Source organism: Bradyrhizobium sp. SZCCHNR1017 (assembly GCF_032381375.1).
In the GTDB taxonomy this organism is placed as follows: domain Bacteria; phylum Pseudomonadota; class Alphaproteobacteria; order Rhizobiales; family Xanthobacteraceae; genus Bradyrhizobium.
Genome location: NZ_JAUHIR010000003.1, coordinates 226,439 through 451,020, shown reverse-complemented (window position 1 = coordinate 451,020; position 224,582 = coordinate 226,439). Strand labels below are relative to the sequence as shown.

At 66.1% G+C, this 224,582-nt stretch carries 212 protein-coding genes, 4 tRNA genes, 3 pseudogenes and 1 riboswitch (2 of these 220 running past the window's edge); of the genes and pseudogenes, 122 read left to right on the top strand and 97 right to left on the bottom strand.

The window, feature by feature from the left end; translation table 11 throughout:
* On the top strand, nt 1-974 hold the 3' portion of the coding sequence (locus QW863_RS11045) for a sorbosone dehydrogenase family protein (protein WP_315767709.1). It extends 331 nt beyond the left edge of the window; the window shows 974 of its 1,305 coding nt (coding positions 332-1,305); the start codon falls outside the window, past its left edge; its stop codon occupies nt 972-974.
* A gap of 61 nt (nt 975-1,035) precedes the next feature.
* On the opposite strand, the gene QW863_RS11040 is transcribed toward QW863_RS11045, so the two are convergent.
* Complete coding sequence (locus tag QW863_RS11040; protein ID WP_315715976.1) at nt 1,036-1,284, bottom strand: hypothetical protein; 249 nt, start codon at nt 1,282-1,284, stop codon at nt 1,036-1,038.
* Nucleotides 1,285-1,470: 186 nt separating this feature from the next.
* Here QW863_RS11040 and QW863_RS11035 point away from each other — a divergent pair, with 186 nt between their 5' ends.
* A complete protein-coding gene (locus QW863_RS11035) occupies nt 1,471-1,644 on the top strand; it encodes a hypothetical protein (protein ID WP_315715975.1) in 174 nt (57 codons plus the stop codon).
* Between the two features lie 130 nt (nt 1,645-1,774).
* On the opposite strand, the gene QW863_RS11030 is transcribed toward QW863_RS11035, so the two are convergent.
* Nucleotides 1,775-2,653: an NAD-dependent protein deacetylase gene (locus tag QW863_RS11030; protein ID WP_315767707.1), complete on the bottom strand. Its 879-nt coding sequence runs from the start codon at nt 2,651-2,653 to the stop codon at nt 1,775-1,777.
* 38 nt (nt 2,654-2,691) lie between these two features.
* Here QW863_RS11030 and QW863_RS11025 point away from each other — a divergent pair, with 38 nt between their 5' ends.
* Entirely contained in the window at nt 2,692-2,862 is a 171-nt protein-coding gene (locus tag QW863_RS11025; RefSeq protein ID WP_315767705.1) for a hypothetical protein, read from the top strand.
* A 6-nt stretch (nt 2,863-2,868) separates the two neighbouring features.
* On the opposite strand, the gene QW863_RS11020 is transcribed toward QW863_RS11025, so the two are convergent.
* Genes QW863_RS11020 through QW863_RS11000 form a run of 5 tightly spaced genes read right to left on the bottom strand, consistent with a single transcriptional unit; the run spans nt 2,869 to nt 7,546 of the window.
* A complete protein-coding gene (locus QW863_RS11020) occupies nt 2,869-3,774 on the bottom strand; it encodes a polysaccharide deacetylase family protein (protein WP_315767704.1) in 906 nt (301 codons plus the stop codon).
* 4 nt (nt 3,775-3,778) lie between these two features.
* Complete coding sequence (locus QW863_RS11015) at nt 3,779-4,576, bottom strand: ABC transporter permease (RefSeq protein WP_315767702.1); 798 nt, start codon at nt 4,574-4,576, stop codon at nt 3,779-3,781.
* The gene (locus tag QW863_RS11010; RefSeq protein ID WP_315767700.1) at nt 4,576-5,442 is read right to left on the bottom strand and encodes an ABC transporter permease; all 867 of its coding nucleotides are present in this window, start codon (nt 5,440-5,442) and stop codon (nt 4,576-4,578) included. Before QW863_RS11010 ends, QW863_RS11015 begins: the two co-directional genes overlap by 1 nt.
* 2 nt (nt 5,443-5,444) lie before the next feature.
* On the bottom strand, nt 5,445-6,515 hold the full coding sequence (locus QW863_RS11005; protein WP_315767698.1) for an ABC transporter ATP-binding protein: 1,071 nt from the start codon (nt 6,513-6,515) through the stop codon (nt 5,445-5,447).
* Entirely contained in the window at nt 6,512-7,546 is a 1,035-nt protein-coding gene (locus tag QW863_RS11000) for an extracellular solute-binding protein (protein ID WP_315767696.1), read from the bottom strand. The genes QW863_RS11005 and QW863_RS11000 overlap by 4 nt, the downstream gene beginning before the upstream one ends.
* A gap of 194 nt (nt 7,547-7,740) precedes the next feature.
* Here QW863_RS11000 and QW863_RS10995 point away from each other — a divergent pair, with 194 nt between their 5' ends.
* Entirely contained in the window at nt 7,741-8,478 is a 738-nt protein-coding gene (locus tag QW863_RS10995) for a GntR family transcriptional regulator (RefSeq protein WP_315767694.1), read from the top strand.
* A 14-nt stretch (nt 8,479-8,492) separates the two neighbouring features.
* On the opposite strand, the gene QW863_RS10990 is transcribed toward QW863_RS10995, so the two are convergent.
* Nucleotides 8,493-10,589, bottom strand: coding sequence for an adenylate/guanylate cyclase domain-containing protein (locus QW863_RS10990; RefSeq protein WP_315715967.1), 2,097 nt, complete (start codon nt 10,587-10,589; stop codon nt 8,493-8,495).
* Between the two features lie 288 nt (nt 10,590-10,877).
* Between QW863_RS10990 and QW863_RS10985 the strand changes: the two genes are divergently transcribed.
* The 4 genes from QW863_RS10985 to QW863_RS10970 are packed head-to-tail and all read left to right on the top strand — an operon-like array spanning nt 10,878 to nt 13,442.
* Nucleotides 10,878-11,183 (top strand): DUF2282 domain-containing protein, encoded by a 306-nt coding sequence (locus QW863_RS10985; RefSeq protein ID WP_315715966.1) that lies wholly within the window; start codon nt 10,878-10,880, stop codon nt 11,181-11,183.
* Nucleotides 11,184-11,222: 39 nt separating this feature from the next.
* Complete coding sequence (locus tag QW863_RS10980) at nt 11,223-12,143, top strand: DUF692 domain-containing protein (protein ID WP_315715965.1); 921 nt, start codon at nt 11,223-11,225, stop codon at nt 12,141-12,143.
* Nucleotides 12,130-12,912 carry a DNA-binding domain-containing protein gene (locus QW863_RS10975; RefSeq protein ID WP_315715964.1) on the top strand — a complete coding sequence of 261 codons (783 nt, stop codon included), beginning with the start codon at nt 12,130-12,132 and terminating at the stop codon, nt 12,910-12,912. Before QW863_RS10980 ends, QW863_RS10975 begins: the two co-directional genes overlap by 14 nt.
* Nucleotides 12,912-13,442: a DoxX family protein gene (locus QW863_RS10970; RefSeq protein WP_409977912.1), complete on the top strand. Its 531-nt coding sequence runs from the start codon at nt 12,912-12,914 to the stop codon at nt 13,440-13,442. The genes QW863_RS10975 and QW863_RS10970 overlap by 1 nt, the downstream gene beginning before the upstream one ends.
* Here the strand turns inward: QW863_RS10970 and QW863_RS10965 are convergent.
* The 3 genes from QW863_RS10965 to QW863_RS10955 all read right to left on the bottom strand — a co-directional run bounded on the left by QW863_RS10965 (nt 13,382) and on the right by QW863_RS10955 (nt 17,777).
* Entirely contained in the window at nt 13,382-15,001 is a 1,620-nt protein-coding gene (locus QW863_RS10965) for a hypothetical protein (protein ID WP_315715962.1), read from the bottom strand. The two genes, QW863_RS10970 and QW863_RS10965, sit on opposite strands and share 61 nt — an antisense overlap.
* A 150-nt stretch (nt 15,002-15,151) precedes the next feature.
* Nucleotides 15,152-16,660 carry a bifunctional class I SAM-dependent methyltransferase/glycosyltransferase family 2 protein gene (locus tag QW863_RS10960; protein WP_315715961.1) on the bottom strand — a complete coding sequence of 503 codons (1,509 nt, stop codon included), beginning with the start codon at nt 16,658-16,660 and terminating at the stop codon, nt 15,152-15,154.
* A 619-nt stretch (nt 16,661-17,279) separates the two neighbouring features.
* Complete coding sequence (locus tag QW863_RS10955; protein WP_315715960.1) at nt 17,280-17,777, bottom strand: YchJ family protein; 498 nt, start codon at nt 17,775-17,777, stop codon at nt 17,280-17,282.
* A 132-nt stretch (nt 17,778-17,909) separates the two neighbouring features.
* Between QW863_RS10955 and QW863_RS10950 the strand changes: the two genes are divergently transcribed.
* Together QW863_RS10950 and QW863_RS10945 are read left to right on the top strand one after the other, a co-directional pair.
* Complete coding sequence (locus QW863_RS10950; protein ID WP_315715959.1) at nt 17,910-19,148, top strand: hypothetical protein; 1,239 nt, start codon at nt 17,910-17,912, stop codon at nt 19,146-19,148.
* A gap of 533 nt (nt 19,149-19,681) precedes the next feature.
* Nucleotides 19,682-20,716: a hypothetical protein gene (locus QW863_RS10945; protein ID WP_315715958.1), complete on the top strand. Its 1,035-nt coding sequence runs from the start codon at nt 19,682-19,684 to the stop codon at nt 20,714-20,716.
* Between the two features lie 41 nt (nt 20,717-20,757).
* Here QW863_RS10945 and QW863_RS10940 read toward each other — a convergent pair whose 3' ends face one another.
* Nucleotides 20,758-21,093, bottom strand: coding sequence for an MmcQ/YjbR family DNA-binding protein (locus QW863_RS10940; RefSeq protein ID WP_315715957.1), 336 nt, complete (start codon nt 21,091-21,093; stop codon nt 20,758-20,760).
* A 190-nt stretch (nt 21,094-21,283) separates the two neighbouring features.
* Here QW863_RS10940 and QW863_RS10935 point away from each other — a divergent pair, with 190 nt between their 5' ends.
* Complete coding sequence (locus QW863_RS10935) at nt 21,284-21,892, top strand: hypothetical protein (RefSeq protein ID WP_315716186.1); 609 nt, start codon at nt 21,284-21,286, stop codon at nt 21,890-21,892.
* Between the two features lie 182 nt (nt 21,893-22,074).
* On the opposite strand, the pseudogene QW863_RS10930 reads toward QW863_RS10935, so the two are convergent.
* From QW863_RS10930 to QW863_RS10910, 5 genes and pseudogenes are all read right to left on the bottom strand, one after another.
* Nucleotides 22,075-22,176, bottom strand: a pseudogene (locus QW863_RS10930) (restriction endonuclease); the annotation flags it as partial.
* A 166-nt stretch (nt 22,177-22,342) separates the two neighbouring features.
* Nucleotides 22,343-23,101, bottom strand: a complete 759-nt coding sequence (locus tag QW863_RS10925; protein ID WP_315715956.1) for a DUF2786 domain-containing protein — start codon at nt 23,099-23,101, stop codon at nt 22,343-22,345.
* Nucleotides 23,102-23,150: 49 nt separating this feature from the next.
* Nucleotides 23,151-23,240, bottom strand: a tRNA-Ser gene (locus QW863_RS10920).
* A gap of 232 nt (nt 23,241-23,472) precedes the next feature.
* Nucleotides 23,473-24,132, bottom strand: a complete 660-nt coding sequence (locus QW863_RS10915; RefSeq protein ID WP_315715955.1) for an outer membrane protein — start codon at nt 24,130-24,132, stop codon at nt 23,473-23,475.
* A 471-nt stretch (nt 24,133-24,603) separates the two neighbouring features.
* Entirely contained in the window at nt 24,604-25,743 is a 1,140-nt protein-coding gene (locus tag QW863_RS10910; protein WP_315715954.1) for an ROK family protein, read from the bottom strand.
* 358 nt (nt 25,744-26,101) lie between these two features.
* On the opposite strand from QW863_RS10910, the gene rplU reads away from it, so the two are divergent.
* The 3 genes from rplU (at nt 26,102) to QW863_RS10895 (ending at nt 27,623) form a co-directional block, all read left to right on the top strand.
* A complete protein-coding gene (gene rplU / locus QW863_RS10905) occupies nt 26,102-26,485 on the top strand; it encodes a 50S ribosomal protein L21 (protein WP_315715953.1) in 384 nt (127 codons plus the stop codon).
* A gap of 139 nt (nt 26,486-26,624) precedes the next feature.
* Entirely contained in the window at nt 26,625-26,894 is a 270-nt protein-coding gene (gene rpmA, locus QW863_RS10900; RefSeq protein WP_315715952.1) for a 50S ribosomal protein L27, read from the top strand.
* A 138-nt stretch (nt 26,895-27,032) separates the two neighbouring features.
* Nucleotides 27,033-27,623: a GNAT family N-acetyltransferase gene (locus QW863_RS10895; protein WP_315767688.1), complete on the top strand. Its 591-nt coding sequence runs from the start codon at nt 27,033-27,035 to the stop codon at nt 27,621-27,623.
* Nucleotides 27,624-27,701: 78 nt separating this feature from the next.
* Here the strand turns inward: QW863_RS10895 and QW863_RS10890 are convergent, their stop codons facing one another.
* Nucleotides 27,702-28,619: a DMT family transporter gene (locus QW863_RS10890; protein WP_315715950.1), complete on the bottom strand. Its 918-nt coding sequence runs from the start codon at nt 28,617-28,619 to the stop codon at nt 27,702-27,704.
* A gap of 201 nt (nt 28,620-28,820) precedes the next feature.
* Between QW863_RS10890 and obgE the strand changes: the two genes are divergently transcribed.
* From obgE to QW863_RS10835, 11 genes are all read left to right on the top strand, one after another.
* Nucleotides 28,821-29,891, top strand: a complete 1,071-nt coding sequence (gene obgE, locus QW863_RS10885; protein ID WP_315715949.1) for a GTPase ObgE — start codon at nt 28,821-28,823, stop codon at nt 29,889-29,891.
* Between the two features lie 144 nt (nt 29,892-30,035).
* Entirely contained in the window at nt 30,036-31,172 is a 1,137-nt protein-coding gene (proB, locus tag QW863_RS10880; RefSeq protein ID WP_315715948.1) for a glutamate 5-kinase, read from the top strand.
* A gap of 74 nt (nt 31,173-31,246) precedes the next feature.
* Nucleotides 31,247-32,536 (top strand): glutamate-5-semialdehyde dehydrogenase, encoded by a 1,290-nt coding sequence (locus QW863_RS10875; protein ID WP_315715947.1) that lies wholly within the window; start codon nt 31,247-31,249, stop codon nt 32,534-32,536.
* 66 nt (nt 32,537-32,602) lie between these two features.
* Nucleotides 32,603-33,226: a nicotinate-nucleotide adenylyltransferase gene (locus QW863_RS10870; RefSeq protein WP_315716185.1), complete on the top strand. Its 624-nt coding sequence runs from the start codon at nt 32,603-32,605 to the stop codon at nt 33,224-33,226.
* Between the two features lie 311 nt (nt 33,227-33,537).
* A complete protein-coding gene (rsfS, locus tag QW863_RS10865; protein ID WP_315715946.1) occupies nt 33,538-33,894 on the top strand; it encodes a ribosome silencing factor in 357 nt (118 codons plus the stop codon).
* A gap of 57 nt (nt 33,895-33,951) precedes the next feature.
* Nucleotides 33,952-34,434 (top strand): 23S rRNA (pseudouridine(1915)-N(3))-methyltransferase RlmH, encoded by a 483-nt coding sequence (gene rlmH / locus QW863_RS10860; RefSeq protein WP_315715945.1) that lies wholly within the window; start codon nt 33,952-33,954, stop codon nt 34,432-34,434.
* A gap of 33 nt (nt 34,435-34,467) precedes the next feature.
* A complete protein-coding gene (locus QW863_RS10855) occupies nt 34,468-35,838 on the top strand; it encodes a murein hydrolase activator EnvC family protein (protein WP_315715944.1) in 1,371 nt (456 codons plus the stop codon).
* Nucleotides 35,835-37,187 (top strand): S41 family peptidase, encoded by a 1,353-nt coding sequence (locus QW863_RS10850; RefSeq protein ID WP_315715943.1) that lies wholly within the window; start codon nt 35,835-35,837, stop codon nt 37,185-37,187. The genes QW863_RS10855 and QW863_RS10850 overlap by 4 nt, the downstream gene beginning before the upstream one ends.
* Nucleotides 37,188-37,369: 182 nt before the next feature.
* Nucleotides 37,370-38,587 (top strand): divergent polysaccharide deacetylase family protein, encoded by a 1,218-nt coding sequence (locus QW863_RS10845; protein WP_315715942.1) that lies wholly within the window; start codon nt 37,370-37,372, stop codon nt 38,585-38,587.
* 89 nt (nt 38,588-38,676) lie between these two features.
* Complete coding sequence (locus QW863_RS10840) at nt 38,677-39,183, top strand: RNA pyrophosphohydrolase (RefSeq protein ID WP_315715941.1); 507 nt, start codon at nt 38,677-38,679, stop codon at nt 39,181-39,183.
* A 141-nt stretch (nt 39,184-39,324) separates the two neighbouring features.
* A complete protein-coding gene (locus tag QW863_RS10835; protein ID WP_315715940.1) occupies nt 39,325-39,831 on the top strand; it encodes an RNA pyrophosphohydrolase in 507 nt (168 codons plus the stop codon).
* 86 nt (nt 39,832-39,917) lie between these two features.
* On the opposite strand, the gene QW863_RS10830 is transcribed toward QW863_RS10835, so the two are convergent.
* The 6 genes from QW863_RS10830 to QW863_RS10805 form a co-directional block, all read right to left on the bottom strand.
* A complete protein-coding gene (locus QW863_RS10830) occupies nt 39,918-41,606 on the bottom strand; it encodes an adenylate/guanylate cyclase domain-containing protein (RefSeq protein WP_315715939.1) in 1,689 nt (562 codons plus the stop codon).
* 166 nt (nt 41,607-41,772) lie between these two features.
* Nucleotides 41,773-42,180, bottom strand: coding sequence for a F0F1 ATP synthase subunit epsilon (locus tag QW863_RS10825; RefSeq protein WP_315715938.1), 408 nt, complete (start codon nt 42,178-42,180; stop codon nt 41,773-41,775).
* A gap of 97 nt (nt 42,181-42,277) precedes the next feature.
* The gene (gene atpD, locus QW863_RS10820; RefSeq protein WP_315715937.1) at nt 42,278-43,720 is read right to left on the bottom strand and encodes a F0F1 ATP synthase subunit beta; all 1,443 of its coding nucleotides are present in this window, start codon (nt 43,718-43,720) and stop codon (nt 42,278-42,280) included.
* Nucleotides 43,721-43,815: 95 nt separating this feature from the next.
* The gene (locus QW863_RS10815; protein WP_315715936.1) at nt 43,816-44,694 is read right to left on the bottom strand and encodes a F0F1 ATP synthase subunit gamma; all 879 of its coding nucleotides are present in this window, start codon (nt 44,692-44,694) and stop codon (nt 43,816-43,818) included.
* A gap of 155 nt (nt 44,695-44,849) precedes the next feature.
* Entirely contained in the window at nt 44,850-46,382 is a 1,533-nt protein-coding gene (gene atpA / locus QW863_RS10810; RefSeq protein WP_315715935.1) for a F0F1 ATP synthase subunit alpha, read from the bottom strand.
* A complete protein-coding gene (locus tag QW863_RS10805) occupies nt 46,382-46,942 on the bottom strand; it encodes a F0F1 ATP synthase subunit delta (protein ID WP_315715934.1) in 561 nt (186 codons plus the stop codon). Before QW863_RS10805 ends, atpA begins: the two co-directional genes overlap by 1 nt.
* Before the next feature lie 649 nt (nt 46,943-47,591).
* Here QW863_RS10805 and QW863_RS10800 point away from each other — a divergent pair.
* Nucleotides 47,592-48,140 (top strand): septal ring lytic transglycosylase RlpA family protein, encoded by a 549-nt coding sequence (locus QW863_RS10800; protein WP_315715933.1) that lies wholly within the window; start codon nt 47,592-47,594, stop codon nt 48,138-48,140.
* 112 nt (nt 48,141-48,252) lie between these two features.
* Here the strand turns inward: QW863_RS10800 and QW863_RS10795 are convergent, their stop codons facing one another.
* Nucleotides 48,253-50,463 (bottom strand): primosomal protein N', encoded by a 2,211-nt coding sequence (locus QW863_RS10795; RefSeq protein WP_315715932.1) that lies wholly within the window; start codon nt 50,461-50,463, stop codon nt 48,253-48,255.
* A 316-nt stretch (nt 50,464-50,779) separates the two neighbouring features.
* On the opposite strand from QW863_RS10795, the gene QW863_RS10790 reads away from it, so the two are divergent.
* A complete protein-coding gene (locus QW863_RS10790) occupies nt 50,780-51,682 on the top strand; it encodes a tyrosine recombinase XerC (protein WP_315716184.1) in 903 nt (300 codons plus the stop codon).
* Between the two features lie 82 nt (nt 51,683-51,764).
* Nucleotides 51,765-52,355, top strand: a complete 591-nt coding sequence (locus QW863_RS10785) for a DUF4337 domain-containing protein (RefSeq protein ID WP_315715931.1) — start codon at nt 51,765-51,767, stop codon at nt 52,353-52,355.
* Nucleotides 52,356-52,395: 40 nt separating this feature from the next.
* On the opposite strand, the gene QW863_RS10780 is transcribed toward QW863_RS10785, so the two are convergent.
* The 11 genes from QW863_RS10780 to QW863_RS10730 form a co-directional block, all read right to left on the bottom strand.
* A complete protein-coding gene (locus tag QW863_RS10780; RefSeq protein ID WP_315715930.1) occupies nt 52,396-52,926 on the bottom strand; it encodes a hypothetical protein in 531 nt (176 codons plus the stop codon).
* A 129-nt stretch (nt 52,927-53,055) separates the two neighbouring features.
* On the bottom strand, nt 53,056-54,459 hold the full coding sequence (gene lpdA / locus QW863_RS10775) for a dihydrolipoyl dehydrogenase (RefSeq protein WP_315715929.1): 1,404 nt from the start codon (nt 54,457-54,459) through the stop codon (nt 53,056-53,058).
* A 45-nt stretch (nt 54,460-54,504) separates the two neighbouring features.
* Nucleotides 54,505-55,251: an SDR family oxidoreductase gene (locus tag QW863_RS10770; RefSeq protein WP_315715928.1), complete on the bottom strand. Its 747-nt coding sequence runs from the start codon at nt 55,249-55,251 to the stop codon at nt 54,505-54,507.
* 68 nt (nt 55,252-55,319) lie between these two features.
* The gene (gene odhB / locus QW863_RS10765; protein ID WP_315715927.1) at nt 55,320-56,558 is read right to left on the bottom strand and encodes a 2-oxoglutarate dehydrogenase complex dihydrolipoyllysine-residue succinyltransferase; all 1,239 of its coding nucleotides are present in this window, start codon (nt 56,556-56,558) and stop codon (nt 55,320-55,322) included.
* A 137-nt stretch (nt 56,559-56,695) separates the two neighbouring features.
* The gene (locus tag QW863_RS10760; protein WP_315715926.1) at nt 56,696-59,653 is read right to left on the bottom strand and encodes a 2-oxoglutarate dehydrogenase E1 component; all 2,958 of its coding nucleotides are present in this window, start codon (nt 59,651-59,653) and stop codon (nt 56,696-56,698) included.
* Nucleotides 59,654-59,792: 139 nt separating this feature from the next.
* Nucleotides 59,793-60,677, bottom strand: a complete 885-nt coding sequence (gene sucD, locus QW863_RS10755; RefSeq protein WP_172184319.1) for a succinate--CoA ligase subunit alpha — start codon at nt 60,675-60,677, stop codon at nt 59,793-59,795.
* A 55-nt stretch (nt 60,678-60,732) separates the two neighbouring features.
* Complete coding sequence (gene sucC / locus QW863_RS10750) at nt 60,733-61,929, bottom strand: ADP-forming succinate--CoA ligase subunit beta (RefSeq protein WP_315715925.1); 1,197 nt, start codon at nt 61,927-61,929, stop codon at nt 60,733-60,735.
* A 127-nt stretch (nt 61,930-62,056) separates the two neighbouring features.
* A complete protein-coding gene (mdh, locus tag QW863_RS10745) occupies nt 62,057-63,025 on the bottom strand; it encodes a malate dehydrogenase (RefSeq protein ID WP_009031546.1) in 969 nt (322 codons plus the stop codon).
* Nucleotides 63,026-63,251: 226 nt separating this feature from the next.
* A complete protein-coding gene (gene zapE, locus QW863_RS10740; RefSeq protein WP_315715924.1) occupies nt 63,252-64,433 on the bottom strand; it encodes a cell division protein ZapE in 1,182 nt (393 codons plus the stop codon).
* A gap of 153 nt (nt 64,434-64,586) precedes the next feature.
* Nucleotides 64,587-65,165 carry an RNA 2',3'-cyclic phosphodiesterase gene (gene thpR, locus QW863_RS10735; RefSeq protein WP_315715923.1) on the bottom strand — a complete coding sequence of 193 codons (579 nt, stop codon included), beginning with the start codon at nt 65,163-65,165 and terminating at the stop codon, nt 64,587-64,589.
* Nucleotides 65,166-65,370: 205 nt separating this feature from the next.
* Nucleotides 65,371-66,003, bottom strand: a complete 633-nt coding sequence (locus tag QW863_RS10730; protein WP_315715922.1) for an arylesterase — start codon at nt 66,001-66,003, stop codon at nt 65,371-65,373.
* Between the two features lie 55 nt (nt 66,004-66,058).
* Between QW863_RS10730 and QW863_RS10725 the strand changes: the two genes are divergently transcribed.
* The 4 genes from QW863_RS10725 to QW863_RS10710 all read left to right on the top strand — a co-directional run bounded on the left by QW863_RS10725 (nt 66,059) and on the right by QW863_RS10710 (nt 71,103).
* A complete protein-coding gene (locus QW863_RS10725; RefSeq protein WP_315715921.1) occupies nt 66,059-66,796 on the top strand; it encodes an ABC transporter ATP-binding protein in 738 nt (245 codons plus the stop codon).
* Nucleotides 66,793-69,363, top strand: coding sequence for an ABC transporter permease (locus tag QW863_RS10720; RefSeq protein ID WP_315715920.1), 2,571 nt, complete (start codon nt 66,793-66,795; stop codon nt 69,361-69,363). Before QW863_RS10725 ends, QW863_RS10720 begins: the two co-directional genes overlap by 4 nt.
* Before the next feature lie 264 nt (nt 69,364-69,627).
* On the top strand, nt 69,628-70,419 hold the full coding sequence (locus QW863_RS10715; RefSeq protein ID WP_250172563.1) for a Bax inhibitor-1/YccA family protein: 792 nt from the start codon (nt 69,628-69,630) through the stop codon (nt 70,417-70,419).
* 156 nt (nt 70,420-70,575) lie between these two features.
* Nucleotides 70,576-71,103, top strand: a complete 528-nt coding sequence (locus tag QW863_RS10710) for a GNAT family N-acetyltransferase (RefSeq protein ID WP_315716183.1) — start codon at nt 70,576-70,578, stop codon at nt 71,101-71,103.
* 45 nt (nt 71,104-71,148) lie between these two features.
* Here QW863_RS10710 and QW863_RS10705 read toward each other — a convergent pair whose 3' ends face one another.
* The 3 genes from QW863_RS10705 to acnA all read right to left on the bottom strand — a co-directional run bounded on the left by QW863_RS10705 (nt 71,149) and on the right by acnA (nt 75,623).
* Nucleotides 71,149-71,514 carry a DUF2794 domain-containing protein gene (locus QW863_RS10705; RefSeq protein WP_315715918.1) on the bottom strand — a complete coding sequence of 122 codons (366 nt, stop codon included), beginning with the start codon at nt 71,512-71,514 and terminating at the stop codon, nt 71,149-71,151.
* A gap of 420 nt (nt 71,515-71,934) precedes the next feature.
* The gene (locus QW863_RS10700; RefSeq protein ID WP_315716182.1) at nt 71,935-72,717 is read right to left on the bottom strand and encodes a DUF1223 domain-containing protein; all 783 of its coding nucleotides are present in this window, start codon (nt 72,715-72,717) and stop codon (nt 71,935-71,937) included.
* Between the two features lie 188 nt (nt 72,718-72,905).
* Nucleotides 72,906-75,623, bottom strand: a complete 2,718-nt coding sequence (acnA, locus tag QW863_RS10695; protein ID WP_315715917.1) for an aconitate hydratase AcnA — start codon at nt 75,621-75,623, stop codon at nt 72,906-72,908.
* A gap of 223 nt (nt 75,624-75,846) precedes the next feature.
* Between acnA and ccmA the strand changes: the two genes are divergently transcribed.
* The 5 genes from ccmA (at nt 75,847) to QW863_RS10670 (ending at nt 79,105) form a co-directional block, all read left to right on the top strand.
* Nucleotides 75,847-76,476, top strand: coding sequence for a heme ABC exporter ATP-binding protein CcmA (ccmA, locus tag QW863_RS10690; protein WP_315715916.1), 630 nt, complete (start codon nt 75,847-75,849; stop codon nt 76,474-76,476).
* Between the two features lie 316 nt (nt 76,477-76,792).
* Entirely contained in the window at nt 76,793-77,461 is a 669-nt protein-coding gene (ccmB, locus tag QW863_RS10685; protein ID WP_315715915.1) for a heme exporter protein CcmB, read from the top strand.
* A 93-nt stretch (nt 77,462-77,554) separates the two neighbouring features.
* Entirely contained in the window at nt 77,555-78,331 is a 777-nt protein-coding gene (locus QW863_RS10680) for a heme ABC transporter permease (protein WP_315715914.1), read from the top strand.
* Nucleotide 78,332: 1 nt separating this feature from the next.
* Nucleotides 78,333-78,512: a heme exporter protein CcmD gene (ccmD, locus tag QW863_RS10675; protein ID WP_315715913.1), complete on the top strand. Its 180-nt coding sequence runs from the start codon at nt 78,333-78,335 to the stop codon at nt 78,510-78,512.
* Nucleotides 78,509-79,105, top strand: a complete 597-nt coding sequence (locus tag QW863_RS10670) for a DsbE family thiol:disulfide interchange protein (protein WP_315715912.1) — start codon at nt 78,509-78,511, stop codon at nt 79,103-79,105. The genes ccmD and QW863_RS10670 overlap by 4 nt, the downstream gene beginning before the upstream one ends.
* 302 nt (nt 79,106-79,407) lie before the next feature.
* On the opposite strand, the gene QW863_RS10665 is transcribed toward QW863_RS10670, so the two are convergent.
* On the bottom strand, nt 79,408-80,010 hold the full coding sequence (locus QW863_RS10665) for a septation protein A (protein ID WP_315715911.1): 603 nt from the start codon (nt 80,008-80,010) through the stop codon (nt 79,408-79,410).
* A gap of 85 nt (nt 80,011-80,095) precedes the next feature.
* On the bottom strand, nt 80,096-81,043 hold the full coding sequence (ftsY, locus tag QW863_RS10660; RefSeq protein WP_315715910.1) for a signal recognition particle-docking protein FtsY: 948 nt from the start codon (nt 81,041-81,043) through the stop codon (nt 80,096-80,098).
* Between the two features lie 59 nt (nt 81,044-81,102).
* On the opposite strand from ftsY, the gene QW863_RS10655 reads away from it, so the two are divergent.
* Entirely contained in the window at nt 81,103-82,002 is a 900-nt protein-coding gene (locus QW863_RS10655) for an RNA pseudouridine synthase (protein ID WP_315715909.1), read from the top strand.
* Nucleotides 82,003-82,055: 53 nt separating this feature from the next.
* On the opposite strand, the gene mtaB is transcribed toward QW863_RS10655, so the two are convergent.
* Both mtaB and dapF read right to left on the bottom strand, forming a co-directional pair.
* Complete coding sequence (gene mtaB / locus QW863_RS10650; RefSeq protein ID WP_315715908.1) at nt 82,056-83,378, bottom strand: tRNA (N(6)-L-threonylcarbamoyladenosine(37)-C(2))-methylthiotransferase MtaB; 1,323 nt, start codon at nt 83,376-83,378, stop codon at nt 82,056-82,058.
* Nucleotides 83,375-84,241 (bottom strand): diaminopimelate epimerase, encoded by an 867-nt coding sequence (dapF, locus tag QW863_RS10645; protein WP_315715907.1) that lies wholly within the window; start codon nt 84,239-84,241, stop codon nt 83,375-83,377. Before dapF ends, mtaB begins: the two co-directional genes overlap by 4 nt.
* Nucleotides 84,242-84,411: 170 nt before the next feature.
* Between dapF and QW863_RS10640 the strand changes: the two genes are divergently transcribed.
* Nucleotides 84,412-85,185, top strand: coding sequence for a GyrI-like domain-containing protein (locus tag QW863_RS10640; protein ID WP_315715906.1), 774 nt, complete (start codon nt 84,412-84,414; stop codon nt 85,183-85,185).
* A gap of 5 nt (nt 85,186-85,190) precedes the next feature.
* On the top strand, nt 85,191-85,901 hold the full coding sequence (locus QW863_RS10635; protein WP_315715905.1) for an SIMPL domain-containing protein: 711 nt from the start codon (nt 85,191-85,193) through the stop codon (nt 85,899-85,901).
* Between the two features lie 212 nt (nt 85,902-86,113).
* Here QW863_RS10635 and QW863_RS10630 read toward each other — a convergent pair whose 3' ends face one another.
* Complete coding sequence (locus QW863_RS10630; protein WP_315715904.1) at nt 86,114-87,106, bottom strand: MBL fold metallo-hydrolase; 993 nt, start codon at nt 87,104-87,106, stop codon at nt 86,114-86,116.
* Nucleotides 87,107-87,442: 336 nt separating this feature from the next.
* Between QW863_RS10630 and ffh the strand changes: the two genes are divergently transcribed.
* From ffh to QW863_RS10595, 7 genes are all read left to right on the top strand, one after another.
* Entirely contained in the window at nt 87,443-88,990 is a 1,548-nt protein-coding gene (gene ffh, locus QW863_RS10625; RefSeq protein ID WP_315715903.1) for a signal recognition particle protein, read from the top strand.
* A gap of 169 nt (nt 88,991-89,159) precedes the next feature.
* Nucleotides 89,160-89,492: a 30S ribosomal protein S16 gene (gene rpsP / locus QW863_RS10620; RefSeq protein WP_008964221.1), complete on the top strand. Its 333-nt coding sequence runs from the start codon at nt 89,160-89,162 to the stop codon at nt 89,490-89,492.
* 127 nt (nt 89,493-89,619) lie between these two features.
* The gene (gene rimM / locus QW863_RS10615) at nt 89,620-90,213 is read left to right on the top strand and encodes a ribosome maturation factor RimM (RefSeq protein WP_315715902.1); all 594 of its coding nucleotides are present in this window, start codon (nt 89,620-89,622) and stop codon (nt 90,211-90,213) included.
* 197 nt (nt 90,214-90,410) lie between these two features.
* Nucleotides 90,411-91,187: a tRNA (guanosine(37)-N1)-methyltransferase TrmD gene (gene trmD, locus QW863_RS10610; RefSeq protein ID WP_315715901.1), complete on the top strand. Its 777-nt coding sequence runs from the start codon at nt 90,411-90,413 to the stop codon at nt 91,185-91,187.
* Nucleotides 91,188-91,296: 109 nt separating this feature from the next.
* Nucleotides 91,297-91,680 (top strand): 50S ribosomal protein L19, encoded by a 384-nt coding sequence (gene rplS, locus QW863_RS10605; protein WP_015663536.1) that lies wholly within the window; start codon nt 91,297-91,299, stop codon nt 91,678-91,680.
* Nucleotides 91,681-92,086: 406 nt separating this feature from the next.
* Nucleotides 92,087-93,493, top strand: coding sequence for a 3-isopropylmalate dehydratase large subunit (gene leuC / locus QW863_RS10600; RefSeq protein ID WP_315715898.1), 1,407 nt, complete (start codon nt 92,087-92,089; stop codon nt 93,491-93,493).
* 191 nt (nt 93,494-93,684) lie between these two features.
* On the top strand, nt 93,685-93,900 hold the full coding sequence (locus QW863_RS10595) for a hypothetical protein (protein ID WP_315715897.1): 216 nt from the start codon (nt 93,685-93,687) through the stop codon (nt 93,898-93,900).
* Nucleotides 93,901-93,983: 83 nt separating this feature from the next.
* On the opposite strand, the gene QW863_RS10590 is transcribed toward QW863_RS10595, so the two are convergent.
* The 4 genes from QW863_RS10590 to QW863_RS10575 form a co-directional block, all read right to left on the bottom strand.
* Complete coding sequence (locus tag QW863_RS10590; protein WP_315715896.1) at nt 93,984-94,646, bottom strand: hypothetical protein; 663 nt, start codon at nt 94,644-94,646, stop codon at nt 93,984-93,986.
* 316 nt (nt 94,647-94,962) lie between these two features.
* Nucleotides 94,963-95,238: a hypothetical protein gene (locus QW863_RS10585; protein WP_315715895.1), complete on the bottom strand. Its 276-nt coding sequence runs from the start codon at nt 95,236-95,238 to the stop codon at nt 94,963-94,965.
* Between the two features lie 94 nt (nt 95,239-95,332).
* Nucleotides 95,333-95,602 (bottom strand): hypothetical protein, encoded by a 270-nt coding sequence (locus QW863_RS10580; protein ID WP_315715894.1) that lies wholly within the window; start codon nt 95,600-95,602, stop codon nt 95,333-95,335.
* Nucleotides 95,603-95,888: 286 nt separating this feature from the next.
* Nucleotides 95,889-96,197 (bottom strand): hypothetical protein, encoded by a 309-nt coding sequence (locus QW863_RS10575; protein WP_315716181.1) that lies wholly within the window; start codon nt 96,195-96,197, stop codon nt 95,889-95,891.
* Nucleotides 96,198-96,338: 141 nt separating this feature from the next.
* On the opposite strand from QW863_RS10575, the gene QW863_RS10570 reads away from it, so the two are divergent.
* The 5 genes from QW863_RS10570 to QW863_RS10550 all read left to right on the top strand — a co-directional run bounded on the left by QW863_RS10570 (nt 96,339) and on the right by QW863_RS10550 (nt 99,247).
* Nucleotides 96,339-96,737 (top strand): metallopeptidase family protein, encoded by a 399-nt coding sequence (locus QW863_RS10570; protein WP_315715893.1) that lies wholly within the window; start codon nt 96,339-96,341, stop codon nt 96,735-96,737.
* Nucleotides 96,738-96,828: 91 nt separating this feature from the next.
* Nucleotides 96,829-97,431: a 3-isopropylmalate dehydratase small subunit gene (gene leuD / locus QW863_RS10565; RefSeq protein ID WP_315715892.1), complete on the top strand. Its 603-nt coding sequence runs from the start codon at nt 96,829-96,831 to the stop codon at nt 97,429-97,431.
* Nucleotides 97,432-97,512: 81 nt separating this feature from the next.
* Nucleotides 97,513-98,313, top strand: a complete 801-nt coding sequence (locus QW863_RS10560; protein WP_315715891.1) for a hypothetical protein — start codon at nt 97,513-97,515, stop codon at nt 98,311-98,313.
* A 111-nt stretch (nt 98,314-98,424) separates the two neighbouring features.
* Complete coding sequence (locus QW863_RS10555) at nt 98,425-98,841, top strand: DUF6455 family protein (protein ID WP_315715890.1); 417 nt, start codon at nt 98,425-98,427, stop codon at nt 98,839-98,841.
* 34 nt (nt 98,842-98,875) lie between these two features.
* The gene (locus tag QW863_RS10550) at nt 98,876-99,247 is read left to right on the top strand and encodes a cytochrome c (protein WP_315715889.1); all 372 of its coding nucleotides are present in this window, start codon (nt 98,876-98,878) and stop codon (nt 99,245-99,247) included.
* Nucleotides 99,248-99,251: 4 nt separating this feature from the next.
* On the opposite strand, the gene QW863_RS10545 is transcribed toward QW863_RS10550, so the two are convergent.
* Entirely contained in the window at nt 99,252-100,130 is an 879-nt protein-coding gene (locus QW863_RS10545; RefSeq protein ID WP_315715888.1) for a CoA ester lyase, read from the bottom strand.
* A gap of 101 nt (nt 100,131-100,231) precedes the next feature.
* On the opposite strand from QW863_RS10545, the gene QW863_RS10540 reads away from it, so the two are divergent.
* Nucleotides 100,232-100,876, top strand: a complete 645-nt coding sequence (locus QW863_RS10540; RefSeq protein WP_315715887.1) for a carbonic anhydrase — start codon at nt 100,232-100,234, stop codon at nt 100,874-100,876.
* A 66-nt stretch (nt 100,877-100,942) separates the two neighbouring features.
* Here QW863_RS10540 and QW863_RS10535 read toward each other — a convergent pair whose 3' ends face one another.
* Both QW863_RS10535 and QW863_RS10530 read right to left on the bottom strand, forming a co-directional pair.
* On the bottom strand, nt 100,943-101,485 hold the full coding sequence (locus tag QW863_RS10535) for a TIGR00645 family protein (RefSeq protein WP_315715886.1): 543 nt from the start codon (nt 101,483-101,485) through the stop codon (nt 100,943-100,945).
* A 34-nt stretch (nt 101,486-101,519) separates the two neighbouring features.
* Nucleotides 101,520-102,554: an aspartate-semialdehyde dehydrogenase gene (locus QW863_RS10530; protein WP_315715885.1), complete on the bottom strand. Its 1,035-nt coding sequence runs from the start codon at nt 102,552-102,554 to the stop codon at nt 101,520-101,522.
* Nucleotides 102,555-102,668: 114 nt separating this feature from the next.
* Between QW863_RS10530 and QW863_RS10525 the strand changes: the two genes are divergently transcribed.
* Together QW863_RS10525 and QW863_RS10520 are read left to right on the top strand one after the other, a co-directional pair.
* Entirely contained in the window at nt 102,669-103,469 is an 801-nt protein-coding gene (locus QW863_RS10525) for a hypothetical protein (protein ID WP_315715884.1), read from the top strand.
* A 228-nt stretch (nt 103,470-103,697) separates the two neighbouring features.
* Nucleotides 103,698-104,081 carry a hypothetical protein gene (locus tag QW863_RS10520; protein WP_315715883.1) on the top strand — a complete coding sequence of 128 codons (384 nt, stop codon included), beginning with the start codon at nt 103,698-103,700 and terminating at the stop codon, nt 104,079-104,081.
* A 1,136-nt stretch (nt 104,082-105,217) separates the two neighbouring features.
* Here the strand turns inward: QW863_RS10520 and QW863_RS10515 are convergent.
* From QW863_RS10515 to leuB, 4 genes are all read right to left on the bottom strand, one after another.
* A complete protein-coding gene (locus QW863_RS10515) occupies nt 105,218-106,159 on the bottom strand; it encodes an ABC transporter substrate-binding protein (protein ID WP_315767675.1) in 942 nt (313 codons plus the stop codon).
* 135 nt (nt 106,160-106,294) lie between these two features.
* Complete coding sequence (locus QW863_RS10510) at nt 106,295-107,335, bottom strand: ABC transporter permease (RefSeq protein WP_315715881.1); 1,041 nt, start codon at nt 107,333-107,335, stop codon at nt 106,295-106,297.
* A 4-nt stretch (nt 107,336-107,339) separates the two neighbouring features.
* Entirely contained in the window at nt 107,340-108,851 is a 1,512-nt protein-coding gene (locus QW863_RS10505; RefSeq protein WP_315715880.1) for a sugar ABC transporter ATP-binding protein, read from the bottom strand.
* Nucleotides 108,852-109,259: 408 nt separating this feature from the next.
* Complete coding sequence (gene leuB / locus QW863_RS10500; protein WP_315715879.1) at nt 109,260-110,372, bottom strand: 3-isopropylmalate dehydrogenase; 1,113 nt, start codon at nt 110,370-110,372, stop codon at nt 109,260-109,262.
* A 275-nt stretch (nt 110,373-110,647) separates the two neighbouring features.
* On the opposite strand from leuB, the gene QW863_RS10495 reads away from it, so the two are divergent.
* Nucleotides 110,648-111,844: a YbfB/YjiJ family MFS transporter gene (locus tag QW863_RS10495; RefSeq protein WP_315715878.1), complete on the top strand. Its 1,197-nt coding sequence runs from the start codon at nt 110,648-110,650 to the stop codon at nt 111,842-111,844.
* A gap of 164 nt (nt 111,845-112,008) precedes the next feature.
* Here the strand turns inward: QW863_RS10495 and QW863_RS10490 are convergent, their stop codons facing one another.
* The 3 genes from QW863_RS10490 to QW863_RS10480 all read right to left on the bottom strand — a co-directional run bounded on the left by QW863_RS10490 (nt 112,009) and on the right by QW863_RS10480 (nt 114,215).
* On the bottom strand, nt 112,009-112,791 hold the full coding sequence (locus QW863_RS10490) for a molybdopterin-dependent oxidoreductase (RefSeq protein WP_315715877.1): 783 nt from the start codon (nt 112,789-112,791) through the stop codon (nt 112,009-112,011).
* 14 nt (nt 112,792-112,805) lie between these two features.
* Nucleotides 112,806-113,459, bottom strand: coding sequence for a cytochrome b/b6 domain-containing protein (locus QW863_RS10485; RefSeq protein WP_315715876.1), 654 nt, complete (start codon nt 113,457-113,459; stop codon nt 112,806-112,808).
* A gap of 201 nt (nt 113,460-113,660) precedes the next feature.
* Nucleotides 113,661-114,215 carry a fasciclin domain-containing protein gene (locus QW863_RS10480; RefSeq protein WP_315715875.1) on the bottom strand — a complete coding sequence of 185 codons (555 nt, stop codon included), beginning with the start codon at nt 114,213-114,215 and terminating at the stop codon, nt 113,661-113,663.
* A 482-nt stretch (nt 114,216-114,697) separates the two neighbouring features.
* Between QW863_RS10480 and QW863_RS10475 the strand changes: the two genes are divergently transcribed.
* Nucleotides 114,698-115,066 (top strand): hypothetical protein, encoded by a 369-nt coding sequence (locus QW863_RS10475; RefSeq protein WP_315715874.1) that lies wholly within the window; start codon nt 114,698-114,700, stop codon nt 115,064-115,066.
* A gap of 12 nt (nt 115,067-115,078) precedes the next feature.
* On the opposite strand, the gene QW863_RS10470 is transcribed toward QW863_RS10475, so the two are convergent.
* Nucleotides 115,079-116,266, bottom strand: coding sequence for a DNA topoisomerase IB (locus QW863_RS10470; protein ID WP_315715873.1), 1,188 nt, complete (start codon nt 116,264-116,266; stop codon nt 115,079-115,081).
* Between the two features lie 378 nt (nt 116,267-116,644).
* On the opposite strand from QW863_RS10470, the gene acs reads away from it, so the two are divergent.
* Both acs and QW863_RS10460 read left to right on the top strand, forming a co-directional pair.
* The gene (acs, locus tag QW863_RS10465) at nt 116,645-118,597 is read left to right on the top strand and encodes an acetate--CoA ligase (RefSeq protein WP_315715872.1); all 1,953 of its coding nucleotides are present in this window, start codon (nt 116,645-116,647) and stop codon (nt 118,595-118,597) included.
* 227 nt (nt 118,598-118,824) lie between these two features.
* On the top strand, nt 118,825-119,319 hold the full coding sequence (locus QW863_RS10460; RefSeq protein ID WP_409977911.1) for a L,D-transpeptidase: 495 nt from the start codon (nt 118,825-118,827) through the stop codon (nt 119,317-119,319).
* An 84-nt stretch (nt 119,320-119,403) separates the two neighbouring features.
* On the opposite strand, the gene QW863_RS10455 is transcribed toward QW863_RS10460, so the two are convergent.
* On the bottom strand, nt 119,404-119,658 hold the full coding sequence (locus tag QW863_RS10455) for a DUF1674 domain-containing protein (RefSeq protein ID WP_409977908.1): 255 nt from the start codon (nt 119,656-119,658) through the stop codon (nt 119,404-119,406).
* Between the two features lie 195 nt (nt 119,659-119,853).
* On the opposite strand from QW863_RS10455, the gene QW863_RS10450 reads away from it, so the two are divergent.
* The 3 genes from QW863_RS10450 to purH all read left to right on the top strand — a co-directional run bounded on the left by QW863_RS10450 (nt 119,854) and on the right by purH (nt 125,034).
* A complete protein-coding gene (locus QW863_RS10450; RefSeq protein WP_315715871.1) occupies nt 119,854-121,206 on the top strand; it encodes an RsmB/NOP family class I SAM-dependent RNA methyltransferase in 1,353 nt (450 codons plus the stop codon).
* 242 nt (nt 121,207-121,448) lie between these two features.
* Nucleotides 121,449-123,164, top strand: a complete 1,716-nt coding sequence (locus QW863_RS10445; RefSeq protein WP_315715870.1) for a heparinase II/III family protein — start codon at nt 121,449-121,451, stop codon at nt 123,162-123,164.
* Between the two features lie 173 nt (nt 123,165-123,337).
* A riboswitch (ZMP/ZTP riboswitch) is annotated at nt 123,338-123,418 on the top strand.
* 23 nt (nt 123,419-123,441) lie between these two features.
* Nucleotides 123,442-125,034 carry a bifunctional phosphoribosylaminoimidazolecarboxamide formyltransferase/IMP cyclohydrolase gene (gene purH, locus QW863_RS10440; protein WP_315715869.1) on the top strand — a complete coding sequence of 531 codons (1,593 nt, stop codon included), beginning with the start codon at nt 123,442-123,444 and terminating at the stop codon, nt 125,032-125,034.
* A 130-nt stretch (nt 125,035-125,164) separates the two neighbouring features.
* Here purH and QW863_RS10435 read toward each other — a convergent pair whose 3' ends face one another.
* Complete coding sequence (locus QW863_RS10435) at nt 125,165-126,574, bottom strand: MFS transporter (RefSeq protein ID WP_315715868.1); 1,410 nt, start codon at nt 126,572-126,574, stop codon at nt 125,165-125,167.
* A 124-nt stretch (nt 126,575-126,698) separates the two neighbouring features.
* Between QW863_RS10435 and ggt the strand changes: the two genes are divergently transcribed.
* Nucleotides 126,699-128,450, top strand: a complete 1,752-nt coding sequence (ggt, locus tag QW863_RS10430) for a gamma-glutamyltransferase (RefSeq protein WP_409977907.1) — start codon at nt 126,699-126,701, stop codon at nt 128,448-128,450.
* 167 nt (nt 128,451-128,617) lie between these two features.
* Nucleotides 128,618-130,024, top strand: coding sequence for a serine hydrolase (locus QW863_RS10425; protein ID WP_315715867.1), 1,407 nt, complete (start codon nt 128,618-128,620; stop codon nt 130,022-130,024).
* Between the two features lie 3 nt (nt 130,025-130,027).
* Here the strand turns inward: QW863_RS10425 and QW863_RS10420 are convergent, their stop codons facing one another.
* Entirely contained in the window at nt 130,028-130,693 is a 666-nt protein-coding gene (locus tag QW863_RS10420; protein WP_315715866.1) for a glutathione S-transferase, read from the bottom strand.
* 162 nt (nt 130,694-130,855) lie between these two features.
* On the opposite strand from QW863_RS10420, the gene QW863_RS10415 reads away from it, so the two are divergent.
* The 5 genes from QW863_RS10415 to panE all read left to right on the top strand — a co-directional run bounded on the left by QW863_RS10415 (nt 130,856) and on the right by panE (nt 135,476).
* Nucleotides 130,856-131,428 (top strand): DUF2239 family protein, encoded by a 573-nt coding sequence (locus tag QW863_RS10415; protein WP_315715865.1) that lies wholly within the window; start codon nt 130,856-130,858, stop codon nt 131,426-131,428.
* 151 nt (nt 131,429-131,579) lie between these two features.
* Nucleotides 131,580-132,893 carry an MATE family efflux transporter gene (locus QW863_RS10410; RefSeq protein ID WP_315716177.1) on the top strand — a complete coding sequence of 438 codons (1,314 nt, stop codon included), beginning with the start codon at nt 131,580-131,582 and terminating at the stop codon, nt 132,891-132,893.
* Nucleotides 132,894-132,997: 104 nt separating this feature from the next.
* Nucleotides 132,998-133,606, top strand: coding sequence for a 2-hydroxychromene-2-carboxylate isomerase (locus QW863_RS10405; protein WP_315715864.1), 609 nt, complete (start codon nt 132,998-133,000; stop codon nt 133,604-133,606).
* A gap of 103 nt (nt 133,607-133,709) precedes the next feature.
* Nucleotides 133,710-134,447, top strand: coding sequence for an SDR family NAD(P)-dependent oxidoreductase (locus QW863_RS10400; protein WP_315715863.1), 738 nt, complete (start codon nt 133,710-133,712; stop codon nt 134,445-134,447).
* Between the two features lie 105 nt (nt 134,448-134,552).
* Nucleotides 134,553-135,476 carry a 2-dehydropantoate 2-reductase gene (gene panE, locus QW863_RS10395; protein ID WP_315715862.1) on the top strand — a complete coding sequence of 308 codons (924 nt, stop codon included), beginning with the start codon at nt 134,553-134,555 and terminating at the stop codon, nt 135,474-135,476.
* A 206-nt stretch (nt 135,477-135,682) separates the two neighbouring features.
* Here the strand turns inward: panE and QW863_RS10390 are convergent, their stop codons facing one another.
* Nucleotides 135,683-136,264, bottom strand: coding sequence for a c-type cytochrome (locus QW863_RS10390; protein ID WP_315715861.1), 582 nt, complete (start codon nt 136,262-136,264; stop codon nt 135,683-135,685).
* A 172-nt stretch (nt 136,265-136,436) separates the two neighbouring features.
* The gene (locus tag QW863_RS10385; protein WP_315715860.1) at nt 136,437-137,714 is read right to left on the bottom strand and encodes a PQQ-dependent sugar dehydrogenase; all 1,278 of its coding nucleotides are present in this window, start codon (nt 137,712-137,714) and stop codon (nt 136,437-136,439) included.
* A 384-nt stretch (nt 137,715-138,098) separates the two neighbouring features.
* On the opposite strand from QW863_RS10385, the gene QW863_RS10380 reads away from it, so the two are divergent.
* The 3 genes from QW863_RS10380 (at nt 138,099) to QW863_RS10370 (ending at nt 142,393) form a co-directional block, all read left to right on the top strand.
* Nucleotides 138,099-139,442, top strand: coding sequence for an amidase (locus QW863_RS10380; RefSeq protein WP_315715859.1), 1,344 nt, complete (start codon nt 138,099-138,101; stop codon nt 139,440-139,442).
* A gap of 99 nt (nt 139,443-139,541) precedes the next feature.
* Nucleotides 139,542-140,846, top strand: coding sequence for a nicotinate phosphoribosyltransferase (pncB, locus tag QW863_RS10375; RefSeq protein WP_315715858.1), 1,305 nt, complete (start codon nt 139,542-139,544; stop codon nt 140,844-140,846).
* A gap of 113 nt (nt 140,847-140,959) precedes the next feature.
* Nucleotides 140,960-142,393: a caspase domain-containing protein gene (locus tag QW863_RS10370; protein WP_315715857.1), complete on the top strand. Its 1,434-nt coding sequence runs from the start codon at nt 140,960-140,962 to the stop codon at nt 142,391-142,393.
* Between the two features lie 37 nt (nt 142,394-142,430).
* On the opposite strand, the gene QW863_RS10365 is transcribed toward QW863_RS10370, so the two are convergent.
* Nucleotides 142,431-142,505, bottom strand: a tRNA-Gly gene (locus QW863_RS10365).
* 288 nt (nt 142,506-142,793) lie between these two features.
* Here QW863_RS10365 and trxA point away from each other — a divergent pair.
* Together trxA and QW863_RS10355 are read left to right on the top strand one after the other, a co-directional pair.
* The gene (trxA, locus tag QW863_RS10360) at nt 142,794-143,714 is read left to right on the top strand and encodes a thioredoxin (RefSeq protein WP_315715856.1); all 921 of its coding nucleotides are present in this window, start codon (nt 142,794-142,796) and stop codon (nt 143,712-143,714) included.
* 48 nt (nt 143,715-143,762) lie between these two features.
* Entirely contained in the window at nt 143,763-144,437 is a 675-nt protein-coding gene (locus QW863_RS10355) for an LON peptidase substrate-binding domain-containing protein (RefSeq protein WP_315715855.1), read from the top strand.
* Here QW863_RS10355 and QW863_RS10350 read toward each other — a convergent pair whose 3' ends face one another.
* From QW863_RS10350 to QW863_RS10340, 3 genes are all read right to left on the bottom strand, one after another.
* Nucleotides 144,438-145,268, bottom strand: coding sequence for an FTR1 family protein (locus QW863_RS10350; RefSeq protein WP_315715854.1), 831 nt, complete (start codon nt 145,266-145,268; stop codon nt 144,438-144,440).
* Between the two features lie 11 nt (nt 145,269-145,279).
* Nucleotides 145,280-145,576, bottom strand: a complete 297-nt coding sequence (locus QW863_RS10345) for a cupredoxin domain-containing protein (protein ID WP_315715853.1) — start codon at nt 145,574-145,576, stop codon at nt 145,280-145,282.
* Nucleotides 145,577-145,924: 348 nt separating this feature from the next.
* Entirely contained in the window at nt 145,925-146,275 is a 351-nt protein-coding gene (locus tag QW863_RS10340) for a hypothetical protein (protein ID WP_315715852.1), read from the bottom strand.
* A gap of 89 nt (nt 146,276-146,364) precedes the next feature.
* Between QW863_RS10340 and QW863_RS10335 the strand changes: the two genes are divergently transcribed.
* Genes QW863_RS10335 through QW863_RS10325 form a run of 3 tightly spaced genes read left to right on the top strand, consistent with a single transcriptional unit; the run spans nt 146,365 to nt 148,094 of the window.
* Nucleotides 146,365-146,907: a TetR/AcrR family transcriptional regulator gene (locus QW863_RS10335; protein ID WP_315715851.1), complete on the top strand. Its 543-nt coding sequence runs from the start codon at nt 146,365-146,367 to the stop codon at nt 146,905-146,907.
* Nucleotides 146,908-146,963: 56 nt separating this feature from the next.
* The gene (locus tag QW863_RS10330) at nt 146,964-147,161 is read left to right on the top strand and encodes a Trm112 family protein (protein WP_006613415.1); all 198 of its coding nucleotides are present in this window, start codon (nt 146,964-146,966) and stop codon (nt 147,159-147,161) included.
* Between the two features lie 3 nt (nt 147,162-147,164).
* Nucleotides 147,165-148,094, top strand: coding sequence for an alpha/beta hydrolase (locus QW863_RS10325; RefSeq protein ID WP_315715850.1), 930 nt, complete (start codon nt 147,165-147,167; stop codon nt 148,092-148,094).
* Nucleotides 148,095-148,152: 58 nt separating this feature from the next.
* On the opposite strand, the gene QW863_RS10320 is transcribed toward QW863_RS10325, so the two are convergent.
* Nucleotides 148,153-149,373, bottom strand: coding sequence for a ubiquinone biosynthesis hydroxylase (locus QW863_RS10320; RefSeq protein ID WP_315715849.1), 1,221 nt, complete (start codon nt 149,371-149,373; stop codon nt 148,153-148,155).
* Nucleotides 149,374-149,528: 155 nt separating this feature from the next.
* Between QW863_RS10320 and tesB the strand changes: the two genes are divergently transcribed.
* The gene (gene tesB, locus QW863_RS10315; protein WP_315715848.1) at nt 149,529-150,404 is read left to right on the top strand and encodes an acyl-CoA thioesterase II; all 876 of its coding nucleotides are present in this window, start codon (nt 149,529-149,531) and stop codon (nt 150,402-150,404) included.
* A 5-nt stretch (nt 150,405-150,409) separates the two neighbouring features.
* On the opposite strand, the gene QW863_RS10310 is transcribed toward tesB, so the two are convergent.
* The gene (locus QW863_RS10310) at nt 150,410-151,285 is read right to left on the bottom strand and encodes a DUF4339 domain-containing protein (RefSeq protein WP_315715847.1); all 876 of its coding nucleotides are present in this window, start codon (nt 151,283-151,285) and stop codon (nt 150,410-150,412) included.
* Nucleotides 151,286-151,493: 208 nt separating this feature from the next.
* Here QW863_RS10310 and QW863_RS10305 point away from each other — a divergent pair, with 208 nt between their 5' ends.
* From QW863_RS10305 to QW863_RS10285, 5 genes are all read left to right on the top strand, one after another.
* Entirely contained in the window at nt 151,494-151,832 is a 339-nt protein-coding gene (locus QW863_RS10305) for a P-II family nitrogen regulator (protein WP_172112996.1), read from the top strand.
* Nucleotides 151,833-151,922: 90 nt separating this feature from the next.
* Nucleotides 151,923-153,233 carry an ammonium transporter gene (locus QW863_RS10300; protein ID WP_315715846.1) on the top strand — a complete coding sequence of 437 codons (1,311 nt, stop codon included), beginning with the start codon at nt 151,923-151,925 and terminating at the stop codon, nt 153,231-153,233.
* A 332-nt stretch (nt 153,234-153,565) separates the two neighbouring features.
* Nucleotides 153,566-153,904, top strand: coding sequence for a P-II family nitrogen regulator (locus tag QW863_RS10295; RefSeq protein WP_006611147.1), 339 nt, complete (start codon nt 153,566-153,568; stop codon nt 153,902-153,904).
* 39 nt (nt 153,905-153,943) lie between these two features.
* Complete coding sequence (locus tag QW863_RS10290; protein ID WP_315715845.1) at nt 153,944-155,446, top strand: ammonium transporter; 1,503 nt, start codon at nt 153,944-153,946, stop codon at nt 155,444-155,446.
* 1,125 nt (nt 155,447-156,571) lie between these two features.
* Complete coding sequence (locus tag QW863_RS10285) at nt 156,572-156,976, top strand: DUF2059 domain-containing protein (protein ID WP_315715844.1); 405 nt, start codon at nt 156,572-156,574, stop codon at nt 156,974-156,976.
* Between the two features lie 227 nt (nt 156,977-157,203).
* On the opposite strand, the gene QW863_RS10280 is transcribed toward QW863_RS10285, so the two are convergent.
* From QW863_RS10280 to tsaD, 4 genes are all read right to left on the bottom strand, one after another.
* Nucleotides 157,204-157,419, bottom strand: a complete 216-nt coding sequence (locus QW863_RS10280) for a dodecin family protein (RefSeq protein ID WP_042340486.1) — start codon at nt 157,417-157,419, stop codon at nt 157,204-157,206.
* A gap of 168 nt (nt 157,420-157,587) precedes the next feature.
* Nucleotides 157,588-158,001, bottom strand: a complete 414-nt coding sequence (locus QW863_RS10275) for an EVE domain-containing protein (RefSeq protein WP_315716176.1) — start codon at nt 157,999-158,001, stop codon at nt 157,588-157,590.
* A 175-nt stretch (nt 158,002-158,176) separates the two neighbouring features.
* On the bottom strand, nt 158,177-159,157 hold the full coding sequence (locus tag QW863_RS10270) for an NAD(P)H-dependent glycerol-3-phosphate dehydrogenase (RefSeq protein ID WP_315715843.1): 981 nt from the start codon (nt 159,155-159,157) through the stop codon (nt 158,177-158,179).
* Between the two features lie 214 nt (nt 159,158-159,371).
* A complete protein-coding gene (gene tsaD, locus QW863_RS10265; RefSeq protein ID WP_315715842.1) occupies nt 159,372-160,439 on the bottom strand; it encodes a tRNA (adenosine(37)-N6)-threonylcarbamoyltransferase complex transferase subunit TsaD in 1,068 nt (355 codons plus the stop codon).
* Between the two features lie 140 nt (nt 160,440-160,579).
* Here tsaD and QW863_RS10260 point away from each other — a divergent pair, with 140 nt between their 5' ends.
* The 5 genes from QW863_RS10260 (at nt 160,580) to QW863_RS10240 (ending at nt 166,216) form a co-directional block, all read left to right on the top strand.
* Nucleotides 160,580-161,308 carry a uroporphyrinogen-III synthase gene (locus QW863_RS10260; RefSeq protein ID WP_315715841.1) on the top strand — a complete coding sequence of 243 codons (729 nt, stop codon included), beginning with the start codon at nt 160,580-160,582 and terminating at the stop codon, nt 161,306-161,308.
* A 50-nt stretch (nt 161,309-161,358) separates the two neighbouring features.
* Nucleotides 161,359-162,672: a hypothetical protein gene (locus QW863_RS10255; RefSeq protein WP_315715840.1), complete on the top strand. Its 1,314-nt coding sequence runs from the start codon at nt 161,359-161,361 to the stop codon at nt 162,670-162,672.
* 7 nt (nt 162,673-162,679) lie between these two features.
* Nucleotides 162,680-164,557: a heme biosynthesis protein HemY gene (locus tag QW863_RS10250; protein WP_315715839.1), complete on the top strand. Its 1,878-nt coding sequence runs from the start codon at nt 162,680-162,682 to the stop codon at nt 164,555-164,557.
* Between the two features lie 150 nt (nt 164,558-164,707).
* Nucleotides 164,708-164,783: transfer RNA gene (locus tag QW863_RS10245), tRNA-Thr, on the top strand.
* 185 nt (nt 164,784-164,968) lie between these two features.
* Nucleotides 164,969-166,216, top strand: coding sequence for a tyrosine-type recombinase/integrase (locus QW863_RS10240; protein ID WP_315715838.1), 1,248 nt, complete (start codon nt 164,969-164,971; stop codon nt 166,214-166,216).
* 382 nt (nt 166,217-166,598) lie between these two features.
* On the opposite strand, the gene QW863_RS10235 is transcribed toward QW863_RS10240, so the two are convergent.
* A complete protein-coding gene (locus tag QW863_RS10235; RefSeq protein ID WP_315715837.1) occupies nt 166,599-166,814 on the bottom strand; it encodes an AlpA family transcriptional regulator in 216 nt (71 codons plus the stop codon).
* Between the two features lie 128 nt (nt 166,815-166,942).
* A complete protein-coding gene (gene traA / locus QW863_RS10230) occupies nt 166,943-169,954 on the bottom strand; it encodes a Ti-type conjugative transfer relaxase TraA (RefSeq protein WP_315715836.1) in 3,012 nt (1,003 codons plus the stop codon).
* A gap of 169 nt (nt 169,955-170,123) precedes the next feature.
* Here traA and QW863_RS10225 point away from each other — a divergent pair.
* Nucleotides 170,124-170,450, top strand: a pseudogene (locus QW863_RS10225) (conjugal transfer protein TraD).
* Between the two features lies 1 nt (nt 170,451).
* Entirely contained in the window at nt 170,452-170,727 is a 276-nt protein-coding gene (locus tag QW863_RS10220; RefSeq protein ID WP_315715835.1) for a conjugal transfer protein TraD, read from the top strand.
* A 68-nt stretch (nt 170,728-170,795) separates the two neighbouring features.
* On the opposite strand, the gene QW863_RS10215 is transcribed toward QW863_RS10220, so the two are convergent.
* Nucleotides 170,796-172,202, bottom strand: a complete 1,407-nt coding sequence (locus QW863_RS10215) for an MFS transporter (RefSeq protein WP_315715834.1) — start codon at nt 172,200-172,202, stop codon at nt 170,796-170,798.
* A 100-nt stretch (nt 172,203-172,302) separates the two neighbouring features.
* On the opposite strand from QW863_RS10215, the gene QW863_RS10210 reads away from it, so the two are divergent.
* Nucleotides 172,303-173,226, top strand: a complete 924-nt coding sequence (locus tag QW863_RS10210) for a LysR substrate-binding domain-containing protein (RefSeq protein ID WP_315715833.1) — start codon at nt 172,303-172,305, stop codon at nt 173,224-173,226.
* A gap of 287 nt (nt 173,227-173,513) precedes the next feature.
* On the opposite strand, the gene QW863_RS10205 is transcribed toward QW863_RS10210, so the two are convergent.
* The 4 genes from QW863_RS10205 to QW863_RS10190 form a co-directional block, all read right to left on the bottom strand.
* Entirely contained in the window at nt 173,514-173,996 is a 483-nt protein-coding gene (locus tag QW863_RS10205) for a hypothetical protein (RefSeq protein ID WP_315715832.1), read from the bottom strand.
* Between the two features lie 257 nt (nt 173,997-174,253).
* Complete coding sequence (locus QW863_RS10200) at nt 174,254-175,033, bottom strand: class I SAM-dependent methyltransferase (RefSeq protein WP_315715831.1); 780 nt, start codon at nt 175,031-175,033, stop codon at nt 174,254-174,256.
* A 215-nt stretch (nt 175,034-175,248) separates the two neighbouring features.
* Nucleotides 175,249-175,695 carry a hypothetical protein gene (locus tag QW863_RS10195; protein ID WP_315715830.1) on the bottom strand — a complete coding sequence of 149 codons (447 nt, stop codon included), beginning with the start codon at nt 175,693-175,695 and terminating at the stop codon, nt 175,249-175,251.
* 367 nt (nt 175,696-176,062) lie between these two features.
* A complete protein-coding gene (locus tag QW863_RS10190) occupies nt 176,063-176,497 on the bottom strand; it encodes a hypothetical protein (protein WP_315715829.1) in 435 nt (144 codons plus the stop codon).
* A gap of 279 nt (nt 176,498-176,776) precedes the next feature.
* Here QW863_RS10190 and QW863_RS10185 point away from each other — a divergent pair, with 279 nt between their 5' ends.
* Together QW863_RS10185 and QW863_RS10180 are read left to right on the top strand one after the other, a co-directional pair.
* Complete coding sequence (locus QW863_RS10185) at nt 176,777-177,253, top strand: hypothetical protein (RefSeq protein WP_315723447.1); 477 nt, start codon at nt 176,777-176,779, stop codon at nt 177,251-177,253.
* Between the two features lie 120 nt (nt 177,254-177,373).
* Entirely contained in the window at nt 177,374-178,726 is a 1,353-nt protein-coding gene (locus QW863_RS10180; protein WP_315729403.1) for an IS1182 family transposase, read from the top strand.
* A 204-nt stretch (nt 178,727-178,930) separates the two neighbouring features.
* Here the strand turns inward: QW863_RS10180 and QW863_RS10175 are convergent, their stop codons facing one another.
* Nucleotides 178,931-179,458, bottom strand: coding sequence for a bifunctional transcriptional activator/DNA repair enzyme AdaA (locus tag QW863_RS10175; protein WP_409977906.1), 528 nt, complete (start codon nt 179,456-179,458; stop codon nt 178,931-178,933).
* A 136-nt stretch (nt 179,459-179,594) separates the two neighbouring features.
* Between QW863_RS10175 and QW863_RS10170 the strand changes: the two genes are divergently transcribed.
* The 3 genes and pseudogenes from QW863_RS10170 (at nt 179,595) to QW863_RS10160 (ending at nt 183,571) form a co-directional block, all read left to right on the top strand.
* Nucleotides 179,595-180,824 carry an MFS transporter gene (locus tag QW863_RS10170; protein ID WP_315718668.1) on the top strand — a complete coding sequence of 410 codons (1,230 nt, stop codon included), beginning with the start codon at nt 179,595-179,597 and terminating at the stop codon, nt 180,822-180,824.
* A gap of 190 nt (nt 180,825-181,014) precedes the next feature.
* A pseudogene (locus QW863_RS10165) lies at nt 181,015-181,299 on the top strand (IS110 family transposase); the annotation flags it as partial.
* A gap of 868 nt (nt 181,300-182,167) precedes the next feature.
* Nucleotides 182,168-183,571, top strand: coding sequence for a GSCFA domain-containing protein (locus QW863_RS10160; RefSeq protein WP_315716721.1), 1,404 nt, complete (start codon nt 182,168-182,170; stop codon nt 183,569-183,571).
* A gap of 17 nt (nt 183,572-183,588) precedes the next feature.
* Here the strand turns inward: QW863_RS10160 and QW863_RS10155 are convergent, their stop codons facing one another.
* Entirely contained in the window at nt 183,589-184,167 is a 579-nt protein-coding gene (locus QW863_RS10155) for a hypothetical protein (protein ID WP_315716722.1), read from the bottom strand.
* Between the two features lie 425 nt (nt 184,168-184,592).
* Here QW863_RS10155 and QW863_RS10150 point away from each other — a divergent pair, with 425 nt between their 5' ends.
* Nucleotides 184,593-184,994 carry a hypothetical protein gene (locus tag QW863_RS10150; RefSeq protein WP_315716723.1) on the top strand — a complete coding sequence of 134 codons (402 nt, stop codon included), beginning with the start codon at nt 184,593-184,595 and terminating at the stop codon, nt 184,992-184,994.
* 79 nt (nt 184,995-185,073) lie between these two features.
* Here the strand turns inward: QW863_RS10150 and QW863_RS10145 are convergent, their stop codons facing one another.
* Complete coding sequence (locus QW863_RS10145; protein WP_315716724.1) at nt 185,074-186,117, bottom strand: polysaccharide deacetylase family protein; 1,044 nt, start codon at nt 186,115-186,117, stop codon at nt 185,074-185,076.
* A gap of 329 nt (nt 186,118-186,446) precedes the next feature.
* Here QW863_RS10145 and QW863_RS10140 point away from each other — a divergent pair, with 329 nt between their 5' ends.
* Together QW863_RS10140 and QW863_RS10135 are read left to right on the top strand one after the other, a co-directional pair.
* A complete protein-coding gene (locus QW863_RS10140; protein ID WP_315716725.1) occupies nt 186,447-186,734 on the top strand; it encodes a hypothetical protein in 288 nt (95 codons plus the stop codon).
* 113 nt (nt 186,735-186,847) lie between these two features.
* Nucleotides 186,848-187,063, top strand: a complete 216-nt coding sequence (locus tag QW863_RS10135; protein WP_315716726.1) for a hypothetical protein — start codon at nt 186,848-186,850, stop codon at nt 187,061-187,063.
* A 28-nt stretch (nt 187,064-187,091) separates the two neighbouring features.
* On the opposite strand, the gene QW863_RS10130 is transcribed toward QW863_RS10135, so the two are convergent.
* Nucleotides 187,092-188,774, bottom strand: a complete 1,683-nt coding sequence (locus QW863_RS10130) for an MFS transporter (protein WP_315716727.1) — start codon at nt 188,772-188,774, stop codon at nt 187,092-187,094.
* 177 nt (nt 188,775-188,951) lie between these two features.
* Here QW863_RS10130 and QW863_RS10125 point away from each other — a divergent pair, with 177 nt between their 5' ends.
* From QW863_RS10125 to QW863_RS10100, 6 genes are all read left to right on the top strand, one after another.
* Entirely contained in the window at nt 188,952-190,322 is a 1,371-nt protein-coding gene (locus QW863_RS10125; protein WP_315716728.1) for a hydrolase, read from the top strand.
* A gap of 202 nt (nt 190,323-190,524) precedes the next feature.
* Nucleotides 190,525-191,916 (top strand): cytochrome P450, encoded by a 1,392-nt coding sequence (locus QW863_RS10120; RefSeq protein ID WP_315716729.1) that lies wholly within the window; start codon nt 190,525-190,527, stop codon nt 191,914-191,916.
* 69 nt (nt 191,917-191,985) lie between these two features.
* A complete protein-coding gene (locus tag QW863_RS10115; RefSeq protein WP_315716730.1) occupies nt 191,986-193,395 on the top strand; it encodes an adenylate/guanylate cyclase domain-containing protein in 1,410 nt (469 codons plus the stop codon).
* Between the two features lie 126 nt (nt 193,396-193,521).
* Nucleotides 193,522-193,989, top strand: a complete 468-nt coding sequence (locus QW863_RS10110; protein WP_315716731.1) for a TerB family tellurite resistance protein — start codon at nt 193,522-193,524, stop codon at nt 193,987-193,989.
* Nucleotides 193,990-194,206: 217 nt separating this feature from the next.
* On the top strand, nt 194,207-194,986 hold the full coding sequence (locus QW863_RS10105) for an SDR family oxidoreductase (RefSeq protein ID WP_315716732.1): 780 nt from the start codon (nt 194,207-194,209) through the stop codon (nt 194,984-194,986).
* Between the two features lie 80 nt (nt 194,987-195,066).
* On the top strand, nt 195,067-195,873 hold the full coding sequence (locus QW863_RS10100) for a glutamine amidotransferase (protein ID WP_315716733.1): 807 nt from the start codon (nt 195,067-195,069) through the stop codon (nt 195,871-195,873).
* Between the two features lie 149 nt (nt 195,874-196,022).
* Here QW863_RS10100 and QW863_RS10095 read toward each other — a convergent pair.
* Nucleotides 196,023-196,098: transfer RNA gene (locus tag QW863_RS10095), tRNA-Ala, on the bottom strand.
* Between the two features lie 199 nt (nt 196,099-196,297).
* Between QW863_RS10095 and QW863_RS10090 the strand changes: the two genes are divergently transcribed.
* The 3 genes from QW863_RS10090 (at nt 196,298) to folD (ending at nt 198,093) form a co-directional block, all read left to right on the top strand.
* Nucleotides 196,298-196,588: a YggT family protein gene (locus QW863_RS10090; protein ID WP_315716734.1), complete on the top strand. Its 291-nt coding sequence runs from the start codon at nt 196,298-196,300 to the stop codon at nt 196,586-196,588.
* Nucleotides 196,589-196,605: 17 nt separating this feature from the next.
* Entirely contained in the window at nt 196,606-196,944 is a 339-nt protein-coding gene (locus tag QW863_RS10085) for a DUF167 domain-containing protein (protein WP_315716735.1), read from the top strand.
* 264 nt (nt 196,945-197,208) lie between these two features.
* Nucleotides 197,209-198,093, top strand: a complete 885-nt coding sequence (gene folD / locus QW863_RS10080; protein WP_315716736.1) for a bifunctional methylenetetrahydrofolate dehydrogenase/methenyltetrahydrofolate cyclohydrolase FolD — start codon at nt 197,209-197,211, stop codon at nt 198,091-198,093.
* Here folD and QW863_RS10075 read toward each other — a convergent pair.
* The 3 genes from QW863_RS10075 to QW863_RS10065 form a co-directional block, all read right to left on the bottom strand.
* The gene (locus QW863_RS10075; RefSeq protein ID WP_315716737.1) at nt 198,090-199,577 is read right to left on the bottom strand and encodes a M20 family peptidase; all 1,488 of its coding nucleotides are present in this window, start codon (nt 199,575-199,577) and stop codon (nt 198,090-198,092) included. The two genes, folD and QW863_RS10075, sit on opposite strands and share 4 nt — an antisense overlap.
* A gap of 126 nt (nt 199,578-199,703) precedes the next feature.
* Nucleotides 199,704-200,240, bottom strand: coding sequence for an inorganic diphosphatase (ppa, locus tag QW863_RS10070; protein WP_315716738.1), 537 nt, complete (start codon nt 200,238-200,240; stop codon nt 199,704-199,706).
* A gap of 198 nt (nt 200,241-200,438) precedes the next feature.
* A complete protein-coding gene (locus QW863_RS10065) occupies nt 200,439-200,948 on the bottom strand; it encodes a GNAT family N-acetyltransferase (protein ID WP_006611902.1) in 510 nt (169 codons plus the stop codon).
* Nucleotides 200,949-201,188: 240 nt separating this feature from the next.
* Between QW863_RS10065 and QW863_RS10060 the strand changes: the two genes are divergently transcribed.
* From QW863_RS10060 to QW863_RS10035, 6 genes are all read left to right on the top strand, one after another.
* A complete protein-coding gene (locus QW863_RS10060; RefSeq protein ID WP_315716739.1) occupies nt 201,189-202,088 on the top strand; it encodes an alpha/beta hydrolase family protein in 900 nt (299 codons plus the stop codon).
* A gap of 9 nt (nt 202,089-202,097) precedes the next feature.
* Nucleotides 202,098-202,565, top strand: a complete 468-nt coding sequence (locus QW863_RS10055; protein WP_315716740.1) for a DUF2269 domain-containing protein — start codon at nt 202,098-202,100, stop codon at nt 202,563-202,565.
* A 10-nt stretch (nt 202,566-202,575) separates the two neighbouring features.
* Nucleotides 202,576-203,901, top strand: coding sequence for an SDR family oxidoreductase (locus QW863_RS10050; protein WP_315716741.1), 1,326 nt, complete (start codon nt 202,576-202,578; stop codon nt 203,899-203,901).
* Complete coding sequence (locus tag QW863_RS10045; RefSeq protein ID WP_315767659.1) at nt 203,901-204,311, top strand: thiol-disulfide oxidoreductase DCC family protein; 411 nt, start codon at nt 203,901-203,903, stop codon at nt 204,309-204,311. Before QW863_RS10050 ends, QW863_RS10045 begins: the two co-directional genes overlap by 1 nt.
* A gap of 135 nt (nt 204,312-204,446) precedes the next feature.
* Nucleotides 204,447-205,517, top strand: coding sequence for a YeiH family protein (locus tag QW863_RS10040; protein ID WP_409977905.1), 1,071 nt, complete (start codon nt 204,447-204,449; stop codon nt 205,515-205,517).
* A 7-nt stretch (nt 205,518-205,524) separates the two neighbouring features.
* Complete coding sequence (locus QW863_RS10035; RefSeq protein WP_315716743.1) at nt 205,525-206,409, top strand: LysR family transcriptional regulator; 885 nt, start codon at nt 205,525-205,527, stop codon at nt 206,407-206,409.
* A gap of 99 nt (nt 206,410-206,508) precedes the next feature.
* Here QW863_RS10035 and QW863_RS10030 read toward each other — a convergent pair whose 3' ends face one another.
* The 3 genes from QW863_RS10030 to QW863_RS10020 all read right to left on the bottom strand — a co-directional run bounded on the left by QW863_RS10030 (nt 206,509) and on the right by QW863_RS10020 (nt 210,871).
* Complete coding sequence (locus tag QW863_RS10030) at nt 206,509-207,753, bottom strand: NAD(P)/FAD-dependent oxidoreductase (protein ID WP_315716744.1); 1,245 nt, start codon at nt 207,751-207,753, stop codon at nt 206,509-206,511.
* 126 nt (nt 207,754-207,879) lie between these two features.
* Entirely contained in the window at nt 207,880-209,706 is a 1,827-nt protein-coding gene (typA, locus tag QW863_RS10025; protein WP_315716745.1) for a translational GTPase TypA, read from the bottom strand.
* A 403-nt stretch (nt 209,707-210,109) separates the two neighbouring features.
* A complete protein-coding gene (locus tag QW863_RS10020; RefSeq protein ID WP_315716746.1) occupies nt 210,110-210,871 on the bottom strand; it encodes a Crp/Fnr family transcriptional regulator in 762 nt (253 codons plus the stop codon).
* 167 nt (nt 210,872-211,038) lie between these two features.
* Here QW863_RS10020 and QW863_RS10015 point away from each other — a divergent pair, with 167 nt between their 5' ends.
* On the top strand, nt 211,039-211,413 hold the full coding sequence (locus QW863_RS10015; RefSeq protein ID WP_315716747.1) for a response regulator: 375 nt from the start codon (nt 211,039-211,041) through the stop codon (nt 211,411-211,413).
* Nucleotides 211,414-211,449: 36 nt separating this feature from the next.
* Here the strand turns inward: QW863_RS10015 and QW863_RS10010 are convergent, their stop codons facing one another.
* Nucleotides 211,450-213,021, bottom strand: coding sequence for an alkaline phosphatase D family protein (locus QW863_RS10010; RefSeq protein WP_315716748.1), 1,572 nt, complete (start codon nt 213,019-213,021; stop codon nt 211,450-211,452).
* A 139-nt stretch (nt 213,022-213,160) separates the two neighbouring features.
* The gene (locus QW863_RS10005; protein ID WP_315716750.1) at nt 213,161-214,504 is read right to left on the bottom strand and encodes a TAXI family TRAP transporter solute-binding subunit; all 1,344 of its coding nucleotides are present in this window, start codon (nt 214,502-214,504) and stop codon (nt 213,161-213,163) included.
* A 374-nt stretch (nt 214,505-214,878) separates the two neighbouring features.
* On the opposite strand from QW863_RS10005, the gene QW863_RS10000 reads away from it, so the two are divergent.
* Nucleotides 214,879-215,181, top strand: coding sequence for a 4a-hydroxytetrahydrobiopterin dehydratase (locus tag QW863_RS10000; RefSeq protein ID WP_315716751.1), 303 nt, complete (start codon nt 214,879-214,881; stop codon nt 215,179-215,181).
* 105 nt (nt 215,182-215,286) lie between these two features.
* Nucleotides 215,287-215,688: a YkvA family protein gene (locus QW863_RS09995; RefSeq protein ID WP_315716752.1), complete on the top strand. Its 402-nt coding sequence runs from the start codon at nt 215,287-215,289 to the stop codon at nt 215,686-215,688.
* 119 nt (nt 215,689-215,807) lie between these two features.
* Here QW863_RS09995 and QW863_RS09990 read toward each other — a convergent pair whose 3' ends face one another.
* From QW863_RS09990 to QW863_RS09980, 3 genes are all read right to left on the bottom strand, one after another.
* Nucleotides 215,808-216,983, bottom strand: coding sequence for a TAXI family TRAP transporter solute-binding subunit (locus tag QW863_RS09990; RefSeq protein ID WP_315716753.1), 1,176 nt, complete (start codon nt 216,981-216,983; stop codon nt 215,808-215,810).
* 149 nt (nt 216,984-217,132) lie between these two features.
* A complete protein-coding gene (locus QW863_RS09985) occupies nt 217,133-218,143 on the bottom strand; it encodes a hypothetical protein (RefSeq protein ID WP_315716754.1) in 1,011 nt (336 codons plus the stop codon).
* Between the two features lie 518 nt (nt 218,144-218,661).
* Entirely contained in the window at nt 218,662-219,636 is a 975-nt protein-coding gene (locus QW863_RS09980) for an NADPH:quinone oxidoreductase family protein (protein WP_315716755.1), read from the bottom strand.
* 262 nt (nt 219,637-219,898) lie between these two features.
* Between QW863_RS09980 and QW863_RS09975 the strand changes: the two genes are divergently transcribed.
* The 5 genes from QW863_RS09975 to argG all read left to right on the top strand — a co-directional run.
* Complete coding sequence (locus tag QW863_RS09975) at nt 219,899-220,510, top strand: invasion associated locus B family protein (RefSeq protein WP_315716756.1); 612 nt, start codon at nt 219,899-219,901, stop codon at nt 220,508-220,510.
* 115 nt (nt 220,511-220,625) lie between these two features.
* Nucleotides 220,626-221,837, top strand: a complete 1,212-nt coding sequence (gene rlmN, locus QW863_RS09970; protein WP_315716757.1) for a 23S rRNA (adenine(2503)-C(2))-methyltransferase RlmN — start codon at nt 220,626-220,628, stop codon at nt 221,835-221,837.
* 156 nt (nt 221,838-221,993) lie between these two features.
* A complete protein-coding gene (locus QW863_RS09965; RefSeq protein ID WP_315716758.1) occupies nt 221,994-222,479 on the top strand; it encodes a hypothetical protein in 486 nt (161 codons plus the stop codon).
* 46 nt (nt 222,480-222,525) lie between these two features.
* Nucleotides 222,526-223,305, top strand: a complete 780-nt coding sequence (locus QW863_RS09960; protein ID WP_315716759.1) for a phosphatase PAP2 family protein — start codon at nt 222,526-222,528, stop codon at nt 223,303-223,305.
* A 112-nt stretch (nt 223,306-223,417) separates the two neighbouring features.
* Nucleotides 223,418-224,582: the 5' portion of an argininosuccinate synthase gene (gene argG / locus QW863_RS09955; RefSeq protein WP_315716760.1), read on the top strand. The gene runs 173 nt beyond the window's last position; the window shows 1,165 of its 1,338 coding nt (coding positions 1-1,165); its start codon is at nt 223,418-223,420; the stop codon falls past the right edge of the window.

Genomic DNA, 224,582 nt, shown 5'->3' with positions numbered 1-224,582 from the left:
TCGGCTATGCGATGCAGGCGACGATGCGCCGCGCCGCAGCCCTCGGCGTCAGCGCCAACCGCATCACGCGGCTGGTCGATGCCGACGGCGACGGCACCGCCGAACGCCGCAATGCCTTCATGGAGAATCTCAGCCAGCCGTTCGGCATGGCGCTGGTCGGCGACACCTTCTATGTCGGCAACACCGACGGCATCGTCGCCTTCCCCTATGCAGCCGGCGCCGATCGGATCAATGCACAGGGCAAGCGTCTCACCACGTTCAAGCCGGGCGGGCACTGGACGCGCAGCCTGCTGGTCAGCCCCGACGGCAGCAAGCTCTATGCCGGCGTCGGCTCGCTGACCAACATCGCCGAGCTGGGCTTCGAGGTCGAGGAGGGCCGCGCCTGCATCTATGAGCTGGACATCGCGAGCGGCGCGAGCCGCATCTTCGCATCAGGCCTGCGCAATGCGGTGGGCTTGGCGTTCGAGCCGTCGACAAAGGTGCTGTGGACCGTCGTCAACGAGCGCGACGGGCTCGGCGACGAGACGCCGCCGGATTACCTGACCTCGGTGCGCGAGGGCGGCTTCTACGGCTGGCCCTATTGCTACTGGGGCAGGACGGTCGACGACCGCGTGCCGCAGGATCCGGCCCTGGTCGCGACCGCGCTGACGCCGGACTACGCGCTCGGTGGCCACACCGCCTCGCTCGGCCTGTGCTGGCTGCCCGCGGGCGCCCTGCCCGGCTTCCCCCAGGGCATGGTGATCGGCCAGCACGGCTCGTGGAACCGCAGCAAGCTGTCCGGCTACAAGGTCGTGTTCATTCCGTTCGAGAACGGCAGGCCGTCGGGCCCGGCGCGCGACATCCTCTCGGGCTTCCTGGCGCCGGACGAGAGCTTCTCCTATGGCCGCCCGGTCGGCGTGACGCTCGGCCCGGACGGCTCGCTGCTGGTGGCCGACGACGTCGGCAACTGCATCTGGCGCGTGACGGGCGCGTGAGCCTCGCAGGCGAAAGGCCGAGGCCGCGTTCGACCCCGGCCTTGCGCATGTGCCGCCATGCTCAGTCGTGGCCGTAGAACTGGCGATTGCAGTAGCGGCGGCCCTGCTCGTGGCGCGCGGCGCGCTCGGCCGGCGATGCATTCGCCGGCATCAGGAAGTTGCCGGTGTAGAACAGCTGCAGGCAGTTGATGTAGTTCTTGTTGCCCAGCCATTCCCAGCCGGCAGACGCCGGCGATGTCGATGCGGATGCGAGCAGGCCCGCGCCCGCGACGATGGCGGCGGCGGCGAAAAGACGAATGCTGGAAGTCATGACCTTGTCCCTCGTTGCTTGCGGCTGCCCCTGCAGCCCATGCGAGGATCATGACGGTCAGGGCGCGCTGCTTCCGTGATGGTCCGCACAGAGAGGGGTGATGCCGCATGAACGGCGCCGCGGCGCTCGGCCGCGGAACAAGCATCACGCCCGCGACGTTGTCCGGCACAGCGACAGGAGAGTTTCATGGCCGACAACGTCAATCCCGAGCAGAAGCAGCCGGGCGAGCATCACGAAGGCAAGTTCCACTACAATCCAGGCAACCAGGCCGGCAAGACGGTCGAGGTCGGCAAGCCGGAGAACGAGCAGGTCAACAACAAGGACCGCATCGAGAACCGCGAGAAACCGCAGTCGCGGTGAGGCGGACACCATTTTAGTTTTTCGTCATGCCCGGGCTTGACCCGGCCATCCATCTTCTGAAGCACCGAGGAGATGGATGGCCGGGTCAAGCCCGGCCATGACGGCGGAGAGAGGGCGGACCGCCCTACTCCTACAGCAGAAACGCCAGCGCCTCGTCGCACGGCGCTTCCACCTTCAGCGACAAGAGGTCATCCGCGCGGGTGCGGCCGAGATTGACGGCGGCGATGGGGATGTTGCGGTCCGCGGCGGCGCGGACGAAGCGGAAGCCGGAATAGACCATCAGCGAGGTGCCGACGACGAGCATGGCGTCGGCCTGCTCGACATGCTCGCGCGCGGTGGCGACGACCTCGCGCGGGACGGTTTCGCCGAAGAACACGACGTCGGGCTTGAGGATGCCGCCGCAGGCGCGACAGGCCGGCACATTGAAGTCCGCGAAATCGACGCCGTCGAGATCTGCATCGCCATCGGGCGCGGCGGCCGCATCATGCGCCAGCCAGCGCGGATTGGCGCCGGCCAGTTCGTCCTGAAAGTCGGCCCGCGACAGCACGGCGCCGCATCCCAGGCAGCGGACGCGATCGAGCCGGCCGTGCAGATCGATGACGTTGTTGGTCCCGGCGGCCTGGTGCAGCCGGTCGACATTCTGCGTCACCAGCAGCGAGCTCTTGCCCTGCGCCTCCAGCCGCGCCAGCGCATGATGCGCGCCGTTCGGCTGGGCGCGGCCGAACCGCCGCCAGCCGACCATGCTGCGCGCCCAATAGCGGCGGCGCGTATCGTCGCTGCCGACGAAGGCCTGATAGGTCACCGGCGGCGTGCGCTTCCACTGCCCGTCGGTGTCGCGATAGTCGGGAATGCCGGAGTTGGTGCTGCAGCCGGCGCCGGTGAGCACGACGATGCGGTGGTGATTATCGAGAAAGGATTTCAGCGCGGTGGGATCGGCCATGGCCCAGATGTAGTCGCCGGAACCGGCCTGCGCCAGTCCGCCACACCCCGGCCGGATCGCATGAACCATTGCGCGCGCCCGGTCTTATCCCGGCGGGAGGACCTGCCATGATACCACGCAACGGGCATGATCGCCGATTGTGGCCGCTCGACGCGGACGAACGGGATGGCGCGCCGATCGACGACGAGCGCGACCTCGCGACCGGCGAGGGCGGCACCATCGAGGTGCCGCTGACCGACGAGGACATCGCCGACGAGGACATCGCCAACGACGATTGACCGCGCTCAGGATTCCGGCGGCACCGTCGCCAGCCAGTGCCGGGCGATGTCGGCGCGCGGCGCGATCCACGCCGCACCGTTGCCTGTGATGTGATTGAGGATGCGGTCGAGCGCGCCGATCCGGCCGGGGCGGCCGATCATGCGCAGATGCAGCCCGATCGACAGCATCTTCGGCGCCGTCGCGCCCTCGCGGGCCAGCCAGTCGAAGGCGTCGATGACGTAGTCGGCGAAGTCCGCGCCGCGGAAGCGCGAGCCGTTGAAGAACTGCATGTCGTTGCTGTCGAAGGCGTAAGGCAGCACCAGATGCGGGCGGCCGGCGACGGCGACATAATACGGCAGGTCGTCATTGTAGGCGTCGCTGTCGTAGAGGAAGCCGCCCTGCTCGACCAGCAGCCGCCGCGTGTTGGGCGAGCTCGCCGATCGCGTGTGCCATCCCAGCGGCGGCCTGCCGGTGACGCGCTGGATCGTCTCCACCGTCCGCGCGATCACGCGGCGCTCCTCGGTCTCGCCCATACCGGCGTGGCTCTGCCAGCGCCAGCCATGCGCAGAGACCTCATGGTCGCGCGCCACGGCATTGCGGGCGAGCTCCGGCGAGCGCTCCACCGCGCGGCCGCAGGCGCTGACGGTGACCTTGACGTTGTGGGCGTCGAACAGGTCCATGATGCGCCACCACGCCGCCCGCGTGCCGTATTCGAAATGGCTGTCGATGCAGGGGTCGGGGCCGTCGAGCCGGTGCACGACCTCGTAGATCGCCTCGTTGCTCGTATCGCCGTCGCACATCGAGAATTCAGAGCCCTCCTCGAAATTCACCACCAGCGACACCGCGACGCGTGCGTCGTGGGGCCAACGCGGATGCGGCGGCCTGCCGGCATAGCCCGTGAGATCGCGGCGGAAGGCAGGCTGTGAGGTCATCGTGTCAATCCGCGGTTCCGGCCATGCGGTGCAGGCCGACCAGGCGATCGCTGATCAGCAGCAGCACCAGGGTGCCGGCAAGAATGAGGGTGGAGAGCGCAGCGAGCGTCGGATCGGGCGCCTCCTCGATATATTGCAGCATGCGGATCGGCAGCGTCTTGGAACGCACATCCGTCAGGAAGATCGAGACCGGATAGTTGTCGAACGAGGCCAGCAGGCTGAACAGCCCTGCGATCAGGAACGACGGCGCCAAAGCCGGCACCATCACCCTGAGCACGCTGCCGGCATAGGTGCAGCCGAGCGTGCGCGCCGCCTCGATCAAGGTGAAGTCGAAGCGGGAGAGCCCGGCGATCATGGTGCGCGCGACGTAAGGAAGCGTCACCACGAGATGCGCCACCAGCAGCGCGCTCCAGGTCGCGGTGAAGCCGACCATGCGGAAATATTGCAGCAGCGCGATGCCGAGCACGAGGCCCGGCATCATCAAGGGCGAGACCAGCAGCGTGCCCAGCGCGGGGGCGCCGGGCAGCCTGCCGCGCGCGATGGCGATCGCGGCGAGCGTGCCGGCGACCAGCGACAGCCCGGTCGACAGCACGGCGATCTGCAGCGACAGCGACAGCGACGGCCAGAAACCGTCGAGCCGGCCGATGCGGCCATACCAGCGCAGCGATGCGCCCGACAGCGGCAGGTCGAACACCGGCGTCGGCGAGAAGCTGGCCGCGGCGATCACGACCAGCGGCAGCAGCAGGAACAATGCGAGCCCGATCGCGAGCGCCCAGCAGATGATGATGGCAAGGCGCGACATCATTTCGGCTCCCGCGACAGCATCGCGCTGAGCGCGACGACGATGACGGCGATCGCCAGCAGCACCACGCCGGCGGCGGCGCCGAAGCCGGGCTGGCGCGCCAGGAGATAGGCCTTGGCGATGGTGGTGGCGAGCGTCGGATATTTCTCGCCGATCAGCAGGGTCGGCACCACATAGGCCGACACCGACAGCGAGAACACCAGCGCCACGCCGGCGATGATGCCCGGCAGGGTCAGCGGCAGGATGACGCGGAAGAACACGACCAGCGGCGAGGCGCCGAGCGTCGCCGCGGCTTCCGCATAGCGGCCGTCGAGCTGTGCCACGACCGCGTAGATCGGCAGCACCATGAACGGCAGGAAGATGTTCACGGCGCCGACGATCAGCGCGGTCTGGGTGAAGATCATGCGAATCGGATCCTCGATGATCCCCAGCGCGATCAGCACCGTGTTGATGAGGCCGTCGCTGCGCAGCAGGATGGTCCAGGCGAAGGCCTTGACGATGACGGAGGCGGCGAGCGGCAGGAACAAGGTCGCCAGCAGGATCGAGCGCAGCGGCCCGCGCGCGCGCGCCAGCGCGAACGCCGCGGGATAGGAGACGAGGAAGGCGATCAGGGTCGTCAGCAGGCCGAGCCGCAGCGAGTTCCAGATCACGCCGAGGTAATAGGGCGTGCCGAGCAGCCGGACGTAATGCGCCGAGGTGACGCCGCCCTTGGCATCGAGCACGCTGACGCCGAGCAGCAGCGCCAGCGGCAGCACGAACACCAGCGCGATGATCAGCAGCGATGGCGCGACGAAGCCGAACGCCGCGAGCCGCTCGCGATCCGGCGCGGGCTTGACGATCGGCGCTGATAGCACGGCGTCGGTCATGGTCAGGCCTCGGCGGCGAAGGCGAAGGTCTCGGCGACGGGCCAGGCGAAGCGGACCTCGTCATGCACGCGCGGCAGCTCGGCCTCGCGGCCCGAGAGCTCGGCGAGCAGGCTCGCGCCAGCGCCGGCATCGACGTCCACCAGGGTCCGCGAGCCCTGGAACACGACCGACCGAACTCGGCCGGCCGCGGAGTTGGCACCGTCACCAGCGCCCAGCCGCAACTGCTCCGGCCGCGTCGCCACGATCACCGAGGCGCCCGGCTGGAACGCGCCGCGCGCCGACAGGCGGCCGACCGGCGTCACCACCTCCACAGTGCCGTCCTGCGCGCCGACCACCTGGCCGGCGATGCGCGTCGACAGCCCGACGAAGTTGAGCGCGAACAGGCTGGCCGGCCGGGCATACAGCTCGCGCGGCTCGGCGAGCTGCTCGATGCGGCCCTTGTTCATGACCGCAACCCGGTCCGACATCGTCAGCGCCTCGTCCTGGTCATGAGTGACGAAGATCGCGGTCGCCTTGACCTCCTGCAGCAGGCGGCGCAGCTCGACCTGCATCTCCTCGCGCAGCTTGCGATCGAGCGCCGACAGCGCCTCGTCGAACAGCAGCACGTCCGGCTCGACCGCGATCGCCCGCGCCAGCGCGACGCGCTGCTGCTGGCCGCCCGACAGCGCCGAGATGCGGCGGCCGCCGAGATGGCTGAGCTTGACCAGCGCGAGCGCGCGCTCGACCGCGCGGTCGGTCTCGGCCTTGGGCGTGCCGCGCACCTTCAGTCCGAAGGCGACGTTGCCGGCGACGGTGAGATGCGGAAACAGCGCATAGCTCTGGAACACGACGCCGACATTGCGCCGGTGCGGCGGCACATGGGTGACGTCGCGCCCGGCGAGCGCGATCGTCCCGGTGTCGGGCGGCGCGAGGCCGGCGATCGCACGCAGCAAGGTGGTCTTGCCGCAGCCGGATGGGCCGAGCAGGGTCACCAGCTCGCCGCGGCGGATCGTGAGATCGACGCGATCGAGCACGGTCGCCGCGCCAAACCGCTTCGAGACCCCGCTGATGACGAGATGCGGAGCGGCGCTCATGTCATCTCCTTGCTCCAGCGATCGACCCAGCCGGCGCGGTTCTTCGCGATGAAGGCCCAGTCGGGCGCGAACAATGTCGCGGGATCGGGATAACCGGCCGGCAGCGGCGTGGCCTGATTGGTCGGCGCGATGAACGCCGTCTTGGCGAGGATGCTCTGCGCCTCCGGGCTGAGATAGAAGTCGATCGCGGCGTCGGCGAGGTCGCCGGCCGGCGCGCCGCTCACCTTGGCGATGCCCGACGGCATCGAGAAGCCGCCATCCCTCGGGATTGCGAGATCGACCGGCGAGCCGTCCGCTTTCCGGATCAGCGTGTAGGCCGAGAACTGGCCGCCGATCATCCAGGCCTCGCCCTGCTCCAGCAGATTGATGGCCTGCGGTGCGTTGGTATAGACGTTCAGCAGATTGGCCTTCAGGCTCTTGATCTTCTTGAAGCCGGCGTCGATTTCGTACTGCGCCTCCTTGTAGGGCTTGCCGGTCTCGAGATGCGCGGCGGCGAGCAGCGTCCAGAACCCTTCGGTGTTGGACAGCGACGGCACGACGATCTTGGAGTCGTATTTCGCGTCCCACAGCTCGGCCCAACTGACGGGCGGCGTCTTCATGCGCCTGGTGGAATAGGCGATGCCCACCCACGGCTTCTGGTAATTGGCCCACATGCCGTCCTGGTGCACGGCGTCGTCGACCAGCTTGCCGAGATTGGGAATCGCCGACGCCGACATCTTGGTGATCAGCCCTTCGGCCGCGGCCGGCAGCATCACCGGGTCGTCCATGATCACCACCGAGATCTTCGGGCTCGCCTTGTCGGCCTGCATCTTCTGCAGATTGGTCAGCGAGTTGGTGCCCTCATAGAGCACCTTGCAGTCGAGCTTCTTCTCCAGCACCGGAAACAGGTCGGAGTTGAAATATTTGGCGGCGCCGGCCGGGCCGCCGATCACGATCTCTTTCGGGGCGGCGCGCACCAGGGCTGGCGCGGCGAGCGTGGCGGCGAAGGCCGCACTGGTCTTCAGAAGGCTGCGGCGGGAGAGGGCATGCATGTGAGGGTCCCGTGTGAGCTGCCGGAATGGCGGGATCAACTCAGCAAGCGCCGTGCCAAATGTGCACATTTTTACATTTCTGCGTCCAGTCAGAACGTTAGCGCAAAGCGCGCGCCAGCGCCGATCCGCTTACGGGCAGAATGTGCACATTTTTTGGAGGTGACCTGCCGCGGCTTTGGGCCTAGCTACGGAGCATGGCGATGCGAGCGCAGCGAATCGGGAAGGCCAATCCCGCCGAGGACGAGGCGGTGTATCGGGCCATCCTGCGCGCGCTGCTGGAGGGCAAGCTCAAGGCCGGCACCAAGCTCGCCGAGACGCCGCTCGCCGCGCTCTTCGGTGTCTCGCGCGAGCGCATCCGAAAAGTTCTTCACCGGCTCGGCGCCGAGCGGCGGCTGGAGATGATCCCGAACCGTGGCGCGCGGGTGCCGCGGCCGACGCTCGATGATATCAGACGGGTTTATGAGGCACATCGCGTACTCGAGGCCGGCGTGCTCAGCCAGCTGGTGCTGCGGGTCGATGATCTCCTGCTCGCACGGCTCGATGCGCATCTGGCCGAGGAGCGCGCCGCCGCGCAGCGCGGCGATCGCGCGACGTCGGTGCGGCTGTCTGGCGCCTTCCACGTCCATCTCGTCGACTCCATCGGCAATCCCGAGCTGTCGCGCATGCTCGCCGATCTGCTCAGCCGCTCCTCGGTGATGGTGTCGGTATACGAGCCGGCGGCGCAGTCGATCTGCGCGGTCGACGAGCACGGCGCGATCGTCGACGCGCTGCGCGACCGCGACCTGCTGCGCGCGATCGCGGTGTCGCGAGAGCACTTCCTGCATGTCGAGGGCCGGCTGCGGCTCGACGACGATGCGGCGACGCCGTCTCAGGATCTCGCCGCCGTGTTCGCCGGACGGCGGCCGCTGCGCGGCAAGCTGCGGTCGGCTTAGTCGGACCGGCCACGTTACTTCGTCGTCAGCGCCGTCACCGGATGCCAATGATGATCCGCCCGCGTGCCTGCCAGGGGCCTGCAGCGCGTGATCATGACCTCGGCGGCGCGATCGCCGGGCTTGAGCGCGAGGACTGCTTCAAACGCCGCGATGGCTGCCTCGAAGTGCTGCGCGCGATAGTCCTGAAGTCCGCACGCGTAGTGTGCGATCCAGCGCACGTCCTGCGCGGCGACATTCTCCGCAAGCCCGACCAGCTCGTGGACGCGCAGGCCCTCTTCGCGGCCATAGACGGCGATGCGGTCGATCTCGCGGGTGAGAAACGCATCGCCCGCCAGCCGCGCGGTGCCCTCGCCGATCAGGATATCGGTGCCGTAGCTCTTGTTGGCGCCCTCCAGCCGGCTCGCGACGTTCACGGCATCGCCGATCACCGTATAGTTGAGACGCAGCTCGGAGCCGATGTTGCCGACCAGCATGGGGCCGGAGTTGATGCCGATGCGGATGGCGAGCGGCCGGCCGTCATCGTCGCACAGGCCGCTGGCCTCCACCGCGTCTCGGCACGCCAGCGCGGCGCGGCAGCACAGAACCGCATGATCCGGCTGCGCGGCCGGCGCGCCCCAGAACGCCATCACCGCATCGCCGATGAACTTGTCGATGGTGCCGCCGTGGTCGACGATGACGGTCGAGATCAGGTCGAGATAGCGCGACAGCAGCGGCACGACACGGTCGCCCATGCGCTCCGACAACCCGGTGAAGCCGGCGATGTCGATGAACATCACGCTGAGCTCCTGGACATGGCCGCCCGGCCTGGCATCGACGCCCTGCCGCAGCAATTGGCGGACGAGATCGGCGGGAATGAATTTTCCGAATGACGACAGGCCGCCGGCCATCTCGGCGATGGCGCCGGACAGGCTCGCGATCTCGCGCAGCCGCGAGGGATGACGTCGCACCTGCTCGAGCGCGAAGGCCTCGACGTGACGCAGTTCGGCCACCACACGCCCGAGCGGGGCTGCGATGACGGCACGCGCCAGCGCGGCGGAGACCAGCGCCGCGAGCACGGCGCCGATGCCGAGACCGATGATCACGCGCCGCAGCGCCGCGTCGACCGGACCGAGAAACTCCGCTTCCGGAATCACCGTGACCAGCGACCAGCCGGGAAACGGCAGCGCCGTGCGCGCGACCTCGAAGGCGCCGTCGCCCGATAGCACGCGCCCGCGCCAGGCCTCGTCGCCTTCGCGCGAGGACCGCATCGCCTGCTGCGCGATCGGCAGCAGCGGCTGGCGGCCCTGCCCGGCATTGACCTCGTCGGCGGTCTCGTCGGGCGCCGCGACCACGCCGCCATCAAGCGCCAGGATGAAGGCGCTGCCGGTGCGGCCGACCTGAAGCTGGGCGAGAAAGCGCGAGATGCGCGCGTGCTCGATGATGATGGCGAGCACGCCCTGCCGCTCCTGATAGACATCGATCGGGCCCGCCAGCGCGATCGCCGGGCGGTCTCCGCTCGGATGATGATCGACGCTGAACCAGCGCGGTTCGTCCGCAGCGAGGCTCTCCTTGAACCAGGGCTGGTCGGCGACCTTGAAACGGGTCGGCTCGAAGCGGCGTGTCGCGAACTCGATGTCGCCGGGCACGACGTCGTATTCATCGACGCGGCGCTGGCCGGGATGATCGGTCAGCGAGATCTCCATCATCTCCAGGCGCCGGTCGCCGAGCTTGTGGGCGGCGAAGAACGAGCCGTCCGGCCAGCCGAACGCCGCCGATGAGATCGTCGCCTGCGACTGCAGCTGCGACAGGAACACGAATTCGCGCTTGTCCGCCTCGCGGGTGTCGAGCACGTTCTGCAGGAACAGCGTGCGGATGGCGGTGTGCGCGGCGCGCGCCTCGCTGACGATCGCGCTCACCTCCTTGCGCACGGCGCCCGCGATCTGCGCGTTGATGGTGCTCGCGAGCTGACGGCTGATCGCCTCCGAGGTGCGCCACCACAACAGACTCGAGGCAAGGGCCGTCAGCAGGATCGCGGTCAGCACCAGGGCCGACACGGCGAAGCGGATGCTGACGGTCAGCCGCTCGTCGGCGGCGCCTCGGCGCGGCACTCGGCTCTTTGCGCTCGCCATCATCGCAGGTGGATCTCCGATCGGACCGATCGGCGCGCGGGGCGGCACGCGAGCGGGAGCCGCCAGACTGCGCTCCGATGGCGTGAACCGCCAATGCCGGCCGGCTAAGTCGATGATGCCTGCAAAGCATTGGCACTTCGAGTCGGCTTGCGCTCGACTAGGGCAGCTCCCAAGCACGCAATACCGCTCACAGGGTCGTGAGCGGAGTCGCCACGTAACATTGTCGTGGCTGCGGGCGAAGGAGAGATGCGCGTCGCCAAGCGAGCGACGCAGAACACGAGAGGAATTGTCATGTCCGCCAAGAGAACCGTCACCACGCTGGCGCTCGCCGGCGCCGTCAGCACCGCGCTCGCAAGCCTCGCAATGGCCGGGCCACTGACCAAGGCCGAAGCGGAAGCCGCAATGGCCGCCAAGAAGGAGAAATGCTTCGGCGTTGCCCTGAAGGGCCAGAACGATTGCGCCGCCGGTCCCGGCACGACCTGCCAGGGCACCTCCACGATCGACTTCCAGGGCAACGCGTGGAAATTCGTCCAGGGCGGCACCTGCACCAGCATCGACGTCCCCGGCGGCCGCAAGGGCTCGCTCAAGCCGATCTGATCGCTCTCGTTCACCCCAAGCGGAAAGCGGAGACGCAGCATGCGCACCGATGCCCCCCCTGCACCGGGCCCCACCATGCCGCTTCGCTTTCCGCCACCTCTCGGCGGCGTGGCCGGGACCAGCTTCAAGCCGTCGCACCTGGCCGCCATCCTGGCGGAAGCGCCGCAGTGCGGTTTCTTCGAGGTGCACGCCGAGAACTACATGGGCGCCGGCGGGCCGCCGCATCATCAGCTCGAGGCGATCCGCAGGGATCATCCGCTGTCGATCCACGGCGTCTGCATGTCGATCGGCGGCCCGCAGCCGCTCGATCGCGACCACCTCGCGCGCTTCCGCAAGCTCGTCGCCCGCTATCAGCCAAGCCTCGTCTCCGAGCATCTGGCATGGTCGACGCACGATGCGACGTTCTTCAACGACCTGCTGCCGTTGCCCTACACGACGGCCACGCTGGCACGGGTCTGCGACCATATCGATGAGGTGCAGAGCGCGATCCGCCGGCCGATCCTGCTGGAAAATCCGTCGACCTACGTCGCCTTTCACGACTCGACGATGAGCGAGACCGACTTCATCCGCGCCATCGTCCGCCGCACCGGCTGCGGGCTCCTGCTCGACCTCAACAACGTGTTCGTCTCCGCGATCAATCATGGCTTCTCGCCACAGGACTATCTGGCCGACGTTCCGCTCGCCGCTGTCGGCGAGATCCATCTCGCCGGTCACGCCGTGCAGGCCGACGATGAAGGCGAGCCGCTGCTGATCGACAGCCATGACGGCCCCGTCGCCTATGATGTGTGGGCCCTGTTCGCCAGCGTGGTCGCGCGCAACGGTCCGATGCCGACGCTGATCGAATGGGACAGCAACATTCCGGATTGGCCGGTGCTGAAGGCAGAGGCCGCGGCCGCGCAGGCGATTCTCGATGACCACGCACCCGACTGCTCGCAAGAGGTGCGCGATGCCGCAGCCTGAGCATATGTCCGACTATGCCGCTCAGTTCGCCGCGGCGCTGCTGACGCCGGATCGCGCGACGCCTGTCGCCGTCAGGGGTCCGCTGGCCAAGGCGGCCGGGCGCCGGTTCAACGTCTACCGCAACAACGTCACGGTCAGCCTGATCGAGTCGCTCGTCGCGATCTATCCGGCGGTGCAGCGCATCACCGGGCCCGACTTCTTCCGCGCGATGGCGCGGGCGCATGTACGCGAAACGCCGCCGACGTCGCCGCTGCTCGTCGACTATGGACGCGACTTCCCCGCTTTCATCGCAGCTTACGAGCACGCTCGGACGATGCCGTTCCTGACGGACGTCGCACAGATCGAGCGGGCCTGGCTCGACGCCTATCACGCGGCAGACGCCGCCCCGCTCGACGGTGCCACGCTGGCGACGGTGCCGCCCGAGCGGCTGCCCGAGCTGCGCTTCGCCGCTCATCCCGCCACCCGCATCGTGCGCTCGGATTTCGCGGCGGTGACGATCTTCTCGGCCAATCGCGGCGATGCCCCGGTGCCGCGCATCGACGGCTCGGTCCCGGAGGACGCGCTGATCACGCGGCCCGCGTTCGACGTCGCCGTGCGCCACCTGCCGCGGGGCGGCGCGATCTTCGCGAGCCTGCTGATCACGCGGCAGCCGCTCGGCGTGGCCGCGGAAGCCGCGTTCGAGGCAGCGCCGGAGTTCAATCTCGCCACCAACATTGCCGGCCTGATCGAGGCCGGCGCCTTCACGGACATCGGTTTCGAGGACGCATGATGACGACGGACCACTCCATGGCGCCGACCGCGACACTGTCGCTGCCTTCCCTCGTCGGCCAGACCGTGCGGCTGCTGCAGAGCGCGACCCCGCTCACCCTAGTCCAGCTCGTCACTCGCATTGCGCTGGCGGTGCCGTTCTGGCGCTCGGGCATTCTCAAATGGGACGGCTTTCTCAGGCTGAGCGACACCGCCGTGACGCTGTTCAGCGACGAGTTCATGCTGCATCTGCCTGGCGGGCCATACCACTTTCCCATGCCGACGGTGATGGCGTTCCTGTCGGGCTGCGGCGAGGTCACCTTCCCCGTCCTGCTCATTCTCGGCCTCGGTACCCGCTTCGCGGCACTCGGCCTGCTGTTCATGACATGCATCGTCGAGCTCACGGTGCCCGACGGCTGGCCGATCCATCTGACCTGGGCCGCGATGGCGCTGGGCCTCATTGCCCATGGCGGTGGAAAGATCTCGCTCGATCACATCCTCGGCGGGCTGTTCGGCGGCGCGCACCAGGGCAGCACGAGCCGTGGCATGTAGTAGCCGCGCCACTCGCAGACCTCCTCGGGCCCCTTGCGCTTGAGCGCCATCTTGACCGGCTCGGCCTGGCTGATGCCGACATGGAGCGCGAGCAGCGCCGCGCCGATCGGATAGGCGAAGCGGGAAAAGCGCAGGTCCGACAGACGATCGAGCAGGACCATGCCGGCGATGATGATCAGGGGATCGGTGAAGACGAAGTACTCGACCTTCAGCCCGCGGCGGACGCCGAGCGTGTCGATGCCGATGGCCGCCAGCATCAGGAGGACGGCTTGGATGGCCGCCTGCCGCTCACCGCGGCGCCAGGCCATGACAATGCCGGGGATGATCAGCCAGGTCAGGAACACGGCGGGGCGGGCCGACGATTGCAGCACGAAGGTGTAGCGCCGGATGACCCCGAGGACGCCGGACAGCAACAGGCCGATCGCACCGCCCAGGCTGCCGGCGGCCTCGGGCGCGTCGACATAGGTGATCATCTTCTCGAGCGGATTGAGCACGACCACGACATCGTTGATGTCGTAGCTCAGCTTCAGTGCCAGCAGGCCGAGGCTTGCGCCGGCCACCGCCGCCAGCAGCGCCGCGACGGTCTCGGCCGCGCTCACGCGCCACAACCACGCGAAGGCGGCCATGCAGACCGCGACCACGCCGAGCAGCGCGAACTGATAGAGGCCGAAGCGGCCGAGCAGCATCGGCTTGAGGCCGGCAGCCGTCGCATTGACGGGGTCGAATCCGGCGGCGACCAGCGGCCAGGCGGCGATCGCGGCGACGATCGCCGCCACGGCTGCGACCATGACGGCCGCCCACGCGCGCGAGCTTTGCCAGAACGCCACGCTTGCGCTCGTCGCCGTCCCGAACGGCAACAGCAGCACGGGAATGGCGGCGATCAGCAGGATCGCATGCACCTTGTTCTCCAGGCCGAGCATGCAGAGCAGCGCGGCGAGTCCGACGGCGAGCGGCCGCGTCAGGCTGGCGCGGCGCGCGACCGCGATCAGGATCATCAGCGCGAGGATGCAGAACGACGCCGCGATCATCTCGCTGCGCAGGATGCGAAGATGCATCTGCACGCCGCCGGAGAAGGCGAAGGCGGTGACGGCGAGCATGGCGATGCGCCAATCCGACACCAGCCGGCGCGCGGCCCAAGCAAAGGCGAGGATGATGCCGGCGGCCGTCAGCAGCGCGGCGACGCGTCCGGCATGGACGGCGCCGGTCATCGCGACATCGAAGGCGGCGCGATCGGCCGGGATCGCCGACAATGTCCAGGCCTCGAGCAGGCCGAGCCGATGCAGCAACGCGAACCAGGTCTTGACCGAGAGGATGGTGAGATAGGCCGGGTGATCGAAAAAGGCCTGTGCGCCGCCATCGTTGATGGCGAGCGCATTGTAGATCACCATGAAGTCCATGTCGGCATTGCGCCAATAGACGGTGAAATAGCCGGCGGTCAGGAACGACACGAGCGACAGCAGCAGCGCGACCGCGACCCCGCCGCGCCAGCCGAAGCGCGTCAGGCGGTCGAGGGCGTCGGGAAAGGGAGCCGATGCTTTCGGTACCGCTTTCTCCGTCATGCGCGGGCTTGTCCCACGCATCCACGTCTGCCCTCATCGACGAAAGAAGACGTCGATGGCCGGGTCAAGCCCGGCCATGACGATGTGGGAAGATGGGCAACCGATCCACGCACCGCTTGGTCAGGCTCGACGGCGTAGACAGCGGCCATCTCAGATCGCCTTGATCTTGAAGAACGCGAACACGACCATCTTCAGCAGCATCCAGCCGTGGCGGAAGCGGGAGATCTGGGTTTCGCCATAGCTGCGCGCGGCGTAGCGGATCGGCAGGTCGATCGATTTCAGGTTCAGCTTGGAGGCGCCGAAGATCAGGTCGAAATCGCCGAACGGATCGAAATCGCCGAAATAGGCCTTGCCGGCCTTGAGCCTGACATAGTCGCTGCGGCGGAGCACCTTAGTGCCGCAGAGCGTATCGGTGTAGCGCTGGTTCAGGAGCCACGAGAACAGATAGGAGAAGGTCTTGTTGGCGATGAGGTTGAGGAACCGCATCGCGCCCTCGTCCATCGGATAGACCAGGCGCGAGCCGTTGATGAACTCGCCCTTGCCGGAACGCAGCGCCTCGAAGAATTTCGGCAGTTGCTCCGGCGGCATGGTGAGGTCGGCATCGAGGATCATCAGCACGTCGCCGCGCGCGGCGTCGAACGCGGTGAACACCGCGTCGGCCTTGCCCTTGCCGGGCTGGCGCATCAGCTTGATGTCGTGATCGGGGAATGCCGCGCGCACCCGCTCCATCTCCTCATAGGTACCGTCCTGGCTGTGGCCCTCGACGAAGATGATCTCGACATCGTTGCAGAACGCCGCGATGCGCCGGACCGCCGGCTCGATGTTGCCGCGCTCGTTGCGCGCGGGGATGACGACGGTGGCCGAGCGGACGTCGTCGCTCACGCAGCGCAGCGAACGCGACACCAGATAGTGCCGCAGCGCCAGCGCGCGCAGGCCCGGCAGCACGCTGAGGAAGCGGTTGGCGAAACGGCCGAAGCCGTAGAGCCGCAGCGGCGAGAGCACGCGCTGCTCTGACTTGACGGGATCGAAATCGGCCAGGTGCGCCAGGCTGCGCAGGTCGGCTGGCGACAGCACGTTCTGCTCCGGCTGCGGCATCCGCAGGCCCAGTGCTTCCGCAGCCTTCAGCAGCGGATACCAGAGGTGCGAGAAGTAGCCGATGACGAGTCGCGTCTCGCGCGTGCACAGCGGATGCAGCTGTTCGATGAACTGCTGGCAGTCGTCGAGCGAGCCGATGGTGTCGAGCACCAGGATGACGTCGAACGGGCCTGACACGGCGGCGAGTGTTGCCGGGTCCTCGGCATCGCCGACGACGAAGGTCAGGTGCGGATGCCGGGTGCGGGCGATCGCGATCTGCGCGTCGCTGAAGTCGATGCCGACGCCGTAGGACGGCTCGAGCGCGGCCAGGGTGTCGCCGAGGCCGCAGCCGATCTCCAGCACCCGGCTGCCCGGCGGAATCAGGAAACGCAGATAGCACGCGTCCTCGCCATGGAAGAACGATGCCTTGTCGCGCCAGCCCGCGCGTTCGGCAGCAAAGCGATTGGCGTGCGCGAGGATGGCCGCCTTGCGCAGCGACAGCGGTCCGGGCGCAGGCGCCTCGCTTGCCGCGGCCGGTGGCCGCTCATGCTCGTCCTGCAGGACCTGACCATCCAACTCCGCCACTTGATACCATCCTCGTTTGGGGTTGCATCCTTCTAGGCCAGCCCGGTTGGGCGGAGTCAAGGCAAGTGACGAGGCGCTCGGCTCGCCACATTCGTCGCGGTGCTCACCCAGCAACCGGGCGCAGCGAAGCAGCCGACATCGTTCACGCGGCGCGTTCGCGCCCGAGTTTTGCGAGTCGTTCGCGCCCTCAAAATGCGAGGGCGCAGGGAAGGCCGGACCTCGACTGAGGCCCGTGGCCCGCCTGCGGAAAAAAATGCAGGCGGCAGGTACCACAGGTCCAGCCGGACAGATCCGGCCCTCCCTGCGCGATGGGTTGAACGTCTGCTCCGAGCTCTCCCCGGGGACCGGCTTGTTTGCCCCCGTCGCCTGCGCGACACGTCATGCCACACCGACTTAGCGCCAGCATCGGGGCGCCAGGACCACACGGCTTGAACGTCCGCGAGCTGTCCATCGTCCAGCGCATCAGCACCCGACAGACCCGCGGCCACCGCTCCCCGCCTCTACGTATCGTGACGACGCGTACGCCCCTCTGCATGAGGACGGGATGCGCGGATCAAACCATGATTTCTGAAAAATAGCAACAGAAATTTCGTTCATTCCGAATAATGGCCCACACAGCTCACCGCCCGCAGCAGAACTTGGATTTCTTGCCGCTGCCGCAGGGGCAGGGATCGTTGCGGCCGACCTTGGCCGCGCCGGCCGTCCGCTTCTGCTCTGTGACCACGGCCCGCGTGTCGCCCGAGACGAACCGCCAGGCGCCGTCGTCGTCGCGGCGGAACTGCGAGACCTCGTGGTGCTCGATGGTCCTGCCGCCCTCGCGATAGGTGGCGACGAAGCTGACCACGCCGTCAGCGTCGTCAGCCCCGCCGCGCGTCGTCGAGACGATGCGCAGGGAAAGCCAGGTCGCGCGCGTCGCCCAGTTATTTGCCGCGACGGCATCGAACGCGCGACGCTGGCCGGCCGCGAGCGTCGCTGCGATGTAGCCGATGTCGCCGCGCGTATAGGCTGTGTAGCGCGAGCGCATCAAAGCCTCGGCGGTCGGCGGCATCGCATCGCCACTGAGATAGGGACCGCAGCAGCGGTCGAAGGGAAGGCCTGAGCCGCAGGGACATGGCATGAAATTACGCTAGCACCGTTTCGGGGTTGATGAAATCTGACGGCGACGGCTGGCCTGCGGCCTTGGCCAGGAATAACGGTGGTTGTAACGAAACGAAGCCCATTCAGCTTGGAGGCTCGGAGCGTGAGGATAATGGTCGTGCGGCTCGTCTCGATCGTTGTCGCGCTGGTCGCCATGAACGCCGGTTACGGCGTCGCCGTCGAGCAGCCGGGACCCGATCGGATTTCGTCCATTCAGCGCGCCGTGTTTGCGGAGGGGCGGCTCTGGCTGCTCGATACCGGCGGCCGGCTGTCGAGCATGGCGGAGGGCGGTGAACGAAGCGACGTTGCTACGCCGGAGCCGGTGATCGAGTTATTCGTCCAGGATGGACGAGTGGCAATCGTGACTTGCCCGCAGGAGTTCTGCGTGCCGTGGACCTCCGTCGAGCGATGGACTGTGCGCCGACGGGATGGCGACGGTTGGGGAACGGTGGCCAATATCGCAACGAAGGGCGAGAAGTTCGTGGCCGCGACGTCCACCCTCTTGCTGACGGACAGCAGGATGATCGACCTGACCGGCGGTGAATTAGCGGAGACGGCACTTACATCGTCGTCCACGTCGTCGCGCGCCGCCCCAAGGCCGCTGAACGAGGGCAAGGATTTCAGGTTCGGCGGAGCCATCATGCTGCTGGAAGACGGCAGGACCATTGATCTCACCGAAGGCATGCCATGGGAGGCGGCTCCCCTCATGCCTTCCTCCAACCAAACGCTGGCACGCAAAAAGCCGTTGCGGAGATCGCCGGCCGCCAGCGTCCTCCTCACGGCGAAGCATGTCTTCGTCGGCTACAACGCCGGAGAATGGGGCGGCGGGCTGCAGCGGATCGATCGGATCACCGGGATCGTCTCCGATATCGACGATGTCGAGGGCGACCTGTGCGGCGGCAAGCTGAACCCCGAGTGCGATCCGGTCAACGGCATCGCAATCATTCCGTGGAAGCCGCATTGCATCGCCGTCGCGGTCGGGCTGATCCATATGGCCGCGCATGGGCGCATCGTGGAAGTGTGCGACGCCTCGATGCGGCAGCTCTATCAGCATGTCATCCAGGCACCGACGGATCAGACACCTGACGGGCGGACGCGGATCTCTTGGTTCGCCCAGACGACCGCATTCTTCGGGCTGCAGCGCCAGGGCGAGGATCTGCTCGCAATGGGACATGACGGCCTGTACCGGATCGGCCAGGGCGATGTGGTGCGACAGATTCCATTCCCAAACTTCAAGCCAATTGATGGCGTCGCGGTGAGTTTCGACATTCCTGGACTTGTGTTGCTGCTGACCACCGCCAACCGGCGCTTCTCGGTGAGCGGCAGCACGCCCATGCTGGTGCCGCGCTGAGTGTCACTCGCTCCGGCGAGGGATGACGCGCTCATGTTGAGGCTGGCCGCATAGACCATGTTCGACTATCGCACATCATCCGAACGGCTTGCGCGCCGGCCCACGCGTCGCGCCTCCGCTCACGCGCGAGTTGTGACTCCAAAGCCGCAGCTCGCGACTCTTCAGCTCGCACCGTCCCGCTACACGCGCCGCGCGGTTTCGAAACCGGCGAATCCGTGTTAACCATTGGTTAAGAACAAGGGTGTTGGGCAGATTGCTGACCGGCCCGGCCCCGCGCGGACCAGAACCTTCCGGGCGCCGCCTCATTACGCGGCGTCCGTGACCGCAGCCCACCGCATCATCGGCGGTTCAGGGCGCGTGAGATGCGAACGATTTCTTCGCGCGACGCCAGCCAGGCCGCAAGACACCTCAAGCCCGCCCTCGATGCGGGCCGCTGCTCACCTCCCGATCAGACGTGCACCCCGATGCCGGCGCGATCGGCGCTGCGTGCAAACGCAGCGTCGCGCCCATCACCACCGATTGGAGCAGCCCCGATGGCTGATGAGTCCGTAGTCGCATCCATCATTCCCTGGCAGCAGCCGAAGACGGCCAAGCCGCGTCCGAAGCGGGCCAAGGTCGTCAAGCCACGCCCGCGGCCCCGAGCCGACAAGGCCGAGAAGGCCAAGATGGCGGCGCTCGACGACGAGATGCTCGCGTCCGAGACGCTGATCATGCCGGATTTCCTGGAGCTCGTGAACGAGCCGGCGAAAGCTCCGGCCGTTGCCGAGGCGTCCCGCACGGGGGCGGCTGCCAGCGCGGCGGCCGCGGCGATCCCGGCCGCAGCGCCGCCGGCCACGATACCGCCGCGCGAAGCGTCGGCCGCGACCGAAGGCGAGGTCGTGCCGGCCGCCGCGCCGATCACGCCGGCAAAGCCCGCGCGCGCTGGCATCACCGCCTCGTCGGTCCTGCTGCAGCTGGCCGCACTGGCGCTGGCCGCGGTCGGCATGGCCATGAACGGCTGGTTCGCACACTCGCTCGGCTCGAACAGCACCGCGGGCTACATGTTTCTGGCGGTCGGCGTCACCGCCGACCTCGTCGCGCTGGTGATGCCGACCTGCGCCGCACGGCTGTGGCAGGCGCGCCACCGCGCCTCGGCACTGACCGGCTGGACGGTGTGGCTGATGACCTTCGTGTTCGCGGTCACCGCCGGCATCGGCTTCGCCTCCACCAACATCAGCGACGTCACCTTGGCGCGCGCCTCGCGCGTGACGCCCGCGGTGCAGGCCGCGCAGACGGCGCTCGCGGATGCAATGACCGCGCGCGACCGCGAGTGCAAGGGCGGCGTCGGCAAGTTCTGTCGGGAGCGCGAGGCTGCGGTCGCCGAGCGTCGCCTGGCGCTGGACGCGGCGATGTCCACGGTCAGCCAGACCGCCGATCCGCAGACCGAGGCCGCGATCAAGCTGGTGGCGTGGGTGTCGCGCGGCGTGGTGAAGCCCTCCGCCGACGACTTCGTCATGCTCCGCCTGATCCTGCTGGCGCTCCTGCCGCAGATCGGCGGCGTTCTGCTGATGGTCGGGCGGAGGGTATGAGAGTTCTTGTCGCCGCCGGCGATTGTTTCGCCGGGGTCGGCTCAGCGCCTGCTGCGGCCGCGTGAACGCTGCGGACGATGCGCGGCGCGCCACGCGCTCTCGAGCACGCCGCGCAGGCGAGCGGCGTCGACATCGGCGAGCGACACGGTGGTCCAGCCCTGATCACCCCATTTGTTCGGGACCCGGCGAAACACGCCGGGCTGCAGGCCGGCATGGTGCTCCTGCTCGTCGGGCGTGAGCAGGACGTTGGCGGATGCGCCATCGGCGGCGAGGGTCGCGAAGGTCCGGTGCAGCTTGAACGCGGTGCGATCGAAGTGAGGCGCCGCGGTCGTTCCGGCGAACGACAGGGCGAGAGCACGAAATTCGTCACCGGTCATCTCGACGCGCCTCGTGTGATCGTATTCGAACGATAGGACTAGCACCGGCCATGGCGGTCCGCCATACGGCGGACGTCGCGCCCTGCACGCAAACGTGAAGCCCCGGCATCCCGGGGCCTTGATGCAGGTCAAAACTATACGACCTCGTTTCTATATGGCTTGTCGCAGGATGGATCAGAGGAGAGCAGCCATGCCGGCACAGAGCACGATGCAGGTCTACCTGAACTGGGCCAGGGAGCGCCTCCACGAGATGGATGCCGCGCTGGAGTCGCTGGGGGTCAAGGCAGCCGAGGTCGAAGCAGCATCCAAGGTGAAGACCGAGGAGATCATGGCGGACTTGAAGAAGCGCCGCAGCGACCTCGAAGCCCTGCTCAAGACGCAGGCAGCGGCCGGCGAAGCCGCGATGGCCAGCGCGAAGACCGAGCTGGACGCGCACTGGGCTGGATTCGAGGCGCAGATGAAGGCCTATTTCGACGCCGCCGGCAAGCAGGCCGCCCAGCAGCAGGCGACCTTCAAGGACATCGCCGCCGCGCAGGCGACGGCATGGCGGGAGTCGGCTGACAGGTTTCGCGAGGCGGCGACCAAGGTGACGACGGTCGGCACCACCGATCTGGACGCCGTGCTGAAGCAGCTCAAATCCGACGCGGCAGAGGCCGGCGCCCATCTCGAGAAACTGAAACAGACAGGCAGCGAATCCTGGTCGGTGCTCAGCGCCGCCCTGAGCGAATCCCGCAAGGCGTTCGATCAGGCCAATCAGGCAGCTTGGAATGCGTTGAAGGGGCCGGGCGGGAAGAGCTGAGGGCGGTACGGCCAGAACGCCGCGATCCATCATGGGGCGGCGTCGCGAAACGCGACGCGCCCCGCAGTCAACGGATGGACGAAATGTGACGGGGTCGAGGGAAGCCGCAGCGCCGCCCCCAGGGCAAGCCTACCAGCGCGAGCGGACAGCGCCGCTCGGACTCACTCCCTGATCGAGTCACTGCCCTGCGCGCGGCCGAGATATTGTTTGGGAAATTGGTACTGCGCCGCCGGACTATCGTCGTAGATCGAATCAGTCCGATGCATGAAGACGCAGTAGCTCATGCAGGCAGCTTAACTGAGCGACTCGGATGGAAGCAAATGTCGCAGCCAGCCGAGATCGCCGTGTCGCTGTACTTAGGAGTACGACGCTGGACGTCGATGCACGGCGCCTGCAACCGGCTTGGGCCGTGCTTGAAGGGCCCATAGCCGACGTCGAACCAGGCGTCCGTCAGCCTCGCTTCGAACTACCTGGCGGTGGCGCGCCGCTCACGCCCGGACTGATCGCGAGCGTGGTGCCGGCGGCACCTCCCGCTTCATAGGCCGCCGTCGACACCATCCGGCTCGTGCTGCGCGCCGACCGCAGCTTCAGATCGAGCTTGTCGAACTCGGCATCGACCACCGAGGTCTTGAGCACGACCAGGCCGCGGCCGCTGCTCTGGTTGACCTGATCCCGGGCTGCCTTCATCGCCACCAGGCGGTCGGCGATCGACACCACCATGCCGAGGGCGAAGGAGGCATTGGCGAGATGCCGGTCCTGGTGCCGGAACCGGCGGTACTCGGCCGAGGTCTTGTAGCGGCCGAGTTCGGCGCGCACGGCGTTGTCGATCAGTTCCGCCAGGTAGTGCGCAACCTCGACATCCGCGGGGAGACCGAAGAACACATAGCTCGCTTCGCCGGCCGGATTCTTCTCGCGCCAGACCCGGCAATCGCAGAAATGCGCGATCGCGCCGATGCAGTCATCGAGCGGAATGCGCTTCTTGCGATGGGTCTCATAGACCTTGCGCTCGCACGCCGACGCGCGCAGCTCGAGGTCGGACAGCGACAGGTCGTGGCGATCGAGCAGTTCGGCGACCTTGGCGGCCGCGGACAGCGCCTCGTCCTCGGTGCAGCCATTGGCGATGGTCTTGGCGCGCAGCGCCTGAATGCGGGATTTCAGCTTGTCGAGCGCAACAGGATCAGAAGCGGCAGGATCGAACGTCTGGCTCACCGCTCAAGGCCCATGACAAGCCCCGCCGGGAGGTGGCCGAGGGAGGAACTGGCGGAGAGGGAGGGATTCGAACCCCCGATAGGCTTGCACCTATGCCGCATTTCGAGTGCGGTGCATTCAACCACTCTGCCACCTCTCCAGGCGCAAATCAGGGGCGAGCCCCCGGGTCGGGCGTCGTTCTAGGGCACGACGCGGGGGGTGACAAGGCAGCCGGTCGAAATTTTCCCGGGGCTCGCGCATGCGCGCGCCATTGCGGTCCGCTCGGGGAAGCGGATCGCACGCGGCGGCTGAACGGCTACACCGCTCGGCCCCGCGCTCCGAAGGCCCAGACTGACGCGGGCCTTCGAACCCGTTGGTCTGCGCCGCGCTCGTCAGCGGAACAGGTCGAAATGGTAGTTCAAGCCGACCCGCACGGAGTGAATCTTGGCCGCTCGCCAGTCCGGCAGGTCGTCGTGCTTGAGGTCGGTGTAGAGGTATTCGAGCTTGGCCGACCATTTCGGCAGGAACGCCCATTCGGCGCCGCCGCCCGCGGTCCAGCCCATCTTCATCTTGTGGGTCGGCCCGTCCTTCAACTCGCCCGCCGCAAGACCCGCCGTACCATACAGCCACAGGCGCTGGTCGAGCACCGCGACGCCGGCGCGCGCGCGGCCGGAGGTGAGCCAGGGCATGCTGACGGCCGGATTGACGAGGTCGGCCTTGCGCGAGAGGCCGGTGAATTCGAGATCGTTCTCGATGCCGACCACGAACATGGGCGAGATCTGGTAGTTGTAGCCGGCCTGCAGGCCGCCGATCACGCCGGACAGCTTACCGCCATTGGCGCCGGCGGCGTTCTTGAAGGAGTCGTTTCCGGTGAAGGCGCCGCCGACATTGGCGCCGGCATAGAAGCCGGTCCAGGAAAACGGTGCCGGTGCGGCGGCAAAGGCCGGCGCCTTGTAGGTGGTCGCCGCCAGGTCGGCTCCCTCTGCCCCGCCGAGGCCCAGCGCCGCCACCGCCACCGCAGCCATCCAGCCTCTCGCCCGTCTGATCATCATGTCCTCACACTCCATCCGGCGCGAGATTGCGCCGTCAAATCCCACCCCATTTGGGATGTCCATTTATAAACCGACTAGACGGTTTGTAAATGGACCTGATTGATACCGACGACGATTTCTCCTGTCGTTGCGGACGCGGCGGCTGGCGACGGAGGCCAGGAGACAAAGGTGGGACCGCCGTACGCTGACACATACCGGCGGTCCCGTGTCGCTACATCTTGGGGAAACCGACGGAAGAGACGGGGGTCAATCCGGCCGGCCTGAGCGACGCCGGCGACCCTGGGCCATCTGCGCGTGCATCGCAATGCGAACCGTTCCTTAACCTAACCAGTCAAGGTTACCGGGTTCCAGGCCATCCGACTGGTTGTACGGCGGTTTTCCGCACGTCTGGGAGCGCGGAGGCGTCCTGTTGCAGTGCGGCATGTCCTCCCCTCCGGACCACCGAGAGACATGGCGCGGCCGCGCCAATGCTCAATCCTTCTTCTTCTTGGCCGCCTTCTTGTCGTCGGCCTTGTCCTCCTTGGCCTTGTCGTCCTTGTCCCTGCGGCCGTTCTCCTTGCGGCGGTTGGTAAAGCGGGCATTGCCCAGGCCGGTGCCGATGGTCAGCACGCCCCAGCGCTCGAACTCCTGCATGAACGGCACCTCGGAGAGGCCTTGCACGACGCCGTCATTGTGCATCAGCACCGCGGTGTCGTGATCGCCGATCATCGGGATCGCCTCGACCAGGCTGGCCGGCAGGTTGAACTTGCTGCTCTCCCAATTGCCCGGCAGGTTCTGCGCGCCCTTCTCGATCGAGCCGTCCTCGTTGATGACGCCGGGACAGGCGATGCCGATGAAGGGCGCCAGCCGCAGGTCCTCGGCGTTCGCCTCCTCGATCAGCTCCTTCAGCATCTTGGCGAGCCGCTTGACCGCACCTTCCCGCGTGGGTTCGTCATCGGCATGACGCCAGAGATCGGACTTCCACACCGACGCTTTCGACAGGTCCGGGGCCTTCTTGCGCGCGGTCTCGACCACGCCGCAGCGGATGTTGGTGCCGCCGATATCGACCGCCAGGATGCTGTCATGGGCCTCGAAGATCCAGGACGGCGCCAGATGCAGCGCGCCGATCAGGCCGGCATCGTCGGGATGATAGCGGATCGGCTCCAGCTCGACGCCAAAACCCTCGTCCTTGAGGATGATCTCGGTGCGCGCGATCGCGAGCTCGCCGAGGCGAGAGTCACGAAGACCGCCGCCGACCACGATGCATTCGGTCTTGGCCCAGGCCTTGGTGCGCAGGAAGCGCCGGGTGACATGGGCGAGCTCCTGGGCGAATTCCTCGATCGCGGAGTGCACCACGGCCGAGGCCTCGGTGTCGTCGCCGACCAGGATCTCATCCAGCGCCTTCTTGCTGATGGTCTCGCTGTCCTCGTCGCCGAACGGATCCTTGCCGGATTTGCGCAACGGCTTGCGCCAGCGCTCCAGGATCTTGCGAAAGGCGCCCTTGGAGGCGCGGTCGCCGAGGAAGCCGTCCTCGTCCTTGAGCTCGATGTTGAAGCTGTCGATCTCGACCGTCGGCAGCCGCGCGGCGCCGTGGCGGGCGATGCCCGTGGTGGTCATGACGTCGTCGGCCATGCGATCCTGCCCTGTTGTGCGTTGGGCTCGGACAACGGCGGAGGGAACAGTTGGTTGCGGGTCCGGTGCGCCGGGTCGAGCGAATGGCGGCAGGGATCGGCGGGATCCGGGCATCCCGTCCGACCGGCAACCGGCCATTCACCTTGACTCGCCGGCTCACCCCGCTATAAGCGCCCGATCGACCGGCGCGGGCGTTCCTGCGCCGTTTGTCGTTGCGCCCTTTCTCGAGGCCTCAAAGCCTCGGGCGCGACTTCCGGCTCCAATCGGGCCGGACCACATGAACCATAACGACTGAACAAGAAGCCGACCCGGGGCCATCGCGCTCTGAGGCCGGGATCGAACACGAAGGATGAGAACGATGTTCGCAGTCATCAAGACCGGCGGCAAGCAATACCGCGTCGCCCCGGATGATGTGCTCGAGATTGGCAAGATCGACGGTGAGCCCGGAACGATCGTGCAGCTGAACGAGGTGCTGGTGGTCGGCGGTGATACGCCGGTGCTGGGCATCCCCGCGGTGGCCGGCGCGTCCGTGGCCGTCGAGGTGCTGGACCACAAGCGCGGCCCCAAGGTGATCGCGTTCAAGAAGCGCCGCCGCAAGAATTCGCGCCGCAAGCGCGGCTACCGGGACGAGCTGACCTTGATCCGCGTCTCGGAGATCCTGACCGACAACGCCAAGCCGACCAAGGGCCCGCGCCCGAAGAAGGTCAAGGCGGAAGCCCCGGCGGCCGACGCCGCCGAGTAAGCGTGCCGGCGCGCGTCTCGCGCGCCGCACCGGCTTGAACCTCATCGCGCGTGGATTTTTCGTCCGCGCAGGTTGCAAATGTGAATGATCCCTTAGCGGAATCGCGCTAAAGGTGATCGCAAGAGATCGGAGACGAGCGATGGCTCATAAAAAGGCAGGCGGTTCATCCCGCAACGGACGCGACTCCAAGGGCAAGCGCCTCGGCATCAAGGCGTTCGGCGGCGAGCGCGTGATTCCCGGCAACATCATTGCGCGTCAGCGCGGCACCACCTGGCATCCCGGCCTCAACGTCGGCATGGGCACGGATCACACGATCTTCGCGAAAATCGACGGCGTCGTCGAATTCCACGCCCGCGCCAACCGCACGTTCATTTCGGTGCGTCCGGTAGCCGCCGAGGCTGCTGAATAACGGTGGAACACATAGCGTCCGCCGGGTCCTGATGAACCGGCGGAGCGCCAGATGGCTCCAGGGGAGGCGGGACAACCGGCCTCCCCTTTTCATTTTCGCTGATCCGAAGCTGATCCCGAAGCGTCGATGGAGCCCGACATGCTGCAGGACATCACCACTCCCACCTTGCGCGAGGCGAGACCTTGCGCCCTCGAAACCTCCCGGCTGACGCTGCGTGCGCCGGTGCTCGCGGACGTGACAGCCATCGCCCGGCTCGCCGACGACCGTGTTATCGCCGAGAATACCCGCCGCCTGCCGCATCCCTATTCGGAGGTCGATGCCGCTCGCTTCGTTCGCGCGCTGGAACAGACGGGTGAGACCGCCTTCCTGATCGAGCATCTGGACACGCCGATCGGCATGGTCGGGATCAATCGAGCAGCAACGGGCCGTGCCGAGCTCGGCTACTGGCTGGGCGTTGCGCATTGGGGCCGCGGCTTCGGCACCGAAGCCGCGCGCGCCGCGATCGACCATTTCTTCGAGACGAGCGAGGACAATTTGCTGATCGGGCACGCCCGCGTCAGCAACCCAGCCTCGCGCAACATCCTGGAAAAGTGCGGCTTCCAATGGACCGGCGTCGAGCTGCACCGCTTCGAGGTGATCGGCTCGTCCGCCCCGGTCGACGCCTTCCGCCTGACCCGCGGCGTCTGGTCCTCGCTGAAGGCCTGGGCCAATGCGGGGCGGCGGAGTTAGGCCGGGCCACCCACCCCGCCTCACGTGTCGCTTCGCTCCGCGTGAGGCGACCCTCCCCCTCCAGGGGAGGGTCGCATCTCAGGCCGGCGGATTCACCGCACCCTGGCCCTGCCCCAGGCTGCGCTCGCGCAGATAGATGTACAGCCCAGCGCCGATGATGATGGTGGCGCCGATGATGGTGGCGGGATGCGGCACGTCGCCGAACACGACGAAGCCGAACAGCACGGCCCAGACGATCATCGTGTACTGATAGGGCACGACCACCGAGGCCGGCGCCAGCTTGAGCGAGCGGTTGACGCAGAACAGCGCGGTCACCGAGATGAGGCCGGCGGCGGCGAACAGCACCAGGCTGCCGGACGTCGGCGTCACCCAGCCGAACGAGGACATCGCGGCGCCGAGCAGGAAGGTCCCGACGAACTGCGACGACGCCATCACGATGTCGGGCGTCGCGCGCAGGCTGCGCGTGATCAGCATCAGCACCGCGAACGACAGACTGCCGCCGAGTGCGATCAAGGCCGGCAGGCTGAAGGTCTGCGCCGAGGGCCGCAGCGCGATCAGCACGCCGCAGAAGCCGATCATGATCGCGGTCCAGCGCCGCCAGCCGACATGCTCGCGCAGCACCAGCGCCGACAGCGCGGTGACGAAGATGGGCCCGGCGAGATAGTAGGTGATGACGTCGGCGAGCGGCAGATAGACGGTGGCGAGGAAGAACGCCGCGACCTCCAGCGTCGACAGGATCACGCGCACCAGCTGCAGCCAGGGGCGCTCGAGCTGCAGGAACGCGGCGCGGTTGCGCCAGATGAACGGTGCGAGCAAGAGCAGCGCCGCACAGGCGCGCAGCCACAGGAGTTGGCCGACGGCATAGGTCGACACCAGGAACTTGCCGAGGGCGTCGCCGAACGAGAACATCGCAATCGACAGCAGCATCAGGCCGATGCCGGCCAGCCGCGCCGAGCGCTCATCGTTGGCGGTGGAGATTCGGGACAGCACGCTCATGATGGGGCTGCCTTATCAGGCACGCCGCCGCGGCTCCAGCCCTTCCGCATGGCGCGTCATGCAGCCCTGCTGCAACCCCTGCGCACGCCTTGTCCACGTGCTGCGCAGCGCGGCTTTACCGCTCGAAATTAAGGCTTCGGGCCGAATTAAACCCATTCCGCGGTTGCCGTGGGGACCCGCCTCGCCTACGTAGGACGCATCATGAAATTCCTCGATGAAGCCAAGGTCTATGTGCGCTCCGGCGACGGCGGCAACGGTTGCGTTGCGTTCCGGCGCGAGAAGTTCATCGAGTTCGGTGGGCCGAACGGCGGCAATGGCGGCCGTGGCGGCGACGTCATCATCGAGGCCGTCGACGGCCTCAACACCCTGATCGACTACCGCTACCAGCAGCATTTCAAGGCCCAGAAGGGCGAGAACGGCATGGGCAAGGACCGCCATGGCGCCGGCGGCAAGTCCGTGGTGCTGAAGGTTCCCGTCGGCACCCAGATCTTCGACGAGGATCGCGAGACGCTGATCCACGACTTTACCGCGGTGGGCGAGCGCTTCGTGCTGGCCGAGGGCGGCAATGGCGGCTTCGGCAACGCCCATTTCAAGTCGCCGACCAACCGGGCGCCGCGCAACGCCAATCCCGGCCAGCCCGGCGAGGAGCGCTGGATCTGGCTGCGCATGAAGCTGATCGCCGATGCCGGCCTGGTCGGCCTGCCCAATGCCGGCAAGTCGACCTTCCTGTCCAAGGTCTCCGCCGCCAAGCCGAAGATCGCCGACTATCCGTTCACCACGCTGCATCCGCAGCTCGGCGTCGTGAACGCCGACGGCCGCGAGTTCGTGCTGGCGGACATTCCCGGCCTGATCGAGGGCGCGCATGAGGGCGCCGGCCTCGGCGACCGTTTCCTCGGCCATGTCGAGCGCTGCCGTGTGCTGCTGCACCTGGTCGATGCCACCTGCGAGCACGCCGGCAAGGCCTACAAGACCGTGCGGCACGAGCTCGAAGCCTATGGCGGCGAGCTGACCGACAAGGTCGAGATCGTCGCGCTGAACAAGATCGACGCGGTCGATCCGGACGAGCTCAAGAAGCAGAGGGACCGGCTGAAGCGCGCCGCCAAGAAGACGCCGCTGCTGATTTCCGGCGCGACGGGCGAAGGCGTCAAGGAAGCTTTGCGCAAGCTCGCCGACGTGGTCGGCGAACAGCCTGTGTCCCTCAAGGCCAAGAGCACGACCGAGAGCGCCGCGACCGAGGAGCCGTGGGCGGCCCCAACGTCACCGCAGGGCTGAACTGAAGCCAACCTTGCCTCGCAGGCCCTCGCTTGCGACACTCGCCGCCATCCATCAACACTTGAGCCCCGTCCCGTGCGGACCGCGTGTCAGCCACGCACCTCTCATCACGATGCGAGGGCTCGAACCGACCCCGTTCACGCCATGGCACCCCGTCTCGAAAATTTTCGCCGCATCGTCGTCAAGGTCGGCTCGTCGCTGCTGGTCGATTCCGAGGCCGGCGAGGTCCGCGCCTCCTGGCTCGCCGCGCTGGCGGCCGACATCGCCCGACTCCACAGCCGCGGCTGTGAGCTGCTGGTCGTATCCTCGGGCTCGATCGCGCTCGGCCGGAGCCGATTGAAGCTGCCGCGCGGAGCGCTGAAGCTGGAGGAGAGCCAGGCGGCCGCCGCGGTCGGCCAGATCGCGCTGGCGCGGACCTGGTCGGAGGTGCTCGGCGCTCATGGCGTCAGTGCCGGCCAGATCCTGGTGACGCTGCAGGACACCGAGGAGCGCCGGCGCTATCTCAACGCCCGTTCGACCATCGCCAAGCTCCTGGAATGGGGCGCGGTGCCGGTCATCAACGAGAACGACACGGTCGCGACCGCCGAGATCCGCTATGGCGACAATGATCGCCTCGCCGCCCGTGTCGCGACCATGGCGAGCGCCGATCTGCTGGTACTGCTGTCCGATATCGACGGCCTCTACACCGCGCCGCCCGCGCAGGATCCGAATGCGCGGCTGATCCCCGTGGTCGAGAGCGTCACCGCCGACATCGAGGCCATGGCCGGCAGCGCGGCTTCCGAGTTTTCGCGCGGCGGCATGCGCACGAAGATCGAAGCCGCCAAGATCGCCACCACTGGCGGCACCCACATGCTGATCGCCTCCGGCAAGATCGAGCACCCGCTAGCCGCGATCGCCAATGGCGGCCGTTGCACCTGGTTCCTGACGCCGGCAAACCCCGTCACCGCGCGCAAACGCTGGATCGCGGGTTCACTGGAGCCGAAGGGCACGCTGACGATCGACGCCGGCGCCGTGACCGCGCTGCGGGCGGGCAAAAGCCTCTTGCCGGCCGGCGTCATCCGTGTCGATGGCCAGTTCGCCCGCGGCGATGCCGTGGTGGTGCGCGGCCCCGACACCCATGAGATCGGCCGCGGCCTCGTTGCCTATGACGCCGACGATGCCGAGCGGATCAAGGGCCGTTCGTCGCCGGACGTGGCCGTCATCCTCGGCATCTCCGGCCGCGCCGAGATGATCCATCGCGACGATCTGGTGATCGGCCCGGCAGGTGCCGGTCAGGTCTGAGACCGCGGCACCAGCGTTCGCAAACGGCCGAATTCCGTGCTACTGGAGAGCCTTAATTCAAGGTTGAAACGCCCATGACCGCGCCTTTGAAAGCCATCGACGGCAGCGCCGATCTGCCTGCGCTGATGAACGACCTCGCCAAGCAGGCGCGCGCCGCCGCGCGCGTGCTGTCGCTGGCGCCGGCCGCGCAGAAGAACCGGGCGCTGGAGGCGATGGAGCGGCTGATCCGGGCCCGCGCGGACACGATCATCGCCGCCAATGCCGAGGACGTGGTCGAGGCCAAGGCCGCCGGCATCACTTCCTCCTTCCTCGATCGCCTGACCTTGACCCCGGCCCGCGTCGCCGCGATGGCCGACGGCATCGCCGCTGTGCGCGAGGTCGCCGATCCCATCGGCATCGTCACCGAGAGCTGGCAGCGGCCGAACGGCATGACCATCGAGCGCGTGCGGGTGCCGCTCGGCGTGATCGGCGTGATCTTCGAGAGCCGCCCCAACGTGGCGGCCGATGCCGGCGTGCTGTGCCTGAAGTCCGGCAATGCCGTGATCCTGCGCGGCGGCTCGGACTCGTTCCGCTCCTGCCGCGCCATCCACGAATGCCTCGTCGAAGGCCTGCGCGAGGCGGGCCTGCCGGAGGCTGCGATCACGCTGGTGCCGACGCGCGATCGCGCCGCCGTCGGCCTGCTGCTGTCCGGCCTGAACGGCGGCGTCGACGTCATCGTGCCGCGCGGCGGCAAGAGCCTCGTCGCCCGCGTCGAGGCCGAGGCACGTGTGCCGGTGTTCGCGCATCTCGAAGGCGTCAACCACGTCTATGTCGACGGCGCCGCCGACCTGGAGATGGCCAAGTCGATCGTGCTGAACGCCAAGATGCGCCGCACCGGCGTCTGCGGCGCGGCAGAGACGCTGCTGGTCGATCGCGCGGCCGCCGACAAGATCGAGCCGCTGGTCGACATGCTAATTGGCGCCGGCTGCGAGGTGCGGGGCGATGAGGTCGTGTGCGCGGCCGATGCGCGGGTGAAGCCGGCCAGCAACGAGGACTGGGACACCGAATATCTCGACGCGATCATCGCCGCGAAGGTCGTCGACGGCGTGGAGGGCGCGATCGCCCACATCCACGCGCACGGCTCACACCATACCGACGCGATCGTCACCGATGACAATGCGGCCGCCGACAAGTTCCTCAACGAGGTCGACTCGGCGATCGTGCTGCACAACGCCTCGACCCAGTTCGCCGACGGCGGCGAGTTCGGTTTCGGCGCCGAGATCGGCATCGCCACGGGCAAGTTCCATGCGCGCGGCCCCGTCGGCGTCGAGCAGCTCACCAGCTTCAAATATCGCATCCACGGCACCGGGCAGACGCGGCCATGACGGCCGCATCCTGTGGTTGAGTTGCACGAGCAGCAGGCGGGGGCAGCCGTGACCGACGCCACAGCCATGCGCCTTGCGATCCGCCAGGCGCTGCCGCCCCACAGTGATGGCATGCGCATCGGCCTGCTCGGCGGCTCGTTCAATCCGCCGCACCAGGCGCACCGCGCGATCAGCCTGTTCGCGCTGAAGCGGCTGCAGCTGGACCGTGTCTGGTGGCTGGTGACACCGGGCAATCCGCTCAAGAACAATGGCGGGCTGCATGCGCTGGCCGAACGCGCCGAGGCGGCGCGCAAGGTGGCCGCCGATCCGCGCATCGAGATCAGCTGTCTCGAATCCGTCATCGGCACCCGCTACACTGCCGACACGATCGATTATCTGCGCCGGCGTGCATCGCGCTTGCGCTTCGTGTGGATCATGGGCGCTGACAATCTCGCGCAGTTCCATCGCTGGCAGAAGTGGCGGCACATCGCGGCCCAGGTTCCGATGGCCGTGGTCGATCGTCCGCCCCGCAGCTTCCGCGCCCTGAACGCGCCCGCCGCACGCGCCCTGGCGCGGTATCGCATTCCCGAAGCGCAAGCCAGCCGTCTGGCCGACCGCGCCGCTCCAGCCTGGGTCTACCTCACCGGCCTCAAGCTCAGCCTGTCCTCGACGGGCCTGAGGAACCCGGACGGCAGTTGGAAGTCGTTCTGAAAGGCCGCGCGTTCGCCATCGCGCGCGGCATCGGATATGCATGGAACTTGCCGTCTCTGCTACGGTCCGAAGCGGGGACGGCCTGGACGCTGTCGGGCCGGACGACCGGGGTACTGGATTGTTGAAACCCTTAACCCCACATGCCTAATATGGTCAGCAGGCCGGGTTGGATTCGGCCTGCGATACAGTGAAAGGAATGGTCCCTGACCACATCTGTATTGTCCCAGTCGGCCTTACCGAAGACGAAGGCAACGACTACCAAGTCGGCGACGGCCAAGTCAGCGCGTAAGACGTCGACCCAAGATGCGGCCTTGCAGGCGCAACCCGACGCCGACAAGACCCTGCGCACGATCCTCTCCCGCCTCGAAGACATGAAGGCGGAGGAGACGGTCACGATCGATCTTCACGGCAAATCGGCGTATTCCGACTACATGGTCATTACTACGGGCCGCTCGAACCGGCACGTCGGATCGATCGCGGAAAACGTCGCCAAGGGCCTGAAGGAAGCCGGCACCAAGAAACTCCACATCGAGGGCCTGCCCAATTGCGATTGGGTGCTGATCGATTCCGGCGACGTGATCGTGCACGTGTTTCGACCCGAGGTTCGCGAGTTCTACAATCTCGAGCGATTGTGGACTCAAGGGCCGAACCCGGCCAAGGCGGTCTAGGCGGTCCCACGCCGCGGCGGGTGCGAATCGTGCGGCGCACGTGCTAGTCGGGTGCGCATGCGCCTGATCGTGGTCGCCATCGGCCGGTTGAAGCAGGGTCCCGAGCGGGAGCTCGCGGAGCGCTACCGCGAGCGTTTCGACGACATCGGCCGCAAGCTCGGCTTTCGCGGCCTCGACATCCATGAAATCCCGGAAAGCCGCGCGCGCGATGCGGCGACGCGCATGACCGAGGAGGCCTCCGCGATATCGGCGGCGATCCCCGACAAGTCCGTGCTCGTCTGTCTCGACGAGCGTGGCCGGAACGTCGACAGTACAACTTTTGCGGGTTATCTTGGGCGCTGGCGGGACGAAGGCATTCCGGCTGCCGTCTTCGCAATCGGCGGCGCCGACGGACTTTCGCCCGATTTGCGGCGCAGAGCCAAGCTCGGGGTTGCGTTTGGCGCCGCCACCTGGCCGCACCAGATCGTCCGCGTCCTGCTGCTCGAGCAGATTTACCGTACTGCTACGATCCTTGCCGGTCACCCCTATCACCGCGCTTGAACAAGGGACGATGGGAGCACAATAAGGACCTCGATGTTCGCTGCGCGGCCCCTCTCCTGCTTCCCAAGACCTGTCCGCAGCGGCCGGTCCTGCCGCGCGTCGCTCATCGCGCTCGTGGTGGTCTTTTCCGGATGTCCGGCGCTGGCGCAGAGCGGACTCCGGCCATCCATCCCCGGCACCGCGTCACCGACGCCAGCCACCCCGGAGCAGTTGAAGCAGCGCGAACAGGAGCTCGAGGCCGCCCGCGCGGCCCAGAAGGCCGCCGCCGAGGCCCAGGAGCGGCTGAAGGCCGACATCGCCGCGCTCGGCGAGGATCGCGGCAAGCTCAATCAGCAGCTGATCGACGTGGCGGCGCAGGTGCGCAGCGTCGAAGTGCGGGTTGGCGAGGCCGAAACGCGGCTGCGTGGGCTCGACGGCCGCGAGCAGGATCTGCGGACGTCGCTGGAAGCGCGGCGCTCGGAGATCATCGAGGTTCTGGCCGCACTGCAGCGTGCCGGACGCCGCACCCCGCCGGCCCTGCTGGTCCGTCCCGAGGACGCGCTGCAATCCCTGCGCACGGCGATGCTGCTGGGTTCGGTGATCCCCGAGATGCGCAGCCGAGCGGAGAAGCTCTCGACCGATCTCGGCGAGCTCGTCGCCATCCGCAAGACGATCGCCAGCGAACGCGACAAGCTCGCCGGCGACCGCGACAGGCTGCGCACCGATCAAACCCGTCTCGCCGCCTTGGTGGAGGAACGCCAGCGCAAGCAGAGCTCGGCCGAGAAGGACATGGAAGCCGAAAGCGCGCGCGCCGCCGTGCTGGCGCAGCAGATCGACTCGCTGCAGGGACTGATCACGACGATGGAGCTGGACCTCAAGAGCGCGGCCAAGGCTGCCTCGACGGCGAGCCTGCAGGGGGTGCCGGTCAACAGCAAGCCGGACGCGAATGCGCTGCGCAACCCGGGCCGCAAGGCGCCCGCGATCGCGTTCGCCTCGACCAAGGGCATGCTGACGTTTCCTGTCAACGGCACCAAGATCCGCGAATTTGGCGCATCGGACGGTGCGGGCGGCTCGGATAAAGGCATTTCTTTGGCAACCCGGCCAGGGGCTCAGGTCACAACCCCGTGTGATGGCTGGGTTGTGTATGCGGGTCCCTTCCGTAGCTACGGACAACTCTTGATCCTCAACGCCGGTGGCGGGTATCATGTCCTGATCGCCGGGATGGAGCGCATTTCCGTCAACATCGGGCAGTTTGTTCAGACGGGAGAGCCGGTCGCGATCATGGGTAACAGCTCCCAGGTTGCCTCCATTCTCGCTACCAACGCGAGTCAACCAGTGCTCTATGTCGAGTTCCGTAAGGACGGCACTCCAATCGATCCAGGCCCATGGTGGGCCGCAAATGAAGGCGAAAAGGTACGCGGATGATGCGTAAGACTTCGGTAATTCTCCTGAGCGCGGCCACCGGTGCGGCATTGACCCTGTTCGTCTCGCAACCGCGCGCGGTGTTGATGGGATCGACGGCGCGCGCCGCGACCGCCGATACCTATCGCCAGCTCAACCTGTTCGGCGACGTGTTCGAGCGGGTGCGCAGCGATTATGTCGAGAAGCCCGACGATTCGAAGCTGGTCGAGTCCGCGATCAGCGGCATGCTCTCGGGCCTCGATCCGCATTCGAGCTACATGGATGCGAAGAGCTTCCGCGACATGCAGGTGCAGACCCGCGGCGAGTTCGGCGGCCTCGGCATCGAGGTGACGATGGAAGACGGCCTGATCAAGGTGGTGTCGCCGATCGACGATACGCCGGCCTCGAAGGCGGGCATCCAGGCTAACGACATCATCACCAATCTCGACGACGAAGCCGTGCAGGGCCTGACCCTCAACCAGGCGGTCGAGAAGATGCGCGGCCCGGTCGGCACCAAGATCAAGCTGAAGGTCGTGCGCAAGGGCGCCGACAATCCGCTCGACGTGACATTGACCCGCGACAACATCCGCGTCCGCTCGGTGCGCTCGCGCACCGAGAGCGACGACATCGCCTATATCCGCATCACCACCTTCAACGAGCAGACCACCGAGGGCCTGAAGAAGAGCATCGCCGACCTGCAGAACCAGATCGGTGACAAGCTGAAGGGCTACATCATCGACCTGCGCAACAACCCGGGCGGCCTGCTCGAGGAGGCGGTCACCGTCTCCGACGCGTTCCTGGAGCGCGGCGAGATCGTCTCGACCCGCGGCCGCAATGCCGAGGAGACGCAGCGCCGCGCGGCACATGCGGGCGACCTCACCAAGGGCAAGCCGGTCATCGTGCTGATCAATGGCGGCTCGGCGTCGGCGTCGGAGATCGTGGCTGGCGCGCTGCAGGACCACAAGCGCGCGACGCTGGTCGGCACCCGCTCGTTCGGCAAGGGCTCGGTGCAGACCATCATCCCGCTCGGCGCCGGCAACGGCGCGCTGCGACTGACCACCGCGCGCTACTACACGCCGTCGGGCAAGTCGATCCAGGCCAAGGGCATCGTGCCCGACATCGAGGTGCTGCAGGACGTGCCGGATGAGCTGAAGTCGCGCACCGACACCAAGGGCGAGGCGTCGCTGCGCGGCCATCTGAAGAACGACGGCGACGAGAAGACCGGCTCGCAGTCCTACGTGCCGCCGGACACCAAGGACGACAAGGCGCTCAAAATGGCCGCCGACCTGCTCCACGGCATCAAGAACAGCGCCAACACCCCGGCGCCGACCGAGAAGGCCGCGGCCGACAAGCCGGCCAAGGCGGCAAACTGAGGTCGCCAACTGAGCGGCAGCCGACCGACGCGAATCAGGTTTGAAGGGCGGCCTCCGGGCCGCCCTTCTTTTTTGGACGGCTTCTTGGTTTGCCGCTCCGCCGATCTACGGGCTTGCGGACACCGGCCCTGCGTCCGAATCCCCGCCGTGGTATCGTCGACCCGATTGATTCGGGAATTTCGATGACAGAGACGGCCGACGAGCTGAGCGCCCCGCTCGGGCAGACGGAAAAGCGTCGCAGGCGCCGCATTCGGCTTCCCTTCACGGCCCTGCAGGCCCTCGCGATGCTGCTGGCGCTGTTCCTGGTCGTGTTTGCCGGCTTTGCGATGTTCAACGACAATCCACTCGGTGGCGAGCCGGTCGCCCGCGTCGCGATCAACGAGGGCGCAAAACCCACCGACGACAAGCCCGCCGCCAAGCCGGATGGCAAGCCAGACGCAAAGGCCGACCACGGCGCGGCCCCCGCGGCCAAGCAGGAGGGCGGCGAGCGCAAGACGGTCACCATCATCGACGGCTCCAGCGGCGCCCGCCAGGAGGTCGCGATCGGTGCCGGTGGCGAGACGGCAGAGCCTGGATCGGCCGCGCCCGCGAGCCAGATGCCCGGCGTGGACCCGCGGCTGCTGGAGAAGTCGCGCTACGGCATGATCCCGGTGATGGCCGACGGGCTGAAGCCATTCACTGCCTATGCGGCCGAGGCCGACCGCGCCAAGGCGGCGCGCATGCCGGCCGTCGCGATCGTGATCGGCGGTCTCGGCGTCGGCGCCGCCAAGACGGCGGACGCGATCATGAAGCTGCCGCCGGCGGTCACCCTGGCCTTCACGCCCTATGGCTCCGATCCGACCAAGCTCGCCGAGCGCGCCCGGGCGCAGCGCCACGAGATCCTGCTGCAGGTCCCGATGGAGCCCTACGACTATCCCGACAACGATCCGGGTCCGCAGACGCTGCTCGCAACACTCGGACCGGACCAGAACATCGACCGGCTGTTCTGGCACATGAGCCGGCTGCAGGGTTACGTCGGCATCGGCAACTTCATGGGTGCGCGCTTCGTCGCAACGGAAGCGGCGATGCAGCCGATCGTGAACGAGGCCGCCAAGCGCGGTCTGGCCCTGTTCGACGATGGCGCAGCCCCGCGCAGCGTGGCAGCCTCGCTGGCCACGGGGCTCGCGATGCCGTTCGCGAAGGGCGACGTCGCCATCGACGCGGTGCCGACCCCGGTCGAGATCGACAATGCGCTCGCCAAGCTCGAAAGCCTGGCCAAGGAACGTGGCGTCGCCGTCGGGACCGCCTCGGCGCTGCCGGCCTCGATCGACCGCATCGGCACCTGGATCAAGGGGCTCGACCGCAAGGGCATTCTGCTGGTGCCATTGACAACCGCGATGCTGAAATCAAAATCGAACTGAACGAACGTGCGCCGGCCCGACTGGCGACGTGACAGCGGGAGGCCTGCGCAGCGAGGCGCAGGGGTCCCCGCAGGAAGGCCGAGACCGGAATGACGCGCTACGAGGACCTGCCTTACCGCACCTGCGTCGGCATCATGCTGATCAATTCGGAGGGGCTGGTTTTCATCGGTCGCCGCGCCGGCGGAATCGAGCATGTCGACGACACCCATGTCTGGCAGATGCCGCAGGGCGGCGTCGATCCCGGCGAGGATGCCTGGGAGGCGGCCAAGCGCGAGCTGTATGAAGAGACCAGCGTGCGCTCCGTCGAGAAGCTGGCCGAGGTCGGCGACTGGCTGACCTACGATATTCCGCGCACGGTCGCAGGCCGTGCCTGGAAGGGGCGCTATCGCGGCCAGCGCCAGAAATGGTTCGCGCTGCGCTTCACCGGGGCCGATGCCGAGATCGATGTCGAGCGCCCCGGCGGCGGCCACCACAAGGCGGAATTCGTCAGCTGGCGCTGGGAGCCGATGAAGAACCTGCCGGGGCTGATCGTGCCGTTCAAGCGGCCGGTCTATGAGCGCGTGGTCAAGGAATTCGCTCCGCTCGCAGGCGATTGAATCGCGATCCCCGCCCTCGACGCGGTACCCGACATCCGCTAGTCCGCTTCTGCGCAGGAGCTGCAGGGAATCTCTGCAGATGCGTCGCGACGATGCCGTCATGATGCACTGCCATGCGAACGACAGCTCATGGATTCGAGGATGACCGAGACCAGACCCTATCGTCCGAATGTCGGCATCGCGCTGCTCAACGCCGAAGGGCTCGTCTTCCTTGGACGCCGCTTTCGCGACGACGGGCCGGAGATCGTGCTGCCCGGGCTCGAATGGCAGATGCCGCAGGGCGGCGTCGACCCCGGCGAGGATCTTCAGGCGGCAGCGCGGCGCGAGCTGTGGGAGGAGACCGGCATTCGCGACGCCGACATCCTCGGCGAGACCGACTGGCTGACTTACGAATTTCCGCCATTCGAGGATCCGAACCACCGGCTCGCGCGCTTTCGCGGCCAGCGTCAGAAATGGTTCGCGATGCGCTTCACCGGGCGCGACGCCGACATCGATCCGGTGACGCCGCGCAACGGCCAGCCGGCCGAGTTCGACGCCTGGCGCTGGGACCGCCTGGCGCGCGTCCCGGAGCTGGTGGTGCCGTTTCGCCGCGAGGTCTATCGCGCGGTGGCGCAGGCTTTTGCGCATCTCGCCAACGTTGGCGACTGATCTACGTCGAAGCGCGGGGCTCTTCGTCATTCAAGGGCCGACGCTCCGCGCGCCTCGGAAAGGCGATGTCGCGAGAGTTCGCCGGCCTAATTGTCCTCGACCGTGAACGGCCCGATCGCAATCACCCGGCAGTCGTTGTCGCGTGTGGCGCAGTCGGCCAGCGCGCCGCCGATCGCCGTCTCCTCACGGTCGCCATTGAGGCCGAAGCCGGGGTGGCCGGCCGTTCCGACCGCGACTGCATTCCAGCCCGACGTCGCGGCCTCGAGACGTCGCGCCACCTCCTCGCGCGCCTCCGGGGCGATCGCCTGATGGATGGCCGCGCGGAAGAAGCCGGTGGCTTTCATCACCGTCGGTATCGGCACCACGAAGGCATCGTCGAGCGCAACGATGATGCAGGCGGTGCCCGCCTGGGCACCGCAGGCTTCCAGATTGCGGCGAACCACATCGTCGACGAGGTCGCCGCCGACGCTGTAGAAGAACTGCCCGCCGGGCCCGAGCGCGATGGCCTTGGTCCGACGCGCCGTGCCGTAGTTCGCTTCGAGCCGGGCCCGGCCTGTATCGCGCACCAGCGGCATCTCTGCCGCGCTGAAGGCGCGCTCGGTCATCGGGTCGTGGCGCACCCAGGGCTGCGGCGGCAACGGCGGTTTGCTGTGCACGTAAACGACATTGTCGCCGACGGCATAGAGTTCGCATTTGCGCGGGCCGTTCGCGCTCTCCGCGCGTTGCTGACATTGCTCCAGCGCGGCCGATTTCGCCGCCTCATCGCTCGCCTGTCCGGTGACATAGGCGCTGACGCCGTTGATCGTGGTCGCGAACGCCTTGTGATCCGGTGCCGGCACGTAGTCGCGCGCCAGCGCAATGCGGGTCCGCTCGCTCACGAACGGCACGGCTTCAGGTGCAAACTTCTCGGCGGCGACAGAGGATGAAGGCGAGGGCGACTGTTGCGGCTGCGGCGAGTCGGCCGTCTGCCTGGCGACGGATGACTGCGTCGGCGCGGGGGATGGGGATGCAGACGGGACCGAGGACGGCGAAGCCGGCGTGGCCGACAGCCGGGCCAGCGCTTCCGCGGCCGCCTTGGCGGCATCGCGCTGCGCGGGGTGCGGATCGCGATAATCCAGATAGAGCTCGGTCCCGACCCCGACGGCTCCGAGCGCAACCACGGCGGCCACAATTCGCCAGATCAGGCGGAGCCCGCCGCCGCGGGCGACTTTCTTTTCTTCCGGCGGCGCGTAGGTGCCGTCCTCGCGGCGCATCGCCACGCGATAGGCGTGAACCGGGGTCGGGATGTTCTTGACCTCCCGCGCGCCCATGTCGGCGAACTGCACCGACAGCTTGTTGGCGACCTGCTCATGAACGGCGCGCGAGATGCAGATGCCGCCGACGTCGGCGAGGCCCTCGAGGCGTGCTGCGATGTTGACGCCGTCGCCGAGCAGATCGCCGTCGCGCTCGACGACGTCGCCGATGGTGATGCCGATGCGGTAGCTCATCTGCCGGCTCGGCGGATAGGCCATGTTGCGCGTGCGCAGGCTCTCCTGGATGTCGATCGCGCAACGCACCGCTTCGACCGCGCTGGGAAATTCCGCGAGCACCGCATCGCCAGCGGTGTTGAAGATGCGGCCGCCGGCTCGCGCGATGAAGTCGTCAACGACCTCGCGATAGGCCGCCAGTCGCCGTAGCGTCTCTTCTTCATCCTCCGCGACGAGGCGCGAATAGCCGGCGATATCGGCGGCGAAAATCGCCGCGATCTTGCGTTTCAAGACGATCTGTCCTGCCATGTCACCGCGCCCGCTGGATTGGCCGGGAGCATGCCGTCAGATCGGTGAGCATGCAACCGGCCTCCCTTGAAGTAGTCATCGACCGGCGCACGACGTTCGAGCCCCAAACGAAAATGGCCGGGCAGAGCCCGGCCATGAACGTTCATTCATACGTCGTGCGGTGGGATCAATGCAGCGCAGTCGTATTGAGCTGCTGCTGGATCGTCTTGAAGTGATCGAGCCGCTCGATCGCGCGATCGAGCTCGTTGCCTTGCTTCTCGTTCAGCTTGGATTCCATGCCGGCGATCTCGGCCGCGAAAGCTGTCTGGTCGAGCTCCTTCAGCGACGTGGCGACGTCGGCGAGAACCGTCAGACCCTTGTCCGAGATCTCGGCAAGGCCGCCGAGCACGATGATCTTCTGCTGCGATCCGCCTGATGTCACCGTCAGGATACCCGGCCGCAGCGTCGCCACGAACGGCGCATGCCCGGCGAGCACGCCGAAATCACCCTCCTGGCCGGGAACGTCGACCTGGTCGACCTCGCCCGAGAAGGCGATCTTTTCCGGCGAGACGAGATCGAAATGGAAAGTAGCCATTGGGAAACCTGCGAATAGCGAATAGCGAATGGCGAGTAGTGAAGGAGGAAGCAGCGAACAGCTCGTCTATTCGCTACTCCTTATCCGCTAATCGCCCTTAGGCCGCCTCGGCGGCCAGCTTCTTGCCCTTCTCGACCGCCTCGTCGATGTTGCCGACCATGTAGAAGGCGGCCTCCGGCAGGTGGTCGTACTTGCCTTCACACAGGCCCTTGAAGCCCTTGATGGTGTCGGCGAGGTCGACGAACTTGCCCGGCGATCCCGTGAAGATTTCGGCGACGTGGAACGGCTGCGACAGGAAGCGCTCGATCTTGCGGGCGCGGGCCACGGTCAGCTTGTCCTCTTCCGACAGCTCGTCCATGCCCAGGATGGCGATGATATCCTGCAGCGACTTGTAGCGCTGCAGAATCTGCTGGACCTGACGCGCGGTCTGATAGTGCTCCTCGCCGACGACCAGCGGGGAGAGCATGCGCGAGGTCGAGTCGAGCGGGTCCACCGCCGGGTAGATGCCCTTTTCCGAGATCGCGCGGTTGAGCACGGTGGTGGCGTCCAAATGCGCGAACGAGGTCGCCGGCGCCGGGTCGGTCAAGTCGTCGGCCGGCACGTAGATGGCCTGCACCGAGGTGATCGAGCCCTTGTTGGTGGTGGTGATGCGCTCCTGCAGCGCGCCCATGTCGGTGGCGAGCGTCGGCTGATAACCCACCGCCGAGGGGATGCGGCCGAGCAGCGCCGACACTTCCGAGCCGGCCTGGGTGAACCGGAAGATGTTGTCGACGAAGAACAGCACGTCCTGGCCCTGGTCGCGGAAGTGCTCGGCGACGGTGAGGCCGGTCAGGCCGACGCGGGCGCGGGCGCCGGGCGGCTCGTTCATCTGGCCGAACACCAGCGCGCACTTCGACTTGACGCTCGGATCGGGATTGTGCGGATCGGCGTTGACCTTGGATTCGATGAACTCGTGATAGAGGTCGTTGCCTTCACGGGTACGCTCGCCGACGCCGGCGAACACCGAATAACCACCGTGCGCCTTGGCGACGTTGTTGATGAGCTCCTGGATCAGCACGGTCTTGCCGACGCCGGCGCCGCCGAACAGACCGATCTTGCCGCCCTTGGCGTAGGGAGCCAAGAGGTCGACGACCTTGATGCCGGTGACGAGAATCTCGGCTTCGGTCGACTGGTCGGTGTAGCTCGGCGCGTCCGCGTGGATCGGACGCAGGCCCTCGGCCTCGACCGGACCGGCCTCGTCGATCGGCTCGCCGATCACGTTCATGATGCGGCCGAGCGTGCCGACGCCCACCGGCACCTGGATCGGCGAACCGGTGTCGGTCACCTCCTGGCCGCGGACCAGACCTTCGGTGGTGTCCATCGCGATGGTGCGCACGGTGGATTCGCCGAGATGCTGGGCCACTTCGAGCACCAGGCGGTTGCCGGCGTTCTTGGTTTCGAGCGAATTGAGAATGGCCGGCAGGTGACCTTCGAACTGCACGTCGACGACGGCGCCGATGACCTGGGTGATGCGACCGATCTGGTTGGCTGCGGTAGCCATTGAGTGTCTCTCCTTACGATCCGTATACGAAACCACGGTCGGCTCGACCGGGATATGTTCCTGGGTTGCGCTTCAACGGGCGCTGCGCGATCCGGCTAGACCGCCTCGGCGCCCGAAATGATTTCGATCAGTTCCTTGGTGATCATCGCCTGACGCGTGCGGTTGTAGATCAGCGTCTGCTTGCGGATCATCTCGCCGGCGTTGCGCGTGGCGTTGTCCATGGCCGACATCTGCGCACCGTAGAACGAGGCGTTGTTTTCGAGCAGTGCGCGGAAGATCTGCACCGCGAGATTGCGCGGCAGCAATCCAGCCAGGATCTCGTCCTCTTCCGGCTCGTATTCGTAAGGCGCCAGCGGCGCCGCATTGGCCGGGCGCGCTTCGACCACCAGCGGAATGATCTGCTGAGCGGTCGGGATCTGCGCGATCACCGAGCGGAAGCGCGAGTAGAACAGGGTGCAGACGTCGAATTCGCCGGCCTCGAAGCGGGCAATCACCTTCTTGGCGATCTCGTCGGCATTGGCGAAGCCGATCTGGCGCACGGAGCGCAGGTCCATGTGCTCGACGATCTGCTTGTCGAACTGGCGGCGAAGCTGCTCATAACCCTTGCGGCCAACGCAGAAGAACTTCACCTCCTTGCCCTGGTTCATCAGGGCGAGCGCACGCTCGCGCGCCAGGCGGACGATCGAGGAGTTGAACGCGCCAGACAGGCCGCGCTCGCCGGTGCAGACCAGCAGCAGGTGCACCTGATCGCGACCGGTGCCCGCCAACAGCTTCGGGCCGCCGGCGGAGGCGATGGTGGCGCTCGCGATGTTGGAGATCACGGCGTCCATCTTCTCGGCATAGGGACGCGCCGCTTCGGCCGCCTGCTGCGCGCGGCGCAGCTTGGAGGCGGCGACCATCTGCATGGCCTTGGTGATCTTCTGCGTCGCCTTGGTCGAGGCGATGCGGACCCGCATGTCTTTCAGTGACGCCATTGTTCGTCTAGCTCACCCCGGCGGCCGATCCGTTGAAGACCCGACCGCTCAACCCTGAGATTGGTCATGCCCGGCCTGGCGCCGGGCATGAGATGTCACGTTGTCCCACCCCGAAGGGCGTGGATCGCCGGCCGGAGCCGGCCACGACCTCGCGATCAGGCGAAGGTCTTGGCGAAGCCCTCGACAACCGCCTTCAGCTTGGCGGCGCTGTCGTCGGACAGATCCTTGCTGTCGCGGATCGCGTTGAGCAGGTCGGCATTCTTGCCGCGCAGCAGCGACAGCAGGCCGTCCTCGAAGGCGCGCACCTTGTTGAGCGGCAGCGGATCGAGATAGCCGTTGGTGCCGGCCCAGATCACGCAGACCTGCTCTTCCATCTTCAGCGGCGAGAACTGCGGCTGCTTCAGGAGCTCGGTCAGGCGCGCGCCGCGATTGAGCAGGCGCTGGGTCGAGGCGTCCAAGTCGGAGCCGAACTGCGCGAAGGCCGCCATCTCGCGGTACTGCGCCAGCTCGCCCTTGATCTTGCCGGCGACCTTCTTCATCGCCTTGGTCTGGGCCGAGGAGCCGACGCGCGACACCGACAGACCGACGTTCACGGCGGGACGGATGCCCTGGAAGAACAGATCGGTCTCCAGGAAGATCTGGCCGTCGGTGATCGAAATGACGTTGGTCGGAATGTAGGCCGACACGTCGTTGGCCTGGGTCTCGATGACGGGCAACGCGGTCAGCGACCCCAGACCATGGTCCTTGCTGAGCTTGGCGGCGCGCTCGAGCAGGCGGGAGTGCAGATAGAACACGTCGCCCGGATAGGCCTCGCGGCCCGGCGGACGGCGCAGCAGCAGCGACATCTGGCGATAGGCGACGGCCTGCTTCGACAGATCGTCATAGATGATGACGGCGTGCATGCCGTTGTCGCGGAAGTACTCGCCCATGGTGCAGCCGGTGAACGGGGCCAGATATTGCATCGGGGCCGGATCGGACGCGGTGGCGGCGATGACGATCGAATACTCCAGCGCGCCCTGCTCTTCGAGCACCTTCACGAACTGAGCGACGGTGGAGCGCTTCTGGCCGATCGCGACATAGACGCAGTACAGCTTCTGGCTCTCGGGAGCGCCAGCGACGTTCAGCGGCTTCTGGTTCAAGATGGTGTCGAGCGCGATCGCGGTCTTGCCGGTCTGACGGTCACCGATGATCAGCTCGCGCTGACCACGGCCGACCGGGATCAGGGCGTCGATCGCCTTGAGGCCGGTCGACATCGGCTCGTTCACCGACTTGCGCGGAATGATGCCGGGGGCCTTGACGTCGACGCGCTTGCGCTCGGTGGCCTGGATCGGGCCCTTGCCGTCGATCGGATTGCCGAGCGCGTCAACGACGCGGCCGAGCAGACCCTTGCCGACCGGAGCGTCGACGATGGCGCGGGTGCGCTTGACGGTCTGGCCTTCCTTGATCTCGCGGTCGGCGCCGAAGATGACGACGCCGACATTGTCGGTCTCGAGGTTCAGCGCCATGCCGCGGGTGCCGTTCTCGAACTCGACCATCTCGCCGGCCTGGACGTTGTCGAGACCGTAGACGCGGGCGATACCGTCACCGACGGACAGCACCTGTCCGACTTCGGTGACTTCGGCTTCCTGCCCGAAATTCTTGATCTGGTCCTTGAGGATCGCGGAAATTTCCGCGGCGCGGATGTCCATCAGCCTGCCTCTTTCATCGCGTGCTTGATCGAGTTGAGTTTGGTGCGAAGCGAACTATCGATCATGCGGCTGCCGAGCTTGACGACGAGCCCGCCGATAATCGCTGGATCGACTTTCACGTTGAGCGCGACGTCCTTGCCGGTCACCGTCTTCAGTGAGGCCTTCAAGGCGTCGAGATTCTTGTCGGAGAGCGGCTCGGCGACGACGACGTCGGCCGTGGCCTCTCCCTTGTATTTGGCGACCAGCGCGTTGAAGGCGCGGATCACGTCGGTCACCGCGAACAGGCGGCGGTTGGCGGTCAGCACGCGCAGCACGTTGGCGGCGACACCGGCGATGCCGGCCTTGTCCAGCACGGCATTCAGCGCCTTGAGCTGCACGTCCGCACCGAACACCGGACTGCGGACGAGGCGCTTGAGATCGGCGCTCTCATCGAGGAGGGCATTGAACCTGTCGAGATCGGCCTTGACCGCATCGACGGACTTTTCGTCACGGGCCAGTTCAAACAGGGCCGTCGCGTAACGACCGGACACACCGGATACGGAGGGATCTTCAGCAGCCACAGACGTGCTCTTTTTATATGCGCCCAACCCACAAGAGGGACACCGGCGCGCCGCTGCGGCGCAAACCAGCTAAGCCCTTGGAATTCAAGCAGGACTTTGATTTTCGATCGCCGCGAGAGCAGCTTGATCACGAAAAGCGGCGCTTTGCTAACATAGCGTACGCGCAGCCGCAACAAGCGGCGGCCCGCTATTCGGCACCTTGTTGCCGCGCCGCGGTCGGAGCCTACGCGCGGTCCAACGGACTCGCTTGATGGCCGCCCGCGCGCGCCCGCCCCCGATACCAGTCACTCAGCGCAAGGTTCCAGCTGTTGCTGCATGGCCGCCATGCTGGTTTGGCCTTGACTCCCGTCGGCGGTGCCCGGCGGCCGCCGACCAGCCCGCACCGACATTACTTGCTGACATCTTGGCATCCTAAGTGAGAACTTAACTCAACAGTATTTTGAAGTATTTGATCGTTAATAAACCGTTAACGCGGTGGATTACGGAATTTTCCGTGATGAGTAGACCGCGATGCAAGATGTTTCGATCAGAGCGGAACAATTTCTACTGCCCCATTCACGCCTCATTGCCCCACCAAACGGCGCGCGCCTCAACACCTGACGGGGGTCCACTGGCCGCAGAACGCGGCAATACTGTTCGAGGGACATAGATGCTGAAACTGAAGAACCTCTCGGCTGGCAAGATCGCCGGCTCGCGCACCGCGCTCGCCGTTGCCGTGACGCTGATCGTCGGCGGCAGCGCCACCGAAGCCTCGGCCCGGTCCAGGCACCACCATCACCACGCTCGCCACCACCATCATCACATGGCGCGCCATGCTGCTCAGCCCGCGGCCGACTCGTTTTCGAACGGATGGTCGTCCAACGGCTCCTCGTGGATGAACTCCAACGCAGCGGTCACGCCGTCGTCCGGCACCGGCCGCACTTTCTCCGGCATGGCGTCGTACTACGGCAACGAGTCCGGCAGCCGCACCGCCTCCGGCCAGCGCATGAACGCCAACGCGATGACCTGCGCTCACCGCTCGCTGCCGTTCGGCACCAAGCTGCGCGTAACCCATGGCGGCAACAGCGTCATCGTCACCGTCAACGACCGCGGCCCGTTCATCCGCGGCCGGGTGCTCGACCTGTCGACCGGCGCAGCCCGCGCCATCGGCCTGACCCGCGCCGGCGTCGGCCGCGTCACCGCCGAAGTCGTGTCGTAAGATACCCGATCTTTCCGCGCGTCATTGCGAGGAGCGAAGCGACGAAGCAATCCAGAGTCCCAACCCGGCCCTGGATTGCTTCGCTGCGCTCGCAATGACGGTGGAGAGAGCGCTACAAGAAGCTCTGCGGGTCGACGTCGACCTCGAGCTTGAGATTGCCCTTGGGCTTCTCGGCATGCGCCAGCCAGTGGCGCAGATAATCCGACAGGTCGAAATTGCGCGCCGACTTGAGCAGCAGCCGGAAGCGGTAGCGGCCCTTGATCACCGCGAGCGGCGCCTCAGCCGGGCCGAGCAGCAGCACGCCCTCCTCACGCGGCGCTGACGCGACCAGCCGGCGGGCGAAGCCTTCGGCAGTAGGCCGATCCCCCGCCGAGATGATCAGGCTCGCCAGCCTGCCGAACGGCGGATAGCCGGTGCGCTCGCGCGCGTCGATCTCGCTGGTGTAGAACGCCTCGCGGTCGCAGGCGACCAGCGCCTTCATGACGGGGTGCTCGGGCTGGTGGGTCTGCAGATAGCCGCGACCCCGCCCCTGCTCGCGGCCGGCGCGGCCGATCACCTGGTTCAAGAGCTGCCAGGTGCGCTCGGCGGCGCGCGGATCGCCATTGCCGAGGCCGAGATCGGCATCGACCACCCCGACCAGATTGAGCCGCGGAAAGTTGTGGCCCTTGGCGACGAGCTGGGTGCCGATGATGAGGTCGACGCGGCCTTCGGCGATCTCGGTCAGCTCGGCGCGCATGGTTTCGATCGAGGTGATCAGGTCGCTCGACAGCACCATGCTGCGCGCCTCAGGAAACAGCGCCGCCGCCTCCTCCTGCAGCCGCTCCACGCCGGGCCCCACCGCGACCAGCGATTCCTCGGCCGCGCAATGCGGGCAGGTCGGCGGCCGCGGCATCGAGAACCCGCAATGGTGACAGACCAGCCGCTGACGGAAACGATGATCGACCAGCCACGCGTCGCAGATGGTGCAGGCGAAGCGATGGCCGCAGGCGCGGCACAGGGTCAGCGGCGCATAGCCGCGGCGGTTCAGGAACAGCAGCGCCTGCTCGCCGCGCTCGATCGCGGTGCGGATCTCACCCGCCAGCCGCGGCGAGATGTAGCGGCCGCGCGGCGGCGGCTCGCGCCGGAGATCAATGGCCTCGATATGCGGCATGTGCTGGCCGCCGAACCGCGACGGCAGCGCGACGCGCTGATAGCGGCCCTTGCGAGCATTGACCTCGGTCTCGACCGAGGGGGTGGCCGAGGCCAGCACCACCGGAAATTTGGCGATGTGGCCGCGCACCACCGCCATGTCGCGGGCGTGGTAATGCGCGCCCTCGTCCTGCTTGTAGGCCTGATCGTGCTCCTCATCGACGACGATCAGGCCGAGATCGGCATAGGGCAGGAACAACGCCGAGCGGGCGCCGACCACGACCGGCGCCTCGCCGGCGGCGATCGCCGCCCAGTTGCGCTGGCGCGTGCGCGGGGTCAGCTCGGAATGCCATTCCAGCGGCCGCACGCCGAAGCGGCGCGAGAAGCGGTCGAGGAACTGGCCGGTGAGCGAAATCTCAGGCATCAGGATCAGCGACTGCCGGCCGCGGCGGACGGTCTCGGCGACCGCCTCGAAATAGACTTCGGTCTTGCCGGAGCCGGTGACGCCGTCGAGCAGCGCGACCTGGAAGCCGCCATCGGCGGCCAGCGCCCGCATCGCCGCGACGCCGGCCAGCTGCGCGTCGAAGAACTCGGGCTGCGCGAACGACGGATCGGGCGCCGGCGGCGGCAGCGCACGCGGCATCGCCTCGACCGTGAGGGTCCTCTCGTCGACCAGGCCGTCGATCACGCTGCTGGAGACGCCGATCTCGCGGACGAGGTCGGACTTTCCATGCAGCAGACCGTCTGACACCGCCTCGATGACCCGCCGCCGCGCCGGCGTCAGCCGCTTGGGCGGCTCGCCGACCAGGCGGACGCCGAGCCGGACACGCTCCGGGCCAAGATGCTCGCCCATGCGCAGGCACATCCGCAGCACCATGCCACGCGGCGACAGCGTGTAATTCGCGACCCAGTCGACCAGCGAGCGCAGCTCCGGCTTGAGGGGCGGCACCTCGAGCTTCTCGCTGACGTCCTTGAGCCGGTTGTGCAGCCGCGGATCCGGATTGGCATTCTCCGCCCACACCACCGCCAGTACCTCGCGCGGCCCGAGCGGCACGCCGACGATATCGCCCGGCTTCAGATCCATGCCGCGCGGCACGCGGTAGGAATAGGTGTGGTCGAGCGCGACCGGAACCAGCACGTCGACCACGCCGGTCGTGCTGGCTGCACCTGGAAAGAGGTCGGTCGCGCGGTCCATGAGGGCGGAGATAGCCTTGCTCTGGCTGAAGCGAAAGCCGTCCGGCAAAGTTAGCGAACGGTAAAGGACGACAGTGCGATATACATGACTCGACGAGATGAGATCGAGCTGTTCCCGCGAGCGCCATTGCACTCCCTCTTCCCGATCTTGCGGGGAGAGGCGCAAACCGAGTTCGCGGCGATCGACAACGCTTCACAGCGACCCATCCGTGGGCACGGACGCCATGACAAAGCAAACAGAGCCGACTCACGCGGACACGGACGAAGAGTCTGAGGCCACCGCCCTCCTCGGCGCCGACGAGGGCGTCGTCCAGGCCATGATGCAGTGGCTGGCGCATCTGCGTAGCGAGCGCCGGCTATCTCCGAAGACCGTGGAGGCTTATGCCCGCGACCTCCGGCAGTGCCTGCAATTCCTCTGCATCCATTGGGGCGAGCCGGTGACGCTGGTGCGCTTCGCGGGGCTGGAGGCCGCCGACATCCGCGCTTTCATGGCGATGCGCCGCGCCGACGACATCGCCGGACGTTCCCTGATGCGATCCTTGGCGGGCCTGCGCTCGTTCGGGCGCTTTCTGGAGCGCGAGGGCAAGGGCAAGGTCGGCGCCCTCTCAGGAATCCGCGCGCCAAAGATCGCCAAGAGCCTGCCGAAGCCGCTGCCGATGGACGCCGCCAAGCGCCTCGCCGATGCCGACGAGCGCGCCGGCGAGACCCGCGAGACCTGGGTGCTGGCACGCGACGCCGCGGTGATGGCGCTGCTGTATGGCTCCGGCCTGCGCATCTCCGAGGCGCTCGGGCTGAAACGCCGCGAAGTGCCGCGCCCCGGCGAAGGCGACGTGCTGGTGGTGACCGGCAAGGGCAACAAGACCCGGATGGTGCCGGTGCTGCAGAACGTGCTGCAGCTGATCGACGAGTATGCCAGGCTTTGCCCGTACCCGCTGCCTGCGGAGGGGCCGATGTTTCTCGGCGCCAAGGGCGGTCCGTTGAGCCCGCGCATCATCCAGCTCGCGATGGAGCGGCTGCGCGGCGCGCTGGGCCTGCCGGACAGCGCCACGCCGCACGCGCTGCGCCATTCCTTCGCGACGCACCTGTTGTCGCGCGGCGGCGATCTGCGCGCGATCCAGGAGCTGCTCGGCCACGCCTCGCTGTCGACGACGCAGATCTATACCGGCATCGATTCGGAGCGCCTGCTGCAGGTCTACGCGTCAGCGCATCCGCGACGGTGACATTTTTCGTTCATATCGTTTCGCTTGCGCTGTCCCCCCGGTTCCGGCAATCGTCTTGGCAGCTTGATCCGGAGGGGAACAGATGAGCGCACATGAGAGCATGGAGCATGCGGAGCATGCCGAGCATGCGTCCGGCGAAAACAAGAAGATCGCGCTGCTGATCGCCGTCATCGCCCTGTTCCTGGCCCTGTCCGAAACGCTCGGCAAGGGCGCGCAGACCGAATCGATCAGCAAGAACGTCGAGGCCTCGAATCTCTGGGCCTTCTTCCAGGCCAAGACCGTTCGCCGCACCGTGGTGCAGACCGCCGCCGAGCAGGGCAAACTGAGCTTGCCGGCGCTGCCTGACGAGGCGGCCAAGGCGGCGTTGCAGAAGCAGATCGACGATTGGCAGAAGAATGCCGCGCGCTATCGCTCCGAGCCCGAGACCGGCGAAGGCAGCGAGCAGTTGGCGGAGCGCGCCAAGCATGCCGAGCATGAGCGCGACGAGGCGACGGCGAAGTACCACCACTATGAGCTGGCGTCGGCTGCCTTCCAGATCGGCATCGTGCTGGCGTCGGCGACGATCATCACGGGAATGATCGTTCTGGCCTGGGCCTCCGGAGGGCTCGCGCTGATCGGTATTGCCATGACGCTGCTCGGCCTGTTCCAGCCGCATCTCTTGCATCTGCACTGAGGTCAGCGACAGCAACTGGCTTGCGACGTCGCGACCACCACTACCGCGCCTGCTGCACGCTCCTGCGGAAGCGCATGATCACGCGCAGCACGCGCGATGACCAGCCATCGGCATTGCCGTGGATGATCTCGCGGATGCGCTGCTTGATAGGATCGACCAGCGCCGCGGCTTTCCTGCGCAGCGCGAGCACGGCCTCGTAGAGCCACGCGAACCAGGACATCTGCAGCAGCTTGCTGCGCGTCACATCGAAGATGAAGGCGGTGACGCCGACACCGACGATCTTGCCGAACACGATCGTGGCCAGCGCAAACTTCCACTGCTGGTGCATCAAAAGCCACATGCCGATCAGCTTGAGCGGAAACAGCAGCACGACCGGCACGACGAAGACGATCAGGGTCAGCGCCGGCGACAGGGTCTCGATGCGCGCGGCCAGCCAGTGCTTGAAGCTACGCAGCGGTATCGCGGCGACGATGCGCGCCACGATCGGCTCGAGATGGTCCCACAGCCAGGCTTCGATCAGGAAGATGATCGCAAGCAGAACCCAGAACGGCTGAAGCAGGCGGCGCAGCATCGGACTCCATCTCCGCCAGGCCTCGCGGGTTGAGGCCGCTATGACGATACGACCTCGCGCCTTGCCGTTCGGTTCAGCGTCAAAAGCGGGCGTTTTGTCGCACCCACCGAAGGCGCCTCCGGGCGTCCATCACATATGGATGGCCCGCTTACCCACCGCAAGCGCGGCTTCCTTCACGGCCTCCGACCGTGTCGGATGCGCGTGGCAGGTGCGCGCGAGATCCTCGGCAGAGCCACCGAACTCCATCAATACGGCGGCCTCGTGAATGATTTCCCCGGCCTCGCGGCCGATGATATGGGCGCCGAGCACGCGATCCGTCTTCGCATCGGCTAGGATCTTCACGAAACCGTCAGTGGTCTGGTTGACCTTGGAACGGCCATTCGCGGTAAACGGAAACTTCCCGACGGTATAGGCGACGCCGGCCTGCTTCAGCTCGTCCTCGGTCTTGCCGACGGAGGCCACTTCGGGCGTCGTGTAGACCACGCCTGGAATGACGTCGTAGTTCACGTGCCCGGCCTGGCCCGCGAGGATCTCGGCCACCGCGACGCCCTCGTCCTCCGCCTTGTGCGCGAGCATCGGCCCTGCAACGACGTCGCCGATGGCGTAGACACCGGGCACGCTGGTCGCGAAATGATGGTCGATCTGGACGCGGCCGCGGTTGTCGAGCGCGACGCCCGCTTCCTGCAGCCCGAGTCCCTCGGTGTAGGGCACGCGGCCGATCGCCACGAGCACCACGTCGGCTTCGATCTTCTCGGCCGCGCCGCCGGCCGCCGGCTCGATCATGGCCGAGAGCGTCGTGCCAGAGGTGTCGACACCGGTCACCTTGGCGCCGAGCTTGAACGCAAAACCCTGCTTCTCGAGGATGCGCTGAAACTGTTTTGCGATCTCGCCATCCATGCCGGGCAGGATGCGGTCGAGGAATTCGACCACGGTGACCTTGGCGCCGAGGCGGCGCCACACCGAGCCGAGTTCGAGCCCGATCACGCCGGCGCCGACCACCAAGAGCGTCGAAGGCACCTTGTCCAGCGACAGAGCTCCGGTCGAGGACACGATGCGCTTCTCATCGATCTCGATGCCCTTGAGCCGCGCGATGTCCGAGCCCGTCGCGATCACGATGTTCTTGGTCTCGACGGTCTGCACGGCGCCGTCATTGCCGGTGACCTGCAGTTTGCCGGTGCCGAGGATCTTGCCCTTGCCCACGAGCACGTCGATCTTGTTCTTCTTCATCAGGAACTCGACGCCCTTGACGTTGCCGTCGATGCCCTGCTGCTTGAAGTTCATCATCGCCGGCAGATCGATCTCGGGCTGGGGCACCTTGATGCCCATCTTGGCGAAGGAGTGCCCGGCTTCCTCGAACAGCTCCGAGGCGTGCAGCAGCGCCTTCGACGGCATGCAGCCGACATTGAGACAGGTGCCGCCGAGGGTGGCGTTCTTCTCGACCACGGCCACCTTCATGCCGAGCTGTGCTGCGCGGATGGCGCAGACATAACCACCGGGTCCGGTGCCGATGACGACGAGATCGTAGGATGCCATGATCGAATGTTCCGTAAGCTTGCAAGTCAGAGATAGCGACGGTCGTCAGCGTCCGCCCGACACGTCGAGAATGGCCGAAGTGACATAGGAAGCCTCGTCCGACAGCAGCCAGACGATGGCATTGGCGATTTCCTCCGCGGTGCCGACGCGCTTCATCGGCACCAGCGGGGCGAGACGATGGGCGCGATCGGGCTCGCCGCCGGAGGCGTGGATATCGGTGTCGATCAGCCCTGGGCGAATGGCGGCGACGCGGATGCCTTCATTGGCGACCTCATGACCGAGGCCGACGGTGAAGGAATCGATCGCGCCCTTCGACGCCGCATAATCGACGTAGGTATTCGGCGAGCCGAGCTTGGCGGCGACCGAGGACAGGTTGATGATCACGCCGCCCTGTCCGCCATGCCGCGTCGACATGCGCTTCACCGCCTCACGTGCGCACAGGATGCTGCCGGTGACGTTGACCGCCATCAAACGCTCGATGCGCTCCGCGCTCATCTCGTCGACGCGCGTGGTCGGACCGACGATGCCGGCATTGTTGATGAGCGCGCCGAGCGTGCCGAACTTGTCCGCCGCCTTGAACAGAGCGAGGATGTCGTGCTCGCGGCCGACGTCGCATTTGACTGCGATGGCCTTGCCGTTCTTGGCCTCGATCGCGGCCACCGTGCTCTGTGCCGCGGCCTCGTTGGAGGCGTAGCCGACCACGATCTTGAAGCCGCGCGATGCGGCGGCGATGGCGGTGGCGCGGCCGATGCCGCGGCTGCCGCCGGTGATCACTGCAACCCTGTCGGTCATGATGGCCCCCGTTAGGTCTGAGGCGCGCTCATGAAGCGCGCCTCATGTCTTCAAGTCGTCGCGTGCCCTCAGAGATCCAGCACGAGCCGTGCTGGATCCTCCAGGCTTTCCTTGACGCGCACCAGGAACGTCACGGCTTCCTTGCCGTCGATGACGCGGTGATCGTAGGACAGCGCCAGATACATCATCGGGCGGACTTCGATCTTGCCGCCGACCACCACCGGGCGCTCCTGGATCTTGTGCATGCCGAGGATGCCGGACTGCGGCGCGTTCAGGATCGGGGTCGACATCAGGGAGCCGTAGATGCCGCCATTGGTGATGGTGAAGGTGCCGCCCTGCATCTCGTCGATCTTGAGCTGGCCGTCACGGGCGCGGCGGCCGAAATCGGCGATGCCCTTCTCGATGTCGGCGATCGACTTGTGGTCGCAGTCGCGCACGACGGGCACGACCAGGCCCTTGTCGGTGCCGACGGCGACGCCGATGTGATAGTAGTTCTTGTAGATCAGGTCGGTGCCGTCGATCTCGGCGTTGACCGCCGGGATGTCCTTGAGCGCCTGCACCACGGCCTTGGTGAAGAAGCCCATGAAGCCGAGCTTGGAGCCGTGCTTCTTCTCGAACACGTCCTTGTACTGGCTGCGCAGCGCCATGACGTTGGTCATGTCGACCTCGTTGAAGGTCGTCAGCATCGCCGCGGTGTTCTGCACGTCCTTGAGGCGGCGCGCGATGGTCTGGCGCAGCCGCGTCATCTTCACGCGCTCCTCGCGCGCGGCGTCGTCGGCCGGCGACGGCGCACGCACCTGGACCGAGGCGGCGGGCTGATTGACCGGGGTCGGCGCGGACGCTGCGCGCTCGATGGCGGCCAGCATGTCGCCCTTGGTGACGCGGCCGTCCTTGCCGGAGCCCGGCACGGTGGTCGCATCGACGCCGCTCTCGGCCGAGAGCTTGCGAACCGACGGCGCCTGCGGGGTATCGGCGGGCAGCGCCTTGGCAGGGGCGGGAGCCGCAGCCGGCGGCGCAGCGGCAGCCGGCTTCGCCGGAGCCGGAGCAGCAGCGGCGGGCTTGGCAGCCACGGCGCCATCCGTGATCTGGCCGAGCAGCGCGCCGACGGCGACCGTCTCGCCATCCTTGGCGATGATCTCGCCCAAGGTGCCGGCCGAAGGCGCGGGCACCTCGATCGTGACCTTGTCGGTCTCGAGCTCGACGAGGGGCTCGTCGACCGCCACGGCGTCGCCTGCCTTCTTGAACCAGCGGCCGATGGTGGCTTCGGTGACGGATTCACCCAGCGTCGGAACGCGAATTTCAGTCATGGTCTTTATCCTCAATAACCCGTGCGGTCATAAAGCCGGTCCGCCATCGCCTTGCGGCGAGCAAGCGATGCGGGACGGACGATCAACGCGATGTACTTGCGCCCCGCAGATTGCGGGGCGCGTCAAAAAAGGCAGGTTCAGTTCAGGGCTTCGTCGAGCAGCGCCTTCAACTGGGCGAGATGCTTGGACATCAGGCCCGTGGCGGTCGCGGCCGACGCAGCACGGCCGGCATAGCGCGGACGCTTGCTCTTGCCGCCGGTCTGGTTCAGCACCCACTCGAGATACGGCTCGATGAAGTGCCACGCGCCCATGTTGCGCGGCTCTTCCTGACACCACACGACTTCTGCGTTCTTGAAGCGGCCGAGCTCGGCGACCAGCGCCTTGAGTGGCACCGGATAGAGCTGCTCGACGCGCATCAGGTAGACGTCGTTGAGCCCGCGCTTCTCGCGCTCGTCGTAGAGATCGTAATACACCTTGCCCGAGCACAGCACGATGCGGCGGATCTGGTCGTCCGGCACCAGCTTGGTCTTGTCGTCCGCCTGCATCTGGGCGTCATCGTACAGGATGCGGTGGAACGTGGTGCCCTTGGCGAGCTCCTCGAGCCGCGACACCGCGCGCTTGTGGCGCAGCAGCGATTTCGGCGTCATCACGATCAGCGGCTTGCGGATCTCGCGATGCAGCTGCCGGCGCAGCACGTGGAAGTAGTTTGCCGGCGTGGTCGGATAGACCACCTGCATGTTGTCCTCGGCGCACATCTGCAGATAGCGCTCGAGGCGTGCCGAGGAATGCTCGGGGCCCTGGCCCTCATAGCCGTGCGGCAGCAGGCAGACCAGGCCGGACATGCGCAACCATTTGCGCTCGCCCGACGAGATGAACTGGTCGAACAACACCTGAGCGCCGTTGGCGAAGTCGCCGAACTGCGCCTCCCACAGGGTCAGCGCGGTCGGCTCTGCGAGCGAATAGCCGTATTCGAAGCCGAGCACGGCTTCTTCGGACAGCAGCGAGTTGATGACCTCGAAGTGGCCCTGCTCCGGAGCCAGATGGTTGAACGGCGTGTAGCGGCTCTCGTCCTCCTGATCGATCAGCACCGAATGGCGCTGCGAGAAGGTGCCGCGCTCGCTGTCCTGGCCGGAGAGGCGAACCTTGTGGCCTTCGAGCAGCAGCGAGCAGTACGCCAGCGCCTCGCCGGTCGCCCAGTCGAGCCCGATGCCGCTCTCGATCGCCTTGGCGCGGTTCTCGAGGAAACGCTGGATCGTCCGATGCAGGCGGAAGCCGTCCGGCACCTTGGTGATCTTGCGGCCGATCTCCTTGAGGCGGTCGATCTCGACGCCGGTGACGCCGCGGCGCGCCTCCTCCTCCTGGTCGGCGGACTTGAAACCCGCCCACTTGCCGTCGAGCCAGTCGGCCTTGTTCGGACGATAGCTCGTGCCGGCCTCGAACTCGGCGTCGAGACGGGCGCGCCAGTCGGCCTTGGCCTTGTCGACCTCGCCCTCGGTCATCACGCCTTCGGCGACCAGCCGCTTGGAGTAGATCTCCAAGGTCGACGGATGGCCGGCGATCTTCTTGTACATCACCGGCTGGGTGAAAGCCGGCTCGTCACCTTCGTTGTGGCCATGCCTGCGGTAGCAGAACATGTCGATGACGACCGGCTTGTGGAACTTCTGCCGGAACTCGGTCGCGACCTTGGCCGCGAACACGACGGCTTCCGGATCGTCACCGTTCACGTGGAAGATCGGCGCGTCGATCATCTTGGCGACATCGGACGGGTAGGGCGACGAGCGCGAATAGCGCGGATAGGTCGTGAAGCCGATCTGGTTGTTGACGATGAAATGAATCGAGCCACCGGTCCGGTAGCCTTTCAGATCCGATAGCGCGAAGCACTCCGCCACCACGCCCTGGCCGGCGAACGCCGCGTCGCCATGCATCAAGAGCGGCAGCACCGAGATGCGCATGTCGGGCGGATCGCCGTGCTGGTCCTGCTTGGCGCGGACCTTGCCGAGCACCACGGGGTCGACGATCTCGAGATGCGAGGGGTTGGCGGTCAGCGACAGATGGATGCGATTGCCGTCGAACTCGCGGTCCGAGGAGGCGCCGAGGTGGTACTTGACGTCGCCGGAGCCTTCGACCGCGTCGGGATTGGCCGAGCCGCCCTTGAACTCGTGGAACAGCGCGCGATGCGGCTTGCCCATGACCTGGGTCAGCACGTTGAGGCGGCCGCGATGCGGCATGCCGAGCACGATCTCCTTCACACCGAGATTGCCGCCACGCTTGATGATCTGCTCTAGCGCCGGGATCAGCGACTCGCCGCCGTCGAGACCGAAGCGCTTGGTGCCGGTGAACTTGACGTCGCAGAACTTCTCGAAGCCCTCGGCCTCGATCAGCTTGGTCAGGATGGCGCGACGACCCTCGCGGGTGAACGAGATCTCCTTGTCCGGCCCCTCGATGCGCTCCTGGATCCAGGCCTTCTGCGCCGCGTTCGTGATGTGCATGAACTCGACGCCAAGCGTCTGGCAATAGGTGCGCTCGCAGATCGCGACGATCTCGCGCAAGCTGCCATATTCGAGGCCGAGCACGTGATCGAGGAAGATCTTGCGGTCGTAGTCGGCCTCGGTGAAACCGTAGGAGCGCGGGTCCAGCTCCTCGCGGTTGCGCGGCGCCTCGATGCCGAGCGGATCGAGCTTGGCGTGGAAGTGGCCGCGCATGCGGTAGGCGCGGATCAGCATCAACGCCCGGACGGAGTCGCGGGTGGCCTGGTTGACGTCGGCCGCCGACAATTCGACGCCCTTGGCCTGAGCCTTCTGCGCAATCTTCTCGCCGACCTTCTTCTCGACGACGGCCCAATTGCCGTCCAGCGCCGAGGTCAATTCGTCCCGGGGGGAGACCGGCCAGTTGCTGCGCGCCCAGGAGGGGCCCGACGCATTCTTCTGCACGTCGGCCGGCGCATCCTTCAGGCTCTTGAAGAACTCCTGCCATTCCGGGTCGACCGAAGCGGGATCCTTCTCGTAGCGGGCGTAGATCTCATCGATGTAGGTGGCATTGGTGCCCTGCAGAAAAGACGACAGGGCGAAGGCGGCGTTCGCATCTTGGCGAGACATGGTGGCGTCCTGGTAATTTCGATGCGCCCAATCAAAACGGCGCAATGCCTGACCCGCGGGGGACGCGGATCAGGCTCGGGTTAGGACCGTTTACCTTATTTATTGTAAATATTCGCGCCGAAAAGCACTAAGTCCTGAATCAGGATTTCAACTTTTCGACAAGCGTCTTTCCGAGCCGCGCAGGCGACGGCGACACGGTAATACCAGCCGCTTCCATCGCGGCCGTCTTCGAGCCGGCATCGCCCTTGCCGCCGGAGATGATCGCGCCGGCATGACCCATGCGACGGCCGGGAGGCGCGGTGACGCCAGCGATGAATCCCACCATCGGTTTCTTGCGACCGCGCTTGGCTTCGTCCTTGATGAACTGCGCCGCGTCCTCCTCGGCCGAGCCACCGATCTCACCGATCATGATGATCGAGGTGGTCTTGGGGTCAGCCAGGAACATCTCGAGCATGTCGATGAACTCGGTGCCCTTGACCGGATCACCGCCGATGCCGACCGCCGTTGTCTGGCCGAGACCTTCCGAGGTGGTCTGGAACACCGCCTCGTAGGTCAGCGTGCCGGAGCGCGACACGATGCCGACCGAACCGGGCTTGAAGATGTTGGCCGGCATGATGCCGATCTTGCACTCGCCGGCGGTCATGACGCCCGGGCAGTTCGGCCCGATCAGGCGCGACTTGGAGCCCTGCAGCGAGCGCTTGACGCGGACCATGTCCAGCACCGGGATGCCCTCGGTGATGCAGACGATCAGCGGGACCTCGGCGTCGATCGCCTCGCAGATCGCGTCGGCGGCGCCCGGCGGCGGGACGTAGATCACCGAGGCGTCGGCCCCGGTGGCCTCGCGGGCCTCCTTGACGGTGTCGAACACGGGCAGGCCGAGGTGGGTCGAGCCGCCTTTGCCCGGCGACGTGCCGCCGACCATCTTGGTGCCATAGGCGATCGCCGCCTCGGAGTGGAAGGTGCCGTTCTTGCCAGTGAAGCCCTGGCAGATGACCTTGGTGTTCTTGTCGATGAGGATGGACATCGTGCTTTCTCTAAAAGCGTTGCGGTGAGGACTGAGCGAGCGCCTGGACCGGCGCTCAGCCTCCCTTGACGGCCTTGACGATCTTCTGCGCGGCGTCGTCGAGATTGTCGGCGGGCAGCACGTTCAGACCGGACTCGCTGATGATCTTCTTGCCGAGATCGACATTGGTGCCTTCGAGGCGCACCACGAGCGGCACCTTCAGGCCGACTTCCTTGACCGCGGCGACGACGCCCTCGGCGATGACATCGCACTTCATGATGCCGCCGAAGATGTTGACCAGGATGCCCTTCACGTTCGGGTCGGCGGTGATGATCTTGAACGCCGCCGCGACCTTCTCCTTGCTGGCGCCGCCGCCGACGTCGAGGAAGTTGGCGGGCTCCATGCCGTAGAGCTTGATGATGTCCATCGTCGCCATGGCGAGGCCGGCGCCGTTGACCATGCAGCCGATGGTGCCGTCGAGCGCGACGTAGTTGAGGTCGTATTTGGAGGCCTCGATCTCCTTGGCGTCTTCCTCGGTCTCGTCACGCAGCGCGACGACTTCCGGGTGCTTGAACAGCGCGTTGGAGTCGAACGACACCTTGGCGTCGAGCACGCGCAGCTGGCCCTGCTTGGTGACGACCAGCGGATTGATCTCGAGCATCGCCATGTCCTTGGCGACGAACGCATTGTAGAGTTGGGTGGTGAGCTTCTCGGCCTGCTTGGCGAGGTCGCCGGAGAGCTTCAGCGCCTTGGCGACGGCGCGGCCGTGATGGCCCATGACGCCGGTGGCTGGGTCGACCGAGAAGGTCACGATCTTCTCGGGGGTCTCGTGGGCGACGTCCTCGATGTTGACGCCGCCTTCGGTCGACACCACGAAGGCGACCCTCGAGGTCTCGCGGTCGACCAGCAGCGACAGATAGAACTCCTTGTCGATATCCGAGCCGTCCTCGATGTAGAGGCGGTTGACCTGCTTGCCGTCGGGGCCGGTCTGCACGGTCACCAGCGTCGCGCCCAGCATCTGCTTGGCGAAAGTGTTGACCTCGTCGATCGACTTGGCGAGGCGGACGCCACCCTTGTCGCCGGCCGAGGCCTCCTTGAACTTGCCCTTGCCACGGCCACCGGCGTGGATCTGGCTCTTCACGACCCAGACCGGGCCACCGAGCGTCTTCGCCGCCGCATCCGCGTCCTCCGGACGGAGAACCGGCACGCCCTTGGAAATCGGCACGCCGAACTCGTGCAGCAGTGCCTTGGCCTGATATTCGTGAATGTTCATAAGCGCTTGCTCCCCGAACCCGCGATGGGGTGACGACCAGAATTGTTGTTAGGATGTCTGGTATACCATATACCAAACATCCTGCAACTCGATGTGGGCGAGATTACGCCCCGTGAATGACCCCTGATCAGCGGCCGAGCAGGTCGGGCGCGATCTTCTTGCAGGCGTCGACCAGGCCCTGCACGGCGGCGACCGACTTGTCGAACGCCTCGCGGTCCTTGCCGGCGAGCTCGATCTCGACGATGCGCTCGACACCCTTGGAGCCGATCACGACGGGCACGCCGACATACATGTCCTTGACGCCGAACTCGCCGTTGAGATGCGCCGCGCAGGGCAGCACGCGCTTCTTGTCGCGCAGATAGCTCTCGGCCATTGCGATCGCCGACGCCGCCGGAGCGTAGTAGGCGGAGCCGGTCTTCAGCAGGTTGACGATCTCGGCGCCGCCGTTGCGGGTGCGGTCGACGATCTCGTCGATGCGGGCCTGCGACGTCCAGCCCATCTTGACGAGGTCGGGCAGCGGAATGCCGGCAACGGTCGAGTACTTGGTCAGCGGCACCATGGTGTCGCCATGACCGCCGAGCACGAAGGCGGTGACGTCCTCGACCGAGACGTTGAACTCATCAGCCAGGAAGTAGCGGAAACGCGCCGAGTCGAGCACGCCGGCCATGCCGACGACCTTCTTGGCCGGAAGCCCCGAGGCCTTCTGCAGCGCCCAGACCATCGCGTCGAGCGGGTTGGTGATGCAGATGACGAAGGCGTCGGGCGCGTACTTCTTGATGCCGGCGCCGACCTGCTCCATCACCTTGAGGTTGATCGACAAGAGGTCGTCGCGGCTCATGCCCGGCTTGCGCGGCACGCCGGCCGTGACGATGCACACCTTGGCGTTGTCGAGCGCCTCATAGGAGTTGGCGCCGGTGTAGTGCGCGTCGAAGCCGTCGACCGGCGATGACTGGGCGATGTCGAGCGCCTTGCCCTGCGGAACGCCTTCGGCAATGTCGAACATCACGACGTCGCCGAGCTCCTTGAGGCCGACGAGGTGAGCCAGCGTTCCGCCGATCTGACCGGAGCCAATCAAAGCAATCTTGTCGCGCGCCATGGCAAATTTTCCTTTGAACCCGAAGGAGTGAGGGAGGTTGAAAAGTCGACTGGTGGTTATCCCTTTCGCCCCGGCCGTTCAAGTCAAGCTATGGCCAATTGACGGGCCTGCCTTGATTTCGATCAGGACCGGGCGACGGCTGCTGATGATCCTTTCAGCATGATTGGCGTGGCCTTTTCGCGGCTGTGTGCCCGGCGGCTGGCGTTCGCCAAAACTCCAGTATTTGTCAGGTTTCGACCAACCCCGTGGAAGTCCCAGATGCCGCCGAGTCCTTCCGCCCGTGCGGCAGGGCCAGATAGGAGTCCGAACCCATCTCGATCAGGCGCGAGGTGGTCCGCTTGAACTCCATGGCCTCGATGCCCTCGGTCGCGACGTAGAGCGAAATCGGGTCGGCTTCGGCGGAGGCGATCAGCTTCACGGCGTTGTCGTAGAGCGTATCGATCAGGGTGATGAACCGCTTGGCGGCATTGCGCTCGGCCAGATCCATGACCGGAACGTGATCGATCAGGATCGTATGATAGTCGTGCGCGAGCCGCAGATAGTCCGAGGCCGCCAGCGGCTTCTCGCAGAGATCGGCAAAATCGAAGCGGGCGACGCCGTTGGCGGAGCACGGGACGTGCAGGATGCGCCCCTTGATCGTCATGTCGCGCGGCTTGCACTTGGCATGGCCCGTGAGCCGCGCCCAGGCCTTGTCGAGCGCCGCTCGCGCGTCGACATCGGCCGGCACCAGCCACATCTTCACGCCGGCCAGCTTCTCCAGCCGGAAATCGGTGCGCGCGTCCAGCCGCATCACGTCCATGTGGTCGGCAATCTGCTTGATGAAGGGCAGGAACAGCGCGCGGTTGAGGCCGCCTTTGTAGAGGTCTTCAGGCGCGACGTTGGAGGTCGCCACCACCACCGTGCCGAGCTCGAACAGCCTGGCGAACAGACGTCCCAGGATCATCGCGTCGGCGATGTCGGTGACATGGAATTCGTCGAAACAGAGCAGCCAGGCCTGATCGAAGATCGCCTGCGCCGTGAGACCGATCACATCGGCATCGGCGAGCTCGCCGCGCGCGATGTTCTGGCGGTAGCCGTAGATGCGCTCATGCACCTCGGCCATGAATTCGTGAAAATGCGCGCGGCGCTTGTGCTCGACGGGACAGTTCTGGAAGAACAGGTCCATCAGCATGGTCTTGCCGCGCCCGACCTCGCCGTGGACATAGAGGCCGTTCGGCGGCTCGCTCTTGTCGGCAAAAAGGCGGCCCAACAAGCCTTGCTTGCGCGTGGGCTTGTAGGTGGAAAGCCGGCGCTCCAGCGCCGCCAGGGCGTCGGCGACCTCGGCCTGGGCGAGGTCGGCCTCGATCGCACCGGTATCGACCAAAGACTGATATTGCGCGCGGAACGCGTCTGACGGAGTGGACAGCATGAGCCCACTCTAGGTCATGAGACTTACGCAAAATGCAATCCGCAAATGGTGGAAGCCGCCATGCGTCGGAGCCGTGTGGTCGTGGTATATGGCACGCAAACGCCGCCGTGATCGTTAGTCCGGGGCTAACGACGTTCGTCTTCGCTCCCGGCCTCAGCGAACGGCTGGCTTGAACGACCCCGCTGCAGACCTCACCCCCGGCGAGAGGTCGTAGGCGTCCTCGACCACATAGGGCCCGCCGCCGGTCGAGGCACGCGACGAAAACAGCACGAAGCGCTCGGCCATGAACACGCGGCTCGGGAAATAGCCGCGGACGGAGAGATAGTCGGCGACGTCCTGGCTCGACGCATCGTGCAGCCGCGCCAGCGTGACGTGGGGCACGAATTTGCGGCCCTCCGGATCGAGCCCGATCCGCTGCATGAGCCGCTCGAGCTCGGCCTGCAGCTCGATCAGGGGGCGGCTCGGCGCGACGTTGGCAACGACGGCGCGCGGCTTGCGGCCGCCGAAGCTGGAAAGACCCTGCACCGTCACTTCGAACGGCTTGCGGTTCACCCGCCACAGCATCGAGGCGATCTCGTTGGCGGAGGCGCCGTCAATGTCACCGATGAAACGCAACGTCACATGGTAATTTTCGGGATCGATCCAGCGGGCGCCGGGGAGGCCACCCCGCAAACCGGAAAGCGTGTGGCCAACCTCGGCCGGGATTTCCAGTCCAGTAAACAAACGCGGCATCGTTTCAGGACTCCCGATGCTGGAGGCTGATCTCGAAAATTGACGAGATCATGCCTTCAAGAAATGATCGACGACGAATCGCCAATGCATCATTCCTACCGAACTTATATGACTCCGCGACGGAAGGCGGGTTAACGCCGGTAAAAGCTGCGGAAAACCCGGTCCTTAAGGTTATCGCAAATGACCGACGCGGCGCTTCGTTCCGTCATTGCCCACGAAGCGGACGCAGGAATGCTTCCACCGTAGGCAACAGCCTGGACACGATGATATCGACGCCCGCCGCAGTGGGGTGGATGCCGTCGGCCTGGTTCAGCTTGGCGTCGGCGGCGACGCCATCGAGGAAGAATGGATACAGCGGCACGTCGAACTGCTTGGCGAGATCGGGGTAGATCGCGTTGAATTTCGCGGCGTAGTCGCTGCCGAAATTCGGCGGCGCCAGCATGCCGCACAGCATCACGGCGATGCCCCTGGCCTTCAGCCGGGTCACGATCTCGCTCAAAGCCTTGCGCGCCACGGCGGGATCGATGCCGCGCAGCGCGTCATTGGCGCCGAGCTCGACGATGACCGCTTCGGTCCCCTCCGGCACCGACCAGTCGAGCCGGTCGCGGCCGCCGGACGAGGTGTCCCCGGACACGCCGGCGTTGGTGAGGTCGATCGGCAGCCCCTTGGCCTGCAACGCCTTCTGCAGCTTGGCTGGAAACGCATCCGAGGCGGACAGGCCGAGTCCCGCGCTCAAGGAATCGCCGAGAACGACGAGCTTGATCGGCTTGACGGCCTCGGCACCCGCGAACGCGGGCCCGACTGTCATCAAGGCGAGCATCAACACGAGTATGTGCACGAAGATATGTCCGCGCCTCTCGACCCGGCTTGCGGAGTTGCCATATGACCGAGCCATGGACAGTCTCATCGAAACCTCGCCTTTGGCCGGCCTTGCGCCGGACACCATTACCATCTCGAACGTCAACCTCTCGCTCGGCACCGGCGCGGCGCGGGTCCATATCCTCAAGGACATCAGCCTGCGGGTGGGACAGGGTGAGACGATCGGTCTGATCGGACCGTCGGGCTCTGGCAAGTCCACATTGCTGATGGTGATGGCGGGGCTGGAACGTCCTGATAGGGGTGAGGTGGTGGTCAACGGGACCGCTTTCAATGCCCTGGACGAGGACGCCCTGGCGCGGTTCCGCGGCCGCCAGGTCGGCATCGTCTTCCAGTCCTTCCATCTGATCCCGACCATGACGGCGCTGGAGAATGTCGCGGTGCCGCTGGAGCTGGCGGGCCATTCCGGCGCCGCCGAGCGCGCCGCCCGCGAGCTGGATTCGGTCGGACTCGGACACCGGCTGCACCACTATCCGACCCAGCTCTCGGGCGGCGAGCAGCAGCGCGTGGCGCTGGCGCGGGCACTTGCGCCGGACCCGGCCATTCTGGTGGCCGACGAGCCGACCGGCAATCTCGACGAGACCACCGGACGGCAGATCGTGGACCTGCTGTTCACCAAGCATGCCGAGCGCGGCATGACGCTGGTGCTGGTGACCCATGACAGCGGGCTTGCGCATCGTTGCGACCGCGTGGTCCGGCTGCGCTCGGGGCGGATCGAAGCCGACGGCGGCGCGCACGAGCCGGCCCTCGCATGACCACCGTCGCTGAACCGATCGCCGGCGGCCGCATGGCCGCGCTGCCCGTGCGCTACGCGCTGCGCGAGCTGCGGGGAGGCCTGCGCGGCTTCTACGTCTTCATCGCCTGCATCGCGCTCGGCGTGCTCGCCATTGCCGGTGTCGGCTCGGTGGCGGCGAGCCTCAACGACGGCCTGGTTCGCGAAGGACGTACGCTGCTCGGCGGCGACGTCGCCTTTTCACTGTTTCAGCGCGAGGCCAAGCCGGAGGAGATCGACTTCCTGCGCTCGCGTGGAAAGCTGTCGCTGGCTGCGACCCTGCGCGCCATGGTGCGCTCGGGCGACGCCAAGCTGGCGCTGGTCGAGCTGAAGGCGGTCGACAACGCCTATCCGCTGCTCGGCAAGGCCGAGCTCCAGCCAGATCTGCCGATGGCCGACATCCTGGCCGAGCGCGACGGCGTCTACGGAGCTGCGGCGGATCCGGCGCTGCTGGCTCGGCTCGATCTGAGGATCGGCGACACCGTCACCATCGACACGGTCCGCTTCCAGATTCGCAGCGCGCTGCAGGCCGAGCCCGACAAATTGTCCGGCGGCATCGGCCTCGGGCCACGCTTCCTGATCAGCGAGGCGGGCCTGCGGGCCACACCGCTGCTGCAGCCGGGCAGCCTGGTGCGCTGGACCTACCGGGTCCGGCTGCCCGACAATGCCAAGGACGATCACGCCGCAGCGTCCTTCATCGCCGATACCCGCCTGACGCTGCCCTCAGCCGGATGGGAGATCCGCAGCCGCAGCAACGCCTCGCCGCAACTGGAGCGGACGATCGGCCGCTTCACCCAGTTCCTCACCCTGGTCGGTCTCGCCGCCTTGCTGGTCGGCGGCGTCGGCGTCGCCAATGCGGTCAAGAGCCATGTCGACCGCCGGACCGAGGTGATCGCGGCCTTCAAGGCCCTCGGCGCCACCAGCCGCGACGTGTTCGGCATCTACCTCGTGCAGGTGATGGTGCTCGCCACGATCGGTTCGATCATCGGCCTCTGCGCCGGGGCGGCCCTGCCGTTTGCCATCGTCGGGCTGTTCGGCAACATCCTGCCGCTGCCCGTGATCCCGGCTATTCATTCGGATGAGCTGGCGCTGTCCTTCGTCTATGGTCTGCTCACCGCACTGGCGTTCGGTCTGTGGCCGCTCGGGCGCGTACGCGACGTGCCGGTGGCGGCGTTGTTCCGCGAGGCGGTTATCGCCGAATGGCACCGTCCGCGCTGGAGCTATCTGGTGCTGATCGCGGGCACCGTCGCGCTGCTGATCGCGGTCGTGATCGGCCTGTCCTACGACAAGCGCATCGCAGCCGTGTTCGTCGTCGCCGCCGCGCTGGTGTTCGTGCTGTTGCGCGGCATTGCCGCCGCGGTGATGGCGATTGCGCGCGCCCTGCCGCGCAGCCGCTTCCCGATGCTGCGGCTGGCGGTCAGCAATATCTATCGCCCGGGCGCGCTGACACCGTCCGTGGTGCTCTCGCTCGGGCTGGGACTCGCCGTGCTGGTCACGATTACCCAGATCGACGGCAATCTGCGACGCCAGTTCCTGGCTCAACTGCCGGAACAGGCGCCGTCGTTTTTCTTCATCGACGTCCCTTCCGGCGAGGCCGACCGCTTCCGCGACTTCCTCAAGGACCTCGCCCCTCAATCCACTGTCGAAGACGTGCCGATGCTGCGCGGGCGCATCGTCTCCGCCCGCGGCGTGCGCGCCGAGGACCTCAAGGCGACGACGGACACCGAATGGGTGCTGCAGAGCGACCGGGGCCTGACCTATACCGCCGAGATTCCCAAAGGATCCAAGGTCGTCGAGGGCGAGTGGTGGGGCGAGACCTACAGCGGCCCGCCGCTGGTTTCGATCGAGAAGCGGATCGCCGACGGTCTCGGCCTCAAGCTCGGTGACGACATCGTGGTCAACGTGCTCGGACGCGACATCACGGCGCGGATCGGCAACATGCGCACCATCGACTGGCAGGGGCTCGGCATCAATTTCGTGCTGGTGTTCTCCCCGAATGCCTTCAAGGGAGCGCCGCACACCCATGTCGCCACCCTCACCGAGTCGCGCTCCGATACCGCCGAGGATGCCCGTGTCATCCGCAAGGTGGCCGACGCCTTCCCGATGGTGACCAGCGTGCGGGTCCGCGAGGTGATGGAGACGGTGGGCTCGGTGGTCTCCAACCTCGCGCTCGCCATCCGCGGCGCCAGTGCGGTGACGCTGATCTCGGCCATCCTGGTGCTGGGTGGCGCGCTGGCGGCCGGCCACCGCCACCGGGTCTATGATGCCGTCATCCTGAAGACCCTGGGCGCGACGAGGCTGCGGCTGCTCGGCGCCTACGCGCTGGAATATCTGATGATCGGGTTTGCCACCGCCGCGTTCGGCGTCATCGCCGGCTCGGTGTCCGCCTGGCTGATCGTGACCCGGCTGATGACGTTGAGCTTCGCCTGGCAGGCCGGCAGCGCCGCGCTGGTCGTCGTGGCCGCGCTGATCGTGACGGTCGGCCTCGGTCTGGCCGGCACTCTGCTGGCGCTCAACCAGAAACCGGCGACGGTTCTTCGGAATCTGTAGCGGCTTGCGCGCTCATGCCGCACGGTTAACGCGATTTCTGCGGCTGGGACGCGCGCGGAGCGACATTCAGCCGCGCGTGGAAGCTTGCGGCGGATATGCTAGTTTCCCATCTAGGGAATGGGCTCAGAGACCTGCCAAAAGATGGCGAATTTGCCGATGACGCAAATTTAATATCTGCAGCAGCGGGTATGAGATAGGGTTTTTCGAGAACCGGCCGAAGGTCCTGTCAGGACCGGGCTGCCGGGCAACCAACGGGAATCGACCATGTCGGACCTAGACCGCAACTATGCTTCACCCTTTGGCCGGGTGGCCGGGCGCGCCGATGCCGCGACCGTCGACGCCGGTCTGCGCGCCTACATGCTGCGCATCTACAATTACATGAGCATCGGCCTGGCCATCACCGGCCTTGCGGCACTGGGCGTCTACATGGCGTCGGTGACCGGCGATCCGGCGGCCGGCGTGTTCAAGTTCGGCAACGCCTATCTGACGCAGTTCGGCTACGCGATGTTCGTGAGCCCGCTGAAGTGGCTGTTCATCCTGGCCCCCCTGGTCATGGTGTTCGCGATCTCGGCCGGCATCAACCGCTTGGCGCCGTCGACCGCGCAGATCCTGTTCTGGGTGTTCTCGGCCTTGATGGGCATCTCGCTGTCGTCGATCTTCCTGGTGTACACCCACACCTCGATCGTGCGGGTGTTCTTCATCACCGCGGCGACGTTCGGCGCGCTGAGCCTCTACGGCTACACGACCAAGCGTGACATGACGGGCATGGGCTCGTTCCTGTTCATGGGCCTGATCGGCATCGTGCTGGCGAGCCTCGTGAACCTTTTCCTGGCGAGCTCGATGCTGCAGTTCATCGTCTCGGTGATCGGCGTGTTCGTGTTCGCCGGCCTGACCGCCTGGGACACGCAGCGTCTGAAGAACGAGTACATCTACGGCTACGCTTCCGCGGGCGGCGACATCGCGGAGCGCGCGGCAATCACCGGCGCCCTGTCGCTGTACTTGAACTTCATCAACCTGTTCACGCTGCTGCTGCAGTTGCTCGGACAGCGCGACTGATCCAACCGCTCGAACGAGCGACCTTCGAAGCCCCGGCCTCACCGCCGGGGCTTTTCGTTTGCACAAACCCCGATTGCGACCGACGCAAAACCGCAGCGGCAGCCATGCCGCGAGGCCGGATTGATCGCCGCGTCCGCCTGGGTATGCTTCCACCCCATGTCCGACATTGAAATCCGGCCCACCCAGGAGGCCGACCTTCCCGCCATCACCGCTATCTACGGCCAAGCCGTCCGCGAGGGCACGGCCACCTTTGAGCTCGACCCTCCGGATCTGGCGGAGATGACGCGCCGCTTCCGGGCGCTCCGCGACGGCGGCTTCCCCTATTTCGCTGCCCTGCTGGACGGAGAGGTGGTGGGCTATGCCTATGCCGGGCCCTACCGGCCCCGCCCTGCCTATCGCTTCACGGTGGAGAACTCGGTCTATCTCGCTCCCGCCAGCCAGCGTCGCGGCATCGGGATGCGCCTGATGCGGCGGCTGATCGACGCCTGTGAGGAGGGAGGCTTTCGCCAGATGATCGCCGTCATCGGCGACTCCGCCAATTCCGGCTCGGTCGGGCTGCATACCGCCTGCGGCTTCCAGATGATCGGCACCCACCCGAGCGTCGGCCTGAAATTCGGCCGCTGGCTCGATACTGTGATGATGCAGCGCCCGCTCGGGGCCGGGAGCAGCGACGTCCCGGCGTAAGGCAGCGCCAGTCGGAAGGTCATGATCAACCCGGTGCGCGTGGGATCAGACCAGGGCTGGTTTGGGCGCGATCACCAGCAGCACGCGCTCGAGCTCGTGGCCGCGGCGCAGGATCAGCCCGGTGGCCGAGATCACGCTGTACATGCCCTGCTTGCGTGCGAGACGCGGATCCTTCTCGATGCGGTAGATCGGCACCTCGGACGCCCGGCGAAACACGGAGAAGACGGCCCGGTCACGCAGGAAGTCGATTGAATAGTCGCGCCACTCACCGTCGGCGACCATGCGGCCGTAGAGGTTCAGGATGCGGTTCAGCTCCAGGCGGTCGAACGTCACCCGGTTCGGCGCTGCGGCCGCACTGCGCGCCGCCGCGCGGTTCTCGCTGGGGTCGGCGTCCTCCGGCGTGAGGTTCATTGGCGTCCTCCTGTCATCGGTGCGACATGATCGCGCCATCCGGCAGAAGCCGCAAGGGGCCGTTTTCGTTGTCGAAGTTCGACCGAGCCTGCGAGGTCATCGGTTCCGCGAACACGCAAGCGTCACGGGATCGTTAGCAGAATCATAATCGCGCCGTCTTTCCGCCCACCGACCGCCCCCGACCTTCGGCATAAGATTCGTGTGCGTTGGCCCGGTCCTTTCGGTTCCGGATTCCTCAGCCCCCAGCCCCCCGGGGTCGTCAGGATCGGGTCTATTCACAAGTAAGGCAAAGGGCCAACGCAAGTTGGTCCTTTTGCTTTTCTGGCGTGAGCTGCACGTACGATTGTCGGGACGCGCCGTCGCACGGACGTGACGCGCCCAACGCAGGTCAGCGAAAACGAAGATCAGGACGACGGAAGATCAGCGCTCGGGACCGCGCGCCGTTGCTGAAGCCCGTCCGCCCAACGGCAACTCGGAAAAGGCGGCCCCGAGCATCGGCCCAGGGCGGTCGCGACTGCCGTCCTGCACATAGACGACGGTGCCATCGACGCCCTCGCGGGCGATCTTCTCCAGCGGCACGCTCCATCTGACCGGCGACCCATTCCAGTCACCCAGCTTCTGAAGCCCGCGAACGACGTTGTAATAGGTCAGATCACGGCCGCTGTTCTCGCCGCGGCCGACCGAGATCGGGACCACCCGCGAGATCGAGCAGACCCAGACCTCGCCGTGCTTGCGCGGCATCTGGTCGTTGGCCGCGGCCACGGAGACAGTAAGGTCCTGGCCGTCGACCGACAGCCTCACCGGCACCGACATCACGCTGCCACCCTGGACGGTCTCCTCGATGGCGCCCTCGATCGCCTCGCGGTCGCTGCCGATCACATGCACGGAGCCGTTGACCACCGCCTGCGGCGTATAGACCTCGCGGTCGCCGCGCGCACGAGAATAGGCCCGCTGCCGGGCCGTGAAGCGGGAGTCGGCCAGCGTGTCCTTCCAGCCGAGATAGTCCCAGTAGTCTATCGGCAGGGACAGCGCGATGACCGAAGGATCTCTGGCGAGCTCGCCGAGGATCTTGTCAGCCGGCGGGCAGGACGAACAGCCTTGCGAGGTGAAGAGTTCGATCACCGCACGGGGATCGGACGCAGCGGGCCGGACGAAAGCGATGACCGCACAGACACTCAGCGCTGCGCGCGACCACCACGACATCTGTCCACTCATCGCCACTGTCCCGTCTGGACCACCGTCCGCTGCGCCCTGTGCATCACTGCATCCGCGATGCCGTCCTCGTAGTTAACAAAACGAAAATGCAAAAGAGGCGGCCTTTGTCATAGGCCGCCTCCTTCATCACCCGCTACTCACTTCAGAGTGAGCCAAACTGTCGCATCGCGCCTTGGTTAAGCGGCGAGCTTGCGCAACACGTAGTGCAGGATGCCGCCGTTGCGGTAGTAGTCGAGCTCGTCGAGCGTATCGATCCGGCAGAGCAGCGGCACCTGCTGCGCCGCACCGTCGGCCGAGACGATCTGGGCGGTCAGGGTTTGGCGCGGCTTCAGGTCGCCTTGCAGGCCCTTGATGGTAACCTTCTCGTCGCCCTTGAGGCCGAGCGAGGACCAGGACGTGCCTTCCTGGAAGGTGAGCGGCAGCACGCCCATACCCACCAGATTGGAGCGATGGATGCGCTCGAAGCTCTGGCAGATCACGGCACGGACGCCCAGCAGCCGGGTACCTTTGGCGGCCCAGTCGCGCGACGAACCGTTGCCGTATTCGGCGCCGGCGAACACCACCAGCGGCACGCCCTCTTCCTGATACTTCATCGCGGCGTCATAGATCGACATCTGCTCGCCGTCGGGCCAGTGCTTGGTCAGGCCGCCCTCGGGAATGTTGCCGTCGGCACCTTTGAGCATGAAGTTCTTGATGCGGATGTTGGCGAAGGTACCGCGCATCATGATCTCGTGATTGCCGCGGCGCGTGCCATACTGGTTGAAGTCAGCCGGGCGGACCTGGTGCTCGCTGAGGAACTTGCCGGCGGGCGAGGTCAGCTTGATCGAACCGGCCGGCGAGATGTGGTCGGTCGTGATCTTGTCGCCGAACAGCGCCAGCACGCGAGCCTCGACGATGTCCTTGATCGGCTCGGGCTCCTTCTTCATGCCCTCGAAATACGGCGGGTTCTGCACGTAGGTCGACGACATGTTCCAGCGATAGGTCTCGCTCTCGACCGTCTTGATCTTGCGCCAGTTGGTGTCGCCCTTGAACACGTCGGCGTAGCGCTTCTTGAAGATCGACGCCTTGACGAACTTCTTGACGAAGTCGTTGACCTCCTTGGTCGTCGGCCAGATGTCCTTCAGGTAGACCGGCTTCTTGTCCTTGCCGATGCCGATCGGCTCGACCGAAAGATCCTTGGTCACGGTGCCGGCCAGCGCATAGGCCACGACCAGCGGCGGCGAGGCCAGATAGTTGGCCTGCACGTCCGGCGAGACGCGGCCTTCGAAGTTGCGGTTACCCGACAGCACGGCCGCCGCGACCACGCCGTTGTCGTTGATCGACTTCGAGATCTCCTCCGGCAGCGGGCCGGAATTGCCGATGCAGGTGGTGCAGCCGAATCCGACGAGGTTGAAGCCGACCTTGTCGAGGTCCTTCTGCAGGCCCGAATTGGCAAGGTATTCGGCGACCACCTGACTGCCGGGAGCGAGGGAGGTCTTCACCCACGGCTTGGCCTTGAGGCCCTTGGCGGCGGCGTTGCGGGCCAAGAGGCCGGCGCCGATCAGCACGCTCGGATTCGAGGTGTTGGTGCAGGAGGTGATGGCGGCGATGACGACGTCGCCATGGCCGATGTCGAAGTCCTTGCCCTCGACCGGGAAGCGCTGCGCAGCGTCGCTCTTCTTGTACTCCCCAGCCAGCGCGGTCGCGAAACCCTCGGCCACCGCCGGCAGCGCGATGCGGCCTTCGGGGCGCTTCGGACCAGCCATCGACGGCACGACGTCGGCGAGATCGAGCGTCAGCGTCTGCGTGAACACCGGGTCCGGCGACTTGGCAGTGCGGAACAGACCCTGCGCCTTGGCATAGGCCTCGACCAGCGCGACGCGCGGCGCCTTGCGACCCGAGGTCTTCAGATAGTCGATGGTGGCGGCGTCAACCGGGAAGAAGCCGCAGGTCGCGCCGTATTCAGGAGCCATGTTGGCAATGGTCGACTTGTCGGCGACCGAGAGATGGTCGAGGCCGGGGCCGAAGAACTCGACGAACTTGCCGACCACGCCGAGCTTGCGCAGCATCTGGGTGACGGTCAGCACCAGGTCGGTCGCGGTGACGCCTTCCTTCAGCGCGCCGGTCAGCTTGAAGCCGACGACGTCGGGCAGCAGCATCGACAGCGGCTGGCCGAGCATGCAGGCCTCGGCCTCGATGCCGCCAACGCCCCAGCCGAGCACGGCGAGACCATTGACCATGGTGGTGTGGGAGTCAGTGCCGACCAGCGAATCCGGATAGGCGACCTCGAAGGTGCCCTTGGTGCGGCCGACCGTCATCTTCTCCTTCTTGGTCCAGACCGTCTGCGCCAGGTATTCGAGGTTGACCTGGTGGCAGATGCCGGTGCCGGGCGGCACGACGGAGAAGTTCGAGAACGCCTTCTGGCCCCACTTCAGGAATTCGTAACGCTCCTGGTTCTGCTTGTACTCCTCGGCGACGTTCTTGCCGAACGCCTTGTTGTCACCGAAGTAGTTCACGATCACCGAGTGGTCGATGACGAGATCGACCGGCACCAGCGGGTTGATCTTCTCGGCATCGCCGCCGAGCTTCTGCATTGCGTTGCGCATCGCCGCGAGGTCGACCACCGCCGGCACGCCGGTGAAATCCTGCATCAGCACGCGCGCCGGGCGGAAGGCGATCTCATGTTCCAGCGACTTCTTGCGCAGCCATTTGGACACTGCGACGATGTCGTCCTTGGTGACGGTGCGGCCGTCCTCGTTGCGCAGCAGGTTCTCGAGCAGCACCTTCATCGAATACGGCAGCTTGGAGATGTCCTTGAGACCGTTCTTCTCGGCTGTGGGCAAGCTGTAATAGATGTAGCTCTTCGTTCCGACCTTGAGGGTCTTGCGACACTTGAAGCTGTCGAGCGAGGTCATGCGTGGAAATCCCAATTGATCTGTATACCCGGAGGGGGTATTTAAGAACCGTCAGCGCGAGGCGCCGAATGGCTTGCAGCGGGCGATTGTGTGCTGCATCAAGGTCGGGCTTATAGAAGCTTTCTAACTGCGCCGCCACAGAGACAAGCAAGTCCCGACGTGGCATCACCCACAAATTCTCACGCGCTAGCCATCAATTCCCTAGGGGCTGTCACGACGGGCCATGCAGGCGACTTCAACATTGTCTCCGAAGCTGTTCGGCCGCGACGTCAGGTGCGTGCGCGGCGGTCGCGAGGTGTTCGCAGGACTAGCCTTCGAAGCAGTCGCGGGCGAGGCGCTGGCGGTGACCGGACACAATGGTGCGGGCAAGACATCACTGCTGCGGTTGATTGCCGGTCTGCTGCTGCCGGCGGGCGGCTCCATCGCCATCGAGGGCGGTGAGAGCGAGCTCACGGTGCCCGAGCAGGCGCATTATCTCGGCCACCGCGACGCGCTGAAGCCGGCGCTCAGCGTGCGCGAAAACCTGACCTTCTGGGCCGAATTCCTCGGCGGCGGCATCACGCGGCCGATCCCCGACTGCCTCGCGGCCGTCGGCATCGCCCACGCCATCGACCTGCCCGCCGCCTATCTGTCCGCCGGCCAGCGCCGCCGGCTGTCGCTGGCCCGCCTGCTCGCGGTGCCGCGCCTGCTCTGGCTGCTCGATGAACCGACCGCGGCGCTCGACGTCGCGGGGCAGGCGATGTTCGCGGGGCTGATGCGGGAGCATCTCGCCGGGGGTGGGCTGATTGTCGCGGCGACGCACGGCCCGCTCGGCATCGACACACGCGAGCTGCGGATCGGGGAGGCTCGATGATTCCCTCTCTCCTCTTCGCAGTCCCACCCACCGCTCTCTCCGTTCCCGCCCCCCTTGTGGGGGAAGGTCAGGGACGGGGGTGCCCCACGACGCGCTCTAACTTGTTTGACGAGATTCGGTCGCACCAACCAACGTCCCATCGGCGCGCCGCCTCCTCCCCCTTGCGGGGAGGGGGCGGCGGTCCACAACGGCAGCGTCACCTGGAGCCACCCCCCTCCCCAGCCCTCCCCCACAAGGGGGGAGGGAGCGCAGTTTGCGGGTCGAGGGAGCGCGGCTCACCATCTGCCATCAAGCAATCAGCCGAGGCCCTATCCGCATGACCGCCCTCGGTGCCCTCATCCGCCGCGACATCAAGATCGCGCTGCGCATCGGCGGCGGCGCGTTGATCGGCGTGCTGTTCTTTCTTACCGTCGTGGTGCTGATGCCATTCGCGGTCGGGCCGGATCTGGCGCTGCTGACCCGGCTCGGCCCCGCCATCCTCTGGCTCGGTGCCCTGCTCTCCAGCCTGCTCACCCTGGACCGGCTGTTCACCGCCGACCACGAGGACGGCTCGCTCGACCTGGTCGTGATGAGCCGGACACCGCTGGAGCTGGCCTGCGCCGCCAAGGCGCTGGCGCATTGGCTCGCCGCCGGCCTGCCGCTGGTGATCGCGACGCCCGTGCTCGGCCTGCTGCTCAACCTCGACGCCACAGCGACCGGCGCCGTCGCGCTGACGTTATTGGCGGGCACGCCTGCCCTGACCTTCATCGGCATGATCGGTGCAGCACTGGCTGTGACGATGCACCGCGGCGGGCTGCTGCTGGCGGTCTTGGTGCTGCCACTTTCGATCCCAGTGCTGATCTTCGGCGTCGCGGCGTCGCAGGCGGCCATCGTCGGCCCGCTGCCGTTCGGGGCGCCGTTCTCGATCCTGTGCGCATTGTCGCTGGTGAGTTTCGTGATCGGCCCGTTCGCCGCTGCGACAAGCTTGCGGAACGGGCTGGATTGACCCGCCGCCCGCCGGGGTTTGACCATGATCAACTCTTATCTAGCGGCGCCGTGCTGATTGCCTGCAACCGCTTCCGCCTTTAACAAGGGTCTCATGTCGCTGATCGACCTCGCCAATCCCACCCGGTTCCTTGCGCTGGCGGCGCGGCTGCTGCCGTGGCTGGCGCTGGTCACGGCCGCGCTGCTGGCTATCGGCCTGTACCTCTCCGCGCTGGCGCCCGACGACTATCAGCAGGGCGCGACCGTCAAGATCATGTTCATCCACGTGCCCAATGCCTGGCTGTCGATGTTCGTCTGGAGCATCATGAGCATCGCCTCGCTCGGCACCTTGGTGTGGCGGCATCCGCTCGCCGACGTCGCTGCCAAGGCCGCCGCCCCGATCGGCGCAAGCTTCACGTTCCTCGCTCTCCTCACCGGCTCGCTGTGGGGCCGGCCGATGTGGGGCACCTATTGGGAGTGGGATGCGCGGCTGACCTCGGTGCTGATCCTGTTCCTGATGTATCTCGGCCTGATGGCGCTGTGGCGCGCGGTCGAGGATCCGACCCGCGCCGCCCGCGCTGCCGCCGTGCTGACGCTGGTTGGCGCGATCAACCTGCCGATCATCAAGTTCTCCGTCGACTGGTGGAACACGCTGCATCAACCGGCGTCGGTGATGCGGATGGGCGGTCCGGCGCTCGACAAATCATTCCTGATCCCGCTGCTGGTGATGGCAGTCGGGTTCTCGTTCCTGTTCATTACCCTGCATGTCGCGGCGATGCGCAACGAGATCCTGCGCCGGCGCGTCCGCAGCCTGCAGATGATGCAGGCCCGCGCCTACACCACGGCCGCACCAGCCGACGATGCGGCAGGCCAGATCGCGGGAGCGGCTTGACATGGACCTTGGCCCCTATACCTCCTTCATCGCGACCTCCTATCTTGCAGCGGCGCTGGTCGTGATGCTGCTGATCGGCTGGATCGCCATCGACTACCGCACCCAGAAGGCGCGCTTGCGCGCGCTCGAGGACAGCGGCATCAGCCGCCGTTCCGGCCGCGCCGCGACGGATATCCAATGATCGAACAGGCTGCGACGGAGCCGGCGCCGCGGCGCCGCTCATTCCTCATGCTGCTGCCGCTCGTGGTGTTCCTCGGGCTGGCGGCGCTGTTCTGGTCGCGCCTCGGCAACGGCGATCCGTCGCGGATTCCCTCCGCGCTGATCGGCCGCCCCGCGCCGGCCACGCCGCTGCCGGCGCTGCCGGAACTGGCGAGGGACGGCACGCCGGTGCCCGGCCTCGACCCGGCTGCGCTCAAGGGCAAGGTCAGCATCATCAACGTCTGGGCATCGTGGTGCGTGCCCTGTCACGACGAGGCGCCGCTGCTGGTCGAGCTCGGCCGCGACAAGCGCTTCCAGATCATCGGCATCAACTACAAGGACGGCGCCGACAACGCCCGCCGCTTCCTCGGCCGCTACGGCAACCCCTATGACGTCGTCGGCGTCGACGGCAACGGCCGCGCGGGCATCGAATGGGGCGTCTACGGCGTGCCCGAGACCTTCGTCGTCGGCCGCGAGGGCACCATCGTCTACAAGCTGGTCGGCCCGATCACGGCGCAGAACATCGATGCGGTGTTGAAGCCGGAAATCGAGAAGGCGCTGAAGGTGGGTTCGTAAGCCTCGCGCAGCCATCGGAGCTTCAGCGGCAAACACGCTCCTCTCTCTGCGTCGTCATTCCGGGGCGGCGCGAAGCGACGAGCCCGGAATCCATACTCACGAGCGGTCGTTTGGCGAAGACGGGCGCCACAGCCATCTCGCGTCACACGCCTTGTCGTGGTTATGGATTCCGGGCTCACGCCGCTGCGCGGCGCGCTCCGGAATGACGGCGCGGAGAACCTCGAAGCGAAGCGATCCGGAGCATCTACGGGCCTTGGATTGCTTCGTCGCTACGCTCCTCGCGATGACCGCGTTCGGGGCAGCTACCCCTTGCTCACATCCCCTTCCGCCGCATCGCTGGCTTCGAGCGACGCCGGGTCCTGGTGGTAGCGCTTGATCAGCGGCATCTGGGCGATGGCGAAGATCATGGTCAGCGGCACGACGCCGAACGCCTTGAAGCCGACCCAGAAATCGGTGCTCTGCGTGCGCCAGATGATCTCGTTCAGCACCGCCATCGCGGCAAAGAACAACGCCCAGCGGAAGGTGAGGATGCGCCAGCCTGCGGCCGTCAGGTTGAACATCTGATCGAACATGATCGCGATGAAGGAGCGGTTGAACAGCAGCCCGCCGCCGAGCACGGCCGCGAACAGGCCGTAGATGATGGTCGGCTTGACCTTGATGAAGGTCTCGTCGTGCAGCACCAGGGTCAGCGTGCCGAACACGATGACGACGACGGCGGTCACCAGCGCCATCAGCGGGACGTGCCGCGTCACGACATAGGACGCGATCAGCGCCGCGATGATCGCAACCATGAACGCGCCGGTCGCAGCGAACAGATTGAACTTGGCGTTGACCACGAAGAAGATGATCAGCGGGCCAAGTTCGGTCGCGAGCTTGAACAGCGGGTGCGGCTGGGTCTTGTCCATTCCATGTCCTGTTGGCTGCAGCCACGGCAGCGGTTGATCCGGTCGTCTCGATCTGGCGGTGGGCCGGAGCCCGAGCGTGCCGACGTCAATCCTCGATGCCGGCGATCGCCCGCGCAAAATCTTTCGCGGCGAACGGTGAGAGATCATCGACCCCCTCGCCGACGCCGATGAAGTGCACCGGCAGCTTGAACTTCTCCGACAGCGCCACGAGGATGCCGCCGCGCGCCGTACCGTCGAGCTTGGTCATCACGAGGCCGGTGACGCCTGCCGTACGATGAAACGCCTCGACCTGCGACAGCGCATTTTGTCCCACCGTCGCGTCGAGCACGAGCAGCACCGCATGCGGTGCCGACGCGTCGACCTTGCGAATGACACGCACCACCTTTTCGAGCTCGTTCATCAGCTCGGCCTTGTTCTGCAAACGGCCGGCAGTATCGATCAGCAGGATGTCGCGGCCCTGCTCCTTGGCCGCGGTGATGGCGGTGAACGCAAGGCTGGCGGAGTCCGAGCCCTGCGCGCCGGCGATCACCGGCGCCTTGGTGCGCTCGCCCCAGACCTTGAGCTGCTCGATCGCGGCGGCACGGAACGTGTCGCCCGCGGCCAGCATCACCTGCCTGCCTTCGGAAGCGAATTTCTGCGCCAGCTTGCCGATCGTGGTCGTCTTGCCGGAGCCGTTGACGCCGACGACGAGAATGACGAACGGCTTGTGGCCCGGCGCGATCTCGAGCGGCTTCGCCACCGGCGACAGCACCTTCTCGACCTCGGTCGCGACGACCGCCTTGACCTCGTCGGCGCTGATCGCCTTGTCGTAGCGGCCGGTCCCGACGGCGTCGGCGATTCGCGCGGCGACCTGGGTGCCGAGATCGGCGCGCAGCAGCACGTCCTCGATGTCGTCGAGCATCGCGCGGTCGAGCTTGCGCTTGGTGACGAGATCGGCGACGGCCGTGCCGAGCGCGCCGGACGTGCGCTTCAGGCCCGCCGACAGCCGCCGCCACCACGACAGCTTGGGTGTTTCCGAGGTGGTATCGTTCATGGCGTGGTGTTAGCCCTTTCCATTCGCAAACGAAAGCTCACACCCGCGTTACGGTTTCCATGGACATTAACCAACCCACCGACGAGGAAATGCTTGCCCGCGTGCTCCACCGCGACGGGCTGATGCTGGTGATCGACAAGCCGGCCGGCATTCCCGTGCACAAGGGACCGAAGGGCGGACCGAACCTCGAAGCCTCGTTCGACGCGCTGCGCTTCGGCCTGCCGCGCCCGCCGGTGCTGGCGCATCGGCTGGACAAGGAAACCTCGGGCTGTCTGGTGCTCGGCCGTCATCGCAAGGCAACGGCGTCGCTCGGGCTTTTGTTCAAGCATGGCAAGATTTCGAAGACCTATTGGGCTGTCGTCGAAGGCGGACCTGACGCTGACGAGGGCGTGATCGAGCTCCCGCTCGGCAAGCTGAACGCCGAGCGCGGCTGGTGGCAGAAGCCGGATCCGAACGGGCAGCCAGCGGTGACGAAATGGCGGGTGCTGGGGAGGTCGTACTCTCTTGCCAGTCTATCCCTGAACTCCCCTCCCACTCGTGGCAACGACTCCCCTCCCCCTCGCGGGGAGGGGTCGGGGGTGGGGGTCCCCACGGGCAGTGTCGCTTGGAGCCACCCCCCTCCCCAACCCTCCCCCACAAGCGGGGAGGGAGCGCAGCTGCCAACCGGAGAGGGAGAGTCGGTGCACTCCAATCGCAGTCCGCGACTCACTTGGCTGGCGATGGAACCGGTCACCGGCCGCACGCATCAACTGCGCGTGCATTCGGCAGCGTCGGGATGGCCGATCGTCGGTGACAACATCTATGGCAACGGCCCGCGCTTCGGCGAGCCGCGGCTGCATCTGCACGCACGCGAGATTTCGATTCCGCTGTCGAAAAACAAGCCACCGGTACACGTGGTGGCGCCGGCGCCGATGCACATGCATGAGCGGCTGAGGATGTGCGGGTGGAACGGGGCGTGAGCCCATCTCTTTCCGCACCGTCATGGCCGGGCGAAGTCCCGGCCATCCACGTCTTAGTTCTTGGGGACAGCGTGGATGCCCGGGTCAAGCCCGGGCATGACGGAATTCTGGACTAACAGCCGAGCCCCATGATGCCCCGTGATCGTGAGCCGCTGCACGGTGCCTGGCAACGCAGTGGTCGTGGCGACCGGCAGGTAATGCTCCGTCCGTCCCTGGGTCTCACTCTCGATCAGCACCTCACGCTGACAGCCGATCTCCTGCTCCAACCGCAGGCGTAACGCCGCCTCGCCCACCGCCCGCAATCGCCGCGCGCGATCGCGGATGATGGCGCCATCCACCTGCGGCATGCGCGCCGCCGGCGTGCCCGGCCGCGGCGAATAGGGAAACACGTGCAGGAAGGTCAGCCCGCATTCCTCGACCAGGTCGATCGAGCGCGAGAACATCTCCTCAGTCTCGGTCGGAAATCCCGCGATCAGATCGGCGCCAAGCGCGATGTCCGGCCGCAGCCGGCGCACCTGAGCACAGAATGCGATGGCATCGGCGCGCGAATGCCGCCGCTTCATGCGCTTCAGGATCAGATCGTCACCCGCCTGCAGCGACAGATGCAGGTGCGGCATCAGCCTGGCATCATCCGCGAGGGCATCGAGCAGGTCGGCATCGGCCTCGATCGAATCGATCGAGGAGATGCGCAGGCGTCTCAACTCCGGCACGTGGCGCAGTATCTGCTTCACAAGCCGGCCGAGCTTCGGCGTGCCGGGCAGGCCGGCGCCATAGCTCGTCAGGTCGACGCCGGTCAGCACGATCTCGGCATGGCCGCGCTCGGCCAGCGCGCGCACCTGCTCGACGACCGCGCCCATCGGCACCGAGCGCGAATTGCCGCGACCGAACGGGATGATGCAGAAGGTGCAGCGATGATCGCAGCCGTTCTGCACCTGCACGAACACCCGCGGCAGGCCGCGCTGGAAGCCGTCGACCAGATGCGGAGCCATCTCCATCACCGCCATGATGTCGGAGACGGCCACCTTCTCGGACGCATCGATGCCGAACCGTGGCACCGCCAACGCCCGTGTGGTCGCACGCCACGCATCGGGCCGCAGCTTGTCGTCATTGCCGATGACGCGGTCGACCTCGGGCATGGCGGCGAACATGCCGGCCTGCGTCTGCGCGGCGCAGCCGGTCACGACGATGCGCGCCGCGGGGCGCTCGCGCTTCAATTTGCGGATCGACTGCCGGGCCTGCGCCACCGCCTCGTTGGTGACGGCACAGCTGTTGATGACGATGGTGTCGTCGGCACCGGCCGCCTCGGCATGTTTCGCGATCAGCTCGGATTCGAACGCGTTGAGGCGGCAGCCGAAGGTAACGACGTCGACGCTCATGCGACGCTGGCGAACATCGACGGCTCGAACCGTCCCTCGAACTCGAACGTCGCGGTGCCCGTCATCAGCACGTGATCGTCACGCTCGCGCCACTCGATCGTGAGCTCGCCGCCGGGCAGCCTCATCTGCACGATCCGGTTGGCACGCTTCAGCCTGACGGCCGCGACCGCTGTCGCACAGGCCGCCGAACCGCAGGCCTTGGTCAGCCCCGCGCCGCGCTCCCAGGTGCGCATCGTGATGTGGTCGCGATCGACGATGTGGGCGAGCGTGATGTTCGCACGCTCCGGGAAAATCGGATGGTTCTCCAGCAGCGGCCCGAAGCGCTCCAGATCGTAGGCGTTGACGTCCTCGACCCAGAACACCGCGTGCGGATTGCCCATGTTGACGACCGAGGGCGAATGCAGGATCGGCGCGTCGATCGGTCCGATCTGCAGCTCGATGTAGCGGGTGTCGCGGAACTCCTCGGCGAGAGGAATGTCCTGCCAGCCGAACTTCGGCGCGCCCATGTCGACGGTGTAGAGGTCGGGCGCCGGCCCCTGCCAGCAGTTCAACAACCCGGCGCGGGTCTCGAACGTCGCGCTGGTCTGGCCCGTCTTGCCGAACACCTGGCGCACCACGCAGCGCATGCCGTTGCCGCAGGCGCCGGACTCCGATCCATCATTGTTGTAGATGCGGATGAACGCTTCGGTGCCGTCGAGCCGCGGCGGCTGCAGCACCATCAGCTGATCGTAGGGCACCCGGGATGCCACCGCCCGCGCCTCGTCCGGCGTGACGACATGCTTCACGTCGCGCAGATCGACCACGACGATCTCGTTGCCGATCCCGTTCATCTTGACGAAGCTGTGGTTGGCCAGCGCGCTCATGAAAATATCCAAATTGTGTCCGCCTTATATGGCGAATGGCGCGGCATTGACCAGCCTGCAGAGCGACATGACGCATCTGTCATGGGACGCCGCGCCGCCGAGCATGTTAGGACCGGTTCATTCGCCGGCACGAACCGGGCAAAGCAGCACGGCCACTGGAGAATAGTCGAATGAATCTCAGCACTTTCCGCCTCGTTCTGGCCGTGAGCTCGGTCGCGCTCCTGCTCGGCGGCACGTTCGCCCGGGCCCAGGCGCCGTCGGCCTCGCCGGCTCCGGCGGCCTCAGCCACGCCCGCACCGGCCCCGAGCGCGCTACCGGCGCCGGTGGCGCCGGCCTCTCCTGCGCCTGCCGCGTCGGCCAGTCCGGCGCCCGCGACCAGCCCGACGCCGGCCGCCAGCGCGAGCCCCTCGCCGTCGTCATCTCCGACCGCGGCCCAGTCCCCGGCCACGACGCCGCCGCAGGCCGCGGCGCCGGCCCAGGCGGCCGACGCCTTCGGCGACGAGATCAAGCTCGAGGCGAAGAAGGTCGTCCTCGTCAAGGGCACCGCGAATTGGGACAATGCGTTCGACACGCTGATCGACTCCTTCAAATCGCTGTCGGCCACGCTGGACAAGCAGGGCATCAAGCCCGCCGGCAACGGCATGATCGTCTACACCTCGACCGACGACACCGGCTTCACCTTCCTGGCCGAGATGCCGGTCGAGCAGGAGCCGAAGACGCTCGGCAAGGGGATGAGCATCGGCCAGTCGCCCGAGGGCAAGGCGCTGAAGTTCGTCCATCGCGGCTCCTACGACAACATGGACAACACCTACGAGGCGATCACCAACCACCTCGACGAGCGCCGGCTGGAGGCCAAGGACACCTTCATCGAGGAGTACCTGACCGACCCCTTGAAGACGGCCGAGGACAAGCTCGTCATCAACGTCTACGTGCCGCTGAAGTGAGCACCATGATCATCAGACCCATCCTCGCGGTCGCGCTCGCGACCAGCTTCGCAATGCCCGCCCTCGCGGATGACATCGCCCGGCAGGACACGCCGGCGATCACCGTCAGCGGCGAAGCCAGCGTGTCGGCGCCGCCGGATCTGGCGCAGATCGACGCCGGCGTGGCATCCGACGCCAAGACCGCGCGCGAGGCCGCCGAGGCCAACAACGCCGCCATGGCCAAGGTGCTGCAGGCGCTGAAGGCGGCCGGGATCGCCGACAAGGACTATCAGACCTCGCGGCTGTCGCTGCAGCCGCAATATGCGCAGAACCGGCCGGCCCAGCCGGCGGTGACCGGCTATCGCGCCAGCAATCGCGTCACCATCAAGCTGCGCGACGTCGCCAAGGTCGCCAGCGTGATCGATACGCTGGTCGCGGCCGGCGCCAACGATGTCGGCAACATCTATTTCAGCGTCGCCGAGCCATCCAAGCTGCTCGACCAGGCGCGCGAGAAGGCCGTCGCAGACGCCCGCCGCAAGGCCGAGATCTATGCCAAGGCCGCCGGCGTGACGCTGGGTCAGCCGCTCAGCATCTCCGAGGATGGCGCGCCCGCCCCGGTGTTCCGCGCCAAGACCTTTGCCGCACCGATGGCCGCGACGCCGACACCGGTGGCGCAGGGCGAGGAGACGCTGTCGATCACGGTCAACGTGACCTGGGCGATCAAGCCGGGGCAGTAAGGCGGCCTCACGCCCGCGCGGCGCATTGTGCGTCGTGGCAGCCGACAACGTAGCTACAAACTCGGTGTCGTCCCGGCCTTGAGCCGGGACCCATACTCCGGGGCGGTAATTGTCGCGCGAGAGGGAGCTGCCAGCCTTCACAACATTGAATTCGGTGTTTATGGGTCCCGGCTCAAGGCCGGGACGACATCTGTTTTGTGGCGGCGGCCTGCTTAGATCTCCACCACCTGCCCCGGCTTCAACACGCCGAACCGCTCGCGCGGGATACCGGCCTGGTCGAGCGCGGCGTGCAGGGCGTGCACCGGCGCGTCGATCGCCTCGTCCGTCAGTTGGAACGTGCCGTGGTGATGCGCCAGCGCGGCCTCCGCGCCGCAATCCTGCAGCGCCTGCACGGCATCCTCCGGGTTCATGTGCTGGTCGCGCATGAACCAGCGCGGCTCGTAGGCGCCGATCGGCAGGATCGCGAGCCTGATCGGCGCGTGCTGCTTCGCAACGCGGCGGAAATGCTTGCCCGTGCCGTAACCGGAATCGCAGACGATGTAGACCCTGCCGCGCGGCGTCTCCAGCACGAAGCTCGCCCACAGCGCCTTGTTGCGGTCGAACAGGCCGCGCGCCGTCCAGTGCCGCGTCGGCACCAGGGTCACGGCGACCTCCTCGTTCAGCGTCACGCGATCGTGCCAGTCATAGGCCTCGGCGCGGATCTTGGAGTCAGCGTCGATCATCGTAAGGTCGTTGCCCAGCGGCGTGACGACCCGCGGCGAAAATCGCGCGGTCAGCTTCGACAACGTCCGGATGTCGAGATGATCGTAATGCCCATGCGACACCAGCACGACGTCGATATGCGGCAGCCCCTCAAAGGCGATGCCGGGATCATTGTGCCGCCGGGGACCGGCGAACGCGAATGGCGACACCCGCTCCGACCAGACAGGATCGACCAGGATGTTGAGCCCGCCGGTCTGGATCAGCCAGCTGGCGTGGCCGATGAAGGACAGCCGCACTGTCTCGCCGTCGATCCGGTGCGGCGGCGTGTCGGCGTGCGGGCTCGCCGCCCAGGACGGCCAGCGGGAACGCTTGCGGTTGCGGCCGAACTGCCAGCGCAGCACCTGGGACAGGGATTTGGGCGGAACGCCGTCGGGATCGTAGAAGCGCTTGCCGTCGAAATGGTCGGTGACGGGGCCGGAATAAGTCCTGGAACGGCGCAGCAAGGTCGTCCTCGCAAGGGAAAGCTGAACTCGCGCAAGAGGTAAGCGCCCCCACAGGGTCCGGCAACGGGACGGCGAGAAGCAAGTTTCCTTGACTTTTGCGGCTGCTGAGGGTTTAACCCGGCCGAATTTCGGAAAGTTTCGTCTTTTCGAGCCACCGCCCGGCCCTGGAGGCCGGAGGTCACCGCCCGACAGCGCTGTGCGCCCTCGGGCGCAAACGTGTTTGGACTGACGGTTTCGGCCGACGGGCCGAGGTCTATATGGTCGTCATGGGCCGCAGCAAGCGGCGACGACGGGCGGCAATGAAGCGAGCGCCCGCAAGGGCAAAGGATAACGGCATTGTTCGACAATCTGTCGGAAAGGCTTGGCGGCATTCTCGATCGGCTGACGGGGCGTGGTTCGCTCTCGGAAGCCGATGTCGACGCCGCGATGCGCGAAGTCCGCCGGGCGCTGCTCGAGGCCGACGTCGCGCTGGAGGTTGTCCGCAGCTTCACCGAGCGCGTGCGCGAGCAGGCGATCGGCGCCACCGTCGTCAAGTCGGTCACCCCCGGCCAGATGGTCGTCAAGATCGTCCATGACGAGCTGGTCAAGACGCTCGGCGACGACGGCCAGACCATCGACCTCAACGCCGTGCCGCCGGTGCCGATCATGATGGTCGGCCTGCAGGGCTCCGGCAAGACGACCACCACCGCCAAGCTCGCGCGCCGCATGGTCCAGCGCGACAAGCGCAAGGTGCTGATGGCCTCGCTCGACGTCTACCGTCCGGCCGCCATGGAGCAGCTCGCGGTGCTCGGCCGCGACCTGGACATCCCGACGCTGCCGATCGTGGCCGGCCAGATGCCGCCGCAGATCGCACGCCGCGCCATCGAGGCCGCCAAGCTCGGCGGCTACGACGTGGTGCTGCTCGACACCGCCGGCCGCACCACGCTGGACGAGGACATGATGAAGGAGGCCGCCGAGATCAAGGCGGTCGCCAACCCGCACGAGGTGCTGCTGGTCGCGGATTCGCTGACCGGCCAGGACGCCGTCAATCTCGCCCGCGCCTTCGACCAGCGCGTCGGCCTCACCGGCATCGCGCTGACCCGTATCGACGGCGACGGACGCGGCGGTGCGGCGCTGTCGATGCGCGCGGTCACCGGCAAGCCGATCAAGCTGCTCGGCACCGGCGAAAAGACCGACGCGCTGGAAGACTTCTATCCCTCGCGCATTGCCGGCCGCATCCTCGGCATGGGCGACATCGTCTCGCTGGTCGAGAAGGCCGCGGCGAACATCGACGCCGAGAAGGCCGCGCGCGCCGCCGAGCGGATGCGCAAGGGCCAGTTCGACCTCAACGACATGCGCGAGCAGCTGCAGCAGATGGCGCAGATGGGCGGCATCGGCGGGCTGATGGGCATGATGCCCGGCATCTCGAAGATGAAGAACCAGATCGCGGCCGCCGGCATCGACGACAAGATCCTCAAGCGCCAGGTCGCGATCATCGATTCGATGACGCGCGAGGAGCGCAAGCATCCCGACCTGCTCAAGGCCAGCCGCAAGAAGCGCATCGCGGCCGGCTCCGGCCAGAGCGTCGAGCACGTCAACAAGCTGCTCAAGATGCACCGGAACATGGCCGACGTGATGAAGGCCATGGGCTCAGGCAAGCGCGGCCCGCTGGCCGGCATCGCCCAGGCGATGGGTTTTGGCGGCGGTGGCGGCATGCCCTCGCCGGATCAGCTCAAGGCGCTTGCGGAAAAGATGCCGGGTGGCATGCCCGGCGGACTGCCGAATTTGCCGAAGGATCTGCCCGCCGGCCTGCGCGGCGGCCTACCGAACCTCCCCGGCCTCACCGGTCTCAGCGGCAAGCCGACTCTGCCGGGCCTCGGCCTTCCTCCGGGGAAGAAGAAATAATGAGGATCATCCGCTCCTCTTTCCATTCGTCATTCCGGGCGCGCGCAGCGCGAGCCCGGAATCCATACGCACGATCGTGGTTATGGATTCCGGGCTCACCGCTTCGCGGTGCCCCGGAATGACGGCTTAGCTGACATCAACTCATCAGAAGACACTCAGGAGAACCTACATGTCCGTCGTCATCCGTCTCGCCCGTGCCGGCACCAAGAAGCGCCCGGTCTATCACGTCGTCGTCGCCGACTCGCGCTTCCCGCGTGACGGCCGCTTCATCGAACGTCTCGGCTACTTCAATCCGCTGATGCCGAAGGACAACGAGGCACGCCTCAAGCTGGACATGGAGAAGGTGAAGGGCTGGCTCGCCAAGGGCGCGCAGCCGTCCGACCGCGTCGCCCGCTTCCTCGACGCCGCCGGCGTCAAGAAGCGCGAAGCCCGCCAGAACCCGATCAAGGCCGTGCCGCGCAAGGAGCGCAAGGCGCAGGCCGAAGCCGCCGCCAAGGGCTAAGGTCGTTGACGAGCGCGGCCTCATGCTTCGAGATGCACGGCTTGCGCCGTGCTCCCTTGCATGAGGAACTGGCTCCTCCTCCTGAGGAGCGCGCGTTCGAGCGCGTCTCGAAGGACGAGGCACGCTGATGTCCAAGCTCATCTGTGTCGCCAGAATCGGCGCCGCGCATGGCGTGCGCGGCGAGGTTCGCTTATGGACCTTCACTGAGGATCCGCTGGCCGTGCTGCATTACGGCCCGCTCACGACCAAGGACGGCAGCCGTTCGTTCGAGGTCGCGAAGGCGCGCGAGGCCAAGGACCATCTGGTCGCAGCCATCAAGGGCGTCACCGACCGCAATGCGGCCGAACGCCTCAACGGGCTCGAGCTCTACGTGCCCAGAGACCGCCTGCCCGAGACGGCTGACGACGAATACTACCACGCCGACCTGATCGGCCTCGCCGCGGAGACCGCTGACGGCGCGCAGCTCGGCCGCGTGCTCGCGATCCATAATTTCGGCGCCGGCGACATCATCGAGATCGCCCCGCCCTCGGGCAGCACGTTGCTGCTGCCGTTCACCAATGCCGTGGTGCCGACGGTCGATCTTGCCGGCGGCCGCGTGATCATCGAGCTGCCGGCGGAGATCGAGGGCGAGGATGAAGCCGCGGATGAACCGGCTTCCGCTGAAGATGACGCTGCCGCCGCACCCTCCGCTCGTCGTCCCCGCGAAAGCGGGGACCCATAGCCACCGCAGCTGATTGGCTTGCGCGGGACTGGCCGCATGCCTCGTTTCGACATCACGCGGTATGGGTCCCGAATCGGCGCCGCGACGCGCTGACGCGCGTCACGCTTGTCCGGGACGACACCGGTGTCGAGGTCGCAAGAGCCGGCAATGCATCCAGGGCTCGATCTCGCAACCTGGGTACCTTAACACAGAGCATCATGACGACTTCGCCCCCATCCCCAGTCGCACCTTGGCGCGCCACCGTGCTGACGCTGTTCCCGGAGATGTTTCCCGGGCCGCTCGGCGTCAGCCTGGCCGGCCGCGCGCTGGCCTCCGGCATCTGGTCGTTGGAGGCGCGCGACATCAGGGCCTCCGCCACCGACAAGCACCGTAGCGTCGATGACACGCCGGCCGGCGGTGGCCCCGGCATGGTGCTGCGCGCGGACGTGCTGGCAGCCGCGATCGACGCGGCGGCGATCGATCCGGAGCGGCCGAAGCTGCTGATGAGCCCGCGTGGCCGGCCGTTGACCCAGGCCTTCGTCCGCGAGCTCGCGGCCGGTCCGGGCCCGCTGATCGTCTGCGGTCGCTTCGAAGGCGTCGACCAGCGCGTCATCGATGCGCGCTCGCTGACCGAGGTCTCGATCGGCGACTACGTGCTGTCGGGCGGCGAGATCGCCGCCCTGGTGCTGATCGACGCCTGCGTCCGGCTGCTTCCGGGCGTGATGGGCAAGCTCGAATCGGGCACCGACGAGAGTTTTTCCGATGGCCTACTTGAATACCCGCAATACACCCGGCCCCAACTATTCGAAGGCCGGACCATTCCGGATGTGCTCACCTCGGGTGACCACGCCAAGGTCGCCGCTTGGCGCCGCGCCCAGGCCGAGGCGCTGACTGAAGCGCGAAGGCCGGATTTGTGGGCCGAATGGCAGGCGCGCGACGGCCGAGAACAAAGAGGGACCGGCCAAAAAGAGCCAAAAAGCACGACAGACGGGTGACAAGCCTCGCGCTTTGGCTTATAGGAGCGCCCAATTCCGCAAGTGACGGCAGGAACAAGCGCAGCCCCCGCGTGACCCGGCTGGGCGCGCCGCCGATGGAGATTTACCCGTGAACCTGATTCAGCAGCTCGAAAAAGAGCAGTTCGACAAGCTGTCCGCCAACAAGACCATTCCGGAGTTCGGCCCGGGCGACACCGTGATCGTCAACGTGAAGGTGGTCGAAGGCGAGCGCACGCGCGTGCAGGCCTATGAGGGCGTTTGCATCGGCCGGTCCGGCGGCGGCATCAACGAGAGCTTCACCGTGCGCAAGATCTCCTATGGCGAGGGCGTGGAGCGCGTGTTCCCGATCCTCTCCCCGATGATCGATTCGATCAAGGTCGTGCGCCGCGGCAAGGTGCGTCGCGCCAAGCTGTATTACCTGCGCCAGCTGCGCGGCAAGTCGGCCCGCATCGTCGAGAAGCAGGACCGGCAGCAGACCGCCGTCAACGAGTAGTCGTTGCTTTCATTGGATTGACGAAGAGCGCGGGCTGGCCCCGCGCTTTTCTGTTTTTGCGCTGCCGTCATTGCGAGCGAAGCGAAGCAATCCAGAGTCCTTGCCCCGGCCCCTGGATTGCTTCGCTTCGCTCGCAATGACGGCGGGCGCAAACGCATCTCGCACTCCACGGCACGCGTGCTATATATCCCCCTGAAATGGTTCTAGATCGCACCAGCATGGCCTGTCGCCGCGTCGTCATCGACGATCGCCGCCGGCTGCCCGGGCGGTTCTTCGGACGCTTCGCCACCTCGGCGACATCTGAGCTTAGGCGCGCGCTGTAAGCCGCAGCGCCTCATTCCTGATTGTTCGCGCGTGCCCGTCACGCGCTCCGTTTCAAACCTTAAATTCCCGGGAGCATTCGCTCATGTCGAAGCCGACCACCCTGTACGACAAGATCTGGAACGACCATCTGGTCCACGAAGCCGAGGACGGCACCTGCCTGCTCTACATCGACCGCCATCTGGTCCATGAGGTGACCTCGCCGCAGGCGTTCGAAGGCCTGCGCATGACCGGCCGCAAAGTGCACGCGCCGGAAAAGACGCTGGCCGTGGTCGATCACAACGTGCCGACCACAGACCGCTCCAAGCCGAACCCGGATCCGGAGAGCATCGAGCAGATCAAGACGCTGGCCGAGAACGCCAAGGAATTCGGCATCGAATATTACAACGAGTTCGATCGCCGCCAGGGGATCGTCCACGTCATCGGCCCCGAGCAGGGTTTTACGCTGCCCGGCACCACAATCGTCTGCGGTGACAGCCACACCTCGACGCATGGCGCGTTCGGCGCGCTGGCGCACGGCATCGGCACCTCCGAGGTCGAGCACGTGCTGGCGACACAGACGCTGATCCAGAAGAAAGCGAAGAACATGCGCGTCACGGTCGACGGCGTGCTGCCGGACGGCGTGACGGGGAAGGACATCATTCTCGCCATCATCGGCGAGATCGGCACCGCCGGCGGCACCGGCTACGTGCTGGAATATGCCGGCGAGGCGATCCGCGCGCTGTCGATGGAAGGCCGCATGACCGTGTGCAACATGTCAATCGAGGGCGGCGCCCGTGCTGGCCTTGTGGCGCCCGACCAGAAGGCGTTCGACTTCCTGCGCGGCCGTCCCAAGGCGCCGAAGGGCGCCGCCTGGGATGCGGCGATGCGCTACTGGGACACGCTGCGCTCCGACGAGGGCGCGCATTTCGACCACGAGCTCCGGCTCGACGCCGCCAAGCTGCCGCCGATCGTGACCTGGGGCACCTCGCCCGAGGACGTGATCTCGGTGACCGGCGTGGTGCCCGATCCGGACCAGATCGCAGACGAGGCCAAGCGCATCTCCAAGCATCGCGCGTTGAAGTACATGGGCCTGACCGCGGGCACGAAGATCACCGACATCAAGCTCGACCGCGTCTTCATCGGCTCGTGCACCAACGGTCGCATCGAGGATCTGCGCGCCGCAGCCAAGATCGCCGAAGGCAAGACCGTCAGCGGCCACGTCAACGCGATGGTCGTTCCGGGCTCGGGCATCGTCAAGGAGCAGGCGGAAGCCGAGGGCCTCGACAAGATCTTCATCAAGGCCGGCTTCGAATGGCGCGAGCCAGGCTGCTCGATGTGCCTCGCCATGAACCCGGACAAGCTGGCGCCAGAAGAGCGCTGCGCCTCGACCTCGAACCGCAACTTCGAGGGACGCCAGGGCTTCAAGGGCCGCACCCACCTGGTGTCGCCAGCGATGGCCGCGGCGGCCGCAATCGCAGGACACTTCGTCGACGTACGCGACTGGCGCTGACGTCATCTCGCTGCTTCAGATCCGGCACGGCGGCAGGTCTACAAACGAACGCGATGGCTTCACCAAGCCATCGCGTTTTTCATTTCACCTCAACATCGACACAGTTCGGCAAGGGCTTCTTAAGTCTCGTCGCGCACAATCCTACCGCCGGACGCGCTGCGTCTGCAGAGGAACGTGCCGAGGAGCCTGACATGGCCGACAAGCCGGAATACGTCGACCTCATCCGTGATGCGACGCGCCAACGCCGCAAGACACCGCCCGCCAAGATCATTGCCCAGCCCGAGGCTCCGAAGGAGGAGCGGCGGTTGTCGAACTGGCCGCCCGGCCGCTTTGCCAAATGGCGCCTGGAGACGCTGGTGCCTTGGAAGCTGAGTGTGAGGAATTGGCAGTTCAAGGATTGGCTCTGACCGCCGCGCCCCACTCCATCCCCTTGAAATGAGAGAAGGACGCCGTTGGGCGCCCTTCCTGCTTTGTCGAACTTCAGGTCCCGTCAGTAGTAGCGCCAATGGTGGCGGTGGCGATGATGCCACCGGTGATAATGGCGCCAGTGATGACCCCGCCAATGCCGATAGTGGCAGATGCGGCGCGGCCCGTAATGGGTCCAGACGACGCGGCAGCGGCGATAGGGATAGTAGTAGCCCGAGGTATAGACCGGCGCGTAATAACTGCGATAGCCGTAGAAGTGCCGGCGGTGATGGTGGAAGTACGGCCGGTAGGCGTAGTATGGACGATGATGATAGCCGCCGCCATGGAACACCGGCCGCGGGCCGAATCCGCCATGGAATGCGGGGCCGCCACCGTGGAAGACAGGACGCGGGCCACCGCCGAAGGCATGTCCTCCCCCATGAAATGCGGGGCTGCCGCCGCCCCTGAACATGGCGCCGCCGCCGCCATGGAACGCCGGGCCACCGCCTCCGCCGTGGAATCCACCACCGCCGGGATGCCCGCCACCACCGCCGCCATGGCCGCCGGGGCCTCGGACCTGAACGGTCAATACGTCCGAAGGCGTCTGCGTGGCGGAGCCGGCACCGGGACTCACCGGCGACATCGCAAGCGCAGGCCGTCCGGACGCGCCCGCCAAGACAAACAGTGTGGCCGCCGCAAGACTGAGGCGACGAGCAAGACCAGCGCGCTGGTCCTTCATCCTCATCATGGTCCCTTCTCCCTGAATGCTGTGCAACGATGGACCCATGCAGCGCCGATGCTGGTCGTCCGATCGGTGGATTGGCGCACCCCCAACATGAACGTAGAGATAGCGACGTGAATGCGGCATGAATGATGCACGTCAGTGATGCACGGTGCACGCGCATCTGCGGCGTGGCGTCGCGGCAGAGGAGATGCACGTGAGCCTCTACGTCGTCCTGCAACTCAGGATCACGGATGCCGACGCAGCGGCTCACGTGCTGCTCGGGCGGGGACTTCGCAACTAACGACACGCAGGAAACGCAGCGCGCCTCGCCGACATGGCCTCAATGGTAGAACGGCGTGAACAGAACCAAGGGCCCCGGCGGATAGGCCGGCGTGTAATCCGTGGGACGGTCGAGATAGTGCGGCACCTCTGCCGTCGACACCACGAGCTTCGATCGGCGGCCCTGCCGGCGCGGGCCAGCATCCGTTACGGTCTGACGCGCCTGCGTTACGGCTGGAGCTGCGGCGACAGGAGCGGTGGCGGCGGAACTTGCGAGCAGCATCGCCACCGTGACAACGCTGATCCCGAGCCAGGTTCTGTTGACTGATGGTTTCATGGCGAACCTCGTTGCCAGCCCCCATCAACGTACAGGCCCGCAAAGCGGGCCTGTTTGATTTCGGTCATTGTCTCGGTCGGCTCGAAAGCGCGGCTTACCAGCGGCCGTGATGGCGATATCCGTAGTGATGCGGCCGCCAGTGATGACGCGGATGGTAGTAATGCCGAGGATAGTAGTGGCGCCGGGGATGCCAATGGCGGCGGCCGTGCCAATGCGCCTGCGTGGTCTCCTGCGCCGTGCCCTGCTGCACCGCGGTCGCAGCGCCCGGATTGATCAGCGACAGCGCCTGCGCGCGTTCGGCGGGGGCAGCCATCGCGAGAACGGCGCCAACCGCCGCGATGCCCAACAGCTTCATCACAGTCATGAACTTCTCCCTCGATCGCCTGACATCACGTCCGGCACCGTAACTTCCGCCTTGTCAGTTGCCTGAAGGGCGGCCGCAGCAGCGCGACGCAGACCAGTCTCGAACGAGCGACGCGAATGGGACATGAAGACCTGCGCAGGAGCAGAATGCCGATATGTCGCGCATAGTTCCGCCGCAGTGCGCGACATATCGGCACTGTGTCCGGGCGGTAACATCAGGCAACGTCGCGATCGCGACCGGATCGCGTGCGCGCTTGCCGAGCCGATCAGTGCGCGGGACCCAGGAGTCAGCCGCGTCGCCAGACGCAACTCATATGCGGGACGATCACGGTGCCGCTCGGCCGATGCTCCGGAACATAGGTGGCGTCGCATACACGAACTGCGTTCGGACCTGGGTTGAAGCGCGGCACCACGTCGGGCTGCCAATGACCCTCGTAGCGCGGATAGATCTGGATTCGTCGTTGCCGGCGCTGTGCGGAGAGATCCGTGCTCACCTCACTCTGCACGGCGCCGCGCGCGCCGGCGGGTTGCTCCGCTTGCGCTGTTGCCGAGATTGAGACCACGACCGCCGCAGCCAGCGCCGCTCCGGCCAGCACCATCGACATCTGCCTCATCTGTCCCCCAACCCCCAGTTCGCGCGTCACGGTCGCCGGTTTCATCCCCTGCGTCAACCAGCTCCGCCACACATGTCATAGAACCAAGATGCAAGATGATCAAAGCCGGGCTAGAAGGCGGCAATGTGGACAGATCTGAAAGCCCCCTCGCTCGCCGACATGGAAGTCATGGCGCACGAGATGTTCGAGCGTCTGCCCGAGCATTTTCGCAGGATGTGCGAGGGCGTCATCATCCGGGTCGACGACTTTCCGACCGAGGAGGTGCTCGACGAGATGCAGTGCGAAAGCGAGTTCGACCTGCTCGGCCTGTTCCAGGGCACGGGACTGCCGTTTCGCAGCAACGACGACCTGCCGCGCCTGCCCAACATGATCTGGCTTTATCGCCGACCGATCCTCGACTACTGGGCCGAGCACGACGAGAGCCTCGGCCACATCGTCCGCCATGTCCTGATCCACGAGATCGGCCATCATTTCGGAATGTCCGACGACGACATGGAGGCAATCGAGGCGTCCGTCGGCTGACGAGCCGGCCGATAGCACCGGGATTTTGACTTTATCCGCCCTGCCGTTCGGGCTAAACAGCGGCCTGCCCGTATTCTCGAAGGTGCCCCCGATGGACAAGTTCACCACGCTGGAAGGCGTCGCCGCGCCGCTGAAGATCATCAATGTCGACACCGACATGATCATCCCCAAGCAGTACCTGAAGACCATCAAGCGCACCGGCCTCGGCAAGGGCCTGTTCTCGGAGCAGCGCTACAAGGACGACGGCAGCGAGAACCCGGATTTCGTGCTCAACCAGCCGGCCTATCGCAACGCCAAGATCCTGGTCGCCGGCGACAATTTCGGCTGCGGCTCAAGCCGCGAGCACGCCCCCTGGGCGCTGCTCGATTTCGGCATCCGCTGCGTGATCTCGACCTCGTTCGGCGACATCTTCTACAACAACTGCTTCAAGAACGGCATTCTGCCGATCCGCGTGTCGCAGGCCGATCTCGACAAGCTGTTCGACGACGCCGAGCGCGGCGCCAACGCGACCTTGACGGTCGATCTCGCCAACCAGGAGATCCGCGGCCCCGACGGCGGCACCGTCAAGTTCGACATCGACCCGTTCCGCAAGCATTGCCTGCTCAACGGGCTCGACGACATCGGGCTGACGCTGGAGAAGAAGGCGTCGATCGACAGCTACGAGGCCAAGCTGGCCGAGCGCGCCTGGGCCTGAGGCCCGCCGAAGGATGGTGAGTTCGCGGGCCCCGGACCTCGTCCGGGGCCCTGTTTCGAGAGCAGCCCAGCAGGTCCGCCGTTGACGCGCGTATTGCCCGAGGTCGTCACCTTCTGGCGGGGGCCGCTCGACCGCCTGCGCCAGACCTGCCTGCGCTCGCAGCTCGCCGCCGGCCACAAGGTGACGGTCTACAGCTTCGATCCGCTGCCCGGCCTGCCCGACGGCGTCGGCAATGCCGAGGCCGAGGCGGTCCTGCCTTACGCGTTCTCCGAGCGTCTCAGGCCGCCGCAGCCGGACGGCGGCTGGCGCGATTGGACCACCTTGCAGTTCAGCGACTTCTTCCGGATGCGGCTGATGGCACAGCGCGCCGGCCTCTGGCTCGATGCCGACGTGCTGCTGCTCAGGCCGGTCGAGATCGACCCCGCCGTGCCCTATTTCGCCTGGGAGCGGCCGCGGCAGCTCGGCAACTCCGTGCTCTACCTGCCGCCGGAGGATCCGATCGTCGCCGAGTTCGCCGCGCTGATGGCGCAGGACGCGCTGACGCCGAACTGGCTTTCGCTGCGTCACCGCCTCACCTTTGCGCTGCGCCGCCTGCGCGGCGGCTCCGACCGCCTCTCGGACATCCGCGTCGCCATCTTCGGCCCTGCCGCGCTGACGGCGCTGGCCCGCCGCCATGGCTCGCTGCACCATGCGCTGCCGAAGCGCAGCTTCTACGCGGTGCATGCCGAGCCGAAGGCGTTCTTCGACCCTTCCGACTTCTCCGGCCTGATCGGCGATCCGGGTGTCATCGGCCTGCACATCTCGCCGAAGGGCCGCGGCGGCGAAGCGCCGATCCCGGGCAGCCTCTATGCCTGGGCGGCCGCACGATTTGCCCCGCGCTGACCTTCGCCGCGCAGCTTTGCGACCGGCGCAGGGCCGATTTGCTGCTTGATCTACCGCAACGTCCGCGCGGCCACCCGGTGATTGATTGCGGGCCATCATCGGAGACGTGTCATGACCGTAGACGCCAAGCCTTATCCGCGGGTTCAGTTCCTGATCGATACGTTCGCGCAATGGCTCCGGCACCGGCGTGAGCTGAGCGAGATCCGGCAGCTGGACCGTGACGATTTCGAGCGTATCGCGATGGACCTGCAGGTCACACCGGCGGATCTCGACGAGCTGGTCCGTCACGGCGAGCACGCCGCCGACGAGCTGCCGCAGATGCTGAAGGCGCTCGGCATCGACGAAGCCGCGCTGGGGCGCGCCGAGCCGCTGGTGCTGCGCGACATGGAGCGCGTCTGCGCCATGTGCAAGGACAAGCCGCGCTGCCATCGCGATCTTGCCGCCGGGACGAGTGCCGAGCACTACGAGGAATACTGCCTCAACGCCCCGACCATCGACCGCCTGGGCAGCGCCGCGGTCAAGCACTGATCGCCGCCTCCCTCCCACCCAGCGGAGCAATGCGATGAGCCTGCCGAATCTGCACCGCAACACCTGGCTCCATGTCGGCGCCGCGATCCTGCTCGCGCTCGGCGCGATGCTGCTGATCCGGCTGCACAATGCCGGCGGCGTGACGCCGGCCGCCGACAGCGTGCAGGCGGGACGCAAACTGGCGGAGGCCTGGTGCAGCACCTGCCACGCCATCGACACCAGCGGGGCGCGAGCCCAAACCACGACCGCCCCCGATTTCGTCGCGGTCGCCAACATGCCGTCGACGACCGAGCTATCGCTCAAGGTGTTCCTGCAGAGCAGCCACCCGACGATGCCGAACGTCATCCTGACCGCCGAGCAGCGCGGCGACCTCGTCAACTACATCCTCAGTCTCCGCCGCATCTGACGCCTCACTTCGCCACCGCCGCGATCGCATCGGCGATCGCGATCGTGCGTCGCGCCATCTCGGCATGCAGCCGCTCGACCATGCGGCCGTCGATCTGGATCGCGCCGCGCGAGGCATTCTCCGGCAGCTCGAACGCGGCGATGATCTTGCGTGCCGCAGCGACCTCGTCGGCGGGCGGTGTGAAGATCGCGTTGCAGGCGTCGATCTGGCCGGGATGGATCAGCGTCTTGCCATCGAAGCCGAGATCGCGGGCCTGGATGCATTCCTGCGCGAATCCGTCGGTGTTGGCGAAATCGCTGTAAGGCCCGTCCAGAATCTCCAGCCCATGGGCGCGCGTCGCCAGGATGCAGTGGCTGATCATCGGCAGCATCGTGGAGCGGCCCGGCAGCATCCGGATGCGAGTCTCGCGCGAGATGTCGTTGGGTCCGAACACGAAGCCGGCGAGCCGCGAGCCTTCCTCGTGCACGGTGGCCGCGAGCAGATCGGCATCGAGCACCGCACGCGCCGTCTCGATCATCGCCCATACCTTCAGCGCGGGATCGGCGCCGACCTCGGCCAAGCGATCCGTGACCAGGCGAAGGTCCTCGACGGTCGACACCTTGGGAACGAGGATGCCGTCGGTCGCCGCCTGTCCGGCCATGGCGACGTCGTCGCGCCACCACGTCGTATCCAGGCTGTTGATCCGGATCAGCAGTTCCCGCTTGCCGTAGCCGTCGGCCGCCACCGCCTTGGCGATCTGGTCGCGGGCGGCGGCCTTGGCGTCCGGCGCCACCGAATCCTCGAGATCGAGGATCAGCCCGTCGGCCGGCAGGTTCCGCCCCTTCTCCAGCGCGCGCGCATTGGAGCCGGGCATGAACAGGAGACTGCGGCGCGGGCGGATCATTTCGGCGTTTCCCTTGGTTTATCGACGCGGCCCGCGATACCATTTCGGGGGCCGGCCCGAAAGGCTTGTTCCCGGAAGCCGCATGTGTTTAGGCAAGGCCCATGATCTCGTTTCCGCAACGCCTGCTCGAAGGCTATCGCGCCTTCGCCACCCAACGCCTGCCGACCGAACAGAGCCGTTACCTCGAGCTCTCGGAGCGCGGCCAGTCGCCCGAAGTGATGGTGATCGGCTGCTGCGACTCGCGCGTCTCGCCCGAGGTGATCTTCGACGTCGGCCCCGGCGAATTGTTCGTGCTGCGCAACATCGCCAACCTGGTGCCGATCTATCAGCCGGACGCCAACGCGCACGGCGTGTCGGCGGCGCTGGAATATGCCGTCACCGTGCTGAAGGTGAAGCACATCGTCATCCTGGGCCACGCCCAGTGCGGCGGCATCCGCGCCTTCGTCGACAAGGCGGCGCCGCTGTCCCCGGGCGACTTCATCGGCCGCTGGATGTCGATGTTCATCAAGCCCGGCGAGGTCGTCGAACAGCGCACGCATGAGAGTTTCCAGGACTTCGTCACCCGGATCGAGAAGGCCGCGGTGTTCCGCAGCCTCGAGAACTTGATGACCTTCCCATTCGTGCGCAGCCGCGTCGAGGCCGGTGATCTGCAGCTCCACGGCGCCTATTTCGGCGTCTCCGAGGGCTCGCTGTTCGTGCTCGACAAGGCCAGCAAGGAATTCAAGAGCGCGCGCGCTGGCGAATAGCGAATGGGGAGTAGCGAGTAGTTCACCTGCCCTATTCGCCATTCGCGCCTCGCTATTCGCCACCCATCAATGGTCACCCGACCAGCGGTCCGACAGCGCCAACATCAGGGTCGACACCACGAAGGTCATGTGCACGCCGACCAGCCAGGCGAGCTTGGTCGAGTCGTAGCCGGCGTCGAGATTCATGAACGCCTTCAAGAGCTGGATCGCCGAGATCGCGACGATCGAGGCGAGCAGCTTCTGCTTCAGTCCGGCGAAATCGACCTTGGTCATCCATTCCGGCCAGTCGGGATGGCCGCCGGGATCGATGCGCGAGACGAAGTTCTCATAGCCGGAGAACACCACGATCAGCACCAGATTGCCGGTCAGGCAGACGTCGATCAGGCTGAGCACGCCGAGGATGATGTCGCTCTCCTTGGCGGTCGGCAGGTGGACGATGTTCTCCCACAGCAGCAGCACGAACTTGAACAGCAGGACGACGAGGCTGACGACGAGGCCGACATAGAACGGCGCCATCAGCCAGCGGCTCTTGAACAGGAAGCCTTCGAGCCCGCGCTCGAGCGGACCCGGCGCGTGCCTGGCGGCGTCCGGCGTCGTCTTCTCGCTCATTGCGTTCCACGCCTCACCCTGACGACGTCTCCGCTCAGGCCGCCTTCTTCTTGGCCGTGATCAGCTTGCGGTTGATCAGGACCTCCGCGATCTGGATCGCGTTCAGCGCCGCGCCCTTGCGCAGATTGTCGGACACGCACCAGAAGGCGAGGCCGTTCTCGACCGTGCCATCCTCGCGGATGCGGCTGATATAGGTCGCGTCCTCACCGGCCGCCTCGTAGGGCGTCACGTAGCCGCCCGGCTCGTGCTTGTCGATGACGAGGCAGCCCGGCGCATTGCGCAGGATGTTGCGGGCCTCGTCCGCCGTGATCGGATTCTCGAACTCGACATTGACGGCTTCGGAGTGACCGACGAACACCGGCACGCGCACGCAGGTCGCGGTCAGCTTGATCTTCGGATCCAAGATCTTCTTGGTCTCCATCATCATCTTCCACTCTTCCTTGGTGAAGCCGTCTTCCATGAAGACGTCGATCTGCGGAATGACGTTGAAGGCGATGCGCTTGGGAAACTTCTTATTGACCAGCTCGTCGTTGGTGTAGACGGCCTTGGTCTGCGAGAACAATTCGTCCATCGCATCCTTGCCGGCGCCGGACACCGACTGATAGGTCGACACCACGACGCGCTTGATCTTGGCCTTGTCGTGCAGCGGCTTCAGCGCGACGACGAGCTGGGCGGTCGAGCAGTTCGGGTTGGCGATGATGTTCTTCTTGTTGAAGCCGGCGGCTGCGTCGGCATTCACCTCCGGCACGATCAGCGGCACGTCGGGATCCATGCGCCAAGCCGACGAGTTGTCGATCACGACAGCGCCGGCGGCGCCGATCTTGGGCGACCACTCCTTCGACACCGAACCGCCGGCCGACATCAGGCAGATGTCGACATCGGCAAAATCGTAGTGCTCGAGCGCTTTGACCTTCAGCGTGCGGTCGCCATAGGACACCTCGACGCCGACGCTGCGGCGTGAGGCCAGCGCCACGACCTCGTCCGCCGGGAATTGCCGCTCGTCGAGAATATTGAGCATTTCCCGCCCGACATTGCCGGTCGCGCCGACCACTGCGACTTTGTAACCCATCGTTCACTCTCCGAAGAAATATGGCCGGCCGCGCGTGTCAGCGGAAACCGAAGCGGCAGCGCTTCTATGCGAGAAACGTCCCTGACACAACGTTACCACGACGTCTCGCATTCGATGCAGTCCAATTCGGCCAGAACAGCCGCAGCGCCCCGATCCGGGTCCGTCCTGCAAGGGCTCAAGAGCTTCGCGGACGAGGTCTGCGGCACCTTTGCGCGCCTGTTCGCCTATGTGGGGGCTCTGGCGCTGATCGCCATGCTCGGGGTCGCCGGCTGGAATCATCTCGACGACGGCGACGCTTTGCCCGGCCGCGCCGGCTGGACCTTGGCCGACGCCGCAGTGCCGGCGTTCTCGCTTCGTCTCACCGACCAGCCCGACAGGACCGCCACCTACACCGTGCTCATCCACCCGGAAGGAGGCCGCAAGGACGTGTTGCGCTGGGGCGAACCCGCCGATCGCCCCGCTGCCGAGCTCGAGGTCTACCGGTTCGGATCGGAGCGCGATGCAAGGCATGATCCCCGGGCCGATCTCGCGGTCCGGATGGGGCGCAACTCCGCCTCCGAGCTCGAGACCGCCGGCGTGATCGACAGCCGGTTCGGCCCCGTCAGTCTGGTTCGCCGGGCCGGGGCTCCCGAGGGCGCCGGAGCCTGCCTCGGCTTTCTCAAGACCATCGCCGAGCCGAGCTTGCGGATCTCCGGCTGGTCGTGCCAGGGCGTGACGATGCCGATGCGCCGCGCCATGGTCGGGTGCATGCTCAACCGGCTGACCCTGCTGGCGCCCGACCAGCACCGGGCCCTGAGCCAGCTGTTCATGGGGTCCGATCAGCGGCGCGGCGGCTGCGACGAACCCGCCATCGCCAGCGGCAGCGCCGATTGGGTGACGTCGACCGCCAATCCGAGGCTGCGCGGCGCCTTGTGAATGTCTGCCTGCGTCCGGATGTTGCTGGGCGTGACCGCGCCCAATTCGGGCGTCCACATCGGCAGCCAAGTGACGGATTTTGATGCAACTTTCCCGCCACAGCGGGAATTTATCTTCGGTGCGGCCGCGGGAATGACCTTGTGATGCCACAGCCGACCCAGATATTGTGCGGGCCAAATCATGCGCATGGCGAGCGCCCGCCCCTTTTGGCGCGAGGAAGAGGACGTGATGATCGAATTTCCTGCTGCGACCCGGGTCATGGCCTTGGCGGTGATCGCCGCGACGGGCCTTGCCGTCACGTCTCTTGCCGCCACCTCGGCGGATGCCGCCACCACCAAGCGCCGCGTGACGACCACCTATAGCAGCGGCAATCCGAACTATTCCTACCAGTCCGGCCCGCGCACCCGCATCTACATCACCCGCCGCTCGTTCCTCGACGGCGGCACCGAGGTGCTGCCGGGCGACCGCAAGTTCTCGGATTACGCGTTCCCGCCGGCCGTCGGCTATCCGTCGTTCGCCCGCGAGAACCTGAACCGCCCGATCGACCGTCAGCCGCTGATGGCGCCGTCCGATCTCGGTGGCTATCCGACCCGGATTCCGATCCCCTACTGAGGGCGGCTGCATCGTCAGATCATCAAGGCCGGGCCCCGCCCGGCTTTTTGTTGTTTTGCCGCGCTGACATTCCATCGCGTCGTCATCGATCATGAGCTGGTCACTGCTCGATTTCGAACGTGTGAGACGACCGTTCGGAGACATGGCTGACACATCGCTACACGCCGATGGAGGCCAGCCTGCTCCACCCCTCAGTGTCATCCCGGCGAACGCCGGATCCATAACCACCGGCCGGCATGACCCCCCGGTCTCATCGCTCCAGCGTGCCTCACACCCCTGTCGGGGAGTCTGGGTCCCAGCGTTCGCCGGGACGACACCGGAATTTTCGGCACGACTGGTCATCCTCGCACCCGCTTTCGCGTCCGAGTCTTTGCTCGTCTGATCGCCCTCTCCTTGCAGAGGGCGCAGGGAAGGCCGGGCCTCGGCTGAGGCCCGTGGCCCCCGTGCGGAAAAAATGCACGGGGCAGGAACCACAGGTACAGCCGAATCGACCCGGCCTTCCCTGCGCGATGGTTTTCACGCTTACTCTACGCTCTCCCCGGTGTCCGGCCTGTTAGCCACCGTCGTCGTCGGGATCATCGCCCTTCCGACTTGGCGCCAGCATCGGGGCGCCAGGACCACGCAGCTTCACGTCCGCAAGAGTCTCGTTCGTCCGCATGCCCCTAGGACATGCTGCGAGCCCTCGCGGCCACCGCATTCCCGCCTCACGCCTCCTGACGATCGCGAAACGTCCCTCGCAAGCGAAGCGGGATGGAGGGAGAAGACCATGGATTCTGGAAAAACGAAAGTGGAATTTTTGGCGGAGGCCGACTGATCAAGCGGAGGAGATTGAAATCGCGGGCGAAATAAGTTCTTCGCCGCGAAGGGAATAGAGCCACGGGACGAGCGGCAACCTCCGTCAATCGCCATCGATCGCACCCGAGAGCTGATCTGATTTGCCCGACGAGCAGTCGCGACAAGCAAGCGTGCGAGTTGGCTACTCCGTCATGCCCGGGCTTGTCCCAGGCATCCACGTCCTTCCCAGGATGCCTCGCGATGTGGATGGCCGGGACGAGCCCGGCCATGACGACGCGGAGATGGACCGCCGCAAACTCAGATCATCATATGCGATCGCCCGGCCCGACCTCGCACCGGTCTCAATCGTACAGCACAGCCGCGATCTTCGCGTCGGTGATGTTGGACTTGTCGTACCAATAGAAGCCGGTGTCGGTGACCTTCGGCAGCTTCTCGCCCTTCAACGCCTTGACCGCTGACTCCACGGTGCAACTGCCGATGCCGATCGGGTTCTGGGTGATGGCGCCGGCCATCTCGCCCGACATGATCGCGGCCTTCTGCTGCTTGCCGGAATCGTAGCCGATCACGACGATCTTCTTCTTCATCTCCTTGACGCCGTTGAGCACGCCGATCGCCGAGCCCTCATTGGCGCCGAAGATGCCCTTGAGATTCGGATTGGCCTGCAGGATCGACTTGGTGATCTCGGTCGATTTGAGCTGATCGCCGCCGCCATACTGCACGCTGACGATCTTGATGTTCGGATGCTTGTCCTTGATGCGCTTGAGGAAGCCGTCGCGACGGTCGATGCCGGTGCGGCTGGTCTGGTCGTGCACGACCACGGCGACGTCGCCGGCATCGCCGATCATGTCGGCCATCTTGTCAGCGGCGAGGCCCGCCGCGGCGAGGTTGTCGGTGGTGCAGGTGGTCAGCGGAATGTCGCTGTCGACGCCGGAGTCGAAGGCGATCGCCGGGATCTTGGCGGCTTGCGCCTTCTTCAGGAGCGGAATGGCAGCCTTGGAATCGAGCGCGGCGAAGCCGATCGCCTGCGGCTTCTTGGCGAGCGCCGCGGAGAGCATGTCGATCTGCTTGTCGACCATGGCCTCGGTTTCCGGCCCTTCGAAGGTGATCTTGACGTTGGCGGCCTTCGCGGCCTGCTCGGCGCCGAGCTTCACCGCCTGCCAGAACTGGTGCTGGAAGCCCTTGGAGACGAGGGGGATGTAGACATCATCGGCACGCGCGCTCGCGGACACTCCCGCGACCATGAGGGCGCCGAGCGCGACGCCGAGGAGATGCTTGCTCAACATTGGTGTTTCCTCTGCTCTCTTCAGTGACCTTGTCGTTACAGTGATGATCGTGGTCGTCGCCGCTCGCTGTCGGCGGGCAGCGCAGTCTTCAGCGCGACGTCGGAGCGGTGCTGGTCGCTGGTCCTCCTTGAAGGGTCAGGCGCGGTTTCGACGGAGCATGTCGGCGTAAACAGCGAGAATGATGATGACCCCGGTGACGACGAATTGCCATTCCTGGGCCACCGAGAGGATGCGCAAGCCGTTGGTCAGAACGCTCATGATGAAGGCCCCGATGATGGTGCCGAGAATGGTGCCGGTGCCGCCGCTCAGCGACGTGCCGCCGATCACGACGGCAGCGATCGCATCGAGCTCATAGCCCTGGCCGAGCGCCGGCTGGGCGGAGTTGATGCGCGACGCGATCAGCAGTCCCGCGACTCCGCAGATGGCGCCGCCGAGGCCGTAGATGATGATCTTCCAGCGGTCGACATTGACGCCGGAGAGCCGCACCGCCTCCTCGTTGCTGCCGATCGCGAAGGTGTAGCGGCCGAGCGCGGTGCGGTTGAGAACGACGGAGGCCAGCACCGCCATCACGAACAGGATCAGGGCTGCATTGGGAATCGGCAGCGCCGGCACGAGCGTGCCGAGCAGCGAGTCCTGCGAGATCATCGAGAAGTTCTCGGTGTTGGTGAAATAGATCGGCTTGCTGCCGGAGACGACCAGGGCCAGCCCCTTCAGCACCAGCATCATGCCGAGCGTCGCGATGAACGGCGGCACCTTCATCTTGGTGATGACCGTGCCCGACAGCGCGCCGCTGAGCGCGCCGGTCACGATCGCCGCGACGATGCCGGTCCACATCGGCAGCTCCCAATAGGTGAGGAACACGCCGGCCATCACCGCGCAGAAGGTCATCAGCGTGCCGACCGACAGATCGATGCCGGCGGTGATGATCACGAAGGTCGAGGCGATCGCCAGCACACCGTTGACCGCGGTCGCCTGCAGGATGTTGATCATGTTGTCGGTCTGCATGAACGCCGGCGACGCGAAGCTGAAATAGACCAGCAGTAGCACGAGGCTCGCGAACGCCAGCAGCTTCTGCAGCGCTGCGGGCCCGAGCAGACGGCGCCGCAGCGCCGCCATCGCGCCGCTCGGCGCGAGGCCATCCTTGACCTGATCCTTGACCAATGCGGGGTCGCTCATGCCGTCAGCCTGCCTTCATGGTTTCGCGCTGGGTGGCCAGATGCATGATCCGCTCCTGCGTGGCCTCCTCCGGCGACAATTCGCCGGTGATGCGGCCCTCGCACATCACGACGATGCGATCGCTCATCCTGATCACCTCGGGAAGCTCCGAGGAGATCATGACGATCGCCTTGCCCTGGTCGGCCAGCGCGCGCAGCAGGCGGTAGATCTCGTTCTTGGCGCCGATGTCGATGCCGCGCGTCGGCTCGTCGAAGAACAGGATGTCGCAATCGCGATCGAGCCATTTGGCGATCACGATCTTCTGCTGGTTGCCGCCGGATAGCAGGCGAACCTGCTGCGACGCCGAAGGCGTGCGGATGTTCAGCATCCGGATGAAGCGGCCGGCGGTGTCGCGGATCGCGCGCTTCCTGAGCATGAACTTCATTGCAAGGTAGTTCGCGAGGTTCGACATCACGACGTTGGACTCGACGTCCATGCCGGTGGCGAGGCCGAAGCGCTTGCGGTCCTCGGAGAGATAACCGATGCCGTGGGCGACCGCATGCGCCGGCGAGCGGATCGTCACCTTGCGATTGTCGACGAGAATATCCCCGGACGGAACGGCGTCGGCGCCGAAGATCGCGCGCGCGACCTCGGTGCGGCCGGCCCCCATCAGGCCGGCAAAGCCGAGGATCTCGCCCTTGCGCAGGGTGAAGCTGACGTCGCGGACCAGCGGCCCGCAGTTGAGCCCGCGCACCTCCAGCGCGATCGCGCCGACGGGCTGCGTGCCCGCGACGCGCGCGTCGCCCAAGGTGCGGCCCACCATCATGCCGATGATGGTCTCGATCGTGGTGGTCTCGGCCGGCACCGTCGCAACATACTCGCCGTCGCGCAGCACGGTGACGCGATCGGCGATCTGCTTCAGCTCGTCCATCTTGTGGGAGATGTAGACGATGCCGACGCCGCGTGCCTTCAAGGCGCGGATCATCTTGAACAGCTCGGCGATCTCGCGATCGTTCAGCGCGGCGGTCGGCTCGTCCATGATCAGAACGCGCGAGTTGAAGGACAGCGCCTTGGCGATCTCCACCATCTGCTGCCTGGCCACCGTCAGCCCGCCGACTGTCGTGCGCGGGTCGATCGACAGATTGAGCTGGGCAAGCAGCTCGGCCGCCTGCCGGTTGAGCCTGTCCTCGTCCAGCAGCAGCCCGAACGCCTTCATCGGCTCGCGCCCGATGAAGATGTTCTGCGCCACCGTGAGATGATTCATCAGCTGCAGCTCCTGATGAATGATCCCGATGCCGGCGGCCTGCGCCTCGCGCGGGCTCGGAAAATCGACGCTGGCGCCGTCGTAGATGATCTCGCCGGAGTCCTTGCGGTAGACGCCGGCGAGGATCTTCATCAGGGTCGACTTGCCGGCGCCGTTCTCGCCCATCACGGCATGGACCTCGCCGGCGCGCAGCTCGAACCTGACATTGTGCAGCGCCCGGACGCCGGGAAAGCTCTTGCACAGGCCGTGAACGGAGATGAGCGGCGCAGTCATGCGTCAGCGTTTGTGGTGAGGGAGGTTGCGTACAATCGCCACGGGCGGTGGTCGCGACATTGGCGACGACACCATGCACGGCGAGCGACATATCGCATCGCAAGCGCGATCACATTCATCCTCCCCGGCCCTCGCACGCATCATGTCGAACGCGTGCGAGCCCGCGTCCATTCAATGGCGCGGCGTTGGGGTCAGGCTATTCATCCGGGGATGAAAGTCTATAGGTAAAATCGACAGGCCTTGCGATGCGCCTGCAGGACGCGACCGCGGAATAGCGACGACGCGCCCGGTGGCGCGATCGAACACGTCGTGCGTTGAATTTGCGCTATCTCGACAACGACGGTGAGCCCCCCCTCCCCCTTGCGGGGAGGGGAGTGCACCTTCGGCGCGGCGGAACCTCGGCTCCGACTACGCCGTGAGCTTCTCCAGCTCCTTGATGATCGCCTCGCCCATCTGCGCGGTCGAGGCCGGGGTCGAGCCTTCGGCCTTGATGTCGGCGGTGCGCAGGCCCGAGGCGAGCACGGCGGCGATGGCGGCGTCGAGCTTGTCGGCGAGCGCGCCCATGTCGAAGGAGTAGCGCAGCGCCATGCCGAACGACGTCAGCATCGCGATCGGGTTGGCGAGACCCTTGCCGGCAATGTCCGGCGCCGAGCCGTGCACCGGCTCGTACAGCGCGCGGCGCTTGTGGGTCTTGGCGTCGACCTCGCCGAGCGAAGCCGACGGCAGCATGCCGAGCGATCCCGTCAGCATCGCCGCGATATCCGAGAGCATGTCGCCGAACAGATTGTCGGTGACGATGACGTCGAACATCTTCGGATACTTGACCAGATTCATGCCGCCGGAATCGGCGAGCTGGTGCTCGAGCGTGACGTCCTTGTATTCGCGATTGTGAACCGCGGTGACGACCTCGTTCCAGAGCACGCCCGACTTCATGACGTTGCGCTTCTCCATCGACGTCACCTTGTTGCGGCGCTTGCGCGCGAGGTCGAAGGCGACGCGGGCGATGCGCTCGATCTCATAGGTGTCGTAGACCTGGGTATCGACGGCCCGCTTCTGGCCGTTGCCGAGATCGGTGATGGTCTTGGGCTCGCCGAAATACACGCCGCCGGTGAGCTCGCGCACGATCATGATGTCGAGGCCCTCGACGATCTCGCGCTTGAGGCTGGAGGCATCGGCGAGCGCCGGATAGCACACGGCCGGACGCAGGTTGGCGAACAGGCCGAGATCCTTGCGCAGGCGCAGCAGGCCCGCCTCGGGGCGGACCTCATAGGGAACGCCGTCCCATTTCGGACCGCCGACGGCGCCGAAGATGATCGCATCCGCAGCCTTGGCCTTGTCCATGTCGGCTTCCGAGATCGAGACGCCATGGGCGTCATAGGCGGCGCCGCCGACCAGACCCTCCTCGGTCTCGAACGAGGCCAGCCCCTTGGCGTTGAGCCAGCCGATCAGCCGCTTCACCTCGGCCATCACTTCGGGGCCGATGCCGTCGCCGGGCAGCAAAAGGAGCTTCTGGGTCGCCATGGTCGTTGTCCTCACGGGGCTTGTCATGCCGGGGCCTGAGCCCGGACATCCGTCATCTTTTGGTTGGATTGCCGGCTCGCCCCGATGGGTCGGGGACAGCAGCCCGGCAATGACGAGAGTTGCAAAATCGGCGGAGTGCTAAAGCGCTCCTGCGCGGTTGGCAAGCCACCATTGCCGCCGCCCGCCTTCTGTCGCGCCGGGCAAGGCTGTACTGTGCTCGAAACTGGCGGCCGAGCAGCATGATTTGCCGGATATGCGCCACGCCGGAGCATGTCTTGCCGATCTCCCGTTCCGATCCGCCGCCGGCCCACCCGGCGCTGACCAACCTCACGCTGTCGCTCGGTCCCATCATCGGTCTCGGCATCGGCCGCTTCGCCTATGCGCTGGTGCTGCCGGACATGCGCGACACGCTGCACTGGTCGTATTCGGCGGCCGGCTTCATGAACACGGTCAATGCCGCCGGCTATCTGATCGGGGCGTTGATCGCCGCGCAGACGGCCCGGCGGTTCGGCGGGCTGACCGCGGTGCGCGGCGGCACGCTGGCGGCTTTGGTCTCTCTCGTCGTCTGCGCCATGACGGGCGATTTCATTGCGCTCAGCCTGGCGCGGCTCGTGACCGGCATCGGCGCCGGCGTGGCGCTGGTGGCCGGCGGCGCGGTGGCGGCGCGGGTCGCCTTGGCGCGGCCGGCGCAGGCGAGCTTCGTGCTGAGCCTGTTCTATGCCGGGCCGCCGCTCGGCATCGTCATCTCAGGCCTGATCGCGCCGTTCGTGCTGCAGGCGTTCGGGCCCGGCTCATGGTGGATCGTGTGGGCGGTGCTCGCAGGCGCCGGCGCAATGCTGATCGTGCCGCTGCTGCTGATGCGGCTTCCAGCGAACGCCGCCATGCCGGAGACGCGCGCGGACCGCGTCTCGCTGCGGCCGATGGCGATCTATCTGTTCGGCTACTTCCTCTATGGCGCGGGCTACATCGCCTATCTTACCTTCATGATTGCCTATGTCCGCGACCTCGGCGGCGGCGCCGCGGCGCAATCCGGCTTCTGGTGCCTCATTGGCCTCGCCGGCTTCACCACGCCCTGGGTGTGGCGGCGCGTGCTGGCGCTCGATCGCGGCGGCTGGCCCACCGCCCTCATCCTCACCATCAACGCGATCGGCGCCGCCCTGCCCTCGCTCAGCCATTCGCCCGTCATGCTGACCTTGTCGGCCGCAGTGTTCGGCATCGCGTTCTCGACGGTGACGACCGCGACGACGGCCTTCGTGCGCTTCAACCTGCCGCAAGCCGCTTGGCCGCGCGCGATCGCGGCGCTGACCATCTCGTTCGGCGTCGGCCAGACGTTGGGTCCGTTCGCGGTCGGCGCGATCACCGATGCGATGGGGAGCCTGACCTATGCGTTGAACGTGTCAGCGGCGCTGTTGCTGCTGGGCGCCGTGATGGCGGCGATGCAGGGGAAGTTGAAAGCAGCCGATCGAGCCTGATCGACAATGTCGTCCCTGCGAACGCAGGGACCCATACCGCGGACACTATCGAGGGATCTGGCTGGTAATTTCCTGCCTCTTCACGACCGGTGGTTATGTGTCCCTGCGTTCGCAGGGACGACAGCGGAGATTGCGGCCGCCATCCGGGCTCGATTGGCGGGAGATCAACTCCCGCTGAACGAATTGTACCCCTGGTCTTCCCAGTAGCCGCCCTTGTAGTCGTTGGTGACTTCCATCGCTACGACGTATTTCGGGTTCTTGAAGCCGAGCTTGGTGGGCACCCGGATCTTCATCGGATAGCCGTAGGCGCGCGGCAGGATCTGGTCGGCGAACTTGAAGGTCATCTGGGTCTGCGGATGCAGCGCGGTGCGCATGTCCAGAGGCGAATTGTAGCCGTCCTTGTCGGCGCAGTTGAACCAGACGTACTTGGCGCGCGTATCGGCGCCGATCAGCTTGAGGAAGTCGCGCAGCGGCGTGCCGGTCCAGGAGCCGATCGCGCTCCAGCCCTCGACGCAGATGTGACGCGTGATCTGCGTCACCTGGGGCAGCGCGTGCAGCTCGGGAAGCGTCCACGACTTCTTGTTGTCGACGAGCCCGCGCACCTCGAGCTTCCAGTCGGCCGCATCGATCTCCGGCGCCTCGTCGAGCGTGTAGTAGGCGTTGAACGGGAACGGTTTCGTGATCGCGCTCTCCGGGAAGGTCGGCGCCAGCGCGTCCGGATTGAACATCCAGGCCTGCACCGCGTCGTTGAACTTCGAGACCTTCTTGAGCAGCTCCTCGGCGGTGTCGCCGTCGACGACGTCGCAGCCGGCGAGCAGGGTCAGCGCGCCCAGGCTGGCGCCGCCGGTGAGGAAGCGGCGCCGGGTGAGATCGGGCATCACCTTCAGCGAGTCCTTGATCAGGAGCCGCTTGTCGACGCCGGGAATGAGGAACGGACGTTTCGCCATGGCTGTCTCTCCTCTCAGCGGCCGATGATCATCGCGCGCAGGCTCTTCGGCACCAGCAGCGCGAGCAGGATGTGGATCACCAGGAAGGCGCAGATCAGCGCCATGCAGACGAAATGGACGTAGCGCGCCGCCGGATAGTCGCCGAACAGGCTCACCAGCCAGTGCAGCTGCACCGGCTTCCACATCGACAGGCCCGTGAGCACGACGACGATGCCGACGCAGATGATGCCGAGATAGAGCAGCTTCTGCACCGCGTTGTAGACGGTGAGGTCGTCATGGGCGAGCTTGAAGGTCAGCGCGGCCTTGAGGTCGGCGACGACGGACGCCGGCGAGATCGGCAGCAGCTTGCGGCGGAACCGGCCGGTGGCGAGACCGGTGACGAGATAGGCAAGGCCGTTCAGCATCAGCAGCCACATCGCCGCGAAATGCCACAGCAGCGCGCCGCCGAGCCAGCCGCCGAGCGTGAAGCTGCGGTCGAAGCGGAAGTCGAACAGCGGCGAGGCGTTGTAGATCTGCCAGCCCGACATGATCATCATGATCATTGCGACGGCGTTGATCCAATGCATGACGCGCACCCAGGCCGGCTGAATGACCTTGGTCGCGACTCCGGTTACAGCTCCCCCGGTGGCCGCGAGGGTCGAGGGGGCGCTGGTGGTGGCGCTCGTCATGGCGGTCGGCTCCGTCGCTTGCATTCGTCACGCCAATTATACGCCGGCTCGGCGGGCTCCGTTACACCGCGGCGCCGATCAAAACGATACGCAGAAACTATCGCGTTCACAAAAAAGCGAGCCGGGGGGTGGCCCGGCTCGCTCCTGGTCACATCCGCGAGGAGGAGGAAGAAACGGATGTGTCCGGTGTCGCGCCGGGCCTCAGGACGCCGGCATCAGCACGGTGTCGACCACGTGGATGACGCCGTTCGACTGGTTGACGTTCGGGATCGTCACCATCGAGGTGCCGCCCTTGGCGTCAACGATCATGACGTTCTTGCCCTCGCGCTTGACGGTGAGCTGCTCGCCCTCGACCGTCTTCAGCATCTGGCCGTCCTTCAGGTCGGACGCCTCGAGCTTGCCGGGCACGACGTGATAGGTGAGGATCTTGGTCAGCGTCGCCTTGTTCTCCGGCTTGACGAGGCTGTCGACGGTGCCGGCCGGCAGCTTGCCGAACGCGGTATTGGTCGGCGCGAACACCGTGAACGGACCCTTGCCTTCCAGCGTCGGCACGAGGCCGGCGGCCTTCACCGCGGCGACCAGCGTCGTATGATCCTTCGAGTTGACCGCGTTCTGCACGATGTTCTTGGACGGATACATCGCCGCGCCTCCGACCATCACGGTCTTCTCCTCGGCGCTGGCGGGCGCGACAAAGGTCGAGGTCAGCGACAGCGCGCTGAAGGCGGCGGCAGCGAGAAAGGCAATGCGCTTGGACATGGGTAGCTCCCTATGAAAGGCGGCGGCAGAGCCGCGTGATGAGTTCGACTGCGACACCGATGCTGATCTTGAGCGGATGCGCTCTTGCATCGTGTCAGGCCGAGCTACGCCGCGTTCGGAAGCGAGTTTCGGCGCATAATTTAACGTGATCCGTGAAACCTGCGGCGATCGAGATCGTCTCGCCGACTCATTGAACGAGATCCGCGCCGCAATGTCGCAGCCTGCTGCGAACTGATCAGCTCTCTGTCGGTCATTGGCCGACGCCGATGACCGATCATCGTCGCCATTAACTACAATGCGAGCCGAGCTCGGCCGAACCTGCCGAAAACATTGCGAGTAAGACTTTCTTAAGGTTGATTGGTCGGCACGGCGCCGGCTGCGGGAAGGGGATGTCCTGCACTGTCCGGCGCGATCGGCGGGGGTTTCCTACAGTGAACAGAACGATCTGGATTGCGGGGTTCTGCCTCGTGATAATCTGCTGCTTGCTTGCAACGAAGATGGTGCTTGCCGCGGTATCGCCCGGCGACATCGCGGGCGAAGCGACGTCGTCGCTGATCCGCGAGCCCATTCCCGGCGTTGATACGTTGAACGAGTCCGATCGCAGTTTCGAAACACCGCCGCTCGATCTCAACGAAGGCGCGCGCCTGCCGCTGCTATCGAGGGCCGTGCGCGCGGACGGACGTGGTGCGTCGGCTGCCCGCCGCGCCAAGCCGGCCAGCAAGTCGACCGTGCTGCGGCCGGCCAGGCGCGAGGCCGCGCCGGTGAAGAGCGCGGCGGCGCCGTGCCGGCAGCTCGATCCGATCGCCCGCTTCCTTGCGTCGGCCAAGATCGGGCCGCGCTGCCAGGCTTGATGAATTGCGGCGTCAGGCCGAGACCGCCGTCACCACCTGCGCCAGCAATTGCTCGCGCCGCGTCTGCGAGCGCTGGCCCTTCATGGTGGCGGCGAAGCGTTCGAGGATGCCGTCCTCGAACGCCGTGACGATGGTGTCGTGCACGTAGCTCTTGCGGCAGATCGCCGGCGTGTTGGTGAGCTCGTCGGCGGCGGCGCGGATCGCTTCCAGGATCTGCTTCTTGCGGCCGCGCGCGCTCGCCGCCGGCGTGATCCGCGACAAGGTCTCCAGCGCCACGGCGGAGGCCATCAGCGTGCGGAAATCCTTCAGCGAGATCTTGATGCCGGCGATCTCGCGCAGGAAGGCGTTGACCTGTGTGGTCGAGACCGCGCGCACCACGCCCTGGGCGTCGCGGTATTGGAACATGCGGCGGCCGGGCACGCCGCGCAAAATGCCGACGGCCCGCACCAGCTTGGCGGCGTCGCATTCCTTGCGCACGGCCTTGCCGCCCTTGGCCTTGAAGGTCAGCACCAGGGAGTCATCCTCGAGCGTGACGTTCGACTTCAACAGTGTGGTGGCGCCGCGCGTGCCGTTCAGCCGGGCATAGGACTCATTGCCGGGGCGAATGGCCGTGCGCGCGATCAGCTCGATGACTGCAGCGAGCGCGAACTCGCGCGTCGGCTGGTCGCCGGCGAGATGTTTCGACACCGCGCGACGGATGCGCGGCAGCGCGCCGACCAGCTTGGCGAGGCGATGCGCCTTGCGATGCTCGCGCACCTTCTCCCAGTCGGCGTGATAGCGGTATTGCAGCCGGCCGGCGGCATCGACGCCAACCGCCTGCAGATGCAGGTTCGGATCGGGGGCGTAGCGCACCTCGCGATAGGCCGGCGGCACCGCCATCGCATGCAGGCGGCGGATGGTACCGGCGTGGCGGATCGGGGTGCCGTTGGCGCGGATGAAGGTATAGCTCTTGCCCCGCCTGACGCGGCGGATGGTCAGCGCGGTCTGGTCGCCGAGCTTCAGCCCGATGCGCTTGGCGAGTTCCTCGACCGAGGTCTTGGCATTGCCTTGCGCGTCGGCGGTCTTGGCGTGGGCCAGATCCTTCAAGCTCAGCTTGCGGCGCGGCGGCTTGGGCGGCCACTGGCCCAGCGCTTTCGCGAGCGCGACCTCGGGATCGGCCGGGCCGACCCGTGGGCTCTCGAAATTCTGCTGGTCCATCATTGCTTTAGACGCCCTGCCGTCGTTTTCATCCGCTCAATGCCCCGGAGTCCGGTTTGGTTCCGGCCGGGTTATCCACAGCTTCAAGGCGATTTAGGGCGTGACGGGCCGGATAGCGAGTCCCTAATTTTGGGCAAAGCGGTTTCAAAATACCGGTACGCGCCCCGATTCCGGGTAACCTTGATGCTGCAGACTGTAGCGATCTCCGAGGCGCGGCCGGCGCACGCAACCTCCGCGCACAATTCTTTGATCCTGCGCAGACCGCCTCCCCGCCGAAGGTCCTACTTGTCTTGCCTTGTCGCCGCCGGTTACGCGGACGCATAGTGGGAACAACGATGGCCTGCGCGGAATCGACGGCAGGCCGCATGTGGAGGGTGTGAAATGTCCGAGAAGATCTACGACGTTCCGGCCGAGTGGGCGAAACGCGCCTTTGTCGACGACGCGAAGTACCAGGAGATGTACGCGCGCTCGATCAAGGACCCCAACGGCTTCTGGGCCGAGCAGGCCAGGCGCGTCGATTGGGTCAAGGCGCCGACGAGAATCGAAAACGTCTCCTACGCACCCGGCAACATCTCGATCAAATGGTTCGAGGACGGCGTCCTCAACGCCGCCTATAACTGCATCGACCGCCATCTCGCCACCCGCGGCGACCAGACCGCGATCATCTGGGAAGGCGACGACCCCTCGCAGTCGAAGCACATCACCTATCGCGAGTTGCACGACGAGGTGTGCAGGATGGCCAACATCCTGCGCAACCGCAACGTCAAGAAGGGCGACCGCGTCACCATCTATCTGCCGATGATCCCGGAGGCCGCCTATGCGATGCTGGCCTGCGCCCGCATCGGCGCCATCCACTCGGTGGTGTTCGCCGGCTTCTCGCCGGACTCGCTCGCCCAGCGCATCAAGGACTGCGATTCCAAGATCATCATCACCGCCGACGAGGGCCTGCGCGGCGGCCGCAAGGTGCCGCTCAAGGCCAATGTCGACGCAGCGCTGAACAAGGTCGACAATGTCGACTGGGTCGTCGTGGTCAAGCGCACCGGCGGCAAGATCGAGATGAATCCGAGCCGCGACCTCTGGTACCACGAGGCCGCCGAGATGGTGACCACCGAATGCCCGTGCGAGCCGATGAATGCGGAGGATCCGCTGTTCATCCTCTACACGTCGGGCTCGACCGGCCAGCCCAAGGGCGTGCTGCACACCACCGGCGGCTATCTCGTCTACGCCGCGATGACGCATCAATACGTGTTCGACTATCACGAGGGCGACGTCTACTGGTGCACCGCCGACGTCGGCTGGGTCACCGGTCACAGCTACATCCTCTATGGGCCGCTGGCCAATGGCGCCGTCACGCTGATGTTCGAAGGCGTGCCGAACTATCCGGACAATTCGCGGTTCTGGAACGTCATCGACAAGCACAAGGTCAACATCTTCTACACCGCGCCGACCGCGATCCGCGCGCTGATGCAGGGCGGCGACGCGCCGGTGAAGAAGACCTCGCGCGCGTCTCTGCGCCTGCTCGGCTCGGTCGGCGAGCCGATCAATCCGGAAGCCTGGGAGTGGTATCACCGCGTCGTCGGCGACGACCGCTGCCCGATCGTCGACACCTGGTGGCAGACCGAGACCGGCGGCATCCTGATCACGCCGCTGCCGGGCGCGACCCGGCTGAAGCCGGGCTCGGCGACGCGGCCGTTCTTCGGCGTCGTGCCCGAGATCGTCGATGCCGACGGCAAGACGCTGGAGGGCGCGACCGAGGGCAATCTCTGCCTCACCCGCTCCTGGCCGGGCCAGATGCGCACGGTGTATGGCGACCATGCCCGGTTCGAGATGACCTACTTCTCGACCTACAAGGGCAAGTACTTCACCGGCGACGGCTGTCGCCGCGACGCCGACGGCTATTACTGGATCACCGGCCGCGTCGACGACGTCATCAACGTCTCCGGCCACCGCATGGGAACGGCCGAGGTGGAAAGCGCGCTGGTTGCCCATCCCAAGGTGTCGGAAGCCGCCGTGGTCGGCTATCCCCACGACATCAAGGGCCAAGGCATCTACGCCTATGTCACCCTGATGGCCGGCGAGCAGCCGACCGAGGAGCTGCGCAAGGAGCTCGTCGCCTGGGTGCGCAAGGAGATCGGCCCGATCGCCTCGCCCGACCAGATCCAGTTCGCCCCCGGCCTGCCCAAGACCCGCTCCGGCAAGATCATGCGCCGCATCCTGCGCAAGATCGCCGAGGACGAGCCGGGCGCGCTGGGCGACACCTCGACCCTTGCCGATCCCGGCGTGGTCGATGATCTCGTCCAGCACCGGCAGAACCGCAAGGAGAAGCAGGCGTAAGCACGCCGTGCCCCGCGGGCGCCAAGCGCGTTCGCCGCAATCGTCAAGTCTCATCGCACTCCCGCGGCTGATTCCGCGGGAGTGTTGTTTTCAGGTCATTTACTCGCAGACGGAGTTTTCCTTTCCTCATGCGATCTGCGTGCTCCCGGCCGGGAGCAGGCGCCGCGGAACCGGCTGAGGGGATGACCATGCGGACTGGGGCGGTCAGGCTGACAATGAAGGCGGCGATGCTGGCCGCGTCGGTGATCGGAACCATGGTCACGACGGCCGGCTCTGCGTCGGCCCGTCCCGAGTTGGTCGCCGTCGGCGGCGACTTTTCGCCGGGCACCATCGTCGTGAGGACCGGCGAGCGGAAACTCTATCTCGTGCTCGATGGCAGCCACGCCTTGCGCTACACGGTCGGCGTCGGCAAGGCCGGCCGGCAATGGGCCGGCACCACCAAGATCGACGGCAAGTACAAGAATCCGGCCTGGGCTCCGCCCGCCGACGTCAAGCGCGACAAGCCGGAGCTGCCGGACGTCATTCCCGGCGGCTCGCCGCGCAATCCGATGGGCGTTGCCGCCTTGACGCTCGCCGGCGGCGAATATGCGATCCACGGCACCAACGTGCCGAATTCGGTGGGCGGCTATGTCTCGTATGGCTGCATCCGCATGCTCAACCCGGATATCACCGACCTCTACGAGCGCGTGTCGATCGGCACGACGGTGGTGGTCACGCGCTGAGTCACCGTTGCGATACGGGAGTGCGGCGAACGCGGGACCGGCAAGCCCGGCGCCGAACAACGCAAGCCGCGCGCCGAGATCCCGTCAGAAGTCCGAGATGATTCCCTTTTTCTCCCAGTCGCCGTAACGGGTCGGCTCCGGCCCTTTCGGCCCCTGCAACTCCGTCGGCATCGGCTTCGTCTGTTGTGCTGCCAGTCGGCGGCGTTCCTCAGCCTCGGCCAGCGCGCGCTGCGCGGCCGGCGTCAGCGGCTTGCGCGGCGCCTCATTGCTGGCGACCACGGCCAAAGCGGCCTTGCCCTTCGGCTCACTCCTGGGCTCATTCTCGGGCTCGTTGCTCATCGTACCATTCCACCATTGAACCGGTTCGTTCCCGACCTCATCAGATCGTGTGCCCACCCATGAAAAAACAGGGCTAATAAAAGCAGAGCCGATTCTTACATTTGGCATATTCCGGTGACAGAGGACCCGCAAGCTGATGGCATGCACCCGATGGTCGCGGAACTGCCTTTCTTCTTTCGCGAGTAATTCCCAGGCATGCCTCCGCCGCGTTTTGCGACCCCTTCCGAAGTCCCAGGCCTGGCGGCACGGCGCATCGCCGCCGACGTGGTCGACGGCGTGCTGCACAAGCATCGCACCCTCGACGATCAGCTCGACGGGACCGGCGCACATCCCGGACTGAAGCATCTGGCCGACCGCGACCGCGCGCTGATGCGGCGGCTGGTCGCCACCACCTTGCGGCGGCTTGGAACGCTCGGTCACGTGCTGTCGCGGCTGCTGGATCGCGGCGTGCCGACCGACGCGCCGCGGGCGCAGAGCGCGCTGCTGATCGGCGCCGCCCAGATCCTCTGGATGGACGTTCCTGACCACGCCGCCGTCGACCTCTCCGTCCGCCTGGTGCAGGCCGACCGCCGCGCAGCGAAATATGCCGGGCTCGTCAACGCGGTGCTGCGGCGCTGCGCGCGCGAGGGCGCAACCCTGCTCGACGATGCCACCGGTCAGCCGCTCGACATCGCGCCCTGGCTGCTCAAGCGCTGGATCGATCATTATGGCGAAGCGACCGCCAGGGACATCGCCGCGGCGCTCGGCCAGGAGCCGTCGCTCGACCTCACGGTGAAGTCGGACCCGGCGCAATGGGCGTCGCGGCTGCATGGTGAGGTGCTGTCGACCGGCACCGTGCGCACCGTGCTGCATGGTTCGGTGACGGTGCTGCCGGGCTTCGCCGAGGGACAATGGTGGGTGCAGGACGCCGCCGCCGCCTTGCCTGCGCGCCTGCTCGGCGACATCAGCGGCAAGGCCGTCGCCGACCTCTGCGCGGCGCCAGGCGGCAAGACGGCTCAGCTCGCCCATGCCGGCGCCCGCGTCACCGCGGTCGACCGGTCGCCGGCCCGGATGAACCGGCTGAAGGACAACATGACCCGGCTGCAGCTGACCGCCGAGACGGTCGTGGCCGACGCCGCCGAATGGCAGCCCGCCGACAGCGGCGGCTTCGACGGCCTGCTGCTCGATGCGCCCTGCACCTCGACCGGCACGATTCGGCGTCATCCCGACGTCGGCTGGTTGCGCAGCGAGGCCGACATCGCCGCGTTGTCGGGCTTGCAGGCGCGGCTGTTGACCAGGGCGGGCAGCCTGATCAAGCCGGGCGGAACCCTGGTCTACTGCACCTGTTCGCTGGAGCCCGAGGAGGGCGAGCAGGTGGTCGAGCGCGTGCTGGCCGAAACCACCGAGCTGCGCCGCGTCCCCGTCAACGCCGGCGAGGTGGCAGGACTGGCCGAGCTGGTCACCCCGGCCGGCGACCTGCGCACGCTGCCCTGCCATTTGCCGCACCAGGACCCCCGGCTTGGCGGTCTCGATGGTTTTTATGCGGCGAGACTGGAGCGGCGGCCGTGAGCGTGTCATCGTGCGCCGTGCGCCGGCCCTGCGTCGGTCGGGCTTTAAGGGCGTCGGCGTTGCGTTAGTCCGTTAAATCCTGATTTTGCACCAGATTCTGGTCCCGCGATGGTGCTGCACCGGGGCCAAAAATGGTGTATCGGCGGCAGTTGCGATCTATGAAGGATGCGCAACCGAATCCCCCTCTGAATCCAAGGCTTGGCGTGTCCGCCGCTCAACGCAGACGCATATCGACGCTGGTGATGGGCCGCTTTGCGCGCAGCCTGATGTCCAACGTCAGCGGTGTATCGGTATCCGTGTCCGGGTTGTGGCCCGGTCGCGCCGACCGACTCATCATTGCGCCGCATGACCTGCGCACGTCGGACGCGACGCGGGCGGCCGAGATCTACGCCGGCCGCTTCGTCTTCGCCGGCAAGATCGTGACCTGCCATGGCCGCTCGATCTTCGACCTGGAGCCGCCGTCCGAGGACTGGGAGGTGGCCCTGCTCGGCTTCGGCTGGCTGCGACATCTGCGCGCAGCCGACACCGCGCTGACCCGCGCCAATGCCCGTGCTCTGGTCGACGACTGGATCACCAACCAGATCGGCCGCCATCCGCTGAGCCGGCGCGCCGACGTGCTGGCGCGGCGGGTGATCTCGCTGCTGTCGCAGGCGCCGCTGGTGCTGGCCGATTCCGACGGCAAGTTCTACCGCCGCTATCTGCGCGGGCTGACCCGCGAGATCCGCTATCTGCGCTATTCGACGATCGACATCCCGGATGGCGCGCCGCGGCTGCAGGTGCTGATCGCACTGTGTTACGCCTCGCTGTGCCTCGCCAACCAGGCCAAGCACATCCGCAGCGCGACCCGGAAACTCTCCGACGAATTGCAGCGGCAGATCCTGCCCGATGGCGGCCACGTCTCGCGCAATCCGGGCGCGCTGATCGAATTGCTGATCGACCTGCTGCCGCTGCGGCAGACGTTTGCGGCCCGCAACATCGCCCCGCCGCCGGCGCTGCTCAACGCCATCGACCGCATGATGCCGATGCTGCGCTTCTTCCGCCACGGCGACGGCAACATGGCGCTGTTCAATGGCATGGGCGGCACCCCTTCCGACCTGCTGGCGACCCTGCTCGCCTACGACGACACCCACGGCACGCCGATGGCGAGCATGCCGCATTCCGGTTTCCAGCGGCTCGATGCCGGACCGATGACGGTGATCGTCGATACCGGTCCGCCGCCGCCACCGCATCTGAGCCATGAGGCCCATGCCGGCTGCCTCGCCTTCGAGATGTCCTCCGGACCGTGCCGCATCGTGATCAATTGCGGCATGCCGTCGACCGGCCGCGATAATTGGCGCGCCTTCGCGCGCAGCACGGTGGCGCATTCGACGCTGACCTACCACAACACCTCGTCCTGCACCTTCGTCGAGATGTCGGCGATGAAGCGCCTGCTGCACGGCGCGCCGATCGTATCGGGTCCGACGCGGGTCGAGAATTTCCGCGAGATCGTGCCCGACGGCACCGTGCTGTCGACCTCGCACAACGGCTACGCGGCGAAATTCGGCCTGATCCATCGTCGCGTGCTGGTGGCGGCGGAGGACGGCTCGCGGCTCGACGGCGAGGACACCGTGACGCCGGCGCAGGGCGCGCGGCTCCGCGGCGGCGGATCGGACTACGCGCTGCGCTTCCACCTGCACCCGGCCGTCAAGGCCAGCCGGCTCAGCGACGGCCGCGGCGCCATGCTGGTGCTGCCCAATCGCGAGGTCTGGACGTTCGAGACGTTCGACGATCGCGTCGACCTCGAGGACAGCGTGTTTCTCGCCGGCAATGACGGTCCGCGCCGCACCACGCAACTGGTGATCCGGCAGGACGCGCAGCAGGCCCCGTCGATCCGCTGGAGCTTCGTCCGCTCGTCGACGTCCCCGACCGAGACCAACGGGCGCCGCAACGGGCGGAGAGAGCCTGAGCTGCCGCTGTAACACCCTGGCTCTCGCTTCTCAGATCATCTCACATCACCGTCCGTCGAGACGTCCGCCTTCGGCGGGCCCTCGGAACGCGGCCGACGTTCGGGCGGCTCATCGTGAGACGTGCGGCCAAGATGATCGTTCGATCGGCCACCCGTTGTCGCGGGCGGCAAAAGCTGATATGAGGCCCGCTCTCGCGCGACTGGCGACTTTGGATGGAGCACCATCGGGGAGCGCGGGATTTGACGCCGTGCGCCTGGGCATTTTGAACTCCTGCACAAGGACTCTGCCCATGACCAATCAGCTTCGTCGCGTTCACCGTGCCCTGCTTTCCGTATCCGACAAGACCGGCCTGGTCGACTTCGCCCGCTCGCTCGCCGCGCGCGGCATCGAGCTGATCTCGACCGGCGGCACCGCCAAGGCGATTGCCGATGCCGGCCTCAAGGTGAAGGACGTCTCCGACCTCACCGGCTTTCCCGAGATGATGGACGGCCGCGTCAAGACGCTGCATCCGAAGGTGCATGGCGGACTGCTCGCGATCCGCGGCAATGATGAGCATGCCGAGGCGATGAAGACCCACGGCATCGCGCCGATCGATCTGCTCGTCGTCAATCTCTACCCGTTCGAGGCCACGGTCGAACGCGGCGCCCCGTTCAACGACTGCATCGAGAACATCGACATCGGCGGCCCGGCGATGATCCGCGCGGCGTCGAAGAACCACGAGGACGTCGCCGTCGTCGTCGACGTCAACGACTATCACGCCGTGCTGGACGACCTGGCGCGGCATGAGGGTTCGACCACGCTGCTGCTGCGCCGCCGGCTTGCCGCCAAGGCCTATGCGCGCACCGCCGCCTATGATGCCGCGATCTCCAACTGGTTCGCCGCCACCATCCAGAACGACGCGCCCGATTACCGCGCCTTCGGTGGCAAGCTGATCCAGTCGCTGCGCTATGGCGAGAACCCGCACCAGCACGCAGCGTTCTACGCGCTGCCCGGCCGCCGTCCCGGCGTCGCCACCGCTCGCCAGCTGCAAGGCAAGGAGCTGTCCTACAACAACATCAACGACACCGACGCGGCCTATGAGTGCATCGCCGAGTTCGACCCGGCGCGCACCGCCGCCTGTGTCATCGTCAAGCACGCCAATCCCTGCGGTGTCGCCGAAGGGCCCGATCTCGTCACCGCCTACCAGAAGGCGCTGGCCTGTGACTCGACCTCGGCGTTCGGCGGGATCATCGCGATGAACCGCAAGCTCGATGCCGCCACGGCGCACGCGATCACCGGCATCTTCACCGAGGTGATCATCGCGCCCGACGCGACCGAGGAGGCGATCGCGGTGATCGCAGCGCGCAAGAACCTGCGGCTGCTGCTCGCCGGCGCCCTGCCCGATCCGCGCGAAGCCGGCCTCACCGCCAAGACCGTGGCCGGCGGCCTGCTGGTGCAGAGCCGCGACAATGCTGTCGTCGATGACATGGAGCTGAAGGTGGTGACCAAGCGCGCCCCCACCGAAGCCGAGCTGCGCGACCTGCGCTTCGCCTTCCGCGTCGCCAAGCATGTCAAGTCGAACACCATCGTCTACGCCAAGGAGTCGGCGACAGTCGGCATCGGCGCGGGACAGATGAGCCGGGTCGATTCGGCGCGCATCGCCGCGCGCAAGGCGCTGGATGCAGCCAGCGCGCTCAAGCTCGCCGAGCCGCTGACCAAGGGATCGGTGGTCGCCTCCGACGCGTTCTTTCCGTTCGCCGACGGCATGCTCGCCTGCATCGAGGCCGGCGCCACCGCCGTGATCCAGCCGGGCGGATCGGTGCGCGACGACGAGGTCATCAAGGCCGCCGACGAGCACGGCATCGCCATGGTGCTGACCGGCGTCCGGCACTTCCGGCACTGATTGCGCCCACAATCTCCGCCGTCATTCCGGGATGCGCCGCAAGGCGCAGGCCCGGAATCCATAACCACGATCGTGAGTATGGATTCCGGGCTCGCCCTGCGGGCGCCCCGGAATGACGGCGGAGCAAGTTTCAGGCGCCCTGCCCCGCACGACCACCTGAATTCACCCGCGCCAGCAACAGCAATCCCGCCGCAAAGAACGGCACCAGCACGGCCATGCCCGCCTTCTGGCTCGCGGTGGCCGCGGTGATGATGCCGATCAGCAGCGGGCCGATGAACGACGTCACCTTGCCGGTGAGCGCGAACAGGCCGAAATACTGCGCGACGCGCTCCTTGGGCACCATGCGGATCAGCAGCGAGCGCGAGGCCGCCTGCAGCGGCGCGCCGCAGGCGCCGATGACGCAGCCGAGCAAGAGATAGGCGCGCTCCGGCAGCGAAGCGAACAGCGGGCCGCCCGGCACGGCCGGCGTAACCGAAATGAACAGAACCGAATCACGGCTCACCATGAGAATCGCGATGATCGCGAGCAGCAGCAGCGTCATGCTGCCGGCGATCACGCGCTTCGGCCCGAGAAAGTCATCCAGCTTGCCGCCGAGCCAGCCGCCGAACGTGCCGGCGGCGGCGAGGATGATGCCGAAGGTGCCGATCTGGATCGTGTTCCAGCCGAACGTGCCGGCGGCATAGATGCCGCCGAAAGCAAACAGCGACACCAGCCCATCGGTGTAGATCATGTTGGCGAGGAGAAACAGCGCAACGTCGCGCTGCTGCGGCAGGCTGCGCAGCGTCTGCTTCAGTTGACCAAGCCCCTCGCCCACGGCCGCGCCCAGCCGGTGCCGCGCCGGAAAGTCCGGTGTGAACAGGAACATCGGCAATACGAACGCGATGAACCAGAGCCCGGTGAGCGGACCGGAGATGCGGTCGCCTTCATGGCTCACGGGATCGAGCCCGAACAGCGGCTTGAATCCAAACAGCGTGCGGCCGCTGTCGGGATTGGCGGCGAGAAAGCCGAGCACGATGACGAGCGAGAGGATGCCGCCGACATAGCCGGTGGCCCATCCGGTGCCGGACAGCCGGCCGATGCGTTCCGGCGGCACCAGGGTCGGCATCATCGCGTTGTTGAACACGGTGGCGAACTCGACCCCGATGGTGGCGATCACATAGGCCGCGAGCAGCGGCGGGATCAGCTCGGGCGCGCCGGGACGCCCGATCCACATCAGCGAGGCGCCGATCACCAGCATCGCGCCGAACGCCGCGATCCACGGCTTGCGGCGCCCGGTGGCATCGGCGATGGCGCCGAACACCGGTGACAGCAGCGCGATGACGATGCCGGCCGCGGCGGTCGCAAAGCCCCACAGCGCCTGGCCGCTCGCCGCGTCCGGCGCGACATGCGCAGCGAAATAGGGCGCGAAGACGAAGGTCGTGATCAGCGTGAAATAGGGCTGCGCCGCCCAATCGAAGAAGATCCAGCTGACGACGGCCGCGCGCCCGGGATAGATTCGGCCGTCGGCAGGGCCAGAGGTCTCGATCGTGATGACGGCCATTCGAAAATCCTCTGCAATCACGGCGTCGCATCTCGCGACGATCACGGCGTTGCGTTTTACGCCGGCGACGCGGCCCTATAACATCTGACGATCCCAGGCGGATGTCAGCAACGGCAGAATTGCGATGACCACGTTCACGATTGATCGACGACGGCTCCTTGCGGGTTTCATGCTGTTGCTGGCCGGCTGCCTGCCCGCGCGGGCGCTGGATTCGCAAACCTTCGATATCCCGCAGCCCCCCGGTATCACCGCGCCGGCGCAGTCGCCCGCACATGGCATGGTGGTGGCGCAGGAGCGGATCGCGGCCGAAGTCGGCCAGCGCATCCTTGCGCTGGGCGGCAACGCGGTCGATGCCGCCGTTGCCACCGGCTTTGCGATGGCCGTCACCTATCCCGTTGCCGGCAACATCGGCGGCGGCGGCTTCATGGTCATCCACATCGCCAGGACCAACGAGGACGTGGCGATCGACTATCGCGAGACCGGTCCCGCCGCGATCACGCGCGACATCTTCCTCGGCGCCGATGGCAAGCCCGACAACGTCAAGTCGCGCGATTCGGCGCTGTCGATCGGCGTCCCCGGATCGGTGGCAGGTCTCGCGCTGGCGCTGGAGAAATACGGCTCGGGCAAGTTCACGCTGGCGCAGGTGCTGCATCCGGCGATCGTGCTGGCGCGCGACGGCATCCCCGTCGCCGACGACGTTGCCGTCACCCTGCCGATGATGGCGCCGCGGCTGGCAAAATGGAAATCGACGGCCGCGATCTTCATCCGTCCCGATGGCACGGTGCTGAGGGAAGGAGACCGGCTGATCCAGCGCGATCTGGCGGCGACGCTCACCGCCATTGCCGAGCAGGGCCCGCGCGGATTTTATGAAGGGCCGGTCGCCGACCAGCTCGCCAAGGCGATCCAGGATGCCGGCGGCGTCATGACAGCGGACGATCTCAAGGCCTACCGGCCGGTGCTGCGCACGCCGGTGCGCGGCACCTATCGCGGCTATGACATCGTGTCGATGCCGCTGCCGTCCTCGGGCGGCACCGTGCTGATCGAGATGCTGAACATCCTCGAGGGCTTTCCGCTCGCTGAGCTGAAGCAGGGCTCGCCCGCCTCGCTGCATCTGCTGATCGAGGCGATGAAGCGCGCCTATGCCGACCGCGCGCGCTATCTCGGCGACCCCGCCTTCGTCGACGCGCCGGTGCGCGCGATGCTGTCGAAGGACTATGCCGCGCGCCAGCGCGCCGGGATCGATCCCGCCCACGCCACCAGCGCCGGCGACGTGCTCAACACCACGCCGCTGCGGGAGGGCAGCAACACCACGCATTTTTCGGTCGTCGACAATGACGGAAATGCCGTCAGCAACACCTACACGCTGAACTTCCCCTATGGCGTCGGCCTCGTCGCCGAGGGCACCGGCGTGCTGCTCAACAACGAGCTCGACGATTTCACCGCCGCGCCCGGTGCCTCGAATGCCTTCGGCCTGGTCGGCTTCGAGGCCAATCTGCCAGGCCCCGGCAAGCGGCCGCTGTCGTCGATGTCGCCGACCATCGTGCTGAAGGACGGCAAGCCCGTGCTCGTCACCGGCTCGCCGGGCGGCAGCCGCATCATCTCGACCGTGCTGCTGGTGATCGTCAACGTGCTCGACTATCGGATGGACGTCCGCCAGGCCGTCACCGCGCCTCGCCTGCATCACCAATGGATGCCCGACGAGGTCCGAATCGAGAAGGGTTTTGCCGAGGACGTGCTCGCCGGTCTGCGCGCCCGAGGTCACAAGCTCGAGGAGCCGATGGGACGGACCTCGGCCAACTCCATCCTGGTGACGTCGGATGGATTCGTCGGCGCGCCGGATCCGCGCAGCAAGGGCGCCACCGCAGCCGGGCGCTGAGGCGCCGGTTCCCAGGCGATGCCGGACATCGCGGCCCCGGATGACGATTTGCCGCCGCCCGGCGGGGCCCTGCACCCGCTTCCCTCCGTTGGCGTGGTGACCGAGGCGCGTTAGAAGCATACCAGGGCGCAGCGAGGCTCGCCCGCGAGACGGTGTCGGACGTTCTGGTGCATTTGCGAAGATTCGTGGTCGGTCTGCTGGTGTTCGCGGCCCTGCTGGTGGCGGGGTGGCTCACCTATCGGCCTGACCGGGCGCTGCGCGTCGCGACCAGCGCGGTCGCCGAGATGATCTGCGCCAAGACCTACGTCTCCGGCTTCGATCCGCAAACGGTGTTTGCGGAGACCATGGAACGGCCCGGTCTGCGCCGGCTGCGGGCGGTGATGCGCTACCGGGTGGAGCCCGACATGCGCATGGCGGAGGCGTCGCTGCTCGGCCTGCACGCCACCCGGGCCACGTATCATGACGGTCTCGGTTGCGTGACGCTCCAGGGCCAGAAGCCGCCTTACGTGCCTCACACCGACGTCGCTGCGCTGCGTGCCGCGGCGCCCGCTCCCGCGTTGCCCGACTTGGCGGACAACACGGCGGTGGAGCCCAGCGATCCCGCGCTGAAGGCAGCGCTCGATCACGCCTTCGAGGAGCCGGCCAACCCGCCGTTCCGCCGCACCAAGGCGGTCGTCGTCGTCAAGGACGGTCGCCTGATCGCGGAGCGCTATGCGCCGAACATCGGCGTCGATACGCCGCTCCTGGGCTTCTCGATGACCAAGACGGTCACCAATGCGCTGCTGGGCATCCTCACCCGGCAGGGCAGACTGAGCCCGTCGGTCCCGGCGCCGGTCGCGGAATGGCGAGAAGCCGGAGATCCGCGCCACGACATCACCATCGAGCAGTTGATGCGCATGACATCAGGCCTGGCGCTGGACGAGACCAATTCCGGCTTCGACCCGTCGAGCCAGATGGACATCCACCGCGACATGGCGGCGTTCGCGGTGCATGCGCCGCTGATCGCGCCGCCCGGCCAGCGCTGGGCCTATTCGAGCGCGAGCACCCAGATCCTGGCACGCATCATCCGCGATGCCGCCGGCGGTCCCGAGCAGGCGATCGAACTCGCGTGGCGCGAGCTGTTCCATCCGCTCGGCATGCGCAGCGCGACGCTGCAGTTCGACGGCACCGGCACGCTGCAAGGTTACGGCAACATGCTGGCGAGCGCGCGCGACTGGGCGAAGCTGGGGCTGCTCTATCTCGGTGACGGCGTCGCCGGGGACAAGCGCATCCTGCCCGAGGGCTGGGTGGCGATGTCGGCGACCGCGACGCTGGACACCGACTATGGCGCGGGACTGTGGACGAACCGCAGCCAGCATTTTCACGCGCTGGGACGGGCGCGCGCCGGCATCCCGGCCGACGCGTTCTTCGCCTTCGGCCTGCTCGGCCAGCGGCTCGTGATCATGCCGAGCCAGCGCATGGTGGTGCTCCGGCTTGGCGATTCCGTGGATCCGGACGGGGACATCAAAGGCGTCGCCCGGCTGGTGCGCGAGGTGATTGCGGCGACCGCGGCGCCGGCGACGGCCGCCAAATAGCGGTCAGCGGCCGACCTCGTAGGGCCCGCCCTTCTCCAGCGCGATCTTGTAGGCCGGCCGTGCCTCGATGCGGGCGAGGAAATCCATCGCCCGCGGATGGCCCTGCTCCAGGCCGCCGCGCGATGCCGCCGCCTGCAGCGGGAAGCTCATCTGGATGTCGGCCGCGGTGAACGAATCGCCCGCAAACCACTCGCTCTTCTGCAGCTCGCTTTCCCAGAACGCCATGTGCTGCTTCAATTGCGGATTGACCAGCGTGCTCAAGGCCTGGTTCGACACCTTGCGCACGATCGGACGGAGCAACGCCGGCGCGCGCTTCGGCATGATGTTGAACAGCAGCTTCAGCAGCAGCAGCGGCATCGCCGAGCCCTCGGCGTAGTGCAGCCAATACGAATAGCGCAGCCGCTCCGGCGTCTTCGGCGGCGGGATCAGCCGTCCCTCGCCATAGGTCTCGATCAGATATTCGACGATCGCGCCGGACTCCGCGACCGTGTTGCCGTCGTCGGTGATCACGGGCGACTTGCCGAGCGGATGGATGGCGCGCAGCTCCTTGGGCGCGCGCATGTCCGGCTGGCGCTCGTAGCGAATGATCTCGTAGGGCACGCCGAGCTCCTCGAGCAGCCAGAGCACGCGTTGCGAGCGGGAATTGTTGAGGTGGTGAACGGTCAGCATGGGGTTCCCAGGGACGGATCGGGTGGCGGGCGCCGTTCCGTAGCAGGACAGGACGGGTTCGGCGAGGCGTCCTCGGCACTGGAGGCGGCCACAATAATTATCCGGGTAATATTGACTTTAATTTCACCCGGGTCTTATTAGGCGCATCACGGGGACCAAGCCATGGACACTTTCACCGCGTTTGCCGGCCAGACCCGGGTTGCTGCCGGGCCGCTGCCCAAGGTGGCGCTGGTGCTGAAACACGCCGCGCCGAACACCGAGCCGATCGTGATCTTCAACGACCGCACCGGGCAGCCGATCGACATCGATCTGCGCGGCAGCGACCGGGAGATCCTGGCGCGCCTGCCGGTCGACGCCGGCGCGGTCGCAGACCAGCCGCCGAGCGGGCCGCGCGGCCGCGGCCGGCCGAAGCTCGGGGTCGTGGCCCGCGAGGTCACCTTGCTGCCGCAGCACTGGGACTGGCTGAACGCGCAGCCGGGCGGCGCCTCGGTGGCACTGCGCAAGCTGGTCCACGACGCCCGCCGCGCCAGCGGCGACACCGATCGCGCCCGCGAGGCGCGTGACGCGGCCTATCACTTCATGTCGGGGATCGGCAGCAACCTGCCGCAATTCGAGGAGGCCTCCCGAGCGCTGTTCGCCGGCGATCTCGGCCGCTTCGCCGCGCTGATCGCGGACTGGCCGGCCGACATCCGCGACCATGCGGTGGCGCTCGCAAATCGCCACAGGGCCGATTGAGATCGGCTGATTTCAACAGCCAGCGAGAGCGGCCGTTCGCGGCCGCTCTCATTCCAATTCCTCGCAACGCGACCGTGCTCCGAATGAAGAGCGGTCGACGGAGAACCATGCCGTGTCGCCGCCAACCGCCTCGCTGCGCAAGCCGTTCCTGATGTTCGTCGTTCCGATGATGCTGAGCAACACGCTGCAATCCCTGTTCGGCACCATCAACAATGTCTATCTCGGCCAGATGATCGGCGTCGATGCGCTCGCCGCGGTCTCGGTGTTCTTCCCGGCGATGTTCTTCTTCGTCTCCTTCGTCATGGGCCTCGGCTCGGGCGCCGGCGTTCTGATCGGACAGGCCTGGGGCGCCGGCGAGCCCGCCAAGGTGAAGCAGGTCGCCGGCACGACGCTGACCATTGCGCTGCTGCTCGGCGGCCTGATCGCGGTGCTCGGCGGCCTGTTCAGCCGCGAATTGCTGACCGCGCTCGCCACGCCCGCCAACATCCTCGATGCCGCCGCGGGCTATGCCCGCATCATGATGATCACGATGCCGCTGACCTTCGCCTACATCCTGCTGTCGTCGCAGATGCGCGGCGTCGGCGACACCGTGACGCCGCTGGCCTCGCTCGCCGCATCGACGACGCTCGGACTGGTGCTCACCCCGGTCTTCATCCGCGGCTGGCTCGGCGCGCCCGTCCTCGGCGTCGCCAGCGCCGCCTGGGCGTCGGCGATCTCGACCCTGACCACGCTGGCCTGGCTCCACGTTCATCTGCGCCGGCGCAAGCATCCGCTGGCGATCGATGCGGCCTTCCTGCAGGGCATGCTGCCTGATCCGAAGCTGCTGCGGGCGGTGCTGCGGCTCGGCATCCCCGCCGCGATCGGCATGATCGTGATGTCCTTGGCCGAGATGGTGCTGATCGGCCTCGTCAACGGCTTCGGCTCGGACGCGACGGCGGCCTATGGCGCGGTCAACCAGGTGCTGGGCTATGTGCAGTTTCCGGCGCTGTCGATCGCGATCTCGGTCTCGATCTTCGGCGCCCAGGCGATCGGCCGCGGGCAGGCCGAGCAGATCGGCGACATCGTGCGGACGGGCATCGAGATGAACGTGGTGCTGACCGGCGGCCTGGTCGCGATCGGCTATCTGTTCTCACGGGTGCTGATGGGTTTCTTCATCACCGACCCTGCCGTCATCGAGGTGGCGCAGCATTCGCTGCATATCGTGCTGTGGAGCTCCGTGCTGTTCGGCATGTCCATCACGTTCTCGTCGGCGATGCGCGCCTCCGGGACGGTGTGGATGCCGCTGGCGATCTCGGCGTTTGCGATCGCCGCGATCGAGGTGCCCGCCGCCACCTGGCTCAGCCGCAGCATCGGGCTCGACGGCGTCTGGCTCGCCTATCCCATCACGTTCGCCGCGATGATGCTGCTGCAGATGAGCTATTATCTCCTGGTATGGCGCAAGCGGACGGTGCGCCGGATGATCTGACGCACCACCGGCGTCTTCCGGCCGCTGGAATATGATGACCGTCATAAAACCCTGGACGGGGCTGCTGCGCTGGACCACAATGCGAAAAACCGAGGAGACCGCCCATGAGCCGTCCAGCGCCAGAATTCATGTTCGACTTCGGCAGTCCCAACGCCTATCTGAGCCACGAGGCGATCCCGGCGATCGTGAAGCGGATCGGCGTCCAGTTCTACTATGTCCCGGTGCTGCTCGGCGGCATCTTCAAGGCGACCAACAACAAGTCGCCCGCCGAGTCGCTCGCCGGCATCAAGAACAAGCGTGAGTTCCACGAGGTCGAGACGCAGCGCTTCCTCAAGCGCTACCACGTGCAGCCCTGGGTCTGGAATCCGTACTTCCCGGTGAATACGCTGAACTTGATGCGCGCGGCCATCGCCGCCCAGCTCGAGGGCGTGTTCGAGGCCTATGTCGACGCGGCGTTCCACCACATGTGGCGCGAGCCGAAGAAGATGGACGATCCCGAGATCGCGATCGCCGCGATCACATCGTCCGGGCTCGACGGGGCCAGGCTGTTCGCCCGCGCCCAGGAGCCCGAGGTCAAGGCGAAGCTCGTGGAGAACACCCAGCGCGCCGTCGAGCGCGGCGCATTCGGTTCGCCGACCTTTTTCGTCGGCAACGAGATGTTCTTCGGCAAGGAACAGCTGCGCGACGTCGAGGACTACATCCTAGGCAGGTAATCGCCGTCATCGCGAGCGAAGCGATCCAGAGCCACGACGAAGGACTGGATGGCTTCGTCGCTTCGCTCCTCGCAATGACGCCTCGGGAGAACGGAGACCAAGCATGCAGCAGCGCAACGCCACCGTCGCGGTCGTCGGGGCCGGCGACTACATCGGCGCCGAGATCGTCAAGAAGTTCGCGTCCGAAGGCTTCACGGTGTTCGCCGGCCGCCGCAATGGCGACAAGCTCGCGCCGCTGGTCGCGGAGGTCGAGAGCGCCGGCGGGCGGATCGTGGCGCGCGCGCTCGATGCCCGCAAGGAGGACGAGACCACCGCCTTCCTCAACGACGCCGACAAGCATGCGCCGCTGGAGGTCGTGATCTTCAATGTCGGCGCCAACGTCAATTTCCCGATCCTGGAGACCACCGACCGCGTGTTCCGCAAGGTCTGGGAGATGGCGTGCTGGGCCGGCTTCGTCACCGGCCGCGAGGCCGCCCGGCTGATGCTGCCGCGCGGCGGCGGCAAGATCTTCTTCACCGGCGCGACCGCGTCGCTGCGCGGCGGCGCCGGCTTCGCGGCCTTCGCCTCCGCCAAGTTCGGCCTGCGCGCGGTGGCGCAGGCGATGGCGCGCGAACTGATGCCGCAGAACATCCATGTCGCTCATCTGATCATCGATTCCGGCGTCGACACCGCCTGGGTGCGCGAGCGCCGCGCCCAGCTCTGGGGCGAGGAGGCGCTGGACAATCCGGACCTGCTGATGCCGCCGTCCTCGGTTGCCGGCGCCTATTGGCAGCTCTACCAGCAGCCGAAGAGCGCCTGGACCTTCGAAATGGAGATCCGGCCGTTTGGCGAGAAGTGGTAGGGGCGATAGGGAGTGGCGAGTAGCGAATGGTGGCCATCCCTATTCGCCACTCGTCATTCGCCACGCGCTTCGTCATGATGCAGCCTTGCTAACGGAGAGACCCCCATGCGTATCCTCGTCGTCGGCGCCGGCGCCATCGGCGGCTATTTCGGCGGCCGGCTGCTGCAGTCCGGAGCCGATGTCACGTTCCTGGTCCGCCCGCGGCGCGCGGCTGAACTCGCCAGCGCCGGCCTCGTGATCCGCAGTCCGACCGGTGACGTCACGTTGCCCAATCCGCGGACGGTGCAGGCGGATGGTTTGAAGCAGCACTTCGACGTCGTCCTGCTGAGCTGCAAGGCCTTCGATCTCGACGACGCGATCGGCTCGTTTGCACCGGCGGTGGGACCTGACACCGCGATCATTCCGATGCTCAACGGCATGAAGCACCTCGACGTGCTCGACGCCAGGTTCGGGCGCGCGCGCGTGCTCGGCGGGCTCTGCGCCATCGCCGCGACATTGAACGAGCAGCGCGAGGTGGTGCAGCTGCAGCCGATGCAGTCGCTGAGCTTCGGCGAGCGCGACGGCGGATCGTCGGAGCGCGTCCGCGCGATCTTCGAGATCTTCCAGCGCGGCAATTTCAATGCGTCGGCCAGCGAGAACATCATGCAGGACATGTGGGAGAAGTGGGTGTTCCTGTCCTCGCTCGCCGCGTCGACCACCTTGATGCGCGGGCCGGTCGGCGTGATCCTGACCGCGCCGGGCGGCAAGGATTTCCTGCTCGGCATGCTCGACGAATGCAGCGCCACCGCTGCGGCCGCCGGCTACCCTCCGGCTGGCGCCTTCTTCCAGCGTGTCTCCGGCATGCTCACGGCGGAGGGATCACCGATGACCGCCTCGATGTTCCGCGATCTCCGCGCCGGCCTGCCGGTCGAGGCCGATCACGTCATCGGCGATCTCGTCGCCCGCGCCGATGCCGCCAAGGTCCCGGTGCCACGGCTGCGCATCGCCTATACCCAGCTCAAGGTCTATGAGGCACAGCGGGACAAGTAGCTCTTGGTGTCGCCTCGGTGTTCGCCGAACCGTTGGTCAGGCACGATGGCGCCACAGACTCCGATGTCGTCCCGGCCTCGCGCCGGGACCCATAGCCACCGTCCGTAGTGAAGCAGGCCAGTCTCACCGACGTCCCTCGATAGCTTCCGCGGTATGGGTCCCGGCACGAGGCCGGGACGACAATTGTGATCTGGGCGACGTCCCAGCTACAGATGCGCCAGATAATGCGCGAGCGCGGTGATCTCCTCGTCGCTCAGCGGATAGGCAACATCCGTCATCGCCGCCTGGCTGCCGCCGACGCGCTGGCCGCTCTTGTAGTCGTGCAGCGCCTTGACGAGATATTCCTCGCGCTGGCCGGCGAGCCGCGCCACGCCCTTGGTGCCGGCATAGCTGTCGAGATGGCACGAGGCGCAGCGGCGGCCGGCGGCGGCTTGCGCGCCTTTGGCCGACAGATCCGGATCATTGTCGGGCGGCGCCTTGGCCGGCTGCAGCGAGGCGAAATAGGCGCCGAGATTACGGATATCCTCGTTGGTGAGCTGATCGACGATCGGCTTCATCGCCTCGTTCTTGCGTGTGCCGGCGCGGAAGAACACGAGCTGCCACTGGATGAACTGATCCTGCTGGCCGGCGAGCGAAGGAATGTTCTCGGTCTGCGAGATGCCGTTCTCGCCGTGACAGCCGGCGCAGAGCTCGGCCTTGGCCTTGCCCGCCTCGAGATCGGCCGCGGAGGCCGGACGCGCCGCAAGCACGAGCAAGAGCGTCAGCGCGGCCGCTGCTGCCTGGCACATTCTGGAGGTCCCTGGAGTCATCGCGGGGGTTCTCGCTCCCATCATTGCTATGGCGCGCGGACCGGCCTTCGGTCGATGAGCGGTACCTCGCCCCCGGTCAACGCGCGACTATCAAAATAGCTGGGGCTGCGGCCGCCGTAAGGCAGCGCGCAGCCCCGCTTTCACGACGAGCTCATTTCTTCTCGTAGCTGATGCGATAGATCGCGCCGGCCCAGTCGTCCGCCACCAGGATCGAGCCATCCTTGGCGAGGATGATGTCGTCGGGGCGGCCGAGATAGCCCTGGTCGCCTTCGAGCCAGCCGGAGGCGAACACCTCCTGCTTGGCGTCCTTGCCGTCGGGACCGACGATGACGCGCATGATCCGCGCACCCTGGTACTTGTGCCGGTTCCAGGAGCCGTGCTCGGCGATCAGGATGTTGTTCTTGTACTCCGCCGGGAACTGGTCACCGGTGTAGAACTTCATGCCGAGCGGCGCCACGTGCGCACCGAGGTTCAGCACCGGCGGCGTGAACTCCGAGCACTTGTGACCCATCGCGAATTTCGGATCCGGCATGTCACCCTGATGGCAATAGGGATAGCCGAAATGCTCGCCGATCTTCGAGATCATGTTGAGCTTGTCGCTCGGCAGTTCATCGCTGACCCAGTCGCGCGCGTTCTCGGTGAACCAGTAGCGGCCGGTGCGCGGATCGACGTCGCCGCCGACGCTGTTGCGGACGCCGAGCGCCCAGATCTCGGCATTGCCGGTGCGTGGATCGACGCGGCGGATCTGCGACACCGATGTCGGCGGAATGCCGATGTTGAAGGGCGGGCCGAAGGGAATATAGAACCAGCCCTCCTTGTCGACCGCGATGTATTTCCAGCCATGCGCCGCATAGGACGGCATGTCGTCATAGACGACCTTGCCCTGGCCGAGATTGTCGAGATTGGCCTCGGCATTCTCGTATTTGATCAGCTTGTCGACGGCGATGACGTAGAGATTGCCGTCCTGGAAGGCAAGGCCGGTCGGCATGTTCAAGCCCTTGAGGACCGTCTTGACCTCGCGCTTGCCGCCCTTGTCGCTGATCGCATAGACGTTGCCGAGTCCGAACGAGCCGACGAACAGCGTGCCCTTGTCGCCCCACGCCATCTGCCGCGCGGCGAGCACGCCCGACGCCCAGACTTCCATCTTGAAGCCGTCGGGCAGCTTCACTTGCTTGACGATCTTCGCAAGCTCGGCATCGGAGGCGCCGGTCGGCGGGCCCGATGGCGGCGCCAGCCCCTTCTGCGCCTCGGTCTCGTCACCGAGGAACCAGTCGTCCGGCGGATGCGTCCAGAACTCCTTGGTGCCTGATTCGTATTTCTTCAGGCCCTTGCCCTGATCGGATTGCTGCTGCGCGCCGGCGATGCTGGTGCCGGCGAGAAGACTGATTGTTGCAAGCGCAAGAATGCTTCGGTGAAAAGCCGATGTCATCGCTTCACTCCCATGAGGCAGCTCATGTGGCTGCGTCTACTATTCGGAACGTATCTGAAGACGTCCTTTGGCCGACCACACCAGTGGTCCTGCGCGAAAATGGTAGCACATCCTGAGCGGGTGAGAAGCGGATTGCTGCCAGGTTCGCGCGAGGCTCAAGAGATGCCGTTCCACTCATCTCATACTGGATGCGCATGCCCATGCTCACGCCTGCGCCGCATCGGCGATTGTCCGCCACGCGGCACGGGCCTGCCGCCATGCGCTGTATTCATATGCTCCGATCGGCCCGACGATTGGCGCGCGCTTGAACACCCGATAGGATCGGAACAACCGGCTGCGACCGTTCACCGCGCGGCAATGAGATCAAGTCGACAGGATCGATGAATGTCCGAGCGTTTCCCTGTGTCCACGCCGAAGGCCGGTGCCGGCGTTCTCGAGCTGCTGCGACGGTTTGCAGCCGATCCGACAGCGGCCACCGCCTATGGCGAAGATTGCCTGAAGAAGACGCAGGCAATCGAACCGCGGCTGAAAGCATTCGAATATCTGCCGCGGGATGTCGCTCCAAAGACCGGCCCGCTCGGTGGAATTCCCGTCGCCATCAAGGATATCATCGCCACCTCGGACATGCCGACCACCAACGGCTCGCAGATCTACCGCGATCACGTGCCGGATGCGGACGCCTGGGTGGTCGAGCGACTGCGCAATCTCGGCGCAACCATCTTCGGCAAGACGGTCTCCACCGAATTCGCCTGGCGTCATCCAGGTCCGACCGTCAATCCATGGAACCCCGAGCACACGCCGGGCGGCTCATCGTCCGGATCGGCCGCGGCCGTTGCGGCCGGCCTGGTCCCGCTGGCGCTGGGCACGCAGACACTCGGCTCGGTGATCCGACCGGCGGCCTTCAACGGCGTCGTCGGCTTCAAGCCGAGCTTCGGCGCGATTCCACGCGTCGGCGTGCATCCCCTCAGCCCGTCGCTCGACCATGTCGGCTTCTTCGCCCGCCGCGTCGACGACGTGGCCTTGGCCCTCTCTCTGCTGGCCGGCACCAGCGCCGATGATCGCCACGGCCGGCCGCTGCCGGGCTTCACCGTCGACATCGACCACGGCCCCACGACGCTCCGCACGCCACGGCTTGCGGTGGTGCGCTTCGCCAAATGGGAGCGCGCCGAGGCCGAGCAGAAGGCGGTGTTCGAATCGGTCGTCGACAAGCTGCGCAGCGCCGGCGCGACGATCGACGAGATCGAACTGAGAGAGCTCGACGCGGTGAACTGGGATGCGATCACCACGATCATGCTCAGCGAGGCGACCACGATCTTCTCCGATCTGATCGCGCGCTATCCCGACCGGGTCAGCGAGGTCATGAAGGGCCACGTCGAGAGCGGGCGAAGCAAGACGGCCATGGAATATCTCGCCGCGAAGGCGGCCCAAGCCCTCAGGCAGAAGGCGCTCGCCGCTGAGCTCGACGGCTTCGACGCAGTGCTCACCTTGCCAGCCTTCGGCGAAGCGCCGCGCGGCCTGGATTGGACCGGGGACGCCGAATATTGCGCCCCTTGGACCTTCGTCGGAGCGCCGGCCATCTCCTTGCCGGCCGGGTTCGGCAACAACGGCCTGCCACTGGGCGTGCAGATCGCCGGCCCCTATCGCAACGACCTCCACGTGCTCCGCGTCGCGAAATGGGCCGAAGCGGTGCTGGCGTTCGATCCCGGCGTGCCGCTCCTGGCGCGCTAATCGCCGCCACGACCCCCGAGCAAGGATGCCGCCGCGCCACGAGGGCCTCCTCCGACAAGCCCAGTGGCGGGTTTGCGGCCAGCGCTGTAAAACGGTCACATGACAATCACAGACATCGCGAGCAGAACCTATAATCACGGTTGGCGCCTCGACCCGATCGTGCGCAGCCTGCTCGACACCGACTTTTACAAGTTGTTGATGCTGCAGATGATTCGGGAGTTCTACCCGAGTCAGCAGGTGACCTTCTCGGTCATCAACCGGACCCGGCGGGTGCGGCTCGGCGACGTCATCGACGAGGGCGAATTGCGCGCCCAGCTCGACCACGCCCGCACCATCCGCTTCGCCAAGAAGGAGCTGATCTGGCTGGCCGGCAACACCTTCTACGGCAAGACCCACATGTTCTCGCCGGAGTTCATCGCCTGGCTCGCCAATTTCCGCCTGCCCGAATACGAGCTGCGCAAGTCCGACGGCCAGTACGAGCTGCATTTCCACGGGCCCTGGACCCACACCACGATGTGGGAGATCCCGGCGCTCGCGATCGTCAACGAGCTGCGCTCGCGCCAGGCCATGAAGGGCCAGGGCCGGTTCGCGCTCGACGTGCTGTTCGCCCGCGCCAAGGCCAAGCTGTGGGCCAAGGTGGAGCGGCTGCGCAAGCTCGAGGGGCTGCGGCTGTCGGATTTCGGCACCCGCCGCCGCCACGGCTTCCTGTGGCAGCGCTGGTGCGTCGAGGCCGTCAAGGAAGGTCTCGGCCCGTCGTTCACCGGCACCTCCAACGTGCTGCTGGCGATGGACAACGACCTCGAGGCTATCGGCACCAACGCCCACGAGCTGCCGATGGTGGCAGCGGCGCTCGCCAAGGACGATGACGAGCTGCGCTTCGCGCCCTATCGCATTCTCGACCAGTGGCGGCAGACCTACGCAGGCAACCTGCTGATCGCGCTGCCCGACGCATTCGGCACCAAGGCCTTCCTGCGCGACGCACCCGACTGGGTCGCCGACTGGACCGGCTTCCGTCCCGACAGCGCGCCACCGATCCAGGCCGGCGAGGAGATCATCGCCTGGTGGAAATCGAAGGGGCGCGATCCCAAGCAGAAGCTGCTCGTGTTCTCCGACGCGATGGACGTCGAATCGATCGAGCAGATCCATCATCGGTTCTCCGACCAGGTGCGGCTGTCGTTCGGCTGGGGCACCAACCTGACCAACGATTTCGTCGGCTGCTCGCCGGACGGCTCGGTCGACCTCGATCCGATCTCGCTGGTCTGCAAGGTGACGTCGGCAGACGGGCACCCCGCCGTGAAGCTGTCCGACAACCCGGAGAAGGCGACCGGCGATCCCGCCGAGATCGCCCGTTATCTCCGCGTGTTCGGCGATGCCGGCCGGGTGCGCACGCCGGTGGTCGTCTAGGCCGCCGACAGCCCACGGCAATTTCTCTTTCCTGCCACGATTCTTGTTCCCGCTTTGTTCGAAACGCGGTAAAATCGTCGCACGAGCAGATCGGGTGACAGGAGATCGTTGGCATGCGTCGGGTGATCGGCCGAGTTGGACAGCTGCTGTCTGCAACCATCCTTGTCGTCGGCGCGATCCTGATCTCGACCGGGCCCGCTGCCGCCGACAAGCGGGTGGCGCTGGTGATCGGCAACGCCATCCACGAGCACGCACCGCTGCTGGACGAGCCGGCGGCGGATGCCCGGCTGATCGCCGACAGCCTGTCGCGACTCGGCTTCACCCTGAGCGGCGGTGCCGCGCAGATCGACCTCGACAGGCGAAGTTTCGATCGCGCGCTTGCCGAGTTCAAGGGCCGGATCGCCGACGCCGACGTCGCGCTCATCTATTATGCCGGCTATGGGCTCAACCTGGGCGGCGCCGATTATCTCGTCCCGGTCGACGCGGCGCCGGCGACAGCTGCGGATCTCAAGACCGAGCTGCGCGACCTGACTGCGATTTTGCGCGAGCTGGGCGGATCGAGCCCCCGGCAGAACGTGATCATTCTCGACGCCTTCCGCTCCAATCCGTTCGCCGGGCGCGGCATCGCCGGTCTTGCCGCCGGCCTCGTCCCGGTCGACGTTTCCGCACGGACCGTGATCTCCTTTGCCGCACAGGCCGGGACGGCGGGACAGCGCGGCCCGGACGGTCACGGCGTGTTCGCCGCCGCCCTTGCAGAGGCGCTGCAGCAGCCAGGCCAACGCCTGATCGAGACCTTCAACCAGACCAATGCGGCGGTGGAGCGTGCCACGGGCGGAGCGCAGCAGCCGCTCGTGATGTTCACGTCGATCGACGGCGGCGCTCAACTGAGCGCCGCTGCGGCGAAGCCAGCGCAGCCCGCTGGCCCCGCCGCCGCCCGGAGCAGCGCTCCCGTTTCGAGCCCGACCGCATCGTCCGACGCGGCAGATGCGCGGACGCCCGGACTTGCCGTGCTGTATGATGAGGATCTCTCCGACCCCAAGGGTAAGCGCTATTCCGGCTCGGTCACCTGGCGGACGGAGACGGTCAAGAACGCACAATCGGGACGGCCCACGCCGGTGATCCGTGGCGAGATCGACATTCCCGAGCGCAAACTGAAGGTCAGCCTGCAGTTGCGCCGCAACGACGATCCCAGCCTGCCGGCCAGCCATGTCGCCGAGCTCACATTCAGGCCCGCTGCCGATTTCGTCGGTGGCGGCATCAGCAGCGTCCCAGGAATGCTGATGAAGGCGGATGAGAATTCGCGCGGGACGCCGCTTGCCGGGCTTTCCGTCAAGATCACCGAAGATTCGTTCCTGGTGGGCTTGTCCAACGTCGAGGCCGATCGCGCGCGCAACGAGGAGCTGCTCGCACGGCGCGAATGGTTCGACATCCCGGTCGTCTATGCGAACCAGCGCCGCGGCATCCTCGCAATCGGCAAAGGTCCCAGTGGAGATCGGGTATTCGCCGACGCGCTCGCGGCCTGGGACAAATCCCCGCCGACGAAATGATGAGGCATAAGGCGAGAGGGGAACGGAGCGGAATTTTTGGAGCGGGCGAAGGGGTTCGAACCCTCGACCCCGACCTTGGCAAGGTCGTGCTCTACCACTGAGCTACACCCGCATCCGTGACGCCTTGGCGGCGTGGCCGCCAGCGACGGGCAGACCTATGCCAAATGCCGCGGACGAATGCAACAGGTCTGCGACAGGTTTCGTACGCCGACGACGTTCAAATTTTTGCGGTCGGGGCCGGCCGAACCGGGCCCAAACCTGCCCATCACCGGGCCGCGATGGGCGCTGATTGAAATTTCCAGCTGGACCGCCACTTAAAGTGAGAGAAAACGTGTATTGAGGCGCGGCGGCGGCCGGTTCCCGGTCGCCGTCCATCGGAATTTTTCGGACGAGGGACCCCGTGACCATTGTTGAGCAGGGCGGCGGACCGGCGCCGCAGGTGCCGGATCTGATCAAGGACACCACGACGCAGAGCTTCGTGAAGGACGTCATCGAGGAATCGAAGCGGCAGCCGGTCCTCATCGACTTCTGGGCGCCGTGGTGCGGACCGTGCAAGCAGCTGACGCCCATCCTGGAAAAAGCCGTCAAGGCCGCCAAGGGCAAGGTCAAGCTGGTCAAGATGAACATCGACGAGCATCCGGCCATTCCCGGCCAGATGGGAATCCAGTCGATTCCGGCCGTGATCGCGTTCGTCGGCGGACGACCCGCCGATGGCTTCATGGGTGCGGTGCCCGAGAGCCAGGTCGCCGCCTTCATCGAAAAGATCACCAAGGGCGTTCCCGGCGCCGGCGAGCCCGACATCGCCGAAATCCTCAAGGAAGCCGAAGCGGTTCTCGCTGAAGGCGATGCGGCCGGCGCGGCTGAGATCTATGCCGAGGTGCTCGCGATCGATGCCGCCAACATCCCCGCGATCGCCGGGCTTGCGAAGTGCCAGGTCGAGCTCGGCGCGATCAACGAGGCCAAGCAGACGCTTGCGATGGTCCCGGACTCCAAGCGCAGCGATTCGGCGGTCTCCGCCGTGCAGGCCGCGATCGATCTGGCAGAGCAGGCCCAGTCGCTCGGGCCGGTCGGCGAGCTCGAACAGAAGGTCGCCGCCAATCCGCTCGACCACCAGGCGCGTTTTGACCTGGCGACCGCACTGAACGCCGCGGGCAAGCGGAAGGAAGCCACCGACCAGCTGCTCGAGATCGTGAAGCGTGACCGCAAATGGAACGAAGACGGCGCGCGTAAGCAGCTCGTGCAGTTCTTCGAAGCCTGGGGCGGCGCCGACGAGGCCACCATCGAGGGCCGCAAGCGGCTGTCGACGATCCTGTTTTCGTAACCCGGCTGGACGGGACGCGCGCTCGTTCCAGCGGACACGAGGTATCGCATGCCGATCAATGCCGAATATCGCGGTCCCGCCGAGCTGCCGGAGATCGTTCCGGTGTTTCCGTTGGCGGGAGCCTTGCTGCTGCCGCGCGGCCAAATGCCGCTCAACATCTTCGAGCCGCGTTATCTCGCGATGGTCGACGATGCGCTTCGTGACGGCCATCGGCTCATCGGCATGATCCAGCCCGACGTCACGCACTCCTCCAGCGAGGAGCGCCCGGTGCTGTTCAAGGTCGGCTGCGTCGGCCGGATCACGCAGCTCGCCGAGTCCGGCGATGGCCGCTACATCCTTGAGCTCACCGGCGTGTCCCGTTTCAAGGTGGTCGAGGAAATGACGGTGCTCACGCCCTATCGGCAGTGCAAGGTCGATTATTTCCCGTTCGTCGATGATTTCACGGCGCGCAAGGGTGAAGACGCGGTGGACCGCGAAGCGCTGCTCGCGGTTCTCACCGACTTCCTCAAGGCGAACAATCTCAAGGTCGACTGGGCCGGCATCGAAGCGGCGCCGAACGAAGCGCTCGTGAACGCGCTGGCGATGATGTCGCCCTATGGTCCGGCGGAGAAGCAGGCGATGCTCGAGGCGCCGGACCTGAAGACCCGCGCCGAAATCCTCATCGCCGTGACCGAGATGGATCTCGCCAAGAAGCGGACCTCGGGCGATCCGCCGCTGCAATGATCACTCGGCGGGAGCCGCGCGCGGCGCTGGCGGGGCCGCCGTCAGGCGCATCAGTGCGATGGTGGTGACGATCACCCCGATGTAGACTGCGAGCTGCATCGCGGTAGGCTGATCCGTATAGCCGATCAGAGCCTTGAGCGTCCGCCCGGCGACGCCACGCTCGGGCAGAACCGCGCTCGAATCCCACACCACATGGTCGAACGTTGTCAGCCAGTTGGCGCGGGCGAGAAAGAACACCGCCTGCGCGGCCATTCCCGCCGACAGCAGGGTGATCAGCACGGTGGTGGTCTTGAACAGCGCGCGCGGCGGGATGCGCATCAGGCCGAGATAGGTCGCGAGACAGACGGCAACGCCGAGCAGCAGGCCAAGGACGCCGCCACCGAGTAACGCCCGCCCGCTGCCGTCGCCGGAGGCCGCCACCCCATAGAGAAACAGCGCGACCTCGCTGCCCTCGCGCAACACGGCGATGGCGATCACGGTCGCCAGCGCGACCAGCGGCTTGGCGCCTTCGGCCACCGCTTGGCCCATCGTCCGCAGCTCGGTGCTCATCTCGCGGCCGTGCCGGGCCATCCAGACATTGTGCCAGGTCAGCATGATCACGGCAGCCGACAGGATCCCCGCATTGAACAATTCCTGCCCCATGCCTTCAAATAGCTGCGTCAACGTTCCCGCGAACGCCGCGACGATGCATGCGCCGACCAGGCCGGCAAACAGCCCTGCGCCGATCCAGCGCAGGCGATGCGGAACCGCGCTGGTGACGGCAAGCACGATACCGACGATCAGGCCGGCTTCGAACACTTCGCGGAAGACGATGATCAGGGCGGCGAGCATGGGATCTGGACCTATTGGACGTTGACGAAGCCGCGGGCCTTTTCGTTGAAGTCGTTATAGAACTCGTAGCGCCCGGACTTCATGGCGCGGACGTTGAGCACCGCCTCGCTGTTGGCCGCGATCACCTTCTCGACCTTCAAGGTCTCGCTCTCGAACTCGATGGCCTTGCCCTCCATGTTCCGGACGCGGATGGTCAGCGGCGCGTCCGCGGGAACGGTCGGCTCCTTGGGCTCGAATTGACCGTTGGCATAGGTGAGGCAGATCTCGCTCGATCCCCCGGCGTGCGCCTGCGCTGCCATCAACAGCATGCCGACGCTTCCACCTACGACGACCAACTTCCGCACCACGTCGACCAACATCGATCCGTCCCCTCTCCTATCCAGACAAGCAAATCGGAGAACGGTTGTGCGCCCGGATCGATGTCGACGCCGGGCACCCGTTCGCGACGACGAACAGCTAAGCGGCTCGTCGCCGTGTCTGCAAAGAGACTCCTTCTAAGTTGGAACCATTCTTGGCGAATGTGTCGTGGCAGTGGCCTCGCGGTGAACGGAGTGCGGCCGAACAGCAGTTGAGGCGACGCGGCGGTTACGGAGCGTCGCGATGCCTTCCTCTCGCCGGGTACGTGGCGGCGCTGCGGTGGACCGGGATTCGCCGCGTCAGTAGCCGGCGATGGCGAGACTGACTACGCCGGCGAGCATGACCCAGCCGAAATGCCGCCCGCGCGTCGCGAGCGCATTGGCGCCTGCGGCGAAAGCGAACACGACGATGACCGTGGTCACCGTCCAATGCCGCGCCGACTCCGACGCCATTTGCGGGGCGACGGCGAGCAGCACGCCACAGCCGATCCACGCCACCGTGCCAGTCTGCCAGACCAGCCGCAGCAGGGTTCGCAGCCGCTCCGGCGAGATGGTGGCACGCGCGAAAACCGTCGTCTCGCCGAGCACGCCGTGGATCACGGCGACGGTGATCGCCATCAGCCCCGCGGTCACGAGCAGCGCATCGCGCATGGCACGCCTCCATACAGTTATGTATGGACAATGCACGAAGCCCTGGCGGTCGTCAATACAGCTGTGTATGGTCGTCTCATGGTGACGACATGACCGATCAGCTCTCGGCCGACGATTGGCTGACACAGGGATTGAAGGTGCTGGCCAGCCGGGGCTTCACCGCGCTGAAGGCGGAGCCGCTGGCGAAAGCCTTGGGCGTGTCGCGCGGCAGCTTCTACTGGCATTTCGCCGATGTGGCCGGGTTTCACGCGGCCCTCCTCAAGAAGTGGCGGGAGATTGCGGCCGAGCAGATCATCACCGGGGTGGAGGCGAACGCCGGCGACCAGCCGGCCATTGCCGTGCTCCTCCGCCGCGCGTTCAACGTCAAGCTCACCCTGGAGCGCGCCGTGCGCAACTGGGCCGGATCCGACCCCGCCGCGCGGCAGGCTGTCCAAGCCATCGACAGGCGCCGGCTGGGCTATGTCGAGAGCCTGCTTGCAGCCGAGGGACTAGTGCCGGCGATCGCGCGCGCACGCGCCCAGGTGCTGTACTGGACCTTCCTCGGCCACGCGCTGTCGGATCGGCCGTTGCCGGCCGAGCAACTGGACGCGGTCATCGACGAGCTGATCCGGATCGCCCGGCACATGCCTTGAAGCACGACAAGCGAGCGGACGTTATGCTACAGAGGCGCCCGCCGGAGACCCTTGCCATGAACGCCCCGCTCGAACGCCCCGCCAATTCCGTCGATCCCAAGCTGCTCGAGATCCTGGTCTGCCCGATGACCAAGGGCCCGCTGGAATACGACGCGGCGAAACAGGAGCTGGTCTCGCGGTCGGCGAAGCTCGCCTACCCGATCCGCGATGGCATCCCGATCATGCTGCCCGAGGAAGCGCGGAAGATCGACTGACCGATGCGGCCCGTCGTGATCCGCTGTGCGCTCGCCGTGGCGCTGATGGCCCTCGCTTCGGGGGTCTCGGCCGAGGAGAGCGCCGTCCGCATTGGCGCACTCGACGCCGTCCTGACGACGCCAGCGGGTGTCGAGCGCCCGCCGGTGGCGCTGCTGATCGCCGGCTCCGGGTCGACGGACCGGGATGGCAATGGGCCGCAGCTCAAGCCGGCGACCTTGAAGAAGCTCGCCGAGCAGCTCGCCACCCAAGGCATCGCCAGCCTGCGCTACGACAAGCGCGGCGCACGCGGCTGGAAGGCGGAGTTCGGCAAGCCGGAGGACTTCCGCTTCAAGGACTACGTCGACGACGCCGCCGCGCTGGTCGACTTCCTGCGCGGCAAGTTCGCCCGCATCGTTCTCGTCGGCCACAGCGAGGGCGGCCTGGTCGCCATCCTCACCGCCCGCCGCACCCCGGTCGACCGCCTCGTGCTGCTCACCACATCGGCGCGGCGGCAGGGCGACCTGTTGAAGGCGCAGCTCGAGAAGAAGCTGCCGGCCGCGAAGATGGAGCCGGTCGCCAACGCGATCGACGCCATCATGGCCGGGCAGGTCGTGGACCCGCCACCGCCCGAGCTGCCGGTCGCACCGAGCATGCAGCCCAGCATCGGCTCCGCCTTTGCCGAGGACCCGATCGATCCACTGAAGCAGCTCACGATCCCGATTCTGATCGTCGGCGGCGCCCGCGACCACCAGATCGCACGCCTCGACATGGTCGCGCTCGCCGCCGCCGCACCGGCCGCCAAGTCGCTGTGGCTGCCGGAGATGAACCACGTCCTGGTCGACGTCGCCAACGAGGACGAGAACCTCGCCTCCTACAACGACCCCGACCGTCCGCTCGACCCCGACATGGTCGAGGCCGTCGCCGGCTTCATCGCCGCCGCAGGCCCGCGCTGAGCTCTTTGTTCGAGCATGATCTTTTCGGAAAACCGGTCTCCAGTTTCCGGATCATGCTCTACAGCGCCTCACCCTTCAGCAGCCGTGGCATCTCTCCGGTGAGGCCCGCGGCCTGCTTGATGAACAGCTCCTTCAACGGCGGCGCGCGATCGACGATGCCAAGGCCGATGTCGCGCACGGCCCGCAGCAGCGTCGACTTGTTCGAGAACAGGAAGTTCAGCGAATTGGTGGCAACGCCCATCGCCATCGTGTCGAAGCGGCGCCAGCGCTGGTAGCGTTCGAGGACATCGACCTGCCCCGGATCGATCCCCATTCTTGCCGCATCGACCACGACCTCGGCCAGTGCGGCGACGTCCTTCAGCCCCATGTTGAGCCCCTGCCCCGCGATGGGATGGATCACATGGGCGGCGTCGCCGACCAGCGCCAGCCGCGGCGCGATGAACGAGCGGGCGACGAAGTAGGACAGCGGAAAAGCGCGCGGCTGGTCGAGCACCTTCAACTCGCCGAGATGCAGACCGGCCCGCTTCTCCAGCTCGGCATGGAATTCATCCGCGCTGAGCGCGACGAGGCGCTTCGCCTCGGCGCGCCGCTCGGTCCAAACCAGCGAGGAGCGCTTGCCGGTCAGCGGCAAGATCGCGAATGGTCCGGGCGGAAGAAAATGCTCCTCGGCGCGGCCGCCATGGTCGCGCTCATGACCGATGGTCGCGACGATGCCGGACTGGTCATAGTCCCAGCCATGGGTCTGGATGCCCGCGCGCTCGCGCAGCTTCGAACGCGCGCCGTCAGCGGCCACCAGCAGGCTCGCCTCGAGCTGGCTGCCGTCGCCCAGAGTCACCGCGATGCCGTCGGCCCGCGTCACGAAGCCGGTCACCGGCATCGCCTTGAGCTCGACGCCTGCGGCCTCCGCATGCCGCACCAGCGCATCGATCAAGAGCCGGTTCTCGACCATGTGCGCGAACGGCTCGCCGGCCTCGACCTGGCCCGCAAACGTCAGGAACGACGGGCGGGTCGCGTCCTCGAGCTTGGAATCGGTAATGACCATGTCGAGGATCGGCTGCGCCTGCGGCGCCACGTCCGCCCAGACCCCGATCGCATCGAACAGCTTGCGGCACGCCGCGACGATGGCGCTGGCGCGTGGATCGCGGCTCGGCCGGTTGGCGAGCGCCGGATCGGCCACGATCACCGGCACTTCGGGACCGAGCCCCTGCCGAAGCGCGAGCGCGAGCGCCAGGCCGGCAAAGGCCCCGCCACAAATGACAATGCTTCGCTGTGTCGTCATGCCACCCTGCTCACAGTTACTCTTGCGGGAGGATTATAGCTGGGCGAAACAGGGGCGTGAACCAAGGGCTGCCACCCGAGGCCATCAATTCCGGATGCCTGATCCCGCGAGAACGGGACCGGAGCGGCCGGCCGAGCCAGCGAAAGCACCGCGCCATGTCCAAGGGACTGATCGACCTGATCTCGATCCTCGATCTCGAGCCGATCGAGGTGAACCTGTTCCGCGGCAACAGCCCGAAGACGAGCTGGCAGCGCGTGTTCGGCGGCCAGGTGATCGGCCAGGCAATGATGGCGGCGTGCCGCACCGTCGAGGGCCGGCTGCCGCATTCGCTGCACTGCTACTTCATCCTGCCCGGCGACCCGCAGGTGCCGATCATCTACCAGGTCGAGCGTCTGCGCGACGGCAAGAGCTATGCGACGCGGCGCGTCACCGCGATCCAGCACGGCAATGCGATCTTCTCGATCATGGTGTCGTTCCACAGCGACGAGGAGAGCGCGTTCAACCACCAGGACAAGATGCCGGACGTGCCGCCGCCGGAGAAGCTGACGGCGGAGGAGATCTCCAAGCAGCCGATGTTTCAGGAGGTCTTCCAAAGGATGCCGGACTTCATCCGCCGCTACTACGAATCCGACCGGCCGATCGAGCTGCGCCCCGTCGAACTGAACCGGTACTTCGGCCAGAAGATCGAGGATGGCCGCATCAACGTCTGGATCAAGACGGCGGCGAAGCTGCCCGATGATCCGGCGCTGCACATGTGCGCGCTGGCCTATGCGTCGGACTTCTCACTGCTCGACGCGGTCATGGCGCGCTATGGCCGCACCTTGTTCGACAAGCGCATGATGCCGGCCTCGCTGGATCATGCGATGTGGTTTCACCGGCCGTTCCGCGCCGACGAATGGCTGCTCTATGCGCAGGATTCGCCGAGCGCGCAGGGCGGCCGCGGGCTCACCCGCGGCTCGATCTTCAAGCCCGACGGCACGCTGGTCGCCTCCGTCGCGCAGGAGGGCTCGATCCGCGAGCGCCGCGCCTAGCCGCATCACATCGGCTGTGCCGTCCGCGGGACGACCGCGAATTGCGACACGTACCAGGCGCTGTACCAGCGCAGCAGCCACGGGATCGGAATGATCACCGAGCAGCCGAGCACGAACGCGAAGGTGCGCCACAACACCTGCAGGCCCGAGCCGGTGAACACGACCTCGCGCCGCGTCCCCTGGATGTTGCGGCAGACCCAGCGCATCCAGGCGGTCAGCACCCAGGCCCAGCCGATGACGGTGATACCCGACACGATCATCAGCAGGTACCAGCCGGCATAGACGACGGGGCTGCCTTCGAAATGGATCGGCAACCGCTCGCCATTCGAAGCGAGGTTGCTCAGCAGCCAGCGCAGCACCAGCCAGCCCAGGAACGCCGGGGCAACCAGCGAGATCAGGTTGAGGATCGGCCGGTCGCTGAGGCCGACATAGGCCAGCACGCCCATCGCGATGAAGACGTACCAGATGTCGAGCGGCTGGCCGGTGAAGGTGAGGTTCGGCCGGCCGGGCACCCGCATCCGCTCGATCACGTAGCGGTAGAGATAGACAGCGGTCCAGGGCGTGATCACCACCAGGAACTGGCCGACGACATACAGCAGCGTCCAGCCGAGATAGGACCAGGTGTCGAGCTTGACCGAGAGCGCGCCGCCCGACGCAGGCACGCCGGCCTCGAACGCGGGCGGGACGCCGGGGGAGATGCTCGGCACGCCCGACATCAGGCCGGGAATGCGCCCGGCCTTCTCCCAGCCGGCCATGCCGTCGCTCCACAGCAGCGTCTCGGCCGTGACGACACCCCGGGCGATCAGGTCGCGCAGTTCGTCTTCCGAAATGGGGCCCTGTTGCTGGCCTTGCGCCGCGTAATACCAGGAACGATTCGACATGGGATGTCCTTGAATGGAGGATGGCAGGAAAACGTCTTCAGTCTGTCGGGCGATGTCGCGTTCCGTTCAGTGATATCCGTCACTCCTTGACGTTTTCGCTTAACGCTGCGCTGATTTTGTGCCATTTGCCTAGGAACAGGCCAAAATGGCCATCCCAAGCCTGCCTCCGAAACAGGCTGCTCCTACCTGAGGAAACCAGGGCCCGCCCATGAAGCTCGTCGTCGCGATCATCAAACCCTTCAAGCTCGACGAGGTGCGCCAAGCCCTCACCGCGATCGGCGTCCACGGCATGACCGTCACCGAGGTCAAGGGCTACGGTCGCCAGAAGGGCCATACCGAGATCTACCGGGGCGCCGAATATATCGTGAACTTCCTGCCCAAGCTGCGCATCGAGATCGCGGTCAACTCGGACATCGCCGAGAAGGCGGTCGAGGTGATCACGACGCACGCGCGCACCGGCCAGATCGGCGACGGCAAGATCTTCGTGACGCCGATCGATCATGCCCGCCGCATCCGCACCGGCGAAACCGACACCGACGCACTCTAAGCCCGTCAAGCAGCCGCAACGGCTGCACGCCCGCCGCAACGGCGCGGCGGACTGCAAAATCCTAACATCTGACATGCCGGGGGGACTGTCATGGAGACCAGCGCGTCTCGTAGCCTGCGCGCGTCTGCAGCATTGGCTGCAGCGGGAGCGATTGCCTTCACCACGCCAGCAGCGGCCGCAGCGCCGTCCACGATCGAACCGGCCGACACCGCCTGGATGATCGTCGCCACCGCTTTGGTGCTGATGATGACCATTCCGGGTCTGGCGCTGTTCTACTCGGGCATGGTGCGCAAGAAGAACGTACTGGCGACGATGGCGCAGAGCCTCGCAGCCGTGATGCTGATCTCGATCCTGTGGGTCGCATTCGGCTACTCGCTGGCCTTCGTCGGCGACGGCACCTGGATCGGCTCGCTCGACCGCGCCTTCCTCGCCGGCATGGGCATGGACAGCGTCCATCCCGGCGCCAAGACGATCCCCGAGTCGCTGTTCATGCTGTACCAGATGACGTTCGCGATCATCACGGTGGCGCTGGTGGCGGGCTCGGTCGCCGACCGCATGCGCTTCTCCGCCTACCTCCTGTTCAGCATCGCATGGTTCATCTTCGTCTATGTGCCACTGGCGCATTGGATCTGGGGCGGCGGCTTTCTCGCTCAGGCCGGCGTGGTCGACTTCGCCGGCGGTCTCGTCGTGCATCTCTCCGCGGGCACCGCGGGATTGGTCGCCGCGCTGGTGATGGGACGGCGCCAGGGCTACGGCAGTGAGAACCTCTCGCCGTTCGACCTGTCGCTCGCGGTGGTCGGCACCGGCCTGCTCTGGGTCGGCTGGTTCGGCTTCAATGGCGGCTCGGCGCTCGGGGCGAATGCGCATGCGGTGATGGCGATCCTGACGACGCATCTGGCCGCCTGCGCCGGCGCCGTCACCTGGGGCGCGCTGGAATGGTCGACGCGGCGCAAGCCGTCTGTGCTCGGCATGATCTCGGGCGCGGTGGCCGGCCTCGGCACCATCACGCCCGCGTCCGGCTTCGTCGCCCCCTGGCATGGGCTGGTGATCGGCGCGCTCGCTGGTATCATCTGCTACTGGGCCTGCACCTCGCTGAAGCACCGCTTCAACTATGACGATTCGCTCGACGTGTTCGGCGTCCACGGCGTCGGCGGCCTCACCGGCACCGTGCTGGCCGGCGTGTTCGCGACCGCCGCGATCGGCGGCACGGCGGGGCTGATCGAGGGCAACCCGAAGCAGCTTGCGGCCCAGCTCTACGGCGTCGCCGTCACCCTGGTGTGGTCGGGCGGCGTCACCTGGGGGCTCCTGAAGCTGGTCAGCGCCTTCGTGCCGCTGCGGGTGTCGCGTGAGCACGAGCTGGAAGGACTCGACATCTCCCAGCATGGCGAGGCGCTGCAATAGCTGCAGCAATTGACGCCAATTGACCTGTTCGGCGCCGCAGGATTCTGCCCGCGCGCTGAGCAGCATTGTGTCTTGAGCCTGACATGCGCAACTTTTGCGCATGTCTGCCCATTCCTTGAGCGCGACGGAATAGCGCAGCCCCTGCTGCCCCTCCCGAGGGGTGAAAAGGTCAGGATTCACCGCTCGTTAGCCCTGACCAGCCGTCTGGCACGGCATTTGATTCTATCGCTCCCGGCTGTGCCCGCGTCGTGAAGATTTCTCCGCGTGGTGAACCTCAGTCGACAGGAAGCGCTCGGTAACGTCCGTGCCGGGCCCAAGCGGGGATAGGACCCATGAAAATTGTTATGGCGATCATTAAGCCATTCAAGCTCGAAGAAGTCCGGGACGCCCTGACCGCCATCGGCGTTCATGGTCTCACGGTGACGGAAGTGAAGGGGTACGGCCGTCAGAAAGGTCATACGGAAATCTACCGCGGCGCCGAATATGCGGTGAGCTTCCTGCCCAAGATCAAGATCGAGGTCGCGATCCCCTCCGACCAGGTCGACAAGACCATCGATGCGATCAGCTCGGCCGCCAAGACCGGCCAGATCGGCGACGGCAAGATCTTCGTCATCAGCCTCGACCACGCCGTGCGTATCCGCACCGGCGAAGCGGACGCGGCGGCCCTTTGATTTCGCGCTCAAACCAGAACACTTACGGAGTACAATAAAATGACGTTCAAGCGTCCAACCAGCGCGGGATGGGTTACGCTCGCAATTGCAGGGCTCTGCGTCGCAGGCCTCGTCGATGTGGCGTTCGCCGAGGACGCGCCTGCCGCCGCTGCCGCAGCCGCCCCGGTTCCCAACAAGGGCGACGTCGCCTGGATGCTCGTGTCCAGCGCGCTCGTCCTGATGATGTCCATCCCCGGCCTCGCGCTGTTCTATGGCGGCCTCGTCCGCACCAAGAACATGGCCTCGGTCCTCACCCAGGTGTTCGCCATCGTCGCCATGGTCGGCGTGGTCTGGACGCTCTACGGCTACTCGCTCGCCTTCACCGACGGCGGCAGCATGACCTCGTGGGTGGGCGGCTTCTCCAAGGCCTTCCTGCACGGCGTCGACGCCAACTCGACCGTTCCGACCTTCTCGAACGGCGTGGTGATCCCGGAGCTGGCCTACTTCGTGTTCCAGATGACCTTCGCGATGATCACCCCGGCCCTGATCGTCGGCGCCTTCGCCGAACGCATCAAGTTCTCGGCGGTGATGCTGTTCATCCTGCTCTGGGTGACCTTCATCTACTTCCCGATCGCGCACTGGGTCTGGTACATCGCCGCTCCCGATGACGTCGCTGCTGCTGCCAAGGCTCTCGCTGCCGCTGGCGACGCTGCCGCCAAGACCGCCGCCCAGGCCAAGCTCGACGAAGTCACCGGTGCTGTCGGCTGGCTCGCCGGCGCCGGCGCTCTCGACTTCGCGGGCGGCACCGTCGTTCACATCAACGCCGGCATTGCCGGTCTGGTGGGCGCGGTTCTGATCGGCAAGCGCACCGGCTACGGCAAGGAGCTGATGGCTCCGCACTCGCTGACCATGACCATGATCGGCGCCGCGCTGCTGTGGGTCGGCTGGTTCGGCTTCAATGCCGGCTCCAACCTGGAATCGAACGGCGTCACCGCCCTGGCCTTCGTCAACACCATGGTCGCGACCGCCGGTGCGGCGCTGTCCTGGCTGCTGTGCGAATGGGCCGTCAAGGGCAAGCCGTCGCTGCTCGGCATCTGCTCGGGCGCGGTCGCCGGTCTCGTCGCCGTTACCCCGGCCTCCGGTTATGCCGGTCCGATCGGCGCGCTGGTGCTCGGCCTGATCGTCTCCCCGGTCTGCCTGTTCTTCGTCTCCACCGTGAAGAACGCGCTGGGCTATGACGACGCGCTCGACGTGTTCGGCGTGCACTGCATCGGCGGCATCATCGGCGCTCTGGCCACCGGCATCCTGGTCAACCCGGCCCTGGGTGGCGTCGGCATCACCGACTACACCAACATCACCGGCAACAACGCCGGCACCTACGACTTCGCCACGCAGATGCTGGCGCAGATCAAGGCTGTCGTCGCCACGCTGGTATGGTCGGGTGTCGGCTCGGCGATCCTCTACAAGGTCGTCGACGTGATCATCGGCCTGCGCCCGACCGTGGAGCAGGAGCGCGAGGGTCTCGACATCACCGACCACGGCGAGCGCGCCTACAACTACTGAGTTCTCCCGGGACTTGGTCGTACGCGACCAGGTCCGCAACTTCGGTTCGGGCAAATACCCGGCAATGCCCTGACCGTTGAGGGGCTCCAGCGCAAGCTGGGGCCCCTTTCTTTTTGTTTGGATCGTGAGGGCCGAGCGCGCGCCAAATAGCCGATGTCGTCCCTGCGAACGCAGGGACCCATACCGCGTGATGTTTGTAAGAGGCAGGCGGCGAGTCCCGTGTAAAACAACTGAACCCTGTGGTTATGGGTCCCTGCGTTCGCAGGGACGACGGCGGAGGTTGGCGTTGGCAGCGTTGCCTTCGAGACAGAGTTGAATACGTGCGTGTTCACCCCGCGACGCATCCGCGCCCGAGCTGTGCTGAAACTATCGCCCTCCTCAAACAGAGGGCGCAGGGAAGGCCGGGCGCTGGCCGCGCCCGTGGCCCGCCAGCGAAAGAAAATGCTGGCGGCAGGCACCACAGGTCTGGCCGAACACACCCGGCCCTCCCTGCGCGATTGGTTTTAACGGCTGCTTCGCGTTCTCCCTGGTGCGCCGGGCTGTCTGGCCACCATCACGAGCGCGACACGCTGAGGGTATCGGCACCCGCTTGATATCAGCGTCGGGATATCAGGACCGCGCGACTTGACCGTGCGTGCATCGCCGTTCGTCCGCGCGATCAGCTCACGCTGCGTCGACCCACGCCATCGCATCCCACTGCCAACGATCCGTGACGGTCGCGAAACGTCCCTCATGCGGCAGCAGGGACGTGCGGAAATGTGCAGGTGATTTGCCCGACGGTGCAATGCCGACAGCGTGCGACAAACTAACACGACGGGCAATTCGCGCATGTCGGGAATGCGGAAACTGCCCGACGGGCAACAGAGCAGGCTTTGATCCGCACAATAATAGCGCGGGGATGCCAATCCGGTTGCAGCGGCAGAAAACACAGCTTAGCGGTACTGTTCGCTGGCTCCGGCTGATCTTAAGAATTGGAACCCGGCCGTAACAGCGATCGCCGCTGCAGCCGGCACATGGGGGATCAGGATGAAGCATCGCTGTCGGTACGTAGTCGTCGCCTCCGCCATTTGGCTCACCGCCGCAACGCCGCCATCGGCAAGAGCCCAAGCGACATCACAGGAGTCCTTGGCGGCCGCGAAAGAGCTGGTCTCCGTGATGCATATGAATGACCAGGCGACAGCCCTGTTGCCGATCATTCTGAAGAACCTGAGACCGACGATCGTCCAGGGGCGCGCCGAGGTCGCTCTGCAATATGATGCGTTGATCCCGAAGTTCACCCAGGCCTTTCAGGGCAGGGTTTCCGAATTCTCGGATGCGATCGCGGTCGTCTATGCCAGGAACTTCTCGGCGGACGACCTCAGGACCATGGCTGAGTTCTACAGGACCCCGACAGGTCAACGAGTCCTGCAGAAGCTGCCGTCCGTCACCCAGGAGTCGAGCATTGCCGGGCAGAAATTTGGTCAAGCTCTCGGCGAAGAGATCAGGAAGCAGATGGTCGATGAACTGAGGAAGAAAGGTCTCGATCTTTGATCCGAACTCCCGATCGTCATGCAGCGGCGCTGCCCTGCGACATAACCGGCGCGACGGGCAATTTCCGTATAACAGGCTTGTGGTCCGTCCCGCCTCGCCATCCCCGGGAAGCCGAACCGAGACGTCCACGGTCATGCCCCCGATGCCGGGCACGACACCGGATTGCAGGCTCAAACCTTGCCGCGGGCCGATAGTCCGGCGAACGACAACGCAAGTCGATGGTCAGCTCATGCGCCTTCGAACTTGAACGACACGTTGAGCTTGGCTCGATAGGCTTCCACCTTCCCCTTCGCGTCGAGCTGCATATCGAGCTGGACCACTTCTGCGACACGCAGGTCTCGGAGTGTCTTCGCCGCCTGCTCGACAGCGTTGGTAGCTGCCCTTTCCCAAGATTCGCTGCTGGTACCGATCAGCTCGATGACTTTGTAGACGCTGTCAGACATGTCGGTCTCCTGTTCGGTATGGAGCAGGAAGCAGGTGCTCCCTGCCACAACTGAACGTAGCATCATCGCGCGGCGCCTGAAAGGACGCAGCCTACCCATGGCAGCCGCGGGTCCGGAGCTACCACGAATGGCGCTAACGCCTTGCGTGTCTCACAAGCCCTTGCGCCCCTACACGCCGCCGAGCTTGCAGACGTGCTTCCATTCCGCAGGCGTGACCGGCTGCACCGACAGCCGGGACTGCTTCACCAGCGCCATCTCGCTCAGCATCTTGTCGGCCTTGATCGCGGCGAGCGTCACCGGGGTCTTGAAGGGCTCGTGCGCCTTGATGTCGACGCAGACGAACTTGCCGGTCTTGTCGGTCGGATCAGGATAGGCTTCCTTGATGATCTCGGCGATGCCGACGATCTCCTTGCCCTCGTTGGAATGATAATAGAAGGCGAGGTCGCCCTTCTTCATCGCCACCAGGTTCTGCCGCGCCGTGTAGTTGCGCACGCCGGTCCAGGCCTCCCCCTTCGCGCCCTTCGCCACCTGCTGGTCCCACGACCATACCGAGGGTTCGGATTTCACCAGCCAGTAGTTCATGATGGTCGTCTCTTTCCACTCGTCCTGGCCAGGCAAAAGCGCGAAGCGCTGGGAGGTCCCGGCCATCCACGTCGCACTGCTCGGCGCATTATCCAAGACATGGATGCCCGCGACAAGCGCGGGCATGACGGCGGAGAGAGCGTCGTGCTGGATGACGTCGGTCGCGCGGCGGCCCTCACTCCTCCGCCTTGAATGGGCGCATCATCAGCGCCTCGATCGCGGCATCGATCGTCACGGTGCCGGCGAGAATGGCGGCGACCGCCTGCGCCACCGGCATCTCGACGCCGCGCGAGGTGGCGAGTTCGACCAGCACGGGCGCGGTGTATTGTCCCTCGGCGAGCTTGCCTGCGGGCAGCGGCTCGCCGCGGCCGAGCGCGAGGCCGGCGGCGAAGTTGCGCGATTGCGGACCGGCGCAGGTGAGGATCAGGTCGCCGAGGCCGGACAGGCCGGTCAAGGTCTCGCTGCGCGCGCCATAGGCGCGGCCGAGCCGAACCAACTCGGCGAAGCCGCGCGTGGTCAGCGCCGCCAGCGCCGAGGCGCCGAGATTGCGGCCGGCAACGATGCCGGCGGCGATCGCCAGCACGTTCTTGGCGGCGCCGCCGATCTCGACGCCGCGCACGTCGGTCGAATGATAGGGCCGGAAGGTCGGCGAACCCAGCGCATGGACGAGGTCGGCCGCGAGCGCCTCGTCGGGCGCGGCGAGCGTCACCGCGGTCGGCAGCCCTCGCGCGACGTCGTCGGCGAAGCTCGGGCCGGACAGGATCACCGGGATCGCGTTCGGCGCGGCCTCCGCGATCACCTCGGTCATGAATTTATGGGTGCCGTGCTCGATGCCCTTGGCGCAGGCGACGAGCGGCGTGCCCGGACGGAGCAGCGGGGCGAGATGCATGACCGCGCCGCGCAGATGCTGGGCGGGGACAACGATGAGAACGGCGTCGGCGCGGGCGGCCTCGGCGAGATCGGCGGTCACGGCGATGCTGGCGGCGAGCGGAATGCCGGGCAGTCGCGGGTTTTCGCGGGCAACAGAGATGCGCGCGGCGTGGTGGCTGTCGCGCGCGTAGAGCGTGACATCACGGCCGGCACGCGCGGCGACGGCGGCGAGCGCGGTGCCCCAGGCACCGGCGCCGATGACGGAGGTCGTTTGGAAGCGAGTCATTCGCCGCGAATTCGGCTGCGCTCCCTCCCCCCTTGCGGGGGAGGGTTGGGGAGGGGGGTGCCACGAGCGAGAATCTTTATGGAGCCACCCCCACCCCCGACCCCTCCCCGCAAGGGGGAGGGGAACGCACCGCGTGTGGTGCAGGAGCTTGCCACATCACAGCCGAGGGCGATCCAGCCGCTTCGCGCGGAATGAAAAAGCAATTCCATCACCCTCAAAACCCCGCCCGCGTATTCGCGAACTTGCCCGGCACGCTGGCATTGGCATCCAGCAGCCAGCGCGCGCGCGGCGCGGCGTCCATGCCGTCCACCATCCCTAGCGCCAACCGCTCCAGCCCGGCCCAGGCGATCATCGCGCCATTGTCGGTGCACAGCGCCGGCGGCGGCATGATCAGGCGGGTGCCGGCCTGCTGCGCGACATCGTCGAGTGCGCCGCGGATCGCCTGGTTGGCGGCGACACCGCCGGCGGCCACCAGCGCGGTCGGCGCGCCAAAACGCTGCTTGAACAGATCGAGGCCGACGCGCAGGCGGTCGGCGGTCGAGTCCAGCACCGCGGCCTGGAAGCTGGCGCAGAGGTCGGCGATGTCCTGCTCGCTCACCTTGCCGAGTCGACCGATCTCGTTACGCACGGCGGTCTTCAGACCGGACAGCGAGAAATTGGCATCGCTGCGGCCCTGCATCGGACGCGGGAAGGCAAAGCGCTGACCGTCGCCGTTGCGCGCGGCCTGCTCGACCTGCGGTCCGCCCGGATAGGGCAGGCCCAGCATCTTCGCGACCTTGTCGAACGCCTCGCCCATCGCGTCGTCGACGGTGGTGCCGAGCCTGACATAGTCGCCGACGCCGGCGACTGCGACGATCTGGGTATGGCCGCCGGAGGCCAGGAACAGGCAATAGGGGAAGTCGATTGCATCGGTGAGGCGCGGCGTCAGCGCATGCGCCTCGAGATGGTTGACCGCGATCAGCGGCGTGTCGTGCACCATCGCGATCGCCTTGGCGGTGGTGAGGCCGACGATGACGCCGCCAATCAGGCCCGGCCCGGCCGCCGCCGCGACGCCGCCGAGCGCGGCATAGTCGATGCCGGCCTCGCGCATCGCCGCGTCGATGAGATGGTCGAGCATGTCGACATGGGCGCGCGCGGCGATCTCGGGAACCACGCCGCCATAGATGGCGTGCTCGTCGGTCTGCGAGCGCACGACATTGGAGAGGATCTGCCCCTTGCCGTCCGAATCACGCGCCACCACCGCGGCGGCGGTCTCGTCGCAGGTGGTTTCGATGCCCAGCACGAGCGTTTGCGATTCGTTACCCAATCTCAACCCTTTTGGTCATTATGAGTGCGCAGAACCGCCTAACACCACGAGGTCGCCAGGTGCAATCGTCCGTCCATTGCAGCCCGGCCGATCCGTGTTCGACGGGAGCATAGCACATGGCCGTGCTGGTGACCCGTCCCGCCCCTGACAATGAACGCACCGCGAGCGCCCTGCGCGCGCGTGGCTTCGAGGTGCTGCTGGCGCCGATGCTGCGCTTCGAGCCGGTCGCGCTGCCGCCGGACGTGGGCGGCGATGCCGCCGGACTCATCGTGACGTCATCGAACGCGCTGCGCGCGGCGGCGCCGCAGCTCAGGGCGTCCGCCTTGCTGCGCCTGCCGCTGTTCGCGGTCGGCGACCGGACGGCCGCAGCCGCACGCGAGGCCGGCTTCACGCAGGTGATCTCGGCCGCGGCCGATGCGACCGCGTTGCGCGACCTGATCGCAGACAGCGGCGTCATCGAGGCCGGGGCCACCCTGCTCTATCTCGCCGGCGCCGACATCTCGCGCGACCTCGCCTCCGAGCTCGCCGAGCGCGGCTTCGATGTGATCACCCAGACCGTCTATCGCATGGCGCAGGTGACCACCCTGCCGCGCGAAGTCTGCGACGCCTTCGCAGCCAACCGGATCGAGGCGGTGCTGCATTATTCGCGGCGGAGCGCGGTTGCGTTCGTGGCGGCCATCCGCGCCGACGGCGTCGAAATCTCGGCGCTGGCGGTGCCGCATGGCTGCCTGTCGGCCAATGTCGCCGAGGTGCTGCGCGAGGCCGGCGCGACCCAGGTCACAATCGCGGCGCATCCGGATGAAAACGACATGCTGGAGGGCCTGACCCGTGCGCTACGGTCGTGAATGGCGTAAGAGGGCCTGCTCAATCTTGCCTCAGCCAGGGAACTTCCACCATGGTCGATGAACCCGACACCGCTGCACCGGCCTCCGACACCGGGCGGCCGAAACGGCCACCGCCGACCATCGATTTGGAGCCGACCTCGCGCGAGGAGCGCCCGTCGGCCAGCGAGAGCGCGGCGGAGCGGCCGACCACGTCGCCCTGGTCCGCGCCGGCCGAAGCCTTGGCCGAGGGGTCGTCGGGCGCGGCGAGCCAGTCGCATCCGCATGGCGCCGGTGACGCCGAACCGGAATCGGCCGCCAGCGAGACGCCCGAGGAGACGGTCGCCGCGGCCGAGCCGCCGCACGCCGAGCTTCCTCCACCCCGGCCGCCGCGCCCGGTCTCGCCCTGGATCATCGCGCCGTTCTCCGGCGCGGCCGCGGCGGCGCTGGTGATCGGCGTCGGCTGGATGCTCGGCTGGCCGCCTGTGCAGCCGCCCTCGGCGATCTCGCCGCAGTCCGCCGCTATCGACGAGCTCACCTCCCGCGTCGCCGGGCTGGAGCAGCGCGTCGGCAAGTCGGACGGCGCCGTGACCGGCCGGCTCGATGCCGCCGACAAGACGATTGCAGCGCTGCGCAACGACGTCGCCGGCCTGCGCGCGCAGGCCGACAAGACCGTGGCGGCCCTCAACGATGTCCGGGCGCAGCCGCGCGACGGCTCCGCGCCGGCGCCCGCACCCGAGCCGGTCGATCTCTCCGGCCTGACCGCGCGCATCGACGCGCTGGAGCGGGCGAGCAAGAGCCAGAGCGCGGCGCTGGCACAGGAGCGCGCCAAGCTCTCCGCGGCGGCAGAGGCGGCCAAGCCGGCCGACGACGCGCCGTTGCGCCGCGTGGTCGCCGCGACCCTGCTCGACGTCGCCGTGCGTCACGGCGATCCCTATGGAGCGGCGCTGACCACCGCCAGATCGCTGGCGCCCGACGCGTCCGCGCTGAAGCCGCTGGAGGCATTCGCCACGACCGGCGTGCCGAGCCCCGCGGCACTGAGCCGCGAGCTGCTCACCATCGTGCCGAAGCTCTCGCCGCCGGCGCCCGAGAGCACCACGGGGACTTCGATCCTCAGCAAGCTCTCGGCCGGCGCCTCGAGCCTGGTCAAGGTCGAGCGTACCGACGGCGCCGGCACCGATCGCGGCGCGGTCGTGGCACGGATCACCGCGGCGGCGCTGCGCAACGATTTCGCCGAGGCCCGCCGCGAGCTGAAGGGTCTCTCGCCGGAGGATCGCGCCCCCGCCAATGACTGGCTCGCACGCGCCGATGCCCGCGACGCCGCGCTGACGACCGCCCGCAAATTCGCCGACGACGCGATGACCGCGCTCGCCAAACCCGCGCAATAGGACGCCCATGTTCCGGATCGTCATTTTCCTCATCCTGGTCGGGCTCGCCGCTGCGGGCTCGGCCTGGGTCGCCGAGCAGACCGGCGACGTCGTCTTGAATTGGGGCCCGTGGCGGATCGCCATGACCTTGCCGGTGTTCGTGCTTGCGCTCGGCCTGACCATCGCGGCCTGCGTGCTGGTCTGGAACCTGATCAGCGCGCTGCTGCGGGCGCCCGGCCACATCCGCAAGGCGCATCGCGCCCGCCGGCATCAGCGCGGGCGGCACGCCATCACCCACGGCCTGCTGGCGATCGGCCAGGGCGATTCGACGGCGGCGCGGCAGCACGCCGACACCGCCAAGCGGCTGGCCGGCGATGATCCGCTGACGCTGCTCCTGCACGCCCAGGCGGCGCAGCTCGAAGGCGACCGCGACGGCGCCCGGCGCGCCTTCCGCGCCATGGCCGAGCGCCACGACACCCGCCTGCTCGGCTTGCGCGGCCTGTTCATCGAGGCGCAGCGCGCCGACGACGCCTATGCCGCGGTGATGATCGCCGACGAAGCGCTCAGGCTGGCGCCCAACGCCACCTGGGCCTCGCATGCGGTGCTCGGCTTCCGCTGCGCCGAGGCCGACTGGGACGGTGCGCTTTCGATCCTCGACGGCAACTACACCGCCGGCATGATCGACAAGCCGACCTACCGCCGTCAGCGCGGCGTGCTGCTGACGGCGCGCGCGCTGGCGCTGGAGACCGGGGATCGCGACCTGTCGCGCGCGAGCGCGATGGAGGCGGTGAAGCTGGCGCCGACCCTGGTGCCGGCCGCGGTGCTGGCGGCGAAGTTCGAGAGCGAGGCGCACCAGGTGCGGCGCGCGATGAAGATCATCGAGGCGGCCTGGGCGGCGTGTCCGCATCCGGACCTCGCCGATGCCTACGCCCATGTGCGGCTCGGCGATTCGGCCACGCAGCGGCTGGCGCGGGTGGAGAACCTGGCCGCGCGGACGCCCGGCCATGTCGAAGGCGCGCTGGCGGTGGCGCGCGCGGCGATCGACGCCGCCGAATTCGGCCGCGCCCGCGAGGCGCTGGCGCCGTTCACGGAGGATCCGACCCAGCGCGTGGCGATGCTGATGGCCGAGCTGGAGCGCACCGAGCATGGCGACGCCGGCAAGGCGCGCGAATGGGCGCTGCGCGCGGTGCGCGCCCGCCACGACCCGGCCTGGACCGCGGACGGCTATGTCAGCGATCGCTGGCAGCCGATCTCGCCGGTCACCGGCCGGCTCGACGCCTTCCAATGGCAGACGCCGGTGGCGAGCCTGCCCTCGGAGCGCAGCAGCGTGATCGAAAGCTCGGCCTTCGCCGAAGCCGTGCTGGCGCCGCCGGCCCGGCCCACCGTGGCCGAAGCCGCGGTCGAGCCGCCGCGCGAGGCCGTGGTGATCACTCCGGCGCTGCAGGACAACGAGCCGCCGCGGCCGGTGGTCGCGGCCGATCCCGAGCAGGCCGAACAACCAGCCGAGGCCGTGGACAAGCCTGTCGACAAGCCGGTGGATATCCCTGTGGACATGGCTGAGGATAGCCGGTTGATCGAGGCCGTCGCCGCCGAGCCGGCGCCGCCGTTGCAGGCCGCGGGTCCCGTCGAGGCCGAATCGGAGCCGGAGACGGAGGCCGAGCCGAACGCGGTCGCCGCCAAGCCGGCCGAGACGGCGGCAGCCGCGCCGACGCCGCTGTTCCGCACCCGCAACGATCTCGCCCGGCCGGCGGAGACGCCGATCCAGGCGATCGTGCCGATCATGCGGCCGCCGGACGATCCCGGTGTCGATGACGATGACCAGCCCCGCGACGAGTTCGCCGAGCAGATCGCGCCCAAGGCCCAGGCCGGCGGCTGGCGCGGGTTCTGGTCGCGGTTCGGCGGCTGAGGACCGTCAGGCCCTCCCGCCGTCCCGGTCACAACGGTTCGTTTCGGAGCCGCGGCCGCGCGCGTTGTCCTTGCCAACGGGCCGTCCGCCCGATATCAGGAGCGCGTCCGCGTCGTCCGGCCTCGTGCCGGGCGCTCGCCGCTATGGTTCGCCGCAATAGCTCAGCTGGTAGAGCACGTCATTCGTAATGACGGGGTCGGGGGTTCGAGTCCCTCTTGCGGCACCACCCCCCTTCCGCAGCCGTCCTCCCTCGTTCGTTTCTCGCCGACAAGGTACTGAAAACAAAACATTTTCGGTCATTCGTGGCCGTCACGGTTTGTTCTCGTTCGTTGACAGCCGATGAAATTGTTGGCCTCCTTGTTGGCCTTTCGGGCGATGTAGCTTTGAAAAGGCCAACAGTTGGTGCGTGGCATGGCGAGTGGAAAACTTACGGACGCTGCCGTTAGGAACGCCAAGGCTAGTGGGCGGCTAGTGAAGCTCTCGGACGGGGGCGGCCTGCAACTGTGGCTTACGCCAAGCGGTGGCAAACTCTGGAATTTCGCGTATCGGTTCGGCAGCAAGCAGAAGAAGCTCGCCCTTGGCGAATACGGCAAGGCCCCGGCCGGTGTGCCACTGGAAGCTGCCAGAAGGCTAAGGGACGAAGCTGCGGGCCTCTTGCGGGACGGCATCGATCCCGCCATCCGGAAGCGCCAGGTGAAGGCGGCGCGCGCCGAGGCTCAGGCCAACACGTTCAGTGTTCTGGCCGATGAGCTGCTTGCCAAGAAGAAGCGGGAGGGCGTTGCGACTGCGACCGCTGGCAAGCTGGAATGGCTGCTCGGCCTGGCCAAGGCCGATCTGGGACCGCTGCCGATCGGCGACGTCTCCGCTGGCGAAGTCTTGCGGGTGCTGCAACCACTGGAAGCGGCCGGCAAGCTCGAAACGGCAAAGCGCCTGCGGGCGGTCATTGGTGCCGTATTTCGATATGCTGTCACGACCGCCCGTGCCAATGCGGACCCGACCCAAGCGCTGCGCGGCGCAATCGCAGCTCCAAAACCGAAGCACCGGGCGGCGATTATCGAGCCTGTCGCGTTCGGCGGCTTGCTGCGGGCGATTGACGGCTTTCAGGGCCAGCCAACGACGAAGGCCGCGCTGCAACTGATCGCCCTGCTAGCGCCGCGGCCGGGCGAGCTGCGCCACGCGACATGGGCTGAGTTTGATCTGGACGCTGCCGTGTGGAACATCCCCGCCGAGCGGACGAAGATGCGCAGACCTCACCGCGTCCCGCTTCCAGCGCAGGCTACCGCCATTTTGCGGGATCTGCATCCGATCACAGGGCGAGGCGTGGCCGGGCTTGTCTTCCCGGGCCTGCGTTCGGTGACGCGGCCGATCAGCGAAAACACGCTGTGTGCGGCGCTGCGCCGTCTCGGCTATTCGAACGACGAGATGGTCGCTCACGGTTTCCGCTCGACCTTTTCGACCCTGGCCAACGAAAGCGGAAAGTGGAGCATCAACGCCATCGAGGCTGCGCTGGCGCATGTTGAGCCGAATGCTGTGCGCCGGGCCTACGCCCGCGGCGACTATTGGGATGAGCGTGTGAAACTGATGACGTGGTGGGCCGACTATCTCGATGCGCTGCGCCAGGGTGCGCGCATATTGCAATTCAAGGAAGCGTCAGCGTGAGCAGTGGTGGGCCTAGTACGTTAAGATCGTGTGCGGGGATAGGAAGGCTATCCGATAATCCGGTCAGCACCTCCGGGTACACATCGATTGGGGTACGACACGAGTGAGCTTATGGCGGCGGCCCTTTTGGTGAACAATGGGACGCCGGCATTTCACCAAGAACGGATCAGAAAACGCGGAGTTGGCTGCGTGGAGAAGCCCCTCTGTCAGCGCAGGACAAGCCTGTTGCTATCAGCGCAGAACTAGGACCGATTGACGGTCCAATCAGCAACGGGCCGAAGACGCGCCTCTCTAAGGAATAGGGCAAGCTGCCGCCACGGCGGACGCGCGCGTTGTTGATCATGCGTTTCGAGGACAACGACGATTGACGTTCATCTTCTCGTCACCGGACTTCACCGAGCGCGCCCCTCGGTCGCCACGAGACAGGATCTGCGATCCACCGGTTGATTTCGGATTCATGCCAACCGCTGCCATTGGTGCTGATCTTGATCTGAACCGGGAATGTGCCCTCGGCGATCTTGCGGTAGATCGTGGACCGCGACAGCCCGGTCCTCGCGAGAACGGTTTTCAAACGGATGATGCGGTCCGCTTCGCGCATGGCCGGGCTGCCTCCTGCTGGCTGGTTCTGACGGCTGCTGAGAGAAGAGAGGCCACCGCCTGGCGGGCGTGCAATTGGGTTTTCGACTTGTCGGGGCGTGGCGCCCAAGCGGCGGCAGATAGGCCTAGTCAGCGTTCGAGGCCTCGGTCTTTTCCAAGGCCGATACCGTGGGCAAGGGCTAGCTCCTGGCCGAGCCGGCGGCCGGATTCGAACGCGATGCCGAGGTCGTTCTTGCGGCCGGCGAGGATGGATTCCAATTGCGGATCGCGTTCGAGGCTTTTGGCCATGTCGCCCATTGCCGAGCGCGCAGCCTTGTAGCCGGACATGTCGCCAGCTTGGTATAGGCGCTGACTGGTGTGGCCAAGCTTGTGCCAGCGCTCCACAAAGCGATCGGCGCGCCGGCTTGGATCGGTGCGAAGTTCGGTCTCGATCTGGAGCGCACGGATGGCGGGGCTGACCTGACCGGCCGCCGCCTTACGGGCGAGCTCCGGGTTGTTTCGGTAGGCGGCTTCGGCGTCATGCGAGCCATAAGGCCGCACCGCCTCGAAGGCATGGCGGGCCGTCTGTAGTTCTTTCACCTGCTCCGGACTTGCCTGCCTGCCTATCTTCCGCTCCGCGAAGATCGCATCCACGGCGCGGGCATGGCGCACGAGCGCCCGGGTCCGGACGCGACGTGCTTCCACCTCGGGATCTTGCGCCACGTTCCTTGCCGGCACTTCGGGTTCACGCCGGTCGGTTGCCGTACCACTCCTTTCCCTTTCCGGCGACCCGGGCTCGGGCCGTTGTCCGCCATATCGGTCGGACACCTCCCCAGGAACGCGAAGGCCGTCGAACATGTCGCGCAGCTTCTCCGGCATGACCTTGCGTACGATCTCGGCCACGCGCTCGCGAAACGTGATCCCACGCCGCTCGGCGTAGCTTTGGATCGGATCGGCACGGTCGTAGTCGGAAGCCATGTCCTTGGCGCGATCGCGCGACAGGGCGCGGACCAGCCGAACCTCATTGGCAAAGTCGTCACGGCCATAATGCAGGTCGACGCTGTCGCGATGCCGCGACAGGGAGACATAGCTGCTGTGGGCGTCCATGCCGGGCGTCGCCAGCACATGGACGCGGTCCACCGTCATGCCCTGCGCCTTGTGGATCGTCGCCGCATAGCCATGGTCGAGCCGATTGTAATCTTTGAGGTCGAAGCGCACGGATCGGCCATCGTCGGTCTGCACGGTCATGGATTTTGCGCTGACCTGCTCGATGGTTCCGAGCGTGCCGTTCTTGACGCCGAGCCCGCGCTCGTTCTGCAGGAACATGACCCGATCGCCGCCCGCAAAGTCTCTCGTGCCGCGCTCGACCGTCACCTCCACCTCGTCGCCGAGATTGCCCGCTGCCCGCATCCGCTCGCGCGCCGTCTCGTTCAGCGCATGGACCTCTTCGTTGGTATGGGTGAGGATGATCCGGCTCCGATCCGGCGAGGCCAGCCGGTCGCGGTCCCAACGCTCGATCAGATCCCCTCGAGCCTGCTCGCGGGTCTGGGCCTCGTGCACCAAGCCATGGGCGCGGTAAGCTCCGAGCGCATGATCCACCTTGCCGGTCGCTAGATCGCGCGTGGCACCGCGCTGCCAGTCCTCCCGCTGACGGCGCACTTCGCCGATCTCGGCGCCGCCGTGACGCTCATAAATCGACCGGAAGGCCGCTCCCGCTTCGATCGCCTGCAGCTGTTGCGGATCGCCGACGAGCACCACCTTTGCGCCAGCCTCGGCGGCATGGGACAGCACGCGCTCGAGCTGCCGCGTGCCGACCATCCCCGCCTCGTCGATGACAAGCACATTGCTCGATTTGAGCAGATCACGGCTCTGTCCCCAGCCGTGCTCCAGGCTGGCAATCGTGCGCGACGCAATGCCCGATCCGCTTTGAAGGTTTTCCGCGGCAATGCCGGACAGCGCCACGCCCCGGACCTCGAAGCCAGCCGCTTCCCACGCCTCCCGTGCCACCCCCAGCATCGCGCTCTTTCCCGTCCCGGCATGGCCGACCACGACGCTGAGATCGCGTCCACCCGTGACGTGCGCCAAGGCGTCAACCTGCTCGGATGACAGCACCAGGCCGCGCGCTTCCGCACGCGCCAAAGCCGCCCTGCGCTCCGCATCTCGCACCTCGAGGCGCTCCCCTCCCGCCAACAATTCAGCGGCACGGTGCAGGCGCTGTTCCGTCTCGATCATTCCGCGGGTTGTGAACCGATCCTCGCCGCGGGCGTCCTTACCGAGTTCGATCAGATCGGGCGTTCCCTGTATCGCGCCCATGACCGCATCGAACTGGTCGAGCCCGTCACTGTGCCGGTGCGCGAATTTTGCCAGGTCGCGGCGCGTGAAGGTCGATTGCTGCTGGGTGATCGCGTCCAGTCCAAGGGAGGGATCAGCGATGATCCGCGCGCCATTGTTGCGCGCGATCTCGCGGTGCATCTCGGCCCGGTCGGCCTCAGACTCGTCGCCCGCAATGCCTCGGATCTCAATCCGTTTGGCGGGCGCGCCGATCTGGCTTTGCGGCTCCAGCGCAATGCCCTGGGCTTCCAGGCTGCGATGGTCGATCCGCGCGTCGATGTCGAGCTGGGCCAGCCGCTCGTTGACAAGCTCGGCCCAGCGTCTGCGCCAGCGCTCGACCATCTCCGTACGGTTCCAGTCCCGTACCTTATTGCCAAAGCCGCTCTCGTCGACCGAGCGCATGGTCACCATGACATGGGCATGAGGTTTCGGCAGTCCGTCCTCCGCCCTGTCCCAATGCACATTGAGATCGGCGATCATACCGAGACCCACGAACTCGCTCCGAACGAAATCGCGGGCTAGCTCGATGCCCTGCGCCTCACTCATCTCGCGCGGAAGCGCAAACTCCACCTCGCGGGCCAGCTGGGCATCTTTCCGGATTTCGTGCGCTTCGACGTCATTCCAAAGCCGCTCGCGGTCGCTCCATGCTTCCGGCACGTTCTCCGGCAGCATGACCTCGGAATGAACGACGCCGCGCTTGGCGGAGAAATCCTGATCGCGGCCGAGCCGCTCGTCACGCAGCCGCGAGCCGGAGCGGTAGGCCGCCGATGCTACCGCGCTGCTCCCGGCCTTTCGGCCAATGACCTTGACGTGAAGATGATAGATCGCCATCGCGACCAGATCACTGGCACAGCGAAGCGCACGTCGGAACGACGTATAAGCGCGCCCTCCTCGAAAAAATCTCGGGAGGGACTACCCCGTCTCAGCTCGTCCTGATGACCTTACAGCATTCTGCGGTGTGCTCGCCTATTATTTCTCCATCGAGCTCATGGAGACGATGATGCGCAAGCCACGAGACTTTGATGCGGATCTGAAGGCACTCGAAGACAAAGCGCGCGGGCTGAAAACTCGAAAGGTGCGCCAGCTCGGCGAATTGGTCATCGCGACCGGAGCTGACACACTGACGGCTGAAGAACTGGCAGGCGCGCTGATCGTGCTGGCCGAGACGAAGGAGGCCGGGAAGAGGGAGGCATGGGCCAAGCGCGGCGCCGCGTTTTTTCAAGGACGGACGCGCTGAAATGCGCCAGCAACTGACCGCAACACGGACGGCGCTCCTGGGCAACCGGACGGCGCGCAACCGGCATCAAGCCGCAAAAGCGCGACATGACATGCGCGCGTGGCAGGTCGAACGCCGCAAGCGCACCCGGCACCTCATCGAACTCGGCGGCCTCGTGGTCAAAGCCGGCATCGTGGACCTGACCGGTGACGACCGTTCCACGATCTTGGGCGCGCTGCTTTGGATGGCTGACAAGCTTAAAAGCGGTGAGGGCGAACGGGCACGTGAGCTTTGGGCCGCGAAGGGAAAACAAGCGTTCGAAACGGACCCTGCAATGGAAACGCGCACAGTTCGTAGAATGCGCGACAATCGCACGTTGGCCGACTAACGCTTCCGCAGCAGCCCGCTTGGTGAATTGCACGATCCTAATATCAACTGCAAAGTTGGTTTGCCGCTTTACTGCAGCTCCCTTGCGACAGGAATTGAGAGCAAGGCAAACACAATTGCACCAAGCACAAGCGTGATCGCACCGACGAGAAGAAAAGCGGGTGGATACAGGCCGCTACCGCCCAGATTCAGGACGGCTCCTATCAGCGCGATGCCGAAAGCAAAGCCCACCTGACGCATTGTGACACACATGGCGGCAGCCGTCGCCGCTCGATCGGCTGGAACCGAGGAAACCGAGAAGGCCGTGATCTGAGCGTTGAACAGTGCGCACCCCGCTCCGCCCAGGAGCAGCATCGCGCCCACGGCCCACGTCGCTGCCGAGCTGGATAGATCCCTTGAAATGGCTCCCAGGAACAATGCCGCGACGCCAACCACCGTCAGTCCTCCGCCGAAGTAGAACCGTGCCGGCATACACTGCGACAAGCGCGCGCCCAGACTAGGCAGCAGGAGCATTGGTATGGTGAGCGCGGTTAGCAGCAATCCGGAGCGACTTGCATCGAGCCCCATCGGCCCGCGCATCATCTGCGGCAGATGGACGAGCAAGGACCAGTAACCGATCGAACTTGCAATAGCGGTGATACAAAGGGCAAGGAACGGAACCGACGCAAACAGTCCGAAATCAAAGGCCGGCCGCGGGTGCCTGCGCTCTACGACCCAGAACGCACAAGAAGCGAGCACGGTTGTAGCCAATGCTATCCCACGAAATCCGCCTGATGAGAGGAGCGCGTACGCTGAGGAACCGACGACTAGCGCTAGCAGGTTCGGCCCGAGCCAATCCATTGGCGGTTGAGAGCCGACACGTTCCGATTCCGCCAGCGGCGAGGCGAAGACCACGAGCGCCATACAGAGCGGAAGATTGATCCAGAAGATCCACGGCCAGCCAGCATAGGAGGCAATGATTGCTCCGAGCGGTGGTCCGACGACCATTGAGCCACCGATGACCGTACCCCAGATGCCGAAGGCCCAGGCGCGTCGCTTACCCGGATAAGCGGCCGCGAGTAGCGCCGCAGCCGCCGACGTGATCGCAGCGCCTGCGACGCCTTGCAGCACGCGCCACGCCAGCAGGCTCTCGAACGTGGTCGACGCCGCAGACAGTGCCGAGGAGAGAGCAAACAAGACGCCGCCGCCAATGAACACTCTTCGCCGCCCGTGTCGGTCTGCAAACGGACCGGCAACCGGAAGCGCGAAGATGAGAGCGAGGCTGTAGATGTCGATAATCCAGGCCTGGTCTTGCACCGGGACCCCTAAGCTGCTGGCGATGTCCGGTAGCGCTGCGGCCAGGCCCGTGAGATCGACCTGGAACAGAAATCCGCTGACACTCGCCGCAAGAAGCGCAAACCGCGGCAATCGTGAAGAAGAACCGTTATCCGCGATTGTCGGATCCTCAACCAGCGCAATTTCGAGATGTTCTGCCATCGCCTTAGGCTGGCGGAAAAACGGCTTGGCAGCGAATGAAGCATTCTCAAAATCTCATGAAACTGTATCATGTGGTTCTCATTGATCACTTCTTGCTCCGATGGTCCGTCGCCTTCCACCTTTTGCTCCATTGGTCGCGTTCGACGCCGTCGCGCGCCACCGCTCATTCACTCGCGCGGCTGAAGAACTTGGTGTGACCCAGAGCGCGGTCAGTCATCGAATTCGGCAGCTCGAGACATTTTACGGGACGACTCTGCTCCGCAGACTCAATCCCGGGGTCGAGCTGAGCGCCGAAGGAAGTTTGCTGCGAGCCGAACTTGCGATGTTGCTCGACACCATGGCCGGACTGGAGCCTCGTCTGCGCCGCCGCGCCAGCCGCCAAACCGTCAGATTGGGTTCAGGCCCGGCGTTCGCCGCGTGGTGGCTCGTCAGGCGACTTCCATCGTTTCAGTCGGAGCATCCCGACATCGATGTCGAGTTCGAGCCAATCCAAGCGGAGCAGGACGCGACGAGTTCAGTCGATCTTCGTATCGTCTGGACGTCGCTTGCCGAAGCACGGCCCAGTTCGACTCAAGCGCCATTGTTTCAGGAACGGGTGGTTCCGGTGTGCGCGCCACGTGTGCTGCCTGAAGGCAAGCCGCTGGCGAATCCGGCCGGTCTGATTGAGCTTCCGCTGATTCGCAAGGGGAGCGATCCCGCCGGTGAGTGGAGTTGGGAATTCTGGTTCAAGACACTTGGCGTGAACCAGGCCGTCTCCCGCGGGCCGGTTCTGCGTGATATCGGGCTTTGCCTCACCTCTGCCGTCGAAGGCGGCGGGGTCGCGCTTGGACGCTCGCTTCTGATCGCCGACGCAGTCGCCGATGGCCGCCTCGTACCGGCGTTGTTGGCGACGCCTCACGTGTCTTCGAGCAAAGTCCATGTGGCACGTTGGCGTCCAGAACTCACCGGTGATCGAGCTATCCGGACTTTAGTCAATTGGCTTTCTCGAGAAACATTGGTTACGGCAAACTGCCCCTCGGCTTGAACACGATGCGCAGAACGCAGACCTCTGAATTGCTCCGCAACTACGGTGTACCCAATCGAAATGGCGCACCACGGCCGATGAAGATGGGCACTACTGCTTCGCTATACCTCTATGATGCAGCGGCCGCCAAAGCGATCCGGCCGGATAACCAGCGACGGACTACGATCTTCCGCTACGCCTCATGGGCGACTGTCTTCCCGATTCCGCTGGTGGTCCGGTTACCCCTCGATAGCGGCCATTTCGATCAATCGCAGGATCGACGTGATGGGCCAATAGCCGACCACCAGTCACCGTCCCAGGCGCGATAGGAGCGCGGCCGCGTTCGGCTGCCTCGCAGCCCACGTAATATTATGTTCGCCGTCGACCTGCACAAAACCTGTACGTTCAGGCATGTCACTCCCATCAAGTGAGTTGAAAGTGCATGTTGCGCTTTCGCGAATGATGGCACCGATACGATCCTGAGCTTGGTAATCGATGAGCGCGATATACTGAACCGGCGAAGCTCGCTCGACTTGGGCAATGGCTTTCTTGGCTGCCTCGGACACTCGCCGTATCGGGTCTTTGAAGAACTCGTCGAACGTGATTGTCTTCCGAGACTCGTCTACGCTGATCCGCTCATAGGTGGACGGAGCAACCAACCGCTCCTTGATTGCTCTATCACATGTCTGCACAAATTGAGCGGTGAAGGGTGCGTAGCCGCGAAGGTACGCGTGGCCTAGAACGATCACACCGAAGCTCAGAAGCATTGCAATTGCGAGCTTTGTTCTCATCTTCCTGGTCGCTTGCCGACATTGCCCACGCCGCACTCAATACCGCTCTTGGACAAGGAAGCGGAAATCGAAGGAGAGCATCTTTTGTGCGGCCGTTACTAAAAACTAACGATGTCCGATTCGAAAAGCTGCCTTCTGATCGTCTGACGGCTCGCTTCCGGTTAAACCGCGAAAGCGGACATTCTCAATGCCGCTCTGGATCGTCCGTAGGGGGCCAGAACCGGAAGTGAACGCGACAAATGGGCTAACGCGAAGGGCTATTTGTCGCCATCAATACGGTGAGCAATGTAAAGATGCGTTTCATAATCGATGTCGAGGCCGCCTCCTTGATCGTCGATTGCTTTTGCAATTTCATCGAGCAGGTCTTCACGCGTCTCTGCCGCGAGTAACCGAACGTCCGACCGCGTGCTCAGAAACTCGGTGTAGCTGGACGCCGTGTGCTGCCATTTCCACAGATAGCACTTGTGTTCAACGGGCCCGAACAACTGCGACTGGTCAAACCAGTCCTTAAACGGGCCGTTCGGTAGGTACCAAGCTTCGGGCGGCGCCCCCCACGAGCCCGTGTGACGTAGCCAAATTTGCTTAAACCGTTCCAGTAAATGTGAGGGTAGTCCGACAGGCACGTGCCCGAAGACGGCCAGTGTTCCGTTAGTCGAAAGCAGTTGGGCGGCTTTTACGAACCGCACTTCCGGGGATACCCAGTGCCACGCCTGTGCCGCAAAGATTAGAGCGAACACTGAATTTCCAACTGGCCACGCCTCGAAAGTAGCCTCGGCTAGTTTCACGTTGGCAAAACTCGCCAAAGTCTCGCGCGCGTAGCGGATCATTTCCGATCCGGGATCAATGGCGACGATCTGCAAACCCCGCTTCGCAAAGCTTTTTGTTGCTTGACCCGTTCCACAGCCAATTTCAAGAACGGCATCGGTTGGCTCTAGGTTTGCAAATGACATGACATCGTCAATCAGAGCCTCAGGGTAATCGGGTCGTGAGGCCCTGTATACGTTCGCGACCTGATCGAATGTGAAACGCTGCTCCATCGTTTGCCCCCTTTTGGCGGTTAGGGAACATAACCTGAGCGGCGTCTGCCCGTCCAACAGCCCACTTCCGCTTCGGGTCAAAAAGCCGGCGGTCGGTGCCCGGCTCCCTTATTCCGGTCGAGGCCCGGAAGCCGACATCACCGGCGGGACCGAAGGTCCGGGACGGGCCAGCAGCGGAAGTAAACGCGACAAAAGCGAAGGGCTACTTGTCGCCGTCACCTCTTTGGCAGCGCGTCGATAGCCGCTGCATACGAATCAGCAGATTGCAGAAGCCTGATGGCCCGTGCCGCCGGTGCCTTATCGGAGTCATATTGATAGCGAATCCTGATCGCGCCGATCAGCGTTTTCTTAAACTCGGACAGCGGCAGCCTCGCTTCATTGGCCAGCACCGGAATCGCAAAAATCGAACGCAGCAACCATGGTCCGATGGCTCTGATGCCGCCGAACGGGCGAACACGAATAAAGTCTAGAACATCGAACGACCGGCCGTCGGCGTCTACTAAGTGCCATTCGCCAGCGCGGGCGCGTTGGGCCGTCTCCTCAAACATCGAGCGGGGATGTGCACAGAGTTCGAGTGGCGTCGCAGCCAGATAGATGTAGCCCTCTCGCCAACAAAGCACGGGATACGAGATGTCGGGCAGATCGGCCGTCGTTTGACTCACTGGTCGCCGCAAAGTGCCAAATTGCTTGTACTCCAGGAGGCCACGATGCCTCGGTACTCTCCCTCAACGTACCAGCATACGTTGACTGAAGCTTTGCAACCCCAAAATGACAGCGGTGCGAACGAAGGTCCGGTTTAGGTCAAAGCCGGTCCTTTTGCCCCCTGGACGGCTTGCTTCCGGTCGACCTCCGGGAGCAGACGTCACCGTCCCGACTGGAAAGGTCCGCGAGGGGCCAATAGGCGACATGCCGATTGCCGACCTTTTTGGCTAGACGGACATTTGACCCGGGAAAGTGGTCACATTCTACGCCAGCAAAGTACTTCAGCAACGAGATGCTTCTGCTTCAATGTAATCTCGTTAGCGGTGCTTAGAGCCACACCAGCACCGAGGATGTGAGTCCCAGCACCGCTAGCGGCACGGCGTACAGGTAGAAAACGTAGATGTGAGTCCGCTGTTGTCTCTCGAAGTAGAACAAAAGCTCCGTTGCCCTTTTGCTGCCTCGTGTCGCCCAGACGAGCGCCAAGAAGATCAACATGATCAGAAATGGCAGGCCGAAAATAACCCCGGTTAACCAGGCGTTGCGCCACGGCGCGTCCTCACTCCCTATGGCAAGAGCCAACAAGGGAGTGGCAAACCCCAAGCAGCCACTAGCCAACAGGTAACGATAAAGCCGGCGGTTCTGCCGCTGGAGTGTTTCAGCCGGAACTTCGGCAAATTCGCCACCCTGTCGCGCAGGAGCAATCTTAGAAGCGACCTCTGCTGCGAGGCTTCCGAGAATGCCGCTCAGCAATTCATGAGGCATGTGCGGTTACCAGGGTCATACGGACACTGATTAGTGTGCTAAAGTTGCTGCCCGATTAAGCGTTCGGCTCAATTCTGATTAAGTCGGCTTCGGGTCACAAGCAGCCTATCGGTCCTCGGATGCAGATTTCCGGCCCTACCCCGAGAGGGGACATCATCGGCGCCCTCGGGAAGGTCCGGAACGGGCCACAAGCCGACCTGGGCCTTCAAAGGGAGCCGTGCAATCATCCAGATGATCCGGGCATCAGAGGGGAACGATGGCATGAGGATAGTGGCCCGCTTGGCGGCCTATTTTGCCGCGAGCGCAACGTCATCAGCGGTCTTCACCGTTTGGATGGCCTGTCGCGACTCCCGCGATCCGGCAGGAAAAGGGCTGAACCTCATTGAAGTTGGGAGCGAGACCTTGCAGGTTTGGCCCTATGTCTTTGCGTTGGCGCTTTTGCTGATGTTCTTGCCTTGGTGCTTGATCACGGGGATGTCGCGATGGTTGCCTTTTGGAGGACCAGTCTACAGCGCCAGCGGTTCGGCTCTCGCAGCGATCCTCGCTTGGGGTTGCTTGGGAGGCCTATTCCCCGCGCGCGGCCATCCAAGCTTCACGGAAGGCTTCGCGCTGGCCCTAGAGGCAAACGGACTCCCAGTTCTGATTTCTGGCGCGATCGGAGGCTTGATCTATTGGCTGGTCCGCGAACGCGCCGAACACCTCAAAAATACGATGCGATCCGTCGAGCATATTGAGGCTGATGCAAAGGTCCATTGAGTGCTATCAGTCCGCATCTGACCGGGATGTCTGCTCAGGGTCGATTCTGTTGAAAAAGTCAGCAGTTGCGACGCAGAGATATCGGTGATTCAGTCTGTCTAGTGGGCAGGACTGAAGGTCATGATGGGGCATCGGCAAGTCGAACAGGCTGCGTTGTTCTATGAGTTCTCGCTGGAAAGGCACATCCCAGCCGACCACCTCGTGCGGTCGATCGATAGGTTCGTCGACCTTGAGGACTTACGGCGGGAGCTGGCGCCGTTCTACAGCAACATCGGGCGGCCCTCGATCGATCCGGAGCTGATGATCAGGATGCTCTTGATCGGCTATTGCTTCGGCATCCGATCGGAACGGCGCCTCTGCGATGAAGTCCATCTCAATCTGGCATACCGCTGGTTTTGCCGGCTGGGTCTGGATGGAGCTGTCCCCGATCACTCGACGTTCTCGAAGAACAGGCACGGCCGCTTCCGTGAGAGCGATCTCTTCCGTCGCGTGTTCGAGACCGTCTTGCGCCGCTGCATCCGGGAGCGCCTGATCGGCGGCGAAGGGTTCGCAGTCGACGCGAGCCTGATCAAGGCGGATGCCAATCGGCAGAAGGGAATCGAAGGCGATAAGAGGCTTCCGCCGGAGGCTGCGGGTCGAGCGATCGACGAGTATCTTGCCGTTCTTGATGATGCCGCGTTCGGTGCCGCGACGGAGGTCACGCCCAAGTTTGTATCGCCCTCCGACCCGGCGGCGCGCTGGACGGGAGCGCACGGCGGCCAAGCCTTCTTCGCCTACTCGACGAACTATCTGGTCGACGTCGAGAATGCGATCATCGTCGATGTCGAAGCGACCACGGCGATCCGCCAGGCAGAAGTATTGGCCGCCAAGCGCATGATTGAGCGTTCAATCGAAAGGTTCGATCTTTATCCAAGCCGGCTTCTCGGCGACAGCGCCTATGGCTCCGCTGAGATGCTCGGGTGGCTGGTCTACGAGCACGGGATCGAGCCGCACGTGACCGTCTTCGACAAGTCGGCCCGCACCGACGGGACCTTCTCGCGTGAGGCCTTCACCTACGACCATACCAGGGACGTCTATCGCTGCCCCGCTGGCAAACCCCTCACCACTACAGGGACGCTGGTGAACAACGACACGACGGTCCTCTACCGTGCGAGCAAGCGCGATTGTCAAGCATGCTCTCTAAGAAGCAGGTGTTGCCCCAACACCCCGGCCCGAAAAGTGCCGCGCTCGATCTACGAGGGCGCTCGCGACATGGCACGCGAGATCGCAAGCTCATGGGAAGGCCGCACTTCACGCCGGCTCCGCAAGAAGATTGAGATGCTGTTCGCGCATCTCAAGCGCATCCTCAAGCTAGATCGGCTGCGACTAAGAGGGCCGAACGGCGCACGCGACGAGTTCACCCTCGCTGCAGCCGCTCAGAACCTTCGTAAGATGGCCAAGCTGATCCCGATGCCCGCGCTGACGCCCGCGTGAACCACAACGCGCCAATTCGTCCTCGAAACAGATGGCGTTCACGACGAAACTACTGCCGACTTTTTCAACGGAATCGGTCAAAAGCCACCTTCCGGTCGGCCAGTAACTTACGTCCGGTTGTATCCAGCAGTAGGCGTTCCAGGCGCCGGCCCGAAGGTCCCAGATGGGACAACATCAGACGTCGGGCGGGTTCGTATTAGCGGATCAAGCCTTCGCCCGCCGGATCGAAGTCGGTGGACGCTTGTATACCTCAGCAAACACACTGTTGAAACGCCGTAGGCTGCAGAATCCTGATCTAAGTGCGACCTCGGTCATCGGAAGCTTCGTCTCGTCCAAGAGACGCTTTGCTCGTTGAACACGCCCCGTTCGCGCGACTTGGGCGGGACTTGCGCCGACATATTTTTTGAATAGGCGTGATAGATGCCGCGGTCCGATGCCGAGACGTTCTGCGAGTGTTTCGATGTTCGCATCGTCTAGTGCACCACTGCTAATCAGACGTAGGGCGCGCTCAACTGTCGTCCGTGAGCCCTTCCAAGCTGGAGAGAACGGTGCCGTTTCGGGGCGGCATCTGAGGCATGGTCGAAATCCCTCCTGCTCAGCTGCAGCTGCCGAAAGATAAAACGTCACGTTTTCGGCCTTGGCGGGGCGCACCGGGCACACCGGCCTGCAATAGATCCTCGTGGTTCGGACGCCTGAGAAGAACAGGCCGTCATAGCTCTTGTCGCGACTCACTCGGGCACGTTCGCATACAACGGGATCAAGCCTCCCGATGTCCGTTAAAGCCGACGACGGAGTCCGATTCCGGCGAGCCACAACACGCTCCAATTGCTACGACGCCATCAACCTATCAGCATGAGTGAGCGAGACAATGGGTGACGAGCAGCATTTCGTTGGTTGGTCGGTGGCATGGGCTGCCTTTACCTTGGCGGTGCTCGCCTGGGGCATCGGCTTCTATGGTCCTTCGGTCTTTCTTCCGACTCTGCACTCCTCGCGCGGATGGTCCATCTCGGAAATCTCGGCTGCCATTACCTTTCATTTCGTGCTGAGTGCGCTCCTGGTCGCGTATTTGCCCGACATTCATCGCAGAATTGGGATTGCCGGGACGACACTGGGCGGTGCTCTTCTGATGGCCATCGGGTTGATCGGATGGTCCAGATCGTGGGAGCCGTGGCAACTCTTCTTAGCGGCCATTCCGAGTGCGGGAGGTTGGGCCGCTACAAGTGGTGCTGCCCTAAACGCCATTGTCGCCAGATGGTTCGAGCGCGATCGCCCGAAGGCGATGAGTCTGGCGTTCAATGGCGCAAGTGTCGGGGGGGTTCTGTTCGTGCCTTTGTGGCTCTTCTTGATCGATTGGCTCGGCTTTCAAACCGCGGCGCTGGCCGTGTCCATTGTTGCCCTCGGCGTTATGGGTTGGATTTCTATTCGATACTTCAGGCTGTCCCCCACCAGCCTTGGTCTCTCTCCCGATGGCAACGGAGTGCCTACGGTTGTCGCGAAACCGACAACGAGACTATCTCGCTCTAGCATTATTCGTATGCCGGGATTCCTTACGCTTTCGGCGGCGTTTGCGCTTGGCTTGTTTGCGCAGATCGGCCTTCTGTCACACTTGGTCTCCCGCCTCACTCCCGATGTTGGTGCGACAACTGCGGGCCTGCTTCTCAGCCTAGCGACGGCATGTGCAGTAATCGGACGGACTCTGACGGGATGGTGGATCGGAGATCACGACCGGCGGATCGCCGCAGCCATTAACTTCGCGGTTCAGACCGTAGGAGTTCTGCTGCTCATCTTCGGCAACGGATGGATCGTACTGACATTTGGCTGCGTCATCTTCGGATTTGGCATCGGGAATCTTACGACTTTGCCGCCATTGATCGCGCAGAAGGAGTTCGATCGTAAGGATGTGGTGGCGGTGGTTGCGCTGATCGTTGCCATCAATCAGGCAGTATTTGCGTTCGCGCCAGCCATTGTTGGTGCTCTCCGCGATGCGACTTCGGGTTATGGAACGGCGTTCGGGATTGTCGCTTGCATCCAGCTTTTGGCTGCGATGGTTGTGCTCCTTGGGCGTAAGGCCGTGGTCCCGCCGGCGAGGTCAGCTTAGGGTCATTCGCGTCGGCATTGCCATGTCCGCCTCCTGGTCCGCTATCGACAATACCCAACCTTACCGACCGAGTAGGTGTGGATCTCGACCGATTAGGACTGCCGTCCGTTATCGGCCTGACCGTCCGTCAGCTGACGCGACAGCGGCGGCCATGCAGAATGAGCGCTCTCGACCACACAGGAGGCGCGCAATGGAGTTCTTCTGCGGGCTGGATGTCGGCATGGATCGAACCACGATTTGCGTGGTCGACGACAAGGGCGAAGTGCTGCTGGAGGTCGCGGTGATGACCGACCCGAATGCGGTCAGGGGAGCACTGGCGCCATATCTCGGCCGCTTAAGGCGGGTCGGCCACGAGGCCGGGGCGCTGTTGCCGTGGCTGCATCCCGAGTTGCTCAAGCTTCGCCTGCCGGCGATCTGCCTGGAGACCCAGCATGTGCGGGCGGCGCTGAAGGCGCAGCGCAACAAGAGCCCGCGCTGGCGCAGAGCAGGCTGAGGGTGCGCTGGATCGGGCTGGGCCGAGCATCACACCCCAGGCAATCAAAACCTCGCCAGCCAGGCCCGCAAACGCATGAGGACTGACTCGAAGAGCTACCGGCGCGACTACCTCCGCGCGCTCGCCCAACGCGTCGAAGTGGACGCGAAAGAGCTTCGCATCATGGGATCGAAAGCGCGCTCCTGCGCACGCTGGTCGGTGCCTCGGGCGCAAAGACGGCCCAGTTTGGTACCGAAGTGGCGCACGCGACACGATTCGAACGTCTGGCCTTCGCCTTCGGAGCGCACCCGGCATCGGTGTTCAATCCGCCACACGCACGCGCAGCGACAAATCTGCGCGGCGGTCGGGATCGTTCGGCCGTGGCCGCGAAAAATGTTGGCCTTTTCGTTGGCTTTCGTTGAAATCGCACAAAAATACATAAGCTAAGTCAGTAGGATGCGCCTATAGCGAGGCGCCCTCTTGCGGCACCAGCCTCTCCTTCCGTCCCCGTCTCTCCTTTCCTGACGCGCCCGCTCGCCGCGCTCCATTTGCCGGTTAAGAATTGCTTAACCCAAATCGCGCCATCGTTCGGCGCGAGCGGCGGGATGAATGCCCGCACTGGCGGCTGGCGGCGATCCGGACGAGCGCGTCCGTCGCGTTCGAATCCCGCAGGTGCCGGTTGCGCTCGGGCGTACGCCAGCGGCCAAGCCGGTGGCGATCAGTATCCAGAGGTCATGGTGGGACGTCTCTCGCAAGGGCATGGCGCCTGTGCACGTGACGATTCGACCGGCACTGGCGATGCACCGGCTGCCGGCAGCGGCGCCGGACCAACGGCCGAAGACGCAACGCGAGACAAAGGCGAACCCGCGACATGAGCACGACTGCCCTCGACAGCCACACCCAGTTTCAATCCATCGTCGGCCAGATCCGGACGCTCGCCTACAAATACATCGAGGACAAGGACTTCGTCAGCGCCCAGCTCGCGTTCCAGAAGCTGCTCGAGCTCGACCCCAAGGACATCAACGCGCGCTTCATCTATGCGCAGCTGATCGACGACGGCTCACACAAGAAGCGCGCCGAAGCGCGCGACATGATGCTGGCGATCCTCGACGAGAACCCTGAGATCTTTGAGCAGGCCACCGAAGGCAATCTGCACCTGATCCGCAGCGCCGCCGTGCGCTGCAGCCATGTCGGCCCGTTCACGCGCTCGATGGAGCTGTTCCGCAAGCTCGCGGCAGCCTCCAACCAGGCCGCCGACTATTTCTCGCTCAGCGAGATCCTGACCCAGGGCAACGAATTCGAGGAAGCGGTCGCGGCGCTGGAAAAGGCGATCAAGCTCAACCCGGCCTATGACAACCCGATCAACCGCGAGACGCTGGAGCTCGCGCGGTCGAACGCCAAGAAGGGCAAGGCCAAGGAAGCCAAGGGCCGCGCCAAGGTCGGACGCTATCCGGAGACCAAGGACTTCCTCGGCGACCTGCAGACGCTGATCACCAGCCACATCGCGGTGAACCTCGCCGCCGCGCCGAAATTCCTCGACAAGAGCACCCGCTTCTTCACCATGGGCTCGTGCTTCGCGCGCAACCTCTCCAAGAGCCTCACCGACAGCGGCTATGCCAGCCACCACATGGAGATCTCGGAGTACATCAACACGACCTTCGCCAACCGCGTGTTCGTCGACTGGCTGCGCGACGCCCAGATCGATCCCGAGATCCGCGAGCGCATCGTCGAGTTGCTGCCGCCGGGATCGAGCAAGGAGAATACGCTCGCCGTCATCAAGCAGGCCGACGTCTTCATCCTGACGCTCGGCGTCGCCGCGGCGTTCTTCGACCGCGAGACCGGCGCCTTCGTGCTGCCGCGGCCGACCGCGCTGAACTCGCGGGCGCTGGCCGAGAAGTACAAGTTCCGCACCGCCAGCGTGCAGGAGAACGTCGACAACGTGCTCTATCTGATCGAGTTCATCCGCAGCATCCGGCCTGGCATCAAGGTGATCGTCACCGTGTCGCCGGTGCCGCTGCTCACCTCGTTCGAATATGAATCGGTGGTGCAGGCCGACTGCCTGTCGAAGAGCACGATGCGGCTGGTCGCGCATGAGGTCGTCAACAATTCGAACCTCGAGGACATCTGGTACTGGCCGTCGTTCGAGGTGTTCCGCTGGGCCGGCTCCAACGCCTCCAGCTTCTTCGCCGCCGATGACGGCGCCGCCTGGCACGTCTCGGAGGACAAGGTGTCCGCGACGGTGCGCGCCTTCGTGCAGACCTTCTCGCCGGCCTGAGCGCGCGAACGGCTGCCTCAGGGCAGCCGCTTCTTCCAGAGGCGGATGACCAGGATGCCGGCCTGGGCGTAGCCCGGCGGCGAACTTTCAGTGCCGAACGGCGTCTTCGAATACAGCGAGCTCGAAACCAGGAAGCCGCCGACATACGGCTCAGGCAGGCCCGACAGCGCCAGGAAGCAGCGGTGCGTGAGCAGGCCGTCCTCCGGCAGATTGCCACGCACCAGCCGGCAATCGCCGATGCCGGTGAATGCGATGCCGTTGAGCTGGCCCTCGGTGTAGGTGCCGAGCAGGGTCGGATCCATCGCCTGGCCGACGCAGACCCGCATCTCGCCGATGCTCTTGTCGCCGGTCTCGGTCATGCGGCCGTCAGCCGGCCGGACCCCGACGGAGTGGATCGAGAGCTGATCCTCCAGCGCCGGCGCGAAGCCGGTCTTGGTCGGCGCGCAGAAATCCGACGGCACGACGCGGCCCTGGCGCACGCTCCGCGCAATGTAGATCTCTTCGACGTTGTCGTCGCCGGACTGCGCCCGGCCCGGCCCGCTGGCGGCCAGCAGCGTCACGGCCGCCAAGAACACTGCAACGATCACCCGGCGCATGCGCGCATCCTTCCCCCGAATCGATCGGTCTCCCTATCGGATTCGGCGAAGCTTCTGAACAGCACCAACGAACAGTACACGTACATACGATCATACCTCAACCCCGGATCTCACCGGCAGCATGGAACACCGCGCCTTGACGGTAATTTGGTAGCAACAGTCGGGTGTGCCGGATCGTGTCGCCCACCGCCCACGTGCTGCCGCCGGTGGATTTCCGGATGGGCTCGTCCAGAACTCCCCTCGTCCTGAGCGGACGTCCCCGCGGCGCCGGAAAGGTTTCGAGAAAGATGGCGCACCGATCCGCAGTGCCGTGTGCCGGCATCCGGCTTCATTCGCGCTTGCCATGCGGAGCGTGACGGGGGTCACATCGGACGGTCGCGCCGGCGCCTAAACCTTCCCGCAGCCAACAAAGGGGAGCTTACTCGATGCGCAAGATGATCCTGATCGGAGCCATGGTGCTCGCATCCGCCACAGTCGCGCAGGCCGAGGGCACACGCAGCCTGTCGCTGTCGTCGAACGACGCCGCCGCGCGGGCGCCGCGTCCGACCTACGTCCAGCAAGCCGGCGAGGTCACCGTCACCCCGGCGCCGGTGCCGGCCGTCGCGGCCGAGGTCCAGCCCGCTGCGCAACCGGTTGCGCCAGCGGCCCCGGCCGCCGCACCGCCGCCGCCGCAGCCCACCGCCGCTGCGGCGCCGGCACCGCAGCCGGGCTCTGTGCAGCAATCATCGCGGCGGTCGAAATCGGCGCGCTCCGACCGGACGCGCCGCAAGAGCTGGACCGAAGCCCGCATCGTCCGCGAGCTGCATCGCCACGGCATCTATTGGTGAGCATCCGCCAATCGGCGACAAACGAAGAAGGCCGGGCGAATGCCCGGCCTTTCGCGCGAGGAGACCCTGCAGCGAGGCATCACTGCGAGATGGTCTGGATCACGCTCGAGATCGGCCGCGCATTGGTCATTGTCGTCGGCAGCTTCGGATCCTGGCCGATCATCGCGTCATATTCCGGCAGCGTGTCGAGCGTGCCCTTCGGCTTCATCGCGACCACCTTGTAGCCGCCGGCCTTGAGCCGCCGCAGCAGGGTCGGCAGCGCCAGCGCAGTGTTCTTCTGGAAGTCGTGCATCAGGATGATGCCCTTGCCCTTCTTGTCGAGCCCGGTCATCACGGTGTTGACGACCTGGTCGGCATCCTTGGAGCGGAAGTCGAAGCTGTCGACGTCGCAGGAGAACATCGCGACATTGCGGCTGCCGAGATAGGCCACGGCAGAGGACCGGTGCTGCAGTTGCGGGAAGCGGAAGAACGGCGCCGGGTTGGTGCCGAGCGCGAACTTGACAGCGCTGAAACCCTTCTCGAGCTCCTCCTTCGCCGTCTCGTCGGTCATCTTCTTGCCGTTCAGATTGGCGTGCGACCAGGTATGAACGCCGACGACGTGACCGGCGGCCAGCACCTGGCGCAGGATCTCCGGATGATAGGTCGCATGCTTGCCGATGGTGAAGAAGATGCCGGTGGTGCATTCGTCGGCCAGCGCCTTCAGCACCGCCGGCGTGTTGACCGGCCACGGGCCGTCGTCGAAGGTCAGCACCACCTCGTGGTCGGCGAGGAAGTCGAACTGCTTGAAATGGTCGAGGCCGAAACCGGGGCCGCCGGTGGTGTCGACCATGACGGTGCGGGAGATGCCGAGCGCGTCCGGATTGGCGCAGGTCGATTTGGGCTGCACGGGCGCCGGCGCGCTTGCCGCCATACGCGTGGAGACGGTACCGGTCGTCTCGACATCGTCCTTCGAGCTGGCCTTGGCGGCGACGCGCGCCGGAGGCGGCGCCGGCTCGGACGGCTTCGCCGCTGCGCTCTGCGCGGCGGCCTTGGCGGCGCTGGGCTTCGATACGTAGTACCAGACACCGGTGATCGCCAACGCCGCGACGACGGTGGCCAGCAGCAAGCCTAACGCATTACGCATGGTTACTCTTCCCGAAAACGCGAGACACTCGATGGCGGACGCAACGCTGTCCGCCTCCTTCAATTAGCTTCCATTAGTGCCAACGATTCCTTAACGCGGTGCCAACACGACCAGGATCGGACAAGATTTCCAGGATGATGCCCGCACCGAAGCGGCCGTTCACCGGAGCGACATGGCGCCGCGGCCATCGGCCTGCCGAAACTGCCGGCCAGGGTTGAGCCGCCGGATCTGGCGTGACCCGCATCACGGTTGCCAACAGGGCATCCCGCCATGATGGACGCATTGAAACACGCGGCCCCGCCAACATGCGGCGCCAATGGGAGCCAGCCATGACGAAGTCGACCAACATTCTGCGCAGGGCCGTTCTGACGGCCGCCAGCCTTGCCGCCCTCTCGACCTTCTCCTCGACGGCAAGCTTCGCCTTCAGCGCCGAGGCGCAGCAGATGTGCACCGGCGACGCCTTCCGCCTGTGCAGCAGCGAAATCCCCAACATCCCGGCGATCACCGCCTGCATGATCAAGAACCGGTCGTCGCTCAGCTCCGGCTGCCGCGTCGTGCTCGACCGCGAGATGTCCAAGCGCAGCGGCAAGGTCGCGGATGCCAACGAGGCCAATTGAGAGCGCTTCCGGCTCCCCTGCGCGCCCCGGCTGCGACCGAGGCGCTTGCGACGGCCGGTTGCGACCACTAAAAGCGCCGCCAAACGTTCAGTTCCGGGAGCGAGGCGCCAGTCATGAACAAACTCTCTCTGATTATCCCTCTGGTCCTGATGGCGTCGACGGCCTCAGCCCAGCAGCAGCCGGGCCAGGATGCCTGCGCGCGCGACGTCTCGCGGTATTGCCGCGCGGTGATGAACAACGGCGATCAGGCGGTGCTGGCCTGTCTCAAGGAGCATCGGGCCAAGCTGTCGAAGGCTTGCGAGAAGGTGCTGACCGAGCACGGGCAGTAAGCGCCTGCTCAGTGCAGATGCTCCGGAGCTACGGCCCGCTGCGAGCCGCCGAGGCGACAGCAGGCGCCTGCTCGGCGGTGCGGTCGATATCCTCCTTGGCGCGGACCGAGCCGAACGGCCGCTCCAGCATGCGGCGGATGCGCACCGGGTCGGTGCCGATGTGGAAGTCGATCGCGCGCTTGTGCAGCTCGCGCTCGGCGCGGGTCGAGCGGTTGCGCTGACGCAGATAGTCGATCCAGGTCGGGCAGTGATAGCGCTCGGTCCATAATTCGGGGTCGGCGATGTCGCGTGCGATCGACCAGCCATAGGCGCCGTTGCGCTGGCGGCTGAGCTGCACGTCCTGCATCAGGTCGTGAAACGCGCGGGCATTGTCTTCAGCGACCCGGTACTCGATCTCGACCACCAGCGGCCCCGAGCGCGGCGTCAGCTCGAGTTGCACCTCCGGATCGGCCAAGGTCTCGCCGTCCTCGTTGCGGGCCCCGATCGGCGGCATCCGCAGCCACAGGCCGAGCAGCGGCGACACCATCATCAGCGCTCCCGACGCGAGCAGCGCGACCTCGACGCCGGCGGCGTCGGTGAGACGCCCCCAGCCCCAACTGCCGATCGCGATGCCGCCGGAGATCGCGGCCTGAAATGCCGCCAGTGCGCGGCCCGCGACCCAGCGGGGTGCCGAAAGCTGCACGCCGATGTTGAACAGCGCCACCGCCAGCATCCACACCGCACCGGCGATGACGAGCGCCGCCGCCGTCAGGACCGGCGCGGTGCTGAGTGCAACGGCCGCGGTGGCCGCGCCCAAGGTGAGCGCGCAGGTGCGGATCGCGGCCTCACCAGACAGCCGCTTCCTGATCTCGCCGATGTTGAGCGCGCCGACCACCGCGCCCATGCCGAAGGCGCCGAGCATGATGCCGTAGGTCTGCGCGCCGCCATGCAGCAGGTCGCGCGCGACCAGCGGCATCAGCGCCGAGATCGAGCCGCCGATGATGCCGGTGACCAGCGTGCGGATCAGCACGATCCGGATCGACGGCGAATGGACGATGTAGCGGACGCCGGAGACGATGGCCCGGTTGAGCGGCTCGCGCGGCAGCCGGCTCGGCTCGACCACGCGCCGCCACAGGAACAGCGCCGCGAGCAGCGGCAGATACAGCAGCGCATTGGCCGCGAACGCGGCGACCGCGCCGGCGGCCGCGACCACGACGCCGCCGATCGCCGGACCGAAGCTGCGCGCGATGTTGTAGCTGATGCCGTTCAGCGCGACCGCGGCCGGCAGCGTCTCCGGCGGCACCTGCTCGCTGACGGAGGATTGCCAGGCCGGCCCCATCAGCGCCATGCCGCTGCCGATGACGAAGCACAGCGCGAGCAGGCGCTCCGGCGTCACCAGGCCGTACCATGCCAGCACCGTCAGCGTGGTGGCGCCGCCGAGCGCCACGGCGAGCGCGACCAGCGCGACGATGCGCCGGTCATACATGTCGGCGATGGCGCCGGCCGGCATCGAGATGAACATCACCGGCAGCATCAAGGCGGTCTGCACCAGCGCAACCTTGTCGGCCGACGACGTCATCTGCGTCATCGCCCAGGCGGCGCCGACCGCCTGGATCAGCAGGCCCAGGTTCGACAGCAGGCTCGCCAGCCAGATGCGGCGGAACACCGCGTGCCGCAGCGGCGCGGCGATGCTTTCGGCGGCGAACAGCTCACGTTTCTGCGGCGCATTCATGCGGGTCCGTCCACGTCGCCAGTTCGCCTTGAAGCTCGCATCGAACTATCGCTTGATTCCAGCTGGACCTATGTGATGCCTGCGAATGTCCGCCGCTGTCCAGTGCTGCCTGCAAAGGCCGGCATCGGGGATCGCGGCCAACGAACACAAATGAATGAGACCAAAGGGAGACCGCCGATGAAACTGACGCGCCGCAACATTCTGCAGGGAATGGGAACCCTCCCCTTGCTCACCAGCGGTCTGCCCTTACCGGTACGCGCCCAGAGCGCGGCGGCAACGACGGTGGGCGACATTCCTCCGGTCCTGTTCGTGCACGGCAATGGCGACCACGCGGCATTGTGGATGACCACGCTGTGGCGGATGGAATCCAACGGCGTGCCGCGCACGCGTCTCGCTGCGCTCAACTTCACCGACCCGCTGGCGCGCAACGACGACGCCGTGGCGCAGCCGAACCGCTCGTCGACCGACGATCAGCGCCGCGAGCTCGCCGAGGCCATCAAGACACTGAAGGAGCGCACGGGCGCTGCGCGCGTCGCGCTGGTCGGCAGCTCGCGTGGCGGCAATGCGATCCGCAACGTTGTGAAGAACGGCGGCGGCGCCGATGTCAGCCACGCCGTGCTGTGCGGAACGCCCAATCATGGCGTGTTCGACTGGGAGGACAGCCCCGGCAGCGAGTTCAACGGCCGCGGCCCGTTCCTGCGCGGACTGAATGCCGGCGACACCGAGGTGACCGAGGGCACCGCCTTCCTGACGCTGCGCAGCGACGGGCTCGACAAATACGCCCAGGCCGACGGCCGCCTGGTCGGCAAACCCGGCGTGCCGACCGGGATCACCCCCGAAGGGCCGGCGCTGAAGGGCGCGACCAATCTCGTGATCGGCGCGCTCGACCATCGCGAGGTCGCGTTCCACCCGCGCGCGTTCCGCGAGATCTACAAATTCATCGCCGGCCGTGAGCCGACGCAGATCGCGATCCAGGCGGAGCAGCAGGTGCGGATCAGCGGTCTGGTGACGGGAACGCCGGGCGGCGCGCCGACCAATCGCCCGGTCGCGGGCGCAAGCGTGGAGGTCTATCGCGTCTCGAGCGAGACCGGCGCACGCAATGGCGAGCCTGTCTATCGCGGCCAGACCGGCGCCGACGGGCGCTGGGGTCCCGCGGAGGTCGATCCGACGTCCTATCTCGAGATCGTCCTGACCTCGCCGGGCGCGCCGGTCACGCACTTCTACCGCTCGCCGTTCCCGCGCTCGTCCGACGTCGTGCATCTGCGCGCGGCGCGGCCGCTCGGCCAGGCCGATGCCGGCGCCGGAGCGATTCTCATCATGATCAGGCCGCGCGGTTATTTCGGCCTGCCCCGCGACATCGTGCTGCTCGACGGCAAGGAACCAACCGACGTACAGAAGGGAATACCGACCGATGCGGCAACGACATTGCGGCTGCCTGCGGGCGACGTCGGACGCAGCGTCATCGGACTGTTCAACGAGGAACGCATCACCGCCCGTCTTTGGCCAGCATCGGAGAGCAGGATTGCGGTGATCGAGCTGACTAATTAGTTGCTGGAGTATGATGATACATCATAGCCTCGGAGAGGGCGGAAGCGCGCCCCTCTCGCTTGTGAGCGGGACGACAGAGTTACCTCTGGCAGAAGGCCGTCGTTGCGCGACGGCCCGTCGCGGCCCCGCAACCGAGGCTCGGTTGCTCGCGATGCAGCCGATCGGTGGTTCCAGGCTCGTGAACAGCGTCGAGAGGCCGTGAATGAGTACCGCCGACGTCCATTATCTGCCGCAGGCACGATTGCCGCTGATACCGCCGACACCGCCGCGGGCGCCGGACAGCATGGGCGCGCTGCGCCGCGTGCTGATGATGGGCGACAACGCGATCGCGACCTGGAGCCAGCGCGCCTATGAGGACGACATCATTCGCGGCCGCTTCTTCGGCAGCTCCAGCTACATTCTCAATACGCCCGATACGATCAAGCACGTGCTGGTCGACAATTGGGAGAACTACGCCCGCACCGTCGGCGCCATCCGCGTGCTGCGTCCGGTGCTCGGCGAGGGGCTGCTGATCGCGGAAGGCAAGGCGTGGAAGCACCAGCGCCGGACGCTCGCGCCGGCGTTCACGCCACGCGCCGTTTCCGGCCTCATCCCGCACATGGTCGCGGTGAGCGACGAGACCGTCGCCAGGCTGAAGCAGCAATGCGGGCAGCCGCTCGACCTGCGCGAGATCATGCAGCGCATGACGCTCGACATCGCCGGGCGCACGATGTTCTCGTTCGAGATGGGCCGCCATGGCGCCACCCTGCGCGATTTCGTCTACGAGTATGGCGCGCGGCTGGCCAGCCCGCATCTGCTGGACATCGTGCTGCCGCTGTCCTGGCCGACGCCGCGCGATTTCGCGCGCCGGCGGTTCCGCAAGCGCTGGACCGGCTTCGTCGCCATGCTGATGGCCGAGCGCCGCGCCGCCGGCAAGCTGGAGGACGCACCGCCGCGCGACCTGTTCGACCTGATGGGCGCGGCACGCGATCCCGAGACCGGCGCGGCCTTCACCGATGCACAACTCGCCGACGAGGTCGCGACCATGATCCTCGCCGGCCACGAGACCACGGCAACGGCGCTGTTCTGGGCGCTGTATCTGATCGCGCTCGACCCGGCCAATCAGGACAAGCTCGCGCAGGAGGCCCGCGCCGCAACCGATCTCAGCGATCCGGATCAACTGCCGTTCACGCGCGCCGTGCTGGACGAGACATTGCGGCTCTATCCGCCCGCGTTCCTGATCGCGCGCGCAGCCAGCGGCCCCGACCGGATCGCCGCGTTCCAGGTGAGGCGCGGCGACGTCGTGCTGATCTCGCCGTGGCTGCTGCACCGGCACGAGAAGCTGTGGGATGCGCCCAACGCCTTCAAGCCTGAGCGATTCATGCCGGGCGCGCCGCCGCCGGAGCGCTTCGCCTATCTACCGTTCGGAGCGGGCGCGCGGGTCTGCATCGGGGCTCATTTCGCCCTGACCGAGGCGGTGCTGGCGCTGGCACGGCTGGTGGCGGCCTTCGACATCGAAATGCTCGACGCCGCACCCGTGATGCCGGTCGGCGTGGTCACGACCCAGCCGGATCGCTCGCCGCTGTTCAAGCTCACGCCCAGGGCGGGCGTCTGATCCCGGCGGCGGCCGGGCCATCGCTTCGTCTCTTGCTTGTGGGTTTGCTAGGCACCATCTTAGCACGCCATGAGCGACATCCAGGCCCAGCTTTCGGTTCTGAAGCAGACCGCCGATCCGGCCGTTGCGGACGCGATCACACGGTTGATTGAGGCGGGTGAAGATCACGAACTCAACCGTATCAATGCCCTGGAGTTCTCGGCGCGCGCCGGTCTCGATGAAGAACGGGTTATTTCCGGGTTCCTGCATGCTGCACGGATCGGCTTGTTCGATCTGACCTGGAACGTGCTCTGTCCTGGCTGCAGCGGCGTGCTGGATGCGCACGCCACGCTGAAATCTCTCCGCCATGACGATTACCATTGCGGACTATGCGCTTGCGGCTACGAGCCTTCCATCGACGAGCAGGTCGAAGTTGCTTTCACCGTGAGCTCCAAGGTCAGGAGCATCGCCGCTCACGATCCGAACACGCTGCCGCTCTGGGAGTATTACAAGCAGGTCTTCTGGAGTTCCGGGATCGACCTCGACCGGGAGACTTTTGCCTCGCTCAGCGAAGAAGTGACGCTTGATGCGCTCGAGCTGCCAGCCGGTGAGAAGGCCGTGCTCTCGCTGCAGCTCCCATCCGATTTCATCATCATCTTCGAACCGGTGACGCATTCTGCGCAATTCATCGACGTTCAGGGCGAGCCCACCAGGGAGCGCCAGCAGCTCGGACTACTATTCAACAGGGCACATCCTCCGACCGGATCGATCACGTTGCGTCCAGGCCCGCTGCGACTGGCGCTCGACAATCAGGCCGGCGTACGGACGCTGCCGACCGTCTTCGTTGCCGGCGATGCGCTCCACCATCTCCTTGGCAAGCGCCGGCCTTTCCTGACCGCCAAGCGCATATTATCCAGCCAGACCTTTCGCGACGTGTTCAAGGCGGACAATCTCAACATCGACCAGCGGCTGAAGATCACCTCGCTGACCTTCCTGTTCACCGACCTCAAGAGCTCGACCGCGCTGTATGAGCGCGTCGGCGATCTCGCGGCCTTCGACCTGGTGCGCGCCCATTTCCGCGCGCTGCTGGAGATCATCAACGCCGAGAAGGGCGCGGTGGTGAAGACGATCGGCGACGCCGTGATGGCGACCTTCGTCAAGCCCGAGCATGCGCTCGCCGCCGGCCTGCGCATGCGCGCGGCGATGCAGCGGCTCAATGCCGAGCGCGGCACCGAGGACCTCGTGGTCAAGATCGGCATCCACGAGGGGCCGTGTCTCGCGGTGATGCTGAACGACCGCCAGGACTATTTCGGCCAGACCGTCAACATCGCCGCCCGCGTGCAGAGCCTGTCGACCGCGCAGGAGATCCATCTCACCGCGCCCGTGATCGAGAGCCCCGGCGTCGCCGACATCCTGCGGGGCGCGAAGATCGCGCCAATCCAGAAACAGGCTGCGCTGCGCGGCATCGCCGACCGCATGATGGTGTACGAAATCCCCTGAGCCTTACCGAAATGTCATGCAGCCCGAAGGTCGCAGCGGATTGCCGGCGCAGCGTGGCATTCGCATATAATGAGCAGTCGCCGGCCGGTTTGCGGTCCACTACGGATCTGACAACGAAAGGACGCCATGCTCGAAGGATTGCGCCAATTCATCGCCGACGTCGTTTCGCCGCACGAGACCCCGGCGTTCGACGACAATGGCTATCAGCTCGCGGCGACGGCGCTGCTGATCCACGTCATCTCGCTGGACGGCGAGCCGAGCGAGATCGAACGGCGCAAGCTGCACGGCCTGATCGAGCTGCGCTTCGGGCTCGACCCCGGCAGCGCCGACCGGCTGATCGCCCAGGCCATGCTGGCGGAGGGCGACGCCGTCGATCTCTATCGCTTCACCAGCGTGATCATGCGCGAGGTCGACGAAGCCGGCCGCCTGCGCATCGTCGAGATGATGTGGGAGCTGGTCTTTGCCGACGGCAAGGTGACGGAGTTCGAGGACAATGTGGTCTGGCGCGCCTCCGAGCTGCTCGGCATCTCCACGCATGACCGCGTCGACCTGAAGCACCGGGTGGCGTCGCGGAAGTCCGGCGCCCCTGCTTGAACCGCCTGGCTCCGGGCGGAACCGACTTCATGCGGAGATGAACAAACTTTAATTTTGTTTCCGAACCCCCCCGTTCATGTAAACCCATGTGAATCTGAGGCTATTGCCGCAATCCCGCGCAAGGCCATGGAGCACGGTGTCTTGCATGTTCCCGTCCCGCTATGCTCTCGTCCGCCGCGATTGGATGATGTGCGGATTGTGATCGAAGAGCAGGATCGTGGGTGAACGTGTCACGCTCGTAACGGGTGCCTCGGCCGGGATCGGCAGCGAGTTGGCGCGCGTATTTGCCGCGAACGGGCACCGGCTCGCATTGACGGCCCGGCGCGAAGACCGGCTCGCGGCGCTGGCCCAGGAGATCGCCGCCAAGGGCGGCCCGGCGCCGCTGGTGATCCCCTGTGACCTCACCTCCGCCGACGCCGGCGCGACCATCGAGGCTGCGCTGTCGGCTGCCGGCCTGGAGCTGGAATATCTCGTCAACAACGCCGGCTTCGGCCTGTTCGGCAAGGCGGTACAGCTCGACCGCACCGAGCAGCTCGACATGATTTCCGTGAACGTTCGCGCCCTGACCGAGCTGTCGCTGCGCTTTTCCGAGCAGCTGATCCGCAACAAGGGCGGCATCCTCAATCTGGGCTCTGTGGCCGGGTTCCTGCCGGGTCCCGGCATGGCCGTCTATTACGCCTCCAAGGCGTATGTGATCTCGTTCACCGAGGCGTTGCGCAAGGAGCTGGCGCCGCATGGCGTCCGGGTCACGGTGCTGTGTCCCGGTCCGGTGCCGTCGGAATTCCAGGACCGCGCCGGCTTCAAGCCGGGCGTGGATTCGGTGATCCTCAACGTCTCGCCCAAGGCGGTGGCGGAAGCCGGCTATCGCGGCCTGATGGCCGACAAGCGCGTGGTGCTGCCCGGGCTCGGCATCAAGATCGTGCCGTTCATGCTGCGCTGGTTCCCGCGCGGCTTCATCCTCGCCGCGGTCGGCCGGCTGCAGCTGAAGCGGACCTGATCGCGCTGGCCCGGCGCTTGCTTTGCAATGTGCGCTCGCTCACGCGCCGTTAACCTTTGCTTAGCTATGATCGCCAGGTGATGCTCAGGCAAGACCCTTCGCTCCATCCGAACGGGCCCCAGGCCGACGTTCGGCAGCTCCATCCCAAGCCGGCCATGGCGGCTGCGCCGCAGCGGCCCGTCCTCATCATCCTGCACCAGGAAACGTCGAGCCCCGGCCGGGTCGGCAATGCGCTGCGCGCCCGCGGCTATCCGCTCGACATCCGCCGGCCGCGGTTCGGCGATCCGCTGCCGGAGACTCTCGATGAGCATGCGGGTGCCGTTATTTTCGGCGGTCCGATGAGCGCGAACGATCCGGACGACTTCGTCCGCCGCGAGATCGACTGGGTCGAGGTGCCGCTGCGGGAGCAGCGTCCGTTTCTCGGGATCTGCCTGGGCGCGCAGATGCTGGCGATCCAGCTCGGCGCCGCGGTTGCGCCGCATCCAGAGGGGCGCGCCGAGATCGGCTATTATCCGATCCGCCCGACCCGGGCCGGGCGCAAGCTGTGCCCGCATTGGCCCGATCACGTCTATCACTGGCACCGCGAGGGCTTCGATCTGCCCGATGGCGCGGAGCTGCTCGCCGAGGGCGGCGACTTTCCGGTGCAGGCCTATCAATACCAGAACGCCACCGGGCTACAGTTCCACCCCGACGTGACCTACGCGATGATGTGCCGCTGGACCACGCGCGGTCATGCCCGGCTGGACACACCCGGCGCCCGTCTGCGCCACCATCATTTCGAGGGCCGCGCCGTGCACGATGCGGCCGAGCGAGCGTGGCTGGCGCAGTTTCTGGATGGCTGGCTTATGCGCGAGCCGGTGGCGGCGATGGCCGAGGCGGCGGAGTAGGACGGGCGTCCTGGTCAGTCGATTGTTGGGAATCTTTGTCATTCAGCCCGCCGTCGCCCTTCGGGCTCTGGCGCGGCAACCTTCGCACGCTTCGCTATTCATTTGCCGAAGCGGCTTGCCGAGCCGAAGCTCGCGACGCGAGCGAAGGTTGGTGGAGCCAGGCGGGATCGAACCGCCGACCTCGTCATTGCGAACGACGCGCTCTCCCAGCTGAGCTATGGCCCCGTAACACGACCGCCTCGATGTTGGGAAAAGGCAGCCGGCAGATCGGGCGCCATTTACAGTGGGTGCCGAGGTCAAGTCAAGAACGGTCACATCGCCCGTTAGCCTTGACGGGCACCTTCCCTTGTTTGCGCCGGGGGGAACCGATATCTACCGGTCGTCACAGGTCGAATTCGCGACCTCGCCCCCCGAGTGGACCCGCATGCGTGCCGTTCTCGACATCGTTCTGATCGTTCTCGACCTCTATGTCTGGCTGCTGATCGCCTCGGCGATTCTGTCGTGGCTGATCGCCTTCAACGTCGTCAACACGCGCAATCAGTTCGTCTCCGCCGTGGCCGAGTTCCTGTACCGAATCACCGAGCCGGTGCTGGCGCCGATCCGGCGCATGCTGCCCAATCTCGGCGGCCTCGACATCTCGCCGATCATCCTGATCCTCATCATCATGCTGATTCAGCGGGTGATCACCTACTACATCTATCCATTCGTGTTCTGACCGCCTCGCCGTTCGCCATGGACCCCTGGCGCGCCGCCGCTGACGGTCTCACCGTCGCGCTGCGTGTGACGCCGCGCGGCGGCCGCGACGCGATCGACGGCGTCGAAACGCTGTCCGACGGCCGCAGCGTGCTCAAGGTCCGCGTCCGGGCCATCGCGGATGGCGGCGAGGCGAATCGCGCGGTGACAGAGCTGCTCGCCAAGGCGATCGGCGTCACCAAGGCCTCGGTGCGAATCACCTCTGGCACCACCTCACGGCTAAAACAGGTCGCCATCGACGGCGATCCGTCCGCGCTCGATCAGGCCTTGCGCGACCTCCTTGCAGCCCATAAGCCGACCCGGAAACAACGAGAATAGACGCAAGAAGCGCGAGCCGAGGCCTTTCGGCTTCGCAAGCGGCGATCTTCACCCTCCCCTGGAGGGGGAGGGTCGCCTCACGGTGAGCGAAGCGAGCGTGAGGCGGGGTGGGGTGATCTCTCCACCGGTACCGGCATCCGTGGCTTCACCCCACCCCGCTCGCCCGCTTCGCGTGCGATAGACCCTCCCCCTCCAGGGGAGGGTGGGAGCACGCGGCCAGCGTCTTGCTCGATGAAACAGCCTTTGAACCGAGGATAGAGCAAAATGACCGCGCGCATCATCGACGGAAAGATCATTGCAGCCGACCTGCGCGCGCAGGTCGCCCGTGAGGTCGAGCGGGTCAAGCGCGACCATGGCCTGACACCAGGCCTCGCCGTGGTGCTGGTCGGCAACGATCCGGCGTCCGAGGTCTATGTCCGCAGCAAGCATACCCAGACCCAGGCGGCCGGCATGGCCTCGTTCGAGCACAAGCTGCCGGCTGACGTGTCGCAGGACAAGCTGCTGGCCTTGATCGGCAAGCTCAACCGCGATCCCGCCGTACACGGCATTCTGGTGCAGCTGCCGCTGCCGAAGGGGCTGGAGACCGAAGTCGTGATCAATGCGATCGATCCGGCCAAGGACGTCGACGGGCTGCATCCGCACAATGCCGGCCGCCTCGCCGGCGGCCAGCAGGCGCTGGCGCCGTGCACGCCGCTCGGCTGCATCATCCTCAGCAAGACCGTGCATGGCTCGCTGGAGGGCATGAACGCGATCGTGATCGGCCGCTCGAACCTGGTCGGCCGTCCGCTGGTCCAGCTCCTGCTCAACGAGAACGCCACGGTGACGATCGCGCATTCGCGCTCGCGCGACCTGCCGGCGCTGACCGCGCGCGCCGATCTGGTCTACGCCGCCGTGGGCCGCGCGGAGATGGTGAAGCGCGACTGGATCAAGCCGGGCGCGACCGTGATCGACGTCGGCATCAACCGTATCCCAACGGCTGACGGCAAGACGAAGCTGGTCGGCGACGTCGCCTATGCCGAGGTGGCGGAGGTCGCCGGCGCGATCACGCCGGTGCCCGGCGGCGTCGGCCAGATGACGGTGGCCTGCCTTCTGGTGAACACGCTGCGCGCCGCCTGCGCGATCGCCGGGCTGCCGAAACCGGCCGTCTAGGCCGGGCTCGCGGCGGCTTCCAGCAGCCGCCGATAGAAGCGGATCATGTCGGCATAGCCCTCGACCGACAGCCGCTCATTGGTGCCGTGGAAGCGCTTGAGATCCTCCGTCGTCGCGCGCAGCGGCGAGAAGCGGAAGATGCTGTCGGCAATGCCCGCATAGTGGCTCGAATCGGTGCCGGCGACCATCAGGCCGGGCGCCACCACCGCGTCGCTGAAGATCTCGCGAATGGTCCGGTTCACGAGCTGATAGGACGGTCCGGCGGTCGAGGTGACCGGCGGGGGCTCGCGGTTGCCGCGCAAGGACGTGATCGAGATGCGGTCGTTGGCCACGGTCTGCCTGACGTGGTCGATGATGCCCGCCTCGGTGTCCCCCGGCAGCAGCCGGAAATTCACGGTGGCGGAGGCGTTGCCCGGCAGCACGTTGTCCTTGTCGCCCGCGTTGAAGATGGTCAGCGCGGTCGTCGTACGGACCATCGCTTCGGCCGGACCGCTCTTGGCGAACTCGCCGAACAGCAGCGGTTTGGTCAGCCAGAGATTGGACAGCACGGCGCGGTTGATGCCGGTCATTTCCGGCGCCAGCGTATCGAACATCTCGCCGACCGTGCCGTCGATGCGCATCGGCAGCCGGTTGGCCTCGAGCTTCGCCAGCGCCGCACTCATCATGCCGATCGCGGTGTCCCGCGGCGGCATCGAGGAATGCCCCGGGGTGGCCTTGGCCGTCAGCACCAGGCTCGCATAGCCCTTCTCGGCAACACCGACCAGTGCCGCCGGCTTGTCGAGGCCCTTGACGCCGCCCTCCGAGATCAGCAGGCCCTCATCGATGACGAAGTCCAGCCGGACGTTGCGGGCGGCGAGGACGGCCGAGATGGCCTTGGCCCCCCGGGTGCCGCCGACCTCCTCGTCGTGACCGAAGGCGAAATAGATCGTGCGCTTCGGCTTGAAGCCGGCCTTGATCAGCGCCTCGGCCGCCTCCAGCATCGCATACAGATTGCCCTTGTCGTCCCAGGCGCCGCGGCCCCAGACGAAGCCGTCTTTGACGACGCCGGCAAACGGCGGCACGGCCCAGTCGGGCTCGGTGCCCGGCGCGACCGGCACCACATCCTGATGGGCCAGCAGCGCAATCGGCCTGGCCGCCGCATCCGAGCCCTTCCACCGGTACAGCAGGCTGTGCCCGGCCACGACCTCCTGTGTCGCGGCCGCATGAAAGGCCGGGAAGCTTGCCTCGATATGGGCCTTGAGCGCCGCGAAGGCATCGGCATTCAGCTCGGGATCGTCGGAGCTCGAAATCGTGCGAAAACGAACCGCCGCCGCGAGCCGCTGCGCCGCAGCCTCGGCATCGATGCTGATCTTCGGCAGCGCCGCGACATCGAGCTGCCGGGAGCCATGGCGAAACATGTTGACCAGCACGACCGCGACGAGCGCCGCGCCTGCCGCCAGGATGAGAAGACCAAGGTATCGAAGGGACCTGAGCAGGCGGCGCATTGCAGAACGCTCCAAGACGAGACGGCGCCGCAGATCCTATCTGCGACGCCGTGAAACTGCTCGGAGCGGACTCGAAAGTCCATCGCCTGGAGCCGCGAAGCGCTGCGTTTGGAGCTTCCGCGCGCCCTACTTCTTCGCCGCCTTGGCGCGGGCGATGCCCTCGGCAATCAACTGGTGGGCGTCGTCGGCATTGCCCCAACGCAGCACCTTCACCCATTTGCCGGGCTCGAGATCCTTGTAGTGCTCGTAGAAGTGCCGGATCTGCTGCAGCGTGATGTCCGGCAGGTCCGAATAGGTGCGGACCTTGTCGTAGCGCTGGGTCAGCTTCGAGGACGGCACCGCGATGATCTTCTCATCGCCGCCAGCCTCGTCCTCCATCAGCAGCACGCCGACTGGGCGCACGCTCATGACCGCGCCGGGCACGATCGCGCGCGTGTTGGCGACCAGCACGTCGCAGGGGTCGCCGTCATTGGACAGCGTGTGCGGGATGAAGCCGTAATTGCCGGGGTAGCGCATCGCCGTATAGAGGAAGCGGTCGACGAACAGCGTGCCGGCTTCCTTGTCTAGCTCGTACTTGATCGGCTCGCCGCCGACCGGCACTTCGATGACGACGTTGACCTCGCGCGGCGGATCTTTCCCGATCGGGATGGCGTCGATGCGCATGGATGCTCCGTAGAACTTGAACGTTTGAGAACTTGAACGTTGAGGGTCGGACGCTCGACAGGCGAGCGCTGGCATTCGCAGTCGCAAAAAAAACGCGGCTGCGCAACAGCTACCTCAAGCCAACACTTTCAGTTCAATTCCAGTTCAATTCGCTGGCGCGTTAACGTTTAACGCGCCCGGAGCACGGCCGGCCCAGGCTCAGTTGGTCCAGGCAAAGGCAACCTTGTCGAGCGACTTCGGCCCGAAGCGCTCCGACGACCGCGCGACCATCCGGCCGCCCAAGGCGCGGTAGAACTCGGTGGCGGGATCGTTGTCGGACAACGCCCACACCACCATGCTCTTCAGGCCGCTCTGCGCGAGGTCGCGCTTGGCGGACTGGAAGAGCCGGCGACCGAACCCCAGCCCCTGAAATTCCGGTCGCAGATAAAGCTCGTAGACTTCACCGTCGAAGTGCAGGCTGCGGGCGCGATTGCGGCCGTAATTCGCATAGCCTGCGACCTTGTCGTTGAACACCAGCACGCTGACGCGGCTGCCTTTGCGGATCGCGCTGTCCCACCATTGGGGGCCGCGCCGGTTGATCAGCTTCTCCAGCTCTGCGCCAGGGATGATTCCCTGGTAGGCGGAACGCCAGGCTTCATCATGGGCTGACGCCACCGCAGCCGCATCTGCAGCCTTGGCCGGACGGACTTCGATCAGGGTTGTGCTCATGAGCGGATCAAAGCAAGTCGGCGGTCCGCCTTCAAGGTGCCACGTTAAAGATCGGTTAACCTGTGGACTTTCGGCATCACCGTGGCGGAAAGCTGTGCCGAAAAGGGACAAATTCGCAACATTGTTGAGGGTCGACGGTGTCCCGTCACCGCAGGTTCATACCACGAACTAAAAACTGCAACTCACTCGCGGTGGGCTCGGCTAGTGTGGCCGGAGCTCAACAACTTCCCGCCCGGCTGAATGCTGCTGCTTCGCTGCCTCTCATGGTTGATCGCGCTCGTCCTCGCGGGATCGAACGCCTGGGCACAGACATTCGGCCCGGCCTCGCCGGAAGGCGAGCCGGCCCGGCTGCAGCAATGGCTGGTGCCCTCGACCGAGCCTGGACTCCCCGCGCATGCGCTGCTGTATCGGCCTGCCGGTGACGGACCGTTTCCGCTGGCGCTGATCGCGCATGCCTCGACACAGAATGCGTTGCGGCGCGCGCAGCTGCCGCAGCCGAGCTACACGGCGATGGCCAGCGAGCTGGTCGCGCGCGGCTATGCGGTGCTGGTGCCGGAGCGGCTCGGGCATGGCCGTACCGGCGGCCCCTATGTCGAGGATCAGGGCGCGTGCGAAAATCCGGACTACGAGAAGGCGGGACGTGCCACCGCCGCGCAGATCTCGCGCGCGCTTGCCTTCATGCGCGATCAACCATTCGTCGCCAAAGGCGGCGCACTTGTGGTCGGTCACTCGGCCGGCGGCTGGGGCGCGCTGGCGCTCGCCGATCAGCCCCGGCAGTTCGTTTCGAGCATCATCGTGTTCGCGCCCGGCCGTGGCGGCCATGCCGACGAGGTGCCAGGGCGCGTCTGTGCAGAGGCGCGCCTGCTTGATACGGCCCGCGCATTTGGACGCGGCGCGCGCGTGCCGGTCACGTGGCTGGTCGCGGCCAATGACAGCTACTTTCCACCATCGCTTTCGCGTCGGCTTGCGGAGGACTTCGACTCGGCCGGAGGCCGGGCACACTTCAAGCTGTTGCCAGCGTCCGGCGAGGAGGGGCATTGGATGATCGAGCACGACGACGGCGTGGCACTGGCGGCGGATTTGCTGTCGCGGGCGCTGACAACGACACGTCGATCGACGCATCCGATGCCGCCGAACTAGCAGGACACGATGACGCTGTATTTCCTGATCAAATATCTCCACGTGCTCGGCGCCATCGTCATTCTCGGCACCGGCACGGGGATCGCATTCTTCATGCTGATGGCGCATCTGAGCGGCGAGGCCGCGTTCATCGCGCGCACGGCTGGCGTCGTGGTGATCGCGGACATGCTCTTCACACTGTCGGCGGTGCTGCTGCAGCCGGTCACCGGCGGCACCTTGATGTGGCTGTCGTCCACGGCCGTGAGCGAACGCTGGCTGCTCACCTCGCTCGCACTCTACGCCGTCGCCGGCCTGTTCTGGGTCCCCGTGATCTTCATGCAGATCGAACTGCGCGACCTCGCCCGTGCTGCTGATATCAGCGCCCAGGCGCTGCCGCCGCGCTACTTCATCGTCTTCCGCCGCTGGTTCCTGTGCGGCATCCCCGGTTTCGGCGCGGTCATGGCCATTCTCTGGCTGATGATCGCAAAGCCGCTCTGACGAGACGCGCATGATCACGTCGACCACCCCCCGCATCCTCGTGCTTGGCGCCTCCGGCCTGATCGGGCGCTTCATCACCGACGATCTGCGCCAGCGCGGCTGTGCGACGGTCGGCGTCGCGCGCGCGTTCTCGCCATCGCAACGCACGTCGCCGTTCGACATCGAGCTGCCGATCATGGCGCTCGATGCGCCGGCTTTGGCGAGCCTGATCCGCGCCCACGAGATCGACGTCGTCATCAACTGCCTCGGCGTGCTGCAGGATGGTCCGGGCAGCGATACCGCTGCCGTGCATCGTGAGTTCGTCGCGCGCGTGCTCGCAGCGATCACGGCCTGCGGCCGTCGCGTACGCTTCATTCACATCTCGATCCCCGGCACGGCCGATGAGGATCACACCGCTTTCGCGACCACCAAGCGCGAGGCGGAGCAGTTGATTGCATCCTCAGACATTCCCTACGCCATCCTGCGCCCGGGCTTCGTGATCGCGCCATCGGCCTATGGCGGCAGCGCGATGGTCCGCGCGCTCGCGGCGCTTCCGGTCGACCTGCCGGCGAGGGATGCGGCGACGCCGTTCCAGCCGGTGGCGGTGGCGGACATCGCCGCGACCATCGCCTGGCTCGCGATGCGGCCGATCGATGACGAGGCGACGCGCGCGGTGAGCTGGGACCTGATGCAGCCCGAGGCGGTGACGCTTGGCGACGTCGTCGATGCGTTTCGGCGCAGTTTCGGCACGACGGATTGGCCGCGCGTTGCCTTGCCCGCACCGCTGATCAATCTCGGCGCTTTCGCCGGTGACCTCTGCAGCCGGCTCGGCTGGATGCCGCCGATGCGCACCACCGCGATCGCCGAGCTTCGCCGCGGGGTGCACGGCGATCCCGCACCGTGGATCGCGGCAACCGGCATCACCCCCACGCCGCTGGACGCCGTCGGCGTGCGTGGCGCCACCATTCAGGACAAGTGGTTCGCGCGGCTGTTCCTGATCAAGGCACTGATCATCGCGAGCCTCGTGCTGTTCTGGGTCGCATCGGGGTCGATTGCACTGTTCGTCTCGTTCCCGGCGACCACGGCGGTCCTGACCACGCACGGCTGGCCGGAAGGCTTTGCGATTCCGTTCGCGGCGATCACCAGCATGATGGACATTTCGGTCGGTCTATTGATCGCGTTCCGCAAGACCGCAGCATTCGGGCTCGCCGCCGGCATCCTCGTCTCGCTCGGCTACATGCTCGGCTGCGCGATCCTCACCCCCGATCTCTGGCTCGAGCCGCTCGGCGCCCTGGTGAAGACGGGACCTGCGATCGTGCTGATGCTGGTCGCGCTGCTCATGATGGACAATCGCTGATGACCAACTGGCCCGACGATGACGTGATCCTCTACGACGGCGTCTGCGTGTTCTGCTCCCGCTGGGTGCAGTTCGCGATCGCGCGCGACACCGCCAGGCGCTTCCGCTTCACGCCGATCCAGTCGCCCTACGGCACCCGGCTGGCACAGGCCTTCGGCATCGATCCCCAGGACCCCGACACCAACGCGGTCGTGCATGGCGGCAAGGCGCATCTCAAATCCGATGCTGCGCTGACCGTATTGTCGAACCTGCCGGGCTGGGGCTGGACGCGCGCGCTGCGCGCCATTCCGAAGCCGCTGCGCGATGCGGTCTATGGCGTGGTCGCACGCAACCGCTACCACATCTTCGGCAAATACGAATCCTGCTTCGTGCCGGATGCCGAGCTGCGCAAGCGGGTGCTGGAGTCGTGATCCGGTCGGCGGTGAGATGCGGCCATGAGCGCCGATTAATCGATTGAATCGAATGATACGTGCGATATAATCTGTTGGATCGATTGGTCACAGCATGAAATTCTCTTCCTTGCACTTGGTTTGGGAGAGATTTCCATGGCCGCCCCCTCGCATGATCTGATCGCCGATGCGCCCGTTGCCATTCATCATCGACCTGCGCACGCGCCTGCGACGCCGGCGGCACCGACGCTGCTGCCCGGGCTCGCGCTGTCCGCGGCGCTCGCGGCCGGCGCCTTCGGGCTGCGCCTGCTGCCAGGCCTCGGCCTGTTCAGCCCGATGATCCTGGCGATCGTGGCAGGGATGGCGCTGCACAACGTGGTCGGCACACCGGCGCGGGCCAAGCCCGGCGTCGCCTTCTCGATGCGTCGCGTACTGCGGCTAGCGATCATCCTGCTGGGCCTGCAACTGACGGCGACGCAGATCGTCGAGGTCGGCGCGCGTGGTCTCGCCGTGATCGCGCTGAGCCTCACCGGCACCTTCCTGTTCACGGTGTGGATGGGACAGCTGCTCGGCGTCAACCGCAAGCTGGCGGAGCTGATCGCGGCGGGCACCTCGATCTGCGGTGCGTCCGCCGTGATCGCGACCAACACGGTCACGCGCGCCCATGACGAGGACGTCGCCTATGCGGTGGCCTGCGTCACGGTGTTCGGCTCGATCGCAATGTTCATCTATCCGCTGCTTCCGGCGCTGCTGCATCTCGACGCCCACGCCTTCGGCCTGTGGAGCGGGGCTTCGATTCACGAGATCGCCCAGGTGGTCGCGGCCGCGTTTCAGCAAGGCCAGCAGGCCGGCGAGTTCGGCACCATCGCCAAGCTCGCCCGCGTGATGCTGCTGGCGCCGGTCGTGCTCACGCTCGGCCTGCTGGCAACGCGGCGTGCGCGCCATGGCGGCGAGACCCGGGGCAATGCGCAGCCGCCACTGCCCTGGTTCGTGTTCGGCTTCATCGCGCTGGTCGGCCTCAACAGCGTGATCAGCATTCCCGCCGAGATGAAGACGGTGATCGTGACCGCGACCACGTTCCTGCTGTCGATGGCGCTGGCCGCGATGGGACTGGAGACAGATTTCGCCAAGCTCAAGGCCAAGGGCCTGCGGCCGCTGGCGCTGGGCCTGCTCGCCTTCCTGTTCATCGCAGGCTTCAGCCTGGCCCTGGTGAAGCTCACCACATAGGACGCTTGTGACGCTCGAACAGCTCAGGATCTTCGTTGCGGTCGCGACCCGCGAGCACGTCACCCAGGCGGCGCGCGACCTCAATTTGACCCAGTCGGCGACATCGGCGGCTGTGGCCGCGCTCGAAGCGCGCTACGAGACCAGGCTATTCGATCGCGTCGGACGCCGCATCGTGCTCACGGCGACCGGGAAGGCGTTTCTCGTCGAAGCGAAGGCGGTGCTGGCGCGCGCGGCCGCCGCCGAGACCGTGCTGAACGATCTCGCCGGCCTGAAGCGGGGGCAGCTGGCGCTGGCGGCCAGCCAGACCATCGCGGGCTATTGGCTGCCGGCCTTCATTCACCGCTTCAGTGCTGCGCATCCGGCGATCAAGCTGCAGCTGTCGATCGGCAATACCGAGCAGGTCGCGACCCAGGTCCGCGAGGGCTCTGCCGATCTCGGCTTCGTCGAGGGCGATGTCGACGATCCCGTGCTCACGGTTCAGCCAGTCGCGCAGGACAACATGGTGCTGGTCGGTCCGATCGGTCATCCGCTGTGCCGCGGAAGGTCAGTGACAACCGGCGACCTGAAGACGGCGCGCTGGGTGTTGCGCGAGCAGGGCTCCGGCACGCGCGCCGCGCTCGAAACAGCGCTTGGCCGCTTCGGGATCACCCCGGCCGAGCTCGATGTGGTGTTCGACCTGCCGTCCAACGAGGCCGTGCGCGGCGCCGTCGAAGCCGGCGCCGGCGTCACCGTGCTGTCGCGCCTCGTGGTCATGCGCGCCGTCAAGGCCGGGCTGCTCGCCGTCGCCAACATCGAGCTGCCCAAGCGGCACTTCTACAGCCTGCGCCACAAAGAGCATCACCAGACGCAGGCCGCGCGGGAGTTTCTGCGGATGGTGGGGGAGACGCATTGATCGGGGCACGTCATCGCGAGCCCAGCGAAAGCGATCGAGAAATCCCACCGCGGTGACAGTCTGGACTGCTTCGCTGCGCTCGCAATGACGATCGATGGACTAGCGCCTGGTTAATGACGCCAGAGCTTCCCGCGCCGCGCGCTCGCCGCTGTCGCGCGCGCCATGGGCGGTCGAGAAGAAATCCGAGGGCGTCGCCTCGCCGGCGAAGAACAGCCGATCATCAACCGGCGCGGCCAGCACGGCGCGCTTGTCGGCATGTCCGGGCAGTGCATGCGAATAGGCGCCGCGCGCGAACGGGTCGGCGCCCCAGCGGGACTCGGCGAGCGGACGGAGGCTGTTGCGGATGTCGTTGCCGAGCAGGGCCGCGATGTCGTCGATCGCCTGCGCCGCCAAGGCCCCCTCGCCCGCCGCCTCGATGTCGCGGGCGAAGCTGCCGCCATAAAAACCTTCGATGCAGGGCTGGCCGAACGGGCGCAGCTGGAAGCTGCCGACCCGCGCGGTGTGGCTGCGGCCGCGCATGCCCGAATCCCTCGGCAGGTGCTCCCAGCCGTCGAGCGCCAGCGTCACCTTGTTGTCCAGCCCGAGTGGCAGGCCGGTAGCGGCTTCGACCTTGGCAGGCAGCGCCGGCGTGAAACGGAGCGCTTCGTCGGCGATGAGATTGGTCGGCACGGTCACGATGACCTTGTCGGCCGTCAGCGTGCCCTGTGACGTCGTCAGGCGGATGCGCCTGTCGCCACGGTCGATCAGCGTCACGTTGCAGTCGAGCACGATCGGCAGGTCCGCACCGTAGGCTGCAACGAGGGCGCCATAGCCGCGGCGGATCCGCCAGTTCAGCTCGGTGTCCTCATAGGCCTCGAAGTCGAGCAGCGACATCTGCTCCAGCTCGCAGCCGTTGAGATAGGTGCAGATCGCGTCGATCATGCCGTTCCAGCGATTGCCGGGCTCGAGGCAGATGCTCGCAGGCGCATCGCGGCCGCTCTTGGCAGCCTCCGCGGTACGCATGAAGAACGCCTCCAGCGCGCGGATGAATTCTTCGCGCTCTTCGCGCGGGAATGCCGCCTCATAGGCCTGGTCGCGCCACGGTGGACGTGACTTGTCGATGGCGAAAGCGAGCTTCCCGGCGATGGCGACGAAGGAGTTGCGATCAGCCGAATGCAGCCAGCCGCAGCCGAGATCGAACGTGACATCAGGCGAAGCCATGATGGTGTGGGCACGCCCGCCGATGCGGCCGCGGGCCTCCAGGACGATAAACGAGACGCCCTTGTCCTGCAGCGCATGTGCGGCGCCGAGGCCCGCGGCACCCGCGCCGATGATGGCGATGTCGATGGAGGATGGGAAAGACATTGGCTCATCCAACTCCGTCGTCACGCCCGGCCTTGTCCCGGGCATCCACGTCGTCCTCGCAAGCCCCAAAACGTGGATGGCCGGGACAAGCCCGGCCATGACGCATTTGAGAATGGAGGGCGGAAATTACGCCACCGCTTCCTTCTGCTTCTCGGCGCGCTTGCGCTCGTTCGGATCGAGATGCTTCTTGCGCAGCCGGATCGACTTCGGCGTGACCTCGACCAGCTCGTCGTCCTCGATATAGGCGAGCGCCTTTTCCAGCGTCATCTTGATCGGCGGCGTCAGGCGGACTGCCTCGTCCTTCGACGTGGTGCGGATGTTGGTGAGCTGCTTGCCCTTCAGGACGTTGATCTCGAGATCGTTGTCGCGGGTGTGCTCGCCGACGATCATGCCGCGATAGACCTTCCAGCCCGGCTCGATCATCATCGGGCCGCGGTCCTCCAGCTTGAACATCGCGTAGGCCACCGCCTCGCCCTGGTCGTTGGAGATCAAGACGCCGTTGCGGCGGCCGGCGATCTCGCCCTTGAACGGGGCATAGCCGTGGAACAGGCGGTTCATGATCGCGGTGCCGCGGGTGTCCGTGAGCAGCTCGCCCTGATAGCCGATCAGGCCGCGGGTCGGCGCGTAGAACACCAGCCGCAGGCGGTTGCCGCCGGACGGGCGCATCTCGATCATCTCGGACTTGCGCTCGCTCATCTTCTGCACGACGACGCCGGAATGCTCCTCGTCGACGTCGATCACGACCTCCTCGATCGGCTCCAGCCACGCGCCAGTGGCCTCGTCCTTCTGCAGCACCACGCGCGGACGCGACACCGACAGCTCGAAGCCTTCGCGGCGCATGGTCTCGATCAGGATCGCGAGCTGCAATTCGCCGCGGCCCGACACTTCCATGGCGTCCTTGTCGGCGGATTCGACGACGCGCAGCGCGACATTGCCCTCGGCCTCGCGCAGCAGGCGGTCGCGGATCATGCGGCTCGTGACCTTGTCGCCTTCGGTGCCCGCCAGCGGCGAGTTGTTGACGATGAAGGACATCGACACGGTTGGCGGGTCGATCGGCTGCGCCGGGAGCGGAGTCTCGACCGAGGGATCGCAGAACGTGTCGGCGACGGTGCCCTTGGTCAGGCCCGCGATGGCGACGATGTCACCGGCCTCGGCCTCGTCGAGCGGCACGCGCTCGATGCCGCGGAACGCGAGAATCTTGGAAATACGGCCCTGCTCGACGACCTTGCCTTCGGCGTTCAGCACCTTCACGGCCTGGTTGGGCTTGATGCTGCCCGAGGTGATGCGGCCGGTGATGATGCGACCCAGGAAGTTGTTGGCCTCCAGGATGGTGCCGATCATGCGGAACGGTCCCTCTTCGACCGACGGCGCCGGCACATGGCGCAGCACCAGGTCGAACAGCGGCTGCATCCCGGCGTCCTTCGGACCTTCCGGGCTCTCGGCCATCCAGCCCTGCTTGGCCGACCCGTACAGGATCGGGAAGTCGAGCTGCTCCTCGGACGCGTCGAGTGCGGCGAACAGGTCGAACACCTCGTTGATAACCTCGGTCGGACGGGCGTCGGGACGGTCGACCTTGTTGATGACGACGATCGGCTTGAGGCCGACCTTGAGCGCCTTGGAGACCACGAACTTGGTCTGCGGCAGCGGGCCCTCGGCGGCGTCGACCAGCACCAGGGCGCCGTCCACCATGTTCAGGATGCGCTCGACCTCGCCGCCGAAATCGGCGTGGCCGGGAGTGTCGACGATGTTGATGCGGGTGTCCTTCCACTGCACCGAGGCGGCCTTGGCCAGGATGGTGATGCCGCGCTCGCGCTCCAGATCGTTGGAGTCCATGGCGCGCTCGGCGACCTTCTGGTTCTCGCGGAAGGTACCCGACTGCTGCAGGAGACGATCAACCAGGGTGGTCTTGCCGTGGTCGACGTGGGCGATGATGGCGATGTTGCGAAGATTCATGGTCGGTGTCTTCTAAGCTTTCTCAAGAGCTCGTGCTCTGTCCCCGGCGGGGCGCGCGCTTTGTTATAGTCGAATCAAGCTGTTAGCTTTGCGACGCGCGCTCGCGAAACTCGTTCGGCGGCAGGGGCCGGCAGCCCCAAATAGGAAGCCCGGCCAATCGACCGGGCAGACCTCACGCGTTGCGGCGCAATATAGGCAGAAAATGCCAAAAAACAATGACTGCTTTCAGGAACGAGGAGCGGTTTCCAAGCGGCTGGCTAACGCCTCCGCGACCGCACGCTTCCGGGCAGCGCGGGAGAAGACGAGACCAACCACTCCGACCGGCAATTCCACGAGGACCAGCGCTGACAGCCAACGCGGTTGGCTGGTGTCTGTGCGCGGAAAGTCACTGGCGCCTGCAGGCTCAGCCCGCCGCGGCCTGCTCGGTCGGATAGACGCCGCGCAGGACCTCCTCGAAATGGGTCTTCACGGCCTCGTTGCACAGGCAGGAGCGGCGCTTCAGCGCGTCGAAGTCCCGCACCATGAAGGCGCCGCGGCGGGTTTCGAGAATGCCCTCGGCCCTGAAGGTCTGGACAACCCGGCTGACGTAGCTGCGGCCGACGCCCAGCAGCGTTGCCAGCTGCTCATGCGTCAGCGGCACGATCGGCTCGCCATCGGTACGGTCCATCGCGGCCACGATCCACTTCGCCGTCCGCTGCTCGATCGAATGGATCGCGTTGCAGGCGGTCGACTGGAACATCTGTGCCAGCATGCAATCGGCGTAGCGCGCGAACACGTTGCGCAGCGTCTTGGATTGCAGCTTGGCGGCCGCCAGGCGGGACAGCGGCAGCCGTGCGAACGGGCCGCCGAACTTGACGACGATCCGTGTGTAGGCCGGCAGGAAGCCTTCGCTGACGATCCCGCCGACGGCGCCCTCGCGGCCGACCAGGATGGTCTCGACGTCGCGGCCATCCTCATTGGGAACGAGATAGGACGTCAGCGCCGGCCCGCAGGGAAAATGCACGATCTGGACGTCGTCACCCGGACTGTAGAGCAGCTCGTTCGGCGTTGCCTCATCCTCCACCAGATACGGCGAGATCAGCGCGTAGTCGGCCGGACTGAGCCGCCGCAGCAGGTTGTTGTAGGGCCGCTCCCGGCTCAGCGTGGTCACACCTTGGCTCAGCATCGTCATCCCCGTGCGCAACGCATGTGCGTGATCCGTGCACCTTGTGTTCACAAGTGCACCGACACAGGAACTCTGATATGCTGCCTTGGTTCCAGGAACCCGCCAGCGCGCTCGAGAGGAGGCGCCGGCCGCGGGGTCCATCCCTCATCCTGGAACCCGCAGATCCCATGACCAGCTCGCAATCAGGCGTGCCCGAGTTCTATCAGCATGTGCTGGTCGTCGAAGACGACCCCATCATTGCGCTCGGACTGGAAGACACCATCACCGACCTCGGCGTTCCCGACATCAGGATCGCAGCCGACGTCGCAACCGCGCTCGCCATGATCGCCGAGCGCGTCCCGCAATTCGCGCTGCTCGATGTCGGCCTGGTCCGCGAAAAGAGCTTTGCGATTGCCGAGCGGCTGACGGCGCTCGGCATTCCCTTCGCCTTCTCGACCGGCTATGGCGCCGACCGCGTGCCACCCGCGTTCGCCGACCGGCCGCGGCTGCCGAAGCCTTGCCCGACCGAGGCGCTGGAGGCGGTGCTGCGGCGACGCGATTAGTTGCGGTCGCCGCACGCGGTCGCCGACGCAGAAGGCTCAGCCCAGCTTCGGATCGAGCGTGGTCGACCACAGCGCGACGTCGGCGCGATCCCGCAGGGTCACGGTCATCTGGCCCGTGGCGCCTTCGATCTTGACGTGGCCGAAGAACTGCATGCCGGCCGACGGCGGCAGATTCTGCTTGTCGAGGCCGGGCGCCTTGATGAAGCGCACCTCGGGGCCGAAGGTGTTGTCGAGCTCGTTCGGACCGAACGTACCGGCATGCAGCGGACCGGAGACGAACTCCCAGAACGGCTCGAAGTCCTGAAACTGCGCCTTGTTCGGATCGTAATAATGCGCGGCCGCGTAATGCACGTCCGCCGTCAGCCACACCGTGTTCTGGATCGGCGCCGTCTTGATGAAGCGCAGGATCTCGGCAATCTCGAGCTCGCGGCCGCGCGCCGGGCCGTCACCCTGGGCGATGGCTTCCGAGCCCTTCTTGTTGGCCGCGTCGTCATAGACGATGATGCTGAGCGGCATGTCGGAGGCGATCACCTTCCAGGTCGCGCGGGAATTGAGCAGCGCCTGCTTCAACCAGCGCATCTGCTCCGGCCCGATGAAGTAGGACGCCGGACCATACTTGTCCTCGAGATTGGGACCGTTGGCGCCGCGGTAGCTGCGCTCGTCGAGCACGAACACGTCGAGATGCGGGCCATAGTTGATGGTGCGATAGACTCGGCCCGGCTCGATGATGCTCTCGCGCATCGGATACATCTCGTGGAAGGCGCGCGCCGCGCGGGCCGCGAGCAACTGGATGTTGCGCTCCTTGTAGGCGGCGGGCAGCTCCTTGGACGCCGACCAGTTGTTGGTGACCTCGTGATCGTCCCACTGCACGAAGATCGGCACCTCGGCATTGAAGGCGCGAACATTCTCGTCGAGGAAATTGTATTTGTGGGCGGCACGAAATTCGTCGAGCGTCTCGGCGACCTTGGCCTTCTCTTCCACGGTGAGGTTCTTCCACACCTTGTTGTCCGGCAGCTTCACCTCGGACTTGATCGGACCGTCGGCGTAGATGGTGTCGCCGGAGTGCAGGAAGAAGTCCGGGCGGTGCTTCTTCATCGTCGAGAAGGTGAACATGCCGCCATCATCGGGATTGATGCCCCAGCCCTGCCCCGCCACGTCGCCGCCCCAGACGAACGAGACGTCGCGCTTGTTGCCTGGCGCGGTGCGGAAGCGGCCGGCCACGGCCTCGCTTTCGACCGCGGTATGCGACAGGTCGCGGAACTTGACACGGTAGAAGATGTCCTGGCCGCTCGGAAGGCCGTCGATCAGCATCTTGGCCGTGAAGTCGCTTTCCGGAAGCGCGGCAATCGGAGGCAGCGTACGCGCGTCCTTGAACGATTCGGTGGTCGCCACCTCGACCAGCATCTGCGACGGCCGGTCGGCGCGCGCCCAGACCACGCCACCATCCATGCCGACGTCGCCGGACTGCACGCCATGCGTGATCTGCGGCCGGTCGGCGGCGCGGCTCAGATAGGGCATCGCCAGCGTCGTGACGCCGGCTGCGGCGGCCGTCGACAGGAAGCGGCGGCGGGACAGGGCGGTGTGCGGTCGAGGAATGCGAAGCGTCATGCGGATCTCCTGGTCGGATCGCGCGCGGGAGCCGGCGCGAGCCACGGCCCGGCAGACCTAGAAAAGATTGATGACGCTGGAATTACAATCGCGCCGTGGACAGCGCGTGACGCGGCCGCAGGGCGAACATCGTCCGCCCTCAGGTGCCGGCGGCACGCAACTGCGCGCCGGTTCGCTGCAGATTGGCGGGCATGCTCATCAGGATGAGCTTGCGATCGGCCACCGCGTTGTGGAACTGCTCGAGCGCGATGTTGAACGCGGTCAACGCCGCGTGCTCGATTGCACCGTCCTCGAAGCAGGTCAGCGTGTTGCGCAGGATCTCGTCGGCCTCGCTCTGCAGCTGGTCGAGCTCCTCGGTCGAATCGCTCTTGCGCGCGATCGTGATCATCTCCAGCAGACGATCGCGCAGCGAGGTGTTGATGGTGCGTTCGTCGCGCTTGAGATAGCCGGCGAACCACGCACCGGCCGAACCCATCGCCGAAAGCGCCATCAGGCCCCACCAGATGTAGTCGCTGTAGCGGTCGAGGAAGGTCTTCTCCTCGCCGTTGATGAACGCCGCCGCGCCGGGATGCGCCGGAATCGCGGCGTCCTTGTCGGTGTCGGGGGTCTCGATCTTGGCAGCCAGCGGGAACTCCGACAGCAATTGCTGGCGCACCGAAAACAGCTGATGGGTGAACGCGGACACTGTCGAATCCGACAGGCCTTTGCGCGCCACGATGTGGTGGTTGAAGCCGATGGTCTTCACCTCGTCCTCGGGACGATCGGGCGAGCCGCCAAACGCGCCGGCGGGAATTTCGGTCGATTCATATTCGGGGTGGTTCTGCGCGATCGCTTCGGCCGAATCGATCGCCAGGAAGGTCGGCGTGCCGCCGTCCTTGGTGGCAGCGGCGATCGCATCCGCCGTGATCTTGCTATTGATGGGTCCGGCCGCAAGATAGACGTCCGCCCGCTGGTTGCGCACGGCTTCGGCGGCCTCGGTGATCGGGACTTGGACGATCTCGACCTTGCCGGCGTCGACGCCGTACTGATGCAGGATCACCTTCAGCAAATTGGCGTTCGCCGGGGTCCGACCGATGATGCCGACCTTGTGGCCCGCGAGCTGGGAGATCTTGGTGATCTTGGCGCCCTTGCGACCCTTGCCCTTGCCGCCCGGAGGCACCCAGAGCACGGCGACGTTCTTGCGCAGCGTCGCCACGGCCTGCGCGTTCTTTGGGACCTCGAGGTCACCCCGGACGATCGCGAGGTCAACCTTGCCTGCGGCCAGCGCCTGCGCGCTCTGTGCGGCGCCCTCGGTCGGAACCGGCCGCAGCCTGACGGAGGCGTGCGACTGGGAAAAGGCCTGGGTCAGGGCCTGGACGACCTTCAGGTCGTCGCTGTTGGGCGGACCGACCGCGATCTTGAGCACCACGGGACGCATCGCGAAATAGTAGGCACCCGTCAAAGCGCCGACGACCGCGAGGATCCCGGCGATGACAATGAACACGGCAGGGCGCATCCGTGAGCGCTGCGCTGGCGTGGTCTGAGTATCTACCAGATCCCGTCCTCCGGTGGTCCAGGCCCGGGCGATGCCACAGGCGGCTTCGTCTGGCCACGTCGTCCTTCAATAGAGCCGAACTGTAGCAAATTTCTTGTCCGCCCGGAGTGACATCTGCGTCATGGTTACCATCGCACCAGTCGCCGGAGGATCGGGGCAGTTCCAAGCGCCTCCGGCATCGCGCCTGTGACAAGGCTCTGATCGGGATGCGTTTTCGGTTAGTCTTGGCAACCGGACACCGGCGCGATCCAGCCGGAGGTAGCCCCGCAGTCGCCCGGATGCTGCCACGTGTCCGGTCGATTGCACCACGAGAGGAGATCGAGATGCCGCAACCATTGTCGGCGGAGGCACGCGCCACCGCCTTGCGGGAGCTTCCCGGCTGGTCCGAGGCACAGGGCCGTGAGGCCATCGCCCGCACGTTCACATTCACAGACTTCAACGAAGCCTTCGGCTTCATGACCCGCGTCGCCCTGGTCGCTGAAAAGGCTGACCATCATCCCGAGTGGCGCAACGTCTACCGCACCGTCGAGGTGGTCCTCACGACCCATGACGCAGGCGGCGTGACCATGCGCGACATCGCGCTCGCCAAGGCGATGAATGCGATCGCCGCGACGATGCGCGGCTGAGATCTTGGCGACGACGGCACGCGCCTTGCGGCCGGCGTCGCCATCACCACATCCGAGGGCGAGGACCGCGCCCCCAGCGCCGTCTGGAACCGGAGATCGGACATCATGTCGGATGCGACCGACTACAGCGTTGGCTTCGAGCCCGCGGAGCGGCTGGCCCGGGATCGCGAGACCCTTCGCCGTCGTTTCTGGATCAAGTTCAAGAAGGTTGTCGCGCGGCTGCCATTCGCCGAGGAGCTGCTTGCGGCGTATTACTGCGCCTTCGACAAGGAGACACCCCGGCACGTACAGGTCGCCCTGCTCGGCGCCATCGCCTACTTCGTCGTGCCGTTCGACTTCATGCCTGACGTGTTGCCCATCCTCGGCTTCACCGACGACGCGGCGGTGCTCGCCACCGCCATCCGCATGGTCGCTTCGCACATCACGCCCGACCATCATGCGGCTGCCCGCGCCGTACTCGCGCGGCTGGCGGCAGACAAGAACGCTGACGGCGAGAATATCGGCTGACGGCGGCTCCGGCCGGCAAGCCGGGCGCCCGCAGTCAGCGCATCGGAAGGGCACAACAGCAAAAAGCCCCGCATCCGCGGGGCTTTTCTCCTGATGGGACTTCGTCGAACGCTACGAGCTCAGCGCTGGCCGCGCGCCTGGGCGCGGGCGCTGCCGGTCTTCTCGGCCTCCCAGGCCTGGTACTGCTTGAACAGCGCCTCGCGGTCGGCCTCGCTCGGCATCGCCCTGCCGGCGCTGCTCTGCTTCAGGAAGTCATCGAAGCGGTCGCGCTGTGCGCCTTCCATCGCATGGCTCTCCAGCCATTTGCTCGCGGACGGCAGCCGCTGCCAGCCGGCCAGCGGCGCCGACAGCGAGACCTCCTTCCACTTCGGATGGAACGGCGGATTCTGGAATGCCGGGAATTTGGTGAAGAAGGCGTCGACGAAGGTCGCGAGCTTGCGATAGCGGTCGGTGTTCGGCGCCCAATTATAGGCGGCGAGCACGGCCGGCACCGCGATCGTGTCGACCTTCTCGCCCTCGGCGATCAGGTTCGGGTAGTCCTTCGCCGTCAGGGTCGCCGGCAGATAGTCGGTCTGCAGCGGTCGATCGTAGTCGACGTTGACGAGATGGAAGCGGCCGTCGTTCACGAAGGTCGAGACCGACTTGTAGGGCTTGCCGCCGACCACGATGACGGCATCGAGCTCGCCGCGCTTCAACTTCTCCATCGCGATGCGCTGCTCGATGTAGGCGAAGTTGGCGCGCAGGCCAAGCCGCTCGAACACCGTCAGCGCCGTGACGAAGGTGCCGCCATTCGGCAGGTCGACGCTGACCCGGCGGCCCTCGAGGTCACGCAGGTTGCGCACCGCGCGCGGCGCGATCACCTGCATCTCTTCATTGTAGAGCTTGGTGACGTAGGTGAACTGCCGCTTGATGTCCTTGGCGAAACCCTTGCGCTCGAGGTAGTCGAGCGTATCGGCGCGGACGACGCCGAGATCGACGCCCTGCAGGAACAGGATGTCGGCCACGCTCTGCACCGAGCCGCGGCCGACGATCGGCAGGACGCGCAGATTGTTGCCGTCGTCGAGCAGCGAGGCCAGATCGGCGCCGAACTGCACATAGGTGCCGCCAATGGTGCCGGTGATGAGCGTCACCGTGTTGGCGTTCAGCGCCTGCTTGGTCTGCACCGAGCCGAACTGGAAGATCGCCTTGAGGCTGTCGCTCACCTTGGCGGGGTCGAACTCGCCTTCCTCGGCGTGGGCAGCGAAACCGCACGCAATCATCATTGCGGCCAGGGCCGCTCCAACAAGACGTCGCATCTGTCCCCCTTGATCTAAGGCTGGCACATGTTTGCGAGCCGGAACGCGGGCAGCACCAGGTCTCGCCTGGCATCGCCCATGAACAGACTCGAAAATCACGCGTGAAACAAAAAAATGAAACGAGGCGGCATCGCTGCCGTCACGAGCGTTCAGTTCTGCAGTTGATCGAGCCTGCGCTGCGCTTCAGCCGAGCCGAGCTGGGCGGCGCGGCGGTACCAGTTGCGAGCCGCAGCCGGATCGGCATTGATGTTGCGGATGTCCTTCGTCCCCAGCACGTGGGGATCGTAGGTCTGGGCAAGCATCAGCGCCGCGGCCGGTTCTTGCGCCTCGGCCGCGCGCTCCAGCAGCAGTCGGGCCGGCGGGATGTCGCCCGCGGCCAGCAGGCTCTTGGCGCGTTTCATGATGCCCGCGAGTTCGTCGGGATCGAGCCGGCGGACCTGCGCGGGCGGCGGAGCGGCGGTCACGGCGCCGAGGCCGGGTGCGACGATTGCCGATCCGGCGCCCGGCGAATTGATCGAGGATGGCTCCATCGCGCTCGGGGCCGGCGCGGACGGTGCCGTGGCGAAGCTCGGTGGTGCTGCAACCGGCGCGGGCTGCGTCACACTGCGATTCTGCAGCGCTGTCTGGTAGGCGTTGGCGATGTCGTCACGCGTCGGGGCCACGGCTGCCGTCTGCACCGGCGCCGCCGCAGCCGGCGGCTCGGCGGGCGGCAGTCGCGCCGGCTCGTTCAGCTGCATGTCGCGCGCGGTGAGCTGCGTGTTGGTGGCCTGCGGCGGGGCCGTCGGGTCCGGCGTGGCGCCGATGATGGAAGCCTTGGCACTGGCGATCAGGTCGCGCGTCGCATCCGAGGTGACAAGCGCGAAGAGCACCGCGACGCCGGCCGCAGCCACCACGGCGAGAAGAATCCGGGACGAGACCGAGACGCGGCGGGTCCGCTCCGGCCACTGGTCCTCGAAATGCGTGCTGTCGATCTGGTTGCCGCTCTCATACTCAGAGAGGAACATCGGCATCGATTCGTCGTTTGGATAGTTATCCTGGGTCGACCGGCCGAAACGATAGCTCGGTGGGCGCTCCTGAGGGAGTTCGTCGGGGAAAGGCCTGAAGTCAGGCTCCGAAGGAGTTCTGTTGTTGAAACGCCCGCGCGTCGTCCGCTCAGCCATGGCCTTCATCCCCATCTCAACTTCACGCAACATACTTTTGGTCCCAAGCCCGTCAGAAGCTCGAGACACGTCACGATTGCCAGAGGCACCCCACTGCCGACAACTAATTGACTAATTGAATCCGACTAAAAGTGGACGAGAGCCGGCATGATTCTGGAAACATTTTGATCTGATTGTGGCAACGCACGTGCGACATCGCACGGCGCCAAATCCAGAAACGTCGTGATAACAACGGCCAAGCCTCAAATTAACCATGCCACAATGTGGCGTGGTTGTGTTAACCAAGAAACGCTCGTTTTCGGATTTTCTGCTTCCGGTTGCGAATCCGTGACGCCGGCGCGGCAGCCCGCCGAACAAATTTGCGACCGCCGTGCAGCGCGCGGATGTCACAGCGACGCCGGGCCGGCTCGAGCATTCCGTCGGCAGAACAGCCAGGGCTCTGCTCGGTTTGGTTGTGCGGATCAGGGCGAGGCTATCCCGGGGAGTACAGCCCCCCGGGGCCTTCATGCGCGACGTCCTCAGGGGTGCAGGATCACCTTGCCCATCGCCTGGCGGCCGGCCAGCACCTTCAAGGCATCGGCGGTCTGAGCCAGCGGGAAGGTGCGGTCGACATGCGACGACAGCTTGCCCTCCGCGGTCCACTGCACGAGCTTTTCGAGGTTGGCGCGGTTCTTGGCGGGGTTGAGTCGGGTCCAGGCGCCCCAGAACACGCCGCGGATATCACAGCCCTTCAGCAGCGCGAGGTTCAGCGGCATCTTCGGGATGTCGCCGGCGGCGAAGCCGATCACCAGGAATCGGCCCTCCCATGCGATGGAGCGCAGCGCTGCCTCGGCGTAGGCGCCTCCGACCGGATCGAAGATGATGTCGGCACCCTTGCCGTCGGTGAGCCGCCGCAGTCCCTCCTTGAGATCCTCCTTGGCGTAGTTCAACGTCAGTGTCGCGCCGTGCTGCCTGGCAAATTCGAGCTTCTCGTCCGAAGAGGCGCAGGCGATGACCTTCAACCCCATCAGCTTGCCGAGCTCGCAAGCCGCCAGGCCGGTGCCGCCGGCGGCGCCAAGCACGGCCAGCGTCTCGCCCGGTTTCGGACTGGCACGATCCTCCAGCGCATGCAGCGCAGTGCCGTAGATGATGATGATGCCGGCGGCGCGATCGAAATCGAGATTGTCCGGAATCTTGACGATCGACGCGGCCGGCAGCGCGATCTTTTCGCGCGCGCCGTTGTGGCCGCAGGAGGCGACGACACGGTCGCCGACCTTCAGTTCGGTGACGCCATCGCCGATGCTCTCGATGACACCCGCGACCTCCGCACCCGGCGAGAACGGGAACGGCGGCTTGATCTGGTACTTGCCTTGGATCATCAGGATGTCGAAGAAGTTCAGCGCCGCCGCCTTGATCGCAATCACGGCCTCGCCGGGACCGGCCACCGGATCTGGCACCTCGGTGAGGACGAGATCGTCGGGCTGACAGAATTGCGAGCAGAGAATGGCTTTCATGGGCGCTCCTTGGTCGTTGCCGCCGGATCGAGGTCCGGCTTTGGGAACGTCATGCCGGATTTGCCGCCGCGCCACAATCATCATCAGGCCGCGGCAGCTGCGCGGCGCCGGGCCAGGGACGCGGAGCACCGGACAATCCAGCTCTGCGGCCTTTGCAAGCGGTGCATTTAGCCGCTATCCATCGCGACCACGGTCAGCGATTCCGGGCCATTTTCCAGTCACAATATTGGTGGAACGAAGTCGCGGGGGAACTCAACGTATCATGTTGTTCGGGCGATTGTTGACAACGCTGGTCGGCGGCGTGCTGCTGTTCGGAGCTCCGAGCCTCGTAGCGGCACAGAGCGCCGCGCCAAAGGCCGCAGCTCCGCATCCGAAGGCCGCACCGAAATCGGAATCGAAGCCGGCCGTTCCCAACATCGGCGGCGCGGAACCGACGCTGATCGGACAGTTCGGCGGCTGGGGCGCCTATACCGCGATGCCCGGCGGCAAGAAGGTCTGCTTCGCGCTGGCCAAGCCGACATCCTCCAAGACCAATCCGCCCAACCGTCCGCGCGATCCCGCCTATGCCTTCGTGTCGACCCGGCCCTCCGAGAAGGTCTTCAACGAGGTCTCGATCATGATCGGCTATGCGCTGAAGCCGGGATCCGACGCCACGGTGGAGGTCGGCGGAGCCTCCTATGCCATGTATACCCAGGGCGACGGACTTTGGATCAAGAACGCCGCCGAGGAAGAGCGGATGGTCGATGCCATGCGCAAGGCGCCCGAGGCCGTGGTCAAGGGCGTCTCGGCCAAGGGCACGGAGACCACCGACGTGTTCTCACTGAAGGGCCTCGCCCAGGCGCTCGACCGCATCGCGCAGGATTGCCGCCGGTAGACGGCGGCCGCCGGTACCGCTCGTCAGGCGAGTCGCATTTGCCGGCCGGATCGTTATATAAACCCGCTGAACGCCTTCGGCCGCCGCGGCCGGGCAGCACTTTGGGCCCATCGACATGGCAACGACTGCCGGGCTGCGCGACTCCTCTGCGCCCCTCGAAAAGACTCCGCTCGAAACCTACGTCCCGCCGGCGAAGCCCTCGCTGATCGGCCTGTCACGCGCGGAGCTGGCAGCAAGGCTCGGCCAGGTCGGAGTGCCAGAGCGCCAGCAGAAGATGCGGGTGCAGCAGTTGTGGCACTGGATCTATTTCCGGGGCGCCAGGTCGTTCGACGAGATGACATCGGTATCGAAGGACACACGCACCGCGCTGGCCGAACATTTCACGGTCGACCGTCCCGAGGTCGTGGCCGAGCAGATCTCCAACGACGGCACCCGCAAATGGCTGCTGCGGCTGCCGAGCGGCGACAATCTGCAGAAGGCCCACGAGGTCGAGTGCGTCTACATCCCCGAGACCGATCGCGGCACGCTCTGCGTCTCCTCCCAGGTCGGCTGCACGCTCAACTGTTCGTTCTGCCACACCGGCACGCAGCGGCTGGTGCGCAACCTGACGGCCGGCGAGATCGTCGGCCAGGTCATGGTGGCGCGCGACCGGCTGAACGACTGGGCCGACCGCGAGACCCCGCTCGGCAACCGGCTCATCACCAACATCGTCATGATGGGAATGGGCGAGCCGCTGTACAATTTCGACGCGGTGCGCGACGCGCTGCTGATCGTCTCCGACAATGAGGGCATCGGCATCTCCCGCCGCCGCATCACGCTGTCGACCTCCGGCGTGGTGCCGAACATCAAGCGCGCCGGCGAGGAGATCGGCGTGATGCTGGCGATCTCGCTGCATGCGGTTCGCGACGAGCTGCGCAACGAGCTGGTGCCGCTCAACCGCAAACATCCGATCGCCGAGCTGCTGCAGGCCTGCCGCGACTATCCCGGCGCATCCAACGCGCGCCGCATCACCTTCGAATATGTGATGCTCAAGGGCGTCAATGATTCGCTCGACGACGCCCGGCTGCTGGTCAAGCTGCTGAAGGGCATTCCGGCCAAGATCAACCTGATCCCGTTCAATCCCTGGCCCGGCTCGGCGTATGAGTGCTCGGACTGGGAGCAGATCGAGAAGTTCTCGGAATACGTCTTCAACGCGGGCTATTCGTCGCCGGTGCGCACGCCGCGCGGCCGCGACATCCTCGCCGCCTGCGGCCAGTTGAAGTCGGAGACGGAGAAGCTGTCCGCGCGGGAGCGTCAGGCACTGCGCGCGATGGCGATGACGGATTGATGATTGATCGCGCCTGCATCTCCGAACGAGATCGTCATGCCCGGGCTTGACCCGGACGCCATCGATTCATCGACCGAGAGATGGATGGCCGGCTCATGCCGGGCCATGACGAGCGAAGAAAGCGGGGCCTCGCTTGGGTAATACGGGTCTAAAGCCATGGCGCTGATCGGTCGTCTCGTCGTGATCGCGCTCGCGTTTCTTGCCGCGTGCTTCCTCGCGGGGCTGATCGTGGTGACCGCGGTCCTGTTTCCGGAGTTCTCCGATCTCGGCAATGGCCCGATCGATCAGGGCGCGTTCGAGGTCATCATCGGCTTCGGCTTCATCTTCGTGTCGGGCTTCGCGCTGATCCCGGCGCTGCTGATCGCACTGATCACCGAGGCTTTCTCGATCCGCAGCGTGCTCGCCTACGCGATCGGCGGCGGCGTGGTCGGCGCAGCCTGCTATCTCGGCCTGGTCCCGTTCGATCCCGAGACCTTCCGGTTCGAGGGCATCGTGCGTCGCCATCTCGAGATCCTGACCGGGGCCGGCATCGTCGGCGGACTGGTCTATTGGCTGATTGCCGGCCGCAACGCCGGCCGCTGGCGCGAGCCGTCGCCGCGCCTGCCGCCACCGCCGCCATTGCCGTCGGGATCGCCACGTTGAGCCGCCGGCCTTTCCATCGCCATCCGCTTTCGCTAAACCGCGCGCCATGAACCGGACCGGCCTCTTCATCGCATTGTCGCTCGCGCTCGTCATCGGCGTGCTGTTCGGCGTCTTTCCCGAGCTCGACCTCAAGCTGGCCGCGCTGTTCTACGATCCGCGCACGCACAGCTTCCCCGTGAAGCTCGACGGCTATGCTGCGTTCGCGCGCGATGCCGCGATGTGGGTCGCCTGGGGCATCGCGCTGCCGTCCATCGTTGCGCTCGTCGTGAAGCTCGTCCGTCCCGACCGGCCGCTGCTGGTGAAGGGCCGCACCGTGGCGTTCCTGCTGCTGACCTTATCGCTCTCGGCCGGCGTGCTCACCAACTTCACCTTCAAATCCTATTGGGGCCGGCCGCGCCCGGTTGTCGTGGCCGAGTTCGGCGGCGACATGCAGTTCGTGCCGTGGTGGGATCCGCGCGGCGGCTGCGGCCGCAACTGCTCGTTCTTCTCCGGAGAGGGAGCCACCGCATTCTGGACCCTGGCGCCGGCCGCGCTGACGCCGCCCGCGATCCGGCCCGTCGCCTACGGCGCCGCCGTCCTGTTCGGCATCGCCACCTCGGTGTTGCGGATGGCGTTTGGCGGACATTTCTTCACCGACATCGCCGCGGCCGGCCTCGTCACCTTCATCGTGATCTGGCTGCTGCACGGCTACATCTACCGCTGGCCGTCCACCCGCCTCACCGACGCCGGCATCGACGCCGCCCTGACCCGCTTCGCCTGGCCGGGCTTCCGCCTGATGCGCCGGCTGTTCGGCCGCCGTACCGCGGATACCAGCCCCGCGGCCTGAGCGCGGGCCGGTCACCCTCAGTCGCCATTAAAGGCGTGCCCAGCAACGCAAAATCTGTTATTCGCGCCCGAATTTCTGAACGGCGCAGCCACAAACACGGTTGGACTCTCCCATGACCACGATCCTGAAAAGCCTGCCCAAGGGCGAGAAGGTCGGCATCGCCTTTTCCGGCGGTCTCGACACCAGCGCCGCGCTGCTTTGGATGAAGCAGAAGGGCGCGCGTTGCTTTGCCTACACGGCAAATCTCGGGCAACCCGACGAGTCCGACTACGACGAGATCCCGCGCAAGGCGGTGAGCTTCGGGGCCGAGAAGGCGCGCCTCGTGGATTGCCGCACTCAGCTGGTGCATGAGGGCATCGCCGCGATTCAGTCGGGCGCCTTCCACATCTCGACCGGCGGCATCACCTATTTCAACACCACCCCGCTCGGCCGCGCCGTCACCGGCACCATGCTGGTCGCCGCGATGAAGGAGGATGGCGTCAACATCTGGGGCGACGGCTCGACCTACAAGGGCAACGACATCGAGCGCTTCTACCGCTACGGCCTGCTGACCAATCCGAGCCTCAAGATCTACAAGCCCTGGCTCGACCAGCAGTTCATCGACGAGCTCGGCGGCCGCGCCGAGATGTCGGCCTTCCTCACGGCCAACGGCTTCGACTACAAGATGAGCGCCGAGAAGGCGTATTCGACCGACAGCAATCTGCTCGGCGCCACCCACGAGGCCAAGGATCTCGAGAGCCTGAGCAGCGGCATCCGCATCGTCAATCCGATCATGGGCGTGCCGTTCTGGCGCGAGGATTGCTCCGTGAAGCCGGAGACGGTCGTGGTCCGCTTCGAGGAGGGTCAGCCGGTCGCGCTGAACGGCCAGAGCTTCAGCGATCCCGTGGCGCTGTTCCTGGAGGCCAACGCGATCGGCGGCCGTCATGGTCTCGGCATGAGCGACCAGATCGAGAACCGCATCATCGAAGCCAAGAGCCGCGGCATCTACGAGGCGCCGGGCATGGCGCTGCTGCACATCGCCTATGAGCGGCTCGTCACTGGCATCCACAACGAGGATACGATCGAGCAGTACCGCATCAGCGGCATGCGCCTCGGTCGCCTGCTCTATCAGGGCCGGTGGTTCGATTCGCAGGCGCTGATGCTGCGCGAGACCGCGCAGCGCTGGGTGGCGCGCGCCGTCACCGGTGAGGTGACCCTGGAGCTGCGCCGCGGCAACGACTACTCGATCCTCAACACCGAGAGCCCCAACCTGACCTACCAGCCGGAGCGGCTGAGCA

Excerpts from the sequence above, each read along its gene's own strand:
- QW863_RS10040 (WP_409977905.1), top strand. The coding sequence starts at position 204,447 with ATGGCCGCCCCCTCGCATGATCTGATCGCCGATGCGCCCGTTGCCATT.
- leuD (WP_315715892.1), top strand. The coding sequence starts at position 96,829 with ATGGACAAGTTCACCACGCTGGAAGGCGTCGCCGCGCCGCTGAAGATC.
- QW863_RS10515 (WP_315767675.1), bottom strand. The coding sequence starts at position 106,159 with ATGTTGAGCAAGCATCTCCTCGGCGTCGCGCTCGGCGCCCTCATGGTC.
- QW863_RS10545 (WP_315715888.1), bottom strand. The coding sequence starts at position 100,130 with ATGATCCGCCCGCGCCGCAGTCTCCTGTTCATGCCCGGCTCCAATGCG.
- QW863_RS10215 (WP_315715834.1), bottom strand. The coding sequence starts at position 172,202 with ATGGCAGAACATCTCGAAATTGCGCTGGTTGAGGATCCGACAATCGCG.
- lpdA (WP_315715929.1), bottom strand. The coding sequence starts at position 54,459 with ATGGCATCCTACGATCTCGTCGTCATCGGCACCGGACCCGGTGGTTAT.
- QW863_RS10570 (WP_315715893.1), top strand. The coding sequence starts at position 96,339 with ATGTGGACAGATCTGAAAGCCCCCTCGCTCGCCGACATGGAAGTCATG.
- QW863_RS10130 (WP_315716727.1), bottom strand. The coding sequence starts at position 188,774 with ATGAATGCGCCGCAGAAACGTGAGCTGTTCGCCGCCGAAAGCATCGCC.
- QW863_RS10790 (WP_315716184.1), top strand. The coding sequence starts at position 50,780 with ATGATGCAGTGGCTGGCGCATCTGCGTAGCGAGCGCCGGCTATCTCCG.
- QW863_RS10940 (WP_315715957.1), bottom strand. The coding sequence starts at position 21,093 with ATGACCGGTGACGAATTTCGTGCTCTCGCCCTGTCGTTCGCCGGAACG.
- QW863_RS09960 (WP_315716759.1), top strand. The coding sequence starts at position 222,526 with ATGAACCGGACCGGCCTCTTCATCGCATTGTCGCTCGCGCTCGTCATC.
- QW863_RS10405 (WP_315715864.1), top strand. The coding sequence starts at position 132,998 with ATGAGCCGTCCAGCGCCAGAATTCATGTTCGACTTCGGCAGTCCCAAC.
- QW863_RS10845 (WP_315715942.1), top strand. The coding sequence starts at position 37,370 with ATGACAGAGACGGCCGACGAGCTGAGCGCCCCGCTCGGGCAGACGGAA.
- QW863_RS10935 (WP_315716186.1), top strand. The coding sequence starts at position 21,284 with ATGCCGGCACAGAGCACGATGCAGGTCTACCTGAACTGGGCCAGGGAG.
- QW863_RS11030 (WP_315767707.1), bottom strand. The coding sequence starts at position 2,653 with ATGGTTCATGCGATCCGGCCGGGGTGTGGCGGACTGGCGCAGGCCGGT.
- QW863_RS10060 (WP_315716739.1), top strand. The coding sequence starts at position 201,189 with ATGCTGCTGCTTCGCTGCCTCTCATGGTTGATCGCGCTCGTCCTCGCG.
- QW863_RS11040 (WP_315715976.1), bottom strand. The coding sequence starts at position 1,284 with ATGACTTCCAGCATTCGTCTTTTCGCCGCCGCCGCCATCGTCGCGGGC.
- QW863_RS10120 (WP_315716729.1), top strand. The coding sequence starts at position 190,525 with ATGAGTACCGCCGACGTCCATTATCTGCCGCAGGCACGATTGCCGCTG.
- QW863_RS10525 (WP_315715884.1), top strand. The coding sequence starts at position 102,669 with ATGCAGTCCAATTCGGCCAGAACAGCCGCAGCGCCCCGATCCGGGTCC.
- QW863_RS10180 (WP_315729403.1), top strand. The coding sequence starts at position 177,374 with ATGATGGGGCATCGGCAAGTCGAACAGGCTGCGTTGTTCTATGAGTTC.
- rlmN (WP_315716757.1), top strand. The coding sequence starts at position 220,626 with ATGGCAACGACTGCCGGGCTGCGCGACTCCTCTGCGCCCCTCGAAAAG.
- QW863_RS10045 (WP_315767659.1), top strand. The coding sequence starts at position 203,901 with ATGACCAACTGGCCCGACGATGACGTGATCCTCTACGACGGCGTCTGC.
- atpA (WP_315715935.1), bottom strand. The coding sequence starts at position 46,382 with ATGGACATCCGCGCCGCGGAAATTTCCGCGATCCTCAAGGACCAGATC.
- QW863_RS10760 (WP_315715926.1), bottom strand. The coding sequence starts at position 59,653 with ATGTCTCGCCAAGATGCGAACGCCGCCTTCGCCCTGTCGTCTTTTCTG.
- QW863_RS10435 (WP_315715868.1), bottom strand. The coding sequence starts at position 126,574 with ATGGCCGTCATCACGATCGAGACCTCTGGCCCTGCCGACGGCCGAATC.
- thpR (WP_315715923.1), bottom strand. The coding sequence starts at position 65,165 with ATGCCGCGTTTGTTTACTGGACTGGAAATCCCGGCCGAGGTTGGCCAC.
- QW863_RS10965 (WP_315715962.1), bottom strand. The coding sequence starts at position 15,001 with ATGACGGAGAAAGCGGTACCGAAAGCATCGGCTCCCTTTCCCGACGCC.
- QW863_RS10915 (WP_315715955.1), bottom strand. The coding sequence starts at position 24,132 with ATGATGATCAGACGGGCGAGAGGCTGGATGGCTGCGGTGGCGGTGGCG.
- QW863_RS10135 (WP_315716726.1), top strand. The coding sequence starts at position 186,848 with ATGAACAAACTCTCTCTGATTATCCCTCTGGTCCTGATGGCGTCGACG.
- ccmB (WP_315715915.1), top strand. The coding sequence starts at position 76,793 with ATGACCGCCCTCGGTGCCCTCATCCGCCGCGACATCAAGATCGCGCTG.
- QW863_RS10000 (WP_315716751.1), top strand. The coding sequence starts at position 214,879 with ATGCCGCAACCATTGTCGGCGGAGGCACGCGCCACCGCCTTGCGGGAG.
- QW863_RS11020 (WP_315767704.1), bottom strand. The coding sequence starts at position 3,774 with ATGACCTCACAGCCTGCCTTCCGCCGCGATCTCACGGGCTATGCCGGC.
- QW863_RS10355 (WP_315715855.1), top strand. The coding sequence starts at position 143,763 with ATGCCGATCAATGCCGAATATCGCGGTCCCGCCGAGCTGCCGGAGATC.
- QW863_RS11005 (WP_315767698.1), bottom strand. The coding sequence starts at position 6,515 with ATGAGCGCCGCTCCGCATCTCGTCATCAGCGGGGTCTCGAAGCGGTTT.
- QW863_RS10125 (WP_315716728.1), top strand. The coding sequence starts at position 188,952 with ATGAAACTGACGCGCCGCAACATTCTGCAGGGAATGGGAACCCTCCCC.
- QW863_RS10550 (WP_315715889.1), top strand. The coding sequence starts at position 98,876 with ATGAGCCTGCCGAATCTGCACCGCAACACCTGGCTCCATGTCGGCGCC.
- QW863_RS10455 (WP_409977908.1), bottom strand. The coding sequence starts at position 119,658 with ATGAGCAACGAGCCCGAGAATGAGCCCAGGAGTGAGCCGAAGGGCAAG.
- leuB (WP_315715879.1), bottom strand. The coding sequence starts at position 110,372 with ATGGCGACCCAGAAGCTCCTTTTGCTGCCCGGCGACGGCATCGGCCCC.
- sucC (WP_315715925.1), bottom strand. The coding sequence starts at position 61,929 with ATGAACATTCACGAATATCAGGCCAAGGCACTGCTGCACGAGTTCGGC.
- QW863_RS10785 (WP_315715931.1), top strand. The coding sequence starts at position 51,765 with ATGAGCGCACATGAGAGCATGGAGCATGCGGAGCATGCCGAGCATGCG.
- QW863_RS10275 (WP_315716176.1), bottom strand. The coding sequence starts at position 158,001 with ATGAACTACTGGCTGGTGAAATCCGAACCCTCGGTATGGTCGTGGGAC.
- QW863_RS09980 (WP_315716755.1), bottom strand. The coding sequence starts at position 219,636 with ATGAAAGCCATTCTCTGCTCGCAATTCTGTCAGCCCGACGATCTCGTC.
- QW863_RS10945 (WP_315715958.1), top strand. The coding sequence starts at position 19,682 with ATGGCTGATGAGTCCGTAGTCGCATCCATCATTCCCTGGCAGCAGCCG.
- rpmA (WP_315715952.1), top strand. The coding sequence starts at position 26,625 with ATGGCTCATAAAAAGGCAGGCGGTTCATCCCGCAACGGACGCGACTCC.
- rlmH (WP_315715945.1), top strand. The coding sequence starts at position 33,952 with ATGCGCCTGATCGTGGTCGCCATCGGCCGGTTGAAGCAGGGTCCCGAG.
- QW863_RS10590 (WP_315715896.1), bottom strand. The coding sequence starts at position 94,646 with ATGATGAGGATGAAGGACCAGCGCGCTGGTCTTGCTCGTCGCCTCAGT.
- QW863_RS10190 (WP_315715829.1), bottom strand. The coding sequence starts at position 176,497 with ATGCCTCATGAATTGCTGAGCGGCATTCTCGGAAGCCTCGCAGCAGAG.
- rimM (WP_315715902.1), top strand. The coding sequence starts at position 89,620 with ATGTCCAAGCTCATCTGTGTCGCCAGAATCGGCGCCGCGCATGGCGTG.
- QW863_RS10950 (WP_315715959.1), top strand. The coding sequence starts at position 17,910 with ATGGTCGTGCGGCTCGTCTCGATCGTTGTCGCGCTGGTCGCCATGAAC.
- typA (WP_315716745.1), bottom strand. The coding sequence starts at position 209,706 with ATGAATCTTCGCAACATCGCCATCATCGCCCACGTCGACCACGGCAAG.
- QW863_RS10370 (WP_315715857.1), top strand. The coding sequence starts at position 140,960 with ATGCGTCGGGTGATCGGCCGAGTTGGACAGCTGCTGTCTGCAACCATC.
- QW863_RS10270 (WP_315715843.1), bottom strand. The coding sequence starts at position 159,157 with ATGACTCGCTTCCAAACGACCTCCGTCATCGGCGCCGGTGCCTGGGGC.
- QW863_RS10595 (WP_315715897.1), top strand. The coding sequence starts at position 93,685 with ATGGCCGACAAGCCGGAATACGTCGACCTCATCCGTGATGCGACGCGC.
- QW863_RS10830 (WP_315715939.1), bottom strand. The coding sequence starts at position 41,606 with ATGGCAGGACAGATCGTCTTGAAACGCAAGATCGCGGCGATTTTCGCC.
- QW863_RS10540 (WP_315715887.1), top strand. The coding sequence starts at position 100,232 with ATGATCTCGTTTCCGCAACGCCTGCTCGAAGGCTATCGCGCCTTCGCC.
- QW863_RS10415 (WP_315715865.1), top strand. The coding sequence starts at position 130,856 with ATGGACACTTTCACCGCGTTTGCCGGCCAGACCCGGGTTGCTGCCGGG.
- QW863_RS10485 (WP_315715876.1), bottom strand. The coding sequence starts at position 113,459 with ATGACGAGCGCCACCACCAGCGCCCCCTCGACCCTCGCGGCCACCGGG.
- QW863_RS10345 (WP_315715853.1), bottom strand. The coding sequence starts at position 145,576 with ATGCTGTTGATGGCAGCGCAGGCGCACGCCGGGGGATCGAGCGAGATC.
- tesB (WP_315715848.1), top strand. The coding sequence starts at position 149,529 with ATGTCCAAGGGACTGATCGACCTGATCTCGATCCTCGATCTCGAGCCG.
- QW863_RS10700 (WP_315716182.1), bottom strand. The coding sequence starts at position 72,717 with ATGTCGTGGTGGTCGCGCGCAGCGCTGAGTGTCTGTGCGGTCATCGCT.
- QW863_RS10670 (WP_315715912.1), top strand. The coding sequence starts at position 78,509 with ATGATCGAACAGGCTGCGACGGAGCCGGCGCCGCGGCGCCGCTCATTC.
- QW863_RS10640 (WP_315715906.1), top strand. The coding sequence starts at position 84,412 with ATGAATCTCAGCACTTTCCGCCTCGTTCTGGCCGTGAGCTCGGTCGCG.
- QW863_RS10020 (WP_315716746.1), bottom strand. The coding sequence starts at position 210,871 with ATGCTGAGCCAAGGTGTGACCACGCTGAGCCGGGAGCGGCCCTACAAC.
- QW863_RS10665 (WP_315715911.1), bottom strand. The coding sequence starts at position 80,010 with ATGGACAAGACCCAGCCGCACCCGCTGTTCAAGCTCGCGACCGAACTT.
- QW863_RS10725 (WP_315715921.1), top strand. The coding sequence starts at position 66,059 with ATGGACAGTCTCATCGAAACCTCGCCTTTGGCCGGCCTTGCGCCGGAC.
- QW863_RS10325 (WP_315715850.1), top strand. The coding sequence starts at position 147,165 with ATGCGGCCCGTCGTGATCCGCTGTGCGCTCGCCGTGGCGCTGATGGCC.
- QW863_RS09965 (WP_315716758.1), top strand. The coding sequence starts at position 221,994 with ATGGCGCTGATCGGTCGTCTCGTCGTGATCGCGCTCGCGTTTCTTGCC.
- QW863_RS10995 (WP_315767694.1), top strand. The coding sequence starts at position 7,741 with ATGGCGATGCGAGCGCAGCGAATCGGGAAGGCCAATCCCGCCGAGGAC.
- QW863_RS10985 (WP_315715966.1), top strand. The coding sequence starts at position 10,878 with ATGTCCGCCAAGAGAACCGTCACCACGCTGGCGCTCGCCGGCGCCGTC.
- QW863_RS10170 (WP_315718668.1), top strand. The coding sequence starts at position 179,595 with ATGGGTGACGAGCAGCATTTCGTTGGTTGGTCGGTGGCATGGGCTGCC.
- QW863_RS10450 (WP_315715871.1), top strand. The coding sequence starts at position 119,854 with ATGCCTCCGCCGCGTTTTGCGACCCCTTCCGAAGTCCCAGGCCTGGCG.
- mdh (WP_009031546.1), bottom strand. The coding sequence starts at position 63,025 with ATGGCGCGCGACAAGATTGCTTTGATTGGCTCCGGTCAGATCGGCGGA.
- QW863_RS10050 (WP_315716741.1), top strand. The coding sequence starts at position 202,576 with ATGATCACGTCGACCACCCCCCGCATCCTCGTGCTTGGCGCCTCCGGC.
- QW863_RS10770 (WP_315715928.1), bottom strand. The coding sequence starts at position 55,251 with ATGACCGACAGGGTTGCAGTGATCACCGGCGGCAGCCGCGGCATCGGC.
- QW863_RS10680 (WP_315715914.1), top strand. The coding sequence starts at position 77,555 with ATGTCGCTGATCGACCTCGCCAATCCCACCCGGTTCCTTGCGCTGGCG.
- QW863_RS10480 (WP_315715875.1), bottom strand. The coding sequence starts at position 114,215 with ATGTCCAAGCGCATTGCCTTTCTCGCTGCCGCCGCCTTCAGCGCGCTG.
- QW863_RS10445 (WP_315715870.1), top strand. The coding sequence starts at position 121,449 with ATGGGCCGCTTTGCGCGCAGCCTGATGTCCAACGTCAGCGGTGTATCG.
- leuC (WP_315715898.1), top strand. The coding sequence starts at position 92,087 with ATGTCGAAGCCGACCACCCTGTACGACAAGATCTGGAACGACCATCTG.
- QW863_RS10710 (WP_315716183.1), top strand. The coding sequence starts at position 70,576 with ATGTCCGACATTGAAATCCGGCCCACCCAGGAGGCCGACCTTCCCGCC.
- QW863_RS10155 (WP_315716722.1), bottom strand. The coding sequence starts at position 184,167 with ATGCGCCGGGTGATCGTTGCAGTGTTCTTGGCGGCCGTGACGCTGCTG.
- QW863_RS10520 (WP_315715883.1), top strand. The coding sequence starts at position 103,698 with ATGATCGAATTTCCTGCTGCGACCCGGGTCATGGCCTTGGCGGTGATC.
- odhB (WP_315715927.1), bottom strand. The coding sequence starts at position 56,558 with ATGACTGAAATTCGCGTTCCGACGCTGGGTGAATCCGTCACCGAAGCC.
- rplU (WP_315715953.1), top strand. The coding sequence starts at position 26,102 with ATGTTCGCAGTCATCAAGACCGGCGGCAAGCAATACCGCGTCGCCCCG.
- QW863_RS10895 (WP_315767688.1), top strand. The coding sequence starts at position 27,033 with ATGCTGCAGGACATCACCACTCCCACCTTGCGCGAGGCGAGACCTTGC.
- QW863_RS10055 (WP_315716740.1), top strand. The coding sequence starts at position 202,098 with ATGACGCTGTATTTCCTGATCAAATATCTCCACGTGCTCGGCGCCATC.
- QW863_RS10255 (WP_315715840.1), top strand. The coding sequence starts at position 161,359 with ATGGTCGATGAACCCGACACCGCTGCACCGGCCTCCGACACCGGGCGG.
- QW863_RS10100 (WP_315716733.1), top strand. The coding sequence starts at position 195,067 with ATGCTCAGGCAAGACCCTTCGCTCCATCCGAACGGGCCCCAGGCCGAC.
- QW863_RS10250 (WP_315715839.1), top strand. The coding sequence starts at position 162,680 with ATGTTCCGGATCGTCATTTTCCTCATCCTGGTCGGGCTCGCCGCTGCG.
- QW863_RS10200 (WP_315715831.1), bottom strand. The coding sequence starts at position 175,033 with ATGGAGCAGCGTTTCACATTCGATCAGGTCGCGAACGTATACAGGGCC.
- QW863_RS10890 (WP_315715950.1), bottom strand. The coding sequence starts at position 28,619 with ATGAGCGTGCTGTCCCGAATCTCCACCGCCAACGATGAGCGCTCGGCG.
- acnA (WP_315715917.1), bottom strand. The coding sequence starts at position 75,623 with ATGACCTCGCTCGACAGCTTCAAGTGTCGCAAGACCCTCAAGGTCGGA.
- QW863_RS10815 (WP_315715936.1), bottom strand. The coding sequence starts at position 44,694 with ATGGCGTCACTGAAAGACATGCGGGTCCGCATCGCCTCGACCAAGGCG.
- purH (WP_315715869.1), top strand. The coding sequence starts at position 123,442 with ATGACCAATCAGCTTCGTCGCGTTCACCGTGCCCTGCTTTCCGTATCC.
- folD (WP_315716736.1), top strand. The coding sequence starts at position 197,209 with ATGACCGCGCGCATCATCGACGGAAAGATCATTGCAGCCGACCTGCGC.
- QW863_RS10235 (WP_315715837.1), bottom strand. The coding sequence starts at position 166,814 with ATGCGCGAAGCGGACCGCATCATCCGTTTGAAAACCGTTCTCGCGAGG.
- QW863_RS10065 (WP_006611902.1), bottom strand. The coding sequence starts at position 200,948 with ATGAGCACAACCCTGATCGAAGTCCGTCCGGCCAAGGCTGCAGATGCG.
- QW863_RS10400 (WP_315715863.1), top strand. The coding sequence starts at position 133,710 with ATGCAGCAGCGCAACGCCACCGTCGCGGTCGTCGGGGCCGGCGACTAC.
- ggt (WP_409977907.1), top strand. The coding sequence starts at position 126,699 with ATGACCACGTTCACGATTGATCGACGACGGCTCCTTGCGGGTTTCATG.
- ccmA (WP_315715916.1), top strand. The coding sequence starts at position 75,847 with ATGCAGGCGACTTCAACATTGTCTCCGAAGCTGTTCGGCCGCGACGTC.
- proB (WP_315715948.1), top strand. The coding sequence starts at position 30,036 with ATGGCACCCCGTCTCGAAAATTTTCGCCGCATCGTCGTCAAGGTCGGC.
- QW863_RS10715 (WP_250172563.1), top strand. The coding sequence starts at position 69,628 with ATGTCGGACCTAGACCGCAACTATGCTTCACCCTTTGGCCGGGTGGCC.
- QW863_RS10780 (WP_315715930.1), bottom strand. The coding sequence starts at position 52,926 with ATGCTGCGCCGCCTGCTTCAGCCGTTCTGGGTTCTGCTTGCGATCATC.
- QW863_RS09985 (WP_315716754.1), bottom strand. The coding sequence starts at position 218,143 with ATGGCTGAGCGGACGACGCGCGGGCGTTTCAACAACAGAACTCCTTCG.
- ppa (WP_315716738.1), bottom strand. The coding sequence starts at position 200,240 with ATGCGCATCGACGCCATCCCGATCGGGAAAGATCCGCCGCGCGAGGTC.
- QW863_RS10975 (WP_315715964.1), top strand. The coding sequence starts at position 12,130 with ATGCCGCAGCCTGAGCATATGTCCGACTATGCCGCTCAGTTCGCCGCG.
- QW863_RS10555 (WP_315715890.1), top strand. The coding sequence starts at position 98,425 with ATGACCGTAGACGCCAAGCCTTATCCGCGGGTTCAGTTCCTGATCGAT.
- QW863_RS10955 (WP_315715960.1), bottom strand. The coding sequence starts at position 17,777 with ATGCCATGTCCCTGCGGCTCAGGCCTTCCCTTCGACCGCTGCTGCGGT.
- QW863_RS10390 (WP_315715861.1), bottom strand. The coding sequence starts at position 136,264 with ATGTGCCAGGCAGCAGCGGCCGCGCTGACGCTCTTGCTCGTGCTTGCG.
- QW863_RS09975 (WP_315716756.1), top strand. The coding sequence starts at position 219,899 with ATGTTGTTCGGGCGATTGTTGACAACGCTGGTCGGCGGCGTGCTGCTG.
- QW863_RS10300 (WP_315715846.1), top strand. The coding sequence starts at position 151,923 with ATGGAGACCAGCGCGTCTCGTAGCCTGCGCGCGTCTGCAGCATTGGCT.
- QW863_RS10150 (WP_315716723.1), top strand. The coding sequence starts at position 184,593 with ATGCGCAAGATGATCCTGATCGGAGCCATGGTGCTCGCATCCGCCACA.
- QW863_RS10460 (WP_409977911.1), top strand. The coding sequence starts at position 118,825 with ATGCTGGCCGCGTCGGTGATCGGAACCATGGTCACGACGGCCGGCTCT.
- QW863_RS10850 (WP_315715943.1), top strand. The coding sequence starts at position 35,835 with ATGATGCGTAAGACTTCGGTAATTCTCCTGAGCGCGGCCACCGGTGCG.
- obgE (WP_315715949.1), top strand. The coding sequence starts at position 28,821 with ATGAAATTCCTCGATGAAGCCAAGGTCTATGTGCGCTCCGGCGACGGC.
- ccmD (WP_315715913.1), top strand. The coding sequence starts at position 78,333 with ATGGACCTTGGCCCCTATACCTCCTTCATCGCGACCTCCTATCTTGCA.
- QW863_RS10115 (WP_315716730.1), top strand. The coding sequence starts at position 191,986 with ATGAGCGACATCCAGGCCCAGCTTTCGGTTCTGAAGCAGACCGCCGAT.
- QW863_RS10240 (WP_315715838.1), top strand. The coding sequence starts at position 164,969 with ATGGCGAGTGGAAAACTTACGGACGCTGCCGTTAGGAACGCCAAGGCT.
- QW863_RS10380 (WP_315715859.1), top strand. The coding sequence starts at position 138,099 with ATGTCCGAGCGTTTCCCTGTGTCCACGCCGAAGGCCGGTGCCGGCGTT.
- QW863_RS11010 (WP_315767700.1), bottom strand. The coding sequence starts at position 5,442 with ATGACCGACGCCGTGCTATCAGCGCCGATCGTCAAGCCCGCGCCGGAT.
- QW863_RS10290 (WP_315715845.1), top strand. The coding sequence starts at position 153,944 with ATGACGTTCAAGCGTCCAACCAGCGCGGGATGGGTTACGCTCGCAATT.
- QW863_RS10835 (WP_315715940.1), top strand. The coding sequence starts at position 39,325 with ATGACCGAGACCAGACCCTATCGTCCGAATGTCGGCATCGCGCTGCTC.
- trmD (WP_315715901.1), top strand. The coding sequence starts at position 90,411 with ATGACGACTTCGCCCCCATCCCCAGTCGCACCTTGGCGCGCCACCGTG.
- QW863_RS10870 (WP_315716185.1), top strand. The coding sequence starts at position 32,603 with ATGCGCCTTGCGATCCGCCAGGCGCTGCCGCCCCACAGTGATGGCATG.
- QW863_RS10090 (WP_315716734.1), top strand. The coding sequence starts at position 196,298 with ATGCGTGCCGTTCTCGACATCGTTCTGATCGTTCTCGACCTCTATGTC.
- panE (WP_315715862.1), top strand. The coding sequence starts at position 134,553 with ATGCGTATCCTCGTCGTCGGCGCCGGCGCCATCGGCGGCTATTTCGGC.
- QW863_RS10800 (WP_315715933.1), top strand. The coding sequence starts at position 47,592 with ATGCTGAAACTGAAGAACCTCTCGGCTGGCAAGATCGCCGGCTCGCGC.
- QW863_RS10335 (WP_315715851.1), top strand. The coding sequence starts at position 146,365 with ATGACCGATCAGCTCTCGGCCGACGATTGGCTGACACAGGGATTGAAG.
- pncB (WP_315715858.1), top strand. The coding sequence starts at position 139,542 with ATGACAATCACAGACATCGCGAGCAGAACCTATAATCACGGTTGGCGC.
- QW863_RS10705 (WP_315715918.1), bottom strand. The coding sequence starts at position 71,514 with ATGAACCTCACGCCGGAGGACGCCGACCCCAGCGAGAACCGCGCGGCG.
- acs (WP_315715872.1), top strand. The coding sequence starts at position 116,645 with ATGTCCGAGAAGATCTACGACGTTCCGGCCGAGTGGGCGAAACGCGCC.
- QW863_RS10145 (WP_315716724.1), bottom strand. The coding sequence starts at position 186,117 with ATGCGTAATGCGTTAGGCTTGCTGCTGGCCACCGTCGTCGCGGCGTTG.
- QW863_RS10990 (WP_315715967.1), bottom strand. The coding sequence starts at position 10,589 with ATGATGGCGAGCGCAAAGAGCCGAGTGCCGCGCCGAGGCGCCGCCGAC.
- QW863_RS10970 (WP_409977912.1), top strand. The coding sequence starts at position 12,912 with ATGACGACGGACCACTCCATGGCGCCGACCGCGACACTGTCGCTGCCT.
- QW863_RS10635 (WP_315715905.1), top strand. The coding sequence starts at position 85,191 with ATGATCATCAGACCCATCCTCGCGGTCGCGCTCGCGACCAGCTTCGCA.
- QW863_RS10260 (WP_315715841.1), top strand. The coding sequence starts at position 160,580 with ATGGCCGTGCTGGTGACCCGTCCCGCCCCTGACAATGAACGCACCGCG.
- QW863_RS10030 (WP_315716744.1), bottom strand. The coding sequence starts at position 207,753 with ATGTCTTTCCCATCCTCCATCGACATCGCCATCATCGGCGCGGGTGCC.
- QW863_RS10505 (WP_315715880.1), bottom strand. The coding sequence starts at position 108,851 with ATGACTGCGCCGCTCATCTCCGTTCACGGCCTGTGCAAGAGCTTTCCC.
- QW863_RS11035 (WP_315715975.1), top strand. The coding sequence starts at position 1,471 with ATGGCCGACAACGTCAATCCCGAGCAGAAGCAGCCGGGCGAGCATCAC.
- QW863_RS10420 (WP_315715866.1), bottom strand. The coding sequence starts at position 130,693 with ATGCTGACCGTTCACCACCTCAACAATTCCCGCTCGCAACGCGTGCTC.
- QW863_RS10410 (WP_315716177.1), top strand. The coding sequence starts at position 131,580 with ATGTTCGTCGTTCCGATGATGCTGAGCAACACGCTGCAATCCCTGTTC.
- QW863_RS11000 (WP_315767696.1), bottom strand. The coding sequence starts at position 7,546 with ATGCATGCCCTCTCCCGCCGCAGCCTTCTGAAGACCAGTGCGGCCTTC.
- QW863_RS10140 (WP_315716725.1), top strand. The coding sequence starts at position 186,447 with ATGACGAAGTCGACCAACATTCTGCGCAGGGCCGTTCTGACGGCCGCC.
- QW863_RS10330 (WP_006613415.1), top strand. The coding sequence starts at position 146,964 with ATGAACGCCCCGCTCGAACGCCCCGCCAATTCCGTCGATCCCAAGCTG.
- QW863_RS10340 (WP_315715852.1), bottom strand. The coding sequence starts at position 146,275 with ATGCGCGATGCGCTGCTCGTGACCGCGGGGCTGATGGCGATCACCGTC.
- QW863_RS10875 (WP_315715947.1), top strand. The coding sequence starts at position 31,247 with ATGACCGCGCCTTTGAAAGCCATCGACGGCAGCGCCGATCTGCCTGCG.
- QW863_RS09995 (WP_315716752.1), top strand. The coding sequence starts at position 215,287 with ATGTCGGATGCGACCGACTACAGCGTTGGCTTCGAGCCCGCGGAGCGG.
- QW863_RS10530 (WP_315715885.1), bottom strand. The coding sequence starts at position 102,554 with ATGGGTTACAAAGTCGCAGTGGTCGGCGCGACCGGCAATGTCGGGCGG.
- atpD (WP_315715937.1), bottom strand. The coding sequence starts at position 43,720 with ATGGCTACCGCAGCCAACCAGATCGGTCGCATCACCCAGGTCATCGGC.
- QW863_RS10110 (WP_315716731.1), top strand. The coding sequence starts at position 193,522 with ATGCTCGAAGGATTGCGCCAATTCATCGCCGACGTCGTTTCGCCGCAC.
- QW863_RS10010 (WP_315716748.1), bottom strand. The coding sequence starts at position 213,021 with ATGACGCTTCGCATTCCTCGACCGCACACCGCCCTGTCCCGCCGCCGC.
- QW863_RS10580 (WP_315715894.1), bottom strand. The coding sequence starts at position 95,602 with ATGACTGTGATGAAGCTGTTGGGCATCGCGGCGGTTGGCGCCGTTCTC.
- QW863_RS11015 (WP_315767702.1), bottom strand. The coding sequence starts at position 4,576 with ATGTCGCGCCTTGCCATCATCATCTGCTGGGCGCTCGCGATCGGGCTC.
- QW863_RS10655 (WP_315715909.1), top strand. The coding sequence starts at position 81,103 with ATGGACATTAACCAACCCACCGACGAGGAAATGCTTGCCCGCGTGCTC.
- QW863_RS10280 (WP_042340486.1), bottom strand. The coding sequence starts at position 157,419 with ATGTCTGACAGCGTCTACAAAGTCATCGAGCTGATCGGTACCAGCAGC.
- QW863_RS10320 (WP_315715849.1), bottom strand. The coding sequence starts at position 149,373 with ATGACGACACAGCGAAGCATTGTCATTTGTGGCGGGGCCTTTGCCGGC.
- QW863_RS09990 (WP_315716753.1), bottom strand. The coding sequence starts at position 216,983 with ATGCGACGTCTTGTTGGAGCGGCCCTGGCCGCAATGATGATTGCGTGC.
- QW863_RS10295 (WP_006611147.1), top strand. The coding sequence starts at position 153,566 with ATGAAAATTGTTATGGCGATCATTAAGCCATTCAAGCTCGAAGAAGTC.
- QW863_RS10510 (WP_315715881.1), bottom strand. The coding sequence starts at position 107,335 with ATGAGCGACCCCGCATTGGTCAAGGATCAGGTCAAGGATGGCCTCGCG.
- QW863_RS10350 (WP_315715854.1), bottom strand. The coding sequence starts at position 145,268 with ATGCTCGCCGCCCTGATCATCGTCTTCCGCGAAGTGTTCGAAGCCGGC.
- QW863_RS10210 (WP_315715833.1), top strand. The coding sequence starts at position 172,303 with ATGGTCCGTCGCCTTCCACCTTTTGCTCCATTGGTCGCGTTCGACGCC.
- zapE (WP_315715924.1), bottom strand. The coding sequence starts at position 64,433 with ATGCTGTCCACTCCGTCAGACGCGTTCCGCGCGCAATATCAGTCTTTG.
- QW863_RS10205 (WP_315715832.1), bottom strand. The coding sequence starts at position 173,996 with ATGAGAACAAAGCTCGCAATTGCAATGCTTCTGAGCTTCGGTGTGATC.
- mtaB (WP_315715908.1), bottom strand. The coding sequence starts at position 83,378 with ATGAGCGTCGACGTCGTTACCTTCGGCTGCCGCCTCAACGCGTTCGAA.
- rpsP (WP_008964221.1), top strand. The coding sequence starts at position 89,160 with ATGTCCGTCGTCATCCGTCTCGCCCGTGCCGGCACCAAGAAGCGCCCG.
- QW863_RS10015 (WP_315716747.1), top strand. The coding sequence starts at position 211,039 with ATGACCAGCTCGCAATCAGGCGTGCCCGAGTTCTATCAGCATGTGCTG.
- QW863_RS10980 (WP_315715965.1), top strand. The coding sequence starts at position 11,223 with ATGCGCACCGATGCCCCCCCTGCACCGGGCCCCACCATGCCGCTTCGC.
- QW863_RS10855 (WP_315715944.1), top strand. The coding sequence starts at position 34,468 with ATGTTCGCTGCGCGGCCCCTCTCCTGCTTCCCAAGACCTGTCCGCAGC.
- QW863_RS10220 (WP_315715835.1), top strand. The coding sequence starts at position 170,452 with ATGCGCGCGTGGCAGGTCGAACGCCGCAAGCGCACCCGGCACCTCATC.
- QW863_RS10825 (WP_315715938.1), bottom strand. The coding sequence starts at position 42,180 with ATGGCTACTTTCCATTTCGATCTCGTCTCGCCGGAAAAGATCGCCTTC.
- QW863_RS10535 (WP_315715886.1), bottom strand. The coding sequence starts at position 101,485 with ATGAGCGAGAAGACGACGCCGGACGCCGCCAGGCACGCGCCGGGTCCG.
- QW863_RS10840 (WP_315715941.1), top strand. The coding sequence starts at position 38,677 with ATGACGCGCTACGAGGACCTGCCTTACCGCACCTGCGTCGGCATCATG.
- QW863_RS10085 (WP_315716735.1), top strand. The coding sequence starts at position 196,606 with ATGGACCCCTGGCGCGCCGCCGCTGACGGTCTCACCGTCGCGCTGCGT.
- QW863_RS10305 (WP_172112996.1), top strand. The coding sequence starts at position 151,494 with ATGAAGCTCGTCGTCGCGATCATCAAACCCTTCAAGCTCGACGAGGTG.
- QW863_RS10310 (WP_315715847.1), bottom strand. The coding sequence starts at position 151,285 with ATGTCGAATCGTTCCTGGTATTACGCGGCGCAAGGCCAGCAACAGGGC.
- sucD (WP_172184319.1), bottom strand. The coding sequence starts at position 60,677 with ATGTCCATCCTCATCGACAAGAACACCAAGGTCATCTGCCAGGGCTTC.
- QW863_RS11025 (WP_315767705.1), top strand. The coding sequence starts at position 2,692 with ATGATACCACGCAACGGGCATGATCGCCGATTGTGGCCGCTCGACGCG.
- QW863_RS10385 (WP_315715860.1), bottom strand. The coding sequence starts at position 137,714 with ATGACATCGGCTTTTCACCGAAGCATTCTTGCGCTTGCAACAATCAGT.
- QW863_RS10795 (WP_315715932.1), bottom strand. The coding sequence starts at position 50,463 with ATGGACCGCGCGACCGACCTCTTTCCAGGTGCAGCCAGCACGACCGGC.
- QW863_RS10160 (WP_315716721.1), top strand. The coding sequence starts at position 182,168 with ATGAGCACGACTGCCCTCGACAGCCACACCCAGTTTCAATCCATCGTC.
- QW863_RS10585 (WP_315715895.1), bottom strand. The coding sequence starts at position 95,238 with ATGAAACCATCAGTCAACAGAACCTGGCTCGGGATCAGCGTTGTCACG.
- QW863_RS10490 (WP_315715877.1), bottom strand. The coding sequence starts at position 112,791 with ATGGCGAAACGTCCGTTCCTCATTCCCGGCGTCGACAAGCGGCTCCTG.
- ftsY (WP_315715910.1), bottom strand. The coding sequence starts at position 81,043 with ATGAACGATACCACCTCGGAAACACCCAAGCTGTCGTGGTGGCGGCGG.
- QW863_RS10075 (WP_315716737.1), bottom strand. The coding sequence starts at position 199,577 with ATGCGCCGCCTGCTCAGGTCCCTTCGATACCTTGGTCTTCTCATCCTG.
- QW863_RS10470 (WP_315715873.1), bottom strand. The coding sequence starts at position 116,266 with ATGATGGACCAGCAGAATTTCGAGAGCCCACGGGTCGGCCCGGCCGAT.
- traA (WP_315715836.1), bottom strand. The coding sequence starts at position 169,954 with ATGGCGATCTATCATCTTCACGTCAAGGTCATTGGCCGAAAGGCCGGG.
- dapF (WP_315715907.1), bottom strand. The coding sequence starts at position 84,241 with ATGAGCGCGCTGGCCAACCACAGCTTCGTCAAGATGAACGGGATCGGC.
- QW863_RS10910 (WP_315715954.1), bottom strand. The coding sequence starts at position 25,743 with ATGGCCGACGACGTCATGACCACCACGGGCATCGCCCGCCACGGCGCC.
- QW863_RS10720 (WP_315715920.1), top strand. The coding sequence starts at position 66,793 with ATGACCACCGTCGCTGAACCGATCGCCGGCGGCCGCATGGCCGCGCTG.